This window comes from Pseudomonas sp. RIT288, from assembly GCF_000631985.1.
Taxonomy (GTDB): domain Bacteria; phylum Pseudomonadota; class Gammaproteobacteria; order Pseudomonadales; family Pseudomonadaceae; genus Aquipseudomonas.
Window position 1 is genome coordinate 57672 of sequence record NZ_JFYN01000043.1, and the last position, 230686, is coordinate 288357.

Genomic DNA, 230686 nt, shown 5'->3' on the forward strand with positions numbered 1-230686 from the left:
GGCAACCACTTCGATCGCCACCAGGCTGGAAAACGCAATCAGCGTGATGAAGCCCATCAAGTAGCCGAGCAACGGGCCGTGGGAGTAAACCGGGTAACGCACCACACCGCCGGCACGGGGCAGCGCGGCGCCCAATTCGCAGTAGACGATGCCCAACAGCAACACGGCGAAACCACCGAGCAGCCAGGAAAAGATCCCTGCCGGACCGGCGATGGCTGACACGTGACTGGCGGCGAACAACCAGCCCGAACCGAAGATCGCCCCCAGTCCGATGAACGTGAGATCTATCAATGAAAGTTGTTTCTTGAACTTGCCTTGGCCTGTCATAGCGTCGCCTTCTTGTTGGTTGTTGGAGGGGCGTGCAGTGGCGCTACAGTGAACTCATCAGGCGTTGCGCGATTGATGTTTTTTGCCGGTGACGATGACGAAATCAGCACAATGGCCAACGGCAAAGGCCCGGCTCGACAGGCTGTCGGCCATGGGGCAATCTGCGCGCAAGTCAATGCGCACAGTGGGGAGTGACAGTCATGACGCAGAACGCGTTTGCGATCCTGAGCCAGCAGAACGAAGTGAGCCGACCGCAGAGCCTTGACGATCTGCTTGCCAGCATGGCGCTGCTGTTGCCGATGCTCGATGTGATTCCCAACGCGGCGATCTTCATCAAGGATCCGCAGGCGCGCTACGTCATGGCCAACCAGACGCTGGTGCAGCGCTGTGGTCTGAAAGACTTGCGACCGTTATTGGGCAAGACCAGTGCCGAGGTGTTTCCGGCGCAATTGGGCCCGGGTTACACCGAGCAGGATCGGCGCGTGCTGGAAGAGGGGTTTGTGCTGGAGGATCAGCTCGAGCTGCATCTGTACGGCAGCCGCGAACCGGGTTGGTGCCTGACCCACAAGCGTCCGCTGTACGACCGCGACAACCGGATCATCGGCCTGGCGGGGATTTCCGTCGACCTGCAAACCGCCAGCGAAACCCATCCGGCGTATCAGCGTCTGGCGGCGGTGGATGAATACATCCGGGCGAACTTCAATCAGCGCGTCAGCCTGAGCGAACTGACGCGCATCGCCGGGATTTCAGTGGCGCAACTGGAGCGTTACTGCAAGCGAGTGTTCCACCTGACGCCGCGCCAGATGATCCAGAAAGTGCGTCTTGAGCATGCGCATCGGCTGTTGCACGGCGAGTTGCCGATCACCGAAGTGGCGCTGCAGTGCGGTTATACCGACCACAGCGCGTTCACCCGGCAGTTCAAGGCTTCGACCGGATTCACCCCGCGCCAGTATCGGTTGGCGACGGCGCAGTGAGGCTTGCCGGTCAGGCCTTGACCCAGCGCTGCCGGCTCCACGCACTCAGCGAATCCACGCCCAGCACCAGAATCAGCATCGCCAGAATCACCGTACTCGCCTGCGCTTCCTGAAACAGGCTGAGGCTGACATACAGCATCTGCCCCAAACCACCGGCACCGACGAAGCCCAGCACACTGGCCATGCGGATGTTGTTTTCCCAGCGATACAGGCAATACGCGAGCAACTGCGGCGCGAGGTTGGGCAGGGTGCCGTAGCAGAAGGCGAGCACCGGGTTGCCACCCTGCAAGCGGATCGCTTCGGCAGGTTCCGGCGGGGTGTTTTCCAGCGCTTCGGCGAACAACCGGCCGAGCACCCCGGTGGTGTGCAGGGCCAGCGCCAGGGTGCCGGCATTCGGGCCGAGGCCGGCGGCGAGCACCATCAGTGCCGCCCACACCAGTTCCGGAATCGCCCGCAGACCGTTGAGCAGCAGCCGCGAAGCGCTTTGCAGCGGCCAACCGAAACGTCCGGCGGCAGGCAGCGCGAGGAGGATGCCGAACACCGCTGCGAGCAGGGTGCCGAGGGCCGACATGGCAAGGGTTTCCAGCGAACCCTTGAGGATCGCCTGCAAATGCGTGGCGCTCAGGTCCGGGCTGAGAAAGCGCTGCGCATAGGCACCCATCTGCTTGAGGCTGGTGGCGCTGCCGAGTTCATCGAGGTCGAGTTCGAGGTAGCCGAACGAGGCGATAACCGCGACGCCAATCGCGACGATCAGCAACAGATTGATCAGGCGATTCATGTCAGCCTCCAGCGCAGCAGACGGCTGAGTTGATCGGCACCGAGCACCAGAATCAGGAAGGTCAGCAACATGCTTGCCACTTCACCGCTGGCGAACATGCGCAACGACAGGTCGATCTGCTGGCCGAGGCCACCGGCGCCGACAAACCCCATCACCACCGAAGCGCGAATCGCGCACTCCCAGCGATACACCGTGTACGACAGCAACTCCGCCGCGACATTCGGCAGAATCCCATAGGCGAAACCGGCGAGCCGTCCGCTGCCGGCCTGCATCAAGGCATGCGCCGGGCGCTGGTCGGTGGACTCGAAGATTTCCGCGTAGACCTTGCCGAGCATGCCGCTGTAGGTGATGGCGATCGCCAGCACACCGGCCGCCGGGCCGAGGCCCACGGCGCGCACGAACAGCAGCGCCCAGACGATTTCCGGCACGCTGCGCAAGAAGATCAGCAGCCCGCGCACCGGCCAGCGCAGCAAGCGCCCGAGCCGACTGGGAATACCGCTCCGGGACGCCGCAGACAACGACAGCGCGCGGCTGGCAATCAGGCTGGCCGGCACCGCCAGCAGCAGTGCCAGGGCCATACCGGCGGTGGCGATGGCCAGGGTTTGCAGGGTCGCCTTGAGCAGCAACTGGAGAAAGTCGTGGTCATGCGCCGGTGGCCAGAATCCGGAGATGAAGCGGCCCATTTCGGTCTGGCTGTCGCTGTGCAGCAGCACCCCCAGATCCAGTTCGCTGAGCTGGATGCCCGGCCACAGCAGGGCAAGTGCCAGCAGGGTCAGCAGTAATCGCGGCGCGGCGGCCGGGTCGCGTGAATCGGCCCTCAGCATCGCGGGATCTGCACAATCAGCGGCGCACTGGGCGTCGTCGGGCTTTGCAATTGCTCGTTGGCGTACAGCGTATTGAGCATCTCGCGGCTGACCTGTTCGGCCGGGCTGTCAAACAGGATCTGGCCGTCGCGCAAACCGATGATGCGCGGAAAGTGCGCCAGCGCCAGTTCCACCGCATGCAGACTCGCCACCAGCGTGACGTTATGCGCCCGGGCATGCTGCGAGAGGATCGACAGGGTGTGCCCGGCCAGCACCGGGTCCATCGCCGACACCGGTTCGTCCGCCAGCAGAATCTCTGGTGCCTGATACAGCACTCGGGCAATGCCCACGCGCTGCAATTGGCCGCCGGACAATTGCTGGCAGTAAGCGAAGAGTTTGTCGCCCAGATCCAGGCGGGCGAGGGCCGCACGGGCGCCGGGAATATCCGTCGGATGCAGCAGATTCAGCAGGCTCTTGCCCAAACTCCACTGGCCGAGTTTGCCGGCCAGCACCGCCGTTACCACGCGCTGGCGCGGCGGCAGCGGTGGGGCTTGATGCACCAGGCCGATGCGCGCACGCAGGCGTTGCCGCTGACGGGCGGAGAGATGCCAGGGACGTTCGCCCAGCACCTCGATGTCGCCGCTGCTGGGGCGCAACGCGGTGGCCAGCAAGTTCAACAGACTGGATTTTCCGGCCCCGGACGGGCCGATGATCGCCACCTGCTCACCAGCGCCAATCTGCAGGTCGACGCCGCGTAGCGCATCGACCCCGTTGGCGTGGTGCAGAGTGCCTTCTTTGAGGCTCAGGGTCATTTCAACAGATCGGCAGCGCGAGCAGCTTCCTCGATACCCTTGTAGTTTTCGGGCTTGGTGTCGATGAAGCGGCTGGCCGCCTGCAGATCAAGAATCTTCTTCTGCTCAGGATTTGCCGGGTCGAGGTCGAGGAAGGCTTTCTTGATCTTCGCCGCCAGCGCCGGGTCGAGGGTGCCGCGCACGGTCCAGTTGTAATCGAAGTAGGCCGGGGTGGTGGCGAACACGTGGACCTTGCTGGTGTCGACCTTGCCGGCGTCCACCAGTTTCTGCCAGACGCTGGCGTTCAGCACACCGGCATCGACTTTACCGGCCTGGACCCAGGCGACGGTGGCGTCATGCGCACCGGAGTAGGCGACGCGGCTGAAATAGGCTTCAGGCTTGATGTTGTCGTTCTTCAGCATGAAGTAACGCGGCATCAGGCTGCCGGACGTCGACGATACCGAGCCGAAGGCAAAGGTCTTGCCCTTGAGGTCGGCCAGGCTCTTCACGTTCGGGTCGGCGGTGATGAACTTGCTGGTGAACTGCGCATCCTGCTCGCGCTGCACCAGCGGGATCACCGGGGTGGTGGCGTCGGTCTTCAGGCGTGCCTGAACAAAGGTGAAACCGCCCAGCCAGGCCATGTCGAGGCGGTCGGTCGCCAGCGCTTCAACCACCGCCGGATAGTCGGCCACGGGAACGAACTGCACTTTCATGCCCAGCTGCTGCTCCAGATACGCGCCCAGCGGCTCGAACTTGCGCAGCAATTCGGTCGGGGCTTCGTCGGGAATCGCGCTGACCCGCAACACATCGGCGGCATGCGCCACCAGAGCAGAAAAAGACAGGGCCAGACCAGCAGTCAGTGCCAGGGTTCGTTTGAGCATGGAAATCTCCGTTTCATGAGCGTCGCATTCTAAGCGCCACCGGGCGCGGTGTCGCGCGCGGGCGCTCAATCAGGTTAGACGAAGCGGCGAATTTGTACGCAGACGGAGGGTTACACCACGTTTCATTCCAGTGGTTTGCTCGGATCAGCAGCTCACTGCCGGTGTGATCACGAAAAAAACTGTAGGCGCTGTCGAGTGAAACGAGGCTGCGATCTTTGCGTTTCGATTGACGACCAAAAGATCGCAGCGTGCCGCAGCTCCTACACGGGGATTTTGGCAATCACCTTGATCTCGAACTGAAACCCGGCCAGCCAGGTCACGCCGACCGCAGTAATCGTCGGATACGGTGCACTGCCCCAGAACTCCGGCACCACTTCCCAGATGGTTTCGAAGGTCGATTGCGGATCGATCATGAACACCGTGACGTCCACCGCATCGGCGAAGCTGCAACCGGCGGCATCGAGGATCGCATTGAGGTTGTTGAAGGCCAGGCGCACCTGATCCTGCAGATCCGGTTCGGGCGAGCCGTCTTCACGGCTGCCGACCTGTCCCGAGACAAACAGAAAACCATTGGAGCGAATGGCCGGTGAATAACGATGACGCTCGTAAAGCGCATGGCGGGCTGGCGGGAAAACGACGTCGCGCTGGGTCATGGGTGTCTCCATCATTGTTTGGTGGTTGCTGATGGAGTGACTGTAGGGGCTTGCGCAGTGGCGATAAACGCGCAACCTTGGCGTTCACTGTTTGTATTTTCCAAACAATCCGAGGGTGCGAAGTGGACCGTTTCGATGCAATGCAGGCGTTCGCCCGGGTGGTCGAGGCGGGGAGTTTCACCAAGGCTGCCGAGACCCTGCACATGAGCAAGACCACCGTGACCCAGCTCGTCCAGCAACTGGAAGCCCGGCTGCGGGTCAAGTTGCTCAACCGCACCACGCGCAAGGTCAACGTCACTGCCGATGGCGCGATCTATTACGAGCGAGTCATCAAGCTCTTGGCCGATATGGACGACGCCGAAACCAGTCTGTCCGGCGCCTCGGCATTGCCCAGAGGACGCTTGCGCGTAGATGTGCCGAGCCCGCTGGCGAGGCTGATTCTGCTGCCGGCATTACCTGAGTTTCACCAGCGTTATCCGGATATTCAGATCGACATGGGTGTCAGCGACCGCATCGTCGACATCATCGATGAGAACGTCGACTGCGTGGTGCGCGGCGGCGAATTGCTCGATCAGTCATTGATGGCGCGACGGGTGGCCGACCTTCAGCTCGGGGTCTTCGCCGCGCCGAGTTACCTGGCCCGCGCCGGAACGCCGCGGCATCCACGCGAGCTGGAAGACTCGCATCATCGGGTGGTCGGCTTTCTCTGGGCACGCACGGGAAAACCGGTGCCTTACGCCTTGCACAATGGCAGCGAGCACCTGCAGATCAAGGGCCGCCACGTGCTCGCCGTCGACGACGGTAACGCCTACCTTGCGGCAGGGCTGGCCGGCATGGGCGTGCTGTGGTTGCCCAGGTACATGTCGCACGTGCATCAGGCCCGGGGCGAGTTGGTGCCGCTGTTCGAAGACTGGCAACTCGAGCCGATGCCGCTCTACGTGGCATACCCGCCGAACCGGCATATCAGCCAGAAGCTAAGGGTATTTATCGATTGGATCGTGAAATTGATGGCTCACCGTGCCAATGGCCCGGAACTTGCTGAACCGCGCTCTGAGACTGTCAAATAAATAACGAATAACGGCAATCACAGCGTCGGCAGCTCTGGATGCACCGCTATTCACCCAAGGAGCGTCACCCGTCATGAATATGTACATCGATATTGTCGGCGCGTGCAATTTAAGCTGCCCTTCGTGCCCGATGGGCAACTCGGAAAACGTCAACTTCAAGAAAGCCATGCAAGTCGACATGTTTCGCAAGATCGTCGAGAAGGCCCGCGACGAAGGGGTCGAGACGATCTTTCTGTACAACTGGACCGAGCCGTTGATCCATCCGCGAATCGGTGAGTTTGTCGAGATCATCAATGCAGCCGGTTTGCAGAGCGGTATCAGCTCCAACTTGAACCTGGCCAAGAACATGGAAACCGCCATGCTGGCCAACCCGTGGTTCTTCCGTATTTCGTTGTCCGGGTTTTACCAGGAGACTTACCAGCAGGGGCACGTGGGCGGCGACATTGAAGTGGTCAAGGCCAACATGATCAAACTGCATGAGCTCAAGCAGCAACATGGCTTGAGTACGCGGATCGAGGTTTACTACCACCGTTATCTCGACAACATGGAAGAAGAAGGGCTGATGCGTGAATTCAGCCAGCGCCTGGGTTTTGACTTCTCCACCGGTTTTTCCGTGATGATGCCGCTGGAGAAGACGCTCGCGCTGATCGAGGGTGATTCGTCGGTGACCGACACCGATCGCGAGACCCTGAAACGACTCGCGCTGCCGCCGTACGACGACCTGGTCAACCTGGTTCGCCAGTATCCCAAGCAGGCGTGCACGCTCAAAGACAACTGGCTAGTGCTCGATTGCAACGGCAACACTATCTTGTGCTGCTCTGTTTTCAATCAGACCGAATTCCAGCTCGGCAAATATCTGGACGTGCCACTGCCACAGCTGACTCGCCTCAAATACACCCAGCAGAACTGCGTCGATATGTGTAATCGCTGCGCGAAAAACGGCATGCACATTTATGCGACATTACCCAATCACGGGCCGCTGAAAGAACACGCCGTCAACCGCATCATTGACTTCCAGCGGCGCACGATCGTGGGGCTACCGATCGAAAGCGACAAGCTTGGGCGAACCGGAGAAGTCAGTGCGGAGAACTTTGACGAAGCGCAATACCTGCAGATGAACCAGGACGTCAAAAACGCGATTGCCACGGGGGCCTTCACCAGCGGTTATCAGCATTACGTGCTGTACGGGCGTCTGGAAGGCCGGCTCGGTGCGGGTTATCTCACCGTCGTCTGACCGTGCGTAGCTGGTCTCGCCAATTCAGTTGCCACAAGCGTGATTGACTCTTTGGCCCATCAAGCCAACTATCGGCGCATAACAACATGACCGATGGGCCAGACCTTGATCGAACGACGTCAATTCAGCGGAGGCATGAAGGGCAAAAACCTCCGCTATCTGAATGAGCAATCCGCCGAGACCCGCATCACCCGCACCGGTTTCCTGTTGCTGGAGCACTTTTCACTGCCGGCCTTCACCCAGGCGCTGGACACCATCATCACCGCCAACCTGTTGCGCGCCGGACTGTTCAGCTCGCGCACGTTCGGTTTGGGCGAGGGTGAGGTGATCAGCGATCTGGGGCTGGTGATTCGCCCGGATGCGCGGATTGACCCGGCCAGTCTTGCGCAGCTGGATCTGCTGGTGGTGTGTGGCGGTTACCGCACTGAGCTGAAGGCCAGCGAAGAGTTGATCAGCCTGCTGCGCGCGGCCGCGGAACGCGGCGTCAGTCTGGCCGGTTTGTGGAACGGTGCGTGGTTTCTCGGCCGCGCCGGGCTGCTCGATGGCTATCGTTGCGCGATCCACCCGGAACATCGTCCGGCGCTGACGGAAATTGCCAAAGCCACCCAGGTCAGCAGTGAACCTTATGTCATTGATCGCGACCGGCTCACGGCATCCAGTCCGTCCGGGGCTTTCCATATGGCGCTGGACTGGATCAAGAGCCTGCACGGCAAGGCGCTGGTCGAAGGCATCGAGGACATTCTGGCGTTCGAGGAGTCGCGGTATCGACGGATCAAACCGGATGAAAACCTCTGCGTCAGCGCACCGTTGCGCGAGGTGGTCAAACTGATGGACGCCAATCTCGAGGAACCGCTGGAGCTGGAGCAACTGGCGGTGTATGCCGGTCGCTCGCGGCGGCAGCTGGAGCGTTTGTTCAAGGAGCAACTCGGCACCACGCCGCAGCGCTATTACCTGGAATTGCGCATCACCGAAGCCCGGCGCCTGTTGCAGCACACCGAGCTGTCCCAGATGGAAGTGCTGGTGGCCTGTGGTTTCGTTTCGCCGAGCCATTTCAGCAAATGCTACAGCGCGTTTTTCGGTTATCGACCGTCCAGGGAAAAACGCCTGGTCAAATAGACCGAGGCGTTTTCGGCCATTGGCCTCAGAGATGATCGGCGTCGATCACCGCCTGAGCAAACGCCTGCGGATCTTCCTGCGGCAGGTTGTGGCCGATGCCGCCGTTGATCAGGCGGAACTGGTACTTGCCGGTGAAGCGCTTGGCGTAATCCTCGGGCGCCGGGTGCGGCGCGCCGTTGGCGTCACCCTCGAGGGTGATGGTCGGCACGCTGATCGACGGGGCGCTGGCGAGTTTCTGTTCCAGCGCCGCGTATTGCGCTTCGCCCTGCACCAGGCCCAGACGCCAGCGGTAGTTGAACACGGTGATCTCGACGTGATCGGGGTTCTCCAGAGCTTTGGCGCTGCGGTCGAAAGTGGCGTCATCGAACGCCCACTTCGGCGAGGCGAGCTGCCAGATCAGCTTGGCGAAGTCGTGGGTGTTTTTCCGGTAGCCGTCACGGCCACGTTCGGTGGCGAAGTAGAACTGATACCACCACTGCAATTCGGCCTTGGGCGGCAACGGATTCTGCCCGGCAGCCTGATTGCCGATCAGGTAGCCGCTGACCGAGACCAGTGCCTTGACTCGCTCCGGCCATATCGCCGAGACGATGTCTGCCGAACGTGCGCCCCAGTCGTAGCCACCGAGCACCGCTTGCTTGATATTCAGGGCGTCCATGAAGTCGATCACGTCGCTGGCCAGCGCCGCAGGCTGGCCGTTGCGCAGTGTCTGGTCCGAGAGGAAATGTGTGTCGCCATAACCCCGCGCATACGGCATCAACACCCGATAACCCTTGGCGGCGAGCAACGGCGCGACCTCGTCATAACTGTGAATGTCGTACGGCCAGCCGTGCAGCAGAATCACCACCGGCCCCTGCGCCGGGCCGGTTTCGGCGTATGCCACATCCAGCAGTCCGGCCTTCACATGTTTGAGCGGGCCGAACGGCGAGGGCGCGGAATAGCTGACCTTGTGGTCGCCGGGTGCCGGTTGCGCGGCGGCGGCCGTTGGCATTTGAGTCGCTGCCATCGCGCCGAACAGCGCCAGAGCGAGGATTGAATGGCGGGGGTTGATACGGTTGAACGCTGCGGTCGTCATGCTGATGTCTCCTTGGCAAGCCTGTTGGGGGCAGGTGCGGGGTGATCCCGGCAAACCTTGCAGGCATTTGAACGCCGTGACGTATCTGGCCCATGTCGAAAAAGCGCGGTGATTCAAGTTCATGTATCGCCGGGGTGTCTGTACACACTGTGATACACAGCCGGTGTGCTTTGTATGGCCGTGTATCCAGCATTGCGCGTGATACACGGCGAGACCAAACCCGGGTCTTTTGACACATCGCCGCTACACGCCACGCTCACAGTGATGGCCTTCACACCATGACTGTCGAGAGGGTATTTGCATGCAACGCACACTGATTCTGGCCACTGTGGCCGCACTGGTTTCATTCACCGGCCTGGCGCAGGCGGCAGACGCTCAGGCCATGAGCTGGCAGCAGGGCCTGAGCCGTACCGACCTGATTCGTCAGGACCTGGGCGACGCGGATCGCGAGGTGCTGCAGGCGCGGATCGATTTCGACCCGGGCGTGACTGCGCCGCGACATGCGCATCCGGGTGTCGAGGTGGCGCACGTGCTCCGCGGCACGCTGGAGTATCAGCTGGAGGGCCGGCCGGCGGTCACGCTAAAGGCCGGGGATTCGCTGTTCATCCCGGCGGGCGTGGCCCATGTGGCGAAGAACGTCGGCCAGGACCAAGGCGTGGAACTGGCGACCTATGTGGTGAAAAAGGGTCAGCCGCTGCTGGAATTGAAGCCGTGACCGGGCTTATCTGGCGCGCAGCAACTTGCGGTAGTCCACCGGCGAAATCCCGCGTGCCTGACGGAAGGAATGGCTGAAAGAACTGGCCTGCGAGTAACCCAGCATCAGGGCGATGTTCATGATGCTGGTCTCGGTACGGCGCAGGTAATGGTCGGCCAGTTCCATGCGCATGGTTTCCAGCACCTGATTGAAGTTTTCTCCTTCAGCCGCCAGTTTGCGCTGCAAGGTGCGCGGCGAAATCGCCAACTGCCGGGCCAGGCTTTTCAGGCTGAAATCGCCGGTCGGCAACTGTTCGGTGAGCAGTGCGCGCAAGCGGTCGGTCACGGAAAATGCCGGATACGACAGGCACAGCTGCCAGTCGGCCTCCAGCAGCATGCTGCGATGCATGCGCGGGTCGGCCCCCTGGATCCGCGTCGAGAGCGTCGACTCGGCGAACACCAGCGCATTGCAACCGGCCTCGAACTGCACCGGACAGCCAAAGAAGTGTTCATACAGCGCCGGTTCGCCCACCGCCGGATGCATCATCCGCACTTCCAGCATCGGCTGATGACTCGCGATCAACCAGCGGCCGAATGCTGCCCAGCCGACCATCAGGGCCTCCTGATGCAGGGCGCAGTAAGGCTCCAGCTCACTGATGCGCTGGTCTTCGAGGCTCACGCGGCCGTCGCCGATGACGATCCGGGTCTGGCTGGAAGGGCTGTCGTAAACGATCTTGCCGAATCGCAGAATCATGTTCAGCGACTCGCCCAGTGTCGCGCTGGTCATCAGCACATAACCCAGCACGCCATAGGTGCCCGGGCGCACGGCGGCGCCGACCAACAGGCCGAAATGCGGCAGGTTGCTGCTGAGCGCCGCCAGTTCCAGCAAGGCACGCAGTTGGCGCATGGGAATGCGCACAATCGAGTCGGACAACTGCTCGCGTGAGAGTCCGGTCTGATGCAACAGCCAATCGCCATCGCAACCGTATTGTTCGGCGACATCAAGGACGTGGTTAACGAAGGCAGCGCTGGAAGTGGCGGGTCGCATGGGGGGAGGGGAAGTCCGGTAATCCGGTGATCTTGCTTTTCCGAAAGGTGAAGAAAGCGACGTCGCCAAGGCGCGCGGCGTCAATAGACCCTACATGCGCCCGATCACCGGAATGCCGGTGCCGGTGACCGCCGACGCTTGCTCCGAAATCAGAAACAGAATGACCGCCGCCAACTGCGCCGGTGTCACCCAGCGCTGATGTTCGGCGTCGGGCATGGCCTCACGGTTTTGCGGGGTGTCGAGAATGCTCGGCAGCACGGCATTGACCGTGATGCTCATGTCCTTGAGTTCTTCGGCGAGGCTTTCGGTCAGGCGCAGTACGCTGGATTTCGATGCAGCGTAAGCGCCCATCCCCAGTCCGGCCTTGGCCGCCATGCTCGCGCCGATATTGACGATGCGCCCGGTCGAGGATTGCAGCAGTAATGGCAGCAGGGCTTTGCTGGCGTTCAATGCGGTTCGAAGGTTCAGCGAATAGAGCCGATCCCAGGCCTCTAGCGCACCGCCCAACAACGGTTCCCACGCATAGCCTCCAGCGCCGTTGACCAGCGCATCGAGACGACCGAAATAGCGGTTGATCTGGTGGGCGACTGCCTGGCAATCGGCAAGGGAGGTCAGATCGATGCCGGACAGGACCAGTCGATTGTGGGAGCTGGGCAGCGTAATCATCGCCCGATCGATCAGCACCAGATCTGCGCCCTGGGCTGCGGCCATGTCCGCCAGGGTCTCGCCGAGATTCCCCAGGGCGCCGGTAATCGCCACAACGCGCCGTGAGAGTGACTGAGTCATCAAGAGTCCTTTCCTTTTTAAGGGCGCATACTCTAATGACATCGGTGGCCCGTGGCATGCTTTTGGATGTCAACTTGTTGTGCAAAAGTGCCAAAATTTTATGCTTGGCAAAACAAGGGGAAAGGGTCGTGAAACAGGCGTCAGAAAGTTGGCTTCAAGCTTGCGGCGCCAAGCGGATTTTGAAAGCCTGGCGATGGTTTGGTCTGGCATTCTTGTCGCTGTTTCGCCAAGCGCAAATGCTGTCCTGAAGTCTTTAGCGCGCTTTTTTTCCGGATGACGCAGCGCAAGTCGGAAGTACTTTTTTTGGCGCGACATAATCTGTTGCTGCAGCAAGCCAGTGCTACTTGTATCCTTGCGCGCGACAAGGACACGCGGCTGCAGTCATCGAGTCGGTCGACCCGCCGCAGGAACGGAAACCGGACTTTCCCAAAGGTAGTAATGTGAAGCGTGATACCCGCCTGGTTGTGCTTTTGTTGTTGGTGATCGGTTGTTCCCTCGCGTCACTGACGGTGTGGAAAGTGTTGGCCTCTCGAGAGCGCGCGCTGGAGGAAGTCGACGTTCATGGCTTGAACCTGACCCAGGCGCTGGCGACGTACTCCGAAGGCATCGTCCGCCAGAGTTCGTTGCTGCTGCTCGGACTTGTCGAACGTCTGGAAACCGAAGGCAGCGGCCCCGCGCAGATCCAGCGTCTGAGCACACTGGTCAATCGTCAGGAACCGCTGATGCCGCAACTCAGCGGCATCACCATCTACGACAACCAGGGCCGTTGGCTGATGTCTTCCAACCGACCGATTCCGGCCGGGGCCAACAGCCGTGATCGCGCCTACTTCATCCATCATCGCGACGATCCGAGCCGCGAGACCTTTATCGGTCCACCGATCCAGAGCCGCTCCAATCAAGAGTGGGTGATTACCGTCAGCCGCCGCTTCAACGATGCGCACGGCGAGTTTGCCGGGGTGGTGGCGGTCACCCTGGGGGTCGAAAACTTCCTGCGCCTGTTCGGCAAGATCGATGTCGGGCAGGAGGGTGCCATCGGCTTGTCCTACACCGACGGCACGTTGCTGGTGCGCTATCCCTTCCGCGAGCAGGACATGGGGCGCAACTTTTCCAAGTCGCCCATCTATGCAAAGTATCTGGTCGATCGATCCGTCGGCACCGCGTCGTTTACCTCCAGCCTCGATGGCGTCGAGCGGCTCTATGCCTTCCGCAAGAGTGACCGGTTGCCGCTGATCACCACTGTCGCCCTCGGCAAGCGCGAATCCCTTGCTGCGTGGCGCATGGAAGCCTGGCTGTCGGCAGTGGTGGTTGCGGGATTGCTGGGGCTCACCGGGCTCATCGGCTGGTTCCTGATTGTGGATATCCGCAGGCGTACCGAGGCAGAAGACCAATTGCGCGGGACGCAGCAGCAGTTGCTCTCATCCAATCGCCAGCTTGAGTTGCTGGCGATGAAGGACGCCCTGACGGGTCTGGCCAACCGGCGCTGCTTCGATGAGAGCCTCGCCATGGAAGCCCGGCGCGCACAACGTGATGGCACGACGCTGGCGTTGCTGATGATCGATATCGATTACTTCAAGCTGTTCAACGATTCATACGGGCATGTCGCCGGCGATGCCTGCCTGCAGAAGGTCGGCACAATCCTCGAAGGTTGTGTACGGCGCCCGTCGGATCTGGTGGCACGTTACGGCGGCGAGGAGCTGAGCGTGATCATGCCGGCCACCGACAGCGACGGTGCTGCGGTGGTGGCGCAGATGATCCTCGATCGTTTGCAGCAGGAGCACATCCCGCACCCTTCCAGCCCGTTCGGACGGCTGAGTGTGAGTATCGGCATCGCTACGGCCTCGGGCTCGCAACTGGAAACCCTGCAAGGGTTGATCGAGGTGGCGGATCAGGCGTTGTATAACGCCAAGGCGTTGGGGCGTAACCGGTTTGTGAGGTGATCAGTGGGCATTTGTCCGATAGATCGCCGTCGGGCTGACTTTCACGCCGGGCGGCGAACCCGCTGGGTGTCTTTTGAGGGCGGACACCCAAACTGGCGACTGTATTCCCGGCTGAATTGCGACGGGCTTTCGTAGCCCACTCGATAGCAGGCACTCGCCACATCCAGCCCTTCGCCGAGCAATAAGCGGCGGGCTTCCTGCAGGCGGAGTTGTTTCTGGTATTGCAGTGGACTCATGGCCGTCACGGCCTTGAATTGATGATGCAATGTGGAATTGCCCAGACTGGCGACCCGGGCGAGTTCTTCGATGCGCAAGGGTTGGGTGTAGTGGTTGTTCAGCCAATCGATTGCCCGCGTTACCCGGCGTGTTTGCGAGTCACCGAGGGCAAGCTCATACAGACGACGACCGTGCACGCCTCGCAGGAGCCGGTAATACAGCTCGCGCAGGGCGAGGGGCGCCAGCATGCCGATGTCTTTCGGTGTTTCCAGCAGCCGGACCAGCCGAAGCATGGTTTCCAGCAGAGGCACATCGACCTTTTCCAGGAAAAGGCCAAGCTCCGGCTCGTCCGGGACGCCCGTCGGGGGCGCATCGGCGATGACCTGAGCGATTTCCGTGCCCTCGAAATCAAAGCGGATACACAGGTAGGGCGCCTCCGGGCTGGCCATCAACACGCGCCCGGAAACGGGAAGTGTCACTGAGACCACCAGGTAACTGAGCGGGTCGTACAGATAATGGTCGTCACCCAGACCGATTTCTTTTTGTCCTTGCACGATCAGGCAAAGTGCCGGCTTGTGCACGGTGTGGATCAGCTCCGAAGGCGCGTCAAAACGGATGACATGCAAGGGCGCTATGGCAGTCTCATAGACCCCGGGTGCAGCAAACCGTTGCGTCAGCAAGCGAACCAGTTCGTCACGGTAGATGGCCGTGTTTTGCAGGATGAAAGCATCGCTCTGTTGCATTTCAGGCTCTCACAAGTGTTTATGAGCGTCTGCCCGGAACTGTCCAGGCAGACGATATTCACCCGACATCATTAAAGTGCTCATTGCCGATAGAGGATCATGCCGGCGTGATACAGCACGTCGTCATGAAAATGCCCGTCAGCGGTGAAGCCGGTGTCGTCCCAATACTGGATGTAGTCACCAACTATTTCGTAGCGGCCTTCATAGGCACTCTTATTTTTACCACGGGCCTCGTCATAACGCCCAGTGGTCAGCAGCTCGTGACGGATGAATCCATCGGCGGTAACCCACATCCCGGCGTAACGATGGACAGGCGTGGTTTGTCTGGCATTTTTCATCAGCTTGACTCCTTGATATCAGGCTTGGCCGATTCGACCCAGGGCGGTGCGGTCAGAGCCGTTTTCGGCAACGCGAAACCCCGGAGTACGATCACTGCCGCCTTCAGTCACGCGCATGCCGGGAGTCCGGTCAGAGCCGTCTGCGGCCAGATGCAGGCTGGTAGGGGAGAGGTTGACCGCGCAGGCAACCATCGCGCTGATCACCAGTGACAGGGAAAGCCGTTTTGCATTTTTCATTGTTCAGTCCTCAATGTCTTGTTCAGCCGGGTGGCCTGCCGTGGCCTGTGTCTGCATCCGTTGCGTGCTTTCAGATTACGTAGCCGAGCGCAGTGGTGTTAGGACGAAACTGCCGCAGATTTGCCTGATCCTCTTGGCTTGCCCAAGTGCCTGGCAGCTCCTTCCTGCGCTGGCTCACCCGGCCGTGACGGTCATGCCGCCGTCGGCCATGACCACCGAACCGACCATGAAGCTGGCACGGTCCGAGGCGATGAACGCGACCACTTCGGCGATTTCTTCTGGTTGAGCCGCACGGCCGATCGGCGCGGCCTCGCCGTGTTGGGCGAGAAATGCCGGGCCATCGTCGACCACATTGTTGAGGATGTTGGTCACCACATCTCCGACGCCGACGGCATTGACGCGGATGCCGTGGCCGATGACTTCAAGCGCCAGGGTGCGCGTCAGTTGCGCGAGCGCGCCTTTGGAGGCGGTGTAGGCGGCGATGGTGGGGAAGGCGAAATAGGAGGCGTAGGACGCGATGTTGACGATCGAGCCGGATTTATTCGGCAGCATCGCTTTGACCGCTTCCCGGCTATGCAGAAATGCAGCCGTGGCATTCACCGCCTGAATGCGCTCCCAGTCTTCGCGAGTCATGTCGATGACCAGCTTGTTGATGATGATGCCGGCGTTATTGACCAGGATGTCCAGTCGACCAAATTGCTCGATGGCCAATGCGACTGCGCGTTCGGCGGCCCCGTCCTGAGTGATATCGGCTACCAGTGGTACCAGCCCGGGGCGAGCCAGTGCCTGTACCTCGGGGTTTATATCTTCAGCGATGACCTTGGCGCCGCGGGCATGCAGCAGTAGTGCGATGGCCTTGCCGATGCCACTGGCCGCGCCAGTGATCAGAGCCACTTTACCGGCCACTTCGTTTGGTGTGCTGTACTTGATATCGCTCATGATGTTCTCCAGCGTTTTGATCGAGTAGGGATTAGCCGGGTCGGCGCCCGCAAGGCGCTGTCATCGGCGACGGGCCTACTGTCTCGCAGCGAGGCGAGGTCGGCTTTCGGGAAACTGCCCACGCTGTCGGGGTTTTGCGCTGAATCTTAGCAAGAAGGGTTCGCTGCTCGATTCAATCCACGGCAAAAGCCCGATACCATCGTTCCGGTCTCATCGGGCAAAGTTCGGTCAAGCGCCAGCTGAAGGCTGTGGGGCTGTGCACAACCGAGTATGAAAAGGACATGTTCATGACCAATACCGGGCGAACGTCGCTGGAACACAGGTCGACTTCCCATCAGGACTTGCGCATCACAGGGCAGTCGATGGGTGACTACCTGCCGGGCGAGCCGCTGGCGTTACCAGCGTGTCCGGAAATCAAGGACATCGTGATCCGGTTTTTTACCCATGGCAGCGTGGTTGAACCCATTCTCGTGCCTGCGGTGGTGGAACCGCTACTCGTCCTGGTTCTGGCGGGGACGGCGAGGGTGGAGGAGCGCGTGCCGGGCGGCGAGTGGGAAGCGGCAGAGGTCAGCGCTGGCGATTTTTTCCTCACCAGTTCCGATGAACCTTATGAAATGCGCTGGCAGACTCAGGGAGGCGATACTTTTGAAGTGATGCACCTTTATCTGGGGCTGCCGCTGATCGAACACGCGTCGCGTGAGTTGTTGGGGGATTACGGGGGAGCTGTACGTTTGCGTGATGTTTCCGGGGCACGCGACGCGCGCGTCACGTTTGTCATGGAGCAGTTGCGCTCCGAACTGGTTATGGAGCGCTCGCCCAGCGCTCTGTTTGCCCGCTCGCTGGCACAGGCGCTGGCCGTGCACCTGGTGCGCAGCTATCGCGCCGAGGCCCGAGGTGGACGTCGGAGCAACGCCTTGCAAGCCTACAAGCTGCGCAAAGTCACTGACGCCATGAGTGCGGATCTGGGCGCTGAATTCAGCCTGGCAAAGCTGGCCAGACTGGCCGAGCTGAGCGAGTACCACTTCAGCCGTCTGTTCAAGCGAGCGACGGGATTTTCGCCTTCGCAGTACTTCATCCGCTTGCGCATGATTCGCGCGCGGCAGCTGTTGCTCGAGACCGGGCGCAGTGTCATCGACGTCGGCCTGGAGGTCGGCTATTCAAGCCCCAGTCACTTCTCTCAAGTGTTTCGTCGCGAGGTGGGCGTAACGCCCAGCGAGTTCCGTGGGGCTTGAGCTTCGCTGCCTTATCTGTTTTGCAGATTGATGCACACCGACACGAATAGGCAAAAGTTGCGCAGGTTTCGGCACGCGCCGAGCAGGCGCGTGCCCTTAATCTTTTCGACGTACCCAGCAGCAACGCCCGCGACTTCAGCGGTCGCTGCTGAACTTCAATGCTGAGAGCAGGAGCTACGGATATGTCGAACATTCACAACAAAGTCGTGCTGATTACCGGTGCAAGCAGCGGTATTGGCGAAGCGGCGGCCAGGCTGATCGCCAGCAAAGGTGCCCATGTAGTACTCGGTGCCCGCCGTACGGAGCGTCTGGACAAACTGGTCAGCGAGATCCGGGCCGAGGGTGGCTCGGCCAGCGCCCGCGCACTGGATGTCACGGATCTGCAATCCATGCAGGCGTTCGTGACGTTCGCCAAGGCGCAATATGGCAAGGTCGATGTGATCATCAACAACGCGGGCGTGATGCCCCTGTCTCCCTTGGCCTCGTTGAAGGTCAACGAATGGAACCAGATGCTCGATGTCAACGTGCGCGGGGTGCTGCATGGTATCGCTGCGGTCTTGCCGGACATGCAGGCGCAAGGGTACGGGCAGGTTATCAATATCTCGTCGATTGGCGGTCTTGCGGTCTCTCCAACGGCTGCGGTGTACTGCGCGACCAAATTCGCCGTCCGCGCCATCTCGGATGGTTTGCGCCAGGAAACGGACAAGATTCGCGTCACGGTGGTGTGCCCGGGTGTCGTCGAGTCCGAACTGGCCGATACGATTTCCGATGAGGTGGCTCGCGAGGAAATGAAAGCCTTCCGGCGTGTGGCGCTCAACGCAGACGCCATTGCACGAGCACTCGCTTATGCCATCGAACAGCCCGACGATGTTGATGTAAGTGAGATTGTGGTACGTCCGACGGCCAGCCCGCACTGAGCCATCCTGGCAGGCAATCGCTCTCAGGCCCAAAGCAGTCGTGCATCAACGCCTGCTTTGGGCCGCTTCATTTATCGAGGCCGCAACGAAAACCATCTGTCGCGCCGTCAGTCGCCGCCGCTGAACACTCCAGAACCGCAGCCCTCTACCGACTTACAAATCACCCGGGGGTAATAACCATGAGCGACATTCGCAAAGAGCAGGCGTTGGCCGCCTGGCGAAAATTACTGGAAGAGCCAGAGATCCGTATGGACGCTGAGGATCAATACGACGATTTGCTGAAAATGGCCGATACGATGGAGCAGGAAGGACTGATTACAGCAACAGAATGGCGCCAGTTGGTGCGCAAGGCCGGGGCAAGGTTCGCCCAGACCACGGAGGGACTCTCGGGCGGAACCTGAAAATTTGGCGGAGCAGGGTGCAGAGCGACGGTGCCGCATTGACAGCGGCAACTGTTGTTAATGGGAATTTGTATTAATTGCGAATAGTTTTGTATAGCATGCGCGGGAGTTTTTTGGCGGTTCCACCCCCTGCATTGGCCTATTCGTAAAGGTTGCTCTCTCCATGCGTCGAACCCTGCTTTCCATTTGTGTGCTGCAAGCATTGTCGCCTGCCTCTTGGGCTGATCAAACGGGGGCATCACCCTCAACGCTGGAGCTGGACGCAACCGATGTCATCGGTACTGCGAATTACGAAAGGGCGGACGGCCCGGTGCAGGGTTATCGGGCGACGCGCTCGGCCAGCGCCACGCGTACTGACACCTCTATCCACGAAACTCCGCAATCGATCAGTGTGGTCTCCAAGGACGCGGTCGAGGATCTGGGTGCCACCCGTTTGCAGGACGCGCTGGACTACGCCGGTGGCGTAGGGCGAGCGAACAATTTTGGTGGCCAGGGCCTGACCACGTTTACCGTGCGTGGCTTCACCACCGGCGAGTTCTATCGCAACGGTTTTCCGATCAACCGCGGCTATCCGAACATGCCGGATGCCAACACAATCGAACGCCTCGAAGTGCTGCGCGGGCCGGCCACGATGCTCTACGGTCGGGGTGATCCTGGCGGCACCTTCAACGTGGTGTCCAAGCAGCCGTTGCCTGAAAGCAGCGTCACCCTGGGCAGCCAACTCAACGATCAGGGCATGAAACGCGGCACGCTGGACGCTTCCGGCCCGCTCGACGAAGAGGGGCGCCTGGCCTATCGCTTGAACGTTGTGGGCGAGGGCGGCGACACCTTCCGCGATCACGTCGAAACCGAGCGCTACGGCATCTCGCCGGTACTCACCTGGCAGGCAACCGACGCAACCAAGCTGATTTTCGAAGGCGATTTCATGCGCAACAATGCGCCTCTGGATCGGGGCCTTACCCGTTACGCGAAGCAGACAGGAACCGCCTCGCGCGACAGTTTTTTCGGCGAAAAAGACGCTGGCAAACTGCATAACGACAACAACATGGCGCAATTGCGTTTCGAGCACATGCTCAACGACGACTGGACCCTGGGCGGCGGTTTCCAGTGGCTCGATGGTTCGCTCAAGGGCAACGCAATCGAGGCCAATGGCATTGCCGATGACGGCCGTACCCTCGGGCGCAACTTCAACTACCGCAAGCTGGAGTGGACCGACAAGGATACCCAACTCAATCTGACCGGGCATTTCGATACCGCGGGTTTGCAGCACACGTTGCTCACCGGTATCGAGTACGAAGATTACGACTACAAGTCGATCATTCAACGCTCCAGCGGCGCCGTCGGTGCGTACCCGATCGACATCTTCGATCCGGTCTACGGGCAGCCGCGCCCGGCACTCACCCGCACGCCGACGCACGACAAGGAAAACCTCAAGACGTATGCCGCGTTCCTGCAGGATCAGGTGGCATTGACCGATAAACTCAAGGTGCTGGCCGGGGCGCGTTTCGAGCGCTTCGAACATGACTACGAAACCTACGTGCCCGGTGGCAAGAGCTGGCAGGCCAGTGACAACGCGGTGACTCCGCGCATCGGTGTGACTTACGACCTGACCGAGACATTGGCGATCTATGCCGATACGGCGCGCTCCTTCAAGCCGAACACCGGCGCCAGTCGCCAGGGCGGAGGGTTCGAGCCGGAGAAGGGCAAGTCCTATGAAATGGGGATCAAGTGGGAAGCGCTGGATCAGCAGTTGAGTGTTGACGCGGCGATCTATCAGATCGAAAAACGTAACGTGTTGACCACCGACCCGGTTGATTCGACCTTCAGCGTTGCGGCCGGCGAAGTGCGTAGCCGCGGTTTCGACGTCAACGTTGCCGGCAACCTGACGCCCGAATGGCGGGTGATTGGTGGTTACGCCTATGTCGATGCCGAGGTGACCAAGGACAACGTGCTGCGCTCTGGCACGCGGCTGATGAATATCCCGAAGAACAGCTTCAGCCTGCTGAACATGTATGAGTTCCAGGACGGCACCCTCAAGGGATTGGGGCTGGGCACTGGTCTCAAGTACGTCGACGAGCGCGCCGGACAAACCGCCAACACCGCGTTTTCGATGGGCAGCTATACCGTTGTCGATTTGCTCAGCTTCTACAAGATCAATGACAAGGTGCGGCTCAATCTCGACGTGAAAAACCTGTTCGACCGTGATTATGAAGAGGGCGCATTCGGCAACGTCTATGCCTATCCGGGGGCGCCGCGAACCGTGCAGGTCGGTGTTTCCTACACCTTGTAGCAGGGTGGAGCAAAATTCTCACAGGCCACAATGAAACAGCCCTGAATATTCAGGGCTGTTTCTTGTTTATCCGATAACGCTTGAAACGTTCTTGCTGTAGCCGCTGCCGGCCTCCGTCAGATTCGCGTAAAAGATACAGCCGATCAGTCTCGCGAACAGGCCTAACGTGTCTGCCAGATCCGGGTCATCGAAAATCACCGCCCTGGAGTCCAGTGCACACAGCGCGCCCCAAAGTTGTCCGTCGGGCAGGAAAATAGGGGCTCCTGCGTAGCTTTCAATCAAATATTGCTTCACCACAGGGCGTGTCGAAAACCTGCCATCGCGACTTATCTGCGGCACGAAAAGCACCTGGGGGTCTCTGCGAAACTCGCTGCACAGCGTGGTCTCCAGTTCCAGCGTGTCGCCGGTGTTGATTCCAAGTTCGATCGGATCGAAGGCGGAACAGACGATCCAGTCCGTGTCGGTGAATTTTGCGATCGCCGCGAAACGCGTCCCGGTCATGCGTGTAACGAGCTGCAGAATATTGGTCGTAGCTTCTATTTCAGCGATAGAGGAACGTTCCTCTGCGCTTAGCAACGCTCTGTCAATGGTGTCACTGAGGGGCATGCATTGTTCTCCGGTCATGATTTTTCGAGTTGGCGACTGCTAAACGCTTTTGAAACTGCCCGTTTTGATACTAAACAAAACGGATTCGTTCACATGAAAGGTTCCTGATGGCTGCAATAGCGAAGGATCATTGGCGTCTGATCGTGCGGGCAGCGGAATCGACTGCTGAGCAGATCCTGGAGCAGGTATCAGAAGCGGCAGTCTGGCCCAGCTAAACGCCACGGCTACGCAAGTCTTCCCTGCGGACTTGGCTCCAGGACTTTCATGCAATGGCATCGTTCAGGTTGACTTGAGCGCTACTGGAAAACACCTGCAAGAGTTCAGACAGCGTGCCTGACGAATAGTAAACGTGACGATCAACATCCTGACTTTTCAGCTGCAGGGCTTTCAAGGCATCGACCAGAATATGCGTCTTGTTTGGAGAGTCGAGCCCAAGGTCAATTTCCAGATGAGCGATCAATATCGCTCCAGTCCACAGTCCGAAGGCTGTGTTTATTGATCAGTTCGAGCACCGTGGCAGCCCGTTGCAGGTCAACACTAAATACCGTGCGCTGCGATGAACATTGCGACGGCCGACCGGCAATAGGATTCAACTTCATTGTCGTCCTTTGCTTTCGCTTCATCGAAGCGGGCGATCATCAGGAGATCGGACCCTTTGATAAGCGCGGCAAACAAGCGGGCAGACGCTAAAGGGTCGGGCACGTTTAGCATCGCCTCCGCGTGCAACTGACGCAAAAGGGCCTCGATCTGGGCAGTGACATAGGCGGGACCGGCTTCGTAATGGAGCTTGCTCAACGACTTTTGCTTCGTCTTGTCGACCATGATCATGGCTTCAACACTGCGCACTTCCGGACTCAACAACGTGCGCAGCAGGAATGTCCCCACCGCCATCAGCTGATCTGCAGCCGAACCGTCGACGCCTTCAACAATGGCCTGTGGTGCAAACTGATGGCAGTGGGCCGCGATGGCCGCGCTGAACAGCGCCTCCTTGTTCTCGAAGTGTCGGTAGATGCTTAGCTTGGATATTTTTGCCCGCTGGGCGACCTTGTCCATTGTTGTCGCTTGAAATCCCAACTCCACAAACAGTTCGCCGGCGGCGTCGACGATCGATTGGCTGAGCGCCTCGTTGGCTGGCCGGCCGCGCCGGGTCTGGCTGATTTCGGTCATAAAGATTCCAGTACTTGACGGTATCGTAATTTCAGGATTATGGTACTCGAAAGTATCCAAACAGTAAAACCCAAGTCCCTTCAGCCACAACGCGGAGCCTATCACCATGAATGACGTCATCATTATCGGCGGCAGTTTTGCGGGTCTTGCCGCCGCACTCCAGCTTGGTCGTGCCCGCCGAAAAGTCATCGTTCTCGATACCGGCCTTCCGCGTAATCGCTTCGCCGACCACTCGCATGGTTTGCTTGGCCACGATCACAAGCCCCCACTGGAGATTCTGGCCGAAGCGCGGCAACAGTTGGCGCGCTACCCTACGATCAATCTTGTCACTGCCAGGGCCGAGAGCATCTCCGGCACCATTGACGATTTCTACATCCTCACTGGTGATGGCGAAAGCCTCAGGGCACGCCGCCTGATTTTGAGTTATGGCGTCGCCGACCAGATGCCTGAACTTCCCGGCTTTGCCGAAGGCTGGGGAACCTCCATAGTGCCCTGTCCCTATTGCGACGGCTTTGAAGTTGCGGGCCGGCATTGGGGCCTCGTCTGGTCCGGCCCGCCCTCGCACAACTACGTCAGGCTATACCACGACTGGACCGACACACTGACAGTCTTCGCCAATGGTCAAGACATTCCACCCGACATCCGGGCCGATCTGGCGCGCCGCGGCATCCCGATCGTCGATGGCCGGATCACCGAAATCGACCATGACGAGAGCCACAACGCCACTATCAGGCTAGATGCCGGCCCCTCTGTTGCGGTCGACATCTTGTTCGCGCATCCGCGCAACAAGCCGTCCGCACGTCTGCATGAATCACTGGGCCTCGCCACGATCGATACGCCCCTGGGCATCGCCCTCAAGGTCGACGAGCGCCGCGAAACCAGTGTGCCCGGCGTCTACGCTGCCGGCGATCTCGCCAATCCTCTCATGGCTTCTGTCAGCACGGCTTCATGGCAAGGTGCGATGGCGGGCATCTTCGCCCAGCAGTCCATGCTGGTTTGAGATCAAGCAGCATCGATCACGCCAATTTCAATTTCACAATAGACGCGAGCGCCACCATGGAAGTCCTGAAGAAATTCAAGCCGCTAGACGATAAGTTCCCGCTTGAGCGCCAACTCGGCATCTCGGCCGCGCCAATCGTACTTATCAACATATTCACGGTCGGTTCCGCCGACGAAGCGGGCTTCCTGGACGCCTTCAAGGCGGCAGGCGAAACCCTGAAGAAGCAGCCGGGCTTCATTTCCACCCAACTGCACCGCGCGATCGGTGATAGCCCGACCTTCCTGAACTATGTGGTGTGGGAGTCCACCGAGACGCTCCGCGATGCCTTCGCCCGCCCCGAATTCGTCGCCAAGGTTTCGGCCTATCCGTCATCCGTCGTAGCCACCCCGCACCTGTTCCAGAAGGTCGCCGTCCCCGGCTTTTGCACGGCCTGACTCCGGAAATATGGCAAGGCGCGATGGCCGGCCCTTCGCCCAGCAGTAGATGCCGGCTTGAGAGCAGAGACTGGAGATGAGCATGGAAGCGCACATGTCCAAGACCAGAAACACCGAAGCCAGCATCAGCATTTCTCGCCCGACTATTTTTGAAAAAGGCTGACACACATGGAGTTCGAACACGTCACTTTCGACCTGCCACACGGAACCTTTCATGCGCTGAAGGGCGGCGATCCCGATGGTCAACCGACGATCGTCTTGCACGGTTTCCCAGATCATCCGCCAACCGCGAAGCTCTTCCTTGCCGAGCTCGGCCGCCGTGGCCGTCACGTCGTCGCACCCTGGCTTCGCGGCTACGCGCCGTCCCCGACTGCGGGGCCGTTCGACTTCGCGGCTCTCACCAGCGACGTGCTCGCGCTGATCGACCGTTGGTCTCCGGGGCGCCCCGTGGAGTTGATTGGCCACGATTGGGGCGCCCTGATCACCTATGACGCCTGCGTCACAGCACCGGAGCGGATCGAACGCGCGGTCGCGCTCGCAATCCCTCATCCACTCACGTTCATGAGCCGGCTGACGCACCTCGCTCAGCTACGCCGGAGCTCGTACATGGGGCTCTTTCAACTGCCTGGAAGCGGCTGGATCGCCACCGCCCGCGATCTTGCCTTCATCGACAGCCTCTGGCGTCAATGGTCGCCCGGCTTCTCGCTCGATCCCGCGCTCAAGGCAGAGCTACACGAGCATCTGCGCAAGAGCATGCCCGCGCCCCTAAAGTATTACCGGGCGATGCTGCGCCCCGGCATGATTGGTGCGACGCGACGCATGTCTCAGCCGATCACGGTGCCCCTGTTGCAGCTTCACGGTGCCAACGACGGCTGCATCCTCCCCGCGCATGTCGAAGACCGACATCGGTTCGCCGCCCCGCACGCGATGGAAGTCGTCCCCGGCGTCGGTCACTTCCTGCACATCGAGGCCCCTGAGGCGATCGCGGAACGGATCGCGGCATGGGCCAGGTAGCGTCCTATCCTCCTTGCCTCGATCAAAGGCTAGCGGGTTAAAACGAATCAAAACGAGGAGATGTCATGACAGAGCAAAAAGCCTATCAGGTCGCCGACTGGAATGGCGAAAGCGGAGAGTACTGGGCCGCCAACCAGGCCCGGCTCGACGCCATGTTTGCGGTATTTGGCCAGGCTGCGATAGAAGCCGCGGCGCCCGTCACGGGCGAACGCGTGCTTGACGTCGGTTGTGGCGCGGGCGCGTCGAGTCTGGCTCTGGCCGCCCGCGTCGGGGCGGGCGGCCATGTGCTGGCCGTGGACATATCCGAACCGCTGATTGAACGAGCGCGCGAGCTTGCGCCGCAGGATACGCCGGTCCTGTTTCAGGTGGCCGACGCCAGTAGCGCCAAGCTACCCGAGGGCGCGTTTGACATCCTTTTCTCGCGTTTCGGGGTGATGTTCTTCGACGATCCGACAGGGGCGTTCGCCCATATGCGACGCGCGCTCCGGCCGGGCGGGCGGGTCGCTTTCATCTGCTGGCGCGGCGTGGCCGAGAACGATTGGGTACGCCTGCCGATGGGCGCGATCAGGGGCATCGTCCCGCCGATCGCACCGCCTGATCCCGAAGCACCCGGACCATTCTCGTTCGGTGACCGGGGGCGCGTGACACGTATCCTGACGGAGGCTGGCTTTACCGATATCACTTTTGCGCCGTTCGATGTGTCCATCCCATTCGGCGAAGGCGAGACTCGGGATGCGGCAATCGACGACGCGGTAAGGATGGCGTTCGAGGGCGGCCCGCTGTCGCTTGTGCTCGCGCATCAAACCGATGACATCCGTGACCACGCCTGGGCCGCAGTTCGTGCCGCCTTCGCCGACCTCCCCGGCGAGCGGTCGGTGATGATCGACGGCGCGGCCTGGATCGTCATGGCATGTAATCCGGCAGCCAGCGCTTGTTAGCATGGATGACGTCCCCGTTCAGTAGAGCAGGGCAACTTTGGCAAATTAGATTGATGTCCCTTTTGGTTTGGTGATCCGTCCTTGGCAAAAGCGAATACTCTGCAATGGTCTTAATCGGTTGTGGATTCAACCGGTCGACGCAACAGATTGGCTAAAACGTTCAGCGGGTGTTCCCCACACCCGTTGAAGGTGCCCACCAAGGGCACCATTTTTCAGTTCTATCCGGCATGGGGTGACTTAAAGCAAGTCTTCAGGCTGCATCGTCAAAATGATTTTCCCGACGTTCTGGGAAGACTCCATCCGGCGGTGAGCATCGGCAGCCCTTGAAAGCGCAAACGTGCTGTCGACAACCGGCTCAAGGCTTCCGGCACCCTCGAAGCGATCAAGCCAGTGCTCGCGGAAACGCTTGATCATTTCGTGCTTCTCCGGTTGCGTGCGCGACTTCATGACCGTACCGATGATTTGCACGTGGCGGTAAAGAATATCTTCCAGCGCTACGGTCACGTTGCCGCCTCCGCCAAGGATGCCTACCTGAACCAAGCGGCCGCCCTTTGCAAGGGACGCGATGTTGCGGGCGAAGTAGGGCTCACCGATAAAGTCGATGATGACATCGACGCCGCGACCCTGGGTTTTGTCGGCAATCACGTCAGCGAAATCCTGCGTCTTGTAGTCGATCGCCACGTCAGCGCCCAAATGTTCGACACGCGCCAACTTGCTGCCTTCGGTCGTCGCATACACCGTGGCGCCTGTGGCATAAGCCAACTGCACCGCAGCAGACCCGACGCCGCCGGCGGCCGCATGAATCAACACCGAATCACCGGACTTGAGCCGAGCCAGGTGCATCATCGCTTCATGGGCCGTGACGAAGACCTCGGGAATGGCCGCCGCGTGTACATAGTCAAGCTGCGCGGGAATGTGCATGGCCATGCGGTAATCAATGCGTGCCTGTTCGGCGTAGGCACCGCCTCCGACCACGCCCATGACGCGATCTCCCACCTCGAACCCCGTGACCGCGCTACCTTTGCCGATCACTTCGCCGGCGATTTCCAGGCCGATGATCAGCGAGTCACCGAAGTTCGGATGGCCGTAGCCACCGGTCCGGTGAGTCAGGTCCGCACGGTTCACCCCGGCGGCATAGACACGCACCAGCAGGTCGTGAGGACGGACTTCAGGATTGGCGACCTCTACGAGTTCCAGGACGTCTGGCGCACCAAACTCTTTGATGTTGATGGCTTTCATTCAGTTGTTCTCCGTTTCGCTGAACGTGGCGCTGGCGATAGCCGATGCGGTGATGGCGCCAGGGAAGCCCACGTAAAACGCCAGGTGCGTGATCGCTGCCGCCAGTTCGTCATGGGTTACACCGTTGCCAGCCGCCCGGCGTAAGTGAGCAGGCAACTCCTCCGAGTGACCACCGGCAATCAATGCCGCCACGGTGATCAGGCTACGGTCGCGCGGGGACAGCGCCGGATCGCTCCAGATTTGCGGATAAAGCGTTGAGTCGACGAATTGCGCCAGCTTCGGCGTGAATGCGCGCGCTGCTTCGCGAGGACTGTTGAAGTTGAGCTTGGACATGGGCGAGTTCCTTAAACCTGGCTGATGAATTTGTGAGTGAGATAGTGCTCGATGCCTTCAATGCCACCTTCGGAGCCGTGACCGCTTTCTTTCATGCCGCCGAACGGGAGCTCGGTCGCGACGATGCGGTATTGATTGATCCCGATCATCCCGGCCTCCAATCCATCAGCGACATCAATGGCCGTGCGCGCGCTGGAGGTGAACGCGTAGGCCGAAAGTCCGTAGGGCAGGCGGTTGGCTTCTTGCAGTCCATCGGCCAGTTCATCGAACGGCATCAGTACGGCGATGGGGCCGAAGGGTTCTTCGTGCATGACGCGGGCGCTCATCGGCACATCCGCCAGAACCGTGGGTTGGAAGAAGTAGCCTTCGCCTGACAGGGCTTCGCCACCGACCAGTACCCGTGCACCTTTTTCAACGGCATCGGCGACCAGTTCTTCCATTTTTGCCAATTGCCTTGGGTTGGCCAGGGGGCCGACCTGGGTGTCCGGATGCAGGCCGTCACCGATTCTCAGCGCTTGGGTCGCAGCGACAAAATGATCGACAAAGGCTTGATAGGCGCCACGCTGGATCAGAAACCGAGTGGACGAAATGCACACCTGCCCGGTGCCGCGAAAGCGGTTCGCGACGCCTTCGATGGCGGCTTTTTCAATGTCGCCATCCTCGAACACCAGCACCGGTCCGTGTCCACCGAGTTCAAGGGTGATGGGCTTCACGCCTTCGGCAGCGCGTGCAGACAGCAGGCGACCGATCGGCACTGAACCGGTGAAGGTCACTTTGCGAATGATCGGCGAGGCGATCAGATGGCTGGACACTTGATCTGGTACGCCGAAGACCACTTGCAGCACACCCTTGGGCAATCCTGCATCGTCGAGTGCACGCGCCAGGGCCAGTGCTGTGGAGGGGCTTTCCTCACCGGGTTTGAGGATGACGCTGCAACCGGCGGCCAGTGCTGCCGAGAGCTTGCGTGCCGGGGTGATGGCCGGGAAATTCCACGGTGTGAATGCGGCGACTGGGCCGATGGCCTGGCGTTTGACAAGTTGCAGTACGCCTGGCCGATTGGCCGGAACCACACGGCCATCGATACGTCGGGCGCTTTCGGCGAACCATTCGAAATACTCCGCCGCACGAGTCACTTCATCCAGGCTTTCATTCAGCGGCTTACCTTCCTCCAGGGTCATCTGCGTGGCAATCTGCGGTGCACGCTCGAGGATCAGGTCGGCGGCACGCTTGAGGATTTTTGCGCGTTTGTCAGGCACGGTCTGACGCCATTGTTCGAAGCTCAGGCGAGTCACTTCAAGGGCGTGATCAAGGTCGTCTGCGGTGGCGAGAGGGACGCGGCCGATTTCCCGGCCGGTTGCCGGGTTGACGACAGCGGCGGTATCGCGCCCTTCGGCACTGATCCATTCACCACCGATGAAAAGATAAAGCGGGTCGTAGGAAGTCTTCATGATGTGACCTTCAGTTGGTTGTCAGAGATTCGTAAGAAATCCGGCGCCTGTTCAGGCGGCCTGTGCAACCAAGTCTATGGAAGGAGCGCCCCTTGATTTAGTCGCGCCGAAGGGAATCATTGTTGTCGCCAGAGGTAATATCGAGCCGCGGGCCGAACGTGTAGCATCCGGAAAAAATGCGCGCTATCACGGGTGAGCGTCAGATATCAGGAAGGTCGCGATGGATAAGCTTTCGAACATGTCGGTGTACATAAAAGTTGTCGAGATGGGCAGTTTCACGGCCGTTGCCAATCATCTGGACTCCACAGTCGGTAACGTATCGCGTGCTGTATCTGCGCTGGAAAACGTGCTCGATACACGCCTGTTGCAACGCTCGACCCGACGTCTTTCGGTCACCGATGCAGGGCGACGGTTCTATGAGCGCTGCACGAAAATCCTGGCTGATCTGGAAAGTGCCGAAGCCGAAGCCAGCAATGCGGCGCTACAGCCGAAGGGAACACTGCGTGTGCATTGCGTGCCCGGGCTGGCTCGGCATCTGGTCACGGGGGCCGTGCTGGAGTACCGCCGGCAGTTCCCGGAGGTGACTGTGGATTTATTACTCTCGCAACGCATGCCTAACCTGTTGGAAGACCAACTGGACGTCTCGATTCTGATCGCCCGTGCGCTTCCCGATTCGGCGTATGTCAGCCAAAAGATCGGTGTCAGCCATTGTGTGCTGGTGGCGTCGCCAGACTACCTCGCCCGGCATGCGGCCCCCGAAAAGCCCGAAGACTTGCGCGATCATCAGTGTCTGCTGCTGGGTACCGTGGACTATGTGCGGGATGAGTGGCAGCTCAAGAGCAGAGCGGGGGACGCGACATTTGTCCCGACGGGGCCAAGTTTCAGCGTCAACGATATGGATGCGATGGCGCTTGCCAGTCGAGAGGGCGCGGGGATTGGTTTGTTGGCCGGGTTTACAGCCATCGACGATTTGCGTTCCGGCAAGTTAGTGCGGGTTTTGCCTGACTACCATACCTATGAGCGCAACGTGTACGCCGTCTATACCTCCCGGCAGTTTGTCGATGCAAAAATCACCCGGTTTATTGAAACGCTGAAAGATCGGGTTGGCAGTCAACTGGCAGCCACGGCCAAAGAACTTATCGATTGAAACGCTGGTGGGCAAAAAAGTATTTGCGCCTCGATGAGACAACTCTTCGAGGCGCAATGATTGGCGAACAGCTTGCTTACCCCTGGCTGCAGCGGCCCATGACGCTATAGGCCAGTACGTGCTGTTTGCCTTGTGAATCCTGGTAAGTCATGTGCGTCGGCACTACAGCGCAAACATCTGGCACGCGGTCTTCAGAGATGACTTTGGCGACATCAAGGTGGGTACCGTAGCCATATTGCTCGACCTGTTGAGTTCTTGCTGCACCCTCCTGCGCCGCTACAACAGAGCTGAAGCCCAAAAGTGCGATGATGACCATTGCTGTTTTCATAATGAGATTTCCTGAAGTAAGTGGATGTTGCTGGCAGGACGAACTTTAGGCTTCAGGGTTTTGTGGAAACAGGAGCGAATCAGGGAAAGACTTTTCTCAATTCCGAACACAATCGTGAGGTGTCTGACGTTAGTGCTTTTTTATGTGTGGCCGTCTGCTTTTGGGCGAAATCTGCCTGTCAAAGGCAGCCACATGCTCCTGAGTTTCGAGGTCGAATCAACTAAACTTGAGGGAGCGCGCGGCCGTGTCAGAAGGGCATAGTTGCGCAAATGGCCGAAAAGATACGGAAACGATCCAGAGGGAGAAGGACAAAATTTCCGAACGCCAGAAACGACAAAGCCCTGAATAATCAGGGCTTTGTCGTACATAAGATGGCGGAGGCGATGGGATTCGAACTCATGGACCTGTTACAGTCGACGGTTTTCAAGACCGTTGCCTTAAACCACTCGGCCACACCTCCGTTTGCGTTGCGGGCGCCATAATACCTGAATGAAACACACTGTCAAACTCTGTGCATGGCTTGTTGCAGAGCGTCTGTTATGATCTTTGCGACTGAACGTTTCAAACCAACAGGAGTGTCGCCATGCGCGAACAGGATTACGCAGTTCACAACAGCGTGCAGGCTGAGCAGCTAGAGGTTAGCCGCGTCCTGCGCAACACTTACGGTCTACTGGCGCTCACCCTCGCATTCAGCGGTGTGATGGCGTTCGTGGCGCAGCAGATGCGCGTCGGCTACCCGAACATTTTCGTGGTGCTGATCGGCTTCTACGGACTGTTCTTCCTCACCAACAAACTCCGTGATTCCGCGTGGGGCCTGGTGTCCGCTTTTGCGCTGACCGGTTTCATGGGTTTCCTGCTCGGCCCGATCCTCAACCGTTACCTGGGCATGCAGGGCGGCGCTGAAGTGGTCAGCTCGGCGTTCGCGATGACCGCGCTGGTGTTTGGTGGTCTGTCGGCCTACGTGCTGATCACCCGCAAGGACATGAGCTTCCTCGGTGGTTTCATCACCGCCGGTTTCTTCGTGTTGCTGGGTGCAACGCTGGCGAGCCTGTTCTTCCAGATCAGCGGCCTGCAACTGGCGATCAGCGCCGGTTTCGTGCTGTTCTCGTCGGTGTGCATTCTGTTCCAGACCAGCGCGATCATCCACGGTGGCGAGCGCAACTACATCATGGCGACCATCAGCCTGTATGTATCGATCTACAACCTGTTCATCAGCTTGTTGCAGATCTTCGGCATCATGAGCCGCGACGACTGATCGCAATTCGTGAATCAACAAAAAACCCGCTTCGGCGGGTTTTTTGTTGTCTGCGAAAAGCGGATCAGTTGATCACCATGCTGCCATCGGCCTGTTGCTTGTAAATAGTGTAGGGCAGCAGAAAAGTATCCAGCACACCCGAAACCGCTGCATCGACCACCAGGCCAAAGGAGGCGTTGTTGTAATTGAACGCGTCGACGTCATCCGGCTTTTCGGCGTGCAGCATGCAGAAGTCGTAGGTCGCACCGCTGTAAATGCGCGGGACCGCGCCGCAGTAGGTTTTCTTGGTTTTCAACTGGTCTACGGAAGCCTTGTCGCTAAGCACGACGGTCTGCACCGTCCCGCACCCGGCAAGCATCAACACTGTCAGCATCACTGCCTGAATTCTCATTACCGCCAATCCTTAGCCGGAAAAACCTCAATCTACGCCGAACAGACGCAAAAAGCACTCACGCCATCGGCGGCAAACGGCGTTTGACCGGGGTTTTCTTGACGATCGCGGTGTTGGTTTCGGCCAGCGTATTGAGGCGGTCGAGCAGGGTGTCCAGCTGTTCCATCGAGCGCACGTGCAGGCGGGCGATGAAACAATCTTCCCCGGTGACCTTGTCGCACTCGGTGAACTCCGGGATCGACATAATCTGCCGTTCCACTTCCTGCAGTTGCCCCGGCAGCGGACGTACCCGGACGATCGCCTGGAGTTGATAGCCGAAACATTTGGGGTCGATCTCGACGGTATAACCCCTGAGCACGCCGCGTTCCTCCAGCCGGCGCAGGCGTTCGGCCACGCTGGGTGACGACAGGCCGCTGATCTGCGCCAATGCCTTGAGCGAGCGGCGCGAGTCTTCCATCAAGGCGCTGATGAGGATCTGGTCGATATCGTCGGTCATGGCGCAACTCCGGTATTAGGCATTTGAGGGAAACCACCCGCGATAAAAAAGGCAGAAACCGAGTTTAGCCTGCTTTTTGCGCTGGAGGCGCTCGGGGTCGGCTTGGCATACTTTTGCCACGCTTTCGTCAAACGCTTAGGGAGATCAATGATGGAAAACACAATCCGCCGTGGTTCATTGGAAATGACTGCCGCCATGCTGATTTCCGGGACCATCGGCTGGTTCGTGCTGGTATCCGGGCAACCGGTGCTGGATGTGGTGTTCTGGCGTTGCGTGTTCGGCGCCGGCACCTTGCTGCTGATCTGCGCGGCGTTCGGCTTCTTGCGTCCGGGCATTTTGACCCGCACCACGTTCCTGCTCGCGGTGCTCAGCGGGGTGGCGATTGTCGGCAACTGGGTATTGTTGTTCGGCTCGTATTCCCGGGCCTCGATTGCCATCGGCACGGCGGTCTACAACGTACAACCGTTCATGCTGGTTGGCCTGGCGGCACTGTTTCTCGGCGAGAAAATCACCTTGCAGAAGCTGTTCTGGCTAGCGATTTCCTTTCTCGGCATGCTGGCGATCGTCAGCGCCCACGGAGGGCAGGGCGAGAGCGGTAACGAATATCTGCTGGGGATTGCGCTGGCGCTGGGCGCGGCGTTGCTCTACGCGATGGCGGCGCTGATCATCAAACGCCTCACCGGCACGCCGCCGCATCTGATCGCGTTGATCCAGGTCTGCACCGGAGTGCTGTTGCTCGCGCCGTTCGCGCACTTCAACGGCTTGCCGCAAACCAACGGAGCCTGGGCCAGTCTGGTGACGCTGGGCATCGTCCACACTGGCCTGATGTATGTGCTGCTGTACGGCGCGATCCAGAAACTGCCGACTGCCCTGACCGGAGCGCTGTCCTTCATCTACCCGATTGCGGCGATCTTCGTCGACTGGTTCGCCTTCGGCCATCGCCTGGAGATCCTGCAATGGGTCGGTGTCGCAGCGATTCTGCTGGCCGCCGCCGGGATGCAACAGGGCTGGGGCCTGAAAGCCCGGCGCGAGCTCAAATCGGCTTGATCAGATCCTTGAACAGGCCTTTGAGCTGCTGATTGCCAGCATCCACCAGATGATTGTCGTCAAAGTACAGCGGCACGCCGTCCATGGAACCCATGCAGTTGCCGTTGGGACACAGGTACGGCGTCGGGTCGATCACCGTCGCGTTGCAGCGGCTGGCGGCGGCTTCGATGGTTGCGATGGCGACGCGGTTGCGTTTCTCGTATGCCTGCAACGGCAGGGAAATGTCCGTGGTTTGCCGGAACAATCGCTGATTCAGATTCAACCCCTTGTAGACGCTGAAGGGCATCTCCGGGATCGGTTTGACGATGTACACCGGGTGGTTTTCAGCGATCGAGCAGACCGTGCTGACGTATTCTTCGGTATAGGCGTCAGCAAACGATGCCTGGCGCTCGGGAAACGAAATCCGATAGCTGTTTTCTCGTCCTGAATCCGCGTACAGCGCCGCACGGCTGAACAGCACCACCGGGATCCCGGCATACGCGGTTTTCAGTTGCTGCAACTTTTCCTGATTGAAGCCCCGGCACTGGCTTTCGACGGTTTTGTCGTGCATGGCGAAGTGCGCCAGGGTCGGGCAACCGCCCCGTGACCACGACAGCGCTGCCTGCGGGTTGTCCATCTGCACCGCTGCTGCGGTGGATTGCGCGTGGCTGTCGCCATACAGAATTACCGACACGTCACCCGTGCCCAGTTTGCAATCCGCTGCTGCATACGCGTTGGGGTAGCACTCCTGCGGATACAGCTTGCTGGTGTATTCCGGCTGGCCGAGTTCGACCAGTGCCGGGCGCCAGTCGGGGTGTTGCTTGACCAGCGACGACGTCGTTGCCGACACGGCCACCACCGCTACCGTCAGCGACGCGAACTTGATCACTGTTCGAGTAGCGCTCGTACCTTTCTTCACCTTCGATTCCACCAGGTAGAAGGACAGGGTGCCGAGGGCGAACGAGGCGATGATTGCGCCGATCACGTGTGGCCAACTGTTCAGCAGGCCGCACAGGTACAGCAGTACCACCAGCGGCCAATGCCAGAGGTACACCGAGTAGGAAATGCTTCCGACAAACTGCAGCGTAGGATGGCTGCTGAACACTGACCGGGTGTTGCCGTGAATCACCAGCATCGTCCCCAGCACCGGCACCAGTGCCAGGTAGCCGGGCCACAGGTCCGCCTCAGAAAAGCCCAGCACGCTGACGGCAATTGCCAGCAGGCCGAACCCTTCGCAAATCACGCCGCCGCGCTCGCCCAATCGCAGGGGAAACAGAAAAACCAGGCCGCCGGCGATCATTTCCCATGCGCGGGTGGGCAGCATGTAGAAGGCGAACGTCGGGTTGAGGCGGGTCACGACGATGGACGCCGCGAGCGACATCAACGCCAGGGCAACCAGGGCAAATCGGCTTTTGTCGGCACCGAAGAACCGGTGCAGCCCCATGATCAGTACGGGATAAAGCAGGTAGAACTGCCACTCCACCGACAGCGACCAGGTGTGCAGCAACCAGTTTTCATGCAGCGGCGCCGCGAAGTAATTACCGCTTTGGGCAAAGCTGAAGTTCGAGCTGAACAGCAGGCTGCTCTTGATCGTGCGGATGGTTTCGCGCAAGTCGTCCAGCGGCAGATAAAGGTAGCCGAAAACCAGCAGTGCAACGCACAGGACCAGCAGGGCGGGAATGATGCGTCGGGCGCGGGAGGCGTAGAAACCGAGGAGGGAAAAATTCTGCTGCTGCACGCCATTGACGATGATGCCGGTCATCAGGAAGCCGGAGATGACGAAGAACACGTCTACGCCGACAAATCCGCCTTCAAACCCTGGCACCTTGAAATGAAACAGCACGACCGAGAGCACGGCCAGTGCCCGCAGGGCGTTGATACTCTTCCTGAATTGCATTTATGCGTCCATGTCACATCCGTTGTGCGGCGCATTGTAGTGATGATGTCGGCTTTGTTACATGGATTTTTCCGCTGATTCAGATGTTCCAGCGCGGCGCCGTCATCGCCAGGCGCTGGCGCAGCTCACCGATGTTCGCGGCCAGTTGTCGGGTCAGCAAGCGGTAGCCGTCCAGCGTGCTGTAGACCGGCGTGTCGAGACCGGCGTCCGGTAACTCCAGCGGGCGCTCCAGGCGTTGCGTGGCGCCGGACTTCAAGGCCCGGGCCATGCCGATCAGCTGCACGCGGATCACCCGGTGTTCGGCTCGCAGCGCCGATTGCAGGTGCGCCATGGCTTCGGGGTCGTTGGCATCCGGGCGGGTGTTGCCGAGGATCTCCAGAGTGCTGACGCACATCCGCAGGTTGCGCTGAATCGCGTCCAGTTCGGTCATGGAGATTTTCACTTCCTTGGACACCGAAGGCATCAGCGAGCGCAGTTGCACCATCACTGTGGTCACCCGGCCCATCAGCTTCAGATGTTCATCGGCGCTGACCGGTTGGCCGCCAATGATCCGCCCGTACAACGTGGCGCAGTCGCGCAAGGCGTCGGCCAGGTTGTAGCGCCACGAATACACCGCGTACAGCGGCAGGGCGAAGGAGAACGCCAGGGCCAGGGCAATGCCGATCAGGATGTCGACCCCGCGCCACAAGCCGTCGGTGATCGGGTTGTCGCCATGTCCGGCAACGATGAACACGGTAATCGCCGAGAGCAGGGCGGTGTAACCGCCCTTGCCGATCGCGTGATAGGAGAAGAAGCCGCAGACCACCGCCATGGCAAAGTAGGTCAGCCACGGCAGGCCCAGCCATGCCTGTTGCGCCACCAGCAGCAGACCGACGCCAGCACCGATCAGGGTGCCGGTGGCGCGTTCGGCGGCTTTCTTGCCGATGTTGCCGTGGTGCTGCAGGCCGCCGATCACCACCAGCATGGTCACCGACGCCCACTCGCCGTGGGGCAGGTTGATGCCGGTGGTCAGCAGGATGGTCGCCAGCAGCCCCAGCGCTACCCGCACCGCGTGAATCAGTCGGGCGTGCTGGTAGCGGCGGTACGGGTCCAGCAACGGACGCAGGATTCGCCGCAGCAGCGGTGGCAGTCGTTGGGCGCTGAAGGTGCTCAGTGCAAAGTCCTCGTCAGAAGATGTAGTCGGTGGTCAGGAAGCTCGAATCGCGGCCGCGAATGATTTCGCTGATCAGGTCCTTGTTGCTGTCCTGGAACTTGGTCGCCACCAGTGTGCGGATCGAAAACACCCGCAGTGCATCGTGTACCGACAGCGTGCCCTCGGCGGAGTTCTTGCGCCCGTTGAACGGGTAGGTGTCCGGGCCGCGCTGGCACTGGGCGTTGAGGTTGATCCGCCCGACCTGATTGGCGAAGGTATCGACCAGTCGGCCGATCGCCACCGGGTTGGTGCCGAACAGGCTCAGTTGCTGGCCAAAGTCCGATTCCAGCACGTAATCGATCACGGTATCGAGGTGACGGTACGGCACGATCGGCACCACCGGGCCGAACTGTTCTTCGTTGTACACGCGCATCTGCGGCGTCACCGGGTACAGCACCGCCGGGTAGAAGAACGACTCGCGACTCTCGCCGCCGTTGGGGTTGACCACTTGCGCGCCCTTGCTCTGCGCGTCGGCCACCAGACCGTGCAGGTAATCGACCTTGCCCGACTCCGGTAACGGCGTCAGCGCCACGCCGCTGTCCCACGGCATGCCCGGCTTGAGCGTGGCCAGTTTGGCGTTGAATTTTTCGATGAAGGTGTCGACCACGTCTTCGTGCACAAACAGGATCTTCAGCGCGGTGCAGCGCTGGCCGTTGAACGACAGCGAACCGGTGACCGCTTCGCTGACCGCATTGTCCAGATCGACTTCCGGCAGGACGATGCCGGGGTTCTTCGCATCCAGACCCAGCGCGGCGCGCAAGCGGTGTGGTTTCGGGTGCAGCTTCTTCAGGTCGCTCGCGGCCTTGTTGGTACCGATGAAGGCGAAGATATCGATCTTGCCGCTGGCCATCAGCGCGCTGACGGTCTCGCGGCCGCTGCCGTAGATCACGTTGATCACGCCGGTCGGGAAGCTGTCGCGGAACGCTTCGAGCAGCGGGCGGATCAGCAACACGCCGAGCTTGGCCGGTTTGAACACCACGGTGTTGCCCATGATCAGCGCCGGAATCAGCGTGGTGAAGGTTTCGTTCAGCGGATAGTTGTAAGGCCCCATGCACAGTGCCACGCCGAGTGGCACGCGACGGATCTGGCCGAGGGTGTCCTGTTCCAGTTCGAAACGGCTGGAGCGGCGGTCGAGTTCTTTGAGTGCATTGATGGTGTCGACGATGTAGTCGCAGGTGCGATCAAACTCTTTTTCCGAGTCCTTGAGATTCTTGCCGATCTCCCACATCAGCAGTTTGACCACGGCTTCGCGCTGCTGGCGCATGCGGCCGAGAAACGCTTCGACGTGCTGGATCCGTTCGGCCACGCGCATGGTCGGCCACAGGCCCTGACCGCGATCATAGGCACGCACGGCAGCGTCGAGGGCGGTGAGCGCGGTGTCCGCGTCAAGCAGCGGGGTGCTGCCGAGGATCACTTGTTCATCGCCGTTCTCGCCGTGCAGATACACAGGGCTGCGCACGGTGGCGAGCGGGCCGTCCCAGCGCCGCAGTTCGCCATCGACGAGGTATTCGCGTTGCTCGACCTGACCGTCGAGGCGGTATTTTTCCGGGATGTCGCTGACAGAAGGGAACAGGTTGCCAAGGATGTTTGCTGTGGTCATGTCGCTACCCCGTGTTGATGTCCGTATACAGATCAAAAAGTCTTTACAGGTTATACGCCTGAATACGCTGAAATTTAAACCCGTGAATGTCACGCGAATGTCACGCCAAGCCCTGTAGGAGCTGCCGCAGGCTGCGATCTTTTGATCTTGATTTCCAAAAGCAACGTCAAAAGATCGCAGCCTGCGGCGGCTCCTGCAGACGGCAATGGTGTGGCCCCGTTTGGCCCCATCGTTGTCCCGCAATGCCCTCAACCCGCTGCCGTGCCTGCCTTAAGGTGTGATCACAACAATAAGCGATGCCACCCTCGAGGATCGTTATGCGGGCAATCCGACTCACTTTACTGCTGGCGCTGTTCATGACGCTGTGCGGCTGCGGCGAAAAATCCGCACCGCCGGCGACCACCCGCAGTGCCACACCCTCCGACCCGGCCCTCGCGCAGATCTACGTCAACAGCTGCCAGTTGTGCCACGCCAACCCGGCCGCCAATGCGCCGCTGACTGGCGATCGTCAAGCCTGGGAGCCGCGCATCCGCCAGGGCGCCGACACGCTGCTCGACCACGCCATCAACGGCTACAACGGCATGCCGCCGATGGGCCAGTGCGTCGAGTGCACCGAAGAACAATTCCTGCAACTGATCGGCTTCATGGCCGACCAGCCCCTCCCACAATAAGGGCGCGCGCATGAGCATGGATCTGACACGGCGTCAGTTGTTGCAACGGGCAAGCATCGTCGGCGCGTTCAGTGCACTGGCGGCCAACCCCGCGCTGGGGCAATTGATGCGCGCCCCGCGGCTGATTCCCTGGCGCAACTGGTCGGGCGGGCAGAGTTGCCTGCCGGCGGCGCGGCTGGCGCCGAAGAATCTCGATGAACTAAGCACTGCGATTCGTCAGGCCCAGGGCAAAATCCGCCCGGTCGGTTCGGCACATTCGTTCAGCGCGCTGGTGCCCACCGACGGCACGCTGCTGTCGCTGAGTTATTTCACCGGCCTGCTCGATCACGACCCGAGCACCCTGCAGGCCGAATTCGCCGCCGGCACGCCGATGTCGCGCATGGGCGTGCCGCTGAAGGACGTCGGCCAAGCGCTGCAGAACATGGCTGATATCGATTACCAGACTCTCGCCGGGGCAATTTCCACCTCGACCCATGGCACCGGCAAAACCTTTCAGTCGTACTCGGCGCATGTCTGCGGCATGCAACTGGTGACGGCCAATGGCGAGGTGCTGGACTGCGACAGCCAGCGTCATCCAGAAGTGCTCAACGCCGCACGGGTATCCCTCGGTGCATTGGGCGTGGCGACGAAAATCCGTCTGCAAAATCGCCCGGCCTACCGCCTGCGCGAGCGCCAGTGGATCGCCAGGACCGAAGAGCTGCTGGAAGACCTCGACAAGAACACCCGGGAAAACCAGCACTGGGAAATGCTCGTGGTCACCCATTCCGACTACGCGCTGTCCATCGCCCTCAACGAAACCAGCGACCCGGCTACGCCGCCGATTCCCCCCGAAGAGGAGGGCGGCAACGAGTTCGTGACCCTGATCGAGAAGATCGACAAATACGGCAGCGACTTCCCCGAGCTGCGCCGCACGCTGCTCAACAGTCTGCGGCATCTGGCGAGTTTCGATGATCGGGTCGGCGACTCGTTCGACATCTACGCCAACGTGCGCACCGTGCGCTTCAACGAGATGGAATATTCGGTGCCCGCCGAACACGGCCCGGCGTGTCTGCGTGAAATCCTCAAGCTGATTCAGGACAAGGACCTGCGCACCTGGTTTCCCATCGAGTACCGCTACGTCAAGGCTGATGACATTCCGCTGAGCATGTTCGAGGGCCGCGACAGCTGTTCGATCTCGGTGCACCAGCATTACCAGATGGACCATCACAACTTCTTTGCCGCGGTCGAGCCGATCTTCTGGAAGTACAACGGCCGCCCGCACTGGGGCAAATTGCACACGCTCAACGCGAAGAATCTGCAACCGCTGTACCCGCGCTGGCGCGAGTTTGTCGACGTACGTCAGGCGCTGGATCCGAGCGGACGCTTTCTCAATGCACATCTGGCATCGATTCTGGGGGTGAGCTGATGGCGCTCAATCGGCGTAATTTCATGCTCGGCACGTTGGGTGTCGGCGCTTTACTGGTGGGCGTGGGCGCCTGGCTGCGACCGGGTGATCGCGGTGCGCCTTACAGCGAATATTTCCGCGCACTGAATAAAGAACTGAAAGACCAAGGCCCGATGCGCCCGGTGCTGCTGATCGATCTGGATCGCCTCGATCACAACATTGACGTGGTAACGCAGTCGGTCAAACGCAGCGGCAAGCAATTGCGTCTGGTGGAAAAGTCCCTGCCTTCGCCGGGGTTGTTGAGCTACATCGCGCAACGGGCCGGGACGCAAAAACTCATGTCGTTTCACCAGCCGTTTCTCAACCACGATGCCGTCACGTTTCCCCAGTCCGACATTCTGCTCGGCAAGCCGTTGCCGGTGCGTTCGGCCGAGCTGTTTTATCAGACCCACAAAGGCCCGTTCGATCCTTCCAGGCAACTGCAATGGCTGCTCGACGGGCCTGCACGGCTGCAGCAATATCTGGCGTTGGCGCAGGGTCTGGGCACGCGGCTGCGCATCAATATCGAACTGGATGTCGGCCTGCATCGCGGCGGGGTCAGTGATGAGAGTGTATTGGGGCAGATGCTCACGCTGATCAGTGCCAACCCGCAGCACTTGGCGTTCGCCGGGTTCATGGGCTACGACCCGTTCGTGGGCATGGGCGTGCCGGGGATTCTCGGTTCGCCCGAGGAACTGTTCGCCAAGGTCATGCTGATTTATCAGCGCAACGTCGATTTTACTCACCAGCAGTTTCCGGCGTTGTGGAATGACCACCTGTGCCTGAACACCGCCGGCAGCCCGAGCTACCGTATCCACGAAAACGAAAAGCTCAGCACCGAGGTTTCGGTGGGCACGGCGATGCTCAAACCGACGCATTACGACTTGCCGTCGCTGGTTGACCACGTACCGGCGACCTACATCGCCACCCCGGTGCTGAAGAGTACCGGTGCGGTAAATATCCCGGCGCTGGACGACAAGTCGAAACTGTTCTCCTGGTGGGACACCAACCAGCGCCAGACCTTTTTCATCTACGGCGGCAACTGGATGGCCGAGTTGGAATCGCCGTCGGGGTTACAGAGCAATGGGGTCTACGGGCGCAGTTCGAATCAGGAAATGGTCAACGGTTCGAATGCGGTGGGCCTGACCGTCGAGGATCAAGTGTTTCTGCGCCCGACCCAGACCGAAGCGGTTTTGCTGCAGTTCGGTGATTTGCTGGCCGTGCGTGGCGGCAAGATCGTCGACACCTGGCCGGTTTATTCCTGAAGCAAAAGATCGCAGCCTTTGGCAGCTCCTGCAGGGCGCACTCAATCCCACTGCAGGAGCTGCCGAAGGCTGCGATCTTTTGATTTTGCTTTCCCATCAACTCCAGCATGAAGCTTTCATGACAAAAGTTCGGTAGCACATAGCCAGTCCGGTCATGCCTATGTAACGCGCTTGAGGGCCCCAACGGGGCGCTTTTCATAAGCCGAGGCGGGACGCCGGGAGTGAGGCAATGGGGACTATGGAACGCTACTCGAAAGTGGGCATGCAGGAACTCGATCAGCGCCTGTCGAAGATCGTCGAAGCCGCGCGCAAGAAGCCGGTTTCGGTGTATCGCTACGGCGCGCCGTGGGTCTGGATCGTCTCGCAGGATGACTGGCAGGGCGCCTTGAAAGAGGTCTCCAGCTACATTCCGCCAGGCCATTCGCTGGTGTTGCTGCGCCCGCAGATCGACGACTTGCTCGACGCCCACCAAGGCCTGCTGCACGAACTCAATGCCGAACCGGGCATGCTCATCCCCGCGCAAACCGTCATGCACATCCTGCTCCTGCAACTGCTGTATTCGGTGCCCAGCGAGCAGCAACTGTATGAACAACTCAATTACAACCTGCTGTTCCGCTGGTTCGTCGGTCTTGGCCTGAACCAGAAAGTCTGGAGCTTCAACGTCCTCAGTCGCGACATCGCCACGCTGCTCAACAACCCGCGTGCGGTGCAGCTCATTCAGAAAATCATCGGCGAAGTGTTCTGCGGTGCCTTGCTGCAAATGCCCGAGTTCTCCTTGAACTTCGCGCTGCTGCACACCTGGCTCGGCAAGCACAGCGGTGTCGCGCACGTCAGCAATTAGCCGCGCCTGCCATTGATGCAACACACAAGGCGCGCAACAGCGCCAACAGGTCATCGCGAATTCAGGGGGTAGTGTGGATCAGATTTTCACGTCACGGCTGGCGCTGTGGGGCTGGCTGCTGGTGACGGCCGGCGCGCAACCGGCGTTCGCCGAAGAGGCTGCCCAAGGCGCCGTGCCGCAACGTCTGGTGGACGTCAACGAATACTTCGTGCGCGGCAACACCGTGCTCGACGCCCGGGCCATCGAAGAGGCGGTGTACCCGTTTCTCGGCCCGCAAAAAGCCATGACTGACATCGAAGGCGCCCGCGATGCCTTGCAGAAGGCTTATCAGCAGCGGGGCTACCAATCGGTGTTCGTCGAACTGCCGGAGCAAGCGGTGGCGGATGGCATCGTCTATCTGCAAGTCAGCGAAACCAAGGTCGGCCGGGTACGGGTGGTCGGCGCCAAACACTATTCGCCGCTGGACATCCGCGACAACGTCCCGGCGCTGAAAGAGGGCGAGGTGCCGGACTTCGCCAAGGTTCAGGGCGAACTGGCGCAGCTCAATAAAACCCCGGGCCGCCAGGTCATGCCGCTGGTGCGCGAAGGTCAACGCCCCGGCACCATGGACGTCGATTTGCAGGTCGAAGACCAGAACCCGTGGAGCGCCAGCGTCGGCCTCAACAACGACTACAGCGCCGACACCGAGAAGCTGCGCGCCGTGACCAGCCTCGGCTACAACAACCTCTGGCAGCTTGGCCACAGCATCAACCTGACGTACTTCACCGCACCGCAGGACACCGACAACGCCAAGGTCTGGTCGGCTTCCTACACCGCGCCGCTGACCGAGCGCTGGAGTGTGCAGTTCTCCGGTTATCAGTCCGACAGCAACGTCGCCACCATCGGCGGCAGCAACGTGCTGGGCAAGGGTCACTCCTACGGCGTATCGGCAATCTACACGCTGCCATCCAGCGGCAACTGGTCGAACTCGCTGTCGGCCGGTATCGACTTCAAGGACTTCGACGAACGCCTGACCCTGTCCGGCGAGAGCGACAAGGTGCCGCTGAAATACGCGCCGTTCACCTTCGCCTACAACGGCTTCCGTTACACCGAAAAGAGCCAGCTCGGCCTCGGCCTGAGCCTGGTCGCGGCCACCCGCAGCATTTTCGGCTACGGCAGTTCCGACGAAGACTTCGACTACAAACGCTACCGCGCCAACCCGAGTTTCGCCGTGGTCAAGGGCGACAGCAACTTCACCTGGACCTTCGACAATGATTGGCAAAGCGCGAGCAAAGGCGCATTCCAGCTGACGTCGGGGCCACTGGTGTCCAACGAACAGTTTTCCGCTGGCGGCGCGACCTCGGTGCGCGGCTATCTGGCGGCCGAGCGCACCGGTGATGACGGCGTACTGCTCAGCCAGGAGCTGCGCACGCCGTCGCTGGCGAAATACGCCGGCAGCTGGATGCAGGAATGGCGCTTCTACGCCTTCGCCGAAGGCGCGCAACTGTACCTGCGTGACGAGTTGCCGGACCAGGACGCCAGTTACGCCCTGGCCAGCGTCGGCCTCGGCACCCGCGCCAGCCTGAGCAAATGGCTGTCCGGCAGCCTCGACTGGGGCTACCCGTTACTCGAAGGGCCGAACACCTCGAAGCAGGAATCGCGCCTGCACTTCAACCTTCAAGCCACTTTCTAAAGGAGCACGTTCATGCAGCGCCTCATTCTTTCGTTGTTGATCTGCCTGGGCTTCGTGCTCCCGGCCACGGCGCAGGCCTGGTGGCAGGACGACTGGCATTACCGCAAACAGATCGCCGTCGACACCACGCCACAGGGTGCCGGGATCAATCAGGCGCTGGGCCGCACCGCGCTGCTGGTGCGCCTGCACACCGGCAATTTCACCTTCGATGGCGTCAAGGAAGACGGCGCGGATTTGCGCTTCGTCGCCGCCGATGACAAGACCGTGCTCAACCACCAGATCGAAAGCTTCGACGCGCTGATGGGCATGGCGCTGATCTGGGTCGATGTGCCGAATGTCGAGGGCGGTCAGCGTCAGGACATCTGGATGTACTACGGCAATCAGAAGGCCCCGGCCACCGGTAACGGCCAACTGACGTTCGATCCGAATTACACCGCGCTGTATCACTTCGACGGCGCTACCGGCACCCCGGCCAAGGACACCAGCGCTTACGGCAACACCGCACAAAGCGCCACCGGCGCGGCGATTGACGGCGTGGTCGGGCGCGCCTTGCAGTTCAGCGGCCAGCCGTTGTTGCTGCCGGCCAGTCCGTCGCTGCAGCACAGCGCTGGCAGTGCGTTCACCTTCAGTGCCTGGCTGCGTCTGGATCAGGCCAATGGCGAGCAACTGATCCTTGCCCGCCGCGAAGGCGCCAACAGCCTGCTGGTCGGGGTCAATCAAGGCGTGCCGTTCGTGGAGATCGACGGCCAGCGCGCGGTGGCCACGCAGCCGCTGAGTCCGGGGCAATGGCAGCACGTCGCGCTGACCGCCGAAGGCGCGAAAGTCAGCCTGTACATCAATGGTCGTGAAGGCGCGACGCTGGCTCAGGCGATGCCGGCGTTCAATTCGGTGATGGCGGTTGGCGCCGATCTGGCCGCTGGCCCGTACCAGCCATTCGTGGGCGCCATCGACGAACTGCGCCTGTCGAAAGTCGCGCGTCCGGCGCCATTGCTGCTGGCTGATGCGACCTCCCAAGGCGCCGAGTCGAAACTGGTGGCCTACGGCGTCGACGAGGAACAGTCCGGTTTCGGTTTCGGCAGCCTCGGTTTCCTGCTCAACGCGGTACCGGTCGACGCCTGGGTGATCATCGCCGTGCTGGTGCTGATGATGTTCCAGTCGTGGATCATCATGCTGCGCAAGAACCGCACCCTCAGTCGTGTGAGCAAGGCCAACGAAGACTTCCGCGAGCAGTTCGCCAAGGTCGGTACCCGTCTGGAGATGTTCGCCGACGACGCGCAACTCGCCCAGCGTCTGCAGCATTCGCCGCTGTGGCGCTTGTACTCGGTGGCGGTCAAGGAAATCCGCACCCGCCGCGAGCAGGGTGCCGATACCTCTTCGGTGTCCGCAGCGACTATTGAAGCGATTCGCTGCTCGATGGACGGCGTGCGCACTCGCGAGAACCAGGCGCTCAGTTCGAAACTCTCGACCCTGTCCAACGCCATCGCCGGCGGCCCGTACATCGGCCTGCTCGGCACCGTGCTGGGGATCATGGTGGTGTTCCTCGGCACCGCGATGGCCGGCGACGTCAACATCAACGCCATCGCGCCCGGCATGGCCGCCGCATTGCTGGCCACCGCCATGGGCCTGTTCGTCGCGATACCGGCGCTGTTTGGCTACAACCGCCTGATCACCCGCAACAAGGAAGTCAGCGCCGACATGCGCGTGTTCGTCGACGAGTTCATCACCCGTCTGGCGGAGATGCACGGCGAAGGCCAGTCCAGCGAAGCGGCGCATCAGCGCGGCCATCACGCCAACCACTCCGTACCGGCCTGAGGAGCACTGCCATGGCGTCCGTAAATGCCTCCCACGACGATGACGAAGATGCAGCGGTGGACAGCATCAACATCACCCCATTGGTCGACGTGCTGATGGTGGTGCTGGTGATGTTCATCCTCACCGCCACCGCGCAGGTCTCCGGGATCCAGATCAACCTGCCCAAGGCCAGCGCCTCGGTGTCACTGTCGGAGGCCAAGACCAAGGCGATTTCGGTCAACGACGGCGGTCAGGTGTTCCTCGATGCCTACCCGGTGACCCTGGCCGAGCTGGAGGAACGCTTGCGCATCGAGAAGGCGCAGAGCCCGGACTTCCCGGTGATCGTGCGTGGCGACGCGACGGTGCAGTACCAGAAGGTCATTGAAGTGCTGGATCTGTTGCGCCGGCTCGAACTGTCTCAGGTCGGTCTGGTGACCGGCAAACCGACGCAGGGCTGAGTGATGACCGCACAACTTCCGATCGAGCCGCTGCCGGTGAAACGCTCGCCGTTGCGTTACCTGAAGTGGAGCGCCGGGCTGCTGCTCGGCGCGCTCGCCGCGTGGTTCCTGTGGCAGTGGGCCAATGACATGAGCGGCGTGCGCCGTGAGGCGCCGAAGGTGCCGACGATCATTCCGTTGCCGCCACCGCCGCCGCCCCCTCCGGAAAAACCGCCGGAGCCGGAAACCCCGGTGGAAGAAAAAGTCGTCGAGCCCGAGCCCACGCCCGAGCCGCAAGAGGTCAAGCCCGAGGAAGAGGCGCCGCCATCGCCGGCGGACGATCTGGCCAACCCGATGCAAATGGACGGTGACGCACAGAGTGGCAACGACGCTTTCAACATCGGCGCCGGCAAGGGTGGCGGCATGGCCGGTGCGGGTGGCGGACGCCTGGGAACCGGCACTTACAGTCAGTTCCTCGCGTTCACTTTTCAGCGCTTGCTGCGCGAGAACCCCGACCTGCGCAACCTCGCATTTTCGCTGCAGGCCGATGTGTGGCTGAGCAGCGTCGGCGAAATCACCCGAGTCGAGCTGGTCAAGTCCAGCGGCAGTTCCGAGATCGATACCCAGGTGCTGGCGGCGCTGCGTAACGCGCCGCACCTGAGCGAACGGCCACCGGCCTCCATGACGTTGCCTGTGCGCCTGTCCCTGCAAGGGCGGCGTCCGGGTTAACCCACTTATTCATTGCCAAGCATTCAAGCTTTGCCAAAAGGAGTTGTGTGCAGATGATTTCCAACGTGAATCGATTGTCCCTGGCGGTCGGCATGGTCATCGCGACCCTGGTCGGTCAGGCGGCGGCAGCGCCTGCGCCCTCGGAGAACGCCACGATCAATCTGATCCGCTTGCTGGTCGAGCAGGGCATTCTGAAACAGGACAAGGCCGACGCGCTGATCGCTCAGGCGCAGAACGAAGCGGCGCAGGCCAAGCAGGCCGCCGCTTCCACCGCCGTAGCGGCCGGGCCGGTGGCGGCGCCGGGCGATGTGCGCGTGCAGTATGTGCCGGCCGCGGTGCGCGACCAGATCCGCGATCAGGTCAAGGCCGAAGTCATGGCCACCGCCAAGCAGGAAAACTGGGCCGCGCCCAACACCTTCCCGGACTGGGCTTCGCGCATCAGCTTCGATGGTGACATCCGCCTGCGTGACGAGTCGCGCTACTACTCCGGCAGCAACAGCAACGAAATCGTCGACTTCGCCAAACTCAACAACAACGGCCCGTACGACGTGAACCCCAACAGCAGCACCAATCTGCCGCCGTTGCTCAACACCCGTGAAGACCGCACCAACCAATTCCGCCTGCGCGCACGGCTGGGCATGAAAGCGGTGATCTCGCCGGAATGGACCGCCGGCATCCGCATCGGTACCGGCTCGGACAACAACCCGGTGTCGACCACGCAGAACCTCGGCGGCGGTTTCGCCAAGAAGGACATCTGGCTCGATCAGGGTTACCTGAACTGGAAACCCACCGACGAGTTGACCCTGACCGGCGGGCGTTTCGCCAACCCGTTCATGTCCACCGACATGCTGTATTCCAACGACCTGAACTTTGACGGGGTGGCGGCGATTTTCGACCACAAGCTCAACCGCGACTGGGGCGTGTTCGGCACCGTCGGCGCGTTCCCGGTGGATTACACCAACGACACCACCACCAGCAACGGTTTCGACAAGGAAGAAAGCGACAACAAGTGGCTGTACGGCGCGCAGCTCGGCGCCAAATGGGCGATCAACAGCAACAACCGCCTCAAGGGTGCGTTGGCCTATTACCGTTTCGACGACATTCAAGGGCAGCGCTCCAGCCCATGCGAACCCTGGGCCGGCGCACCGGGTTGCGACACCGACGGCAGCCGCGCGGCCTTCATGCAGAAGGGCAACAGCGTGTTCCTGCTGCGCGACATCACGCCGAACCCGGCCAACCCGACCACCACGCCGCAGCCGCAATTCGTCGGTCTGGCGTCGGAGTTCAACCTGCTCGACCTGAACCTGGTGTGGGACGCCGATCTGCCAGAGGACTTCAAGCTGCGCAGCCAGGGCAACTACATCCACAACCTCGGTTACGACGAAGGCGACATGCGCAAGCGCTCCGAGGGGCAGATCGTCAACAACCTCAACAGCAACGGCGAGATCGAAAGTGGCGCCAATGCGTGGATGGTGCAGTTCACCCTCGGCAATGCGCTGGACCTGAAGAAGCAGGGCGACTGGAATATGTTCGCCGGCTACAAGTACATCCAGCCGGACGCCTTGCCCGATGGCTTCAACGATTCCTCGTTCCACCTCGGCGGCACCAACGCCAAGGGCTATTTCCTCGGCGGCAATTACGGTCTGGCGAAGAACGTCTACGCCACCGGCCGCTGGCTGAGCACCGAGGCGGTGTACGGCGCGCCGTTCGACATCGACGTCTTGCAGCTTGAGATCAACACGCGCTTCTAAGGCGCCGGGAGTACGGTCATGCACGCACGAGTTTTTCTGTTGGGGCTGAGTTTTTTCATGGCTCAAGGGGCCAGCGCCGAAGGCATGGAAGAGCGTCTGCGCACCCAGTTGCGCAGCACCACTCAGCAGTTGCAGGCCCTGCAGAGCCAGCAGGCCCAGGCCAGCGCCGCGCAATTGGCGACGCAGAACGAAGCCAAGGCCGCGCAGGCGCAGATCAAGCAACTGACCGCCGAACTGGCCAAGGCCAAGGGCGTCGCCGAGCAGTTGGCCGGCCAGCAGCAGAACCTGCACAACCAGGCCCAGGCGCAAGTCGCCGCCAGCAGCGAGCAGGTCGGCAAGTTCAAGAAGGCCTACGACGAGTTGCTGGTCATGGCCCGTGCCAAAGAGGCAGAACGGTCTAAGCTTCAAACGCAATTGGCTGAACGTGACACACAAGTGCAGCAATGTTCAGTCAAGAATCAGCAGATGTACGGCGTCGCCAAGCAGATCCTCAGCGCTTACGAAAACATCGATGTGGCCGAGGTGATGAAGATCCGCCAGCCCTTCGCGGGCAGCGCCCGGGTCAAGTTCGATGAACTGGCCCAGGGCTTTGGCGATGAACTGTACAAGACTCAATTCGATGCGCCACAAGCTGCGATTGCGCACTGATTAAAAGACTCATAGACAAGGAAGAAGTAATGACTCAATTGATCTCCCACGTATCCCCACAATCCCTGACCGAAGTCCTGCAAGCCGCCGGTTATCGCGTCAACCAGACCGAGCAGAACGGCATCGTCCAGCTACTCAGCGCCAGTCAGGGCATCGGCTATGCCGTGCGTTTCGGCAATCCGGCGGTGGAGCAGGGCAGCTATGTCGATTTCACTTTCAGCTGTGCGCTGCGGGTGCAAGGTGAGTTGCCACAGGGCGTGGCCGAACAGTGGAACGCCAGCCGGCGTTTTGCGCGGTTGTCGTTGCAGGGCGAGTTTCTGGTGATGGAAATGGACGTGGTGCTGGCGGCCGGTGTGAGCAGCGATCACCTGCGCGGCAACCTGGAATTGTGGGATCGCCTGCTGCAGGAGTTCATCGTCTACCTGCGTGATTTCAGCCAGGCCGCGCAAGCTTCGACAGCCAAAGTCGCTACCGCTGAGCAAGAGGAAGTCGCGCTGTGAAAAAGCCTGCCATGGTGATCGGCGCCGGGGCAGTGGCGCTGTTGGTGGTAGCCGTGGCGCTGGTGCTGCGACCGGGCACAGACCCGGTTGCCGCCCAGCAATCGTCGCCTATGGCGGCGGTTGCTGCTACGCCTGCGGTAGCGCGACTGGGCAATCAGCAGGTGACACCGCAGGAATTGCAGGCACTGCTGACGACGGTCCCTCCGGCGACTCGCGAGCAATTGCGCGGCAACCGTGAAGCACTGGAACGCTGGATTCGTGCGCGGCTGGCGGAGAAAGCGGTGCTGGAGCAGGCCGACGCTCAGGGCTGGGCGCAGCGTCCGGACGTGGTGCGGCAAACCCGCGCGGCCAGCGAGCAGATCGTCTTTCGCGATTACCTGCGCTCGGTCAGCACAGTGCCGGCGGACTACCCGAGTGCGGCCGAGTTGCAGCAGGCGTATGACGCTGGCAAAGGCAACTGGCAGACTCCGGCGTTGTATCGGGTGAGCCAGATTTTCCTCGCTGTGAATGAGCCGCAGAACCTCGAAGCGGTGCGCAAGCAGGCGGCGGAGCTGAGCAAAAAGGCTCAGGCCGCACCGAGCGATTTTGCTGCACTGGCAAGCCAGCATTCGCAGGATCGGCAGACCGCCGAGCGCGGCGGCGACAGCGGGCTGCAACCGTTACAGCAATGGGTGCCGGAGGTGCGGGGTGCGGTGGCGAAATTGAAGGTCGGCGCGGTGTCCGATCCGCTGCAGAGCGCCGCCGGCTTCCATGTGATCAAACTCACCGAACAGCAACCGGCACGTACCGCGACCCTCGACGAACTGCGTGATCAACTGACCCAGGCCTTGCGTGCGCAACGTCAGGAGCAGATTGCCCAGGCGTATCTGGACGGGATGCTCAATACCGCGACGTTGAGTATCGACGGGGCCGAGCTGAACAAGGTCCTCGAATCCAACCATTAGAGCACTGGCACACCACAAACCCTGTAGGAGTGAGCCTGCTCGCGATAGCGATGTGTCAGGCAAAGAGATGTCAGCTGTGCCGACGCTATCGCGAGCAGGCTCACTCCTACAGGGGATCTGCGCAATGTCTAAATACAAAGATCGACAGGGAGTCATCGATGTCATTCACCGAACCTGCAGGACGACAGGGTAACCACGACTATCGCTGGGCACAGGGCGAGCGCGAACCGTGGCTGGCGCAAGCCGCGAGCATCGATGCCGAGGTCGCGCAATATTTTCTGGTCAGCGCCCGCTGCGGTTGCTTCATGCAGGCAGCGCGCAGCCTCAATGTGCGTTCGACCTTGCTGCGCAAACAACTGGCGCAGCTTGAGCAAACGCTGCAGCACTCGCTGTTCAGCTTTCAGGGCAGCGCCCTGAGCCTGACCCGTGAAGGTCAGCAGCTGCAGGCGCAACTGGTCGCGCTGGCCCACGAACGCAAACTGCCGGTGGTCGAGCAGCCGCTGATCCGCTTGGCGGTTGCCGAATCAATCCTGCATGACATCCTCGGTCGCGACCTGATCGCGCTGCTGCGCCGCAATGCCAGTGTGCGCCTGGAGATCATTGCGCTGGACAGCGAACTGGCGCTGCGCGCGGTCAGTGCCGACGTGGTGCTGTGGTTGGCCCACGGCGACAGCCCCAACCCCGGCCCGGCCTTCGCCACCAGCCAGCCGCAGGCCCTGGCGCGTCTGGATTACCTGCCGCACATCGCCAAGCGCTATTCCCGCGTCACCGCGCGCCCGGCGAGTGCCGATGACCTGAGCGATTTCATGCTGGTGCAATGGCAGCACGACCGCCAGATCGACAGCTTCCGGCCGTGGAATGAGCTGGTCGAACAACGTCTGGCCGGCGTGGTACAGATGCAATCCTATGAACTGATGCTGGAAATGATCCGCTGCAGCGCCTGCATCGGTTTGCTGCCGGCATACATGAGCCGTTTCGACCGCGGGCTGGTGGCGTTGCCGGGGTTGTTCGATGAGCCGATGCAGTTACAGGCGTGGCTGGCGGTCAACGCTGATTCCCTGGCGATAGAAGAAGTCCGCACGCTGGTCGAACTCATCCACCACACCTTCAACGAACGCCAGGAATGGTTCCAGACCTGACCCAATCCCCCGCGTACGCCATTCCCTGTAGGAGCTGCTGCAGGCTGCGATCTTTTGATCTTGTCTTTCAAAAGCGAAGTCAAAAGATCGCAGCCTGCGGCAGCTCCTACAGTTTGTATGCGTCGGTCTTTGCGGTTTAGAGTGATTGGCCACACATCGATCCAGGAAGGATCTGCCATGCCCGACCACAACCCCGCCATCACCCTCGAACGCTTCAACGAATCCCATATCGAGGCCGTCACCGCGCTGTACAACGATCCGGCCGTGACCCGGCAGGTGCTGCAGATGCCGTTTCAGTCCACCGAGATCTGGCGTCAGCGCTTGCTGGCAGAGAACGAGCGGATGGTCAAACTGGTGGCGTTGCATCAGGGCGCGGTGGTTGGTCATCTTGGGCTGGAAAATTATTCACGAATTCGCCGCGCGCACGCCGGCAGCGTCGGCATGGCGGTCGCCGTGGCGTGGCAGGGCAAGGGTGTCGGTTCGAAACTGCTGGCGGCGGCGCTGGACATCGCCGACAACTGGATGAACCTGCACCGGGTCGAACTCTCGGTGTACGCCGACAACGAGGCGGCCATCGGTCTGTATCGCAAGTTCGGCTTCGAGAACGAAGGCCTGTTTCGTGACTACGCCGTGCGCGACGGGCAATGGGTCGACACCCTGAGCATGGCCCGCCTGCGCAATCGCGCGACCTCCTGACTCAGTCGCCCAGAGCGAACGCCACCGCCGCCTGCGCATGCAGTTCGGTGGTGTCGAGCAGGGGCAGGGCGCTGTGTTCGGGTTTGACCAGCAGGCCGATTTCCGTGCAGCCGAGGATGATCGCCTGGGCGCCGCGCGCGGTCAGCGTTTCGATCACTCGTTGATAGATTTTGCGTGATTCGTCACTGATCACTCCGACGCACAGTTCGTCGTAGATGATCCGATGCACGTCCTTGCGCTCGGCGTCGTCCGGCACCAGTACCGTCAAACCCTGTGCAATCAGACGCTGCTTGAGAAAATCCTGCTCCATGGTGAACGCCGTGCCGAGCAGACCGACCGTGCGCGCATCGATGGCCAGTGCTGCCTGCGCCGCCGGCTCGGCAATGTGCAGGAACGGAATGCTGATCGCTGCCTGAATCTGCTGCGCGACCTTGTGCATGGTGTTGGTACACAGCACCACGCATTCGGCACCGCCGGCTTCCAGTCTGCGTGCGGCATCCACCAGAATCGCTGCTGCGTCGTCCCAGCGCCCGGCGTGCTGGGCCTGTTCGACCGGGCCAAAGTCGACGCTGTACATCAGGATTTGCGCCGAGCGTAGCGGGCCGAGGCGGTCGCGGACCTGTTGATTGATGAGACGATAATATTCAGCGCTGGATTCCCAGCTCATGCCGCCGATCAGGCCGATGGTGCGCATTGAAATTCCTCGAACAATGGCCCGTATTGGAAAAGTCGGGCTCCAGCGGAGTGTCCATCGGTTCAGGGGCATATGCCAGTACAAAGCAACTGTACCGTTGATCCTTTTGCCAAGTGTCACGGTGCCGGCGTTCGAGGTTTAACGTACGCCGGCGCCTCGATCTGTCACTATCGACTATCGCAGGCTCTCCCCGAGGAACGTACCGATGAACGACGTACAACAACTGGGCGAAATGCTTCGTCACTATGCCGAGAGTGAAGCACACAAGAAGCAACTGTTCGAAACGCAGTCACAGGCGTGGACCAGCCGCATCACCGAGCTGTTTGGCCAGATCCAGCAATGGCTGGAACCGGTACAGGCACCGAACCTGCTGGAGGTGAGCCGCGAGGCTTACGTCGCGTTCGGCCCAAGCACACCGGTGGAAACCTCGACCTTCAACACCGAAAAACTCAGCATCGTGATCGCCGGCAAACCGGTGGAATTCGTGCCGGACGTGATGGGCAGCGCGGGACAGATTTCTCTGGCGGTGATGGGCCTGACGGCGGCGCGCTATGGCAGCATCTCGCTGGTCGGGCTGCCGAGCGGCGAGTGGCAATGGCGCAAGACCAATGGCTTGAAGGATCCCGACACGTTTGTGTTTGATGCGGACTTTCTGGCGCAGCAGTTGCAGAGCCTGATTCCCCGCGACCGCACCTGACCTCACAACAACCCCCCTGTAGGAGCTGCCGAAGGCTGCGATCTTTTGATCTTGTTTTAAAAAATCAAAGTCAAAAGATCGCAGCCTGCGGCAGCTCCTACAAGGGGCGGGGTATTACATTTCGAGGTTGATCCAGCCCGCCTTGGCCTCTTCCGGCGCCACCGCCTTCACGGTTTTGCCCGTCGCCAGTTCCACCCGCCGTGCCACCTCCGGATCATCGGCAAACGGCACCATGCTCGCGTCATCGAGGCTTTCAGTCGTCTGGTGGCGCAGGCAGTACTCCACCGCCAGCCACAGAAACACCACGCCCAGCACATTCAAGAAAATATCCATCCTCTTCGGCTCCCTGCCTCAGGCGATCTGCGCCTGGCTGCGCGCCAGCGATACGTCGGCGACCCGTACCGTGCGCCAGACGTTGTAGGCCATCAGCAGCATGCCGCTGAGGAAGAACACCCCGCCGGCAAAGCGCACGATGAACCCCGGATGACTGGCCTGCAGCGCTTCGACGAAGGAGTAGGTCAGCGTGCCGTCCTCGTTGATCGCCCGCCACATCAGGCCCTGAGTGATGCCGTTGACCCACATCGACGCGATGTACAGCACGGTGCCGATGGTCGCCAGCCAGAAGTGCAGGTTGATCAGCGGCGTGCTGTACATCTGCTCGCGGCCAAAGACTTTCGGCACCATGTGGTAGGTCGCGCCGAAGGTGATCATCGCCACCCAGCCCAAGGCCCCGGCGTGAACGTGGCCGATGGTCCAGTCGGTGTAGTGGGAGAGGGCGTTGACGGTTTTGATTGCCATCATCGGCCCTTCGAACGTCGACATGCCGTAGAACGCCAGCGACAGCACCAGGAAGCGCAGAATCGGGTCGGTGCGCAACTTATGCCAGGCACCCGACAAGGTCATCATGCCGTTGATCATCCCGCCCCAGCTCGGCGCCAGCAGGATCAGCGACATCGCCATGCCCAGCGACTGCGCCCAATCCGGCAGCGCGGTGTAGTGCAAGTGGTGCGGGCCGGCCCAGATGTACAGGGTGATCAGCGCCCAGAAATGCACGATCGACAACCGATACGAATACACCGGGCGGTTGACCTGTTTCGGCACGAAGTAATACATCATTCCGAGGAAGCCGGTGGTCAGGAAGAAACCCACAGCGTTATGGCCGTACCACCACTGCACCATGGCGTCGGTCGCCCCGGAATACACCGGATAGGATTTGAACCAGTCCACCGGGATCGACAGGTGATTGACCACGTGCAACATGGCGATCACCAGAATGAACGCACCGAAAAACCAGTTGCCGACATAGATGTGTTTGGTCTTGCGCTGCACCACGGTGGTGAAAAACACGATGGCATACGCGACCCAGACCACCGCCATCCACACCGCGCCGGAGAATTCGATCTCGGCGTATTCCTTGGTGGTGGTGTAGCCCATCGGCAGGGTGATCAGCATGATCACGATCACTGATTGCCAGCCCCAGAAGGTGAAGGCCGCGAGCTTGTCCGAATACAGGCGCACCTGGCAGGTGCGCTGCACCGCGTAGTAACTGGCAGCGAATTGCGCGCTGCCGGCGAAACCGAAAATCACCAGGCTGGTGTGCAGTGGCCGCAAGCGGCCGAAGGTGGTCCAGGGCAGGTCAAGGTTCATGTCCGGCCACACCAGTTGCGAGGCGATCCATACCCCCATCGCCATGCCGACGACACCCCAGAAAACTGTCGCGATAACGAATTGGCGGACGACCTTGTAGTTATAAGCCTGTCCGATTGTTGCTGTGCTCATGGTCAGTTCTTCCACGGTTGCAAAGTCTTGCCAGGCCACCCGGTCTGGCACGAGCTGCACTGTAGGAAGACCACTGGAAACAAAACAGGCTCAGGAATCTTTCATTTGTACGGATCAGATTGAAGTGCTGCCTGCGGCGTTCTGCCACGCCCTGATACGGTTTTTATCGTTTCAGGTGAATCTGTTGCGTACTGCGCCGTAGGGCCATAGTGCTGGCAAAATCTGTAGGAGTGAGCCTGCAGGAATTGCGCACAATTCTGATGAGGTAGCCGCTGCATGTACCAATACGACGATTACGACCGCGCGCTGGTGTTCGAGCGCGTTGCGCAGTTTCGCGATCAGGTCGAGCGCTTCATGGCCGGCGACTTGAGCGAGGAGGAGTTCCTGCCGCTGCGCCTGCAAAACGGTCTGTACCTGCAAAAGCACGCCTACATGCTGCGGGTGGCGATTCCTTACGGCACCCTGAGTGCCGAACAGATGCGCACGCTGGCGAGCATCTCCGCCGATTACGATCGCGGCTACGGCCACTTCACCACGCGGCAGAACCTGCAATTCAACTGGATCGAACTGGCGCAGGTGCCGGACATCCTTGAGCGCCTGGCGCAGGTCAACATGCATGCGATCCAGACCTCCGGCAACTGCGTGCGCAACATCACCACCGAAGCCTTCGCCGGGGTCGCGGCGGACGAGATGATCGACCCGCGCCCGCTGGCCGAGATCCTGCGGCAATGGTCGACGATCAACCCGGAATTCCTCTTCCTGCCACGCAAGTTCAAGATCGCCATCTGCTCGGCGAAGCAGGATCGCGCGGCAATCATGATGCATGACATCGGCCTGTATCTTTATCCGGGGCGCGCCGGGCAAATGCTGCTGCGGGTGATCGTTGGTGGCGGGTTGGGGCGCACGCCGATCCTCGGCCTGCAGATCCGCGACGGTTTGCCGTGGCAGCATCTGCTGTCGTACGTCGAGGCGGTACTGCGGGTCTACAACCGCCATGGCCGGCGCGACAACAAGTACAAGGCGCGGATCAAGATTCTGGTCAAGGCGCTGGGCATCGAGGCGTTCGCCAAAGAGGTCGAAGAAGAATGGCAATACCTCAAGGACGGCCCGGCGCAGCTGACCGAGGCTGAATATGAGCGGGTCGCCAGTGCCTTCGTGCCGCCGATCTATCACACCCTGGGCGATACCGATCTGGACTTCGGCACGCGTCTGGCCGAAAGCCCGGCGTTCGCCCGCTGGGTCGCGCGCAACGTGCAGCCGCACAAGAAACCGGGTTACACCAGCGTGGTGCTGTCGACCAAACCGGGGCTGAGCGCACCGCCGGGGGATGTCACCGGTCAGCAGATGCTGGCGGTGGCCGACTGGTCGGAGCGTTTCGGCTTCGGCGAGATTCGCATTGCCCACGAACAGAATATTGTCCTGCCCGATGTGCAGAAGTCTGATCTGTATGAACTCTGGCGACTGGCCTGCGAGCGCAATCTGGGCAGCGCCAACGTCGGCCTGCTGACCGACATCATCGCCTGCCCGGGCGGCGATTTCTGTGCGCTGGCCAACGCCAAGTCGATCCCGATTGCCCAGGCGATTCAGGCGCGTTTCGACAACCTCGACTACCTGCACGACCTGGGTGACATCAGCCTGAACATCTCCGGTTGCATGAACGCCTGCGGCCACCACCACATCGGCAATATCGGCATTCTTGGCGTCGATAAAAACGGCAGCGAGTGGTACCAGATCACCCTCGGTGGCGCGCAGGGCAAGCACAGCGCACTGGGCAAGGTCATCGGCCCGTCGTTCAGCGCGACCGAAGTGCCACAGGTGATCGAACGGATCATCGGCACCTTTGTGCGTTACCGCGAAAGCGAGGAGTCGTTTGTCGACACCGTGGCGCGCATTGGCCTGGAGCCGTTCAAGGAGCGGGTCTACCCGAAAGCGCTGGAGGTGTCGGCATGAACAATCTGCTGCGCCTGGAGCAAGGTGTTGCGCGGCTGATCGAAGACGATCCGTGGACGCTGATCCGCGAGCCGGAGCAGGGCAGGCCGCAAGGATTGCTGATCCTGCCGCTGGCGCACTGGCTGCAATCACCTTCGACTCACGCGGTGTGGCTGGGGCCGGACGATGAAGTCGAAAGCGTGGTGCCGTGGCTGGCCTCGCTGCCGCTGATTGCCCTGGATTTTCCGAGCTTTCGCGACGGACGCGCCTACAGTCAGGCGTATCTGCTGCGCAGCCGGTTTGGCTGGGCCGGCGAGTTGCGGGCGATTGGCGATGTGCTGCGTGATCAACTCAGCCATATGCGTCAGTGCGGGTTCGACAGCTTTGCGGTGCGCGAGGACAAGTCGGCCGAGGATGCCCTGAAGGGACTGGCCGGCATGAGCGTGCTGTACGGCCGCTCGGTAATAGAACCACGGCCGTTGTTTCGCAGACGCTGAAGACTCGGTGGCGAGGGAGCTTGCTCCCGCTGGAGTGCGCAGCACTCCCAAACAGGCATGATGCGATCCGTCAGATAAATCGCGTTGTCTGGTTTGGGGCGGCTTCGCCACCCAGCGGGAGCAAGCTCCCTCGCCACAGGTGTTTTGCGGTGACAAGCAAGGGAAACCCTTACATCCCGCACCATTCCCGGATTTTTCCTTGGGTCGATGCTGGCCTTTTGGTAGAGTCGCCGTCGCCAGCGGGTTTTCGGCTGGACGACGGAACGAAGAAGGGAGTCTGGGTAGTGAGTGCGGGCAAAAAGATTTTGGGCCTCACGGCGTTGCTGTTGATGCTGACGCTGTGGGCCAGTTACTTCTATGTGTTCAAGGAAAACCGCGACGGCCAGTTGGGCGGCGCCGGTGAAAGCACCGCGTGGTGCGGCGCGCCGCCGTCCACCGAAGCGGCGCTGTTGGGCAAGGATCAATTGACCTTGCGGGTCACCAACAACCTGCGCGGCGAGTTCATGCTCAGTGGCTCGCTGGTGGTCTCCGAACGCACCTTCAACCGCTACGATCTGGGCCGCAACGAACTGCGTCTGCGCCTGGAACCGTTGCAGTGGTCGTATGGCGTCACGCCGATCTTCCTCGAACAGGTCAAGGTCCAGCCGCTGAGCCGCAACCTCGCCTCGCCGACCAAAAGCGCCTACGCCGAGCTTGAGCCACGGCCGATCGGCGTGCAGGGCCAGGTCACCGAATTCCCCTTCGACACCTATCGCTACGGCTACAAACCGGTGCTGTATTACCTCAAGGGCAGCGAGCGCATCGACCTGCGCTTCAAGAACATCACCACGCTGATGGACATGTCCAACACCTTCACGCCGATCCAGAAGTACAACCGCGTCGAGTACATCAACGAGAAAAACTCGATGATCCGCGACGAGGACTACAAGGCCTACGGCCCGCACGAGTGCGCGTTCAGCGTCGAGCGCAAAGGCTCGTTCAAGGTCGTGGTGCTGTTGTTCCTGCTGGTGCTGTGCCTGCCGCTGCTGCACGTGTTCTATCGCGACGAGCCGGGGATCGACTTCCTCGCCACGCTGGTGACGATTGCCGTGGTACGGGTGCTGCTGGTGGGGCCGGTGCAGGACTTCCAGTTGTACAACATCGACTTCCTGTTCGGCGCGGCGATCCTGCTGGTGGGCTCGGTATCGCTGATCAAGGCGATGCGCGCCAACAGCCGGCGCGAGATGGCCTTGAAGAGCGGGGCAACGTCTTCCTGGTGATGCGGCCCTGAACATGACCCTGTAGGAGCTGCCGCAGGCTGCGATCTTTTGATGTTGCTTTTAAAAAACAAGATCAAAGGATCGCAGCCTGCGGCAACTCCTACAGGGCGCTTTATTTCAGCGCCGGATCGCTCATGTTCATCTTCTTCCACCCCTGCAGCAGCACCTGCGCCTTCGGCTCCTGGCCGTTTTCCAGGTAGTACTGGATCAGCGACAGCCGAGCATTGCGGTTCGTCGGTTGCACCTTGAGCAAGCGCTCCAGCTCGTCACACGCCTCAGTCACCTTGCCACTGTCGTGCAACGCCACCGCCAGCACATATCCGTACTGCGCGTTCTGCGGCTCCAGTTGCGCGGCTTTGTGCAGCGCGGTCATGGCTTCGGCAGTCTTGCCGGCGCGGATCAATGACAGACCACGGGTGTGCTGTAACAACGCAACCTCCGGGTGTGCCTTGAGGCTGTTGTCGAGCAGGGTTTGCGCTTCCTGTCCCCGGCCATTGGCCTCCAGCCATTGCACCAGCGTCACCAGTGCCGGGTAGAAATCCGGATCGCGTTTGAGTGCCGTGCGCAGCAATCCTTCGACCTCGGCAGCGCGGCCATTGGCCTGATACAACATCGCCAGATTCAGGTTGGCCTCGGCCCGTTCCGCGAGATTGTTCTGCACCGCCTCATACTCGGCAATCGCCGCGTCCCAATTGGCCTGGGCGGCGCCGAGGCCGTTGTTGCGCGCAACGCTGAGCAGGTCCCGCGCCGCGACGATGCGCACGGCTTTCACCGGATCGCCGAGCAGTGGTGTCAGCAACGACGCGCGCTCGGCGGGTGGCAGGAAGGCACTGATCGCCCGCACTGCGCTTTCGCGAACCTGCGGTGCCGGATTCTGCAGATCCCGGGTCGCCAGTTTCAAGGCCTGATCGCTTGGGTACAGCGGCAGTTCAGCCAGTAACGTCGCACGCTGAATCGCTGGCAGATCGCTGCGCTGCAACTGCTCATACAAGGCGTTCGCTGCACCGGGCTGGCCGTTGCGGATCAGCCACAGGCTCTCGTCATAGCGAGGTGCCTGCGGGGCAGTCGCGGAAGCATTCCACAACTTGAACTGCGCGGTGACCTTGTCGCCGGCCTTGCCCTGATGACAGCTCAGGCAAGCGTCGGGCGTACCGAGTTTCTGCGCGCGTTCCGGGTTGGGAATGCTGAAGCTGTGATCATGGCGCCAGTCGTTGCCCATGTAGAACTTGCCGGGCATGTGGCAATCCACGCACTGCGAGCCGGGCTGGCCCGGGGCGTGGCGGGTGTGTTCGATGGAATCGTAGTTCTTCGCTTGCAGGCCCTTGCCGTCGACGCCTGCGACCGAAGTCTTGCCCGCCGTGTTGTGGCACTGCAGACACACGGCGTTGCCCGGTGCCTTGAGTTCAGTGCTGTGCGGATTGTGGCAGTTGCTGCAGCGCACACCCTTGTCGAACATTTTGCTCTGCAGGAACGAGCCGTGCTCGAACACTTCATCCTTGATCTTGCCGTCCAGCGCATACAGTTCGCGGGTGAGGGTGCTCGGCAGGTAGTCGTCCATCAAGCGCTTGCCGACGGTGTAGCCATCGCCCAGTGGTGCACGGCGAGCATGGCAGCGGGCACAGGTTTCGATCTCGACGCTGGCGTTCTTGTCCTTGAGGTCGACGACGAAACCCTTGCGGATCAGGTCGTCTTTTTTCTGCGCCCATTGCAGGTGATTCGATGCCGGGCCGTGGCAGGCCTGACAGCCGACGCCGAGGCTGTTCCACTGACTGTCGAACGTATTGCTGGCCGCATCGAAATTACGCTTGAAACCGGTGGTGTGGCACTCGACGCACATGAAGTTGGCGTTCTGGCTCGGCTTGCTCCAGTGCAGCGGATTCTTGAAGTTCACGCCCTGGCCGGGGTAGAGGTGAAACCAGCGGTGTTTCTCGGTATCCCAGGCCACACCGAGCGCCTGCAAACGGCCTTCGCCGACCTCGATCAGGTATTGCTGCAACGGTGCGATGCCGAAGGTGTAGGCGACTTTGAAGTCAGCGTTCTTGCCATCGATGCCGGGGGTATTGACCCAGAACTCGTCGCCCTTGCGTGAGAAGCGGGTGGTCTCGTTTTCGGCCTTGAAGGTGACGTTGTTGAAGTCGCCGAGCAGGGTTTCACTATTCGCTGCCTGCATCGCCAATTGGTGATGCGAGCCTTGCCAGTCCTTGACCTGCTCGGTGTGACAGCCTTGGCATTGTTGTTCATCGACCATGGTCGCAGGCTGCTGCGCCGGCGGATGCGGTTTGGCGACGACGGGCGCCACCGCGCTGATCGGCGGGGCCGTGTACGGCGCGGGCGCGGGGCTGAACAGAAACCAGCCAATTCCTGCCACTGCGGCCAGCAGCACGCCGATGGCGAGGGGGAACAGGTAACGTGAAGGGGACGGTCGGGGCGAATCGGGATCAGGCTGTACGACTTTATTTTTATGCTTGGGCATTACGACTTCCATGGTCCAGGTGCATTGGCCTGCTGGCGTGCATTCAAGCTTGATGCAGCTTTGCCGGATGCCCGGCGTCTGTCAAACGCCGGTTGTGAAGCAGTGCCCGGTCTCGTGCGAATTTTGTGGTTTTCAATCGCAATCGCCGGAGTTTTAGCTATACCTGTAACTCCCCCAACGCAATAGATTCAGGCCTTCTGACAGGAGTTACAGCATGAAGCTAGCAGTAATGATGGGCACCCTTTGCATCGCCACCCTTGGGGTGGTGGGTTGCTCCAGCAAAACCGTCGCTCCCGATGAGTATTCCGGCTTTCTCAAGGACTACAGCCAGCTCAAGGAGGCCAAATCGCCGTCCGGTGCCGAGGTGATGCGCTGGATCGATCCGAAGGTCGACATCAGCAAGTTCACCAGCGTGTACATCGAGCCAACCCAGCTCTATCCAAAGCCGCAACCGACCGCAAAGATTTCGCAGCAGACCCTCAACGGCATCACCTCCTATTACGATCAGGCGCTCAAGCGTGAAATCAGCAAGGATCTGCCGTTGGCCAACGGCCCCGGCCCTGGGGTGATTGTGGTGCGAGCGGCGATCACTGCCGTGAGCAGCAAGACCGAAGGCCTGCAGGTGTATGAAGTGATTCCGGTTGCGCTGGTCGCGGCAGCGGTCAGCACTGCCAGCGGTATCCGCGATCAGGAAACCACCCTGGCCACCGAAGCGGTGTTCCTCGACGGTGCGAGCAACAAGGTCGTGGCGCAAGTGGTGCGCAAAGGCACCGGTAAACCACTGGAAAATGAAACCCAGGCGATGAAGGCCAGCGACGTCAAACCGGTGATTGATGGTTGGGCGAATGACATGCATCAGATGTATCTGAAACTCAAGTCCAGCAAATAACCCCGGGTCCCTGTAGGCGCTGCCGCAGGCTGCGATCTTTTGACTTTGTTTTTAAAGATCAAGATCGACAGATCGCAGCCTGCGGCAGCTCCTACAGAGGGCAGCATTACTGCCCCACAAACCACCGGAAATACGGGTTCGCCCGATCCCCCTGCATCACCTCGCGAATATCCCGCCCCCACGCATCCCGATCACCGTCATACGCATGCAGGCTGGCGCGGTAAAACTGCATCAGGCGCTGGCGGTGCGTCTCCAGTCGCTCAGTGAACCCGGCCTCGGCATTCACCAGCGGTGGCGGCACATACAGATCCAATAGCGCCGGCAGCACCCGGGTGATTTCCTTGCTGCGCACCCACGGTGCGTATTCGATTCGGGGCTGATCGTCAGTCACTGCCGGCGCATTCGCCGCAAAGCGCTCAAGGCCTGCGCGGTCGGTGACCCAGGTCGCGAGCAACGCTGGGGCCGAGCCAATCCCGACATCCTGCAAGGTGCTGCGCACGCTGGCCTGCTGGAAGCGCTCGGTGATTTTCGCCGCGTCCAGCTCCATCGGTTGCAGCGAACCGACCAGCAGCATCTCGTGGAACTCGCTGGTCCACAGCGAGGCATACGGGAACACGTCGAGAAAGCTGCGCACCAGTGAACGCGAATCGTCGATGTTCTGGGTGGGCAACGGTAGCCACTGTGCGGCGATGCCTTGTTGTGCCAGGCGACTGGCCGCCAACTGGTAGAAGTCCCGCGAGTACAGATTGACCACACCGGCCGCCGATGGCGGTGGCGGTTCGAGGGTGATCAGGTCGTAGGTTTGCGCACTGCGCAGCAGTTCCTGACGACCATCGCGCAGGCGCACATCGACACCAGGATCGCTGGCGGCGTTGAAGTTGCCCTTGAACAGCGGCGCGGCCTTGACCACCGATGGCAGCAGCTCGGCGACCACCCGCTGTTCCAGCCCCGGATAGCGCAGCAGCGCGCCGGCGGTGATCCCGGTGCCGAAGCCGATCACCAGCGTCGAACGCGGCTCGCCGTTGTGGATCAGCAGTGGCAGCAGCGCCTGGATGCGCATGTAACGCAGCGACGGCATGGCATCGCCGGTATTGGACACGCCCTGAATGTACAAACGGTGGAAGGTGTTCTCACCACGGCCCTGAGCGACCACCGCCACGGTGCCGCCACGGCCTTCTTCGTAGAACGCCAGCGTGCCGTTGCGTGCTCCGGGCAGCAGACTGGCAAGTTTGTCGGCCGGCGTCAGTACGGCCAGTGCCACTGAAATCAGTCCCAGCGCGACCACCGCCTGACGCCGACCTTTTTTGACGTGGTGGCCCTTGCGCACGGCCACGTAGCCGATGCCGGCCGCGATGATTGCCAGCAAGCCCAGCGTGCGCACCAGACCCAGCAGCGGGATCAGCAGAAAACCGCAGAGCATCACCCCGACAATCCCGCCCAGCGTGTTGAACGCGACGACGGCACCGACGTCGCGACCGACGCGCTCACGCCCCACACTCAAGCGCAGCGCCAGTGGAAACGCCGCGCCGAGCAACAGCGTCGGCACGAACACGATGCTCAGCGCTGCCCCTGCGAAACGTGCGCTCATACCGACCAGTTCGCTGGCGCCCAAGGCCAGCAGCCAGCTCTCGGCCTGACTCTGGGCCAACACCAGCCAGCGCCCGAGCAGGGTGATTTCCAGCAAGGCGATCAGCCCGGCGCCGGCAATCAACAAACCGAACACACCCCACGGATCGCGAATGCGCTCGACGCGACGGGCGAGCAGGACGCTGCCGATGAACAGCCCGGCCAGATATGTGGCGAGCACCACGGCAAACGCGTAGGTGCGGGTGCTCATGAACTGCACGATCGACTGCGACCAGACCACTTCATAACCCAGCGCCACGCCGCCGGCGATGGCGTACAGCCACAACGCAGTGCGATCCGCGGCTGTCTCGGTGTGATGTTTGACCGGGGCCGCAATCGGCATCGGATGCTGACGCTGCAACCATAGCGCAGCGGCCGCGGCCAGCAGATTGAGCATCGCCGCAAACAACGCACTGCCGCGTACACCGAGGGTGGCGATCAGCACGAACGCGGCGAGCAGGGTGCCGACAATTGCGCCCAGGGTGTTGGCCGCATACAACTGACCGCCGGCCCTGCCCGGATCAGCCGCCAGCGAGCGCACCAATACCGGCAGCGTGCCGCCCATCAATACCGCCGGAATGCCCACCAGAGCGAATGGCAAAAGCCAGGCCAGGAGACCGACATGACCTTGCAGCCAGGCAAACGGGCTCGCCGCCAGGCTCATGGCAACCGTGGCGCCAACACCAAGAATCGCCACCAGTATTTCCAGCCCGGCGTAGAGCAGCACCGGTTGCTGCAAGCGATCAGCCCAACGCCCGAACAGCCAGCCACCGATGGCCAGCCCGGCGAAAAACGCGCTGATGCCGGTGGTGATGGCATAGACCTCGACGCCGACCACCAGCGACAACTGCTTGATCCACAGCACCTGATACACCAGCGCGGCGGCGCCGGAGATGCACAGCAGCAGGGCAGGGATCAGCAGCGCCGGGGTGGTGGCTTGGGTGGTGGGTATGGCCGACGGCTTGCTGGCGATACGTGAGGGCATGCGGATTGCCTTATTTCAATTCGGAAAGTGCTGTGACGGTGCCGGCCTCTTCGCGAGCAGGCTCGCTCCCACTGGGGATTTGTGGTGGACACAAGTCCAGTGTGGGAGTGAGCCTGCTCGCGATCGGGGCCAACAAGGTCCCAAGTGAAGAATCAGGACCACCCGCCGATGAGGGCGGGCGGCAGTTCAACGGTCTTACTGTGCAGCCGGAGCCGCTTTCATTTTCTCTTCAATCTTCGCGTCGACCGCGGCACGGATCTGGTCGATGCTGAAACTCGCCGGTTTCTGGCTTGGCGGGTATTCGATGAAGGTCTGCAGGAAGCGTGCTGCCTTGGTTGTCGCAACGGCAACCAGATAAACGTTCTTGGTCGACCAGTCGTAGTATTGATCGGAAACCACATCGGCCCGTTCGTACGGGTCCATTCTCAGGTTGAAGATCTTGGGCACGCGCAAGGGGGTGAACGGGTTGCTCCAGACCGCAAAACCACCCGGCGCTCGCTGCTCGGCGAAGACGGCCTTCCAGTTGCCAAAGCGCATTGAAACCAGCATGCCGTCGTCGTTGAAGTAATAGAACTCCTTACGCTCACCGTTGGGTTTCTGGCCGGTCAGATAGGGCAACTGGTTGTAACCGTCCAGATGCACTTTGAAGTTGCTGCCTCCGGAAGCCGGCGCCCAGCCCTTGAGCAGCTTGTCTTTGACCTCGGCGTCACCGGCAGCAGCGAGCAAGGTCGGGAACCAGTCCAGACCCGAGAACATCTCGTTGGACACTTCACCCGGTTTGATCTTGCCCGGCCAGCGAACCATCGCCGGTACGCGGTAGGCGCCTTCCCAGTTGGAGTTTTTCTCATTACGGAACGGCGTAGTCGCCGCGTCCGGCCAGGAGAACTGGTTCGGGCCGTTGTCGGTGGTGTAGACCACGATCGTGTTGTCGGCGATTTTCAGGTCGTCGAGCGTCTTGAGCAATTTGCCGACATCACCGTCGTGTTCCAGCATGCCGTCGGCGTATTCGTTGCCGGGCATGCCGCTCTGGCCCTTCATCGAATCACGCACGTGGGTGAACAGGTGCATGCGCGTGGTGTTCATCCAGACGAAGAACGGCTTGTCGGCCTTGGCCTGTTTCTCGATGAACGCTTGCGCGGCAGCGGTGGTTTCGTCGTCGATGGTTTCCATGCGCTTGGTGGTCAGCGCGCCGGTGTCCTCGATCTTGCCGTCGGCGAAACTGTGGATCACGCCCCGTGGCGAGTTGGCTTTGACAAAGTCCGGGTCATCCTTGGGCCAGTAGGGGCGTTCGGGTTCCTCTTCGGCGTTGAGGTGATAGAGGTTGCCGAAGAATTCGTCGAAACCATGGTTGGTTGGCAGGTATTCATCCTTGTCCCCAAGATGGTTCTTACCGAACTGGCCGGTGGCGTAACCCTGAGATTTGAGCGCCTGAGCGATGGTGATATCGCGCTTTTGCAGGCCCACCGTTGCTCCCGGTGCGCCGACTTTCGACAGGCCGGTACGCAGCGGCGTCTGGCCGGTGATGAACGAGGAACGTCCGGCGGTGCAGCTGTTCTCCGCGTAGTAGTCAGTGAACATCATGCCTTCTTTGGCAATCCGGTCGATGTTCGGGGTCTTGTAGCCCACCACGCCCATGGAGTAGGCGCTGATGTTGGTCTGGCCGATGTCATCTCCGAAGATCACCAGAATGTTGGGTTTCTCAGCCGCTGTGGCGGTTGCCGACAGCGCCATCACCGAGGTTGCCACCAGGGCGAGTTTCGGTAGCCACTTGCGTATGCGAGTCATCTGACTTGCTCCTTATCGCGGGGGTCGTTGTTGCGACTTACGTTTCTTGCAGTCCTGCATCACGCTTTTTCTTATTGCACCTGCCCGGTTGCCGGTGGATCGAACGGGTAGATCCGGCGCCATTCGGTCGCCATGTCCACCACGGTCCAGCCACGGGAATTTGCTTCGTCGAGGGCCTTGTCGAGTCGCCCGATATCGGATTTTCGGTCATAGGCCCACTCGCGTCTGGCGTCGGTGTGATGCACCAGCCCCATGAAGCGTTTGCCGGGGCCGGCGGCGGTCCACTGCAGCATCTGCAGGTCGCCGTCGGAGTTGCCGAACGCGAGGATCGGGCGCTTGCCGATCACTGCATCAATGCTTTCCGGTTTACCCGGGCCGTCGTCGTTGTGCGCCAGTTTCCGGGTGCGCAGGATCGAGGCTTTGCCGTCCTTGAACTGGAACGCGGTGACGAACGTGGTGCCAATCACCTGTTCCGGCGGGATGCCGTAGACCTTCTCGGCAAAGGCGCGCATGAAACCGGTGTCGCCGCCGGAAACGATGTAGGTCTTGAAGTCCTGGCTGCGCAGGTAGTCGAGCATTTCCAGCATCGGCTGGAAGATCATTTCGGTGTAGGGCTTGCCGGTCTTCGGATGCCGCGCCTGGCTCAGCCAGGTCTTGGCGTAGTCGTCGAAAGCCTCGGTGGTCATGCCGGTGTGGGTGGCGCCGAAGATCTTGATAATCCCGTCCATGCCGGCGGCGGCCAGTGCCTTGTGGTCATTTTCCAGCACGGCTTTGAATGGCTGAGTGGTTTTCCATTCCGGGTGCTGCGGCGCATTGCGCTTGACCTCGTCGAGGGCGAACAACAACTCGAAATACATCGGTTGTTCGCTCCACAGGGTGCCGTCGTTGTCGAACACCGCGATACGCTCGGCAGGTTGGACGAAGTCCTTGCTGTGCTGATCGGTGACCGCTTGCACGAACGCGATGATGTTGTTTTTCGCCGGGCCGTCGTTCCATGACGGCAGTGGCTCGCTGGCCTGGGCCAGCAGTGGCAATGCCAGCGTGAACCACAGCGCAAGGCTGAAACGTTGTCGCTGCTGCGGCGGGTTGGTCATGGGAACTCCCTTTCCTGAACGGGGTTGAGCGGGCGCAGGGCCGACGCCGGTTTGTGCGCCTTTTGTTCGGCCTGATGGTGAAGCGTAGTCAACGATGCACGTAGTTGAGCGAGTGTTTGTGCAGGCTGCGGATCACGTCCGTAAAGCCCGCGCAACAGGCCTTGCAGGCGTGGGCCGGCATTCACCAGTTGCAGCCCCAGCCGACTGCGCCGCAGCCACAGGTACAACGCGCTCAATTGCGCCGGTCGAGCCTGCAGTTGCGGGTTGATTTGCTGCCAGGCGAACTCCGCCGATTGCTCCCAGGCCAGTTGCCGCGCGTGTTTGCGTGCCTGCCATTGGCGCCGGGCACGCATCAGCGCCGGACGCAGCCAATAACCGATGCCAATGCAGACGGCGAGTAGTGCCAGCCACAGCAGCCAGCGCGTGGAAAAATGCGGGTTATTGCGGCCGAGCTGCTGGAGATCCTCGGTGATCGAGAACACCGGTTTGTAGGCACTGTTGGCTGTGACTTCGAAGGTCACGGCGGGCACTTGCGCAGTTCGGCTCTGCTGCGCTTTCACATCCCACCATTTCACCGCGATGGCCGGCAGGGTGTAGGCGCCAGCCTTGTCGATGCGGTAGGTGACGGCGTCGATCCGCTGACCACCGAGCACGTTGCCGCGACCGTCATCCAGGCGGGTGACTTGCGGGGTCTGCAGATAACGACTCAGGCCGGCCACGTCAGCCAATGACGGAACCGGCAGCGCCATCGCCAGTGCGCCATCGGCCTGCAGGGTCAGTTGACGGGTGATGCTGTCGCCGGTTTTCAACGGAGTTGCCGAATTGATCAGGCTTTGGCTCAGACGCAGACCGCTGGCCACCAGCGGCGTTTCTCCGGGCATGAACCCTGGAGGCTGAGCGGCACTGAAGTGCAATGGTTGACTGTGTGCGCTGATCGCTGTGCTGGCCTGACCCGGTGTCGCACTGACCGTCAACGCCGGAATGTCGAAGCGGCGCGCAACATTCGGCGTGATCAGGTAGCTGTAGCGCAAGCCGCTGAAGGATTGCCCGTCGATGGTCTGATTCAGGTGTTGCGCCTGGCCGTCGGGCGGCGTGACCAGGGCGCCGTCGAGTTTCAGCTCGGGCAGGGTGGCAGCGCTGGTGAACCAGGTGTCGGTGAGCACGTCGACTTGCAGCTCGACCAGTCCGCCGACCATCGCGCCTTCAGCGGGTTGCAGGTGGGCCTGGATTTTCAGTTGGGGTTCGGCGGCAGAGGCCTGGATTGTGAACAGGCAACTGGTGAGCAGGGTCAGCAGGGTTGCGGTGATCAGGCGGGCGCCATCGCGAGCACAGGGGATTTGTGTGCGCCGAAACTCTTCTGTAGGAGTGAGCCTGCTCGCGATAGCCGCAACCCGGTTCATGGCCTGGCCCCCGACTGATCCTGCAAACTGAACTTCTGCTTGAGAAACTTCGCCGGCGAAGTCGTCAGGTTCTGCAACCACAACGCATCGGACGTCGCCTGTTCGGTCTCGACCTTTTTGCTCTGGCCCTTGCCCGGTGCCTTGTCGAATTTCACTTCGTCCGGTTTGGTCTCGGGGGCGTTCTTTTCTGCGCTGTCGGTGTCCTTGAGCAACGCCTGCGCCAGTGCCAGATTGGCCGTGGCTTCGGGGAACTGCGGTTGCCGCTGCAAGGCCTGGCTGTAAGCGGCAATCGCCTGATCGAACTTGAAGCGCCGTACGTAAATGTTGCCCAGGTAGAACCACGCTTGCGCCGTGTCCAGCCGGGCAAAGGTCGCCAGTGCGAGGTCGTAGTCCGCCGCATGATAGGCCGCCACGCCTTTCCAGTACGGATCGACAAACAGCGCCGCCGCTTGCGGCCAATGCTCATGCTCGACAGCCCAGCGCCCTTGCTGATCGCGGGTGAAAAACGCGTCGGTCAGTGCACTGGCCTGTGCGGGTGCGGCAGGCCAGCCAAGGCTTGTGGCCAGCAGCAGCGCCGGTACCCAGTTGACGCTCCAGCCCTTGCGCATACCGAGCAGCGCCAACAATAGAAGAGGCCAGCACAGCCAGTAACCGGCGTCCTTCCAGTGCAATTGCTGTTGTTCGGCGCTGGCACTCTGGAAATGTTGCTGGGCGTGCAACTCGATCCAGTCCAGATCATTGTCGTCGAGGGTGAGGCTGCCCAGCGGCGCGTCGAGAGCGGCGGCCAATTGCCTGAGTGCCGCCGGATCGAAATGGCCGAGCAGCGGGCGCCCGTTGCTGTCGACTGCCGGCTGGCCGTTGGCGCCCTGGATCACCCCGCCATCCGCATTGCCGACCGCGAGTACCAACACCTGCAATTGGCTGTCGGCGAGTTGTTTGCCGAGGCCATCGAGTTGCGTGGTGTCAGCGCCGTCGGTGATCAGCAGCAGGCTGCCCGGGGTTTGCTCGGCGCTGAGCAGACGTTTGGCCTGCTCGATGACGGCGCTAACGTCCTTGCCCGGTTTGTCGATGAGGCCTGTGCCCAGCGCCTGAATGAAGGTGTCGAGCAACGCCGGATCGTCGGTCGGTGGCAACACCAGATGCGCGCTGCCGGCATAGGCGATCAGCGCGGTTCGGGCGCCCGCGCGACGCTGGATCAGGTCGTGCAGTTTGTGTTTGGCCGCTTCCAGGCGCGTCGATGGTACGTCGCTGGCGTCCATAGATGGCGACAGATCCACGGCGACGATCAGCGGCGCGCGATTCTCCAGAAAGTCCGGGCGATCCTGCTCCCAGGTCGGCCCGGCGGCGGCGATGGCGCCGATTATCAGCATCGCGCACAGCCAGTGCACCGGACGCAGGCGCTGCTGATCCTTTGGAGTCACCAGCAGATGCGGCAGCAAGTGTTCGGCGATGTTGCTGCGCAGCCGGCGCTGCAAGTCGCGGCTACGGCGCCAGAGCAGCGGCAGCAGCGCGGCGAACAGCGCGAGCAGCAGCCACAGCGGGCGCAGGAAATGCAAGTCACCGAGATTGATCTCCATCTCAGGCCTCCTGCCGCTGGCGGGCAAGTGCCAGGCGCGGGCGCAGCACGGCGCCGAGGTGATACAGCGCCAACAACCCCAGTGCCGTGCCCAACGGCCAATGGAACAACTCGCGTTGTGGCTGATGGCTGAGGGTTTTCACCTGATGCGGCGTGAGGCGGTCGAGGGTGCTGTAGACCTGATCCAGCGCCGTACGATCTTCGGCGCGGAAGAACTGCCCGCCAGTGGTCTGGGCGATCTGTTGCAGCCCGCGCAGATTGACCTGCGCCTCGCCGGACGCCGTCGGGTCGCCGATGCCGATGGTGTGAATGACCACGCCCTTGTTGGCGGCCATTTCCGCGGCGTGATCGGGGGTGATCGCGCTGCTGGTGTCGTTGCCGTCAGTCAGCAGGATCAGCACCTTTTGCTGTTCGTGCGCCTGGTCGAGCAGCTTCAGGCTCAAACCGATGGCATCACCGATGGCGGTGTTCGGCCCGGCCATGCCGATGCCGGTGTCGGCCAACAACAGCGCAAGGCTGGCGTGATCGAGGGTCAGCGGCGCCTGCGGATAGGCGCCGCTGCCGAACACGATCAGACCGATGCGGTCGTCAATGCGCTTGTCGATGAAGCCTTGCACGACCTGTTTGACGGCGGCGAGACGATTGATTTTCTGGCCATTGGCATTGCTGAAATCTTCGGTTTCCATCGACTGCGAGATGTCGATGGCGAGCATCAGGTCGCGTACCGGTTGCTGGCGTTCGATGGTTTTTTCGACGAACACCGGGCGCGCGGCGGCGAGCAGGATCAGCGCCCAGACCAGCAGGTTCAGCAGCAGTTGCCAGGGGTTCTGACGGTTGCCGACCTGGCTCGGCGCTTCCCCGACGGCGCGGCTCATGGCGCCGAAAAACGGCACGCGCACGGCGCTGCGCGCTTCCTGATACGCCGGCAGATAACGCAAGGTCAGCCACGGCAGCGGCAGCAGGAGCAGCAGCCACGGGTAATCAAGCTGCCACATGGTGTTGCTCCACCCAATGTTGGCAGGTGTCGAACAGCGCCTGGCGCTGTTCGACGGGGAGGGCACGCAGGGTGGCGTCGGGGGCGTAGGCGAGCTGGGCGAGTTGTGCGCTGAAATTGGCCGGTAGAGGTTTCTTGCTGTGTTGCTGCAAAAACGCCTGCCAGTCCGATCTCCCCAACGCCGCCACCCCTGTAGGAGCTGCCGAAGGCTGCGATCTTTTGACGTTGCCTTTAAACAACAAGATCAAAAGATCGCAGCCTTCGGCAGCTCCTACAGGGCAGTGTTTCAAGGGCATCGAGAGCGCCACGCGTTTGAGCAGTTCGGGCAACTCGCGCAGGGCATTGAGATCATCACTGCGCTCACGCAACTGCGCCAGCCGCACCAGCGCTTCGCGCCGATACTGATCCCGTCGCCATTGCACATAACGCCGCACGCCAACAATCAACGCCAGCACAACCAATAGCGCGAGCAACAGCCACCAGCCCCAGGTCTGCGGCGCATAACTCACCGGCGCCGGCAGGCTCAGCTCCTTGAGCTGACTGATGTCGGGGATGTTCGGATTCATCGCCGTGGGCCGGCAGACTTGCCAAGCTCGGCGCGCAATTGCGCGCGGGCCTCTTCGGCGGTGCTGAACATCATCAGCGGCACCTGACTGCGACGCAGCAGCATGGCGACGTCCTTGAGCCGGCCACCGAGGTAATCGCCCAATGGCTGGTGCACGCTGCGTTTCTCGACAGCCAGTTCCACCTGCAATTGGCCTTGGGTGACCAGCAGCCGGCCATCGCTCGGCAGCTTCAAGGCCAGTGGATCGTAGACTTGCAGGGCGATCACGTCGTTATGCGCGCGCAGTTGCCGCATCAATTGCAAGGTACGTTCACCGGCTCCGGCGAAGTCGCTGACGATGCAGATCAAATGGTCGTGACCGGCCAGCGCCAGGCAGCGCTGCAAGGCCTTGTCCAATTGATCCTCGTCTTCGGCGTCAGGATTGCCCGCGTTCAGCGCCTGATTCTGTTGCGCCACGCGGCTGAGCAGGGCTTCGACCCGCTTGCGGCTGCGCAACGGCGCGATGCTGTCGATGCGCTGATCGTTGAACACCAGACCGCCGACCCGGTCACCGGCGTTGAACACCATCCACGCTGCCAGTGCGCCGAGTTCTGCGGCGAGGGCGGACTTGAAACTGCGTTGCGAGCCGAAGAACATCGACATGCGCTGATCGACCACGATCAATGCCGGGCGATCGCGTTCTTCAGTAAACGTGCGTACCACCGGTTTGCCGGTGCGCAGCGAGGCGCGCCAGTCGAGGTGGCGTAAATCATCGCCGGTTTGATAGCGGCGCAACTCATCGAAGTTCAAGCCACGGCCACGCAGGCGCGAGGCATGGTTGCCGGCGAGGATGCTGCCCTGGGGTTGGCGCGCCAGAAAACTCAGGTCACGGGCCTTGAACTCCAGCGCCATCAATTGCGCCAGAGAGACGTAGACCAGACCCTCCGTGTTCATGCCGGAATCGCCACTTTGTCCAACAAACGGTCGAGCACCTGATCGGCAGTCACGCCATCCGCGACCGCGTCGTAGCTCAATTGCAGGCGATGGCGCAGCACCGGATGCACCACGGCGCGCACGTTGTCCGGCGAGACGAAATCCTGGCCCTGCAACCACGCATCAGCCCGCGCGCAACGATCCAGGCCGATGCCGCCACGGGGACTGGCACCAATGCTGATCCAGCGTCCGAGGTCTCCGTCGTAATCGGCCGGGTGGCGAGTGGCGTTGATCAGGTCGATCAGGTAGCGGTCGATGGCCGGCGACACATGCACCGCGCTGACCTCCTTGCGCGCCTCGAAGATCACTTCCTGTGACAGGCTGAAGCCCTTGCCCGGCGCGGTGTTCGCGCCCTGGGCAAACTCTTCGGCGCGCAACAGACGCAGCACCTGGCTTTCGTTGTCGGCGCTGGGGTAATCCAGCAGCACCTTCATCAGGAACCGGTCCATCTGCGCTTCAGGCAACGGATAAGTGCCTTCCTGCTCGATCGGGTTTTGCGTGGCGACCACAATGAACAGTTCCGGCAGCAGGTGACTGGTGCCGGCCACGGTAATCTGCCGTTCTTCCATGGCTTCCAGCAGCGCCGCCTGCACTTTGGCCGGGGCGCGGTTGATCTCGTCGGCGAGGATCAGATTGCCGAACAGCGGGCCTGGCTGGAAGCGGATCTCGTTTTGCCCGGCGACCTGATGCAGCACTTCGGCGCCGGTGATGTCCGAGGGCAGCAAGTCGGGGGTGAACTGGATGCGGCTCATCTTCGCGTCCAGATGCGTGGCCAACGCCTTGACCGTGCGCGTCTTGGCCAGCCCCGGCAGGCTTTCCAGCAGCAAGTGTCCGTTGGCCAGCAGGCCAAGGAGGATCTGCCGAATGACCTGATCCTGGCCGAGTACGGCTTCGGCGATGCTCGCTTGCAGGGCGTTGAGGTCGGTGAGTGTGGTCATGGGACAGTCCTTTGGGGCCGGTCTAGAAAAACGCCAGAGTCATGTTGACGGCAATCCCGTTGCCTTCGGGGCGGTTCTTGGTGTCGAACTCCGGCACCCAGCGCGCACTGATGTTGGCCTGGGCGTCGGCGAATTTTCCGGCCCAGGCGACCACCGGCCCGGCGCCGACCGAGCGGCCACGGAAGCCATTCAGGCTGTCGGCGGTCTGCCCCTTGTCGTCGGTGACTTGCTGGATATAGCCGGCCGCCAGACCGGCGCTCCAACCACTGCCGAAGCCGTGAGTCCACAAGGCATCGAGGGTGAAGATGTTGCCGTTGCGGTAATCGGTGGCGGTGTTTTCGGTGTAGAACTCCAGTCCACTGGACAGGGTGAATTCACCACCCTTGCCGTCCAGATGGGTGAAGGCCACGGTGGGCATGAACGTGTAATTGTTCTGCCCCGGGTTGGCCAGGCGATTGTCGTTGTAGGCGCCGGTCGGCACGTAGATCGGCAGGGAGAACGCGATGTGGTTCAACTCGTCGAAGTGGTAGCCGGCGGCAATCGGAGTGACCAACGCGTCGGCGAACTGGGTCCCGGAATCGCTGGTGCCGAGGGTGCGTCCGCGCGGTCCGGTGATGGCCGCGTCTATGTCGGTGTACTGCACAGGAACACCGATTGCCGAGGCGAAGTTCCATGGGCCTTTGCCGGTGTCCCAGATGTGCGTCAGGTTGGTCATGGTGTAGGACACTTTCATGTCGATCCCTGCACTGACTTCACCGGAAATCGGCGCGCCGCGACTGCCTTTTAGCGATCCGTCGTACCAGATGCTGGTGACCGAGACTACCCAGCCCGGTTCGGGCGGGATGATCCCGGCGTTGGAATACACCTGTTGCCCGGTGATCGGCCGGCCCACGCCACCTTCAGCTGCATAGAGTTGAGTACTGCCGATCATGCACAGCGCCAGCAGCGGACGCACAACGTAAGGCTTGACCATCACTGGCTCCGTTTATTGTTTTGAGTTGACCGGGTTGAGCAGCGGCATCTTCCATTCGCCGCTGGCCACTTCCGGCTTCGGCAGGTACAGACGCAACACGCCGTAGAACGGCCCGTTCGGTGCCGGCAGCCAGTTGGCCTGCTTGTCCTTGCCAGGATTTTTGTGCTGCACGTAGAGGGTCAGTCCGCCGTCGGCATCTAGCTTCAAGTCGGGCAGCATCCGCGAGTTGATCAGGTAGCGATTGAGTGGGTTGGCCACCAGCAATTTGCTCTTGCCGTCGTACAGGGTCAGCGACCAGAAGGCGTCGGCCGGGGGCAGGGCGCCTTTGTCGAAATGCAGGGTGTAGTCGTGTTTCGCTGCGTCGGCCGGCTGGCCGTCCTTGTCGACGAAATAGCCGATGTAGTTCGCCTCTTCGGCAGAGTTGCCGAAGATGCCCATGTTGGCGCCGGCGTAGCGATACAGATAATTGCCCTTGAGGTGATCGCGGGTGCCGAACAGATCACCGCTGCTGATTTCGTGCGTATCGACCTTGTCTTTCTTGAACGCGGCGAATTCAGCCTTGGCGTCACTGATGCCGTCTTCGAGGGCCTTGCGTTGCTCGGCGCCAAGCTTTTTCAGGTCGAATGGCTGACCGGCGCCGATGCCGATCCTGGCGAAGCGTGCGAGCAGGTCTTTTTCGACGTCCTGCGGCGGGGTGAAGGCGAGCATGAAGTTCAGGTAGCGGAACAGCTCCGGGGTTTCGCTCATGGTCGGCGTCGGTTTCGGCCAACTGACTTTCGGTGCCGGCGCCGGGGCCTTCTGTTTCACGTAGTGGCTCAGCGGCTCGACCTTGTAGCCTTTCTGGATCTGCTTGACCTTGCCCAGATCCTTCTCGTCGAACAGCTGCGTGCGGTACAGCGCGTAGGCGATGTTGCTTTCGCTGCGCACCAGGCGGTCGATGTTGATCGGTTGCTGACCTTTCCAGTCAGGCCCGGCGATCATGAAATGGCCACCGTTATTACCGGTGCTGCGAGTGCCCAGGTAAGCGAAGTTCTGCGTGTAGGCGTCGATCAGTTGCACTGAGTAGTAACGGTGTTCTTCGATCGGCGGCAAGGTCAGGATCAGCGGTTCGCTGCGCAAATCCATCCAGACGAACGAGTAGGGCGTGTCGGCGTTCGGCGTGACGAACGCGGTGTCTTTGGCGGTGAAGGCCTTGGCGGTGTTACCGATCTGGTTGAACGGTGCCTTGAAGTTCGGACTCTTGCTGTCCACGGCCTGGGTGTACAGGGTCTTGTACATTTCCACTACCGGGAAGCCATAGAGCCAGGCTTCCCTGGCGATGCCTCGGGCTTCTTCGGGGCTGGCGCTGAAATCGGCCCAGGCGTTGCTGCTCAAGGCGAGGGTCAGGCCGGTCAGCCATAGATTGCGTGTGTTCATGCGGCGTCCTTATTCATTGCACGACCGTGATGTCGTCGAGTTTCCAGCTCTTGTCGAAATAGGCTTCGGTCGGCGCGTACAGGCGGAAGTAGCTGAACCAGTGCTTGCCGGGCACGGTTTGCACCCAGTTGTTTTCGAAGCCTTTGGGTGCGCTTGGGCCGAAGTACAGGTCCACCGAGCCATCGGCGTTTTTCTTCAGATCCTGGCGCGAGGACAGGTCGGCCTTGCGCTGCGGATTGTCGATCAGGCAACGGCTGTCGATGTCGTACACGGTCATCGACCAGAACTGCTTGGCCGGCGGGTTGGCGCCGACGTGCAGGCGATAGGTCTTGCCGCCGTCGAGCCAGTCGCCCTTGGCGTCGGTGTAGGCGCCAAGATAGGTCTGGCCGAGCCCCGGGGTCTTGGAGACCATGCCTTTGGTGTTGGTCACCGCTTCATAGAACCAGGCGCTGCGCTCCCACAACTGGTCGTAATAGGCCACGCGTTGCGACGGTTCTGCGATGTTCAGCACCGTGTCCCAATGCCGGTCGGGCCAGTACTGCGCCTCGGGGAAGCGCTTGGCAAAGGTGTTGGCCTTGGCAATCAGCTCACCCACCTGCGCGCCGGATTCCAGGGCCTGACGCTGCTGGGTGTTGGGGTTGAAGGGTTTGTCTTTCTCGATGCCGAGACTGGCGAGCATCGCCATGTAAAAGCGGTCACGTTCATTGACCGGTTCTTTCTGGATGATCTGGTGCAGCCGCTGCCAGTAAGCGATGCCGCGCGGTTGGGTGCCCGACCACTTTTTACCGTCAGGCGACAGCAGGCGGGTCTTGCTCGGCTCGGCACGCCTGGCGTACGGGTACATCTTGAATTTCTCGACCAGCGCCTTGCCTTTGGCCGGATCCGGATCCAGCACCCGGAAGCCCACCAGCACGTTCATGGTTTCCGATTTGGCCAGGTAATAGTTGTCGGCATCGGCCGGTGGTTCCGCGCCCGGTGGCAGCACCAGGTATTTGCCGCCCTGGCCTTTGTCCGGACCGGTCTGGCCCATGTCGATGATCGCCCGCTGCCAGAAATCGCCAATGCCGCCGGCGGTCGGTCCCGGTGGCAGTTCAATCACCAGCGGCCCGGTTTCGCTGAGGTCGACGAAGCCGAGAATGTACGGCGTGGTGGCGTTGGCGGTGATCACGCCGAGCTTGTCTTCGTAGCTGTCGAGCACCATAAGATCGCCGCTGCGCGCGCCGAGCTTGTCGCGAAATTCTTCCTGCCACTGCGCGTAGGACACCAGCGGCAAGGCCCACAGGTAACTCTGCGTCGCCTGCTGGAAATCCAGTTCGGCGTAGAGTTTGGCAATCGACTCATGGGCCGGCAGTTCGCCTTCCATGGCGATTTTGCCGATACGGGTGTCGAGCTCCTGAGCACCGACGCCGCAGCTGGCGAACAGAGTCATCAGGCTGAAACCGGCGGCGCGTAAAGCGATGTGCATGGCGATGTCCTTATTTTCCGAATGTCACGTTGATCCCGGCGAACAGGGTGAACTGCGGCACACCATCGCCTTTGCGTTCGACGGTCCACTGCGGTTCGAGGAAGGCGTTGAGAATATTGCTGCCGGACTTCCAGACCTTGCCCGCACCCAGCCCGATCGGGATGTAGTGAGTGTTGTTCTTCAGGTCGAACGTCCAGGTGCCGGTAGAGCGCAGGTACCAGCCCTTGTCGAGGTTATGAATGATGAAGGGCTGCAGGGTTGCGGTTTCGACATGCGCTCGGTCCTGGTCGCCGGCGAACGAGCTCTGGTACTGCACCAGCGCACCGAGCAGGCCGCGCGGTGACGAATCGATCGCCACCGCCGCAAGGCCGGCCTGCCACTTGCCGGTGCCCAGTTCATCCTCGGCGGCGGTCGGCGCAGTGACCTGCGGGCCGATGCCCAACTGCACGCCGTCGGTCTTGAGCAGAAAGATGTCGAACAGATTGAGATCGCCGATGCCGGTGCTGTAGCCGCCGCGCGGATCGGGGCGGGTACTGATCGGCATCGTTGCGCGCAGCAATTGCGGTACGCCGATGAAATCGTTGGGCGCAATCGGCAAAGTGCCGCGCAGCAACGCATCATTGGTGTGCAGATTGCTGTCGAACAGCTTGGGCGTGTAGTAATCCTGCAGGTTGGCGCCGGGCGCCAGGTTCAGCGGATTGTTGCTTTTGTTGGCCTCTTCGGCGTTATTCGCAAAGGCACAAACCACAGGCACCAGCGAAATCGCCAGCAGCAAGGCGTGAATCCCCAATTTTTCCGACATGATCCCCGTTTCCCTGGTGGCTACTGCGTGGAGGTCCCGGCACTTCTCGGCCGTTGGACGTATTCCCTTTCTTATCAAGCCTGTAGGACACGTCTGAATGACGCTAGCAGCTAATGGGGAGTTAGCCAGTCGAAGGGTTTAATTCTTTGGTTCTGTCTACAGAGTCACACTAAAGGTGGGCGCTGAATCTTTACGCCCGTGTAGGAGCTGCCGCAGGCTCGGGCCGCGATCGGACGATCTTTTGACTTTGATTTTTTAAAAGCCAGATCAAAAGATCGCAGCCTTTGGCAGCTCCTACAGGGGGCAGGGATTACAGGTTTTTCTTCGCTTGCTCGCGAACGCGTTCTTCCTGCGCCCGCGCCTCAGGCGTGAATTCGGCACCGAAATCCTCGGCGGAGAATATCTGCCGTATTTCGATATCAGAGTCGCCCGGCATCGGGTTCGGGCAGCGCTTGACCCATTCGATGGCTTCTTCCTTCGATTTGACTTCCCAGATCCAGTACCCGGCCACCAGCTCCTTGGTCTCGATGAACGGGCCGTCGATGACGCTGCGCTGGGCGCCGGAGAAATGCACGCGGACGCCTTTGCTGCTCGGGTGCAGGCCATTGCCGTCGATGAGGATGCCGGCCTTGACCAGTTCTTCGTTGAAGTTACCCATGGCGGTGATCAGTTCTTCGCTGGGCATGATGCCGGCTTCGGAGTCGGCGCTGGCTTTGACAAGGATCATGAATCGCATGGTGGTTTCTCCAGGGAATGGGGGGATTCATGGTTTAGTCGAATGGGCCGCGCATGAATCGACAGGTGTCTGAATAAAAGACGCAAAGCTGCGCTTTAACAAATGCATCCCGACATGCTGCAACTGCCAATGCAGGAGCTGCCGCAAGCTGCGATCTTTTGCTCCTGTCGTTAAAAACCAACATCAAAAGACTGCAGCCTTCGGCAGCTCCCCGTGCATATTTCAATTCAGGATGTTTAAAAGTTGTTTCGATTTTGCGGAACGTTCCCACAAGGTTTTCAGGTTGTCCGTCGGACGTCGGGTCTCTAGCCTGTGTTCGTCGCTGCCAATTCAGCGACCGGGACTGGAAACCCCGATGGGTATTAGTGGCGCGTACACGCCTTTCATAACGTATCCTTGCGCACTTCGAATGTGTGCACTCCGTTATGGCGGCTGTGCGCGGGGGACCTTCGGGTCGTCCGGGTCGCCGCTGCCCGGGTTTCCAACCTGCGTACAGCTGCCACCTCTTCGTCCGGAAACCGAAGGGGGCAGCTCCGACTATTCAGTGGAGTTACACCATGAAAAAACCAACACTTAACCCCCCAGAATCAGGCGCCGACACCACAACCCCTTACGCCTCAGTCGACAGTAAAAAACTCCACGAAGCCGCCGACCGCGCCCTCGACTACTACCTCAATCCCGCCGCCCGTATCATGTCTAGCGCCAACGAACCGGAATCCATGTACCTCGCCAATCCCAAGTACAACACCGAATCTCTTCTAGCCAACGCCAGCGAAACACTCGGCTCGGCCAGCGAGATGCTCATCAACTTCGCTGCCTCGCTGGAAACCTCCCAGCGCAAAACAGCACTGGGCATTGCTCAGGTCGTCATGCTGGGGGAGTTAGCGGTAAATCAAGCACTGGATCACGTAGAACTTAAAGACTGATTGATCATGACCCTTCCCGCGCGCAGCAAAGCAATGCAGCCCTTGAGGCTCTGCGTCAGATTCGTGAGTTGGCGCACAGAGCTCTCTTGTTACATTCCTTTACCGCGCGTTGGAACGGTCAACGACCAACCAAAAAAGACTCTAGCCGGTCGTATTTTCTATCCAGTTCGCAGGTGACATGGATACCCTGTTTTCCAAAACAAGATCGGGTAACATCCGCAGGTCGTGATATTCAATGGAGAGAAACGATGGCAGGAAAGCCAGTCGCAAGGCTCGGAGATCCAGGTAGTCATGGTGGAAATATCAGCACTGGATCAAGTCCTATTTTTGTTAACTCGACTCCCGTAGCTTTGGTAGGAGATATCTATTCCTGCCCGATTCACGGCAGTAATCCCATAACAACGGGCGCCCCCCATGTTTTTGGGTTGGGAAAGGACGTTGCCCATGTCGGTTCCCAAACGGCATGTGGAGCGACGATTACTGCTGGGTCACCCGACACCTTCGTCGGTGATTCTGGTAGTGCTCCCGCCAGCTTCTTCTCGCAGTTTCTGAAAGAAAAGACTTTCGTCGAGTTTCAGTTGCTTAATGAAAGAGATGAACCTGTAGCCAACGAGCCGTATGAATTGACGCTTCCCGATGGAACCTTGATGACTGGCGTCCTCGACGAAAATGGCTTTGTGCATGTTGCAAATATTCCCAGGGGGAGTTGCAGCATAAAGTTTCCGAAACTTGAAGATACGGAATATCTTTAATGGTTCAGTCTACTAAAACTACCAGCACAACCCAGGCAGCAAAAAATACAGGCGCACCAGGGAAAACCACAAAAACCAATCAGGTGGTCGTATCCGGTGCGTATATGGAAGTGCTGGTGGGTGGTCCCTACACCCGCGATAAAGAAGAGCATCCTTTCGGGCACGCGGCTTTACACGTAGTGGTCGGTAGCAAAGACATTACTTATGACTTTGGTCGCTATGGAAAAACCTGGGGCACGTTCGATAGCGAGGGCGAAGGCGTGTTGAACGTCTGGACGTCCTTCAAAGCGTATATCTCTGGTGAAAACAGTTTGGGGCGTACAACAACAGGTTTTGTTTATTTTTTGGAAAATGCAAAAGCCGAGGCTGTGATCGCTCATTTCGACGGTATTGTCGCCCAGCAAAAAGAACAGCGAAAAAAGACTGCCTCATCAGCTCGGTATGTCTTGCCATCGAACTATCATCCGACCACGAATAACTGCACAACCGTGACAATCGCAGGAGCAAAGGTTTCGGGAAAGTCAATTGTGCAGAACCCGGCGAAATTCAATGAGATGCGAGGTCTTTCTTTCATCGAAAGACAGGCAGCGCGTACGCAAAGTAGTCCGAAGGACGGTATTTTCATGCCTGCGGATTTACAAGCCATGCTCGAAGCGAATACCGAGGCCCCCTATGATAAGAAAAATGTTTACAAATAGACGTCTTGGCCTATGGCTGGTGGCAGTTTTATCCGTCAATGCGATTTTTTTGGCTTTTCTGATTTTTGGCGATATTGCGAAGGGGCACAATATGAAAATGATCAAAACTAAAGAACCGTTGCTGATTGAAGGGCCAAATGGCGACGAGAATTACTATGTCCTGCCTTTGGGTACTACCCTTTATCACGATAAAAGCTTTCCTGAAGGGCACGACCGTTATGTGGTGTATCTCAATCATAAGGGTGCAATTGCACACGAAGAAGTACCCATGAAGCCTGAGTATGGCGGTTCATTTATAGACCCGCTCTGGCTGGCCAATGTTGATGAGGAAACCTTGAAAGAAATTTTCAAACGGTTTCCGCTCTCCAAAACCGATATTGCCGCTGCGATCAAGGCCAATGAAATAACCAAGGATGATCTAGCCGACATCATCCGATCCATGCCCGACTGACCAATCTTTTAGCTGTCGGTGAAACGAAGCTGCGGTCTTTTGATCTTGATGAAAAGATAAAGTCAAAAGATCGCAGCCTGCGGCAGCTCCTACCAGGAGGCTTGGGTTGTATACAATTTTTTGCACAGGCCCCTGACAATTTTCATGCAGGGCATAGGTCGTCGGACAATTTCGTGGTTAACTTCGGCCTCTTGCATGCTCAATAACCACGTTAAGAAGGACTAAAGTCATGGCTCAAGTCACCCTCAAAGGCAACCCGGTTCAAGTAAACGGCCAGTTGCCACAAGCCGGTTCCAAGGCGCCAGCCTTTTCCCTGGTTGCCGGCAATCTGTCCGACGTCACCCTGGCGAGCTTCGCCGGCAAGCGCAAAGTGCTGAACATCTTCCCAAGCGTCGACACCCCGACCTGCGCCACCTCCGTGCGCAAGTTCAACGCTCAGGCCAACGAACTGAACAACACCGTGGTGCTGTGCATCTCGGCTGACCTGCCATTCGCCCAGGCCCGTTTCTGCGGTGCCGAAGGCCTGGAAAACGTGCAGAACCTGTCGACCCTGCGCGGTGCCGAATTCAGCGAAAACTACGGCGTAGCCATCGCTGACGGCCCGCTCAAAGGCCTGACCGCCCGTGCCGTGGTGGTTCTGGACGAGAACGACAACGTTCTGCACAGTGAACTGGTCAAGGAAATCGCTGAAGAGCCGAACTACGACGCAGCACTCGCCGTTCTGAAATAAGCGCTTTTACAATTGTTAACGGCCTGGCCCTGTCCAGGCCGTTTTCATTTGTGTATCAGTGTTTTGCCTCACACCTTGAAACGTAAGTTGAAGGTAAATTGCCGGTAAAGCTGCTTTGCTTAAATCCCATCAGTGCTTATCGTTCAGCCTCCCGTAAAAGAAGCCCACGCGCCCAATGGTTAATCAATCCATGCAATCGTCCCCTCGCAACTCCCGTCGCTGGCTGATCAGCCTGCTCGTCCTGTTGGTCATCGCCGTATTGTGCTGGAAATTCTGGCCCGCCGGTTCGGCCCACAAGGAGGGCGCCGACAAGGCAGCGAGCGGCCATGCCGGACGTTCGGGGATGATGCGGCCGGGCTTCGGCGGCGCGGCGGGACCGATTCCGGTGCGAGTAGCGCCGGCGGTCACGGGCGACTTCCCGCTGTATTACAAGGCTCTGGGCACGGTGACTGCGCTCAACACCATCAACGTGCGCAGCCGGGTTGGCGGTGAACTGGTGAAGATCAATTTCGAGGAAGGGCAGATGGTCAAGGCCGGCGACCTGCTGGCAGAGATCGATCCGCGTCCGTACCAGAACGCCTTGCTCCAGGCTGAAGGCACCTTGCTGCAAAATCAGGCGCAGTTGAAAAACGCACAGGTCGACGTCGAGCGTTATCGTGGCCTGTATAAGGAAGACAGTATCGCCAAGCAGACGCTGGACACTGCCGAAGCACTGGTCGGCCAGTACCTGGGCACGGTCAAGACCAATCAGGCGGCGGTCAACGACGCCAAGCTCAATCTCGAATTCACCAAGATCCGCGCACCGATTGCCGGTCGCGTCGGTCTGCGTCAGGTCGACGTCGGCAACCTCGTCGCCGCCAACGACACCACGTTCCTTGCGGTGATCACTCAGACCCAACCGATCAGCGTGGTCTTCACCTTGCCGGAAAACAGTCTCGAAACCGTATTGGCCCGCTACCACAGCGGCGCCAAACTGCCGGCCGAGGCATGGGATCGCGGCGATACCAGAATCCAGGCCAACGGTGTGCTGCAAAGCCTCGACAACCAGATCGATGTCGCCACCGGCACCCTGAAATTCAAGGCCCGTTACGATAACCGCGACCAGTCGCTGTTCCCCAATCAGTTCGTCAATGTGCACCTGCTGGCAGACACCCTGAAAGGCGTGGTGCTGGCACCGTCGGCGGCGATTCAGTTCGGCACTAACGGCACGTTCGTTTACGCGTTGGACGGCGACAGGAAAGTCACCATCCGCCAACTGAAAATCGGCGCCAGTGACGGCACCAACACCGTGGTCACCGAAGGCCTCGCTGCGGGCGATCGCGTGGTGCTGGAAGGCACCGACCGCCTGAAGGAAGGCAGCGAAGTGGAAGTGGTCAACGACAGCAATGACGTGCCGACCACCCCGACCGGGCACCTGCAGGGCAAACCCGCCGCCAGTGCGCCGGACGCCGCCGCAGCTGACAAGGCCAAGAAGGGCGCATGAACATTTCGCGGCTGTTCATCCTCCGTCCGGTAGCCACCACCCTGAGCATGCTGGCCATTGTTCTGGCCGGCCTGATTGCCTATCGCCTGCTGCCGGTCTCGGCATTGCCGCAGGTCGATTACCCGACCATTCGCGTCATGACCCTGTACCCCGGCGCCAGTCCGGACGTGATGACCAGTGCCGTCACCGCGCCGCTCGAACGCCAGTTCGGGCAGATGCCGGGCCTGACGCAAATGGCTTCGACCAGCTCCGGCGGCGCTTCGGTGCTGACCCTGCGTTTCAGCCTCGACATCAACATGGACGTCGCCGAACAGCAGGTGCAAGCCGCGATCAACGCCGCGACCAATCTGCTGCCGACCGACTTGCCGGCGCCGCCGGTGTACAACAAGGTCAACCCGGCGGATACCCCGGTGCTGACTCTGGCGATCACCTCGAAAACCATGCTCCTGCCCAAGCTCAATGACCTGGTCGACACGCGCATGGCGCAGAAGATCGCGCAGATCAGCGGCGTCGGCATGGTCAGCATTGCCGGCGGTCAGCGGCAGGCGGTACGGATCAAGGTCAACCCGGAAGCCCTCGCGGCGAACAGCCTGAACCTTGAAGACGTGCGCACCCTGATTGGCGCCTCCAACGTCAACCAGCCGAAAGGTAACTTCGACGGCCCGACCCGGGTTTCGATGCTCGACGCCAACGACCAGCTGACGTCGCCCAAGGACTACGCCAACCTGATTCTCGCCTACAAGAACGGCGCGCCGCTGCGTCTGAAGGATGTGGCGGAAATCGTCGACGGCGCGGAGAACGAGCGTCTCGCCGCATGGGCCAACCAGAATCAGGCCGTGTTGCTCAATATCCAGCGTCAGCCAGGCGCCAACGTGATTGAAGTGGTCGACCGGATCAAGGCGTTGCTGCCGAGCATCACCGACAACCTGCCGGCCGGCCTCGACGTGACCGTGCTCACCGACCGCACCCAGACCATCCGCGCCTCGGTCACCGACGTGCAGCACGAACTGCTGATCGCCATTGCGTTGGTGGTGATGGTGACGTTCCTGTTTTTGCGGCGTGCCAGTGCGACGATCATCCCGTCGGTGGCGGTGCCGCTGTCGCTGATCGGTACGTTTGGCGTGATGTACCTGGCCGGCTTCTCGGTCAACAACCTGACCTTGATGGCGCTGACCATTGCCACCGGTTTCGTGGTCGACGACGCGATCGTGATGCTGGAAAACATCGCGCGCTTCATCGAGGAGGGCGACAGCCCGATGCAGGCGGCGCTGAAAGGCGCCAGGCAGATCGGTTTCACTTTGATTTCGCTGACCCTGTCGCTGATCGCGGTACTGATTCCGCTGCTGTTCATGGCTGACGTGGTCGGGCGACTGTTCCGCGAGTTCGCCATCACTCTGGCGGTAGCGATCCTGATTTCCCTGGTGGTCTCGCTGACCCTGACGCCGATGATGTGCGCACGCTTGCTCAAACGCGAGCCGGAAGCGCATGAACAGGGCCGCTTCTACCGGGCCAGCGGCGCGGTCATCGACTGGATGATCGCTGCGTACGGGCGCAAGTTGCAGTGGGTGCTCAAACACCAGCCGCTGACCCTGTTGGTCGCTATCGGTACGCTGGCGCTGACCGTGTTCCTTTATATGGTGGTGCCCAAGGGCTTTTTCCCGGTGCAGGACACCGGGGTGATCCAGGGCATTTCCGAAGCGCCGCAGTCGATTTCCTTCGCGGCCATGGGCGAGCGTCAGCAGGCGCTGGCCAAGGTGATTCTCGAAGATCCGGCGGTTGAGAGCCTGTCGTCCTACATCGGCGTCGACGGCGACAACGCCACGCTCAACAGCGGTCGCCTGCTGATCAACCTCAAGCCGCATGGTCAGCGTGACCTGAGCGCCACCGAAGTGATCGCGCGCCTGCAACCGCAACTGGACAAACTGGTCGGCATCCGCCTGTTCATGCAGCCGGTGCAGGATTTGACCATCGAGGATCGGGTCAGCCGTACCCAGTACCAATTCAGCATGTCCTCGCCGGATTCTGAACTGCTCAGCCAGTGGAGCGGGCGTCTGGTCGAGGCACTGGCTCAGCGTCCGGAGCTGACCGACGTTGCCAGCGACTTGCAGGACAAGGGGTTGCAGGTCTATCTGGTGATCGACCGCGATGCGGCGTCGCGCCTCGGTGTTTCGGTGCAGAACATTACCGATGCGCTGTATGACGCCTTCGGTCAGCGGCAGATCTCGACCATTTACACCCAGGCCAGCCAGTACCGTGTGGTACTGCAGGCACAGGCCGGGGAGAAGATCGGCCCGGCGGCGCTGGATCAGATTCACGTCAAGACCACGGACGGCGCGCAGGTGCGCCTGTCGAGTCTGGCCCATGTCGAAGAGCGTCAGGCACAACTGGCGATCACCCACATCGGCCAGTTCCCGGCGGTGATGATGTCGTTCAACCTGGCGCCCGGTGTGGCGCTGGGGCACGCGGTGGACATCATCGAACAGGTGCAGAAAGACATCGGCATGCCGATTGGCGTGCAGACTCAGTTCCAGGGGGCGGCCGAAGCGTTCCAGGCCTCGCTGTCGAGCACCTTGCTGCTGATTCTGGCGGCGGTGGTGACCATGTACATCGTGCTCGGCGTGCTCTACGAGAGCTATATCCACCCGATCACCATTCTCTCGACCTTGCCGTCGGCGGCGGTGGGCGCCTTGCTTGCGTTGCTGCTCAGCGGCAATGACCTGGGCATGATCGCGATCATCGGCATCATCCTGTTGATCGGTATCGTCAAGAAAAACGCGATCATGATGATCGACTTCGCCCTCGACGCCGAACGCACCCAGGGCATGGCGCCGGAGCAGGCGATCTATCAGGCGGCGCTGCTGCGCTTCCGGCCGATTCTGATGACCACTCTGGCGGCGCTGTTCGGCGCGGTGCCGTTGATGCTCGCCACCGGTTCCGGGGCTGAGTTGCGTCAGCCACTGGGTCTGGTGATGGTCGGCGGCTTGCTGGTGAGCCAGGTACTGACCCTGTTCACCACGCCGGTGATCTACCTGTATTTCGACCGTCTCGGCCGGCGTTTTGGCAAAACCAATGCCGACCGCGAAGAGGTGGTGGTATGACTTTGCAGCACCTCATCCACTGTGGGAGCGAGCCTGCTCGCGAAAGCGCTGGATCAGTCACCATCAAGGTTGAATGTCAGACCGTATTCGCAAGCAGGCTCGCTCCCACAGTGGGTAGGTGTGTTGATGGGGATTGCGGTCAATGAACTTGTCCGGTCCTTTCATCAAGCGCCCGGTCGCGACCATGCTCCTCAGTCTGGCGATCATGCTGCTGGGCGGGGTCAGCTTCGGCCTGTTGCCGGTGTCGCCGCTGCCACAAATGGATTTCCCGGTGATCGTGGTCCAGGCCAGTCTGCCCGGCGCCAGTCCCGAGGTGATGGCGTCCACGGTGGCGACGCCGCTGGAGCGCTCGTTCGGGGCGATTGCCGGCGTCAACACCATGAGCAGCCGTTCCAGCCAGGGCTCGACCCGGGTCATTCTGCAATTTGACCTCGACCGCGACATCAACGGTGCGGCGCGCGAGGTGCAGGCAGCCATCAACGCTTCGCGCAACCTGTTGCCGAGCGGGATGCGCAGCATGCCGACCTACAAGAAGGTCAACCCGTCGCAGGCACCGATCATGGTGCTATCGCTGACTTCGGACGTGCTGGAAAAAGGCCAGCTCTACGACCTGGCCTCGACCATCCTTTCGCAGAGCCTGTCCCAGGTGCAGGGCGTGGGCGAGGTGCAGATCGGCGGCAGCTCGCTGCCGGCGGTGCGAATCGAGCTCGAACCGCAGGCGCTGAACCAGTACGGCGTGGCGCTTGACGATGTGCGCAAGACCATCGCCGGGGCCAACGTGCGCCGGCCCAAGGGTTCGGTCGAAGACGGCGAACGCCTGTGGCAGATCCAGGCCAACGACCAGTTGGAGAAGGCCAAGGATTACGAATCGCTGATCATCCATTACAACAACGGCGCGGCCCTGCGCCTGAAGGACGTGGCCAAGGTCAGCGACGGCGTCGAAGACCGCTACAACAGCGGTTTCTTCAATGATGACGCGGCGGTGTTGCTGGTGATCAACCGCCAGGCCGGCGCCAACATCATCGAAACGGTCAACGAGATCAAGGCGCAGTTGCCGGCATTGCAAGCGGTGCTGCCGGCCAGCGTCAAACTGAACCTGGCGATGGATCGCTCGCCGGTGATCAAGGCCACGTTGCACGAAGCGGAAATGACCCTGCTGATTGCCGTGGCGCTGGTGATTCTGGTGGTGTTCCTGTTTCTCGGTAACTTTCGCGCTTCGCTGATTCCGACGCTGGCGGTGCCGGTGTCGCTGGTCGGCACCTTTGCGGTGATGTACCTCTACGGTTTTTCGCTGAACAACCTGTCGCTGATGGCGCTGATTCTGGCGACCGGGCTGGTGGTGGACGATGCCATCGTGGTGCTGGAGAACATTTCCCGGCACATCGACGAAGGCGTCAAGCCGATGAAGGCTGCCTACCTGGGGGCCAAGGAAGTCGGTTTCACCTTGCTGTCGATGAACGTGTCGCTGGTGGCAGTGTTCCTGTCGATCCTGTTCATGGGCGGGATTGTCGAGAGCCTGTTCCGCGAGTTTTCCATCACCCTGGCGGCAGCCATCGTGGTGTCGCTGGTGGTCTCGCTGACCCTGACCCCGATGCTCTGCGCCCGCTGGCTCAAGCCGCACACGCCGGGCCAGGAAAACCGCCTGCAACGCTGGAGCCGCCGCGCCAACGACTGGATGGTCGGCAAATATGCGACCAGCCTCGACTGGGTGCTGCGCCACCGCCGCCTGACCCTGCTCAGCCTGATCCTCACGGTCGGGGTCAACGTTGCCCTGTACGTGGTGGTGCCGAAGACGTTCATGCCGCAGCAGGACACTGGCCAGTTGATCGGTTTCGTGCGGGGTGACGATGGTCTGTCGTTCAGCGTGATGCAGCCGAAAATGGAAACCTTCCGCCGCGCCGTGCTCAAGGACGAGGCAGTGGAAAGCGTCGCCGGGTTCATCGGCGGCACCAACGGCACCAACAACGCGTTCATGCTGGTACGCCTGAAGCCGATCAAGGAACGCAACCTGTCGGCGCAGAAAGTCATCGAACGCCTGCGCAAGGAAATGCCCAAGGTGCCCGGTGCCCAGTTGATGCTGATGGCGGATCAGGACCTGCAGTTCGGCGGTGGCCGCGAGCAGACCACCTCGCAATACAGCTACATCCTGCAAAGCGGCGATCTAGGGGCGTTGCGCGAGTGGTATCCGAAAGTCGTTACCGCGCTGCGCGCACTGCCGGAGCTGACGGCGATCGATGCCCGCGAGGGCCGTGGCGCGCAGCAGGTGACGCTGATTGTCGATCGCGATCAGGCCAAACGCCTAGGAGTCGACATGAACATGGTCACGGCGGTGTTGAACAACGCCTACAGCCAGCGGCAGATTTCGACGATCTACGACAGCCTCAACCAGTATCAGGTGGTGATGGAGGTCAATCCGAAATACGCGCAGGATCCGGTGACGCTCAATCAGGTACAGGTGATTACCGCGGATGGTGCGCGGATTCCGTTGTCGACCATCGCCCATTACGAAAACAGCCTGGAAGACGACCGCGTCAGCCACGAAGGCCAGTTCGCCTCCGAAAGCATCGCGTTTGACATGGCCGAAGGCGTGACCGTGGAGCAGGGCAGCGCCGCGATCGAACGGGCGATTGCCAAGGTCGGTCTGCCGGAAGATGTGATCGCGAAAATGGCCGGCACCGCCGATGCCTTTGCCGCGACGCAGAAGAGCCAGCCGTTCATGATCCTTGGTGCGCTGCTGGCGGTGTATCTGGTGCTGGGTGTGCTGTATGAAAGCTACATTCACCCGTTGACGATTCTTTCGACCTTGCCCTCGGCCGGTGTCGGCGCATTGCTGTCGATTTATGCACTGGGCGGCGAGTTCAGCCTGATCTCCCTGCTCGGATTGTTCCTGCTGATCGGGGTGGTGAAGAAAAACGCGATCCTGATGATCGACCTGGCATTGCAACTGGAACGCCATCACGGCCTGTCGCCGCTGGAGTCGATCCGCAGCGCCTGCCTGCAACGGTTGCGGCCGATTCTGATGACCACCCTGGCGGCAATCCTCGGTGCCTTGCCGTTGCTGCTCGGCCGCGCGGAAGGCGCAGAAATGCGCCAGCCGCTGGGCCTGACCATCATCGGCGGCCTGATCTTCAGCCAGGTACTGACCCTTTACACCACCCCGGTGGTTTACCTCTATCTCGACAAGCTGCGCCACCGCTTCAACAAGTGGCGTGGCGTGCGTACTGACGCCGCTCTGGAAACTCCGCTATGACTGACCGTTCGCTTCTCAATCTGGCCACTGCGCGCGGCTCGCGCCTGTTGAGCCTGTCACTGTGCGTGGCGATGCTCAGTGCCTGCGCCGTCGGCCCGGACTATCAGCGTCCGCAGACCGCCGAGGTCGCGCAATACAAAGAGGCCAAAGGCTGGCGTCAGGCCAATCCGAGCGACTCGCTGGCGCGCGGCGCCTGGTGGGAGTTGTATGGCGATCAGCAACTCAATGGCCTGATCGAGCAACTCAACCGTTCCAACCAGACTGTCGCGCAATCCGAAGCGCAGTACCGTCAGGCCCAGGCCCTGGTGCGCAGTGCGCGTGGGGCGTTTTACCCGAACGTTGACTTGAGCGTGGGCAAGACCCGTTCCAGCCAGGGCACCGGCAGCAGCAGTTCAAGCCTGAGCAGTTCTGCCAGCGGTATTCGCGACACCTACAACGCGCAATTGGGCGTGAGTTGGGAAGCGGACATCTGGGGCAAGTTGCGCCGTGGCCTGGAAGCGGATCAGGCCAGCGCCCAGGCGAGTTTTGCCGACCTGGCCGCAATGCGCCTGAGCCAGCAGTCGGAGCTGGTGCAGAACTACCTGCAACTGCGGGTCATCGATCAGCAGAAGCGTCTGCTCGAAGCCACCGTCGCGGCCTACGAAAAATCCCTGCAAATGACCCAGAACCAGTACCGCGCGGGGATTTCCGGGCGCGATGCGGTGGCGCAGGCGCAGACCCAGTTGAAAACCACCCAGGCCGATCTGGTCGACCTGATCTGGCAACGCGCGCAGTTTGAAAATGCCATCGCGGTGCTCACCGGGCAGGCGCCGGCCGAGTTCAGCATCGCCGAAACCCAGAATATTCCGAACCTGCCGCAGATTCCCCTGAGCCTGCCTTCGCAGTTGCTGGAGCGACGTCCGGACATCGCCTCGGCGGAACGCTCGGTGATCGCCGCCAACGCCAATATTGGCGTAGCGAAAGCCGCGTATTACCCGGATCTGAGCTTGAGCATGAGCGGCGGCTACAGCAGCAGTACCTCGAAAGATCTTTTAACGCTACCGAACCGTTTCTGGTCGGTCGGCCCGAAACTGGATCTGCCGATCTTCGACGGTGGCATCCGTTCGGCCGAGGTTGACCGGACCGAGGCGGTGTATGACCAGACCGTTGCCAAGTACCGCCAGACGGTGCTCGACGGCTTCCGTGAAGTGGAAAACTATCTGGTGCAATTGAAGGTGTATGAAGACGAGGCGGCGGTGCGTCAGGAAGCACTGGATGCCGCGCGCGACTCGCTGCGCCTGACCCAGAATCAGTACAAGGCCGGGCTGATTGCTTACATCGATGTGGTCGTGGTGCAGGCCACGGCGCTGAGCAACGAGCGCACTGTGCTGAATATCCTGCAGAGTCGCCTGATTGCCAGCGTGCAATTGATTGCTGCGCTGGGCGGCGGCTGGGACGGACAACTGACCGCCGAATAGCCTGTGTAGGAGCTGCGGCACGCGGCGATCTTTTGATCTTTGAAAACAAGGTCAAAAGATCGCCGCGTGCCGCAGCTCCTACAGGTTGTGTTTGTTGTTCCAGAGCCTTGCAAAACGATCAAACAAGCGTTTCATCGGCTTGATGGCAAAATGATTACTTTGTCAGTGCGTTCTTCCGCGCAATCAGTACAATCGCCGCATTTGCCCGGCCGAGAATGGACGCAGTACGGTGCGGGTGGTTGCGAGAATCCCCATGCTCATCGGTAATTATTCCTTCACCCTGGTTTTCATTTCTTTGTGTGTGGCGATCCTCGCGTCCTACACCGCGCTCGACCTGACCGGGCGCATCGCCAGCGCCCGCGGACGCGCAGTGCATTTCTGGACGGCGGGCGGTGCACTGGCGATGGGGGTCGGCGTCTGGTCGATGCACTTCATCGGCATGCTGGCCTTCAAGCTGCCGATCGACCTGGGTTACGACATTGCGATTACCGCGCTGTCGCTACTGATCGCAGTGCTGTCCTGCGGGTTCGCGCTATGGCTGGTCAGCCAACCGAAACTGCCGATTTGGCAATTGGCCTTTGGTGCTTTGGTCATGGGCGCCGGCATCAGTGCAATGCATTACACCGGCATGGCCGCGCTGCGCATGACGCCTGGCATCGATTACGATCCGACGCTGTTCGGTGCCTCATTGCTGATTGCGGTCGGCGCTTCGGCAGCGGCGTTGGGGATCGCCTTCCGCCTGCGCCAGCACTCGCCTTATGTGCGCCTGATTCGCGGCGGTGCGGCGGTGATCATGGGCATCGCGATTGTCGGCATGCACTACACCGGCATGGCCGCCGCGCAGTTTCCTGATGGCAGTTTCTGCGGTGCGTCGCTCGACGGCCTCAAGGGCAACGGCCTCGACAATCTGGTGCTGATCACCACGCTGGCGGTGCTGTCGATTGCCTTGCTCACCTCGATTCTCGATGCCCGTCTTGAAACGCGCACCGCCGATCTGGCGCATTCGCTGACCCTGGCCAACCGCGAACTGACGCAACTGGCGTTGCACGACACCCTGACCGGCCTGCCGAACCGCATGCTGCTGGATGACCGGATCAATCAGGCGATGAAAAAAGTCGAGGAGCAGGGCGGTTGTTTTGCGCTGATGTTCATCGATCTGGACGGTTTCAAACCGGTCAACGATGCCTTTGGCCATCACATGGGCGACCAGTTGCTGCGCGAAGTCGGGGTGCGTCTGCGTGAAGACTTGCGCAGCCAGGACACGTTGGCGCGGATCGGCGGCGACGAATTCGTGCTACTGGTGCGGCTGAGCGAACCCGACGATGCTCTCGGGCTGGCCGCGCGTCAGGTCGGGTTGCTCGGTCAGGCGTTCCGCGTGGCCGAGCACGACTTGCAGATTTCTGCCAGTGTCGGCATCGCCCTGTACCCGGGTAACGGCCTGAGCGCTCAGGAACTGCTGATGAACGCCGACGCGGCGATGTATCACGCCAAGGGCAGCGGAAAAAACGGTTACAGCTTCTTCGATGCCTCGATGAACAGCAACGCGCGCAAGCAGCTGCAACTGTTGCAGGATCTGCGGGCTGCGCTGGAGCACAGTCAGTTCAGCCTGTATTTCCAACCCAAATTCGATGCCGCCAGTGGCCGTCCGGTCGGTGCCGAAGCGCTGCTGCGCTGGCAGCATCCGACCCAGGGCATGCTGCTCCCGGACAAGTTCATCGATCTGGCGGAGAAGACCGGCCTGATCATCGCCATCGGTGAATGGGTGCTCAACGAGGCCTGCCGGCAGATGCGCGAATGGTACGTGCTCGGTTACACCGACTGGCGCATCGCGGTGAACCTCTCAGCCTTGCAGTTCTGCCACGCGGGGCTGGTGCAGAGCGTGGCCAAGGCGCTGGCGACCCACCATCTGCCGGCCAATAGCCTGACCCTGGAAATCACCGAAACCACGGCCATGAGCGACGCGGATGCGAGCATGACGGTGTTGCAGGAGTTGTCGGACATGGGCGTCGACCTGTCGATCGACGACTTCGGCACCGGGTATTCGAGCCTGATGTACCTCAAGCGTTTGCCGGCCAACGAGCTGAAGATCGACCGCGGTTTTGTCCGCGATCTGGAGCACGACAGCGATGACGCAGCCATCGTCTCGGCGATTGTGGCGCTGGGGCAGGCACTGGGTTTGCGCATCGTTGCCGAGGGTGTGGAGACCGACGTGCAGCAGGATTTCCTCACGCAGTTGGGCTGTGATTCTTTGCAGGGCTATCTGTTGGGGCATCCGATGCCGGCGGATCGCTTCATGCAGAACATTGCCCGTGGAGAGGCTCCGGCGGCTGTCTGACTGCATTCTGTGACGAGGGAGCTTGCTCCCGCTGGGGCGCGAAGCGGCCGCGTTTTTACTCGGTTATACGGTGTTGGCCGGATTCACGTCTGCTTCGCAGCCGAGCGGGAGCAAGCTCTCTCGCCACAATAAACATCTCAGTCTCATGCATGGTCTTGTCTTTGACAGAGCCCATGCAAAACCGCCCAATGGCGGTTATTCTTCAACCCGACTGTCAAGTGTGCATTGGGGGAAGGGCCAGCATGGATAAAGTCATGGTTATCACCGGTGGCGGGCGCGGAATTGGCGCCGCTACGGCGTTGTTGGCTGCCGGACAGGGCTATCGGATCTGCATCAACTATCAGTCGGATGAACAGGCCGCGCACAGTGTGCTGGAGCAAGTGCGGGCGCTGGGGGCGCAAGCCATTGCGGTACGCGCCGATGTCAGCATCGAAGACGAAGTGATCGCACTGTTTCAGCGGGTCGACACCGAACTGGGGCGGGTCACCGCGCTGGTGAACAACGCCGGCACCGTCGGGCACAAGTCGCGAGTCGATGAAATGTCCGAATTTCGCATTCTCAAAATCATGAAAACCAACGTCCTGGCGCCGATCCTCTGCGCCAAGCACGCGATCCTGCGCATGTCGCCCAAACACGGCGGGCAGGGCGGCAGCATCGTCAACGTCTCCTCGGTCGCCGCACGGCTGGGTTCGCCCAACGAGTACGTCGACTACGCCGCGTCCAAAGGCGCGCTCGACACCTTCACCATCGGTCTGTCCAAGGAAGTGGCCGGCGAGGGCATTCGCGTCAACGCGGTGCGACCGGGTTATATCTATACCGATTTCCACGCGTTGAGCGGCGATCCGGATCGGGTCAGCAAGCTTGAGTCGGCGATCCCGATGGCCCGGGGCGGGCGCCCGGATGAAGTGGCGGAGGCGATTGTCTGGTTGCTGTCGGACAAGGCTTCCTATGCGACCGGGACGTTTGTCGATCTGGGTGGCGGGCGTTAACTCAACGGCGTCTGGTAAGGCCTCATCGCGAGCAGGCTCACTCCTACAGGGTGAACGCATTTCAATGTAGGCGTGAGCCTGCTCGCGATAGCTATAGCTCAGACAATACAGAACCGTCAGAACGACCGCACTATCCGCCCCAATGTCTCCATCGCCTTCTCCGAATCCTCGGTCCACGGGCTGCCGTAGTTCAAGCGGATGCAGTTCCTGAACCGCTGGGTCGGCGAAAAGATCGGCCCCGGCGCGATGCTGATGCCCTGCGCCAGCGCCATCTGAAACAACTTCAATGAATCCATCTGCGGTGGCAGTTCCAGCCACAGGAAGTAGCCGCCGGCCGGTTGGCTGACCCGGGTTTGCGCCGGGAAATACCGTGCAATCGCCGCGAGCATCGCACTTTGCTGTTCTTCCAGGGCGTAGCGCAATTTGCGCAAGTGGCGGTCGTAGCCGCCGTGTTGCAGGTAGTCGGCGATGGCCGCTTGTGCCGGCATCGAGGCGCACAGTGAGGTCATCAGTTTCAGCCGTTCGATTTTCTGCGCGTAACGCCCGGCAGCGACCCAGCCGATGCGGTAGCCGGGGGCCAGGCTCTTGGCGAACGAACCGCAGTGCATCACCAGCCCTTCGGTGTCGAAGGCCTTGGCCGGTTTCGGCGCTTGCTGGCCGTAATAGAGTTCGGCGTAGACGTCGTCCTCGATCAGCGGCACCTGATGTCGGCGCAGCAGTTCCACCAGTTCCTGTTTCTTCGCCTCGGGCATGGTCGCGCCCATCGGGTTCTGGAAACTGGTCATGCACCAGCAGGCCTTGATCGGATGGCGCTCCAGGGTCTGCGCAAGCACGCCGAGGTCGATACCGTCGCGTGGGTGCACGGGGATTTCCACGGCTTTGAGTTTCAGCCGCTCCAGCACTTGCAGGCTGGCATAGAACGCCGGGGCCTCGATGGCCACCAGATCGCCCGGCTCGGTGACCGCTTGCAGGCACAGGTTCAGCGCTTCGAGGGCGCCGTTGGTGATCAGCAGTTCTTCCATCGGCAGCATCAGCCCGCCGACCATGTAGCGCAGGGCGATCTGCCGGCGCAGTTGCGGGTTGCCCGGCGACATGTCGGTAACCACCATGCGCGGATCCATCTCCCGCGCCGCGCTGGCCAGCGATCGCGACAAACGCTGCAACGGAAACAGGGTCGGGCTGGGGAACGCCGAACCGAAGGGCACGGTGCTCGGATCCTTGATCGATTCGAGCACCGAGAACACCAGTTCGCTGACGTCGACTTCGGTGGAGTCGTTGACGTGGCTGCTGATCACCGGCTCCGAGAACGGACTCGGTGCGTGGGTGTTGACGAAGTAGCCGGAGCGCGGCCGCGCGCGGATCAGGCCACGACGTTCGAGCAGGTAATAGGCCTGGAATACCGTGGACGGGCTGACCCCGTAAGTCTGGCTGGCGTAGCGCACCGAAGGCACCCGTTGCCCGGGGCCGAGCACGCCGGAGCGGATCAGTTCAGCGATGTCGTCGGCGAATTTTTCGTAGCGTTTCATCGGTATCCCGCGATGGACTGAATTAGGATTGCTCTTTGTGGCGAGGGAGCTTGCTCCCGCTTGAGTACGCAGCGCTCACAAGCTTTTGGGGCCGCTACGCAGCCCAGCGGGAGCAAGCTCCCTCGCCACAGGGATCGCAGTGTCAAAAGAGCGCTGCATCTTAAGGGATCAGCGATTCATCGGCGCCACAAACCTGCTTTTCGCCACGCTGTAAATCTGCGGCTTGTCGCTGTCGGCGATTTTGAAGCTCAAGGTCTGCGAGCTGCTGGCCGGGCGCTCCGTGGTCATCGCCACCGACACCGGCACATCGACAATTTCCCCCGGCGCCAGGCTCAGTTCGGTCTTGCCCTGCAACTGGAAGCCGTCGCCCTCCACCAGGCTCAGGGTGTAGTCCTGGCGCTGCTGGGTCTTGTTGATCACCTTGAGGGTGTAGATGTTCTCGATCTGGCCCTGACCGTTCTCGCGGAACAGCCCGCGATCCTTGGTCACATCCAGCGAGACCATCGGCCGTTCGATCAGGGCCAGCGCCAGGGCGCCGATCATCACCAGCAGCACCGCGACGTAGCCGATCAGCCGTGGTCGCAGCAGATGGGTCTTGCCGCCCTGCAATTCGCGTTCGGAACTGTAGCGGATCAGGCCGCGCGGGTAGTTCATTTTGTCCATGATCGAATCACAGGCGTCGATGCACGCTGCGCAGCCGATGCATTCCATCTGCAGGCCGTCGCGGATGTCGATGCCGGTCGGACAGACCTGCACGCACAACTGGCAGTCGATGCAATCACCCAGGCCGGCTTCGGCGGGTTTCACGTCGCGCTTGCGCGGGCCACGATTTTCGCCACGGGCCACGTCGTAGGAAATCGCCAGGGTGTCCTTGTCGAACATCACGCTCTGGAATCGCGCATACGGGCACATGTGCATGCACACCGCTTCGCGCAACCAACCGGCGTTGATGTAAGTGGCGGCGGTGAAGAACAGCACCCAGAACAGACTGACCCCGCCGATCTGCAGGGTGACCAGCTCTTCGGCCAGTGGACGAATCGGCGTGAAGTAGCCGACGAACGTCAGCCCGGTCATTACGCTGATCGCCAGCCACAAGGTGTGCTTGGCGGCGCGGCGGGCCAGTTTGTTCAGGCCCCAGGGCGCCGCTTGCAGTTTGATCCGCTGGTTGCGTTCGCCCTCGGTGACTTTCTCGCACCACATGAAAATCCATGTCCACGAACTCTGTGGGCAGGTGTAGCCGCACCAGACCCGGCCGGCGAACACGGTGATGGCGAACAGGCCGAACGCGGCAATGATCAGCAGCGCCGAGAGCAGAATGAAATCCTGTGGCCAGAAGGTCGCGCCGAAGATGTGGAATTTGCTTTCGGCCAAGTCCCACAGCACCGCCTGACGACCGCCCCAGTTCAGCCACACGGTGCCGAAGAACAGCAGGAACAGAAAGCCCGCGCCGCTCATGCGCAAGGTGCGGAACAGGCCGGTGAAACTGCGGGTGTGGATCTGCGTGTCGGTGGAGCCGGCCTTCGCCTTCATCGGGCGACCAGGCACATTTTTTATGGTGGGGCTTGCTTCTACGGTTCGGACGGGGATTTGTTCGCTCATGGTCGTTCGCTCATCAGCCTCCATCAGGCGAATGAACTATGAGCGCCGATCTGTTTGCATAACAGACTCAGCTATTTGAATAAAAAGCGTATCAGATGGCTTCTGATCCACACGCTGCGACAACTTGAAGCAGCCCGCAGACGCAGGCGCAAACGCCTATCGCAGGCGTCTGCACCGGGTGTTGATCAAGGTCAGTCAAATCACCGAATCACTCTCGTCGGCCTTCAGGTGCTTACGGCCATCCTTCGCGCCGGCGACGGTCAAGGCGTCGGCTTCTGCTTCGGTGATGTAAATGCGCCGACTTTCAATTTCCACGAACGACATGGCTTTTTCGCTATCGGTTTTGACTTCCAGGGTGTCGCAGATACGAATTTCTTCGCCATTTTCCACGGTGAAAAAACACACTTTGGATTCGGGATTGGATTCATCGATTCGAACGGGCATGAGGCTGTCCTTTTTTCATGGGTACCTGAAAGGTTAGGGCGCGCGTTTTGCCAATCGTTCTGCGCAACTGATTAATGGTCGCCGCTGTCCATCCCCTGACGACATATAAAAAAGGACGGAGCGATGAACGCCTGGTGGCATGAAGTGTGGGTGACGCTGCAAGGGGAGTTCGCCGACATCGGCGATGCCTCGCAACTGACGCGCATCACCGTGCGCCTGTTGATGGCGGCGGTGCTGGGCGGGATCCTCGGTTTCGAGCGGGAGCACAAGGGCAAGGCCGCCGGGGTGCGCACGCATATGCTGGTGGCGCTCGGCGCAGCGCTGTTTGTGCTGGTGCCGCAGACCTCTGGGGCAGAGTCCGATGCGATGAGCCGAGTGTTGCAGGGAGTGATCGCCGGGATCGGCTTTTTGGGTGCCGGGACGATTCTGAAGAATCAGGAAGGCGATGAAGGCCATGTCAAAGGGCTGACCACTGCCGCCGGGTTGTGGATGACGGCGGCGATCGGCGTGGCCGCCGGGTTGGGCAGGGAAGCGACCGCGCTGCTCAGCACCTTGTTGGCGCTGGGGATCTTCAGCGTGATGCCTCGGGTGGTCAGGATGTTCGAGAAGGACGACGAGAAAAAACCACACCTGTAACAACCCGTAAACACCCTGTAGGAGCTGCCGAAGGCTGCGATCTTTTGACTTTGATTTTAAAAAACAAGATCAAAAGATCGTCCGATCGCGGCCCGAGCCTGCGGCAGCTCCTACAGGGGGGAGCGAGGCGCGGTTCAGACGATTACGGGCGGCATCGTCGTCGGTGGTTCTTCCTTCGGCGGTGGCGTGCTGCCCGGTGGTTCCTGCTCGGGAATCGGCTGCGGTTCGGTCTCGGGCAGGGTGGGTTTGTCGATGTTCGGATCAGGCGTTTCGGCCGGGATCGGGATGTTCATCTGTAGACCTCCGTGTGGCACATGGCGTGAGAAGTGCTTAAGTGGATTGACCACCGTGTGATGAATTCGATCCGCTTTTTTGTCCAGGCAAATCCCTGTGAACTTTTCCCCGCGCCGGTCGCTCGGAACCTAAGTGAGTTCAAGTCGGGGCCGGTGCCTCATTGTGAACACTGTTCCGGCACAAGAGCGTCCTTGGGGCGTTAAGGAGAGATGCTCGATGTCTGCTGAAAAACCTTCAGAGCAGAGCTACAACCCGCACATGCCGCTGTCGCAGGCGTTGCTGCTGCCGCGCATCGTGATCGAAAACACCATGCCCACCCTCGATGGCGGGCAGTTTGCGGTCAAGTCTATCGTCGAGCGTGAGGTGATCGTCACCAGCAAGGTCTTTGCCGACGGCCACGACAAGCTGGCGGTGCGCATCCGCTGGCGCGCGGAGGGCGAAGAGAGCTGGCACAGCGAGGTGATGAACGAGCTGGGCAATAACAGTTGGCAGGGGCAGTTTCGTCCCGAACGCCAGGGTCGCTATCTGTACTGCATCGAAGCGTGGATCGATCATTTCGCCAGTTTCCAGTACGAACTGGAGAAAAAGCACAACGCCGCCGTCCCGGTGTCGCTCGAACTGCAGGAAGGCCGCAGCATGGTGCAGCAGGCCGCAGAGCGCAGCGAAGGTCAGCTCAGCGAACAACTTGCCGCTTTGCACCACGAATTGTCCGGTCTGCTCGAAACCGAGCAGGTGGCGCTGTTTCTGCACTCGCGCAGTGCGCAATTGATGGCGCAGGCCGATCACCGTGCCTATCTGAGCCTGAGCGCCGAATTCCCGGTGGATGTCGAGCGTGAACTGGCCGAGTTTGCCAGTTGGTACGAGCTGTTTCCGCGCTCGATCACCGACGATCCCAACCGTCACGGCACTTTCAACGACGTGCATTCGCGCCTGCCGATGATTCAGGACATGGGTTTTGACGTGCTGTACTTCACGCCGATCCACCCGATCGGCCGCGCCCACCGCAAGGGCCGCAACAATTCCCTGACCGCCGGCCCCGATGATCCGGGCAGTCCGTACGCGATCGGCAGTGAGGACGGCGGGCACGAGGCGATTCACTCGCAGCTCGGTACCCGCGAAGACTTCCGCCGGTTGGTCGCCGCTGCCGCTGAGCATGGCCTGGAAATCGCCCTCGATTTCGCCATCCAGTGTTCGCAGGATCACCCGTGGCTCAAGCAGCATCCGGGCTGGTTCAACTGGCGCCCGGACGGCACGATCAAATACGCGGAAAACCCGCCGAAGAAATACCAGGACATCGTCAACGTCGACTTCTATGCGCCGGACGCGATCCCCAGCTTGTGGGTCGAGTTGCGCGATATCGTGGTTGGCTGGGTCAACGAAGGTGTGAAGATCTTCCGCGTCGACAATCCGCACACCAAACCGCTGCCGTTCTGGCAATGGCTGATCGCCGATGTGCGGGCGCTGCACCCGGAAGTGATTTTCCTCGCCGAGGCGTTCACCACGCCGGCGATGATGGCGCGTCTGGGCAAGGTCGGTTATTCCCAGAGCTACACCTATTTCACCTGGCGCAACACCAAGTCGGAGCTGGCGAGCTACTTCACCGAACTCAACGAGTCGCCGTGGCGCGAGTGCTACCGGCCGAACTTCTTCGTCAACACACCGGACATCAACCCGGCGTTCCTGCATGAGTCGGGGCGTCCGGGGTTTCTGATCCGCGCGGCGCTGGCGACCATGGGTTCGGGTTTGTGGGGCATGTATTCCGGTTATGAGCTGTGCGAAGCGGCGCCGGTGCCGGGCAAGGAGGAATACCTCGATTCGGAGAAGTACGAGATCCGCGTCCGCGACTTCAATGCGCCGGGCAACATCATTGCCGAAATCGCCCAGCTCAACCGCATCCGCCGGCAGAACCCGGCGCTGCACACGCATCTGGGGCTGAAGGTCTACAACGTGTGGAACGACAACATTCTGTACTTCGGCAAGCGCAGCTTCGACGGCAGCAATTTCATTCTGGTGGCGGTGAGCCTTGATCCGCACAACGTGCAGGAAGCCAATTTCGAGTTGCCGCTGTGGGAGATGGGCCTGCCCGACGACGCAACCACCCACGGTGAGGACTTGATGAACGGGCACCGCTGGGACTGGCATGGCAAATATCAGTTCATGCGGATTGACCCGGCGTACCAGCCGTTCGGGATCTGGCGGATTACTGTCTGAACACAGATCCTCCTGTGGGAGCGAGCCTGCTCGCGAAAGCAATTTTGCAGGCGATATTTTTGCTGAATGTTAATCCGCATTCGCGAGCAGGCTCGCTCCCACAGGTTGCTCATTGAGTTGGAGTCAGGTGATCGGCTCACGGCTTTTCTAGAATTGAACAGGAGTTTCACATGGCGAAGAAACCCAAGGCAGCCACCTTTATCAAAGACCCGCTCTGGTACAAGGATGCGGTGATCTATCAAGTTCACGTCAAATCGTTTTTCGACTCCAACAACGACGGTATCGGCGACTTTCCCGGCCTGATCGCCAAACTCGACTACATCGCCGAACTCGGCGTCAACACCATCTGGCTATTGCCGTTCTATCCGTCGCCACGGCGCGACGACGGCTATGACATCGCCGAATACCGCGGCGTACATAGCGACTACGGGACGATGGCCGACGCCAAGCGTTTTATCGCCGAGGCGCACAAGCGTGGTTTGCGGGTGATCACCGAACTGGTCATCAACCACACCTCGGATCAGCACCCGTGGTTCCAGCGGGCGCGCAAGGCCAAGCCCGGGTCGGCGGCGCGCGACTTCTATGTGTGGTCGGATGACGATCAGAAATACGACGGCACGCGGATCATCTTCCTCGACACCGAAAAGTCCAACTGGACCTGGGATCCGGTCGCCGGCCAGTACTTCTGGCACCGTTTCTATTCGCACCAGCCCGACCTCAACTTCGACAACCCGCAAGTGATGAAAGCGGTGCTGTCGGTGATGCGCTACTGGCTGGACATGGGCATCGACGGCCTGCGCCTCGACGCGATTCCGTACCTGATCGAACGCGACGGCACCAACAACGAAAACCTGCCCGAGACCCACGACGTCCTCAAGCAGATCCGTGCCGAGATCGATGCAAATTACCCCGACCGCATGCTGCTGGCCGAGGCCAACCAATGGCCGGAAGACACCCAGTTGTACTTCGGCGACACCGATGCCGAAGGCGTCAACGGCGACGAATGCCACATGGCCTTTCACTTCCCGCTGATGCCGCGCATGTACATGGCGCTGGCCCAGGAAGATCGCTTCCCGATCACCGACATTTTGCGCCAAACCCCGGAAATTCCTGCCAACTGCCAGTGGGCGATTTTCCTGCGCAACCACGATGAGCTGACGCTGGAAATGGTCACCGACAAGGAGCGCGACTACCTGTGGAATTACTACGCCGCTGACCGTCGCGCGCGGATCAACCTTGGCATTCGTCGGCGTCTGGCGCCGTTGATGGAGCGTGACCGCCGCCGCGTCGAGCTGCTCAACAGCTTGTTGCTGTCGATGCCCGGCACGCCGACTTTGTATTACGGCGATGAAATCGGCATGGGCGACAACATCTACCTAGGCGACCGCGACGGCGTGCGCACGCCGATGCAATGGTCGATCGACCGCAACGGCGGTTTCTCTCGCGCCGATCCGGCGAGTCTGGTGCTGCCGCCGATCATGGACCCGCAATACGGTTATCTGTCGGTCAACGTCGAGACTCAGGCCGGCGACCCGCATTCGCTGCTCAACTGGACGCGACGCATGCTCGCCGTGCGCAAGCAGTCCAAGGCGTTCGGTCGTGGCACGCTGAAGATGCTTTCGCCGAGCAACCGACGGATTCTGGCCTACACCCGCGAGTTCACCGACGCTGACGGCAAGCATGAAATCATTCTCTGCGTGGCCAACGTTTCGCGCAGCGCGCAGGCGGCGGAACTTGATCTCTCGGCCTACGTCGGCATGGTTCCGGTGGAGATGCTCGGCGGTAACGCGTTCCCGCCGATCGGCCAGTTGAATTTCCTCCTGACCCTGGCGCCGTATGGTTTCTACTGGTTCGCCCTGGCTGCGGAAAACCAGATGCCGAGCTGGCACGTGGAACCGGCGCAGAGCCTGCCGGACTTCACCACGCTGGTGCTGAAAAAACGCATGGAAGAGCTGCTCGAAGCACCGACCCGCGCCACCCTGGAGCAGAGCATTCTGCCGAGCTGGCTGCAGAACCGCCGCTGGTTCGCCGGCAAGGACGCAGCCATCGAACAGGTCAATCTGGCCTACGGCGTGCGCTTCGGCGATGCGCAGCATCCGGTGCTGCTCAGCGAAATCGAAGTCACCAGCGCCGGGCAGACCAGCCGCTATCAACTGCCGTTCGGTTTCATCGCCGAAGATCAGGTCGGGCCGGCGTTGCCGCAGCAGTTGGCGTTGTCCCGCGTACGGCGCGGGCGTCAGGTCGGCCTGATTACCGACGCGTTCAGTCTTGAAACGTTTGTGCGCGCAGTGCTGCAAGGCATGCAGAGCAACACCGTGCTCAGCTCCGAACAGGGCGAGATTCGTTTCGCGCCGACCGCGCAGCTGGAAAAACTCGGCCTCGGCGCCGAATCCGAGGTGCGCTATCTGTCGGCCGAGCAGTCGAACAGTTCGGTGGTGATCGGCAACAGCCTGGTGCTGAAGTTGATCCGCAAGGTTGCCTCCGGCGTGCACCCGGAATTGGAAATGAGCGCGTACCTGACTGAAGCCGGTTTCGAGAACATCTCGCCGCTGCTCGGCTCGGTGATCCGCCGCGATGGCGCTGGCGAAGACAATCTGCTGATGATCGCCCAAGGCTATCTGAGCAATCAGGGCGATGCCTGGGAGTGGACGCAGAACAACCTCGAGCGGGCGCTGCGTGATGAGCTGGCCGACTCGATGTCCGAGCAGGATCAGCATTACAACGCCCTTGGCGAACTGAAGGACTTTGCCGGCATGCTCGGCCAACGTCTGGGGGAAATGCACCAAGTGCTGGCGGCGCCAAGCGACAACCCCGACTTTTCCCCGCAAACCACCAGTGCCAAGGACGCCCAAGCCACTGGCAAGGACGTCGCGGCGCAGGTCGAGCATGCCTTGAAGCTGCTCAAGCAGCATCAGAGTCATCTGAGCACGGCGGATCAGAAAATGGTCGCAAGGCTGCTGGACAACAAAAAAGTCATCCTCGGCCATGTGCAGGAACTGGCGCAGAAAGCCGTGGGCGGCTTGCGTATTCGTGTCCACGGCGACTTGCATCTGGGTCAGGTGCTGGTGATCAAGGGCGATGCCTACCTGATCGATTTCGAGGGTGAACCGGCGCGGCCACTGCACGAACGGCGCGGCAGACACAGTCCGTACAAGGACGTCAGCGGCGTGCTGCGTTCCTTCGATTACGCGGCGGCGATGACGATCAACGTGCACAACGTCGATCACAGTCCAGAGTCGGAAGCGGCCCGGCATCGGGTTGCCGAGCGCTATCTGCGTGAGGCGCGCGAGGCATTTGTTCAGGCGTATCGCCAAGCGGCAGCTAGTCTTGATCATGCCTGGCAGGATCCTGCGGGTGCCGACGCTGCGCTTGCGCTGTTCGGCCTGGAGAAGGCGGCCTATGAAGTGGCCTATGAAGCCGAAAATCGCCCCACGTGGCTGCCCGTGCCGTTGCACGGTTTGTATGGGTTATTGACGGGGCTTAAACCCTTTTCCGATCTTGGTGGAGAGTAGTCATGAGTTTCTCGAACAAGGAACAGGGTCACGCTAAAGAAGCGTTACTGCCGGCGGCGCAGGATATTGATGCCCTGGTGCGCGCTGAACACCACGACCCGTTTTCCATTCTCGGCCCGCACGGTGATGGTGCTGGCGGGCAGTTCATCCGCGCTTATCTGCCGGGTGCGTTGAAAGTCGAAGTGCTGGACAAGGACAGTGGCGAAGAACGTGGCGAACTGACCGCCACTGAAACCCCGGGATTGTTTGTCGGTCACTTCGATCAGGCGCGGCCGTATCTGCTGCGCACGCGTTGGGCCGGTGGCGAACAGGTCGCGGAAGATCCCTACAGCTTTGGCCAGTTGCTTGGCGAAATGGACCTGTATCTGTTCGCCGAAGGCAATCACCGCGACCTCAGCAGTTGCCTTGGCGCACAACTGACCACGGTCGATGGCGTCGACGGTGTGCGTTTTGCCGTGTGGGCGCCGAATGCTCGCCGAGTGTCGGTGGTCGGCGATTTCAACGTGTGGGACGGTCGCCGCCATCCGATGCGCCTGCGGCATCCGTCCGGGGTCTGGGAGTTATTCATTCCGCGCCTGCAAGCAGGGGAGTTGTACAAATACGAGATCCTCGGCGCCCACGGCATCTTGCCGCTGAAGGCCGACCCGATGGCCCTGGCCACCAGTCTGCCGCCGGACACCGCCTCGAAAGTCGCCGCACCGCTGCAGATCAACTGGCAGGATCACGACTGGATGAACGCTCGTCGCGAGCGGCAGAAGCATTCAGCGCCGCTGTCGATCTACGAATTGCATGCCGGATCGTGGCAGTGCGAACTGGACGATCTGGGCGAAGTCGCCCGCCAGTACACCTGGCCGGAGCTGGCCGAGCGGCTGATTCCTTACGTCAAGGAACTGGGTTTCACCCACATCGAACTGATGCCGATCATGGAGCACCCGTTTGGCGGCTCATGGGGTTATCAGTTGCTCTCGCAATTCGCTCCGAGCGCCCGTTACGGCACGCCAGAGCAGTTCGGTGAGTTCGTCGACGCCTGCCACCGCGCCGATATCGGCGTGATCCTCGACTGGGTGCCGGCGCATTTTCCTACCGATACCCACGGCCTGGCGCAGTTCGACGGCACGGCGTTGTATGAATATGGCAACCCGCTGGAAGGTTTCCATCAGGACTGGGACACGCTGATCTACAACCTCGGGCGCACCGAGGTGCATGGCTACATGCTGGCGTCGGCGTTGCACTGGTTGAAGCATTTCCACATCGATGGCCTGCGCGTTGATGCGGTGGCCTCGATGCTCTATCGCGACTATTCGCGCAAGGCCGGCGAATGGGTGCCGAACCGTCACGGCGGGCGCGAGAATCTCGAGGCGATCGATTTCCTTCGTCACTTGAATGACGTGGTCGAGCTGGAAGCCCCGGGGGCGCTGGTGATCGCCGAGGAATCCACCGCATGGCCGGGTGTCAGCCAGAGCACCCAGCAGGGCGGTCTCGGTTTCGCCTACAAATGGAACATGGGCTGGATGCACGACTCGCTGCACTACATCCAGCAGGATCCGGTGTACCGCGCGCACCATCACAACGAATTGAGTTTCGGCCTGGTCTATGCCTGGTCCGAGCGCTTCATCCTGCCGATCTCCCATGACGAAGTGGTGCACGGCAAGCACTCGCTGATCGACAAGATGCCCGGCGACCGCTGGCAGAAATTCGCTAACCTGCGCGCCTATCTGAGTTTCATGTGGACCCATCCGGGCAAGAAGCTGTTGTTCATGGGCTGCGAATTCGGCCAGTGGCGCGAGTGGAATCACGATCAGCAACTGGACTGGTACCTGCTGCAATACTCGGAACACAAAGGCGTGCAGAAACTGGTCGGCGACCTCAACCGCTTGTACCGCGAGGAACCGGCGCTGCACGATCAGGACGATGCGCCGCAGGGCTTCCAGTGGTTGATCGGCGATGATGCGATCAACAGCGTGTACGCGTGGCTGCGCTGGAGCAAGGACGGCAAACCGGTACTGGTGGTCGCCAACTTCACCCCGGTGCCGCGTCAGTCGTACCGGGTCGGCGTGCCGTTCGCCGGACGCTGGAAGGAGCTGCTCAACAGCGATGCCGACACCTATGCCGGGTCGAATTATGGCAATGGCGGCGGGGCGTTTACCGAAGAGGTGGCGAGCCATGGGCAGTCGCTGTCGCTGGAGCTGAACCTGCCGCCGCTGGCGGTGTTGATTCTCAAGCCGGAGGGCTGATCCGCAACCGCGTCGCTGCCATCGCGAGCAGGCTCACTCCTACATTTGGAATACGTCTCCCTGTAGGAGTGAGCCTGCTCGCGAAGGCGTGCTCACCAACGCATCCGCACCCCCAGGCTGCCAATCAACCCGTTCAGATCATTGTCATCCACATCACTGCTGTAATCGGCGCTGACATACAGGCTGACCGCCGGCGTCACCCGCGCCACCAGTCCCAGCCCCAATTCGACTGTCGATGACTTGCGGCTGCTGCTGATCTTGTCGACCTGGTCCAGGGTCACCGTGTTGCCGGTATAGACCGTGTGCCAGAGGTTGGTGCGCACGTAGGGTTCCACCGGCAGGCCGTTCACATCGTAACTGCCTTTGAGGCGGGCGCCGACGCGGCCGCTCCACGCCGACAGATCCGAGGACGAAGCATTGCCGGAACCCGCGTACGGCGTGTCGAGGGTGATGCGCTGGTTGATCAGTTGCGCCTGGGGTTCAACCACCCAGTTCTCGCCCAGACCGATCGGGTAGCCGCCTTCGACCGAGAAAGTCATCGCCCTGCCTTCGGTGGCCTGGCGCGCGCCTTGTTCGTTGCGACTGAAACCGCTGACCCGGCCACCGCTGGCCGACAGGTCGACATGCCAACCCTGCGCACCAGTCAGGCGGTAATAAGCGCCGAGGCTCTGGCCTTGCAGGTTCAGGGTGTCGGTGGTCGGATCGACGAGGGCTCGGCTGTTGATCAGGCCGCTGCTGTTGGCCTGGATCTGGTGGTATCCGCCAATCAGGCCGAGGGTCTGGGTGTGACCGCCGGCGCTTTGCACGGTGAGCACGGGCGGACCTTTGAAGTCGCCGTTGCCGGGGGCGGCAAAACCTGGCGAAAGTACGTCGGTTTGCGCTTGCCGGGCGCTTCGCCCGTACAGCTGATCCCAGGCCGCCGGCGCCAGATCTTCGGTGATCAGGTTGGCGCCGCGCAGATCGGGACGTGGACTCAGGCGTTGGGGCCCGGGGGTGACAACGGTGGCGGGCAGGGTCAGGACGGGCACATCCTGGCGATACCAGGGAGTGGTTTCATCCGCCGCAGGTCCGGCCTGCGCCTCCATGGATGAGCACAGCAGAATCGAACTCGACACTGTGCAAAACGTCACTTTGATTTCTTGCGGGGTGAATGAGCTTTTCATGGAGGTCTACCTTGCAAGCGCATGCGGAATCTCTTTTCTGGCGTCTCTCCTACCCCGAACGAGGGGCGACCGAATGGAGCGGGGCGAACCGCGGCGCTCGATTTCGCGAGTGCCGGAAGGGTCGCCCCGGTTAGTGATTCCGGGGGTAGTAAGGTAGAGATAAGAAGAACGAAGCCTATGCGTCAAGAAAAGGTGCGATGAGCGGTAAGGCTAAATCAGGCCATGCAAGCGTTTGTTTTTCTGCACATATCTAAGTCGTTGTTTGTAGGGAAATACAGTGCGACAACCGCGCTGTAGAGGGATCAAGTAGCCTGCTATCGGTTTATCAACTGATGCGAACCCCCAGATTTCCCGCCAGACCACGCAGGTCATTGCTGTCGATATTGCTGCTGTAGTCGGTACTGGCATAAACACTCACCGCACGGTCGAGCGTCACCACCACACCGAGGCCGATATCGGCGGTCGAGGACTTCTGTTCGCTATTGATGGTATCAGTGCCATCGAAGGTCACCGAATCGGTGCCGGAAAAGGTGTGCCACAGATTGGCCCGCAGGTACGGTTCCAATGGCAGACCATTGACTTGATAACGGCCCTTGAGCCGTGCGCCGAGGCGACCGGTCCAGGCACCGTCGGAATCGAATGACACCCGCGAGATGCCGTCGTCCTGGCTGTCGAGGGAGATTTTCTGGTGGATCACCTGTACTTGCGGCTCGACCACCCAGGTGTCGTTGAGCGCGAACGGGTAGCCTGCCTCGGCCGAGAGCGTCAGCGCATGCCCGCGATTGTCCAGTTTCAGCCCACGGTCGGAACGGTTGTCGCCGTCGAAACGCGTGCCCATCACCACGGTATCGATGTACCAGCCGTAGGGATCGGTCAGCGTCCAGTACAAGCCATAACTGTCGCCTTCGAGTTTGATCTTGCCCGCGCTGTTGTTCTCGAAGCCTTCGTTGAAACCGTCAACATCGCCCTGAATCCGGCTATGGCCGACGAACAGGCCGATGCGTTGCGTTTGCCCGCCCGACGTCTGTGCGCTGTACAGATCGTTGCCGACCTGAAAGCCATTGAGTGAACCGTTCAGGCGTGGGGTGACGGTGCCGGCCCAGGTCTGATCGATGTTCTTGCCGTAGACCCGGCCCCAACCGGCCCCGAAGGCACCGGTTTCGCTGAGCAGGCGTTGATCGCCCTGACGGTCGTGAAATGTCCCGAGTGCGCCAAGGGTCAGTTGCGCGGCGGCGGGTGGCAGCACCGACCAGTTCGGTACCTCGGGACGATAGATCGGGATCGGCGCAGCGCCTGCCACGGCGGCGGGCAGCACGGGCAGCTCAGGGCTGGCGATGGGCGGCGCGGGTTCGCCGGGTGCGGGTGCAACAGGCGTGATCTGCGCGACAACCGGAGTCGCCACCACCGGTACCAGAATCGGTGGCAGACTCGGATCGGGATTGGGCACGCTGACTACCTGCGGCGCGACGACGGCGGAGCGCAGGTACCAGCTGTTTTCGGTCCCTGCGGTGACGCCGCCCTTGAACAGATAGTAGTCGTAAGCCCCGACCGACACCGGACCGCTGAAGCTGAAGGCATTGTTGGTACTCACGGTGGAGCCTTGGGCCTGCACCACCTGAATGCCGTTTTCCCGGGTCAGGCCACCGATCCCGCCGATGTTGGTCACGCTGATGACAGTGGCACCGCTGAGGCTGCCGTTGTTGACCACCAGTTTGTCGCTGGGCGCGCCATCGGCACCGAGCTCGCTTTGCAGCAGTAACTGGCCGTCGTTGCCGACGTAGTTGCCGTTGATAGTCAGGGCGTCATCGGTGCGGCTGTTGTTGCGAGTCAGGTCGATGACCCCGGCGTTGTTGAAGGTCACGGTCTGTCCGGCCACGGCGGGTGACACTGCGCCCTGGGTCGAGAACACGCTGCTGCTGGCATCGACGTTGAGCACGCCGCTGCCGCTGGCGGCATCGCCAAGCACCAGGCTGCTCGACCCCAGGTCCAGTTGGGAGGTGTTGTTCAGGTTCACCGTTTCCCAATTGCTGAATCGTGCTGGCAGCTCGGTGCGGGTGTTGTCGAAGGTCAGGACGTCGTTGCCCGCGCCGCCATCGACGTTGGGTGTCAGTGCCAGCACGCTGTCATCGAGGTTGCGCAGCGTTGCGCTGTCGTTGCCGTCGCCCATCAGGATCGCCGAACGGATGATTCCGCCGCCGTCCCACAGCAACGAGTCGTCGCCGACACTGGCGCGGATCTCGCCGGCGATTTCGCCGCCGGTCACGGTGATGCTGTCGTTGCCGCCGCTGACACTGATGTTGCCGCCGATGCGCCCGCCGGAAACGATGATGGTATCGGTGCCGAACCCGGTGACCAGGTTGCCGAGGATCTGCCCGCCAGACAGGTCGAAAATATTGTTGTCGAGCTTCATGTCGACCCGGCCAATGGTGCCGCCGGTCATGCGCGCGACATCGCCGTCCTCGAAGGCCGCAACGATGGTGCCGCCGGTCATCAGAAACGTGTCGCGACCTTCGCCCTGGGCCAGAAACCCGAGTGAGCCACCGGTCATGATGAAGACGTCGATGCCCGCGCCTTGATTGACTGCTGCCGTGATCACACCAGAATGGATTTCGACCCGGTCGGTGCCGGCGCCAAAGGTCACACTGCCATTGATCTGACCGGTGCCGTTGGCGGGGAGGGCAAGGCTGTTGTTACCGGAGAGGTCGGTGAGCGGACCGCTGCTGCCACTGTCGCAGGTATAGGCATCGTTACCCGCGCCGGGCGTCAAGACACAGGCCGACCAGGCGGGTGGGCTGGCGAGCAGCACAAGCGAGGCGGGCAAAATATGGCGGTATCGCAAAGTCCTCAGAGCAGTAATAGATCGCATGTGGCAATTCCCTGCTTTGGCTAAAGGGAAATTCATCCGTGAAGGGGTGCCTGATCTAAATGCCTCTGATGTTTATGAACTACGTGAGATCTGAACCCTAACGTTTTGAAAGTGCCGATCCTTCAGCTTTTTAAGGTGTAGTCGCTTTTTAGCGCTGATCAAGCAGTTCTGACAGACGGTCTTGTTGCAACTGTCAAAGATGCACTTCCACTGCCAGCGGCAAGTGGTCCGACAGATGCGTCCACGGCTTGTTGCCGAGGATCTGCGGGTCGTGGCTGCTGGCGTTGCGCAGGTAGATGCGATCCAGGCGCAGCAACGGAAAACGCGCCGGATAGGTCTTGGCCGGACGGCCGTGGTGGCGTTCGAACGCTTCGTGCAGGTAATCGCGGCGGGCGAGGGTGACATTACCCTGCAGCTGCCAGTCATTGAAGTCGCCGGCAATGATGACCGGCGCATCGTCGGGCAGCGATTCAAGCAACTGGCAAAGCAGCTGCAACTGCAATTGGCGGTGGCTTTCCAGCAGACTCAGGTGCACGCAGATCGCGTGGACTTCGGCGTGGCCCGGTACGTCCAGCACACAGTGCAGCAGGCCGCGGCGCTCGGGGCCGGTGATCGACACGTCGAGGTTGCGGTATTCGCGGATCGGGTATTTCGACAGCAGGGCGTTGCCGTGGTGGCCATCGGGATAGACCGCATTGCGTCCATAGGCGAAATCGCTCCACATGCTGTCAGCGAGAAATTCGTATTGCGAGGTTTGCGGCCATTCGTTGTAGCGATTGGAGTGTCGCTCGTGTTCGCCCACGACTTCCTGGAGAAACACCAGATCGGCCGAGGTGCTGCGCACCGCTTCGCGCAGTTCGGGAAGGATGAAGCGCCGGTTGAGGGCGGTAAACCCCTTGTGAGTATTGACCGTCAGCACGCGCAGGCGATGGATGACAGGGGCGTCGACGGCGTGACGCTTGGGATCGCTGGACACGTTCACTCCTCTGAAAAAACGGCTTCCTATGCATGCGACTGGTCTGTGAGTGGGCAGTTCCTTCCAGATGCCTCAGGCCGGAATTCAAATCACCAGAGCCGCCAGGAAACCTGTGGGAGCGGCGGTGCGGCGATTCGACTTGCTCGCGAAAGCGGTCGACCAGACAACATCAAAACAACCGGGCAAACCTTGGACAAACGTAACCCCGCAAGCACGTTCAGAGTGGCCATGTTGATGCTGCATCAGGTGAACATGCTCAGTGAACTGTTGGTCAACCGAGTACTCGATGGTCGCCGCGTCCCTCAATAGTCGGGCATCCATGTAGGAACTGCCGAAGGCTGCGATCTTTTGATCTTGCTTTAAAAAAAAAGGATCAAAAGATCGCAGCCTTCGGCAGCTCCTACAGGTCATCATTCTTTCAAATTACCTCGATCGGAGTTGCAGCTGATGCCCGAAACCCCACCCGATCCGTCGATCACAGAATCGGTATCGCCGTACGAATCCGGCACCTCCAGAAAACTCCACGAAGCCGCCGAACGCGCCCTCGATCACTACCTCGCGCCCGCGCACATCATGGCAACCCCCTACACCCCCAGCAGCATGTTCCTGGTCAACCCGCAAACCGACACCGAATCGTTGCTCGCCAACGCCTGTGAATCCCTGGCCTCGGCCACGGTCATGCTCGGCGATTTCGCCTGCACGCAGGAAGGGCCGAGTCGTAATACGGCGTTGGGCATTGCGCAGGTGTTGATGCTGGGGGAGTTGGCGGTGAATCAGGCGCTGGATAACGTGGTGCCGAAGGAATAGACGCTGACAGTTCTGGCCTCTTCGCGAGCAGGCTTGCTCCTGCATAGGTTCTGCGGTGGCACACAGGTTATGTGCCCGGCAAAATCTTCTGTAGGAGTGAGCCTGCTCGCGATGGCGGTGTGTCAGTCAACGCAGTTATTGGTTGATCGACCGCTATCGCGAGCAGGCTCGCTCCTAAAGGGAGAAGGGGTTTCAGATGAGGACGATTTCGTACGGCAAGCGCATACGCTCGAGAATTACCCGTGGCAGCATCGGCGCAATGCCGATCGCCGGTTCGCCTTTGAGCTGGCTGGCGTAGGCGTGGGTGGCGTGGCTTTTGCGCGCCACGGTCCAGGTGTCGAGTCGCAGTTTGCGTGCGCGTTCCCAGGGGATCAGGTTCTGGTCGCGTTCCGGCCAGTGCCACGCCCAGACCGGCACGTCATGGAAGGTAGCGCCGACTTGCGCTGCCGCTTTGGCACTCGCGCGGCCAACCGCCTCGTGATCGTCATTACCATCCTCGCGCCAGGTGCTGAACACCACGTCGCCGGGGCGCAGGTAGCGGGCGATGAAATCGGTGAGGTCGACCTCGCGGTCGAGCAGCGCGTTGTCGGTAAACCCGCCACGCACCCATTTCAGGCTGTGCATCGGCAAGCCGAGACGGCGCAGCGCTTCGACACTTTCCTGGGGACGGAACACGCTCAGGCGTTTTTCCGACCATTGCCGCGAGCCGGGATGGCTGGCGCTGCCGTCAGTGATCGACAGCAGTTGCAGCGGATGGCCAAGGCTGGCGAGCAATTGCAGGAGCCCGCCACAGGTCACCACTTCATCACCCGGATGCGGGGCGACGACAACGGCTCGGGCACCGGGTGGTACCAGACTGTGGGTATTGATGACGGGGATGTTGTCCAGTTGCTGGGCGCTGTTCCATATCTGCGCCGGCAGCGGATTTTCGCTGAGGGTTAACGGTTTCATGGGTATTACGTCCTTGTTGTCTCTGGCCCTCAGTCGTGCAGACGCCGTGGAAAGTCAGGCGCGCGCGACCCGTGAAGGCGGATGAATTGCCGTGCGACGCTCCGAACCCTGGATTGCCGCGCAGCAGAGTATTGCTCATGAAAGTGGATTCGTCGCGTCACAGATCAATCTGATCCGCTTTTTTTTAGCCTGGCTGTGCCAGATTTCGTAGATAGTCGCCGAATCCACCTCGTGCCCGGCTGTCCAGTCGGGCACTGGTGCGTACCTGCGGGCGATGGCTCCAGGCGATGTCGGCACCGCACTGTTCCAGTCGCCGCACCAGTTGCACATCTTCGTCGCAGGCCAGCGGCGGGAAACCACCGGCCCAGCGGTAAACGTCGGCACTGACCCCGAGGTTGGCGCCGTGGATGTGCCGATGCCCGTCACGGGCTTGATAGTGACTGTGATAGCGAATCTGCGCGGCTTCATCGAACGACTGATCCCAGTGTTCGACGGTCACCGTGCCGCATACCGCGTCGGCGCCCAGCCCCAGCTGCGCCACCAGCCAGTCATCGGCCACGCGGCTGTCGGCGTCGGAGCAGGAAATCCAGCGTGCGCCGCGCTCCAGCAGGACCTGCGCGCCGGCGGCCCGGGCCTGGCCGACATTGCGCGCGTCGATGTGCAGGCTCTGTACCGGAAAGCGCTTGACGATCTGCGCCGAGCGGTCAGTGCAGCTGTCGAGCACCACCAGCACTTCGACCGGTTCGCCGGCCAGCAGCCCGTGTTTACTGGCGCGCAGTGCCGCGCTCAGACATTGCTCAAGCAGGTCTTCCTCGTTATGCGCCGGAATCAGAATGCCGATCATCGCAGGCCCTCCAGTGCGGCCACCGAGCGCGGCTCGCGGCTCCAGACTTCAAGGATGAAGTCCGCTTCCTGATGCAGTGCCAGACGCGGCAGCGGCAACTGCTCGTGGATCAGGTCATGCACCTGACGGGCATTCAGCGGGCAGCCGTCGATGGGCGGACGCCAGTGGCAAGCGAGCAATTGCCCGTCAGCCGTCAGGGATTCACTGATGCGCCGGATCACTTCTGTCAGATCCCGGGCATCGAGGTAGTAGCCGATTTCGCTAAATACAATCAGGTCGAATTTTTCTTCCGGCCAGTCGCCGGGCAGGCGACTTTGGCGCACCTCGGCGTGGTCGAAAAGGCTCAATCGGGTACGCGCCAGGTTCACTGCCGCACTGGCGGTGTCGCAGCACAGCAGACGGTCGCAGCGGCCGGCGAGCTCGGCGCTGAGTTCGCCATTGGCGCAACCGGGTTCGAAGATCGCCCGATAATGTGCGCGGGGCAGGGCGGCGAGGGTGATTGCGCGTTTGCGCTGTTCGTACCAGCGCTCGCGGAACGCCCAGGGATCGTCGTTGGCGCTGAATAATCCGTCGAAGTAACGATCATCGACACTCATAGGAACACCACTTCAAAAGGTTGCAGCAGACGATCCAGCACGTACGGCGCCAATACCGGTTGCAGTCCGGCTTGCGGGTCGCCTTCCAGCTGGCTGGCAAAGGCATGCACCGCGTGGCGTTTGCGCGCCACTTGCTCGGGTGACAACAGAATCTTGCGCGCGCGCTGCCATGGCACCGCGGCGTCTTCCGGGGAGGCCCAGTGCCAGGTCCATACCGGCAATTCGTGGCAGGTGGCGCCGACCCGGCGTGCGGCTTCGATACTGGCGCGGCCGGCGGCTTCGTGATCGCAGTGGCCGTCCTCGCACCAGGTGCTGAACACCACGTCGCCGGGGCGCAGGTGGCGTTCGATGAACGCGACCAGCGACGGCTCATCAGCAGCGACCTGGCTATCGCTGAACCCACCGCGCAGCCATTTCATGCGGTGCAGCGGCACGCCGAGGCGGCGCAGGGCTTCGGCTGATTCCTGCGGCCGCACCACGCTCAGACGTTCGACCGGCCAGCGCTCGGAACCGGGATGACTGGCGCTGCCATCGGTGACCGAAATCAGTTGCAACTGACGCCCGGCGGCTGCGAGTAACTGCAACAGGCCGCCGCAGCCGAGCACTTCATCATCCGGATGCGGCGCGACAATCACCGCACGGGCGCCGGGTGGCACCAGACTGAGGATGTCGATGCTGTCCAGCGCCGCGAGGTGCCGGGAATGTTGCCATTGCAGCAGCGAAGTGCCCTGGTGGCCGATGATCGGGTCGGGTTTGTTGGCGACATTCATAGTGTCCAGGCCTCCTCGGGGTGTTCCGCCAGCGATTGGCCGAGAGCAGCGAGGTCACGCTCGGCATGGCTCTGACGCAGGAACACCGGCAGATCAGCCATCAACCGGGCGAAGTGCCGATCCTTGCAGAACGGCCCGGCCCCCAGCGCCCGCCCGACCTCGCGCATCACTTGTTCGGCCGACTGTTCGACCACGGCGCGGGCACGCCGGGCCAACAGTTCGGCATCGGCATCAGGATGCGCATCGATGTGCAAGGTACTGAAGCGCAGCACATTGGCTGCCGCGTACAACGCCGTATCGACCGCGCCGAGATGGGCGAGGGCGTGCGGCTCCTGACGTTGCGCGCAGTGTTGCCGTAGCGCCTCGGCGATCTGCCGGGCCGCGCCGTACCAGCACGCCGCGATACCGATCCCGCCTTGCCAGAAACCCGGACGATTCAGGTAGTCGCCGGGTTCGCCGATGGCCTGGGCTTCAGCGCCGTCGAACAACACTTCGACGCTGCCAGTGGCGCCCATGCCGACCGCTTGCCAGCCCTGATCGGTAATGTTCACTCCCGGTTGATCAAGCGCCACCGCGACCAGTTGCTGACGGTCTTCGGCGTCCCACGCGGTGAGCAGCGCATGGCTGAGCACTGCCGCCCCGGAGCACCAGGCCTTGCGCCCGTCGAGGCGCACCATGTGCCCGGCCGGGCGCACGTGCACCCGCGCCTGCGGCGGTTCAGCCGCCCACATGCCCCAAGTACTGCCCGGCGTGGGCGAACCGCCGAGTTGTTCGATGATCGCCAGGGCGTCGGTGTGGCCTTCGTAGAGTTTGCACAAGCCCAGATCATGTCCGCCGACTTCGGCCAGGCGCTGAAAACGCTCCAGCGTGCGGCCGCTGCCGGGTAGCGGCAACTGATCCAGACCGGCCTCGACCAGCGCCCGCAGGCAATGGCCGAGTGCGGCGGTGTCGCGATAGTCCGGCGGGCGGCGCGCCAGATAACTGTGCAGGTCCATATCAGTCTTCTTCTTCGCGTTGCAGTTCGAACAGCAGCAGCGAACGCCCGGTGACCGAGTATTCATGGCCGAACTCGAAGCGTTCCTGACCGCGAATCGATGGCTGATTGGTGTCGATCATGCAGGTCCAGAAACTGCCTTCCGGCACTTCCGGCAGGCTGAAGTTGACGATGTCGTGATGGGCGTTGACCACCAGCAGCAACGTCGCATCGCCACCCTTGCGGCGGATCCCGGTTTCCTGGGCGCGACCATCGAGCAGCATGCCCAGGCAGCGGTTGTGCGCGTCATGCCAATGCTCGGTGGTCATCTCGGTGCCGCCCGGCGCCAGCCAGGTGACGTCCTTGACGCCGATGTCCTCGTTGTACTCGCCGACCAGGAAGCGCCCGCGACGCAGGATCGGATAAGCCATACGCAATTTGATCAGGCGTTTGACGAACTTGAGCAGCGCCTTGCCGTCCTCGCTCAGGTCCCAGTTGACCCAGCCGATCTCGCTGTCCTGGCAATAGGCGTTGTTGTTGCCGTCCTGCGTGCGGGCGAATTCGTCGCCGGCAACGATCATCGGCGTGCCCTGCGACAGCAGCAGCGTGGCGAAGAAATTGCGCATCTGCCGGTGGCGCAGCGCATTGATCTGCGGATCGTCGGTCGGGCCTTCGACGCCGTGGTTCCACGACAGGTTGTTGTTGCTGCCGTCCTGGTTGTTCTCGTCGTTGGCCTCGTTGTGCTTGTCGTTGTACGACACCAGATCGTTGAGGGTGAAACCGTCATGCGCGGTGATGAAATTCACCGACGAGTACGGCCGCCGCCCCCGCTGGTTGAACATCTCGCCGGACGCGGTCATGCGGCTGGCGAAGTCGGCGACCTGGCCGTCGTCACCTTTCCAGAACGCGCGTACGGTGTCGCGAAATTTGTCGTTCCACTCGACCCAGCCCGGCGGAAAGTTGCCGACCTGATAGCCACCGGGGCCGCAGTCCCAAGGCTCGGCGATCATTTTCACCTGACGCAGCACCGGATCCTGCCGGCAGGCGACGAGAAAACTGTGACGCTCGTCGAAACCGTCGTGATAGCGCCCGAGAATCGTCGCCAGATCGAAGCGGAAGCCGTCGACGTGCATCTCGCTGGCCCAGTAGCGCAGCGAGTCGGTGACCATTTGCAGCACGCACGGATGACTCAGGTCGAGGGTGTTGCCGGTGCCGGAATCGTTGATGTAATAGCGCTTGTCGTCCGGCATCAGGCGGTAGTAAGAGGCGTTGTCGATGCCGCGCATCGACAGGGTCGGACCCTGTTCGTTGCCCTCGGCGGTGTGGTTATAGACCACGTCGAGGATCACCTCCAGATTGGCCTCGTGCAGGTGCGCGACCATCTCCTTGAACTCGGCGATCTTGCCGCTGGCCAGGTAACGCGGATCCGGGGCGAAGAAGGCGATGCTGTTGTAGCCCCAGTAGTTGGTCATGCCCTTGTGCAGCAAGTGTTGGTCGTTGACGAAGGCATGGATCGGCAGCAATTCCACGCTCGACACGCCGAGTTTGCGGATGTGTTCGAGCACGTCGTCGACCATCAGGCCGGCAAACGTACCGCGCACGTTCTCTGGCACCGACGGGTGGCGCATGCTGATGCCGCGTACGTGGGTTTCATAAATGATGGTTTTGTCCCACGGCACGCTGACCCGGTGATCGTTGCCCCAGGTGTGCGCCGGGTCGATGACCTTGCACTTGGGTACGAAGGGCGCGCTGTCGCGTTCGTCGAAACTGAGGTCGGCATCGGGGTGGCCGATGGTGTAGCCGAACAGCGCCTCGGACCATTTCAACTCGCCGACCAGCTGTTTGGCGTAGGGGTCGATCAGCAGTTTGTTGTGGTTGAAGCGATGGCCGTTCGCCGGGTCATACGGGCCATAGACACGGTAGCCGTAGATCAGCCCCGGATGGGCGTCTGGCAGATAGCCGTGGAATATCTCGTCGGTGTATTCCGGCAGTTCGATGCGTTCGAGTTCGACTTCGCCGGTATCGTCGAAGATGCACAACTCGACCTTGGTGGCGTTGGCGGAAAACAGCGCAAAGTTCACCCCCAGACCATCCCAGGTCGCGCCGAGCGGGAAGGGCAGACCTTCACGGATTCTGGACGGCTCGGCGTGCGCTGCGGGCTCGGCTTTTTTTGGACTGGACATGATTGCTCCTGCAAAACGGGGAAATTCTCGGCTGATACAAAACCTTGTAGAAGTGAGCCTGCTCGCGATAGCGGTCTGACATTCGATCTCGATGTCGCCTGATACATCGCAATCGCGAGCAGGCTCACTCCTACAGGGTGTTTGGGTTTTTTTGAGGACGAGTTAGTCCTCGGTGGCGAGCGAACCCGCCACACGATCATTCAGTTCAATAATCCCGGGTGGGTCAGTTGGCCGGGGGCTTGCGCGGGGCGCGCGGCTTCTTCTCGGCGGCTTTTTCGCCCGGTGGAATCACCTTGGCGGCGCTGGAGGGCTTGGCTTTGGCGTCCGCAGGCGCCTTGGGCTTGGCCGCCGGGGTCTTGCTTTCGGTGGCTTTGCCGGTCGCAGTCTTGCCGGCGGTTTTGCTGCCAGCGGCTTTCGGCGACTTCTTCGGCGCCAGGGCCTCGGCTTCGGCCAGTTTGCGCGCCATTTCCCAATGACGCGCTTCATGACCTTCAGGTTTGCCCTCCGATTCCCAGATCTGATAGGCGAACTCGCGGATGCGTTTATCGTCGGTACTCATCGCAATGCTCCTGAACTGAACTCGTCGTTACGTAAAGAGTTGGATAAACAGATTGACCGGGAAATCCCCCAGCGCGGCGCTGACGTTCAGCTCCCTGTTTTTTGTGACTGCGCTGCTGTGAAAAAGTCCCTTCAGGTTTGTGTCAGAGGCGGCGAACGGTAGAACCACCCGCGTATCGCCCCAGCGCAGCGCATCCACCTGTGGCACGGCACTGTTTTCCAGCAACGTCGCGCAGCGGATCGGCACGATCACGATGGCGTAGCGGCCCTCGTGCTCACGGGCGAAGGCGAGCACGTTGTGCGCCTGCTCGCCGAGCACCTCCAGGGCCTGATACGTGCCCCGGCGAAACAGCTCGGCGTGTTCGGCGCGCAGGTTCAACACCTGGGCGATCAACGCTTGCTTGATGCGCCCGTCACGCCAGTTCGCCAGCAGTTGCGCAAGCGGCGCGTGTCCGTCCAGAGCCTGCTCGCGAGCGGCGTAATCCACCGGCCGGCGGTTGTCCGGATCGACCAGGCTGAAGTCCCAGAACTCGTTGCCCTGATACAGATCCGGCACCCCCGGCACAGTCATGCGCAGCAAGGTTTGCGCCAGACTGTTGAGGGCGCCCGCCGCAGCGATGCTGTTGACGGTCTTGCTCAGCGCGGCGCGCAGCAGCTCGCCTTCGTCACCGGTGAGCAAGCGCTGGGTAAACGTCTGCGCAGCGTTTTCGTAGGCTTCGTTGGGAGCACTCCAGCTGCTTTGCAGCTTGGCCTCGCGCAGGGCTTTCTGTTGCCACTGCCAGATGCGTTCGGCGTAGTCGCTGAAACCTGCCTGATCGTCATCACGCAATTGCAGCGGCCAACTGCCGAGCAGGGCCTGATAAAGGATCAGTTCATCGCCGGACGACGGCACTTGATCATCGTCGCGCAACGGTCGGGCGAGGGCGCGCCACAACTCGACCTGTTCGGCGTACCAGTGGCCGCGTTCGCTGAGCACCGCCAGCCGCGCCCGGGTGTCTTCGCCGCGTTTGTGGTCGTGGGTGGCGGTGGCGAGCAAATTGTCGGGGAACGCCGCCAGCCGTTGCTGATTGACCGCGTGGAAGTCGCTGACCGGTGCGCTGAACTGCTCGGTGTTGTAGCCGACGTCATTGCGCGACAGCAGCACCGCCGAGCGATACAGCGCGGTGTCTTCGACGGCTTTGGCCGCTGCCGGCGACGTCAGTTGCTGGAAACGTACGCAGGCGTGCTTGAGGATCTTGCGCGAGCGCCCGCGCGGCTTGTGCCGCCATGGCGTGCCTCCGAGCCAGGCGGCGACGCAGTCGAGCACCGGCCAGTCGCCTTCGCCCAGGGTTTGCCGGGCGCCGTCCATGGCTTGCTGGAAGAACTGTTCATCCTGAGCCGAGCGCCCGAGCGCGCTGATGTAAGTGCGATACACGGGGAAATGCACGATCAGTGCCTGCAACACCCGGCGGATCGCGCCGAGGGTCAGGTCGCGGGTCATCAGGTCGTCGCGCGCCACTTGCAGCAGCGCCTGGGCGACGCTTTCGCAGTCGCTGGCCAGCGAGCCGTTGAGGATCTGCTGGCGCGCCAGTTGTGCTTCTTCGATGAACGCCGCCGGACGCTCGGTACGCCGTTGCCAGAGGTCGCCGAGGACGTGTTCGCCATCCGGGTCGTGTTGCAGCAACGACAGTTGATTCATGAACTCGTAACCGGTGCTGCCATCCACCGCCCAATCGGTGCGCAGGCTTTCGCCAGCGCCGAGAATCTTCTCGACGTAGATCGGCAAGTGCCGACCCGGCACGAGCGAGTCGAGGCGCCGCCGCAGTTTGCGGCAATAGCCACGCGGGTCAGCGAGGCCGTCGATGTGATCGATGCGCAAACCATCGACCAGCCCCTCGGCGATCAACTGAAAGATCTTGCCGTGAGTGGCTTCGAACACGGCCGGACGCTCGACGCGCAGGCCGCCGAGTTCGTTGATGTCGAAAAAGCGCCGCCAGTTGATGTCGTCCGCTGCGGTGCGCCAACTGGCGAGACGGTAGCTCTGGCGTTCGAGCAACTGGTGCAGCTTGTCGAAGCCTTCTGCAGTGGTGGAGTCGTAAGCCGCGAGTCTTTCCTCGATCGCGGCGAGAATCTGCGGATCGCTCGCCAGCTCCTTCAATTCAGCCTTCAGCGGGATCGCCAGCGCATGGGCTTCGGTCTGGTAGCTGAGGGTACTGAAACGATCGGCGAGGGATTTCAGCGCTTCGAGCGGTTTGAGCAGCTCGCCGTAGTCATTCGGGCAGATCGGGAAGTGATGCTCGTAATGCTCGACATGGAAGCGTCCCTGCTGCGCATCGAAGCGCAGTTTCAGCGTGCCTTCCTGCAGCGCGACACCGTAATCGCTGCCGAGAAACGGCAACAATAATTGGCCTTCCATCAGCGGGTCGGGGGAGTGCCACTGGATGTCGAAGAACTCGCCGTATGGACTCAGGCGGCCCCATTCCAGCAGGTCCAGCCACCACGGATTATCACCGCCACCGACGGCCATGTGATTGGAGACGATGTCGAGGATCAGGCCCATGTTGTGTTCGCGCAAGGTGCTGACCAGACGCCGCAGCGCCGGTTCGCCGCCGAGTTCCGGGTTGACTTGCGTCGGGTCGACCACGTCGTAGCCGTGCATCGAACCGGCGCGGGCCGCAAGCAGCGGTGAGGCATAAATGTGGCTGATGCCGAGGCGGGCAAAGTACGGCACCAGCGGCACCGCCTGTTCCAGGGTGAAGCCCTTGTGAAATTGCAGGCGCAGGGTGGCGCGCAACGGTTGGTTGAACGATGAATTCATTGGTCACGCTCGGCAGCTTGCAGGCGGGCACAGGCCAGCAGTTCCAGGCGGCGCGCAGCCTCGGCACCATCGAGCAACGCTTCACTGTTGCCGGGCAGGCGCCGCGACCAGTTCGGATGGCTGTCGATGGTGCCAGGCAGGTTGGCCTGTTCATCGATGCCCAGCGCGTCTTCCAGTGGCAACAGCACCAGCGGCGCGCGGGTGTGACCGAGGAAACGCACACTGGCATCGACCACTTGATCGGCTTCGTGGGACTCTTCGCGGAAGTTTTGCGGGTCCTGACTCAGTGCATCGCGCAAGCCTTGACGTTCACGCTGGCGATGCCGGCGCCATTCGATTTCACCGTTGGCGTCGACAAAGTCCAGGCGCGCATTCCAGTCGATGTCGCGGCCATGCCACCAGCCGTTGAGCGTGGGCAGGTCGTGGGTGGTGGTGGTCGCCAGCGCGTTGTCCGGCCAGTCGAGAATCGGTTTGAAACGGGTGTTGTCCTGTTCGAACAGCAGCACGCGCATGCCGAGGATCGCCCGCGCGCTGAGTTTTTCCCGCAGCCCGTCGGGCACGGTGCCGAGGTCTTCGCCGAGGACGATCGCCTGGTGCCGATGGGATTCGAGGGTCAGCAGCCGCAGCAGATCGTCCACCGGGTAATACAGGTACGCCCCGTCAGCCGGGGCCGCACCATTAGGGATCACCCACAGGCGTTGCAGGCCCATCACATGGTCGATGCGCAAGCCGCCGGCATGGGCGAAGTTGGCGCGCAGCATGTCGATGAAAGCGCGAAAGCCATTGCGGATCAGGCCTTCAGGGGAAAACGCGGAAATCCCCCAACCCTGACCCGAGCGGTTGAGAATGTCCGGCGGCGCACCCACGGTGAGCGAGGCGAGCAACTCGTCCTGAAAGCTCCAGGCCTGGCTGCCGGCGCCGTCGGCACCGACCGCGAGGTCAGCGATCAGGCCAATGCCCATGCCGGCGCTGCGCGCAGCCGTTTGCGCACGCTCCAGGCAACGGTGGATCAGCCATTGGCAAAAGGCGAAGTAGCCGATGCGCTCGGCGTATTCCTCGGCAAACGCTTCGAGGGCGGCGCCACGCGGCTCGTGCCAGTGTTCCGGCCAGTGCCGCCAGTCGAGGCTTTCGCCACGGGCGGCGCGCATTTCCTGAATGGCTTCGAAGCGGCAGTGATTTTCCAGGGCTTCGCCACCGGCATGGCGGAAACTGGCGAAGTCCGCATGCAACGGATGCTCACCCGCGACGAAACCTTCGTACAGGGCTTGCAGCAGTTTGTACTTGGCCTCGGCAGCGCTGGGCCAATCGATCAGTTTGAGGTCTTCCAGTTGCTTGAATTGCTCGGCCAGACCGCTGGCGTCGATCGCATCACGCAACGCCCGTTCGCCAAGGATCGCGCCCGGAGCGGCATACAGGGAATTGAGGAACAGCCGGCTGGACGGTGAATATGGGCTGTAACGCCCGGTGTCGGCGCTGAACATCGCATGCAGCGGACTGATCGCCAGCGCCTCGGCGCCGCGTTCGCCGGCCACCCGGACCAGCTCTTCCAGCGCCTGGGTGTCACCAAAACCGCCATCGCCGGGGCGGCGCAAACTGTACAGTTGCGCGCTCAGGCCCCAGACGCGAGGGATCGGGTTGTCCACTGCGTCGCCGACGCTGAAGCAGCGCTCGGGCGCCACGGCGAGGGTGAAATACTGATCGGCGATGTGCACCTGTTGATAGCCGACCGGGATCAATCCCGGCAGTCTGGCTTCGGCATCGAGCCTGAGGTTAAGGCGTGAACCGTCTTCCAGGTGGATTTCGCACGGGGTTTGCGGTTCGAAGTAGCGGGCCAGATCGACACCGACACCGACGTCTGCGGTCAGCAGCGGCGGCAGGTGGCGATCCTGTTGCACTTGTTGCAGTTGCAGCAGGCTGGCGTCGATTTCCTGCGCGGTATTGGCCGGATGACCCAGCCCGGTGAGGACATTGCGCAGCACCGCCGGGGCGACTTTCTGCGGGCGACCATTGGCGTCGATCCAGTCGACGGCGAGGCCGGCGCGGCTTGCGAGTATTTCCAGTTGCGCATCGCTCATAGGCGCTCTCCATCCAGAGGTTGCAAGGGGGTTGCGGCCGTGAGGCTGACAAGCGCGCAATACGGGGCGAGGATGCCCGGTTCCGACAGGTCGTCTGCTGGCGGCTGTTGAAACAGCCACACGGCGTCGGTCTGTGCAGGGTTGACCACTGGCGTATCGCTGAGGTTCAGGTCAATTCGCAGCTCACTGCCATCGCCCAGCCGCCAGCGCGCGCTGACCGCACCGAAGCCGAGCATGTGCGCCCCGAGCGCCTGGGTGCCAGACAGATTGGGCATGATGTAGCGGTGGCGCAATTGCAGCAGTTGCCGGTACAGCGCGAGGGTTTCCTGCTGTTTTGCGCTGCCGCTGCCGCTCAGGCGCGGCTGCGAAGTGTGGAAGGTCTGCTCGGCATTCGGATCGGGAATTTTTTCGCGTTTGTGCGGATCGGCGAAGGCGCTGAATCCGGCGAATTCGTTGCGCCGACCTTCGCGCACCAGATCCGCCAGTTCGCCGTGGTGGCTGGTGAAAAACAGGAACGGTTGCTCGGCGGCGAATTCATCGCCCATGAACATCAGCGGAATCATCGGTGACAGCAGCAACAGCACGGTGGCAGCCTGCACGGCGCGTGGATCGGCCAGTTGATGCAAGCGTTCGCCGAAGGCCCGGTTGCCGATCTGATCGTGGTTCTGCAGGAACAGGATGAAAGCGGTCGAGGGCAGGTGTTCGCTGGGCTCGCCGCGCGGTTCACCGTGGCGAGTGATGTGACCCTGAAACACGAAGCCCTGGCTCAGACAACGCACCAGTTGTTCGGTCGGTTGCAGCGCATAGTCGGCGTAATAGGCGTCGGTTTCGCCGGTCAGCAATACATGCAGGGCGTTGTGGCCGTCGTCGTTCCACTGCGCGTCGTAATCCTCTTCGAGCAGGCTCGACTGGTTCAGCTCGTTCTCCACGGTGAGCCAGACGTGGCGCGTCGGATCGATCTGCTGACGGATGCGTTGAGCCAGTTCAGGCAGGAAGTCCGGGCTTTCGATGGCGTGCACCGCGTCCAGGCGCAGACCGTCGAAGCGATATTCGAGCAGCCACATCAGCGCGTTGTCGATGAAGAAGTCCCGCACTTCACGTCGACGGAAGTCGATCGCGGCGCCCCAGGGTGTGTGCTTGTCTTCGCGGAAAAAACCTTTGGCGTAGCGCCCGAGGTAATTGCCGTCAGGGCCGAAGTGGTTGTAGACCACGTCGAGAATCACCGCCAGACCATGGCCGTGGGCGCTGTCGATCAGGTGTTTGAGTTGTTCCGGGGTGCCATAGGAGGCTTGCGGTGCGTAGGGCAGCACGCCGTCGTAGCCCCAGTTGCGGGTGCCGGGGAACTGCGCCAGCGGCATCAGTTCGATGGCGGTAATGCCCAGCTCGACCAGACGCGCCAGATGCTGCTCGACTTCGGCAAAGCCGCCGAGTGCGCCGACGTGCAGCTCGTAGATCACTGCTTCGCTCCACGGCCGGCCATGCCAGGTGGTGTGCCGCCACTGATAGGCCAGCGGATCGACCACCACGCTGTGGCGGTCAAGGTCGCCATCCTGGGCGCGGGAGGCCGGGTCGGGCACCTCCAGTTCGCCATCGATGTTGAAGCGGTAGCGGGTGCCCGCGGGGCAGCGGGTCTTGATCACGAACCAGCCATCGGCCTGCGGTAACATCGGCAAGGACTGGCCGTTTTCAAGTTCGACACTGACGTAAAACGCATCCGGTGCCCACAGCGCAAACTGAGTGTGTTCGGCGTCCTGCATGATCGCGCCGTGGGGCCAGTTTTCTTGGGTCCGTAACGGCATTGTGAAAAGCTCCCTGAGTTATTTGTGGCCGGCTTTACCCAGCGCCTTGGCGACCAGTTGTTCGTAGAGTTCGGCGTAGGGTTCGACCGCTTTGCACCAGTTGAACGGCGCGGCCATCGCTCGGCAGCGCATGGCGTTGAGCAGGTCGGGGAAGGCGAAGACCTTGAACGCGCGGCTCAGGGCTTCGCGGTAGCTGTCGGCAGTGGATTCGTCGAAGAGGAAACCGGTGACGCCGTTTTCGATGGTGTCGGCCAGGCCGCCGGTATTGCGCGCCACCGGCAACGAGCCGAAGCGCTGCGCGTACATCTGGCTCAGGCCGCAGGGTTCATAACGCGATGGCATCAGCAGGAAATCGCTGCCGGCGAACATGCGGCGGGCGTCGGTTTCATTGAAGCCGATGCGCACGCCGATCTGCCCGGGGAAGCGCAGCGCCAGTTCACGCATGGCCTGTTCCTCTTCCGGCTCGCCACGCCCGATGATTGCGATCTGGCCACCGTTCTGCACGATGTATTCGGAGACGGCTTCGGTCAGGTCCAGGCCTTTCTGATAGACCAGACGCGAGACCACGGCAAACAGCGGGCCGCTGGAATCTTTCAAGCCAAACAGTTCACGCACATGGGCGGCGTTGACCGCTTTGCCTTCCCAGTCGCCGATGGCGAACGGCGCGAACAGGTGCGGGTCAGTGGCGGCGTCCCAGCTCTCGTCGATGCCGTTGGGGATGCCGCTGAGCAAGCCTTGCTGGGTCTTGGCGGCGAGAAAGCCGTCGAGACCGCAGCCAAAATCCGGGGTGGTGATTTCCTGCGCGTAGGTGGCGCTGACGGTGGTGATGTGGCTCGAATACGCCATGCCGGCCTTGAGGAACGACATCTTGCCGTAGAACTCCATGCCTTCCTGTTGCAGGGCATGGGTCGGAATGCCGAGTTCCGGGCAGGAGCCGAGGCTGGTCACGCCTTGGTAGGCCAGGTTGTGAATGGTGAACAGGGTCGGCGTGCGCTGCCCGCGCCAGTGCATATAGGCAGGTGCCAGACCGGCCGGCCAGTCATGGGCGTGCACCAGATCCGGGCACCAGTGAATTTGTGCGAGGTTGGCGGCGATGTCGGCAGCGGCCAGGCCCAGGCGGGCGAAACGGATATGGTTGTCCGGCCAGTCGCGGCCGTTGTTGGCGCCGTAGGGCGAGCCTTCACGCTCGTACAGTTCAGGGCAGATCAGGACGTAGATCACCAGCCCGTCCGGCATGTCCATGCGTCCGATCTTGCACGGAGGCAATGCGGCATGGCCGCCAAGTTCGCCGATGATGTGGATCGGGTTCTCGCTGTGCATCACCTGCGGGTAACCGGGGATCAACACGCGCACATCGTGCAGGTGCGCCATGGCGCGGGGCAGGGCGGAGGAGACGTCGCCCAGACCGCCGGTCTTCACCAGATCGGCGATTTCCGAGGTCACGAACAACACTTTCTTCTTGTTGGGATTCTGGCTGGCGACCGGCGTCAGCGTTTTGGTGCCCGGGACGTTGATCGACCGGCTGCCGGGAAGACTCAATGTGCTCGCTTCGCCTACTGACTGCTGAGCACGCTCTCCCTGAATATCCAATGCCGCACTGATCATGTGAATCTCCCGTGTCGTTGATCTGTTTCTTGTCTGGAACAAGCCATATCCATGGCCAAATCCTGTGGCCGGGCGCAAACGCGCCACGCATCGGTGAGCAAACGCTACCCAACACGCGCAAGCAGAATGGGTGAAGTGGCCGTTGCAAGGATTACACCAGTCGCGTTGCCCCTGCCTTTCTGATGACCCGTCGCTTCACGCAAAAGTTTCGACTTTTTTTGCGTGCGGTGACCGACTGGTCGAGACCCGCGAAAATCAGTCTAGGCCAGATCCTAGAGCGGACGAGGGCAAATGGGTAAATTGTTCGACAATCGGTTTGCAGGTGGCGAAAGACGTGGTTCGCAGGGCTGAACGCACCGACGAAGTGCAGGTTTTTTTCGTTGGAGGGGCTAAAACGGTGACTGGTCGGTCACGATTTTGTGCTAGCGGTGAGGCGGGGCGCACTGTTGTGGTGCGGACAGTTTGTTGCTTCGCTGAACAAGGACAAACCTGTAGGAGCTGCCGAAGGCTGCGATCTTTTGATCTTGTTTTTAAAATCGAGATCAAGATCAGGATCAAAAGATCGCAGCCTTCGGCAGCTCCTACAGGGAGGTTTAATTCAATACACGGATTGGGTTATCCGCCGCCCAACCTTGGATATCCTCGATCATCTGCGCAAAGAATTGCGCATAGTTCTGTCGGCTGACATACCCCACATGTGGCGTGGCCAGCACATTGTCCAGGGTGCGGAACGGGTGCAGTGCAGGCAGCGGCTCCTGATCGAACACATCCAGCGCCGCGCCGGCGATCTTCTGTTTCTGCAACGCCTTGATCAGCGCCGCTTCATCGACAATCGGCCCGCGGGCGGTGTTGACCAGCAGTGCGGTGGTTTTCATCCAGTCCAGCGCCTGCGCGTCGACCAGGCCGCGACTGCGTTCGCTGAGCACCAGATGCACTGACAGCACATCGGCCTGTTCGAACAGTTGCTGCTTGCTGACCCAGGTCACGCCGGCCTGCTGCGCGCGTTCAGCGGTGAGGTTTTCGCTCCAGGCGATCACGCGCATACCGAACACCTGACCGAATTGCGCGACCTTCTGGCCGATGCTGCCCAGACCGAGAATGCCCAGGGTCTTGCCGTGCAAGTCGCCGCCCAGCCCTTGCTGCCAGCCGCCAGCGCGCAGGGAGTTGGCTTCATTCACCAGATTGCGTGTCGCGGCCATGATCAACGCCCAGGTCAGCTCCGGCGCCGCGTGTTTGTAGCTGTCGGTGCCGCAGACTTTGATACCGAGGCCGGCGGCCGCTTGCAGGTCCAGCGCCGCGTTGCGCATACCGCCGGTGACCAGCAGTTTGAGATTGGGCAGACGCTGCAGCAGGTCCTGATCGAAACGCGTCCGCTCGCGCATCACGCAGATCACCTGGTACTGGCCCAGTCGTTCAGCCAGCGTGGCGTTGTCCGCCGGGTAGTCATGCACAAACGTCACTTCGCCGATGCTGTCGAGCACCGACCAGTCGACCACGTCCCGTGCCACGTCCTGCCAGTCATCGATCACTGCAATCTGCACCGCCATCAGCCTTACCTCATCAACGAACGGGATTGGTGTTGTTCAGCCAGCCGAGCAGGGCCTGGTGAAACTTCGCCGGCTCTTCCATCTGCGGCGCGTGGCCCATGCCGGGGAATTCCACCAGCGTCGACTGTGGAATCAGCTTGGCGACCTGCTTGCCGAGGACGTCATAGTGGCCGATTTTCGCCTTGACCTCGGGGGACGCGAGATCCTTGCCGATCGCCGTGGTGTCGGACGTGCCGATCAACAACAGGGTCGGCATCTTCAGGTCCTTGAACTCGTAGTACACCGGCTGGGTGAAGATCATGTCGTAGATCAGCGCCGAGTTCCACGCCACCTGGGTTTTGCCCGGGCCGTTGCTCAGGCCGGCGAGCATGTCGACCCAACGGTCGAATTCGGGTTTCCAGCGCCCGTCGTAATAGGTGTTGCGCTCGTAGTCGCGAATGCCTTGGGCGGTGACTTTCAGTTCGCGCTGATACCACTGATCAACGGTGCGATACGGCACGCCGAGGGCTTTCCAGTCTTCCAGGCCGATCGGGTTGACCAGCGCCAGTTGTTCGACCTGATCCGGGAACAGCAGCGCGTAGCGAGTGGCAAGCATGCCGCCGGTGGAGTGGCCGAGCAGGGTGGCTTTCTGAATGCCGAGGGCCTTGAGCAACTGTTGGGTGTTGGTCGCCAGTTGCTGGAAGCTGTACTGGTAGTGATCGGGTTTGCTGGAGGTGCAGAAGCCGATCTGATCCGGCGCGACAACCCGGTAACCGGCCTCGCTCAAGGCTTTGATCGAACTGTCCCAGGTGGCGGCGCAAAAATTCTTGCCGTGCATCAGCACCACGGTGCGCCCGTTGGCCTTGCCGTGGGCGGCGACGTCCATGTAGCCCATCTGCAGGGATTTACCCTGGGACTGAAAGGCAAAGTGCTTGAGCGTGTAGGGGTATTGGAAACCTTGCAGCTCCGGGCCATAACTCGGGGCATTGTTCGGGACTGCAGCAGGAGCTGCATCGGCAGGCGCGGCGGCGTGGGCAAACAGTGGCAGCGCGGCACTGAGGAACAGGCCGGGCAGCCAGCGGGATAACGTGACGGACATAGGGGCAAACTCCATGGAAATCGGCCGATGCTGGAACGCCCGGATTAGGGCGACGTTAACCACAGGCAACGCCATGGCCGGAATGTTCAACCGAGCCATCCAAGCGTGAGCATGGCGACCACGGCGTAACGCGCAGCTTTGGCCAGCGTGACGATCAGCAGAAAGCGCCCGAGCGGCTCGCGCATGACGCCAGCGATCAGGGTCAGCGGATCGCCGATCACCGGCAGCCAACTCAGTAGCAGCGACCAGTGACCATAGCGCTCGTAGTGTTTGCGCGCGGTGGCCATGTGTTTCGCGCTGACGGGAAACCAGCGTCGATCCTGAAAGCGCTCGAGGCCGCGCCCAAGCCACCAGTTGACCAGCGAACCGAGGACATTGCCCAGCGTCGCCACGCCCAGCAGGCCCCAAAGCCAGTAACGGTCGCTGGCAATCAGGCCGACCAGCAGCGCTTCGGATTGCAGCGGCAACAGCGTCGCAGCGCCGAACGCGGCGGCGAACAGCCCGACGTAAGCGGCAGCCATCAGTGCGCCGGGTAGTCCGCCACCACGACATCCGTACCGTCCTTTTTCAGGCCGATCACTTGATAGGCATCGCTCATGCCGTCCATTTCCATGCCCGGCGAACCCATGGGCATACCCGGTGCGGCCACGCCCAGCAGATCGTCGCGCTTGCTCAGGGCCAGCACTTGTTCAGCCGGGACATGGCCTTCGACGAACTTGCCGTTGATCAGCGCGGTATGGCACGAGCCCAGGCGCGGTGGCACGCCGTGTTGCTGCTTGAAGCTGCTCATGTCGCTTTCGACATGGTCTTCGACTTTGAAGCCGTTGGCTTCGAGGTGGCTGATCCATTTCTTGCAGCAACCGCAATTGGCGTCGCGATGCACTTCGATCGGGATCAGCTCGGCGGCCTGGGCCAGGGAGGACAGGAGCAGGGCGCTGAGGGCGGCCAGTCGCAGGGAGGTTCGCATGGTGGGCTCTCGACAAGGATGACGGTCAGAAAGGAAAGTATTTTGACCGGATTATCCTGCCGGGCATCAACGGAGTGTTTCAAGTTGATACAAGGCAGGCTGGCAGGATGATCATGGATCAAGCCTGACAGCCTGCTGAGCGAGAGATTACAAATCTGTCAGATAAAACACGCCCCCTGTAGGAGCTGCGGCACGCTGCGATCTTTTGATCTTGGTTCATAAAATCAAAGTCAAAAGATCGCAGCGTGCCGCAGCTCCTACAGGAGAATGGGGGTTACCGGACTTTGAACCGACCCATGATCGCGCTCACCCGGTTGTTGGCTTCCAGCAGCTGGCGGGTGTTGAGTTCGCTGGCCTGGCCGCTGTGCACCAGTTCTTCGACCATGTGGCGGATCTGCACCATGCTGCGGTTGATCTCTTCAGTCACCGCACTTTGCTGTTCGGCAGCGGTGGCGATTTGCGTGCTGAGGCTGTTGATGTGGCTGACCGAACCGGCCATTTCATCCAGACCCGAGTTAACCCGCGCGGTGGCGTCGGCGGCGGACTGGCAACTGGCCTGAGTGTTTTCCATGGCGCTGACCGAGGAACTCACGCCTTGCGTCAGGCGGGTCAGCATCTCGTTGATTTCCGAGGTACTGGCCTGAGTGCGGGCAGCGAGGGCGCGGACTTCATCCGCTACCACGGCAAAGCCGCGACCCTGTTCACCGGCCCGGGCGGCCTCGATGGCGGCGTTAAGTGCCAGCAGGTTGGTCTGCCCGGCGATTGCGCCGATCACCCCGAGAATCTCGGTGATGCGCTGCGCGTCCTGCTGCATGTTCTCGACTTTTTTGGTGGCGCTGGCCACTTCGTCGATCAAGGCCACCACGCTGTTGGTCGCTTCACCGACCACGACCCGCGAGCGGTCGGCGTTTTCGTTGGCGCGCTGGGTGAACGCTGCGGTTTCAGCGGCATTCTGCGCAACGCTTTCGGCCGTCGAACTCATTTCGGTGATGGCGGTGACGGTCTGATCGGTTTCCGAAGCATGGCGCAGCAGAATCTGGCTGGTGTTCGCCGACGTACGCTGCAGGTCGTCCAGGCTCGAAGCCATGGCGCCGGTCGCCTGGGTGACTTCACCGATCATGTTCTGCAGATAGGCAATAAAGGTGTTGACCGAGTGACCGATGGCGCCCAGTTCGTCTTCGGCGCGGATGGTAATGCGCCGGGTCAGATCCGCATCGCCGCTGGACAGCAAGTCGATGTTGGCCTTCAGCGCTTTCATCCGCGAAACCAGTTGGCGAATCGCATAGACCTGCAACAGCACCAGCAGGATCACCAGCGGAATCTGTAACAGGCTCAGGCTGCTGAGGACGTCGTCACGCTGGGCGGTGAGCATTTTCGTTGGCAGAGCGGTGGCGAGGAACCACGGCGTGCCTTCGATCGGGCGCATGAAGAAGGTGCTGGCTTCGCCGTTGTTGTCGAACTCGACGCGTTGCGCCTGATCCCGGTTCTGCAGGCCAGCCTTGACCTGACTGGCGAAGGTCGAGCCGGCGGCCAGCTCGCTGATGTTCTTCAGCACGATCGGGCCGCTGATGCGCGAGCTGTTGCTGATGATCTTGCCGTCGGCCTCGACGATCAGCATTTCGGCGTTGAGGTCTTTTTCCTTGCGCGCCACCAGATCGTTGAAGAAACCCAGCGTTACGTCGATGGTCGACACGCCCCAGGCCGCACCGTTTTTCTGGATCGCCATCGCGCAGTTGGTGCGCGGCTCGGCACTGGCGTCGTCTTTATAGGCTGCAGCCCAGGCGCACTGGCCGCGTGGGGTCTGCATGCCGCCCTTGTACCAGCTCTGATCGTAGTAGTTGGGCGCCGCGTCACTGTTCCAGAAGGTGTTCACCGCCAGTTTGCCCGAGGCATCGCGGTGCCAGAAGGTGCTGAACTTGTTGCGCCCGGCCTCACGCTGACCCGGCAGTGGCCAGATCCCGCCACCGAAGACTTTCAGCTCGCCGTACTGATCCACCAGCCCCGGCAACACCGTGTCGATGGCCGCGCTGTCGAGCAGGGGAATGGTCTGGGTGATGCTGCGCTGCTGCGCCTGGACTTTGTTCAACTCGCCCTGGATCTGTTCGGCAACTTCGGCAATCCGGTTGAGCACCACCTGTTCTTCGGTATGCCGCAGCTTGGGCGCGACCAATTGGCTGATACCGACCACGGTCAGCACCGACAGCAGCAGGATGAACAGAACCAGAAATAACGTGTAGCGAGCCTGAATGGTGCGGAATGCGGGCATGGATACCGGTCCTTGAGCTGGGATTCTTATTGTGGGGTCGAGGGGAAAACGGCGGGGTCACACCAGCGTATCGTCGGCGAACGGGGAAGCTTTAGGTACTTTCGTGCAAGAAAGCGTCGGGCTGACAGATGGGGGGTATCGACCCCGATACAAATGAATTGAACCCCTCGTCAAGCGGCGCAAAAAAAGCATCGCCGCCATCGTCAAACTGCCATGAAACCGCGATACAGTAAGCTTCTGAGGATTTGTATCAAGAATGTACAGAAATTGTAAGCGACTGCACTAAAAGGGTTGGTGCCATTAGTTCGCCGGTAGATACTTCCCGGCATTCGAGTAGTCCAGCAAGGACATTTCATGGCTATTTCACAGGGAGTCTTCTCATGACGATCGGCATTGTCGGCGGCTGGGAGAGCAAGGCAGGGTTGCTGGTTCGTAATACGGGCGCGAAAAAGCAGGTGAGTCAAAGCGTCAAGGTGCAGCAGATGCTGACCATGGTCGGTAACGATCCGAACGCGCTGAACACCGCGGAAATGGACAAGCAGGGCCTGCGCAGGAACATCAAGGGCTTCGATCCGTCGAACACTTCGGTAAAACAACTGGGCAATCTGAGCGTTTTCCTGCGCAGCCGCGGGCTGATCTCCGAGATCACGTCGTTCACGTTGCTCAATGCCGGCGACAAGTTCGACCGGTTCGGCGTGACCAAAGACGTTGATGCCAAATTCAACGCGCTGGAGTATTTCGCGACTCAGCTCGACGCGATCCAGAACAATGGCCTCAATGGCAATGCCTACGGCAAGAACCTGATCCCTGAATTCAAAAAGGCGATCTACGTTCTGCAAAACCTGAAAACCTACGGTGAAGGCAACGCGCCGAAACCGGCGGACCAAGGCGTCAAAGCCAAGGCCTGAGCCTTGAACAACGGCCCGCCCATTCTTTGGGCGGGCCGTGTGTGTTTCTAGCACCGGTACATTTCGCCGGCCTGTCGGGCCTGGTCCTGCAAGCGTTGCATGTGCGGGCAGTGCAATGTCAGCGTCGAGGGTTGATAGCCGCGATGAAACAGCGCCAGCCAGCCTTCGCTACGCTCATCGGGGACGATCCCGGTGAAAGCGAATCCCGCATCGACAAGTTTGCCCAGTGCACCGGGAAACCCTTGGGCGAGTCTGAGCCTGACTGAAACCAGCCAGTTTGCCGGCAGTCTTTCCACTTGCCTGAGCAGGTTGTCATCGAGTTCCTTGAGCACAATGTCATAGCGCCCCGAGGTGTGTTCGACATGGACTTTCGGGCCTCTCCAGGGCGCGGCTTTGTCGGTGGTGCCAAACACCGCCTCCAGATGCGACATCAATTCGCCGCAATCCGTCGGCCAGGCCAGCGCAGGCAGCGGGCGTCGAAAGCCATCGATATTGTAATGGCCGACAACGATCGTCTCTCGGCTTCGTCCATCGAAGGGCGAAGATGTGTAATCCGGCAACAGACCGCAGCTGTGAAAGCCGAGACTGGCGGCCATACGTTGTGTATACGGATGATGCGTGACCTGCTTGATGGTGACGCCCCGGCAATCCAGGGCCTGGGCGTGAATCAGCAATTGTCGGCCCAACTGGGTGGCGATGTTTTGCCCGCGAGTGTCCGGGTGTACCACCGTCAGTGCCAGTTCTGCCAGTGAGGATCTGCCAGACTGGCGAAACAGGGTGGCATGCCCGCGAATCTGCTCGTTCAGCACCGCCACCAGCGAGTGCCAGCGTCCGTCACTGTGGTTCTGACTGATCATGCACGGCAGATACACATGCGGTTGAGGATAATGAGTGCCGTAGATTGCTTCGAACAGGTCACTGACTGCCGGTGCGTCGGTGATGCGATAACGTCGCAGGGTTGTCCTGTCCATCATGTTTGCTGCTCGCACGGGGTCTGATAGTCGCGCCGATCCACGACCGGCTGATGCTTGCCGGAACGTGGATGAGATGTCAGCTCATCGCTGGCGCAGGCGATCACATGCAGATCGAGCAACTGATCGTCATGCAGCTTCTCGATCAACGGGTATTGCTCGATCAGCGCGCTCCGCAGGCGTGCGTTCGCCTTGGCGATATCAGGCATTCGCGTGTCGGGTACCCATCTGAGGCTCAGCAGGTCTTTTTTCCCCTGCTGCTCGATGACCAATTGCCAGTCGGCGCTGGTACCGAGGCTTTGCACCAGATCGCCAATGTCACTGATGTCCAGAGTCAAAACACCCACCCGCACTCGCTGGCTGCTCATGCTGCGTCCCATCAGCGCGAATTTGCGCATGGGCGTGCCGGCCGGTTCACGCCAGCACGCCAGATCGCCGACGGGATAGCGGATGACGGGCATCAGGCGACGGGTCAGATTGGTCATGACCAGCCTGCCGTTACGGTCGCATTCTTCGATGATAGCGCCGCTCACTTCATCGATGATCTCCAGCACGCTATGGCGCTCCAGCATCCGGTGTTCGCCCAGGGCGCAATCGCGGGTGCTGACGCCGATCAGTCCGGCATCGACGCTGGCGTAACCGATGGAGGCAATACGCGCATTCGGGAGCACCCGGCGCAGCACTTGCAGCTGTGCGCCGAACAGGCTCTCGCCACCGTAGAGCAGGGTTTCGACTCCTTCCAGGATCTGCGACCGGCGCTCGAGCCAGGCGGCAAATTTCAGCAGTTGCGCCGGCACGCCAACGAGCACATTGATCCTGTTCGCAACGATCGACTCGGCCAGTACGGCGCTGTCGACGGCCCCGGTGAACGGAAACTCGCTGACGGGCGTCTCGACATGTGCCAAGGCATCGTGGACGAAAATGAAGCTGGCATACAGATCGCCGACGAAGAACAGATTGGCAACCCGGTCGCCGGGGTTCAGCTGCGCCGTGAGGTGGCTGCCGAAATCGCGCGTCAGGGTTTGCCATTCTGCGCGGGTGAACAGCGACAGTTTGCCTGAACCGGTCGTACCCCCGGTCTTGAAGACCAGCGCATCCGCCGTCGGGCCGGTCAATAGCGGCCACTGCTGGGGGGGCTGGCAGCCGCGCCAGTACTGCGTGGGGTCGATCAGGGGCAACCCGCTCAAGCCGTTGAAGGGTTCTGTGACATCTTTGAAGTGTTCACGGTAATAAGTCGAATGTCGGCGAGCAAAACCGAGCAAGGCCTGCAGATCTACGGTGGTGTTCATGGGGTTTTCTTATGGAAAGGAGCGGTGGGGCGCCAGCCGGCGCCCGTTTTCAGCGACGTGAATCAATCACTGGCGGCGTCTTGCCGCTGTGTCTGTTTCGGGCAAATTGCTCAATGGCACATTGCTCGACGTCCACGGTGAGCAGTCCGGTCTGCACCAGCGTGGTCAGCGTCTGATAGCCCTGTAGCCGAAGACTGGCCTGAGCCGGTTCCAGAGGGCTGCGCAGTAGCATGCGTTCCAGGCCGTCAGGGCCGTGGTCGAGGACCAGTTGAAACGGTACTTGCAGGAGCTGCTCCAGCGTTGCCAGCGAAATGAAATCGGTGCCGATGCGCAGCAGCTTGCCGTGCCGTTGCAACAGTTCGAAGCGCGGTGAGGTCAGACCGCAGGCACATGGGCCGGGTAGCCAGCGTCCGCTGTCACCGACGTCATAGCGCTGCACGGACTGGCCCTGACGCGCCCGGGAGGTCACCAGCAGACGACCGGACTCACCGTGATTGACTGGCGTGTCATGATCGAAGTCGACGATTTCCAGGTGCTGGATGTCGCTCATCAGGTGGAATACACCGTCTGCCGTGGCCTGGCAGGCATGGCCCAGGGGGCCGGCATCGACACTGCCGTAAATCGCCGACCGGATCAGCCTGACACCGCAACTTTGCAACAACTCGCGGGTGGGCTCGCTCACATGCTCGCCACCGAGAAAAACCTTGTCGATGGCGCCGTAGCGCTGCAGCGTCTGCTGTTCGTTCAGAAACAGCCGGTGCACGGTGCTGGGCATGCCGATCAGCACGGTGATCCGTTGTTGCACGATCAGTTGCGCGATCTCGCGATAATCGTCATCCGCCGGAGCGCCCATCGGCCAGTGTCGGGCCTCCAGTTGTTCCAGCACCTTGGCAAAACTCGAAAACCCGCCGTACAGCCCACCGCTGAAGAACAGGTTCATGACTTTGTCTCGCGCCGGATCCAGGCCGGCCGCCAGCAGGCCGTCGGCGGTCGCACGCATCTGGCGCTGGAAATCGTGGTAACTGAAACCGGAAAGTGTGGGCGTGCCGCTGCTGCCACCGGAACGAAAGTACAGTTGCGCCCTGGCGTTCGGTGGCTGACTGATAAACGTCGCCTTGTCCATGATCGGCACCCCCGCCAGCGCGGGTGGAGGAGGCTGGCGGTCAAGGGTGGCGTGACTCGCCAGCGAGTCCGGCGTCAGGGCGACCGACACGCGGCGGCTCAGGCGCTGCAGGGCATAGACACCGTCATGGGGTTCGCCGTCGTAGCCGTCATGGATGGCTCCGATCGGGGCGATGCGGGTCACACCGGCGGCGATCAGCGACTGCGCCAGTTCGCCGATCTGCGCCTCATGACAGAGCAAGGCACAGCTCTGCAGCACGTTGCGCCACGGCAACAGCGTAGCGCCGAGCTGTTCGCGGGGCAGGGGTTTGAGCAGCAGGCTGCGAAACAGCGCAGAAGGTTCGAGCTGACGGTCATGGCTCCAGATCACCCGCCAGTGCGGCGTACTCCAGACCCGACCGGCCTGTCCGGCAAAACTCTGGGCCAGCCGTGCCATTGCCGTACCGGTGGTGATTTGCGAGGCCTCTTCAAGCGTCGGGGTAAGGGCCGGCCATTGCCCGGCGCGACGCTCGAACGCGGCGGCCAGTTCGGTACCGATGTCGTTCAGAACGGCCTCGTCGTCACTGTCCACCAGCAGCCATTGCGGGCTGGAGCAGGCTTGCTGATCGAGGCGGCAGACTTCATCCACCAGCGCATCCAGGACTGCCGGTGACGCTGCGTCCGGGGTCAGATAAGCGAAGCTGATGCGGTGCCCCCAGTCGATCCAGCGGCATCCCGGCGGAATCTGCAGCCGAATGGCTTGCAGGGCTGTTTCGCCACCCCAGGCGGAGACACCGTTGGCGTGTCTGCACAGCTGAGCGATTTGCCCGGTCGTTGTCGGCAGTACCGCGACGTAACCTCCGAGTTGCCCGCTCGAGTCACACTCCAGCAACACCTGCAGCAGGCGCGCAGTGAATCCGTCGTCGCTGCTGCTGGGGCGCAGCCAGTTGACGTTGCCGCTCAACAAACCCTCCAGTACCGCACAGAATGCCAGCAGCGGTGCGTTGGCCGGGGTGACATGAACCACCAGACCCAGGGGGCTCCAGCGCTCGAAACGCGACTGCCGATAGTCGATGCGCCGCAGTGAATCGGGTTGCAGGCCCAGCTCACGATCAAGCTTTGCCTGCAGCGTGGCAGGCTGGCAGAAGTCGATCAGGGCCTGGCGCTGATCGGTGTCGAGTGCCAGCTCCAGAGGCTGATGCTGCAGGCGTTCGGCGAATGCCTGCGCAGCGGTTAGCAATGTGGAGGTCTCAAGGGGTGTCTGCAGCTGATGTGGCAGTTGCAGATAAAGTTGTTGCAACGCACTGTCGAGATCGCAGTCGGCGTGCAGTTTTCCATTGATCAAATACATATCAGTGTCTCCCCAGCAATTCGGAAGCCGCCATGGCACAGCTCCTCGCGGCTGCAGTGCCGGCGCGGCCATGCAGTTGGAACCAGTCGCTCGTCAGCCCACAGCCGCAACTCGCAGCGGGATACAGCGTGGCGAGGTCACTCATGACCACCGCATGGGCGGGACTTGATGAAATGTATGGGGAGACCAGGCTGAGCAGGCCGCACTGCCCATAGGGCAGGACCGAAAAGTCCACGGGGCTGCGCACGTACACTTTCGAATAGACCGGCACATGAAAATGGTGGTGGGCACACTCGATGTAAGGCACCGCGTGCTCGACGGCGCCGTAGCCATCGCGACAGTCTTTGGTATCGATGCCCAACTGCTGCTGGATCCGTGCGTACAGCTGTTGTTTCGGGACTTCTTCGGCGGCACGGGTTTTCCAGCCACCGCCAAAAAACGCCAACGATCCCGCCGGCAGTTGCAGATCCGTCACGCCGGTGGCGCGCATGCGTTGCAGGGTTTCCCAGAGAAAGGCCGGGAAACCGAAGATGCGCACCGGTAGACCTTCTTCGGCAAAGGCTTGCAGAGCTGCTATCACGCCGAACAGATCGAACCGATGACTGTCGCCGTCAGCCCGCAGCGCATACACCACCCGATTGACCGGGGCAAAGCCACACAGGAACTGATCGGTGAACGATGTGCCCAGGGTGATCCGCGTCTGGGGTTCGTAACTCAGCAACAGGTAATTGCAGGGCGTATGCGGTGTGATCCAGCCGTACTGCGCGAATATCCGCTCGACCATGTACTGCGCTGCGCCGAGGCTGCGCGCGTCATAACGCATGCGGCTTTTCTGCCCGCTGGTGCCGGAGGACGTCAGTTCCAGCGCGTCCTCGCCAGTGGGGCTGAGCAGCAAATGCTGTTTGAAGAAGTTGGCAAAAATCGGTGGCAGGTGCGACCAGTCATCAAAGGTTTCGAGGTCTTTGGCTTCGACACCATTGGCGTTCAGCCAATGCTCATAACCCGGGGTCTGTTCGATGTGAAAACGAGTGATTTCGACCATGGCCCGATCAAACAGACCGGGCGCCACCGAGCCCGGGCAGTAGGCAGCGGTTGACGCACAGAGTGCGTCGCTGTGAGGGAAAGAGTGCATTAGCGGTCATCCTTTGGTGTAGCCGGTGGAAGGGTGGGTTGCACGGACTGCTGCAGAAAACGCTGGATGAGAGGCAGGCACAGCAAGCCTCCAAGTGCCGCCCACAGGGCGAAACTCTCGAGACTTTCGGCGCCCCCGACGGCTGCTATCAGCGAACCGCCTGCGCCCATCACGACAATCGAGAGCATGCCGATGGTTGCGGAAACCAGGCCCTTGCTGTCATCGCTGGCGAACAGTGCCAGCCGGTACAGCGCCGCGTTGCTCATGCCCAGCCCAATGGCATACAGCGACAGGCTGGCAATCAGCAGCGGCAGCGCAGCGCTCGACAGGGCTGTGCCGATCAATGCGATCAAGCCCAGGCACAATGGCCACAGCGCAACGCGAATGACCCGGGGCAGCGAGTGGCTGACGAGCAGGCGATCAAGGATCAGATTGCCGGCAATCACGGCGCAGAAGACCGGGATCTGCCACAGCCCGTATTCGCGCGAGGACAGGCCCAGCAACTGCATCAGCAGCAGCGGCGACAGTCCGATCCAGGCGATCAGTGGCAGGCTCATCAAACCCAGTGCGAGGCTGGCGTACAGAAAGTTGCGGTTGCCGAGCAAAGTCAGATAGCGCTGTCCAATCTGCCGTCCGTTGAACGCCACCGGCGCCTGTTGCTGGCCGTCGTTGCGCATGACGCCGATGGTCTCGGGCATGCAGATATACAGGCCCAGCCAGGCAACAACCGCCGCCAGACCCAGGCCGAGAAACAGTGTTCGCCAGCTCAGCCATTCAAGCAGCAGGCTGCCGAGCAATGGCCCGAGCAACGGCGAGAGCAATGCCACATTGCCCAGCAGCGCCATCAGGCGCACGGCATCCGCTTCACGGAAAACTTCCTGCAGGGCCGGATAACTGACGGCCACGACGAAGCCCAGCCCCATCCCCTGTATCAGCCGCAACAGGTTGAATGCTTCGATACTGCTGGTGATGAAGGTTGCGGCACAGGCCGCACCGAACAGCAGGCATCCGCTCAACAGCAGACGCCGCCGGCCAAAGCGGTCGGAGAGTGGGCCAATCAGCCACTGCAGGCAGACTCCACCGATCAGGTACAGATTGAATGCATAAGGAACATGCCGCGCGTCCGCTTCGAACTCGGAGGTAACGGTCAGCATTGCCGGCATGATCAGGTCGCTGGCCATGTAGGTCAGCAGTTCAAACAGGGTTAAGGCCAGACAGAAGCCAAGGGCTTGTCCGGGGTTGATATCGATAAGTGTTCTTTGCATGCGCGGGTGAGCTCGTGGTTCGGCATCAGGGGCGCAGAGAGTAGGGGGGTGGAGAGGGAGATTTACACCAGCCAGGTATGACGAGAAATATCAAAAATGCACAAAACGTTGCGGCGCGAAAGAGTCCTACAAAAGCTTGATCAGTGTCCTACGTGCGCAGGTCAGATTACAGACAGAAAGCGCCTACTTTTCAGTAGGCGCGGTCGTTGTGGGAACACGATTTGTAACGTTTACCCAGTGGAGTCATCCCCTATCGATGTTGGTAATAACCGGGGCCTTCCTGATAACGATGGTGGCCGTCATGCCAGCCGCCGTGGGGGAAAATGATGCAGCCGTTCAAGGTCAGTACGGCAAGGACGGGAATCAGCCAGGTGATTCGACGGAACATTTCAAGGATCCTCATGGTTACGCCGGCATGAAGCCAAAACTCTTCATCGGCTGTAACATGAGACCGCGTTCAGCCAGGCTCATCCCCGCAACACGGTATGTGCATGGCATGCAATCGGATACAAACCGGATACATTTGAAAGTTTCAGGAACCTGTCAATGACCCAGAAGCAACGTTTGAAATACTCGATTCTGATCGCCTTGTCGGTGCTGGCGATCATGCTCGGCCTGTCCTGGCTGCAAAACGCCGGGATGATCAGTCAGAAGATGTTCCAGTACATCGCCATCGGTGTGGCGGTGGTCGTGGTGGTGATCAACGGGGTGATGCGCCGCAAGGTCAAACCCTGACGGCGATCGCGGGACGCTTCAATCGTGATTGAGCACGGCAGCAGCCTGTGGATGCAGGCTGTAACTCTTGTCCGGATTGAAGGTGACCACACCTTCGGCACACAGACGCTTCAACACTTCGCGCACGCTGAGAAAGGACAATGGAATATCCAGGTCCAGCAACTGGCTGTGCACACCGCGCACGCCCAGGCGTCGATCGCTTTGCGCAGCGACCAGCAGGGCGTCGATGACTTTCAGGCGAATCAGGCTGGTGCGCAGGCCGAAGCTTTTCAGCAGCAGGCGAATGCGCTCATTACCCAGGCGTTCTGGGCTGGGGGCGAAACTGCTCGCGCGGGAACTCATGGCAGCTCCTTGTGACGCCTGGCTACCGTCCGTTGGTAGTTGCGAGTTGTACATGGGGTTACTCCTTTCTAGAGCCCGATCAGGAAACGTTTTGACTGCTCTCAGTAAACAAGACGTTTCAGCACGACAAATCATGAAAGGAAATATGTAGAAATTTTGTCGCTTATTCGTTGTTTTCCCGTCATCGCCGGTTTGCACCTTGAGTTAACGGGCTAAATATTTTTTTGCCGCATTCGTTTCCTGAACAGCCACCTTGCGCCCAGGCGCAGGCGTCAACTTCAGACCGAGTTCGAAGCTTGCGCAAAGCATGCGTCGATCCGTGTCCTATCTATCGATCAGGAGCGAGTGTGATTATTTCCAGGCAGTTAACCGGGCTGGCCCTCGCCAGCGCGTTTCTCGGGCTCAGTCTGTCGGCCCATGCGTTCAGTCCCGCCACCCAGGCCAGTGCCGATATCCGCCGTACCGCGTTTGGCGTTCCGCACATCCGCGCCGAGAACGAGCGCGGCCTGGGTTTCGGCATCGGTTACGCCTTCGCGCAGGACAACCTGTGTCTGCTGGCCAACGAGATCGTCACGGTCAATGGCCAGCGCTCGCGCTATTTCGGGCCGGAGCAGTTCACCGTCGAGCAACGCGAGAATCGCGTCAGCGACCTGTTCTTTACTTGGCTCAATACGCCTGCCGCAGTGAAAGCCTTCTGGGACGCGCAACCTGCGCAGGTGCACGATCTGGTGGAAGGTTATGCCGCGGGCTACAACCGCTATCTCGCCGAGCGCCGCCAGCAGGGGCTGCCGCAACAGTGTCAGGGGGAGTGGGTGCGTGATATCGCCGCCGAGGATCTGGTTAAGCTCACTCGGCGCTTGCTGGTTGAGGGCGGGGTCGGACAGTTCGCCGAAGCCCTGGCAGGCGCGACGCCGCCGCAGGCCACGGCGCAGCTCGGCAGCAATGCGCAGGCCTATCAGTTGGCGGACGCGCGCCTGCAGCGCTTCGCCCTGGATCGCGGCAGCAACGCCGTGGCGGTCGGCAGCGAACGCTCGTTCAACGGACGCGGCATGTTGCTGGCCAATCCGCATTTCCCGTGGGTCGGCGGCATGCGCTTTTACCAGATGCACCTGACCATTCCGGGCAAGCTCGACGTCATGGGCGCAGCCTTGCCGGGGCTGCCGATGATCAACATCGGTTTCAACCAGCATCTGGCCTGGACCCACACCGTGGATTCATCCAAACACTTCACCCTGTATCGCCTGCAACTCGATCCGAAAGACCCGACCCGCTACCTGCTCGACGGCAAATCGCTGCCGCTGAACAAGCAGACGGTCACGGTGCAGGTCAAACAGGCGGACGGTCAGGTGGTGCCGGTTTCGCGTGATGTCTACAGCTCGCAGTTCGGCCCGATCGTACAGTGGCCGGGCAAACTCGACTGGGATCATCAGTACGCCTACAGTCTGCGCGACGCCAACCTGGACAATGACCGCGTGCTGACGCAGTGGTACGCGATGAACCAGGCGTCGAGCCTCAAGGATCTGCAGGATTCGGTGCACAAGCTTCAGGGCATTCCGTGGGTCAACACCCTGGCCGTGGATGACAAGGGGCAGACGCTGTACATGAACCTGTCGGTGGTGCCGAACGTCAGCGCCGACAAACTGGCCAAGTGCAGCGACCCGCGCATCGGCTTGCAGATGATCGTGCTGGACGGTTCCAACAGCGCTTGCGCCTGGGATATCGATCCGCAAGCTGCGCAGAAGGGCATCTATGCCGCCAGCCAGCTGCCGCAATTGTTGCGCAAGGACTTTGTCCAGCATTCCAACGACTCCGCGTGGCTGGCGAACCCGGCACAACCGCTGACCGGGTTCTCGCCGCTGATCAGTCAGGACGGTCAACCGCTGGGCCTGCGTGCGCGATTTGCGCTTGAGCGTCTGAATTCACTCGGCAAAAAAGGCCCGCTGGCGGTCAAGGATCTGCAACAGATGGTGATGGACGACAACGTCTATCTGGCGACTCAGGTGCTGCCGGATCTGTTGAAGTTTTGCGCTGCGGATCTGGGGGCGGACGCGGCCGCGTTGAAGCCGGTTTGCGCGAGTCTCAAGGGGTGGGACGGCCGGGCGAATCTGGATTCGGGCATTGGCCTGGTGCACTTCCAGAACATCATGCAAGTGCTGCAAGCGTCGCCGGATGTCTGGCGTGTGCCGTTCGATCCAAAAGACCCGCAACATACGCCACGCGGGTTGGCGATCGAGCAACCGGCGGTGAGCAAGGCACTGCGTGAAGCGCTGCTGGCGTCGGCCGCCACCGCGCAGAAAATGGGGCTCAAGCCTGAAACCCGCTGGGGCGATATTCAGGTGGTGAGCAGCGGCGCTCAACAAACTGCAATCCACGGCGGGCCGGGAACGCTGGGGATCTACAACGCGATCCAGAGTGTGCCGCGTGAAGACGGCAAACTCGAAGTGGTCAGCGGCACCAGCTATCTGCAGGTGGTGACCTTCGACGACAAGGGCCCGCACGCTCAAGGGCTGCTGGCGTTCTCGCTGTCCAGTGACCCGGCGTCGAAATACTCCCGCGATCAGACCGAGGCGTTTTCGAAAAAGCAGTGGAGTGTGCTGCCGTTCACTGAGCAGCAGATCACGGCCGATCCGCAGTATCAGCTGCAGACCGTTCGCGAGGTGGCGGGCAAGAGCACCGAGGTGGTTGCGCAGTAAATCAGCCTGAATGAAAAAGCCGCTGCTCCCAGGGATGGGGCAGCGGCTTTTTTATTGCCCTGAGTCAGTCATGGCAAATGGTGCTCGGTTTCAAGTCTTCGGTGGCTGCCGCGGTATCGAATTGATCACCGGATCACCCTCGTTATTGCGCGTCAGGTAGACCGGCAGCACCTTGGGCAAGGTGTTGACGAGGCCGCCGAGTTCTTTGACGTTGTAGACGCCGCCGACGCGGATCGCGCCGGTGTTGGCGTCGGCCAGTTTCAGCGGTTTGCTCAGGTAGCGATTGATCAGCGGCAAGGCTTCGTTGAGTGCCAGGTTGTCGAGCACCAGTTTGCCGTTGCGCCAGGCCAGGGCGTTGTCGTTGGCGTAGGTCTGGCTGATCTGTGGCGTGTAGTCGCCATGCCGGTACTGTGCCTGCATGGCCGGCCCCAGGCGCAGACCGTCGCCGGGCAGGGCGGCGTTGCTGGTTACCAGCACCGAGCCTTCGATCAGGTTGACCCGCACCTGATCTTCGTAGAGCCAGACATTGAAGCGGGTGCCGGTCACGCGGATCTTGCCTTCGCCGGCCCTGACCACGAACGGGTGGGAGAGGTCGTGGCTGACTTCAAAAAACGCCTCGCCTTTTTCCAGGGTGACTCGGCGTTCGTCCTTGTAATTGCTGAAGGTCAGCTCGGTATTGAGGTTGAGCTCGACCTGACTGCCGTCCTTCAAGGTGACCTGGCGGACAGTGTCGGTGGCTGCGAAATGCTGGTAGCTATTGGGCAACCAGCCCAGGTTCCAGCCGCTGTAGGCCGCCAGTGGCAAGGCCAGCGCGCAGACGCTTGCGGCGATTGCATAGCGACGCCAGGCAGGCAGCGTTTTATTCAGCGGCACACTCGGCGGCGTCTGCGGACGCGGCAGATGTTCGGCAACGTCCCAGATTTCGAGCATGGCCTCATATTCGAACGCATGCAGCGGATGCGCATCGTGCCATTGCTCGAAAGCCAGACGCTCCTCGGCGGAGCAGTCGACAGCGTGCAGACGCATGCACCAGTGCGCGGCGGCATCGGTGATCGCATCGTATTCGGCTTCCGAGAGGGATTCTTGGGTCATTGACTCGTCCTGATTTGCTGCATTCTAACCTTGCGGGCGTTGCGCCGAGAATATCCGTCATGGCAATTGCCCATCAAAGTGGAACTTATTTTTCCGTCAGACGCCAAAAAGCAGGACATCCGAGGAACATCATCCACAAATGGAGTGAAAAAATGATCAAAAAAACCTTAGCCGCTGCAATCGCCACCGCCGCTCTGTTCAGTGCCGGTGCCGCCATGGCCGATCGTCCCGGTGCAGGCTGGGTCACCATCGAAAAGGCTATCGAGATCGTGAAAACCAAGGCCGGTTACGTCGAAGTCTATGAAATCGAGGCCGACAATGACGGCTACTGGAAAGGCGAGGGCCGCAAGGCCGACGGTTCGGTGTATGAATTCCGTATCGATGGCGCCTCGGGCAATGTATTGCGTGACCAGAAAGACTGAGTTCACCTGGCGATAAACCATGCGCAGGCCAACCGCCTGCGCATTTTTTTTGCCTCAGTTGAGCCCTCCGTGCGGTTGGGTCACCGGATCTAGTTGGCGGCCCATTTCGCAGATCAGAAAGGCGATCGAATCGGCATTGCGCAATATCGTGTCGATGCGTGGATGCGGGTTGGTCGGGCTGAGAAACGCCGTTCGCGCGTCCTCAAGATTCCTCGTGCGCGTGGTCTTGAGAACTTCCCTGCGCACATGTTCCATGCCCTCAATCTCGTCGATATCCAGCCATTCCTGAGCGTCATTGCTCCAGCGCGAAAACAGCTCTACACGGGGCGTGGACAGTGACAGGGCTTCGCGCTGAAATCGCGTTTGAACCTGTTTGCGGGCAGCTCCGTAACCGGTCACCGTAGCAATCAGATCAGCAAACGGGCGCCGCGCTTCCAGCGAGGCAATGTCGACGGTCTTGCTGAACTGATGGGAAAACTCGTGGATCAGCGTCGCTGCCCGTGCATGCCCGTCAACATTGAAAGGTTCGGTCAGGCCCGTGTTGTACCATTCCAGCCCTTGATTGAAGAACTTTTCGGTGAAGTGGACTTTCTTGAGTAAATCGCCACCCAGTACAAAGGCAATGACCCCCGAGCTGCTGTGTCTGTTCGAGCCGACCACAAAGCGACTGGTGTTCAACAGGTCTTCTGTTGGATCGACCAATGCATCACAGATCGGCACGATGGCCTGCTTCAATTTGTCGAGCATGTCGGCATCAATCCGTTGCACGTCGAAAAAAGACTTGAGAAAAGTATCGAGGCGGGTGCCCGGCACATAGTTTCTCAACTGGGCAAGATTGTGCAGGCTGTTGAATGCGTAATGCCGGGCCAGATCAATTGCCTCAATCAACATGCTTGCTTTTTCCGGATGGCGGGCGCGGATTTCTTCCATGCCCTGCGCTTCGATATTCAGCATGTACCGGGCCTGGCGATGGGTGGCGTAATGGTTGAACATCGTCGACATGGCCTTGCCGAAATGCACGGTATGGCGATCCGGATCCAGCACCAGTTGCCGGGAAGCGGTGTGTTGCAGCACCGGACCTGGCTGCTCGGCACCTTTGATTTGCCAGACGGCTCCCGGCCGCCCCACGGGATAGACTTTGCCAGCGATGGGGGCGTAGGTCGCTTTGGTTTTCAAGTCCTGATACGTGCCCTCGGCTGCATTGTGAGTCAGATCCTTCAACGCGATCGTCGGAGCCTCGAATGTCTGCAGCGAGGTGCGCAGCGGATCGGTCGGCTTTGTCTGCGCCAGGACGGGGACGCTCAGCGTGGTTGGCTGCGGTGGTTGCGGCGCTGCCACGGCTTGAGATTCCAGACGTGACTCCAGTGCCAACCGCCCGAGACTGATCATCTCCGCTGTGCCGGCGACAAAGGTTTGCAGCGCACGTTTCCAGTGGTGATCCTGCAACGCTTCGGCCGAGCCCATGAAATCCCTGAAGCTTTGCCAGAGAAACTGCACATAGGCGAGTTTGCCCGGCAGCAGGCCCCGGATCTGCTGGATGCCTGAACTGAACAGGTTCTTTGCGGCGTCCCAATCCGCCTGCGCCGACGGCATTGAATGGCCGCTCAGCAAGTGTGGCAACAAAGCCAGGTTGTCGTCGAACAACTGCAGCAGCAAGTTGCCATCGATCGGGGTGGTGGCCAGGGTCATCTCGTTCGTCTGGCCGCTGTCCGCCTTGAGCCGTGCGCTGAAGATCGAACGTTGACTTTCCGGCAAGCGGCGCAGCAGCAAGTCCTGCAGTGAGCCCGGCGTATTCAGCGCGGCGATCACTGCCGCCTCGTCCTCGAACTCAGTGAATGCGTGCTCTCCATGGTAGGGCGTATAAAGCACTTGAGGGCCGGGTTTTCCCGCAGGGCCGATCAAGTACAGCCCCAGCGCCTTGACCGCCGATTCCCCGGCGGTTTTGACCAGCGCCAATGGCCTGACAATCGCATCGGCCCCTTGCACGGTCGCACGAGCGACGGCATCGGGCATGTCGAGCACCTGTGAAATCAAGCCGAAAGCCTTCGGCGACAAGCGTTGTTGCAGTTGTAGCTGATGGGCATGCTGCAGCAGTTGCCAGGGTAGTTGCTGGATGAAACGCAGCTTGCGTTGTTCGGCGTCGACGCCATCCACGGATAACGCCGTTGTGATTTTATCGGCAAATGTTGTCGCAACGTTCAAGGACAACAGCAGGCTTCTGACCGCTTGTTGGTCAAGTCCGGTCGGCAGCGCCCGGTGGGTGCTCGAACTGAGGGTGAATGCAGTGTCCTGGGCAATATGCGCATGGTTCAAGGCGAAATCGGTCAGGCTCATCGCAGACCCGATCAGGGTCTGCGCCGGGGTGACGGTGATCTGTTCGGGGTCGAGATCCTGCCTCTGCAAGCGGGTGCTCAGCAGCGTTTCAAGCGTCTGCCTGATGTCATCACGCAAGGTTGGCAGCGCGTGGAGATAATCCTGGTCGTCTATGACGCTGAGGCGCCACTGTTCCAGCAGTTCCAGATGCAACTGCTGATCTTCAAGCCTGGCCATTCCCAGCCAGGCAGGCAAGGAGTGCTGTTTGCCGAGGGCCTGCGCCAGAGCGGTGGCGCGTTGCAGGTTGGTCTCTACCACTTGCTCACTCAACGTCTTGAGGATCTGGTTTTCGCGCAGCGTTGGCCATTGGCGGCCCCGCACCTGTTCACAGCGCTGGAGAAAATGTTCGAGCGCTGAATCGGTGCGATCCTGCAGGACATTGCCGCTGATCAGCTGTAACCGTCCCAGCGTGTAGTGTTGATGGAATCTCTGGTGCAGTGGTGAAAGGTTTTCCAGCAGCACCAGGCGTTTTTGCGGATCCAGCAGCCGCTGGTTCAAAACCTGTCTGGCGTGCTCGATCGAGCGGAAAACTTCCAGGCCCAGGGCTGGTGTCCACAAAATCGCGCGTCCCGAGTGCTGCGTATCGAGGCCACCGCGTTCCGTGACCAGAGCGCAGTTGGCCAGCGGCAGCATTTCGCTCTGCCCGGCGAGCTGTAACGTCAATGACCAGGCATCCGGCCGAATCCCGTTGAGTGCCTTGCGGCGGCTGCGATCCGGGTGATCCGGATTGAACACGGTGTCGACCAGGGCTTGCGCATGACGGCTCAGCGTTCCGTCCAGGACTCTCAACCGTGCTTCGCCATTGATGCCGACAGACAGGGCGTGTGCCAGCTTCGCGGCGATGCCCCGCAGATAAGTGCGCTGCAGTGCCGTGACGGTCAGTGGCTGGGCGGCGAAGTCTGCGGCGATGGTCGGCATGATGCTGGCGAACTTGCGAACTTCGGCCGCGGCGGTGTCCGCCAGCACCCTTGAGGGCAATTGGTTACCGGTAAGCATCGGCCGGGTGCTCCAGCGCCCGCGGGCATCCAGTGTCACAAGGCGCTCGTGGAGCATCGAACGGATGTCCAGGGCCGTGTCGAACAGCGCGCGTATATCCACGACGCCGTCGCGGTGCCGGTACAACTGCAAGGCATAGTCGATGTTCTGTCGTTGCTTGGTGATGATCAACTCGAGCAGTACGCTGAACACGTCTCCGGCAATCGATTTGCCGGAAACCTGCGGCCGGTCGAAGCCGAGGAAGCGTTGGCGCTCGTCGAGACTCAACAGACCATAGAGTTCGTCTTCGTGCCCGGGGCTGGCGAACTTGCCGAGCAGCATGGATTTTAGATCTGCGTAGTCCCTGAGTACCTGCAAACCGTGAGTCGGGGTATACAGGCAGCTGTCGGAATGGCTGATCATCAGCGCACCGGCCAGTTCCACGAAGTTTGCCTGGTGCTCCCATAAACGCACGGTTTCCACGGCTGCGCGAGGTGCCAGACGTTCACTGAAACCCAGCGACGTCAGCAGGCTGTCGAATTGGCGTTGATCGATGATGCCAGCCTCGCGTTTGAGCAAAAAGTCCGCCAGCGCCTGCTGCCGAATGATCTGCGCAAATACCTCGCGCCGCGAGGCGCCATCAGCGCTGGCCCCATTCCAGTAGCGCTCCATTTGCTGGTACAGCAACACCAGCAGTTTGCCTGAAGCCGTGGTGACGGCTGTCTCCCAGTGTTGCTGATCACTGGTCAGGAAAGTCCGGCCCGGGTGCGAAAACTCATGGGTCTGGCCAACCGGCCATCCGGTGTGGCGATAGTGCAACAGCAACGCATCGCCAAGCGACAGCGCTGCAAGCTCGCGTCGTGAGGGAAGGTCGGCCGATGCCGGGTCGGTTGCAGTCGTGGTTGCGTACAGGTTCACGCGCGTGCGTGTCTGGTCGACGCCGCGCATCGTTGGCGTCAGGAGTGCGCCGACAATGGTCTGAAGCAGGCTGCCAAGTTCGGGCAGTTGCATCAACTCATCAAGCATCGCCTGCACGTTGAGCTGCTGACAGTGCTCGATGGCGGCGCGTTGATCCTCGAAGATATCGCCTTCGACAAGCTGATAGGTCACGCTGATAGCGTGCCGTTCTGCCAGTCGTTTGCGTTGGGAAAGGGCGAGCAGGGCCAGCAGCCGATCGTCCTCACGGGCGCTGTTCAGATGCTGTTCCAGATGCGCAGTCAGGCTAGCGAGGCTGGCATGTTTTTTCAGCCCGGCAAAAGGCGTGTACAACAGGATGCCGCGATCATCCGGGGTGGCGCTGAGAATGAAGCTGCCCGCCAAGGGCACCGCTGGCGCGCCATCGATATTGAGCAGGATGCGCTGGGCAAGCATGGGCGGGGACTGCTGACTGCGCAGGGCATGGGTGGCCAGTTGCACGTGACTCAGCCATTGGAAGTCAGCGCTGGACATGTGATGGAGATTGCCGAGCTCGCGCCACGATCCGGGGGAGTTGAGAGTCGGCAGCAACAGCAGGGGAGGAATGGGAGCAGGCATCATCGGGTCTCGTTCAGGGCACCGGCCGGTGCACCGGTAAATTGAGACACGAGACTAAAGACCGGGCCGATAGCACGGGTGGTACATAGTTACCGCACAAGTGGCAGCGCAATGTGCTAGCAGCGACACGCCAGCACCGCAACGGTTGACAGCACCCGTACCGGGCGTGGTTAATCGCTGGGCAAGCTGTTCGTACGCTGTTGTTCCCTCCAATAATTAGTCTGGAGCTTCAGATGTCTGCGCCACACGATTCCGTGTCTTCCACCGTTGCGTCCACACTCTCGCTCGAAGCGCTGACGCAATTGCTTGAAAAGATTTTCCTGCGCCACGGTACGTCGGCGTCCGTCGCCCGAGTCCTGGCTGCCAACTGCGCCGGTGCCGAACGCGACGGTGCGCACAGTCATGGCGTGTTCCGTATCCCCGGTTATGTCTCGACGCTCAATAGCGGTTGGGTCAATGGACAGGCTGTGCCGCAAGTCGAAGATGTGGCTCCGGGTTTCGTGCGGGTTGATGCCGGCAACGGTTTCGCCCAGCCGGCGCTGGCCGCTGCCCGTTCGCTGCTGGTGGAAAAGGCGCGCAACGCCGGGATCGCCGTATTGGCGATTCGCAATTCCCATCATTTTGCAGCGCTATGGCCGGACGTCGAGCCGTTCGCCGAGGAAGGTTTGGTGGCGCTCAGCGTGGTCAATAGCATGACCTGCGTGGTGCCGCATGGCGCCGATCGACCGCTGTTCGGCACCAATCCGATTGCCTTTGCCGCGCCGCGGGCCGGTGGTGCGCCGATTGTCTTCGATCTGGCGACCAGCGCCATTGCTCACGGCGACGTGCAGATTGCCGCGCGCAAGGGTGAACGTCTGCCTGCCGGAATGGGTGTGGACGCTCTTGGGCAGGCAACGCAGGATCCGAAAGCCATTCTTGAGGGCGGCGCCCTGTTGCCATTCGGCGGCCATAAAGGCTCGGCGCTGTCGATGATGGTCGAGCTGTTGGCGGCGGCGTTGACCGGGGGTAATTTTTCCTTCGAGTTCGACTGGTCGAACCATCCCGGGGCCAAGACCCCGTGGACCGGACAACTGCTGATCGTCATCGACCCGGGCAAGGCTGCCGGGCAGAGCTTTGCCGAGCGCAGCGAAGAGCTGGTGCGGCAGATGCATGGGGTGGGGTTGAAGCGCTTGCCGGGTGATCGTCGGCATTTGCAGCGGGCCAGATCGCTGGCCGAGGGGATTGTGCTGGATAAGCAGACGCTGGCGCAGTTGCGAGAGCTGGCCGGGGAGTAATTATCAGATAACCAATGTGGCGAGGGAGCTTGCTCCCGCCGGGTTGCGAAGCGGCCCCCCCCCCTTGTCTATTTAAGAACAGGGGGACTGCTGCGCAGTCCAGCGGGAGCAAGCTCCCTCGCCACAGGTTTTTTGTCAGACGTCGATCAACGACGACCGAGCAGCAGGCCCACCACCAGACCGAAACCGGCGGAAATCGCCACGGTCTGCCACGGATGGCCGCCAATGTAGCTCTCGGTGGCCTCGACCGCCGGTTTGGTGCGGTCGCGCACGCTCGATACGGAGTCCAGCGCCTGTTGCAGCTTCAGGGCGATTTGTCCGCGCAGGGTCTCCGCTTCTTCGCCTACCAGTGAGGCGCTGCTCTTGAGCAGTTTGTCGGACTCTTCGATCAGCGCCTGAAGTTCGCTGAAGGCTTGATCCTTGATTTGGTCTTCGACGGCTTGCACGCGGGATTTGCGGGCCATTGGGTGACTCCTTGCAGATGAATGAACAGTGATCAATGGAGTGTGGCGCTGATTGAAAAGTTGCACTGATTTTAGGTGCGAAAGAAAAACCTGCGCGGGAGATTTCCGCCGAGCGTGTAAGATGTCGCCATTTTACGCAGCAGGTATTTCCCCATGAGTTTCAATCTGGCCGACAAATCCCTCGCCGAGCGCGCTGCGCTGGAAGACGAGAAATCCCGTCTGTTCGAACTCTGGCAGAACAATCTGGGCAAAGCCAAAGGCGAAGCCGCGCGGTTGTTCGGCGAACGCTCCAAGCGCAAGGGCAAATGGGCCGAGTGGGTGCGCGCCGAGCTTGATGGCATGTCCCCACCGGAATTCGCCAACATGGTGCGCAGTGAGGTCAATCGACTGATGGCGGCCAACAAGTAATAGCGCCTCAGTCGGTGTTGAAGCACCCGACAATCGCCTCACGCACCTTGATCACCACCGGATCGATCTGCGTGCTGGTGCGCCAGCCCAGTTCGATCGGGTAACGCGGCAGCGCCAGCGGGCAGGGCAGCAGCACCAGCCCGCTGAGCTCGGCAATGGCCTGTGCGGCGTGGCTCGGGATGGTTGCCACTGCGCCGCTGCCCTTGAGCAGATGCGGCAGCGCCGCAAAGTGCGTGGTCGACGCGCAGACCCGCCGGCTCAGGCCCAGCGCCGCGAGGCCTTCATCGGTAATGCCGATAAAACCGCCCGAGGACACCAGAATGTGCTCGCGGGCGACGAACTCCGGCAAATCGATACTGTGCTGATCGGGCGCCAGACTGCCCGGATCGACCAGACACGCATAATCCCCTTCACCCAGCACCTGACGGCTGAGCAGGCGCTCGGCGAACCCACCGGCGGTGATCGCCAGATCGATGCTGCGCTCCATCAGGGCGCGGGCGACGATCTGGCTGTGGGTCTGGCGGAAGATCAGCCGCAGCTTGGGCGCGCTGCGAGCAATGGCTTCGATCAGGCGCCGGCCATAGGCAATTTCAAAATCATCCGACAGGCCCACCGTGACCGAACGGCCGTCGTAGTGATGGGCCTCGGGGTCGACCATCGCCAGGCTCTGCCGGCATTTGTTCAGCGCCTCACTGACCACCGGTTTCAGTTGATTGGCCTTGAGCGTCGGCGCCAAGCCACGGCCGGTGCGCACGAACAACTGATCGCCATACACCTCGCGTAACCGGCGCAGCGCCGCGCTGACGGCCGATTGCGTCACGCCCAGGCGCAGCGCCGCACGGCTGGCGCTGGACTCCTCATGCAAGGCTTCGAAGACTTTCAGCAGGTTGAGGTCGACGGTTACGATATTCATTTGGCTCATATCATTCAGCAGTGAATCGGTGTTTATTCATGATCCCGCGCCGCCGCAGAATCGGCAACACTTGAACCCGATGGAGTGACCGCAATGCCCAAATCAATCGTCGCCGCCCTGCAGATCGGCGCCTTGCCCGGTGGCAAGGGTGAAACCCTGGAACAGATCCTCAGCTGGGAAACCGCGATCAGCGAGTCCGGCGCGGCGTTGGTGGTGATGCCTGAAGCGTTGCTCGGGGGCTATCCGAAAGGTGAGGGCTTTGGCACGCAGTTGGGTTATCGCTTGCCCGAGGGGCGCGAGGCCTACGCCCGCTACTTCGCCAACGCCATCGATGTGCCGGGGGCAGAAACCGAGGCACTGGCCGGTTTGTCGGCGCGCACCGGGGCCAATCTGGTGATCGGCGTGATCGAGAGTGCCGGCAGCACGTTGTATTGCACGGCGCTGTATTTCGATCCGCAGGCAGGGCTGGTGGCCAAGCATCGCAAACTGATGCCGACCGGCACCGAACGGTTGATCTGGGGCAAGGGCGACGGCTCGACGCTGCCGGTGCTCGACACTCAGGTCGGCAAACTCGGTGCGGTGGTGTGCTGGGAAAACATGATGCCGCTGCTGCGCACGGCGATGTACGCCAAAGGCATTGAAGTCTGGTGCGCGCCGACCGTGGACGAGCGCGAGATGTGGCAGGTCAGCATGCGTCACATCGCCCACGAGGGCCGTTGCTTTGTGGTCAGTGCCTGTCAGGTGCAGGCTTCGCCGAACGAGCTGGGCGTGGAGATTGCCAACTGGCCGGCGGATCGACCGCTGATTGCCGGCGGCAGTGTAATTGTCGGGCCGATGGGCGATGTGCTGGCCGGGCCATTGCGCGGGGAGGCGGGGTTGCTCACGGCTGAGATCGATACTGATGAACTGGTTCGGGCGCGGTATGACTATGACGTGGTCGGCCACTATGCGCGGCCGGATGTGTTTGAGCTGTCGGTTGATGAGCGCGCCAAACCCGGCGTGCGCTTCACCGCATAACCCGCGCACCGACCTGTAGGAGTGAGCCTGCTCGCGATAGCATCGTGTCAGCCAATACCTTTATTGACTGACACGATGCTATCGCGAGCAGGCTCACTCCTACAGTTAGGTGGGTTACCAGGTCGCGGCGGTGGCCTTTGGCAAACTCAGCTTGCCACTGTCGACAAAACGCATGGTGCCGAACACTCCGCCTGCGAGTTTGCCGCGCAGCACGTAAGGCAGGTTGTCGAGGGTTTGTGTCTGGCTCAGGCCGAGGGTCTGGCGCAACACCGAGAACGCGGAAACGCTGACCGGCACGCTGACCACGGTTTCCGAGAAGCGCGGGATCGAGCCGACCTGATCGCTGACGCCCGAGGCCAGTGGACGGCCATTGACCTCCAGATCCAGGGCGATGCCGTTGTAATCGATGGCCGTCTCATTGGGGTTCTGCACCCGCAACTTGATCGCGAAGCGCACTTCCAGATCCTGGCTCGGCAACGGTTCGAGGCCGACCACGTTGATGTTCACCGGATCGCGATTGGGAAACAGCGCGCAGGCACTGAGGGACAACAGCAGCAGGGACAGGATGACGGCGTGGACGCGGCGCATAAACGGTCTCTCAACGAAAAAGGGCTGAACCGTTGCCGGCTCAGCCCTTTTTCATGGCGCAGCGTCAACGGTTCAACTGTGCGACCGCCGCTGCCGTTGCAGGTTCAGCTTTGGCCGGCAGATCGGGGTTTTCCATGACCTGCAGAATCGACGCTTCCGGATCGAAATCGTCTTCTTCCAGCTCAATGAATTCTTCCGGCAGGAAGATATTCAGCACGATAGCGCACAACGCACCGACGGTGATCGGCGATTCGAAGATGTTACGCAGCGCTTGCGGCAACTCGCGCAGCACTTCCGGCACGGCGGCGATGCCCAGGCCCATGCCCACGGAGATCGCCACGATCAACATGTTGCGCCGATGCAGGCCAGCCTCGGCGAGGATCTTGATCCCGGCCACGGCCACGGTGCCGAACATCACCAGCTCAGCGCCGCCGAGCACCGGTTTGGGCATCAGTTGCAGCACCGCGCCGATCATCGGGAACAGCCCCAGCAGCACCAGCAGGCCGGCGATGAAAAACGCCACGTAGCGGCTGGCGACGCCAGTCAACTGGATCACGCCGTTGTTCTGCGCGAACGTGACCATCGGCATGCTGTTGAACACCGCGGCCATCGCCGAATTGAGGCCATCGGCGAGCAGGCCGGACTTGATCCGGCGGATGTACAGCGGACCCTTGACCGGTTGCCGCGAGATCATCGAGTTGGCCGTCAGGTCACCCGCTGCTTCCAGCGGCGAAACCAGGAAGATCACCGCCACCGGCACGAACGCCACCCAGTCGAAATTGAAGCCGTACTTGAACGGCACCGGCACGCTGACCAGCGGCACTTCGGGCATCGAGGCGAAATCCACGGTGCCCATCAGCCAGGCGACCACGTAGCCGAGGGTCAGGCCGATGACGATCGCGCCCAGGCGCAGAAACGGCACGTCGACGCGGTTCAGCACAACAATAGTGCCGATCACCAGCGCTGCCAGAAATACATGGCTGGCGGCGCCCAGATCGGGCGCGCCGAAACCGCCGGCAATGTCGGTCATCGCCACTTTGATCAGCGACAGGCCCATCAGGGTGATGATGGTGCCGGTGACCACCGGGGTGATCAGCATCCGCAGTTTGCCGATGAACTGGCTCAGCACCACTTCGATGAACGCTGCGAAAAAGCACACGCCGAAAATTGTCGAGAGAATTTCATCGGTGCCGCCGCCCCGGGCCTTGACCATGAACCCGGCGCTGAGAATCACGCTGATAAAGGAAAAACTGGTGCCCTGCAGGCACAGCAGCCCGGAACCGACCGGGCCGAAACGCTTGGCTTGAACGAACGTGCCGAGGCCCGAGACGAACAGCGCCATGCTGATCAGGTACGGAATTTCACTTTGCAGGCCCAGGGCGCCGCCCATGATCAGGGTCGGGGTGATGATGCCGACGAAGCTGGCCAGCACGTGTTGCAGCGCGGCGAAGACGGTGGCGGTGAGGTGCGGACGGTCGTTGAGGCCGTAGATCAGATCGTTGTTGCGCGGGACTTTTTCAGAGGCGGTCATGGTGTTTTGCGCGCCGTGAGGCGGGGCCGGGTCAGAAAATGGAGGCGCAGGATGCCGCAAGAGGGCGGCGAGGGCAACGAGCAAAAATTGCCTGAAAGGTCAGGTTTTATTGGGTTTGAAAAGGATCTTCCTTTAAATCAAAAGATCGCAGCCTTCGGCAGCTCCTACCTGTCGCACTCCCGTGGGAGCTGCCGAAGGCTGCGATCTTTTGACTTTATTTCTTAAGATCAAGATCAAAAGATCGCAGCCTCGTTGCACTCGACAGCTCCTGCAGGGATATATACTGCCGCGCATGACTTTCGACTCTCCTTTAAGCGCCTGGCAACACGCGATCGAGCACAAGGGTTTCATCCAGGATGAAGCCCAGGAGCATGCGGTCTGGGCCTTGCAAAAATGCCATGAAGCCTTGCACGCCGGTGCCCGTTCGGTCACCGGCGTGTACTTGTGGGGCCCGGTCGGGCGTGGCAAGACCTGGTTGATGGATCAGTTCTATCAGAGCCTGCGGGTGCCGGCCCGACGTCAGCACTTTCATCATTTCATGGGTTGGGTGCACCAGCGCTCGTTCCAGTTGACCGGGATCGCCGATCCGCTGCGGGCGCTGGCCAAGGAGCTGGCGGCGGAAGTGCGGGTGCTGTGTTTCGACGAGCTGTACGTCAACGACATCGGTGACGCGATCATCCTCGGTCGGCTGTTTCAGGTGATGTTCGACGAAGGCGTGGTGGTGGTCTGCACCTCCAACCTGCCGCCGGATGAGCTGTACGCCGATGGCTTCAACCGTGATCGGTTTGTCCCGGCGATTGCCGCGATCAAGGCGCACATGCAAGTGGTGGCGGTGAATGGCGCCGAGGATCATCGCTTGCATCCGGGCGCGGGCCTGCAGCGTTACTTTGTCGCGCCGCCGGGGCAGGACAGTGCGCTGCAGCAGGTGTTCCAGTCGCTCAGCGCCGGGCAGCCCGCCAGCGCGGAGCCAGTGCCTGTCGGTCATCGCATATTGAACGTGGTGCAGGCCAGCGAATCGGTGCTCTGGTGCCGCTACGCCGATCTCTGCGAGCAACCGTTCGCCGCGATGGACTTCATCGCACTGTGCGACAGTTATCGGTCTATTCTGTTGAGCGACGTGCCGAACCTCAGCGCGCAGCAACGCGAAGGGCGCATCGCCCGCGGTACCGAGGACGGCTCGGCGCAGGTGGTCGCCGGCGACCGCGAACTGCCGCAATTGTCGGTGCACGACGACGGCGTGCGTCGCTTCATTGCTTTGGTGGACGAGTGTTACGACCGTAAAGTCCCGTTGTACATCGAGGCCCAGGTACCGATGGACGCGCTGTACACCGAGGGTTATCTGGAGTTCCCGTTCCGGCGTACCCTCAGCCGATTGCAGGAAATGCAGCTGCAGCGTTTTGCCGAATCCTGAGCGAAGAGGGCGCGAGTATGAGCCAACCGCTGTCGCATCATTTACTGACCATGGCCTACCAGAACGCGTGGGCCAATCATCGCCTCGGCAAAGCCTGGAATCAGCTCGACGCCACTGAGCTGGCGGCGCCGCGAACGAGCTTCTTTCCGAGTATCCGCCTCACCCTCAATCACATCCTCACCTGCGACTGGTTCTACGTCGACGCTCTGGAGCGTGAGTTGCGCGGTGACGAACCGCATCCTGATTGCTATGTTTTTTTCAACCATGACGAGCCGTTTACCGAGGCCGCAGCGCTGCGTGAAGAGCAGGCGCACGTCGATCGTCGGTTGATCGCTTATTGCGAACAACTGCGCGATGCCGATCTGGGGCGGGTCGTCACCATCGCCCGTGAAACGCCGCAGCATGACAGTCGCTTGCGTATGCTTTCGCACCTGTTCGAGCATCAGATCCATCATCGTGGGCAGGTGCATGCGATGCTCAGCGCGACCTCGGTGAAACCGCCGCAACTGGATGAGTTTTTCTGCGTCGGCGAGAGCGGGTTGCGTGCTCAGGATTTTGCCGAGTTGGGTTGGACGGAAGAGCTGATATGGGGACGTTGACGCTGGAAGGTCAAAAGATCGTCCGATCGCGGCCCGAGCCTGCGGCAGCGCCTACAGTGATTTGTTGTCGGATAAACATTTGCGTTCTCGGGTTGTGGCCCACAACATCCTCGCGTTAAGGTCGAGCAGCCTTTCAGGTGCGCACCTTGCACGCCGGGGCCATGATCGGGGATGGAAATGGATTCCGCAGAAATTCTTGTGCTGCAAGCCAGTTACACCAATCCACTGCACGCCGAAGCCATCGGCATCGTGCTCAATCATTACGCAGAAGATCCCATGGGCGGCGGCCATTCGCTTGCCCCTGAACTGCTGCGTCGCGTACCGGAGGAACTGGCGCGCAGGCCTCACGCGTTCAGCGTGCTGGCGTTCGTCGGTGGCGAGCCGGCAGGGCTGGTGAACTGCTTTGAGGGTTTCTCGACGTTCGCTTGCAAGCCGCTGGTCAATGTCCATGACGTGGCGGTGGTTTCGAAATTTCGCGGCCTCGGCCTGAGTCAGAAAATGCTGCGCAAGGTCGAGGAGATTTCCCGCCAGCGCGGATGCTGCAAGATCACCCTGGAGGTGCTCGAAGGCAACGAGGTGGCACAGAATTCCTACCGCAAATTCGGCTTCGCCCCCGGCATGTTCGACCCGGAGCATGGCCGCATGCTGTTCTGGATCAAGGATCTGCAGGCATAAAAAAAGGCGCCCGGACAGGGCGCCCAACTGTCGTCTCCGAGGCCAGAGCGGAGCCATCGGAGGTCCATCGGTTGCTCGGTGAATCAGTCGCGATAAGACTCGGTGACTTGCGCGGTCTGATCGTCCGGAACCTTCAGTTCCGCGGCTTTGCTGTCGGTCGACTGCCCGCTTGGCGCGTGGTGGACCGGGAAGTTGTCGTAGTAATGCCGCATGCGTTCGGCGCCGCCCTCGGCAAAGGCGCTGGCGGAACCGAGGGCGAGTAGCCCGGCGAGAATGACGGTGGTGGTTTTCATGGTGCCTCCTACTGAAAAACGTGGGAGCCGTTCGTCCATGAAGCAGATCTCGGGACACAGTGTCCCGGTGGGGAATTAACTCGGAGTTAACAGCGGTGGCGAGGGGGACGCATTGCGCGTCACCTTGCGAGTGGGGCCGCTTCGCGACCCATCGGGGATAATCCCCTCACCCCAGGGGTCTTGTTTGAGTGGATTGGTCAGAGCTTCCAGTCCAGGCTCAGCGTCACCGTGCGCGGATCGCCCCAGTACACGCCGTTGTAGAAGCCGACGTTGTCGTAATACTTCTTGTCGAACAGGTTATCGACGTTCAGCGACGCCGACAGATGCTTGTCGAACTCATAGCGCGACATCAGCTTGACCACGGTGTAAGCCTCCTGATTGATCCGCGCCGGTTCAGTGATGATCCGGCCATTGGCGCCGCGCCCGACCGGGCGGTTGGCTGCGCCATAGACGTCGCTCTGCCAGTTCACCGCGCCACCGACGGTCAATGCGTGCCAGTTGCCCGGCAAGCGATAGGCCGTGGACAGCCGCAGCATGTTCATTGGTTGAGCGGTGTTGCTGCGCTGTTTTTCGCCGTCGACGGAGTGGGTGTAGGTGTAGCCGGCGGTCATGTTCCAGCCGCTGAGAATTTCGCCGGACACTTCGGCCTCGAAGCCATTGACCTTGCTGCCCTTGCCGCCGGATTTGAAAAACTCCTCGCCGCTCACCGGGTCCGGGGGTACCGAGTTGTCACGCTCGGCGACGTTGTCCTGTTTGCTCCAGAACACTGCCGTCGCCAGGTTCAGGCGTTCGTCGAGCAGGCTGCCCTTGAGCCCGACTTCGTAGTTGCTGCCGATCACCGGGTCGAGATAATTGCGGTTGCTGTCGCGGTTGCTCTGCGGTTTGAAAATGTCGGTGTAGCTGGCGTAAACCGTGTATTCCGGCGTCAGGTCATAGAGCAGGCCGGCGTAGGGCGTCCAGATATCATTCTGGCGTTGATGGGTGGCGTCGGTACTGGTCAGTTTTTGCTGCGCGTCATAGTAGTAATCGGTGCTGGATTCATCCCAGCTGCCATAGCGGCTGCCGAGTACCGCATGCAGCTCATCGGTCAGGCTCAGGCGTGTCGCGAGATAACCGGCTTTCTGCCGGGTGATGCCACGCGAACCCGGCAGACCGGTCACGGTGTCAGCGAATTTGCCGATATCGCCCATGTATTTCCAGTCGCGGATCTTGCTGTAGTCGGCGGCTTGCGCGGCGTTGAAAGCATGGGGCGAAGTCGAGCGGTTTTCCGCCTCGCCATAGCCGAACATCATTTCGTGTTCGCGACCGAACAGCTGATACGGCCCCGACAGGTTGAAGTCGTAGACGGCCATTTTCTGCGTGCCGAGCATGTGTCCCATGTAAGCCGTCATGCCGCTGCGGTCGGCTTCGGGAAAACCGGCGCCGCCGTAATAGACCTTGCCGTCGGTATCACTTTCGCGATGGGTGTAGGCTGCCTTCAGCTTCCAGCCATCACCCAATTGCTGGTCCAGGGTAACGAATGCGGTCTTGTCCTTCAGCGGCCAGGAACTCCAGGATGTCGCCATGTTCGTCGACCGCCCGAGACCGGCCTTGCTGCCGTCGGCGTTCCAGTACGGCACGGTGCCCCAGGACGTGCCCTGAACCTGCTTGTCCTGGTAGTCGTAACCGACGGCAAGCACCGTGGAGTCGGTCAGATCAGCTTCGAGAATGCCGTAGCCGACCTCGCGTTGCAGCGCGTATTTGTCACGGAACGATTGGCTGTCGCGATAGGCCAGCACTGTGCGCCCACGCAGCCGACCATCAAAGGCGAGCGGCCCGCCGACATCGACATAGCTGTAGTAATTGTCGTAACTGCCGCCGCTGACCCCGGCCAGTGCCTGCCACTGGGCAGTCGGGCGCTTGCGCACCATGTTGATGGTGGCTGAAGGGTCACCCGCGCCGGTGGTCAGGCCAGTGGCGCCGCGTACCACTTCGATGCGGTCGTAGATGATGGTGTCCGAGTCCGACTTCATGCGCCCGAAGGTATTGAGCATTCCGTCGATCTGGAAATTGTTGATCGGGTAACCCCGCGCCGAATAGCTGACCCGGTCCGAGTCGTTGTGTTGCACGACGATGCCGGTGGTCTGGCGCATGGCTTCGGACAATGTACCGAGCTTGAAATCATCCATTTGTTGACGCGTGACCACGGACACCGATTGCGGCGTTTCCTTGATCGACAGGTTCAGCCGCGTCGCGGTGTTCATCGCGCCAGTGGTGTAGGAATCAGTGTTTTCGGTATTAACGCCGAGGCCTTCGGCGCTGACGCTGGTGGCGTCCAGTTCCAGCGCCTGGGCGGCGGATTGTGGCGCTGTTTCAGGGTCGGTTTCAGCCAGCAGATCGGGACTCAACGCCATGCTGAACAAGCCGACAGTCAGGGTCATGGAACGGGTAATGGGCGCGAACATCGCAGCCGACTCCTTGTCTTCGAGGGAAAAAATCCATTGGTTCAAAGACGAGGTGCAGCCCGGCGATTTAGTGACAAACAAGAAATATTATTATTTGGACATGTTTCCCGACAGCGCCGATCTGCGCGAAAAGCTGCGCACAGCGCTTGCCCAATGGACGGCGGCGGGTATGCTGATGGCCTGCCGAGGAGATAGAAATGGCCTACGATTTTGACCTTTATGTGATTGGTGCCGGTTCCGGCGGTGTACGCGCGGCGCGCTTTGCCGCCGGTTTTGGCGCGAAAGTGGCGGTAGCCGAGAGCCGTTACCTGGGCGGCACCTGCGTCAACGTCGGCTGCGTGCCGAAGAAACTGCTGGTGTACGGCGCGCATTTCGCCGAAGACTTTGAACAGTCGTCCGGTTTCGGCTGGAGTCTGGGCGAAGCGAATTTCGACTGGGCGACGCTGATCGCCAACAAGGACCGCGAGATCAATCGCCTCAACGGCATTTATCGCAACCTGCTGGTCAACAGCGGCGTGACCCTGCACGAAGCCCACGCGAAGATCGTCGGCCCGCACGAGGTCGAGGTCAACGGTGAGCGCTTCACTGCGAAAAACATTCTGATTGCCACCGGTGGCTGGCCGCAGATTCCGGAAATCCCGGGGCACGAACACGCGATCAGTTCCAATCAGGCGTTCTTCCTCAAAGAACTGCCGAAACGGGTCCTGGTGGTCGGTGGTGGCTATATCGCTGTCGAGTTCGCGGGGATTTTCCATGGCCTGGGCGCGAACACCACGCTGCTGTATCGCGGTGATCTGTTCCTGCGTGGCTTCGATGGCTCGGTGCGCAAGCATCTGCAGGAAGAACTGACCAAGCGTGGCATGGATCTGCAATTCAATGCCGACATCGCGCGCATCGACAAACAGCCAGACGGCAGCCTGAAGGCGACTCTCAAGGATGGCCGCGTGCTGGAGGCCGATTGCGTGTTCTACGCCACGGGCCGGCGTCCGATGCTGGACAACCTGGGGCTGGAAAACACCGATGTGCAGCTCACCGACAAAGGTTTCATCAAGGTCGACGAGCAATACCAGACCAGCGAGCCGTCGATTCTGGCGCTGGGTGATGTGATCGGTCGGGTGCAACTGACGCCAGTGGCACTGGCCGAAGGCATGGCGGTGGCGCGGCGCTTGTTCAAGCCTGAGCAATACCGTCCGGTGGATTACAAGATGATCCCGACGGCAGTGTTCAGTCTGCCGAACATCGGTACTGTCGGTCTGACCGAAGAGGAAGCGCGCGAGGCGGGTCACGAGGTGGTGATTTACGAGAGCCGCTTCCGCCCGATGAAGCTGACGCTGACCGAGTGTCAGGAGAAAACCCTGATGAAACTGGTGGTCGACGGCAAGACCGACAAAGTCCTCGGTTGTCACATGGTCGGTCCGGACGCGGGAGAGATCGTCCAGGGTCTGGCGATTGCGCTGAAGGCTGGCGCGACCAAGCGTGACTTCGACGACACGATCGGGGTGCACCCGACGGCCGCCGAAGAGTTCGTCACCATGCGTACGCCGGTCGGCGCTTAAGCGTCCTTCGCTTTGGCTGTGTCTGGCGCTGCTGCAGCGGTAGCCGCCAGACGCAAGCTGTCCTCGAGGCTGGCCTGAGTCTTGGTCAGTTCCTTTTCCAGTGACTGATTGAGCTGCCGCTGTTCGTCGACATCCTGTTTCAGCGTCTGACTTTCCAGCAGGGCCACGCGCAGGCGTTCCTGGAGGAGGGTGCGTTCGTTGTCGACGCGAGTGGCTTGCTCCAGCAACTGATCCTGACGCTGGTTGCTGTGCTTGAGCTGATCCTGCATCAGGCTCAGTTCGCGCTGAGTGCCGCGGTTTTCCGTGAGCAGGCGTTCGTTGTCGCGGTGCAGCTGGGTAATCTCGTCCTGACGCACCAGCGCACTTTGTTGCGCCTGACGCAATTCCATCTGCAACTGCTGAAGCTGTCCTTCGTGACGGGCTTGTTCCTGCTCGCGCTGCTCTTTGCTGGCGTTGCGGTAATGCTCGAGAGCATCACGGGCGTGCAGGTGTTTCTCTTCCAGCGAGCGGATCTGCTCATCCTTGTCCTGCAGGCGCAACTCGAAATCAGCCAGCGCCTGATTGAGACCGGCGTTACGGGTTTGCTCGGTCTGCAGCATCGAACGGGTTTCTTTCAACGCCTCGGATTCGCGGGCCAGTGCCGCACCCTGGATGTCGTGCTGTTGTTCCAGTTGCTCGAGTGCCTGGCGTACCTGTTTGAGCTCCGACTCCAGGCTTTCACGCTGCTCTTCGAACTGCTCGCGCGCTTGTTCGATCGGCTCTTGCGCCTGTTCCTTCAGGCGCTGGGCGAGACGCGAGACCAGTGCGGTCAGCTCATCATTGATCGGTTCTGCGGATGCTTCGACCGGTTGGCTGCCGTCATCCAGCTCTTTCAGATAACGATGGATCGTGGTTTTCGAACCGGTGTTGCCCAGTTCGATGCGTACTGCATCGATGCTGGGGTGTTCGCCTCGGGCCAGAATCGCTGTGCGCGCGATCTGCACCACTGCTTTGTTTACGCCACCACGGGCCATGTGAACTCCTACCATTACGTACTGTGGTACATGCCACCAGAGTACGCAGTGTACCATGCTGAAAATAAAGTTAAATGCTTGATTAATAACAGACGGGATATACTGGTATTACCCAATGTCAGACCCCTGAATCGGTTTTTTCATCCAGCAATCAGTACGCCTGCGAGAACACTGCCCATGAGCGAGATCGATCGTTATCTGCAAGCCGCCACCCGTGACAACACCCGCCGCAGCTATCGCTCGGCGATCGAACATTTCGAAGTGAAGTGGGGCGGCTTTCTGCCGGCAACCGCCGACAGCGTGGCGCGGTATCTGGTCGAGCATGCCGGCGTGCTGTCGATCAACACACTGAAACTGCGGCTGTCAGCGCTGGCGCAGTGGCACAACAGTCAGGGCTTTGCCGATCCGACCAAAGCCCCGGTGGTGCGCAAAGTGTTCAAGGGCATTCGGGCGCTGCATCCGGCGCAGGAAAAACAGGCCGAACCGTTGCAATTGCACGATCTGCAGCAAGTGGTCGACTGGCTGGAACAGGAAGCCAGTAGCGCCAGGCAGAATCAGGATCGTCCGCAGTTGCTCAAGGCCTATCGCGATCGGGCGCTGATCCTGCTGGGCTTCTGGCGGGGTTTTCGCAGTGATGAGTTGTGCCGTCTGCAGATCGAGCATGTGCGGGCGCACGCCGGCAGCGGCATCACCCTGTATCTGCCGCGCAGCAAGGGCGACCGCGACAACCTCGGGCAGACGTATCAGGCGCCGGCGCTGCTCAAGCTGTGCCCGGTGCAGGCTTATATCGACTGGATCACCGAGGCCGCACTGGTGCGCGGTCCGGTTTTTCGCGGCGTTGACCGCTGGGGCCATCTAAGCGAGGAGGGCTTGCACGCCAACAGTATCATTCCGCTGCTGCGTCAGGCGCTGGAGCGCGCCGGGATTCCGGCCGAGCGCTACACCAGCCATTCCCTGCGCCGCGGCTTCGCCACCTGGGCGCATCAAAGCGGCTGGGATTTGAAATCGCTGATGAGTTACGTCGGCTGGAAGGATATGAAATCAGCCATGCGCTATGTTGAAGCCAGCCCCTTTCACGGGATGGCCCGGATTACGGATAAGCCGCTGTCGTCGTAGATATGGTTTTCTTCTATTAATACAGTCCGCTAATAGCGAAAACAAATCAGCAGCATCAGGTTTGCCAATGAGCCATCCGTCGAGTGAGTGGGTAGGATTCACCCATCGAATTCACAACCCTGACGGAGAGTCATCAATGCCTATCATCAACAGCCAAGTAAAACCGTTCAAAGCTACCGCATTCAAAAACGGCGACTTCGTACAAGTCTCGGACGCTGACCTGAAAGGCAAATGGTCCGTAGTGTTCTTCTACCCAGCCGACTTCACCTTCGTGTGCCCAACCGAGCTGGAAGACCTGGCCGACAACTACGCTGCGTTCCAGAAACTGGGCGTGGAAATCTACAGCGTTTCGACCGACACCCACTTTGCTCACGCTGCCTGGCACAACACTTCGCCAGCCATCGGCAAAATCGAATACACCATGATCGGCGACCCGACCCACGTCATCTCCCGCAACTTCGACGTGCTGATCGAAGACGCTGGCCTGGCTGACCGTGGCACCTTCGTGATCAACCCTGAAGGCCAGATCAAAATCGTTGAGCTGAACGATGGCGGCGTTGGCCGCGACGCTTCCGAGCTGCTGCGCAAGATCAAGGCTGCTCAGTACGTTGCTGCTCACCCAGGCGAAGTTTGCCCAGCCAAGTGGAAAGAAGGCGAGGCCACTCTGGCTCCGTCCCTGGACCTGGTCGGCAAGATCTGAGTCTGTGAGACACGCAATGCAGGGCGGAACTCCGCACCTACTTCAGTAAGCTGCACCGCCCATTGAAAAAGCCCGGGCGAGATTCGCTCGGGCTTTTTTTCGCCTCGAATAAAGACACAGGAGATCGCCCGTATGTTGGACGCCAATCTTAAAGCCCAGTTGAAATCGTACCTGGAACGGGTCACCCAGCCGATCGAGATCGTTGCTTCCCTCGACGACGGTGCGAAATCCCGGGAAATGCTTGACCTGCTGAAAGACGTTGCCAGTCTTTCGAGCCAAATTACGCTGATCGACAGCGGCACCGATGCGCGCAAACCGTCGTTTTCGATCAACCGCCCGGGTGCCGACATCAGCCTGCGTTTCGCCGGCATCCCGATGGGCCATGAATTCACATCGCTGGTGCTGGCCCTGTTGCAAGTCGGCGGCCACCCATCGAAAGCCAGTGCCGAAGTGATTGAGCAGATCCGCGCGCTCAAGGGTGAGTTCAGCTTCGAAACCTACTTCTCGCTGTCGTGCCAGAACTGCCCGGATGTGGTTCAGGCGCTGAACCTGATGGCTGTGCTGAACCCGAACATCCGTCACGTCGCCATCGACGGCGCGTTGTTCCAGGACGAAGTCAACGATCGCAAGATCATGGCCGTGCCGAGCATCTACCTCAATGGTGAAAACTTTGGCCAGGGCCGCATGGGCCTGGAAGAAATCCTCGCCAAGCTCGACACTGGCGCCATCGAGCGTCAGGCCGAGAAAATCAGCGCGAAAGAAGCTTTTGACGTGCTGGTGGTCGGCGGTGGCCCGGCCGGCGCTTCGGCTGCGATTTATGCGGCGCGCAAAGGCATCCGCACCGGTGTAGCGGCTGAGCGCTTCGGCGGTCAGGTGCTCGACACCATGGCCATCGAGAACTTCATCTCCGTGCAGGAAACCGAAGGCCCGAAACTGGCGACGGCGCTGGAAGAACACGTCAAGCAGTACGACGTCGACATCATGAACCTGCAACGCGCCGACAAGCTGATCCCCGGCAAGAACGGCGAGCTGCACGAAGTCCACTTTGCCAGTGGTGCGACCCTGAAAGCCAAGAGCGTGATCCTGGCGACCGGCGCACGCTGGCGTGAAATGAACGTGCCGGGCGAGCAGGAATACCGCAACAAAGGCGTGGCGTACTGCCCGCACTGTGACGGTCCGCTGTTCAAAGGCAAGCGTGTGGCGGTGATCGGCGGCGGTAACTCCGGCGTTGAAGCGGCCATCGACCTGGCCGGTATCGTTTCCCACGTGACGCTGCTGGAGTTCGACGTGCAACTGCGTGCCGACGCGGTGCTGCAACGCAAACTGCACAGCCTGCCGAACGTCACCGTGATCACCAGTGCGCAAACCACGGAAGTCACCGGTAACGGCGAGAAGGTCAACGGCCTGCGCTACAAGGATCGCAATACTGACGAACTGCGCAGCGTCGAGCTGGAAGGGATCTTCGTGCAGATCGGTCTGCTGCCGAATACTGACTGGCTCAAAGGCACCATCGAGCTGTCGCCGCGTGGCGAGATCATCGTCGACAACCGTGGCGAGACGTCGATCCCGGGGATCTTCGCGGCCGGTGACGTGACGACTGTGCCGTACAAGCAGATCGTGATTGCGGTGGGTGAGGGCGCCAAGGCTTCCCTCAGCGCGTTCGATCACTTGATCCGCACTTCGGCGCCGGCGTAAACGTCAGTCGCTGAAACGAAAAAACCCATGAACAATCATGGGTTTTTTTATGCCTGACACAAATCCAATTGTAGGAGTGAGCCTGCTCGCGATGGCGGCTGCACATTCAAAACATTATTGCCTGACACACCGCTATCGCGAGCAGGCTCACTCCTACAGGAGAAATTTGCAGTCAGTTACAGCGGTGCAGGCTGAATGATTTCTACCCAGTAGCCATCCGGGTCCTTGATGAACGCCAGGCTTTTCATGCGGCCGTCGGTCAGACGCTTCTGGAAGTCACAGCCCAGTTCTTCGAAACGTGCGCACGCGGCAACGATGTCCGGCACCGAGATGCAGATGTGGCCGAAACCGCGTGGGTCGGTGTTGCCGTTGTGATAGGCGAAGTCGGCGTCGTTTTCAGTGCCGTGGTTGTGGGTCAGCTCGAGGATGCCGGGAATCGACTTCATCCATTCGGTGCGGGCAGTGGCGTCGGCCGGGATCTGCGCCTTGTCGACCAGCGCGAGGAAGTACAAGCTGAATTCGGCTTCCGGGAAATCACGCTTTTCAACCAGCGAGAAACCCAGTACGCGGGTGTAGAAGTCCAGGGACTTGGTGATGTCCTTCACACGCAGCATGGTGTGGTTGAAGACGAAGTTGCGGGTTGCGCTGTCTGGAGTGGCGGTGACGCCGGGAAAAGTGTTCAGTTCGTGCAGGCTCATAGGCCCTCCGTAACAATGGGGCGAGTGAATGGGCGCAATGATACGCATGCGGGGCGCCATCGCCAAACCGAATGCGCGGCTTGCTCTGTGGGCGGCCGGGCCTCAGACTTTGCAGCTCTGTCTGCGAGTGCCTCTGGTAATGATCCGACCGTTCAAAGCGCTGTTCGTTTGTCTTTTCTCATCGCTGCTTGCCGTGCCGGCACTGGCGGATCAGCCGAGCATCACCTGGCCCGCAGGCTGGGAAGTGGAGGCGCTGCCCGAACAAGCCGCTCAGGTTTCGCGCCAGCGCGCGGTAAAAAACGACGCTGACGGCAATCAGGTGATGGTGATGGAGTTGACCATGAGCCAGGTCGAAGCGGGTCATCAGGTCAACGTGCCCGGCGTTTTGCTGGAGATGCGCAAGTCGATTCAGAAAGACTTCTTCCAGGGCGGCTATCAAAGTGTTTGCAACAAGGTACACCGGACGACGCTCGGCTCTTTGGATGCGCTGGAAACCACCTGCACGATCACGGAAAACGGTCGACATGTGTTGTCGCAAACATTGGTTGCTGCGGCCGCGGCGGATAAGGCTTATGTACTTTCTTACGCGGGTCAGGCCGAGGTTTATAAGGCGAGCGCCGAGGAAATAGACGCAGTGAGAAACAGCTTGAAACTTTAAACGTCTGTTTGCACCGCGACGGGTTTAGATACCCGAAGGAATTAAGCACAAAGTTTAGCTGTCGTTGAGGTTGCAACATCCCGGCGCAAAATGTTTAGCCTCACGGCTTGTGGGTGTTAAAGCGGATTGATAACTAGCGTGGCCGAAATCGTTGCTTTTGTTAGATATTGTCGAAAAAAAGCCCTGCATAAAGCAGGGCTTGTTTGTTGACGCAAGATTAACCGCGCAACCAGGAATCAACGGTGGCTGCACCGTACTGTTCCTTCCAGGCTTTCAGGCCACGGTGGTTGCCGCCCTTGGTTTCGATCAGTTCACCGGTGTGCGGGTTATGGTAAACCTTGACCACGCGAGCACGGCGGGTTTTTGGAGCGGTGGACACTTGCAAGCCGGACTTTGACGGGTTCGGATCGAGGATGGCGATGATGTCTTTCAGACCTTTACCGTAGGTTTTCATCAGCCCCTGGAGCTTTTCTTCGAATTCGATTTCTTTCTTGAGCCCGGCATCGTTCTTCAGCGATTCCAACTGCTTGAGCTGTTCCTGAAGGGCCTTTTCAGCTGCACGAAATTCAGCGAGTCTGGACAATATCTTTACTCCAATAGTGTGTTTGGCTGATACCAACCGCAAACAAAGCTATAAGCCAAGAGCCTTGAAGCGACTCGGTGATAATGGCTCACCTGCCAATCTTGCACAGGCTGAAAAAATTGTAGTAGTTAATGCGCCAAGAGTAAATCCTGATCTTGTCGTCATGTAACAACAGTGGTGTTTTGTATCAATTTGGTGCGTTCGGTCGCAGCGCTAGGCTTAATTTATTTTTAGTTAATGGTGACTTAATGCATCGATGAAGTCGGCGCCGGGCATGGGTTTTCCGAACAGATAGCCCTGCAGGAAGTTGACGTGGTGTGCGGTCAGATAGTCAGCCTGGGCCGGAGTTTCTACACCTTCGGCAACAATACCCAGATCGAGCTTGGCCGAGAGTTCGATAATCGTGTCCAGAATATGCCGCGACAGCGCATCAATGCCGATCATCGCGACGAAACTCTGGTCGATCTTGAGAAAATCGACATTGAATGTTCGCAGGTAGCCCAGGCTTGAATGGCCGGTACCGAAGTCGTCGATGGCGATCATCACCCCCAGCGTGTGCAACTGCTCGAACAATAGGTGCGTGACATCGGTTGGCTCAATCAGCTCGCGCTCGGTCAACTCCAGCACCAGATTGATACTGCCGGGGGCAAATGCAGTGAGAAACCCGCGACAGTCTTCGACCAGTTGCAGATCCTGGCAGTGGCTGGCGGTGATGTTGATGCCGATGTGGAACGGTTTGTCGAAGTCCGCCGACAACGGGCCGAGCAGGGCGGCAGTCTGCTGCATCAGGGAGCGGGTCATGGGCACGATCAGACCCGAATGCTCGGCAAACGGGATGAACAGGTCCGGACGCACCAGACCTTCCCTGGGGTGATTCCAGCGCATCAGCACTTCAGCACCGGACCATTTCCGGCTGTCGCCATGCACCACCGGCTGGAAGTAGGGAATGAATTCGCCGGCCTCCAGCGCGCGCAGCATTTCATGGCTGGGCGAGGTGGCGCGTCGCTGCAGGACGTGGGCGATAGCGCCTGCGATCACCCCGAAAAATATCAGCAGACTGAACAGCGGCGGGTATTCGCCGGCCATGTAGCGCCACGTTTGTCCCTGCGCGAAGCCTGCACTGACACTGAAGGCATAGCGCGAAGACGCGAGCATACTCTGCGCCACCGGCAACGGCGGCAGGGCGCCCTGATGCACTTTGCCATCGGCGGACAGCCAATTGTCGCCGACTTGCAGCAACAGCAGCGTCTGCCGGCCAATCAGGCGCAGGATGTTGCTCAGGTGATAACCATCGAGGGTGGTCAGCGCGCCACCGCGACCTTCGCTGAGCCGATACACCAGCAGCGCGGTGTTGGGTGTGACGGGGTTGCCATTCATCAACCACAGTTTGCCCTGCGTATAGTCGCCCGGGTTCACGGCCTCCTTGAACTCCCCGAACAACGAGCTGCAATAGAGGTTGTTGTCCCACACCAGATTGGTCGAGCGCACGAAGGGGCGACGCGTCACTTGCTCACGCAACGCCAGTTTGACGCTGTCGCAGGGCTGGCCGGCCAGGGGCAGCAGTTCGCTGGCGGCCTGGGCGGTGTTGTCGAGCATCAGTTCAAACTGGCGCAGCGCCTCTTCGGCGGTATTTTGCGTGCTCTGTTGCAAGGTGCGTCCGGCTTGCAGATACAGAATCCCGCCGCCCAGCAGAATGGGCAAAACACCACAAAGCAGGGTCACAAAAATGCGTACGCTACGTTTGCGGCGAGGTCTGACGGTCAAGGGCATAGGCGCATCCTGTCGCGATGGGGTGGAACTCTCGAATGCAGGCCTGGCAACGGCGCGCCGGTGAAAAACAGCGAAGTCAGAAGGGATGATAGATGGCCGTTGGCGCTTGTGCCGCTCACGGCTGGTTGATCTGCGTGGCGAGTTCGATAAATGCCCGCGTGGCGGGCGAAGCCTGACGCTGATCGAGGACCGCGAGGCCGATCAGGCGTTGCACCACCGGCAACAGAGGCTTCTTCACGTATCGCGGGGCTGGATCGTCCGGCAACGAGCCTTCGGCGACAACGGTGATTGCATCGCCCCGGCTGACGACGTCCAGCGTACTGAGCAATTGCGAGCAGCGATAGCGAATGTTCGGTTGCAGGCGCGCGGCGGTGAACAAACGCGAAACCAGTTCCGATGACCCGGCCTCGGTCAGCACAAACGGGTCGACACACAAATCCTGGAGGGGCAGCGCCGGATGTGCGGCCAATGGGTGATCGAGCGGGAGCAGGGCAACCATCTGGTCTTCGACAAGAGTAAAAGTGTCGAAGCGTTCCTCGGGCAACACCACAAAACCGACGTCGATTCGCCGCTCTTCCAGCCATTGCAGCACCTGCCGATCCGGCCCCTCATCAATGTGCACTTCGATGCCCGGATGCACTTCGCGATAGCGCTGCAGAATCTTCGGCAGCAATTTGATTGATGACGTCGGGCCGAACGAGCCGATACGCAACGTGCCGCTTTTCATGCCCCGCGCATCGGCCGCTTCCTGGCGCAACGTGTTGGCCAGACCGAGCATGGCCCGTGCGCGCTGGAGCAACTGCTCGCCGATATCGGTGAGTTCCACCTGCGACTGGCGCCGCCGCAACAACTCCACGCCCAACTCCTGCTCCAGCGATTTCATCGCGTGGGATATCGCCGACTGCGAAATCCCCAGACGATGGGCGGCGAGGGTGAAACCGCGCAGTTCAGCGACCAGCGAGAAGATCTCCAGTTGCGTGAGAGTCATGAGTATTTGCTCATTTTACGATGACAGGGAATGAGGGGAATGATACGCCATCCTTCAGTTTCTTTGGCTTGGAGCGTCATGCGCAACCTTGAGCAAAATCACACAGCGACCTCCGACCGGCCGGTTTACCTGACGCTGGCAGCGGTGACCATGATTTGGGGCGGGACCTTTGTCGCCGGGCGTTTTCTGGCGGGCAGCCTCAACCCGCTGTTCGCCGCCAGCCTGCGCTTCCTGTTCGCCAGCGTGGCGTTGCTCGGGTTTCTGTGGATAGCGCGTATCCCGTTGGCGCGACCGACGCCCCGGCAATGGCTGCAACTGACTTTGCTGGGGTTCTTCGGGATTTTCTTCTACAACCTGTGCTTCTTTTATGGCCTGCAATACATCAACGCTTCACGGGCTTCGTTGATTGTCGCGTTGAATCCTGCCGTGATCGGTCTGGCCTCATGGCTGTTGTTCAACGAGCGCCTGGGCCGGGTGAAAGTCGCCGGTATCGCGACCTGTATCGCGGGCGCCGCTCTGGTGATTGTCAGCCGCAACCCGCAATTACTTGCCGTGACACCCGATGCATGGATCGGTGATCTGTTGATTTTTGGCTGCGTGTTGAGCTGGGGTGTTTACTCGCTGTTTTCCCGGGGGCTGAACCAATCCATTGGCCCGCTGCAGACCGTGACGTTTTCGGTGTTGATCGGCAGCGGGATGCTGTGGGCGCTGGCAACGCTGCGTGGTGAGGTCAGCGGGACAGCCTTGATCAACCTCGGCACGCCACAATGGCTGAGCCTGATTTACCTTGGCGTACTCGGCTCGGCGCTGGCCTACATCGGCTACTACGACGGCATTCGCAAAATAGGCGCAACCCGATCCGGCGTGTTCATTGCCCTGAATCCGCTGACCGCGGTGGTTCTCGGCGCGCTGCTGCTCGGCGAGCAACTGACGTTGAGCATGTGCCTGGGCGGCGGGTTGGTGCTGGTGGGGATTTACCTGTGCAACAAACCCCTTGCACCGATGCGAAAAAGGCGGATTTTATAGAGAGGGCAGACAACCCTATTTACGCTGTGTAGAATCGGTTTACGCATACAATAATAAACGTCTTCTGGCAGCAGAAGCCTCGCCCGCAAGAGCCTTGGGTCGACAATGAAGATATTCGGGTTTCAACTGATCTACGGTGACTTCCTCGCCCGCAGTGTGCGAGGCATCTCCTGCGCACCTCCCGCCGGTCTCAGCATTACTGACAAATAACTCCTGTTAATTGATAAGAATGATGAGGCGTCACCATGACCGATTTGTACGAAAACCCAATGGGCCTGATGGGCTTTGAGTTCATCGAGTTCGCATCGCCGACTCCTGGCACCCTGGAGCCGATCTTCGAGATCATGGGCTTCACCAAAGTCGCGACCCACCGCTCCAAGAACGTGCACCTGTACCGTCAGGGCGCGATCAACCTGATCCTCAACAACGAACCCAACAGCGTTGCCTCGTACTTCGCGGCCGAGCATGGCCCGTCGGTGTGCGGCATGGCGTTCCGCGTCAAGGATTCGCAAAAGGCGTACAACCGTGCCCTGGAACTCGGCGCTCAGCCAATCCACATCGAAACCGGTCCGATGGAGCTGAACCTGCCGGCGATCAAGGGCATCGGCGGTGCGCCGCTGTACCTGATCGACCGTTTCGGTGAAGGCAGCTCGATCTATGACATCGACTTCGTGTTCATCGAAGGCGTTGACCGTAACCCGGTCGGTGCCGGCCTGAAGATCATCGATCACCTGACCCACAACGTGTACCGCGGTCGCATGGCCTACTGGGCCAACTTCTACGAGAAGCTGTTCAACTTCCGCGAGATCCGCTACTTCGACATCAAGGGCGAATACACCGGCCTGACCTCGAAAGCAATGACCGCACCGGACGGCATGATCCGCATCCCGCTGAACGAAGAGTCGTCCAAGGGCGCCGGGCAGATCGAGGAGTTCCTGATGCAGTTCAACGGCGAAGGTATCCAGCACGTGGCGTTCCTCACTGACGACCTGATCAAGACCTGGGATCAGTTGAAGAAGATCGGCATGCGTTTCATGACCGCGCCGCCGGACACCTACTACGAAATGCTCGAAGGCCGTCTGCCGAACCACGGCGAGCCGGTTGATCAACTGCAATCGCGTGGCATCCTGCTCGACGGCTCGTCGAACCCGGACGACAAGCGCCTGCTGCTGCAGATCTTCTCTGAAACCCTGATGGGCCCGGTGTTCTTCGAATTCATCCAGCGTAAAGGCGATGATGGCTTCGGCGAGGGTAACTTCAAGGCACTGTTCGAATCGATCGAGCGTGACCAGGTGCGTCGTGGTGTGCTCGCGACTGAGTAAGCCATAAAAAAGTCTGGCTTATGCCAGGCTTTTTTCAAGATCAAAAGATCGTCCGATCGCGGCCCGGGCCGCGATCGGACGATCTTTTGCATTCAGGAGCGGCGCTGCCGCATCAAGTGCTTGAAGCCTTCGAAGACCAGCACCACCACCGCCAGCCAGATCGGAATGTAAGTCAGCCACTCGCCGGCCTTGATGCTTTCACCGAGCAACAGTGCCACGCCGAGCAGCAACACCGGTTCCACGTAGCTGAGCAAACCGAACAGGCTGAACGGCAGCAAGCGGCTGGCAATGATGTACACCACCAGCGCCGAAGCACTGATCAGACCAAGCACCGGAATCAGCCAGAGCAAGCCCGGGTACTGATCGAACACGGCAAAGCCTTGCTCACCGCCGCGCACGAACCAGTACGCCACCGGCAGCATCAAGGTCATGTCGACCCACAGACCGCCCAGGTTGTCGGTCTTCAGGCGTTTGCGCAGTACGAAATACAGCGGGTAACCGACCACGACCACCAGGGTCGCCCAGGAAAATCCGCCGACCTGATATAGCTCGTTGCCCACGCCGAGAATGGCAAACAGCACCGCGATTTTCTGCAGGTACGACAGGCTGTCGCCGTACACGATGCGCCCGGTCAGTACCATCGCCAGCGGCAACAGGAAATAACCCAGCGACACGTCGAGGCTGTAGCCATTGAGCGGCGCCCACATGAACAGCCACAACTGCACGCCGAGCAAACCCGACGACACAATCAGACCGCCAATCAGCTTTGGATAGCCTGCCACCTTGCGCAACAGTTCCAGCACCCTCCGCCATTCACCCGACACCAGCATGAACACGGTCATGCACGGTACGGTCAGCAGCATCCGCCAGCCAAAGATTTCCACGCCGCTCAACGGAGTGAGCAGCGAGGTGTAGTAATACATGACGGCAAACAGCACCGAGGCTGAAACCGATAGAGCGATACCTTTAGACAAACTGTCCTCGCGGTTGGGTGATCAAACAGGGCGCGCAGGATACGTGGTTTTTGTGCTGAATATTGGCCGAGTGATCAATATTCTCCACATTCTGAACCGGCTGCCGTCATCCAGTGTAGGAGCTGCCGCAGGTTCGGGCCGCGTTCGGACGATCTTTTGATCTTGAAAGCCCAAAGGCAAAAGAACGTCCGAACGCGGCCCGAACCTGAGGCAGCTCCTACAAGGCAGTGGAATCAGATATGGCGCGGTTTACGGCCCGACACAAAATGGCTCACATCGTTGAACCCCGGCGTCGACGCATGCCCCGGTGTCACCAGCGAGTCGATAAACGCTTCATCCTCCGCCGTGATCTGCACCGCCTGCGCCTTGGTGTACGCGTCCCACTGCTGTTCGGTACGCGGCCCGACAATCGCCGAGGTCACCGCACTGTTGTTCAGCACCCAGGCAATCGCGAATTCGACAATCCCGACGCCACGGCCCTGGGTGTACTGCTGAATCTGCTGGGCGATGCGCAGCGATTCCACGCGCCATTCGGTTTCCAGAATGCGCTTGTCCTGACGCCCGGCGCGGCTGTTGGCGTCGGGAGTGACGTCGGGTGCGTATTTGCCGCTGAGCACGCCGCGAGCCAGCGGACTGTAAGGCACCACACCGAGGCCATAGGATTGCGCGGCGCTGATCTGCTCGGTCTCGGCCTGGCGATTGACGATGTTGTACAGCGGCTGGCTGATGACCGGGCGATCAACGCCGAGCTTGTCGGCGATACGGATCACTTCGGCAATACGCCAGCCGCGATAGTTTGACAGGCCCCAGTAACGGATCTTGCCCTGGCGAATCAGGTCGCCAATCGCCGAGACGCTGACCTCCAGCGGTGTGTTGTGGTCCTCGCGGTGCAGATAATAGATGTCGAGATAGTCGGTGCCGAGTCGCGTCAGGCTGGCCTCCAGACCATTGAAGATGTGCTTGCGGCTCAAGCCGCTGCGGTTCGGCACGCCGTCCACCGGGCCGAACCCGACCTTGGTCGCCAGCACCCATTCATGCCGATTGCGGGCAATTGCCTCACCGACGATTTCTTCCGAGCGGCCGTTGGTGTAGACGTCGGCGGTGTCGATGAAATTGATGCCCTGATCCCAGGCCTTGTCGATGATGCGCAGCGAGTCTTCAGCGCTGGTCTGCTCGCCAAACATCATCGTGCCAAGGGTGAGGGTGGACACCTGCAATCCCGAGTGCCCCAGTGTGCGATAGCTCATGCCGAAATCCTTTTAACGGTGGGAAAGCTCCAATGAAATACCAGAAGCGTCCGACGCGGCAAAGTGAATTATCGGCTCAGTGCTGCGCACCGTGCCTGCAAAAACGCCTGCAACACGCGAACGCGCTCGGACACTTGCACCCGATGCGGGCACAGCAGATTGAACGGCACGCTCTCACCTTGCCAGTCATCAAACAGCGTCAACAGGCGTCCGCCGCGCACGTCTTCGGCGACGTCCAGCCAGGCCTTGTAGGCGATGCCATGCCCGGCCAGCGCCCAACGCCGTGCGACTTCGCCGTCATCGCTGAAGTAGTCGCCGTGGACTTCCACTTCCAGCGTTTCATCCTCGCGACTGAAATGCCAGGTGCTGTAGGGCCGGCCGTTGCGCAAATAAAGCAGGGCGCTGTGTTCGTGCAATTCGCCGGGATGTTGCGGGGTGCCATGGCGGGCCAGATAGTCCGGGCTGGCGCAGGCGACGCGGCGATGCGCCGGCAGAATCGGCAACGCCACCAGCGTTGAATCACTGGGCACGCCGAAGCGCAGGGCGACATCCACAGTTTCGCGAAACAGGTCGGCATGCCGATCGTTGAGCAGCAGTTGCAGTTGAATATTGGGGTGTTCGCGCTTGAAGTCGTCGAGCCACGGCAACAACACGTTGCGCCCGAAGTCCGACGGCGCCGCCAGTTGCAGCACACCGCTGAGGCCTTCGCCGTGTTGCTTGAGCGCCTGCTCGCCTTCGGCCAGGGCGGACAGGGCGATGCGCACGCTGTCGAGATAACGCCGACCTTCTTCGGTGAGGCGCATGCTGCGGGTGGAGCGCGCGAGGAGGCGAATGCCGAGGCGGGTTTCCAGGCGCTTCAACGCGATGCTGGCAGCGGCCGGCGTCAGTTCCAGCGCGCGGGCAGCCGCAGAAATGCTGCCGGAATCCGCCACGCGGACGAAGATCTCCAGATCGAGAATCGAACTCATTGGTAAAAATCCTTTAAAAATCTTTGCGTTTTTGCGGGATTTTTACGTGATTGGCAAGTTCGGGCGTTGCAATCAGCAAGCAAAAAGATCGCAGCCTGCGGCAGCTCCTACATGGAAATACGCGTTTCCCTGTAGGAGCTGCCGCAGGCTGCGATCTTTTGATCTGCAAGCGTAATTACGCGCGCAGCGTCCGCGTCATGCGCAGCGCCAGCAAGCTCCCGCCAACGATCACACCCGCCAGCAGATACAACGCCGCATCGGTCGAACCGGTGCTGTCCTTGACCCATCCCACCAGGTACGGGCTGAGGAAACCGGCCATCTGCCCCATCGAGTTGATCAATGCCAGACCACCGGCCGCGGCGCCCGCACTCAACAGCGCGGTCGGCACTGGCCAGAACATTGGCAGGCCGGTCAGTGCGCCCATGGTCGCAATGGTCAGGCCGAGAATGGCGATGGCCGGGTTGGCGGCGAAGTTCACCGCGATCAGCAGACCGAGCGCGCCCATCAGCATCGGCACCACCAAGTGCCAGCGACGTTCTTTGCGCAAGTCCGCCGAACGTCCGACCAGCTGCATGAACACCGCCGCCAGCAGATACGGAATCGCGCTCAGCCAGCCGATCACCAGGTTGTCGCTGAAGCCGAGGTTCTTGATGATCGACGGCAGCCAGAAGTTGATCGCGTAGACGCCGCTCTGGATGCAGAAGTAGATCAGGCCGAAAGCCCAGATCGCCGGGTTCTTGAACACCGCGAGCAACGAGTCCGAGGTGGTTTTCGGTTTGTTCGCGAGGTCTTCGGCCTGATCCGCTTCGAGCACCGCGCGTTCATGCGCAGTCAGCCATTTGGCGTTGGCGAAGCTGTCGCTGAGCAGGAAGTAGGCGAGCACGCCGAGGATTACGGTAGGGATGCCTTGCAGCAGGAACATCCACTGCCAGCCGGCCAGTCCACCTTGGCCGGCGGCGAAGTGATTGAGGATCCAGCCGGAGAACGGACTGCCGAGCAGGCCCGAGACCGGGATCGCCGACATGAACAGCGCCATGATCCGTCCACGGCGGAACGTCGGAAACCACTGCGAGAGATACAGCACCACGCCCGGGAAGAACCCGGCTTCGGCCGCACCGGTGAACAGGCGCAGCGTGTAGAACTGGGTCGGGGTGGTGACGAACAACAGACAGGTCGACAGCGTGCCCCAGGTGATCATCATCAGCGCGATCCAGCGTCGCGGGCCGAATCTGGTCAGGGCCAGGTTGCTCGGTACGCCGCACAGCACGTAGCCGATGAAGAAGATCCCGGCACCGAGGCCGTACACGGTTTCGCTGAACTTCAGCGCGTCGAGCATCTGCAGTTTGGCGAAGCCAACGTTGACCCGGTCGAGGTAGTTGAACAGGTAGCAGATGAAGATGAAGGGGATCAAACGCAGGGTGATGCGTTTGTAGACGGCGTCTTTACCGTCATCGATGGTCTGGGTAGCTGCGGCGCTCTGCGACATAGCGGCTCTCTCTTTATTATGATTTTTTGCGATGCACAGGTTAACGTTGATCGCCGTGAGAGTCTCGGCCACCTGTGGCCGGATTGTCTTTGTGCCTGAGCACAGGGTTTGCCGCCAGACCCTGTGCGGGTGAACAACCGTCCGCCGCCGTTGCTTAAGGATTTTTCCGATCATGTTCGAACTCGATCACGACCTCGCTCAGGATATCGTCGACCGGGCCATGGCCATTTTGCCCTACAACGTCAACGTCATGGACAGCCAGGGGCTGATCCTCGGCAGTGGCGAGCGGGAGCGCATCAACACCCGTCATGAAGGCGCGCAACTGGTGTTGGCCAACGGGCGGGTGGTGGAGATCGACGCGCAAACCGCCGTGCATTTGAAGGGCGTGCAGCCGGGGATCAACTTGCCGCTGTTGCTCGATCAGCGCCTGATCGGCGTGCTCGGCATTACCGGCGAACCGGAGCAACTGCGCACCTACGCCGAACTGGTGCGCATGACCGCGGAAATGCTCGTCGGCCAGCGCAATCAGCAGGCCGAGCAGCAGTGGCGACGCCAGCGTTGCGATGACCTGCTGGCGTTGCTGTTGAGCGAAGCCGGCGACTCGCCGCGGCTGGTCGATGAGGCGCAGCAGATGGGGCTCAAGCCGCAGTTGAACCGGGTGCCGTATCTGTTCGAACTGGGTCTGGAGCACGGGCCGGGGCAAACTGTCGAGGCCTTGAGCGCCTGGCTGACCTCGCGTTACCCGGACAGCTGGTGCGTGAGTTCGGCCAAGTCATCGCTGCTGTGGTGCCGACCCGCAAGTCAGACGGTTGAGCATGATCGTTTGCTGGAAAAGCTTGATGCTCTCGGCTGGAACATTCTGCGCATCGCTGTGGGGGGGCAGGCGGATGGGCTGGCCGGGTTGCGCCGTTGCTATCGACGGGTCGGTGATCTGCTGGCCTATGGGCGGGATGTGCTGCCGAATTTGCGCTTGCTGACGCTCAATCGCTATCGCTTGCCGGTGATGCTCTGGCGCCATCGCAACGATGATGCGCTGGATGAACTGCTCAAACCGTTGCGCAGAGTCATCGCCAAGGATGGCAACGGCCAGTTGCTCGCGACCCTGCGCAGTTGGTGTGAACACGACGGGCAGAGCCAGGCGTGTGCCGATGCGCTGGGCATTCACCGCAACAGCCTGCGTTACCGGATGGAGCGGATTGCCGAGATCAGCGGGGTGGATCCGCTGCGACTGGACGGGATGTTGGCGTTGTACCTTGGGGTGCAATTGTTGCCGCAGATTGATCCGGGCTGATCGGGTGTTTTCACCGACGCCTTCGCGAGCAGGCTCGCTCCCACATTTCAAATGCGTTCCCCTGTCGGAGCGAGCCTGCTCGCGATAGGGCCACAACATTCATCCCCAAGGCTTTTGTAGAAATGAACAATAAACGCCAACCGCCTTTGTGCAGCGGACAGGCGTCAATGCGCAGGCCGACTGGCAGCATGAAGGGCATTGGAACTGGAGAATTCGCATGAAAATCGTCATCGCCCCCGATTCGTTCAAGGACAGCCTGAGTGCCCAAGGCGTTGCCGAGGCCATTGCCCTGGGACTGGCGCAAGTCTGGCCGCAAGCAACACTGGTCAAATGCCCGATGGCCGACGGCGGCGAGGGCACGGTGGAATCGATTCTTGCCGCTTGCGAGGGCGAACAGCGCCGCACCCGGGTGCGCGGGCCGCTGGGCACTCCGGTCGATGCCGCATGGGGCTGGTTGCCACACAATCACACCGCGATTATCGAAATGGCCGAGGCCAGTGGCTTGCAATTGGTGCCTACGGGGCAGCGCGATGCCTGCATCACTAGCACCTTCGGTACCGGCGAACTGATTCGCGCCGCCCTGGATGCCGGCGCGCAACGGGTGATTCTGGCGATTGGCGGCAGCGCCACCAACGACGGCGGCGCCGGCGCGATGCAGGCGCTCGGGGTGAAATTGCTCGATGCGCAGGGTCAGGCGCTGCTGCCGGGTGGTCTTGCGTTGGCGCAATTGGCCCATCTTGATCTGAGTGATCTGGATTCGCGTCTGGCCCAGGTACGCTTCGATATCGCCGCCGACGTCAACAACCCACTCTGCGGCCCGCATGGCGCCTCAGCGATTTTCGGCCCGCAAAAAGGTGCGTCACCGGCGCAAGTACAGCAACTGGATCAGGCGTTGGGGCACTTCGCCGAGCTCTGCGCGCAAGCGTTGGGCAAGGATGTGCGTGATGAGCCGGGCAGCGGCGCGGCAGGCGGTCTGGGCTTTGCGGCGAAGGCATTTCTCGGCGCGCAGTTTCAGGCCGGTGTTGAGGTGGTGGCGGAACTGGTGGGGCTGTCTGGAGCGGTCAACGGCGCCGATCTGGTGATCACTGGCGAAGGGCGCTTCGACGCGCAAACCCTGCGCGGCAAGACCCCGTTCGGTGTGGCGCGGATCGCCAGGCAATACGGTGTGCCAGTGATCGTCATCGCCGGGACCTTGGGCGAGGGGTATCAGGAACTCTACGGCCATGGCATCGATGCCGCATTCGCCGTCACCAGCGGCCCGATGACCCTGGAGCAGGCCTGCGCCGAAGCCCCGCGCCTGTTGCGCGAACGGGCGACGGACATCGCCCGGGTCTGGCAGATGACTAAACGCTGATACGCGCCCCTGTCACTGCGCGGATCTGGTAAATGGCCAAATCTTGAACCCCACCCTGTAGGAGCTGCCGCAGGCTGCGATCTTTTGATGTTGTTTTTAAGATCAAGATCAGAAGATCGCAGCCTGCGGCAGCTCCTACAGGGAGCGTGTGAGTGTTTCACCGGTGAAACACCTTGAAATTTTTTTCGTTTTACACGAAACCTTCCTGAAGATCCGCCGATAAAGAGATCAGGCGCACACAGATTCCCTCGAACAGTGACGCCTGACTGGTCCCGCCCCCAAGGGCCAGTGATGACGGCAAGGACGCTCGCAGTTACCTCTATCCGAGAGTCCAACCATGTCCTTGCGTAACCTGAATATCGCGCCCCGTGCCTTCCTCGGTTTTGCCTTTATCGCCTTGCTGGTGATTGTCCTTGGTGTGTTCGCCGTCAACCGCATGTCGACCATCCGCCAGGCTTCCATTGACATGGATACCAACCAACTGCCCAGCGTCACCTACCTTGGCGTGGTAACGGAAAACGTTCTACGCCTGCGGATTCTGTCGTTCCGGATTCTGGTCAACCGCGACCCGGCAGGTCTGCAGGAAGCGCAAACGCGCATCGGCGTGCTGGTGGACAAAGTGCGCAGAGCTCAGGCCAGTTACGCCGCGTTGCCGGCAGAGAGCGAAGAGCGCGCGTTGTATCAGACGTTCGCGACCACGCTCGATAACTATCTGCAAGCGCAAAACCAGATGATGGAGCTGTCGCGTCAGGACAAGGTCGACGAGATGCGCACCCTGATCAACACGCGGATCAAGGACGGCACCGACCAGATGGGCGAACAGCTCAACAAGCTCATCGCAATCAACGCGGCGGGGGCGAAAGTCGCCTCCACCCACGCCGGCGAGTACTACGACAGCGCCATGACCGGTATCGTGATCGTTGCTGTGGTGGCGGCGCTCGCCACGGTACTGCTGGCCCTGCTGCTGACCCGCAGCATTGTCACCCCGCTGAACCGTGCCGTGCAGGCTGCGCAAACCATCGCCGGCGGCAACTTGACCCAGTCCATCGAAGTCGATGGCAAGGACGAAGCCACCCAACTGTTGCAAGCGTTGGCCACGATGCAGAGCAACCTGCGTAAAACCATCGAACAGATCGCCGGCTCCGCCACTCAGTTGGGCGCCGCGGCCGAAGAGCTCAGCGCGGTCACCGAAGAGGCTTCCCGTGGCCTGCAACAGCAGAACAACGAGATCGAACAAGCCGCCACCGCCGTCAACGAAATGACCGCGGCCGTGGAGGAAGTCGCACGCAACGCGGTGTCGACCTCCGAAGCGTCGAACCAGTCGACCCAGGCCGCCCGCGAAGGTCGCGATCAAGTGGTGAAAACCGTCGATGCGATCCAGACCATGACGCATGACGTGCAGAGCACCGCGCAAATGATCGAAGGTCTCGCTGCGCAGGGCCGTGACATCGGCAAGGTGCTGGATGTGATCCGCGCCATCGCCGAGCAGACCAACCTGCTGGCCCTCAACGCGGCGATCGAAGCGGCGCGTGCCGGTGAGGCCGGACGCGGTTTTGCGGTGGTGGCGGACGAAGTGCGCGCCTTGGCGCATCGCACCGCGCAATCGACTCAGGAAATCGAAAAAATGGTCGCCGGCATCCAGAACGGCACCGGCGAAGCGGTGTCGTCGATGCAGCAAAGCAACCAGCGCACCCAGACCACTCTGGAAATGGCCCGCGCTGCCGGCGTTGCGCTGGAGCAGATCACCCAGTCGATCCACCAGATCAACGAACGCAACCTGGTGATCGCCAGCGCCTCGGAAGAACAGGCGCAGGTCTCGCGCGAGGTCGATCGCAACCTGGTCAACATCCGTGATCTGGCCACGCAATCGGCCGCCGGCGCGAATCAGACCAGCGCCGCGACCCATGAACTGTCGCGCCTGGCGGTGGATTTGAATGCCATGGTGGCGCGGTTTGTGATTTGACCTAGGGTGAAGGCTGGAGACCGCGCAATCAGGAGACGTGCATGCGCTATTCAGCCTTGACCCAACGAATCGCCGGGGAGGGAGCCGCTGCGTGGCAGATTCATGACCGAGCGCTGGAGCTGCGCGCCGAGGGAGTCGATATCCTGCTGTTGAGCGTGGGTGATCCGGATTTCGACACGCCGTTGCCGATCATCCATGGGGCGATCGACAGTCTGCTGGCCGGCGATACCCATTATTCTGACGTGCGTGGCCGCTTGGCGCTGCGCAAATTGATCGCCGCCCGCCACCAGCGGCGCAGCGGTCAGGTGGTGGATGCCGAGCACGTGATCGTACTGCCCGGTGCGCAATGTGCGGTGTATTCGGTCGCTCAATGCCTGTTGGACCCGGGTGACGAAGTGATCCTCGCCGAGCCGATGTACGTGACCTACGAGGGCGTGTTCGGCGCGTGCGGCGCGACGGTGGTGCCGGTGCCGGTCAGGCCGGAAAATGGCTTTCGCGTTGACCCCGACGATGTCGCCGCGCGGATCACGCCGAAGACCCGCGCGATGTTGCTCAACAGTCCCAACAATCCTTCCGGCGCAAGCCTGTCCCTGCTGATCTGGCAAGAGCTGGCGGCGTTGTGCGTGCGCCACGATTTGTGGCTGATCAGTGACGAGGTCTACAGCGATCTGCTCTACGAAGGCGAACACATCAGCCCGGCGAGTCTGCCGGGTATGGCCGAACGCACGGCGACCATCAACAGTCTGTCGAAATCCCATGCCATGACCGGCTGGCGCATTGGCTGGTCGATCGGGCCGAAAGCGCTGGCCGAGCATCTTGTGAACCTGTCGTTGAGCATGTTGTTCGGCCTTCCGGACTTCGTGCAGAAAGCCGCGCAAGTGGCGCTGGAAAGTGATCTGCCGGAAGTGACGCAGATGCGTGACGAATACCGTTTGCGCCGCGATCTGGTGTGCGAGCGTTTGCGCGGCTGCCCGGGGCTGCGGCCGATCCGCCCGGATGGCGGGATGTTCGTGATGGTCGATGTGCGCCAGACCGGGTTTGGCGCGCAGGCGTTTGCCGAGCGTTTGCTGGAAGGTTACGGCGTGTCGGTGCTGGCGGGGGAGGCGTTCGGGCCAAGTGCGGCGGGGCATATCCGCATCGGGCTGGTGCTGGATCGGGTGAAACTGGCGGATGCCTGTGCGCGGATTGCGTTGTGCGCGGTGCAGCTGTTGCAGGCGCGTAGTGCCTGATGGTTTCGTATTGCCTGAACTGGCCTCATCGCGAGCAGGCTCACTCCTACAAGTGAAATGCATTCCCCTGTAGGAGTGAGTCTGCTCGCGATGGCGATCGGACAAGCACGGAAGATCTCAGCCCTGCCAAGCCCCCGGATTCACCAGATTCACCGGCTTCTCCCCAGCCAACGCCGCCAGCAGATTGTCCACCGCACACCGCGCCATCGCCTCCCGCGTTTCATGCGTCGCCGAACCCATGTGCGGCGTTGCCACCACATTGTTCAGCTGCAACAACGGCGAATCATGATTCAGCGGTTCACGCTCGAATACATCCAGCCCCGCCGCGCGAATTCGCTGATGGCGCAACGCTTCGATCATTGCTGCCTCATCCACCACTTTGCCGCGAGAGATATTGATGAAGATGCTCTCGGGGCGCATCAACGCAAATTGCTCGGTGCCGATCAGACCTTCGGTCTGCGCAGTCAGCGGCAGGGTCAGGCAGATGAAATCCGCCTCTTGCAGCAGCCCTTCAAGGCTACGGTACTGCGCGTCAAAACGCGCCTCGACTGCCGGTTTGCGCGACTGGCTGTGATAGAGCACCGGCATGCCAAAACCGAAATGCCCGCGCTGCGCCAGCGCTTCGCCGATGCGGCCCATGCCGATGATACCCAGGGTCTTGCCATGCACGTCGGTGCCGAAATGCGCCGGGCCGATGTTGCGATGCCACTGGCCGCTGCGCACCATATTCGCCAGCTCTACCACGCGCCGGGCCGTAGCGAGGATCAAGGCGAAACCGGTGTCGGCGGTGGTTTCGGTGAGCACATCCGGGGTGTTACTGAGGAGGATCTTGCGCCGGGTCAGGTAATCGATGTCGTAGTTGTCGACGCCTACCGAAACGCTGGCAATCGCCTGCAGTTGCGGCGCGAGGTCAAGCAGCGCGGCGTCGAGTTTGAGGCTGGCGCCGAGCAAACCGTGGGCGCCGGGCAGGGCGTCACGCAGCTTCATCAGACCGTCGGCGTCGAGGCTTTCGATCAACGTCACTTCACACTGTTGCTGCAGACGCGTCATCAGCGTCGGCGAGAGTTTCTTGTACAGCACGACTTGCTTTTTCATGGGCAAAAATCTCTTCAGGAATGCGCCGGCACGGGACGCGTGGCAACGGCTTTGGCCACGACGCGGTCACTGGCGCCAGGCTTGAGAAAAATCGTCAGCACCACCGACAGCAGCAACGCGCCGCTCATCAGCAGGTACGAGGCACCGGGTGAACCGGTGGAGCTGTTCAGGTAGCCGACCAGGTACGAGCCGCCGAACGAACCGAGCGCACCCATGCTGTTGATCAGCGCCATGGCCCCTCCGGCAACGTTGGCCGGCAGGATCTCCGGAACGATGGCGAAGAACGGCCCGTAAGGCGCGTACATGCAAGCACCGGCGATCACCAGCAACGTGTACGACCACCAGAAATGTTCCGCGCCCAAGGCGTAGGAGCCGTAGAACGCAATGGAGGCGATCAGCAGTGGCGGCCAGACGAAGCGTTTGCGCTTCTGCAGTTTGTCCGAACCCCACGACACCGCGAGCATGCCGATCACCGCCGCCAGATACGGCAGCGCCGACAGCCAGCCGGCCTCGATCATGTCCATTTGCGCGCCGGCCTTGAGGATCGACGGCAACCACAGTACGAAGCCGTAGACGCCGATGCTCCAGCAGAAAAACTGCAGCGCCAGAATGATCACCTTCGGCGAACGGAACGCTTCGGCGTAGTTCTTCACCGCTTTGATGCCGACCTGTTCGGCGGCGAGGGCGCTTTCCAGGTCATGCTTTTCCTGCTCGCTAAGCCACTTGGCCTGAGCGGGACGATCATCGGCCAGCTTCCACCAGATAAATGCCCAAAGCACCGCCGGCAAGCCTTCGATGATGAACATCCAGCGCCAGCTGAAGTGCTGCACCAGATAGCCCGAGACCACCGACATCCACAGCATGGTTACCGGGTTGCCGAGGATCAGAAAGGTGTTGGCCCGCGAGCGTTCGGCGCGGGTGAACCAGTGGCACAGGTAGACCAGCATCGCCGGCATCACCGCGGCTTCGACCACGCCGAGCATGAAGCGGATCACGATCAGCCAGTAGGCGTTTGACACCACACCCGTCAGGGTGGCGAGGCCGCCCCAGAAAATCAGGCTGAAGAAAATCAGCTTCTTCACGCTGTGCTTCTGCGCGTAGATCGCACCCGGCACCTGGAAGAAAAAGTAGCCGAGGAAAAACAGCGCGCCGAGCAATGAAGACAGGCCCGGGGTGATCATCAGGTCGGCGGCCATGCCGGACGCGGCGGCGAAGCCGTAGTTGGCGCGATCCAGATACGCCAGGCTGTAGGTGATGAACACGATCGGCATGATGTACCACCAGCGGCGGGCGGCGAGGGTTGCGGTTTTCATGGTGTTGCTCCTGAGCTTGTTGTTTTTGTCGCAGCAGGTTCAAATTTTTGCGCTGATCAAGCGGGCCTCTTCGCGAGCAGGCTCGCTTCTACAAGGGTTATGTGTTTGCCGTTGCACCTGTGACTAGCGCAGATCCAATGTAGGAGTGAGCCTGCTCGCGATCAGCGGCCTCGAATTCAGCGATCAGTTCGGACCGGGTCGGCAACCCCTCCATGTCCCCGCGACTCTGCACCGCCCGACTGCCAATCCAGTTCGCGCGTTGCACCGCCTCGGCAAAGCTCTGATGCTCCAGCAGGGCACTGATCATGCCGACGGCAAATCCGTCGCCCGCACCCACGGTGTCGACCACGTTGGCCACCGGCACCCCGGCGACAACCCCCTGATCCAGTTGCGTGCGGTAATAGGCACCTTGCGGCCCCAACTTGATCGCCACGGCTTCGGCACCCTGATCGAGATAGAACGCCGCGATGTCCGCCGGATCTTCGAACCCGGTCAGCAGCCGACCTTCGCTCAAACCCGGAAAAACCCAATGGGCGAGGGCGGCGAGGCGATTGATCTCGCGGATCATCTCTTGCTCGCTGGCCCACAGGCTCGGGCGCAAGTTGGGGTCGAACGACACGCTGCGCCCGGCATGGCGCATGCGCGTCATCAGCTCGAACGACATTTCCCGAGCGCTCGCTGACAACGCCGGTGGGATCCCGGTGGCGTGCAGGTGACGGGCACCGAGCAAGGTACTGTTGATCGACTGCACGGACAGATGACTGGCCGCCGAACCGCGGCGGAAATACTCGACCTGCGGGTCGCTGCCGTCGTCGGTGCGCGACTTGAACTGGAAACCGGTCGGATGCGCGCTGTCGACTGCGACGTGACTGCAATCCAGACCTTCGCTGGCCAACGTTTCCACCACAAAGCGTCCAAGCGAATCGGCGCCGACCCGGCTCAGCCACGCCACATTGAAACCCAGACGCGACAGGCCGATCGCCACGTTGCTGTCGGCGCCGGCAATGCGCCGGTGGAAGTGTTCGACTTTGGCCAGATCACCGGTTTGCTCGGCGACCAGCATCGCCATGGTTTCACCGAACGACAGAATATCGAGATCAGACATGAGCAGGCTCCAGGCGCGATTGACCAAGGCGGGCGAGGGCGGCGACGTGCTCGGTGGTCAGTGCCACCAGGTCATCGCCCTGCAACGGGTATTCGGCGGCACGCATAACGCCTTGGGTCATGTGCCGCAGCAGTTGTTCCCACAAATGCAGGTCGCTGACGGCCGGTGGCACGGCGACCAGTTTGCCGTCGGGACGCCGGGCCACGGCTTTGCAGTGCACATAGCCGACATGGCGTCCGAGCAGGCGTGCGGCGTTGGCGGCGGACTGGTCCTGCCACTGCCAGTTGCCGATATCGAACGTCATCTTGATCGGCAAATCATGCTGCTCGACCGCCGCGAAAAAGCGCTGGAACGGCTCGATGCGGCCGCCATGCAAGGTCTGATCGTTTTCCACCAGGAGTAGCACCGGGCTGTTGTCCAGCAGTTGTTTCAGCACCTGCAGATCACAGTTGTCGGTGAAGTAACCGAGCGAGACTTTCAGCCATTTCGAGCCAAACGCCTCTGCATGTTGCAGGGCGCTGATCAACTCGGGATTGGGCCGCGCCTGACCGGCGAGCCACAGTTCGCTCGGCGAGGAATAGATGCTTTGCAGGCCCTGCGCCCGGGTGGCGGCCTGCAGTTGCGCCGGCACTTCGCGGGTCAGCAACTCTTCGCGCCATTCGATGCGATCAGCGCCGGCAGCGGCCAGCACGTCGATGAAAAAATCCTGCCCGCGTTGGCGCACAAGCTCGGCACCGTAGCTGGACAGACTGATGGAAACGGCAGGTTTATTCATTGTTATCTACCTCTGAAACCGGTTTCATTTTTGTTCAAAAAAAATCTGATGGATCTTTGTCGGTCTTTCGGGCGCCATCGCGAGCAGGCTCACTCCTACATTTGGAATGCCCCACCCCTGTAGGAGTGAGCCTGCTCGCGATGGCGTAGTGAACATCACCGCAAAAGCCCTCGGGTAGAACCGCGCTCAACCAACACCGGCGCAAAATCCAGCTTGCGGGTGACCTCGACATCCCCCCGCAAGCGCTTCAACAGACACTCAAACGCCCGCGCACCAATCTCGGCCGTCGGCTGGGCGAGTGCGGTAATGCCGCTGCCGACCAACGGGTACCAATCCAGATCATCCAGGGCAATCAGCCCGACATCCTCGAACAATCGGCAACCGATGTCGCGCAAGGCCAAGGTGCAGGCCAGCGCTGCCACGCCGTTGGCGCAGAACAGTGCTTTAGGCCCGCCAGCCGGTGTGTTTAAAAAGGTTTGCAGGTGAGTGGCGAGTGCGTCGCCGGTTTCCAGCACGGCCCCGGTCAATCCGGAGCGCTGGGCAATCTGCGTCTGAAAACTGCTGACCCGCTCGATCCGCGAACTGGTGCCGTCATAAGGTTCAGTCACCAGCAATACATCGCTATAGCCACGCTGTTCAAGGTGCGTCAGGGCCATTTCGACCGCCTGCGGGTTGTTCAGCCCGAGCATGTCGCTGTCGAGGCCATCGACCTTGCGATCCACCAACACCAGCGGCATTTCGCGATGCAGTTCGTGGAGTTCATCACGGTGATGGCCGAGGGTGTTCACGATCAGCCCTTCGATGTTGTACGAACGCAACAGCGCCAGATGTTGGCGTTCCTGTTCGTCGTCGCGGTCGGTGTTGCACACCACCAGGCTGTAACCATGCGCACGGCAGGCGGTTTCCACCCCGTGCATCACGGCAATCGAATAAGGGTTGCGGATATCGGCCACCAGCATGCCGATCAGGCGGGTGCGCCCGCGTTTAAGGCCACGGGCCATCTGGTTGGGGCGATAACCCAGTTCGGCAATTGCCTGCTCGATGCGCAAGGCGATGGTATCGGAGAGCAGGGCGCGGTCATCGCCGATAAAGCGCGAGACGCTGGCCTTGGAGACGCCGGCGCGTTCGGCGACATCGAGCATGGTCACGCGGCTGCGCTGGGCGGCGGAGAAATCGTTCATGGGGCGATCTTCTTGTTTTGAATGAGCAAACGGTGCCATTGCCTGACAATGAAACCGGTTTCAGAGAACTACATCTGCTGAGTTGTCGTCAAGTTTTTCCAGATGATCGAGACGAGCTGTGCCTTTTAAAACCGACGAGCGGTTGAATAACCTGTCAGATATGACAGTAGGCGAGGAGGTCTGATGCGCGTCTAATTTCACCAAGGCAGGCGTATCGCACTTTCAGGAAAAGACATGTCGTCATTCAAAAACAGCGAACATATCGGCGTGTTGGCCGTGCCCCTGTCGATCGAGGGGGTGGGGGCCGATGGTGTACTTCCTCCAACCGCCTCGACTGATGGCGCCAGGTTACTGATTCCTTTATGGAAAGATCCATCGGTTAAACCGGGGAAAAGCGATCTGCTGGAAATCTGGGTAACCGAACCGGATGCCACTACTGAAGAGTTGTTCTATAGCAATCCGTTTCCGGTTCCGGTTGCCGTGGGTTATCCCGGGGTCTTTTTGTTACCGGCGCGATTTTTACAGCGAGACGGCAATATTGTTCTGCGATACCGGAACACGTTGGGGGATAACGGAAATGAAGATACTTCACTTCCACAAACGTTCATTGTTCGGCGTCCGGTCCCGATAAATCTCGCAGAACCCACATTTCCCCATGCCACGTTATGGGGATATCTCAATTGCAATTCGACTCCAAAGTTGTGGGAGGAAGTGTGGGTCGATGTCGAGGCTCAACCAGGTCGCTTCCTGGCCAATGATGTGTGTGTTCTGGAGTGGGAAGGGTTCGAGAGCCTCAACGGAGTCAGGCCGATCCCATTCACTGCGCTGGAAGTCAAAAAAACTCTGACCCAGGGAGAGGCTGACAATGGGCCTCTTTTTATACTCGGAAGCGATAAATACGAGCGCTATATAAAGCCGATGGAAAGAAGTTCATCCGCATTGGCCCGTTACACGCTTTACCGAAATGGTATCGCCCTGGGGCGCTCGCCAATTGGTTTGGTAAAAATTGACCGGGTCATTCCAGGATCCAACCTTTCTTGCGGTCCGGCATCGGTCGCAGGGTTAGATGCGAATGACACAGATGCCTTGGCGTTAAATGAAACCGACAGTGCTGAAGCGTTAGTCCCGGAAACTTGCAGATTGCCGTCGCACGCTTCTTCGTTGGGCAACAACGTTGATAGTTCAATGAAACACTCACTGATGGAGTTTTCAAAAATGAATATGCAGTTTAATGCAGGCGGCATTCTGGCTTTACCACCGGTTATCGAGGGCCAACTGGCGGACAAGCGGTTGACTCACAAACAACTCAGAGAAGACCGGCTGCTGAAAGTCACGCTGGCGGACGTTCCTGACAAAGGTCCTGAGGGGGCGATGAAAATCGACCTGCATGTGTTTCCCAAAGGAGCGATCATCGAGGTCGACTCGACAGACCCGACGTTCATCGTTGCGAGCAAAAACAGAAGCGATCAGCCGGGGGGGGATTGGAGCTTCCCGATCGAGTTCGATGTGCCAGTCACCTCCTTGATTGAAAAATTTCATATAGCGGGCGATTACACTTCCTATGAATTTGCATTCGTCATTATTGATATCTTCGAAAACCCGGACACCACTGAAAAACCGTATGCCGAGGCGCTGGTCGACCTCACTGCACCGTATCAACGCCAGCCGGGCGGTTCCAATGGTACTGGTACTCGGCCGACGCTGCTGACACTGGGGGCCACTGTACCCGCGATCATCAATGATGCCTGGTTGACCGACCCTGCCAATGCCGGTGGATTGAACCTGGAAATCCCTCATGTCTACCAGAAGTTCGAAGCAGATCTGGATGAGTGCGTCTTCTATATTTCTCAATTGACAACTTTTCTTTTGATGTCAGCTGAAACGCATGCATTCAAAGGTTTTTTACCGGCCAGTGGGATTATCAATATCCCCTTGAGTTTTTTGAGCGGATTGACAGAGGGAACTTACTATTATTCTTACAACCTGAAAGATCAACCAGGCAACATCAGTAACAACGCCGCGATTACCACACTGTTCCAACGTATTGTTACGCCAGCCCCGATTCTTGCGCCAGCGCGAATTCCGGTCACCGGTACCAATGGAGGTATTGCGCTCAATCTGACGACGGCGAATCCACCTCCAACGAAAGCCATCATGGAAATCGATTTTCCAATCAATTCGATCCCAGGGGATCGCATCATTCCGTACCTGTCGTCCGACGCCGGACTATTTCAGTTGCCGGAGCAGCCAATCCCGCCGGTGGGCACAGCGGGGCCGCTGCTTTTCAATCTGGATTACGCCACGCTTGCCGATGTTTTTGGCGACGCCAACAATTCAAACGAGGTGGAGTTCCAGTACTGGTTTGAACTGAGTCGTCCAACCATTACGCCGAACCCGGTATCACCCTCCGCAGACGGCTTGATCGATTTTGCTTACGCAGGGCCTGAACAGCCGAATATACCTGAGCTGGAAAACCCCAACATTCGCGATCGCGATGTGGTGGTACAGGGCGCGGGTACACCGGTGCCAGCCCCCAACACCCTGGGCCCGGCGCAAGCCGGATTGGACGCAGTGATGAACTGGCAGATCTGGACTGACCCCAACCGCCCTGTCACCGGACGAGAAATCGTCAAGTTCTATTATCAGGGCAAGCAGGTCGGGGAACCGGTGCCGGTACGCCTCGGTGATACAACTGTCTCCACCGTGTTGCGTTGGGCGACAATCCTTGCCGAAGGCAACGGCATCGGAGCAGATGCCAGACAAGCCTTTATCACCGTGGAATACCCTGGCAGTCCCAACGTGATGAAGCAGCAAGTCCCCACCAGGGTCAACGTGACAGCGATTGTCATCAACCTGCCTGCACCCCAAATCGTGGCCTCTGCGTTCCGTGGAGCAACCGGTACATTGATTCCTGAGCGTGTCATCACCAGTATCAACTGCCCGAGCTTAAACCACCCGAGCGTGGTGAACGGTGCGATGCCGCCTTATTTGCCGCGCCAGCTACGAATCCGTGTGCGGCGTGATGCCAACATTCCGACTGGTGCGGTGGTGAATCTTGACTTTGAAGGTCGAACCACCAATGCCGTGGGGGCGCCGGCTATTCCTGCCACGCACATTACCCGTTCGGCGCCGATGCCACCGACAGGCGATCTGGAGTTCAGGCTGACAGAGTACTCACTTCAAATTCGTGCAATTCAATTGCCAAGCCCGGACGGCGTCACTCGGCCAGCAGCCAGATTTGCGCGCATAGCCTATACGGTCAACGGCGTTACTGCCGAGGTTACCGTGGCTGTTCAGTTGCTCAATGCCAGCCTGGTGTATTGCGACGAAGAACGTGCGGAGGTTTCTCCGTAATACCTGCACCAGGCAACTCTTCTTGTTGATGAGGGAACGATTCTGCCCTTCATCAGAAAGAAGCGAAGTTGTGTACGTTCAGATACGGAGATTCGTACGTATAAAAAGGACAAGTCCTACTAGTGTGAGGACTTGTCCTACATATCGTTGAAAGGTTAGTCCGTAGTCTGGCGGCCCTTACATATCCGGCTTGCGAGTGTTCTCGAGTCGGTCGCTCGTTCCCGCGGGAATGCATTCGAGTAGGACTCAACCATGACGCCAAAGCCGGTATTCAACTTGTCCAGAACCCAACTCAGTGTGTGGGTGCTATCAATTATCCCCACATTACTGAACTCTTCCATGATCCAGGCGGCCAGCGTGCCGGCAGGAACGACTCAAACGATCGACGCCAGTTCACCACTGGACGTCTGGCAGTTGCAGACAAACGCAACGCTGACAGGCTCGGGGGCCAGTACCCTGGGACTTTCCAGCACCACGGGGGGACTGATCAATCTGAGTAACTCGACAGTTGCCTCTGCAGGTCCGGGTGGACTGCGGAACGCTATTTCCCTGACCAACGCTACGGCAACCCTGAACAACTCCAGCGTCACCAGTTTGAGCGGGATTGGCATCTCGGCCGTGCGCAGTATTTCCAGTGTTGGCGGCTCTACGGTAAATCTGAGCAACAACACGATTGTCAGAGGCCTGCAAGGCGGGATTGCCGGTAACCGTTTCAGTGAATTGAATGTGCAGGGATCTACCGTGGAAGGCACTGGTGCCAACAGTTTCGGGATCCGTCTGCTCGAGGGCTCGCTGTCGGCAACTGCCGGCAGCAGCATCACCGGTGGGCTCAACGGCCTGACCGTGGGCACCGACACACTGGTATCGACGGTGATTCCATCGACCATCGTCCTGGACAATTCCCGTATCGAAGGCAAGACCGGCTCGGCTATCGTCGTGGGTATCAACGCGCCGAACTTTCCAACAGTCGCGAAAATCTCGGTGCTCAATGGTTCCAGCCTGATTGGCGGTAACGGTACGCTGCTCGAGGTTCGTACCGGCGCTTCGGCCGAGTTGTTGGTCGACGACAGTCGCCTCACCGGCAACGTCGTAGCCGGAGCAGGCGGTTCGGCGAACGTCACGCTACAGAACAAAGCGACATTGACCGGTGATTTGCAGGGTGTTACCACCGCGACCCTGAACAATCAGGCGCACATGAACGGTGATGTTCTGGGGGCTTCGCGGGTGTCGATCGACAATGCTTCTTCGCTCACCGGCAATCTTGAGAGCGTCGCCACTGTTTCGCTGAATAACCAGAGTTTGATGAAGGGCAATATCAACGCCGCGCCCGAGAGTTTGTCTACGGTGACACTTGATAATGCAGCTACCCTGGTGGGCCAGGTCAGTAATGTGAACAACTTCTCCATCAATAATCAGGCGCTCTGGCAAATGACGGGCAGCCAGTCGGTGAGCAATCTGGATCTACAAAATGGCGGGAGGGTCCAGCTCGGCGGTTATCAGCTCAATGTCTCCAATCTCGGTGGAAACGGTACTTTTGGGATCGACACAGACTTCGGCACGGGTAACACCGGTCTACTGAACCTCACCGGCAATGCTGTCGGGAATCATCAGTTGCTGGTCACCAGTAGCGGTACGGATCCGGTCAGCGATGCGCAGATCAAAGTGGTACAGACGGTCGGTGGTATCGCTCAATTCGGATTACCCACAGGGTTTGTCGACGCAGGGGCTTTTACCTATCGGCTGGTCAAGGAAGGTGAGGACTGGTACCTGCGCCCGGACAAGGAAGTGGTGAGTACGCCGACCCGCTCGGTCATGGCGATATTTGGTACGGCGCCGACCGTTATCTACGGTGAAATGGCCTCTCTGACCAACCGCATGGGTGAATTGCGTGCGAACAGTTCGCCAACTGGCGGGTGGATACGATCATATGGCAATCGCTTCAGCATCAGCACCAACGCCTATGGTGATGGCTACAGTCAGAGCCAGTATGGCCTGGCAATGGGGTTTGACACCCCGGTGCAGATTGCCGGTGAACGTGTATTGCTGGGTACCTTCATTGGTTACAGCAAGTCTGATCTTGATTTGAGCCGCGGCAGTTCGGGGGAAATCGGCAGCACTTCGTTCGGGGTTTACGGTACCTGGCTTGGAGAGAGTGGCTACTACCTGGATACCGTTGCCAAACTCAACCATTTTCGCAATGAAGCCAAGGTTTCGATGAGTGATGGCTCACGTACCGACGGCAGCTTCAACAATTTCGGGGCCAGCGCATCGGTGGAGTTTGGTAAACATATCGATCTTGCAGGCGGTTATTACGTGGCGCCCTTTACCCAGTGGCAGGCGGCGTCGGTGCAAGGCAAGAATTTCAGCCTGGACAACGGCCTGAACGCTGACGCCGATACTACTCGCTCGCTGCTGGGCAAGGCGGGTGTGACGCTGGGACGTGGCATGACGCTGGCTAATGGCAGCGTTCTGCAACCGCATATCCGCGCTGCCGTGGTCCAGGAATTTGCGAAAAACAATGAAGTACGGGTCAATGACAACAAGTTCAACAATGACTTGTCAGGCACGCGTTTCGAAGTCGGGACCGGGGTGGCCTGGACGCTGAATGACCGCTGGCAGTTACATGCCGAGGTGGATACCAGTAAAGGTGATAACGTCACCAAGGACTTTGGTCTCAATATGGGGGCGCATTACAAATTTTGATCTGAAAGTCTCGAGCATAAAAAAGGAAGCCTACGCTTCCTTTTTTTGTGTTACAGGCTAGCCGGCTTTCAATACCTGGAATTTGCCTTTGAGAATAAAAATATTTTCTTCATTGTCAGGCATATCAATATTGATATTGAAACGGCCTTTGACGTTTTCATCGCTCGCTGGCTCGATCTCGATCTCTCCCGAGACGCCTTCATAAATTTTCCCGTCACTGTTTTTAAAGCTGAAAGCCACATCGTCGCGACTTTTCACCTCGTACTTGCCCACGGCCAGATCCGCAGGAAGTACAAAGGTAAGTTCGCGAGTAGTTGTGTTGGATACACGAGTGTTCTTATCACTACGCTGAATGGCGGTGATACACATTGCGTCAAGTTTGTTTCGCCCTGTTTTTACCTTGTCGATCAGTCTGGCGTTGGCATTAAATGGGTTGACTTCCAGTTGGGCATTGGCAAACGCTTCGGCGCTCACATAGTTACCTGCGGCGAAACTGGTTCGTTTGATCACAGCATTCATGGGCCTGGTCTCCGTTACTTTGAGTAAGGTATCCAAAGGCCATGCATGGCCCTAATCCTGGATAGGCTATAAGAGCCTGCTTTCAGGGGACTGTAAACTGTCAGAGTTGACAGTTTACAAAGGGCATTTCCAAGCGGCGGTTTCACATTGAACTCAGGGCGCTTCCTGGGCCAACAAGCTCAACCGAACAGCCCCGCGGCAATATTGATCGAAAAACCGAGGATCGCTGTGTTGAACACAAACCCGATCAATGACTGAGCCAGTACGATCTTGCGAATATCGCGGGTAGCGACGCCCACATCAGCGGTCTGTACCGCGACGCCGATGGTGAACGAGAAGTACAGGAAGTCCCAGTAGTTGGGTGTGGTCAGACCTTCGGCAAAGCGCAACGCCGGATCCTTGCCGTCCCAGGTGTAAAACAGCCGGGCGTAATGCACGCTGAAAATCACCCCGATCACCAGCCACGAACCTACCACGGTGAGGGCGGTAAACGCGTAATGCAGAAGTTTGCGATGATTATCCAGGTCTTTGGCGCCGGCCAGCTCAAGGGTGATGGCGGCCAGGCTGGCCAGGGCTGCGATGCACACAACGAACAGCACCAGCCCGGCGTTTTCGTCTTCGACGACGGCGATGCGTTTGACGTCCGGCGCCTTCGCCCGAATGGTCAGCCAGAACATCAGGATCAGGTAGATCCAGACACCGGCATTCCAACCGATGAGGATTTTGCTGACGATGGAGTCGGCCGGGACCAGCAGGCCGGTGGCAAGGCCCACCAGAGCGGCGGCGGACAGGCGAGGGTGGGTGCGGGCGAGAAAGCGCATGAGGACTCACTGTAATGATCGATCTCTGCACCTTAGCGCACGCTACCGTGCTTTTGTAGAAGCTGGCGTTTCGGAGCGCCTCATCACCACCACAACGAACAATGGCACCACTGAGTGGCTGTCCGAATGACAGTGTGGGAGCGGGCCGCTCCCACGGAGCGGCAACTGTCAGGCCTCGATGTTGAACTTACCGTTTGCGTCTACCTCATTTCCGAAGCTATCGCTGAACTGCGCATCAAACGTGCCGGTGATCAGGCGCTCAGTGGGGGCGGCGGTAAAAATCAGCTTTCCGGACGTTGTGATGTGAAGCTCACCTGTGGACGAGTTGTGAACGATGTACACCTCATCTTTCTTCGACAGATCAAACTCCCCGGCTTTCAAGTCGCCCATGATGAAAATGGTGTAGCGAACCTGACTACCGGAACTCTGCTCGGCTCTCACTTCAAGATAGGACGGGATAATCGGCGACGGCTGATGTTTCGTGATGCGAAACTTATCGGCTTTGAAGTCGCCAATTCCGCCATTGGCGGTGAAGGTGCCCGTCGCTTCGGATTGATTGTTTTGTACCGAATCAGTAATGCCGGTCAGATCAAAACGGCCGTCGATGATATCCAGCTCCTCTCCAAAGCCGCCAATTTTGAAGCGGTACTCGCCGTACATACGAGCGGTTTTCCAGTCGTAGCGAATTTTGATCTCGCCGGAACGCGCCGGGTGAACAGGACCACCCGAGTCGGAGAAGCGCGCGTAAATGGCCTCGGTATTCCCGCCGATTTCCAGGATGTCCTCCGTGCCGTCATTCGATAGCGTGCCGGGAACCCTCAGCGTTATGAAATGCCATGGTTTGCCCTTCTGCCGCTCCTGCTCGTCCTTGTTTTCGTCGTGAACGGCGGTGATCCAGAACTGATTTTCGACCTTGTCAATTGCCCAGTCACTGTTCGCTTCGAATGTATGCGGATGGGTGCCTTGAATAACTGCACTCATATGCTGCTCGTTGGTTTTATCGTTCATGATTGCTGTCCTTGGCCCTGAAGCCAGGTTGGTCCACTGATCAATCAGTGGCGTTTCAGGGTAGGGCATCGGGAAATTCTGCATAACTGTCAGAGTTGACAGGTGTTGCCTTTCAGCGGGAAAGGCGAGAGGGGGGATCTGAACTCTGCGTTGATTGTTCGAATGACATTGTGGGAGCGGGCAAGCCCGCTCCCACAGGGATCAGCGAGGTGTGGTGAAGCGTTGCACGAGCTTCATGACCACCACAAAAAACAACGGTACAAAGATCACCGCCAGCGTTGCCGTGATCATCCCGCCGATCACCCCGGTGCCAATGGCTTGCTGGCTCGCCGAGCTGGCACCCGTTGCGATGGCCAGCGGCACCACGCCAAGGATGAACGCCAGCGAAGTCATGACGATCGGGCGTAGACGCAGGCGCGCTGCCTGCAACGTGGCATCGATCAGATCGTGGCCTTCGTCATACAGGCTCTTGGCGAATTCGATGATCAGGATCGCGTTTTTCGCTGACAGACCAATGATCGTGATCAGGCCGACCTTGAAGAACACATCGTTGGGCATCTCGCGCAAGGTCACGGCCAGCACCGCGCCGAGCACGCCCAGCGGTACCACCAGCAGCACCGAGGTCGGAATCGACCAGCTCTCGTACAGCGCCGCCAGACACAGGAACACGATCAGCAGCGACAGACCGAGCAGGATCGGCGCCTGACTGCCGGACAAACGTTCCTGCAATGACAGCCCGGTCCATTCCTGACCCAGACCTTTCGGCCCCTGAGCGACCAGCCGTTCAATCTCTGCCATGGCCTCGCCGGTGCTGTGCCCGGGCGAGGGTTCGCCGGAAATCGCAATCGCCGGGTAACCGTTGTAGCGGGTCAGTTGCGCCGGACCCTGGGTCCATTTCGCCTGAACGAACGCCGACAGCGGCACCATGTGCCCGGCGTTATTGCGCACGTGCATTTTCAGCAGGTCATCAACCTGACTGCGCTGATCGCCTTCGGCCTGTACCACCACCCGCTGCATGCGCCCCTGATTGGGGAAGTCGTTGATGTAGGAGGAACCCACGGCGGTGGACAACACGTTGCCGATGTCGGCGAACGACACGCCCAGCGCGTTGGCCTGCTTGCGGTCCACTTCCAGTTGCACCTGCGGCGCTTCGGCCAGCGCGCTTTCGCGCACATTCATCAGCACCGGACTTTTCTCTGCGGCGGCGAGCAATTCGGTGCGTGCCTGCATCAATGTCGCGTGACCGAGACCGCCGCGATCCTGCAGACGGAATTCGAAGCCGCTCGACGTGCCGAGGCCATCTACGGGCGGTGGCAGTACCGAGAACGCCATGGCGTCCTTGATCTGGCTCAGGGCGATGTTGGCGCGGTCGGCAATCGAGCTTGCCGCGTCATCGCTGCTGCGCTGCGACCAATCCTTCAACGTGGAAAAGGCCAGCGCCGCGTTCTGCCCGCTACCAGAAAAGCTGAAGCCGAGAATCACCACACTGTCACTGATACCGGGCTCTCCAGCGTTATGCGCTTCAAGTTGCTCGGCGACCTGCACCGTGCGGTTCTTGGTCGCCCCGGGTGGCAGTTGAATGTCAGTGATGGTGTACCCCTGATCCTCAACCGGCAGGAACGAGGAGGGCAGGCGCGCAAAGCACAACCCCATACCGATCAGCAGCACGCCGTAGATCAGCAGATAACGCCCGCTGCGCTTCAGGGCGTAGCCGACCCAACCTTGGTAGCGATCGGTCAATTGCTCGAAGCGGCGGTTGAACCAGCCGAAGAATCCGCTCTTCTCATGATGCTCGCCCTTGGCAATCGGCTTGAGCAGCGTTGCGCACAGTGCAGGCGTCAGAGTCAGGGCGAGGAACGCCGAGAACAGGATCGAGGTCGCCATCGACAGCGAGAACTGCCGGTAAATCACCCCCACAGAACCCTGCATGAATGCCATCGGAATGAACACGGCCACCAGCACCAGAGTGATGCCGATGATCGCGCCGGTGATCTGCTTCATCGCCTTGCGCGTCGCCTCTTTCGGCGACAGGCCTTCGGTAGCCATGATCCGCTCGACGTTCTCCACCACGACGATGGCGTCGTCCACCAGAATGCCGATGGCCAGCACCATGCCGAACATGGTCAGCACGTTGATCGAGAAACCCAGCGCGAGCATAGTGGCGAACGTGCCCATCAGGGCCACCGGCACCACCAGCGTCGGGATCAGCGTGTAGCGGATGTTCTGCAGGAACAGGAACATCACCGCGAACACCAGCAACATCGCCTCGCCCAAGGTGTACACCACTTTGGTGATCGAGACCTTCACGAACGGCGAAGTGTCATAGGGAATCTTGTATTCGACGCCGGCCGGGAAGTAGCGCGACAGCTCATCCATCTTCGCCCGAATCAATGTGGCGGTTGCCAGAGCATTGGCCCCCGGCGCCAACTGCACGCCGACGGCGGTGGACGGCTTGCCGTTGAGGCGCGTGCCGAACTGGTATTCCTGACTGCCGATCTCGACACGCGCCACATCACCGATGCGCACGGTGGAGCCGTCGGGATTGGCCTTGAGCACGATGTCGGCGAATTCTTCCGGGGTCGACAACTGCCCCTTGACCAGAATGGTTGCGGTGATTTCCTGCGAGGATGGGTTGGGCAAATCGCCAATGCTGCCCGCCGATACCTGCGCGTTCTGCGCGACGATAGCCGCATTGACGTCGGCCGGGGTCAGGTTGAAACCAATCAGCTTCTGCGGATCGATCCAGATCCGCATCGCGCGTTCGGCGCCATACAACTGCGCTTTGCCGACGCCGTCGATGCGTTTGACCTCGTTCATCACGTTGCGCGCCAGATAGTCACTGAGCGCCACGTCATCGAGCTTGCCGTCGCTGGAAGTCAGGGTGATCAGCAGCAGGAAGCCGGCAGAGACTTTCTCCACCTGCAAACCTTGCTGGTTCACCGCTTGCGGCAGGCGCGACTCGACCACTTTGAGGCGGTTCTGCACATCGACCTGGGCCAGCTCCGGGTTGGTGCCCGGCTGGAAGGTGGCTTTGATCGTCGCACTGCCGAGGCTGCTCTGCGATTCGAAGTACAGCAGGTGATCGGCGCCGTTGAGCTCCTCCTCGATCAGGCTGACCACGCTTTCATCGACGGTCTGCGCCGAGGCACCGGGGTACACCGCGTAGATTTCGATCTGAGGCGGCGCGACGTCGGGGTACTGTGCCACCGGCAATTGCGGAATGGCCAGCGCACCGGCCAACAGGATGAACAGGGCGACAACCCAGGCGAACACCGGGCGATCGATAAAAAACTGCGGCATATGAAAGCGTCCTGCTTACTGACCAGAGGTCTGGGCAAGTGGAAGAGGGGTGTCGTCGATCTGCACTTTTTCGCCGGGACGGGCGTGCTGCAGGCCTTCGATGACAATGCGGTCGCCGGGTTTGAGGCCGCCGCTGACGATCCAGCGGTCGTTCTGCACCGCGCCCAGTTGTACCGGCTGCTGGGCCACGCGCATCTGCTGGTCGACGGTCAGCACCTGAGCGATACCTGCGCTGTCACGCTGCACCGCCCGTTGCGGTACGGTGATGCCGTTCTGTACGGTGGCTTGTTGCAGGCGTACGCGGATGAAACTGCCCGGCAGCAGATCGAGATCGGGATTGGGGAACTCGCTGCGCAGAATGATCTGGCCGGTGCCCGGATCGACGCTGATGTCACTGAACAGCAACTTGCCCGGTAACGGATAGAGGCTGCCGTCATCCTGAATCAGCGTGGCCTTGACCTGATCCTGACCGACTTCCTGCAACTGCCCGGAACGGAACGCGCGACGCAGCTCATTGAGCTCACGGGTTGACTGGGTGAGGTCGGCGTAGATCGGATTGAGCTGCTGAATCAGCGCCAGCGGCGTGGTTTCGTTCTGCCCGACCAGCGCACCTTCGGTGACCAGCGCGCGGCCGACACGTCCGGAGATCGGGGCGGTGACGGTGGCGTAGCCGAGATTCAATTTCGCCCGTTCCACGGCGGCTTTATTGGCCGCCACGTCGGCGGCGGTCTGCCGGGTACTGGCGCGGGCATTGTCGTAATCCTGGGCACTGATGGCCTTGTCGTCGATCAACTGCGCGTAACGCTGCTCCTGTAGCCTGGCCTGGAAGGCATTGGCCTCGGCCTTGCGCAGCGCGGCTTCGGCGCTGTCCAGGTCAGCCTTGAACGGTGCCGGGTCGATGCGAAACAGCACGTCGCCCTTTTTCACGTCGCTGCCTTCACGGAAGGTCCGTTGCAGCACCACGCCGGCCACCCGGGCGCGCACTTCGGCGATGCGTGGCGCGGCGATACGCCCGCTCAGTTCGCTGCTGATCGATAGGGGGCGGGCCTCGATAGTCTCGATGCGTACGGTGGCCGGCGGCGCTTCTTCTTCGGCCTTCGAGGACGAGTCACAGGCGCTCAGCAACAGCGCAGCGGCGATCAGACCGAGCCCGGCCAGAAGATTTTTTGACATGTACCACCCCCAATATTGAAGCCCGCATGCTAAGGCCAGACGCGGAGGGTAGCGGTTAAGCTTTGTAGGCGCTGTGTGAAATTGTGTAAGGGTTTTACTCAGGGAAGGGTGAGGGCGTATATCCTTTACGCCTTGAAAATTATTGCGACAGATAATCCGCTATCGCGAGCAGGCTCACTCCTACAAGGCTGGTGTTGGTCACAGATTTTGTGTCTGGCGGAGTTGTCATGTAGGAGTGAGCCTGCTCGCGATGAGGCCCGAACAGTCGCCACAGTACTTTCCTGGATCACCCCATGCCCAACATCCTCCTGGTCGAAGACGACACCGCCCTCGCCGAACTGATTTCCAGCTACCTGGAGCGCAACGGTTATTCCGTCTGTGTGATCGGCCGTGGCGACCATGTGCGTGAACGGGCGCGGATCAATCCGCCGGACCTGGTGATTCTCGACCTGATGCTGCCCGGTCTCGACGGCTTGCAGGTCTGCCGTTTGCTGCGGGCGGATTCGGCAACACTGCCGATCCTGATGCTGACCGCCCGCGACGACAGTCACGATCAGGTACTTGGCCTGGAAATGGGCGCCGACGATTACGTGACCAAACCCTGCGAGCCACGGGTTTTGCTGGCCCGGGTGCGGACCTTGCTACGGCGCAGCAGCCTCGGTGAACCGATGACGGTCAATGACCGGATTGTGATGGGCAATCTGTGCATCGACCTGTCCGAGCGCACCGTGACCTGGCGCGAGCAACCGGTCGAGCTGTCCAGTGGCGAATACAATTTGCTGGTGGTGCTGGCCCGGCATGCCGGGGAAGTGCTGAGCCGTGATCAGATCCTGCAACGTCTGCGCGGCATCGAGTTCAACGGCACCGACCGCTCGGTGGATGTGGCGATCTCCAAGTTGCGGCGCAAGTTCGACGATCACGCCGGCGAGGCGCGCAAGATCAAGACCGTGTGGGGCAAGGGTTACCTGTTCAGCCGTTCCGAATGGGAATGCTGAGCTGATGTTCAGAATCCTGTTTCGCCTGTATCTGGTGACGATCGTCTCCTACAGCGCGGCAATCTATCTGGTGCCGGATCTGGTGATCATGGTGTTCCGTGAGCGCTTCATTACCTACAACCTCGACTACTCGCGCGGCCTGCAATCGCTGATCACCCGACAGTTTCACGCGGTGCCGCAGGAGCAGTGGCCAGCGCTGGCGCAGTCGATGGACAAGGACTTCCAGCCGCTGCACATCGTTCTGGCGCGCATCGACGACGCCGCGTTCACCGCCCCCGAGCAGGCGCGTCTGCGTAGCGGGGAAAACGTGGTGCGTATCGGCGATTGGGGATGGCGCACCTTGGCGGTCACACCGCTGAACGATGACGTCGCCGTGCAAATGGTGGTGCCGCCGGATCCGCTCGACGTCAATCTTTTGTACTGGAGCATCAACGTGCTGATCGGTGCGAGCATGCTCGCCTGCCTGCTGCTATGGATTCGCCCGCACTGGCGTGATCTGGAACGCCTCAAGGGCGCCGCCGAACGCTTCGGCAAGGGCCACCTGAACGAGCGCACGCTAATCCCCGCCCGTTCCAACATCGGCAGCCTGGCCCACGTGTTCGACACCATGGCCGGCGACATCGAGGATCTGCTCAACCAGCAGCGCGACCTGCTCAATGCGGTCTCCCACGAATTGCGCACACCGCTGACCCGGCTCGACTTCGGCCTGGCCCTGGCGCTCTCCGATGATTTGCCGGCAACCAGTCGCGAGCGCCTGCAAGGGCTGGTCGCGCACATTCGTGAACTGGATGAGCTGGTACTGGAATTGCTGTCTTACAGCCGCCTGCAGAATCCGGCGCAATTACCGGAACAGGTTGAGGTTTCGCTGGATGAGTTCATCGACAGCATTCTGGGCAGCGTCGATGAAGAGTTGGAGTCACCGGACATCGTCATCGATGTGCTGCTGCACGGTCAGCTCGAACGTTTCACGCTGGATCCGCGCCTGACGGCCCGGGCGATCCAGAACCTGCTGCGCAATGCCATGCGCTATTGCGAGAAACGTATTCAGATTGGCGTGCAGGTCAGCGCCGATGGCTGCGGGATCTGGGTCGACGACGATGGGATTGGCATCCCGGATGACGAGCGTGAGCGGATTTTCGAGCCGTTCTATCGCCTCGATCGCAGCCGCGACCGCGCCACCGGTGGCTTTGGCCTTGGCCTAGCGATCAGCCGTCGGGCGCTGGAAGCGCAGGGCGGGACGCTGACGGTGGAAAGCTCGCCGCTGGGTGGGGCGCGGTTCAGGTTGTGGTTGCCGACTACCAGCTGAGCATCAAACCCCTGTAGGAGCTGTCGAGTGAAACGAGGCTGCGATCTTTTGATCTTGTTCTTGAAATCAGAATCAAAAGATCGCAGCTTGCCTCAGCTCCTACAGGGAGTGGCGTGTTGGTCAGAGGAGTTGGTTCGACTGAATCAAGCCAACCCCGGCCGACTGCATCCGTTCCATCGCCGCCGCCAGTGAGCCATCCATATCAATGGCGCGACAGGCATCCAGCACCACAAACGCATTGAACCCCGCCGCCCGCGCATCCAGCGCCGAAAACATCACACAGAAATCCAGCGCCAGCCCGACCATGTACACCGTGTCGATACCGCGTTCTTTCAGATAACCGGCCAGTCCGGTGGTGGTGCGCCGGTCCGCTTCGAGAAACGCCGAATAGCTGTCGATGTCCGGGTTGCAGCCCTTGCGGATGATCAGTTGCGCGTGAGGCAGGTTCAATTCGGGGTGGAACTCGGCACCGGCGGTGCCTTGCACGCAGTGATCCGGCCAGAGCGTCTGCTCGCCGTAGGGCAACTGAATGACCTCGTACGGTTTGCGCCCGGGATGACTTGAGGCAAACGACGCGTGGCCGCTCGGGTGCCAATCCTGGGCAATGATCACCTGTTTGAACAGGCCGCTGAGGCGATTGATCAGCGGGACAATCAGATCGCCTTCGGGGACGGCCAGTTGGCCGCCCGGGGTGAAGTCATTCTGCACGTCGATGACCAGCAGGGCGGTGCGGGGTGAAATCTGCATTGAGGCTTCCTCCTTGGATAATCACTCGCTCAGCATAATGGCAGCGGCACTCATGTGCTCAACCGTCCGATCAATCGCTTGGCCAGATCTTCCAGTTCCAACGCCGGGTTGTGCCCGATCAACATCCACGCATGCTCACCTTCGGTCCAGTACACCACGTTCATGTCGTGGCGCCGTTCGTGCGCCAAAGGCCGGCTGCCGCTGTTGGAGCGGGTCACGCACAAGGCCAGCGGCCCATGCCTGGCGTCCAGATAGGTCAGTTGCGCAATCGGTACACCGTCGTACTCGAGCATTTGTGCGCGTTTGAGTTCGGCGCCCGGCAACTTCAGTTGCGCCGGTGACAGGTTCAGACCGAGCCGCGCGTCCACCGTACGCAATTGCACGCGTTGGCTGGCTTCGTCGCTCGGCAGATGATCGAGAGTTTGCGGCACATACAGCGCCATATAGTCGCCCACCAAGGCGCGCCAGTCATGCGCTTGCTGTGACCGCCAGGCGATAAACAGACGATCAGCCAATACGCCGCCAGCCAGCAGACTCGCGGCGGCCGCACCGATGAACCAGCGTCGGCTCAGGCCTGGCCGCTGGGGGGCAGGGATGGCATCGAGGCGCGCCTGCAAACGCTCCAGCGGCGCCTGTTGCGCCAGTTCGTCATAGGCATCCTTGTACGGCAGACTGCTGCGTTCGAACCATTGCACGCGCAGGCTGAGCAACGGGTCGTCGGCAATCGCACTGTCGAGCTGGCTGCGATACGCAGGGTCCAGCTCGTCATCGAGGTAGGCCACCAGTTGTTCGTCGGAGGGCTTGTTCATGGTCGATCACCTCCGGTAGTTTTCGGCACGGCTTGCAGGGGCGGGTACTCGGCCAGTTTCAGGCGCGCGGTGGCCAGACGGCTCATCACCGTCCCGATCGGCACTTGCAGGATCTCGGCGACTTCGCGGTAGGACAGGCCTTCGACATACGCCAGGTACACGGTTTCGCGCTGGGTTTCCGGCAAAGCATCGACCCGGCGAATCACCTGCGCCGCCATCACATGAGTCTGCGCAGCATATTCGCCGTCGAAGGCCAGCTGCCCGTCGGCATCGACGTGTCCCGCACCCTGACGCACCCGGCGGGCGCGCACTTCGTTGAGCCAGATCGAATGCAGGATGCTCAGCAGCCAGCGATCCATGCGCGTGCCGGCCACATATTGGCCGGCACGTTCCAGCGCCCGCACACACGTGGCCTGCACCAGATCCTCGGCCACGTGCCGATTGCGCGACAGCAGCAGGCCGTAGCGCCACAGCCGCGCCAGATGCTGTCCGAGTTCCGCTCTGAATGCCTGATCGCTGACGATGATGGCGTTCCTTTATCTATGTCAGGTTTTCGATGAATCGTTGATGGCTTCAGCCAGGTCCTGGTATTCCTCGCAGGCGGTGCCGCAAATCGATTTGATCTGCTGCAACTGTTCCTGCGCCAGGTCGATGCGGCCTTTGATCACGTAGGCCTCACCGAGGTATTCACGCACTTGTGCGTACTGCGGATCGAGTTTCACCGATTGCAGGTAATAGCCGATGCCTTCATCGGTGCGCCCCAGTTTTCGCGTGGCGTAACCGCGATAGTTGAGGGCCTTGGCGGTGTTTGGTTGTTGCAGAGTGTCGAGCAGGGCCAGGGCTTCTTCGTAGCGACCGCCCTTGGCCAATCGGTAGGCGTAATCGGTACGATCGGCATCCGGCACGGCGCTGCTGGTCTGCAGCACGCACTTCTGCGATTTGCTGTCCCAGACCTGGCCTTTGGGGCAGTCGGGCTTCTGCACGGGTTCACTCTCGTCACCGTTGGCAAACGCCATTGATACGGACAGTGCGGTCACCAGCAGTAACGGGGCGGCGAACATAACGGAACGGATTGTCATGGGCAAGGCTCCACAGAGGGTTATGTTTCACTTTGAACACCACAGCACGGCATTTTATTCATTGCTTTGTCAGGCTCTGTTCAAGGTACGCGCAAATCGCGGCGTTATGCTCGAGAACGCCTGCCGTCCATCCAGCGCCTTGTCATGACCCGGCGCTGACACACGAGGAACTGCCATGAAAGATCAGGTCCATCACTCCGCTGCTGCCGGCTACAAGACTGCCGCTGACACCTACATCAAGGGCCGCCCGGACTACCCGCCGCAGGTCAGTCAGTGGCTGACGCAGACGCTGGGTCTGGACAGTCACAAGACCGTCATCGATCTGGGCGCCGGCACCGGCAAGTTCACCGGACGGCTGGTGGCGACCGACGCGCAGGTGATCGCGGTGGAACCGGTCGCGCAGATGCTGGAAAAACTTTCCGCTGCCTGGCCGCAGGTGCTGGCGGTGAGCGGCACTGCGACTGATCTGCCGTTGCCCGACGCGTCGGTGGATGCAGTGGTCTGCGCGCAGGCATTTCACTGGTTCGCCACCACAGAAGCCTTGAGCGAAATCGCCCGCGTGCTCAAGCCCGGCGGCAAGCTTGGCCTGATCTGGAACCTGCGCGATACGCAGGTCGGTTGGGTGCCGAAACTCGACGCTATCGTCAACGCGCTGGAGGGGGACACGCCGCGTTACTACACCGGCCAATGGCGCCAGGCGTTTCCGCATCCGGCGTTCGGGGCGTTGCAATTGCAGCAGTTTCATCACGGGCACACCGGCTCACCCGAGGACGTGATTTTCAATCGTGTGCGCTCCACCAGTTTCATTGCGGCATTACCGCAGGCGCAACGGGACAAGGTTGATGAGCAGATCCGCGCGCTGATTGCCTCGGAGCCGGCGTTGCGTGGGCGGCATGTGCTGACGGTGCCTTATGAGACGGCGGCGTATGTGGCGGTGAAGGGCGGTTAGAATTTTTTGCTGCGCATACAAAACCCTGTAGGAGCTGCCGAAGGCTGCGATCTTTTGACTTTGAAAATCAAAAGATCGCAGCCTTCGGCAGCTCCTACACGGATTGATGGCACCTACCTGACCTTTTGGCAGTCAGTCCCGCATTTGGCCGAACCGCCATCGTGATGCCTTGTTATAGTTCGGGCCTCATTTTCTGCCCGGTAAAGGATCACTGCCATGACTCAATACACCGCCTTCAGCGTCGAACTGGCCGACAACATCGCTCATGTGCAGATCAATCGCCCGGAAAAGATCAACTCGATGAACGCCGCGTTCTGGAGTGAGATCGTCGAGATTTTCCAGTGGATCGATGACACCGACGAAGTGCGGGTAGTGGTGCTTAGCGGCAACGGCAAACACTTTTCCTCCGGCATTGACCTGATGATGCTCGCTGGCGTCGCCAACGAACTGGGCAAGGATGTCGGCCGTAACGCGCGCCTGCTGCGGCGCAAGATTCTCACCCTGCAAGCCTCGTTCAATGCGGTCGACAACTGCCGCAAACCGGTACTGGCGGCGATTCAAGGCTATTGCCTCGGTGGCGCCATCGACCTGATCGCCGCCTGCGACATGCGCTACGCTGCCGAAGACGCGCAATTCTCGATCAAGGAAATCGATATCGGCATGGCCGCCGATGTTGGCACTTTGCAACGGTTGCCACGGATCATCGGTGACGGCATGCTGCGTGAACTGGCTTACACCGGTCGCACTTTCGGCGCAGAAGAAGCGCGCAGCATCGGTCTGGTCAATCGCGTTTACGCCGACAAGGATCTGCTGCTCGAAGGCGTGATGGACATTGCTCGCGACATCGCCAGCAAATCGCCAATTGCGGTCACCGGCACCAAGGAAATGATCAGCTACATGCGCGACCATCGCATCGACGATGGCCTCGAATACGTTGCCACCTGGAACGCCGCCATGCTGCAATCCACCGACTTGCGCGTGGCCATGGCCGCCCATATGAGTAAACAGAAACCCGAATTTCTGGATTGAGAAACCATGACAGCTCGCTGGACCACTGCAGTACTGGACACCGATCAACCCGGCGGCTGGGCCGTGGCGCGCAGCCCCGAGGGCTTTCTGTTCGATGACAACGGCGTGCTGTTCCCGCGGGAATGGCTCAAGCGTCAGGATTTGTCGATCCTCGCCGAACACGGCATCGGTCATCTCGATGGCGAGCCGGTGTACCTGCTGGAATTGCACCGTTCCAGCGACGTGCCGGGCTGCAACTGGAAAGGCCTGCGGGCGTTCATGCTCGATGGCGATCACACCGTCTACAAAGTGCTGGGCTATGCCGCGCAGATCGGCACCTGGGCGCGCGAACATCGCTTCTGCGGCAACTGTGGGCAGGCGATGACGCAGGTGCCGCGTGAGCGAGCGATGTATTGCCAGCCGTGCGACCTGCGCAGTTACCCGCGGATTTCGCCGAGCATGATCGTGCTGGTGACCCGTGGCGACGAGATCCTGCTGGCGCGCTCACCGCGCTTCGTCACCGGGGTCTACAGCACGCTGGCCGGGTTCGCCGAGCCGGGCGAGTCGGCGGAGGACTGCCTGATTCGCGAGGTGCGCGAGGAAGTCAGCCTCGAAGTGAAGAACATCCAGTACATGGGCAGCCAGTGCTGGCCGTTCCCGCATTCGATGATGCTCGGTTTCCATGCCGAATATGCCGGAGGGGAGATCATCTGTCAGGAAGACGAGATCGAAGATGCCCAGTGGTTCAACGTGCACGATCTGCCGCCGTTGCCGGCGTCAAAATCGATTGCCCGTTACCTGATCGACGTCTATGTGGCGCGCCGTTCAGGCCACGCTGAACCAATGTTGCCAGGCTAGCCGCACGGTTAGCCCCAGCACCACGGTGATGAACACCGGACGAATGAACTTGGCGCCGCCGCTGATCGCGGTGCGCGCCCCGAAGAAGGCGCCGACCATCACCGACAGGCCCATGCTCAGGCCGATGATCCAGTCCACTTGCCCGGAAAACACGAACACCGACAGCGCCGCAATGTTGCTGACGAAGTTCATGCTGCGCGCCACACCGCTGGCCTTGACCAGGTCGATCGGGTAGAGCAGCAGGCTGCTGACCGTCCAGAACGCACCCGTGCCGGGGCCGGCCACGCCGTCGTAGAAGCCGAGGCTGAAACCTTGGGTCGATTGCCATTTCTTCTTGATCGGGGCGTCGCTGTCCAGCGGCGCTTTTGGCGTGCCGCCGAACAACAGATACAAGCCACAGGCAAAGACGATCACTGGCAGCATCTTGTTCAGCCATTCCGCCGGCAGGTAGTGCGCGACGACAGCACCGGTGAGCGCGCCGACCAGGGTGCCGACGATCGCGTGCATCCACTGTCGAGGGTGGAACAGTTTGCGTCGGTAGAAGGTGAAACTGGCGGTGGCCGAGCCGAAAGTCGAACTCAGTTTGTTGGTGCCCAACACCAGATGCGGTGGCAGGCCGGCAGTGAGCAGCGCCGGGGTGGTCAACAGACCGCCGCCGCCGGCGATGGCGTCGATGAAACCGGCAATGAAAGCGACAAGGGCCAGAACGGCCAGGGTGGTGAGGTCAACGCTGAGTTCGAAAGGCATGGAATCGGCTTATTCGGCAGGGCGCAGAAGGGCTGCGGGGAAGGGCTGACATGTTACTCATTTCCAGGTGTTGCGGCGACCCGTAAAGCCCCATCGCGAGCAGGCTCACTCCTACATTTGAAATGCGTTCTCCCTGCAGGAGTGAGCCTGCTCGCGATGGGGGCAGCCCTTTCAACTCAAAATCCAACTGTTGCCCACCCAACACCCACACAACAAAGCACCCTCCAGCAGTGCAGTCAAAAACCCATGAAACCCAATAAAACCGGGCACTTGAACCTTGGCACGCTTGCTGCTCTGTCCCCACTGACTTTCCCAATGTCCCGAGGACACGCCAATGAGCAAGCAAAACGTGAAATTCGCCTACTGGGTGCCGAACGTCAGTGGCGGCCTGGTGGTCAGCAAGATCGAGCAGCGCACCGACTGGGGCATCGACTACAACCGCAAGCTGGCGCAACTCGCCGAAGCGGCGGGATTCGAGTATGCCCTGACGCAGATCCGCTTTACCGCCGGTTACGGCGCCGAGTTCCAGCATGAGTCGGTGGCGTTCAGTCATGCGCTGTTGGCGGCTACCACCAAGCTGAAGGTGATCGCGGCGATTCTGCCGGGGCCATGGCAGCCGGCGCTGGCAGCCAAGCAACTGGCGACCATCGATCAACTCACCAACGGCCGCATTGCGGTGAACATCGTCAGCGGCTGGTTCAAGGGTGAATTCCAGGCCATCGGCGAGCATTGGCTGGAACACGACGAGCGCTACCGGCGTTCCGAAGAATTCATCCGCTCACTGCGCGGGATCTGGAGCCAGGACAACTTCAGCTTTCGCGGCGACTTCTACCGCTTCGACAATTACACCCTCAAACCGAAACCGCTGGGTCGCCCGGAAATATTCCAGGGCGGCAGTTCCCGCGCGGCACGGGACATGGCGGCGCGGGTCTCGGACTGGTATTTCACCAATGGCAACAGCGTCGAGGGGATCAAGGCGCAGGTCGATGACATCCGCGCCAAAGCGGCGGCCAACAATCATTCGGTGAAGATCGGCGTCAACGCCTTCGTCATCGCCCGCGACACCGAGGAAGAGGCGCGCGCCGTGCTGGCACAGATCATCGACCAGGCCGATCCGGAAGCGGTGAACGCGTTTGGCGATGCGGCGAAGCAGGCGGGCAGGGCGTCGCCGGAAGGTGAGGGCAATTGGGCGAAATCCACCTTCGAGGATCTGGTGCAATACAACGATGGCTTCAAGACCAATCTGATCGGCACGCCCCAGCAGATCGCCGAGCGAATTGTGGCGCTGAAAGCGGTGGGGGTGGATCTGGTGTTGGCGGGTTTTCTGCACTTTCAGGAGGAGGTGGAGTATTTCGGCAAACGTGTGCTGCCGTTGGTGCGGGAACTCGAGGCTGAAAAGACTGCCGCAGTAGCCTGAACACCAACAAATCTCCTGTAGGAGTGAGCCTGCTCGCGATTGCGTATGAACATTCAATATTCAGGTTGACTGACACACCGCTATCGCGAGCAGGCTCACTCCTACAATTGGAACTATGTGAGCTTACAGACCGAGGTCGGACAGCCCCGGATGATCATCCGGACGCCGCCCCAGTGGCCAGTGGAACTTGCGCTCGCTTTCCTTGATCGGCATGTCGTTGATGCAGGCATAGCGCTGGAACATCAGCCCGTGCTCATCGAACTCCCAGTTTTCATTGCCGTAGGAACGAAACCAGTTGCCCGAATCGTCGCGCCATTCGTAGGCGTAGCGCACGGCAATGCGCGTGTCCGAATAAGCCCAGAGTTCCTTGATCAAGCGGTAGTCGAGCTCCTTGGCCCATTTGCGGGTCAGGAAGGCCTTGGCTTCTTCACGGTTGTTGGCGAACTCGGCGCGATTGCGCCATTTCGTATCGAGGGTATAGGCCAGCGACACCTTCTCGGGGTCGCGGGAATTCCAGCCATCTTCGGCCAGACGTACTTTTTCGATAGCCGATTCACGGTTGAACGGCGGTAGCGGTGGACGCACTTGGGCAGCAGTCGACATTGTCAGTCTCCCGATCTAATAAACGATTAAACAACGGTTCAGGCTTATTTAAGGCGTTACAGGTCCAATAACTTACGCGCCATGCATTGCGCATTATCAGCGGCACTGTGATCACCCATCACAAGCGCTACGGTAATGGCGCCGTCAATCAGGATCAGCAATTGTCTGGCCAGACGTTGCGGGTCCTCGGTGCCATGTTCGGTACACAGCTCGCACAGGTAGTCGAGCAGCTTCTGTTTGTGGTCTTTGGCGACCTGGCGCACCGGGTCTTCAGGGTCGCCGGTCTCGCCACTGGTATTGATGAAGGCACAGCCACGGAAGCCTTCCGAGGCGAACCAGCCCTTGAGCACGGTAAACAGGTTGAGCAGGCGGTCGGCCGGGGTTTCGGCCTGATCGACGGCGCTGCGGTACCAGTGCATCCAGCGCACGTCGCGGCGTTGCAGGGCAGCGACGGTCAGCTCCTCCTTGTTGGCGAAGTAGCGGTAGATGCTTTTTCTGGAGACGCCGGCGGTTTTCACCAGAAGATCCATGCCGGTGGCCGCGATGCCACTTTTGTAGATCAACTTTTCGGTGACATCCAGAATGATGTCGCGGGTCGAGGTGTCAGTGATTTCGTTCATGTGGCTAACAGTAGAACGATCGTTCTCCTTTCGCAAGCTGTTTTTAAGATCAAACGATCGCAGCCTCCGGCAGCTCCTACACTGATCGCTGTAGGAGCTGCCGGAGGCTGCGATCTTTTGATCTCATTACAGACAGTAACAAGACCCGCACCGGTTGATGGTGTAAGCTCTCGGGCTCTTCGGATTCGACCCATTGCGAGCCCTATGCCGTTGCTTTTCAAACGCTCTTTGCTGCCCAAACTGCGCAGCTTTCCGCTGACTGCCGAGGCCGTGACCATTCTGCCCGGCGCCGCCGAGTTCCGTCGTTGCCTGCTGGAGAAAATCGCCGAGGCGACCCGGCGCATCTATATCGTTGCGCTGTATCTGCAGCACGATGAGGCCGGTCAGGAAATTCTCGATGCCTTGCACGCCGCCAAGCTCAGGCGCCCGGAGCTGGAGATCGTCGTGGTGGTTGACTGGCTGCGCGCCCAGCGCGGGCTGATCGGTGCCGGCAAACAGCCGGGCAACTCGGCGTGGTACCAGGAAATGACCCGCACCCATCAGAGTGAAGTGCCGGTCTACGGCGTGCCGGTGCAGACCCGTGAGCTGTTTGGCGTGCTGCATCTGAAAGGCTTCGTGATCGACGATTGCGTGGTTTACAGCGGTGCGAGCCTGAACAACGTCTACCTGCACAAGTTCGACAAGTACCGGTTCGACCGGTATCACGTGCTGCACAGCCGCGAACTGGCGGACTCGATGCATCATCTGGTCAAGCACGGTCTGATCGAATCCAAGGCTGTGCATCGCCTCGACCTGCCGAACCTGCCGACTACCCGCAGCCTGCGCAACGACATTGGCGACCTGCGCAGCCGTCTCAAATATGCCGCGTACGACACCAGTGCCGGCAGCACGGCGCATACCGGCCTGTCGGTGAGTCCGTTGCTCGGCGTGGGCAAGAACAACCCGTTGAACCGGGTGATTGTCGAGCTGATCGCCAGCGCGCAACAGCAGCTGACGATTTGCACCCCGTACTTCAATCTGCCGCTGCCGATCATCCGCGAGGTCAACCGCGCGCTGGCCCGTGGGGTGAAGATCGACATCGTGGTTGGCGACAAGACGGCCAACGACTTCTACATTCCGCCGAGTGAGCCGTTCAAGGTGATTGCGGCGTTGCCGTATCTGTACGAAATCAGTCTGCGGCGTTTCGCCAAGCGGCATCAGCGCAACATCGACAGCGGCCAGTTGAACCTGCATCTGTGGCGTGACGGCGACAACAGCTATCACCTCAAGGGCATGTGGGTCGACCAGCGCTATACGCTGCTGACCGGCAACAACCTCAATCCACGGGCGTTCCGCCTCGACCTGGAAAACGCGCTGCTGATCGATGACCCGCAGGGCGAATGGCTTGAGCCACGGGCGAAGGAGCAGCAAGAGATTTTCCGCAACACCACGCGGATTGCCAGTTTCCAGAACCTGGAGACATTGCCGGAGTACCCGGCGGGCGTGGCGAAGTTTCTCAAGCGGGTCAGTCGGGTGCGGATCGAGCGATTGCTCTACCGGATTTTGTAAACCTTCAGATTATTCAGGGCGTTTAAAACCTCTATCGCGAGCAGGCTCACTCCTACAGGGGAATGCATTCCAACTGTAGGAGTGAGCCTGCTCGCGATAGGGCCTTGTCAGGCGCTACAAAAACCTCAGTTCAGACCGAGCTTGCCACGCAATGTGGACAGGTCTTCCGCCAAGGTATTCACCGGCCCGACCAGCGCCTTGCGGTCGTTATCCTTCACTTTGTCATACGTCTCGAAACCACCGTCCTTGGTCTTGTACTTGGCGAGGATCTTGTCCACGCTGGCGAAGTTCTTGTCGACTTTGGCGACGAACGCCTTGTCCTGCTTCTCGATCTGCGGACGGAACAGGTCGACGATTTTCTTCGCACCGTCGATATTGCCCTGGAAGTCGTACAGGTCGGTGTGGCTGTAACGATCTTCTTCACCGGAGATCTTGGTCGCGGCGACTTCTTCCAGCAGTGCAGCAGCACCACCGACGACTTTCTCCGGTGGGAAGGTCAGGCCGGCGACGCGGGTTTGCAGGTCTTTCACATCGCTGTCCAGCTTGTCCGCCAGGGCGGTCAGGCCGTCGGTGCTCTTCTCCGAGAACAGCGAATATTCGAGGCGATGGAAACCGGTGAAGTCATCAGCCTTCACGCCTTTTTCGTGGTCGTCGACGCGCGAGTCGATGGACGCATCGAGGTCACTGAACAGCTCGGCAATCGGCTCGATCGACTCGTAGTAGACGCGGGTCGGTGCGTAGAGCTTTTGCGCGGTGGCCAGGTCACCCTTCTTCACCGCATCGGTGAATTGCCTGGTGTGGCTGCCCAGTTCATCCAGTTGCTCGGTGACGTAGATCTTGTAGTCCGACACCGGGCCGACCAGATCCAGCGGCGCCGTCGCGGCGAACGCCGAAAGCGGGGTGTTGAGCAAACCGAGGGTCAGCAGTAACGCGAGTGGCGACTTTTTCATGGAGCGGCTCCGAGGTTTTTATGGTTAGGCAGCTGTTTTGGGTTGGGTGGCGTTGAGCAGCGAACGACCGATGAAATCCTTGTCGCCAATGACACCCGGAAGAGTGAAGAAGTAACCGCCGCCGACCGGTTTGAGGTATTCCTCAAGTGGTTCGCCGTTGAGGCGGGTCTGCACGGTGATGAAGCCTTTTTCCAGGTCGGCCTGGTAGCAGATGAACAACAGGCCCATGTCGAGCTGGCCGTTCTTGTTGACGCCGTTGGAGTAGTTGAACGGCCGGCGCAGGATCAGGTTGGCCTGGCTCGCGGCGGTGCGCGGGTTGGCCAGACGGATGTGCGCGTCGAGCTTGGTCAGTTTGCCTTCCGGATCCTTGCTGTAATCCGGGACCTCGGTCTCATGCTGCGCGCCCATCGGTGCGCCCGTAGTCTTGACCCGACCGATGATGCTTTCCTGTTCCTGCAACGGCGTACGGTCCCAACGCTCGACGAAGTTGCGGATGATCCGCACCGCTTGATAGCTGCCGTGGGTCGCCCAGGCCGGCTCATCGCTGCCCGGTTGCACCCAGACAATCTTGTCCATGGCGTTGGCGTCGTTGGAATCGGGGTTGGCCGAGCCGTCGCGGAAACCGAGAAAGTTGCGCGCCGATTGCGCCGGCACACCCGGTTTCGCCGGGGCTTGCGGCGGCACGCTGCCTTCCTGTTTCCAGCGCACCAGCAGCAGATCCGGCAGGTTCTTGACGATGTCGCGCAGGGCGTGAATGTTGGTGTCGGCGGTGTTCGAGCAGAACTGCAGGCTCAAGTCGCCGTGGCAGCAATCGGCCTCCAGCGCATCGTTGGGGAAACCGACCATGCGTTGCAGGCGCTTCGGTTTGGCGGCGGCCAGACCGAAGCGCTCGTCGAACAGCGATTCGCCTACCGAGACGGTGATGGTCAAGTTGTCCGGGGTCACAATGGGGCCGAGGATGCCGGAATCCGGTGGCGGCAGTTTCGGGTCGATCTGCGCCACCGGGCCGCCCTTCATCAGGAACGCAATGCGCTCGTTGAGGGTACGGAACAGCCGTTCGAGGTCTTCGCGATCACTGGCCAGCACGTCGAACGACACGAACATGCCGGACGCCGGGCGCGGGGTAACAATGCCGGTCTGGTGCACGCCGTGGAAATCGTGGCGGTCTTCGGTCTTGTCGCTGCTCGGCGCTTCAGTGACTTGCGCCGGGGCCGCCGCCATGGCCGGGCAGCTCAGGGCCGAACCGGCCAGGGCGACACCGGCGACACCCATGCCCATCAGGAGGCGGCGACGTTGCAGATCGAGGTTTTGCAATTCTTTCATCGGTATTCGTCTTCTGCTTACAGGCCGGAAAGGCCGAGGGCGGGATCGATGCCATCCAGAGCGTCAGCCAGGGCCTGAGCCTTGTCGGCGATCTGTTTGCGTTGTGCGCCACTGACCGTGTCGTAAGTGGCGTAGCCGTCCTTGACCTTGAAGCTATTCAGTACGGTGTCGAAATCGCTCAGCGCCGCGTCGATTTTCGGCAGCAGATCCGGCGCCGACCTGGTCAGCATCGGCCGCAGCAGCTCGACCACTTTGTGTGCGGTTTCCAGGTTGCTGGCGAAGCCGTTCAGGTCGCCGTGGCTGTAGCGTTCCTCTTCACCGCTGGCGGCACGCACGTCGGCCAGCGTGTTGAGGTTGCGCACCACGATGCTCACCAGTTGTTCCGGCGGCAGCGATTGGGCCAGCAGTTGTTGTCTTAGCGTGGTGACATCGGCCAGCAGGTGCTCTGCGACCGGGTTCAAGCCGTCGAGGCTGCGTTGCTGGAACAGCGCATATTCGAGGCGATGGAAACCGACGAAGGCTGGATCCTGCTCACGTTTTTCGAAGTAATCGGCGCGGGCATTGATGCTGTTGTCCAGTTCTCCCAGCCGTTGCGCGGCAGGCGCCAGACGCTGGTAAGCGGCACGCGCCGGCAGGTACAGCGCTTGCGCCTGGGCCAGGTCGCCGCTGGAAATTGCCTGATTCAGCGCGGTCACGGCTTTGATCAGCGCGCTGCCCTGAGTCGCCAGATACACGCGAAACTCCGACAAGGGCCCGACGAAAGCGACCATCGACGGCTTGGCCTTGGCGGCAGCGTCGGAAGCCGCGGTCGGCGTTACGTGCAGCACGCCACGTGGGTTGCTCAGCAGACCGCAAGTGATCGCGTAGTCGCCGGGTTGCAGGTTGGCGTTGATCACCTGGCTCAGGCCCGGGGCGATGTTTTCGCGCTCCTCGATCACCAGCACGCCGTCGAGAATTTCCCACTCCACCGCCCGGTCGGAACGGTTGACGATGCGGAAACTGGCGCGGCCGGCCGGAACCGTCAGCTCGTTCGGATCACAGCTGTGGGCGTTGATGTTGACCACTACTTCGTCATGGTTGTGTTGACGCTTGGCCGCGGCCATTTTCGAGGCGTAGTAGAACAGGCCACCGGCGGCGATCATCACGACCACCGAGCCGGCCACCGCCCAGCGCAAGGCGCGGGGAGGCGAGGCCTGAGGAGTATTAGGCTTTGACATGGGTGCCCTTATTGGCTGGAAACGGAAGACGATTTGCCGGCGGCGTCAGCGCTGGAGGAGGGCGCGGCGGGGTAGAAAAACATCACCAGCGCCAGCACCAGATAGATCAGGTACGCACCGAGGGTGCTGACGGTCGGCGCATCCTGATAACCGAACATGCCGGCCAACACCGAGCCCAACGGGCCGTCCATCGGCAGCGTCGCGCTAAAGTCGAACAGCACGGTCTGCAGCTGATTCCACACACCCGCTTCATGCAGGGCTTGCACCGAGTTGGCGAGGATCCCGGCGGCGACCACCAGAATGAACAACCCGGTCCACTTGAAGAACGCCGACAGGTTCAGGCGCATGCTGCCGCTGTAGATCAGGAAGCCGACGACAATCGCCAGTACCAGGCCGAGCAGGGCACCGATCGGCGCGCCCGGGCCCTCGCTCTGCTGGAACACGGCGAGCAGGAAGAACACGGTTTCCAGGCCTTCGCGAGCCACGGCGAAGAACACCATGGCGATCAGCGCGATCACCTGATGCTTTGACGAGGTCAGGGCGTGATCCAGCGAGGCCTGCAGCGAATGCTTGATCGAACGCGCGACCTTGCGCATCCAGAACACCATCGAGCTGAGAATGCCCACCGCGACCAGACCGACAATGCCTTCGAACAACTCCTGCTGTTTCTGCGGGAATTCGGCACTGACCAGCTCCAGGCCACCGCCGACCAGCAGCGCCAGGGCAGCGGCAAGAAACACGCCGATCCACACCGCCGGCATCCATTGGCCACGTCCGGTCTGTTGCAGGTAGCTGGCGATGATGCCAACGATCAGGGCGGCTTCAATGCCTTCGCGCAGCATGATCAGAAAGGGAACGAGCATTCAGGCAACCACGAGTGATTTAGATAGGTGGCTAAGTTGTAACATAATGACACTCATTCCCAAATGGGGATGGTTGACATTTACCTGAACATTCGCTGAACGACCTGTTTGTCGCCCCGCCCCCCCTGTAGGAGCTGCCGAAGGCTGCGATCTTTTGACTTTGATTTTTAAAAACAAGATCAAAAGATCGCAGCCTTCGGCAGCTCCTACAGGGTTTGTGGTGAATCGGGATGACTGGGGTAAGATGCCCCTCACCCGAAAACAACAAGGTCTGCCTCGCTCCATGTCGGAAAAAGACACCATCGCCGTTCAACTGGTGCGTGAAGCACTGCTGCAAAGTTGTGCCCCGGGCGTGGCCACAGATGAAGTCTTGAACAAGGTCGGGATCGCTCCGGCGCTGCTGCAGAGCAAACAGGGGCGGGTGCCTGCCTCGCAATACGCCAGGCTCTGGCGCTTGCTGGCCCGGCGCGGCGATGACGAATTCTTCGGTATGGATCCGCGTCGACTAAAGTTCGGCAGCCTGGCGTTCCTGTGTCGTAGCGCCATGATGCAACCGACGCTGGCCGCCGGTCTGGGCATGGGCCTGAATTTCCTCTCCTTGATGCTGGAAAAAATGCCCGCGCAATTGGCGCATCAGCAAAGCCTGGCGGAAATAGTCCTGCTCGAAGACGATCCCGAACCGCGTCGGGCGTTTACCTATTTCACCTACTGGATGATCGTCCACGGCGTGGCCTGCTGGCTGGCGGGGCGGCGGATTCCGATTCTGGCGATCGAACTGCGCTGCGCCGAGCCGGATTTCTGCGACGACTACCGGGTGATGTTCTCGGAAAACCTGCGCTTCGACCGGCCGCGCACGCGGATGATCTTTGCTGCTGACTGCCTCGACCTGCCGATCAAGCGTACGGCCGAAGAACTGAAACGCTTTCTGGCCCATGCACCGGCGAACATTCTGGTGAAATACCGCGACCCGGAAAGCCTCGCCAGCCGAATCAAGCAGGATCTGCGGCAGCTGCCCGCCGAACAATGGCCGGAAACCGAGGCGCTGGCGCAACAGCTGTGCATGTCCGCCTCGACCCTGCGCCGGCGTTTGGCGGAAGAGGGACAGACCTATCAGGCCCTCAAGGACAGCGTGCGCAAGGAGCTGGCGATCAGTTGGCTGGCGGAGCCATCGATCAGCTTCGTCGAGATCGCCACGCGTCTGGGGTTTGCCGATGCGAGTTCGTTCTACAAGGCGTTTCGCAAGTGGTCGGGGTCCAATCCTGGGCATTACCGCACGTTGATCCTCAACGAAGCCGTCTGATCCGACAGCAGGCTGGCTCCCACCTTTGGAATGCGCTTCCCCTGTAGGAGCTGCCGCAGGCTGCGATCTTTTGATCCTGGTTTTTAACATCAACGTCAAAAGATCGCAGCCTGCGGCAGCTCCTACAGGGCCATGTTTGCAAACATGGCCAAACCAGTCAGCCACTTTGATGGCTTTGACCATTGCCGCCTCCGCGCCGCAGCGCGACTATCCCTGTGTTGTTTACGGTTCCCAGCCTAATAAAAACACCGAGGGATTCTGGCAATGCGCGATTACTTGTCTGCCACCGAACAGTTCAACTATCAGAACACCGTGGACGCTGCGCTCAGCGGCACGCTGGAGGCGCTCAACGCCTGCGTCGAATGTTGCGACCGCCACGCCTTGCCGGGGCGCATTGCGTTGTTCTGGGAGGGCCGCGACGACGCGAGTGCCACGTACACCTTCAGCGAGCTGCAGGACAAAGCGGCGCGTTTCGCCAATTTCCTTCGCGAACAAGGCGTGCGGAAGGGCGACAAGGTCGCCGGTCTGCTGCCACGCAACATTGAATTGCTCATCACCATATTCGCCACCTGGCGCATCGGCGCGGTGTATCAGCCGTTGTTCACCGCATTCGGCCCCAAGGCCATCGAGCATCGCCTGAACAGTTCCGGCGCGAAAGTGGTGGTCACCGACGCGGTCAACCGGCCGAAACTCGCTGAAGTCAGCGATTGCCCGACCATCGTCACCGTCGGCGGCGCCAAAGGCCAGGGTATCGTGCGTGGCGATTTCAGTTTCTGGGCCGAACTCGCCAACTGTTCCAGCGTCTGCGAGCCGGTGCTGCTGACGGGCGAAGACCCATTCCTGCTGATGTTCACTTCGGGCACCACCGGCCCGGCGAAAGCGCTGTCGGTTCCGCTCAAGGCGATCGTCGCGTTTCAGAGCTACACCCGCGACGCGGTGGATTTGCGCCCCGAAGATTCGTTCTGGAACGTCGCCGATCCGGGCTGGGCCTACGGCATCTATTTCGGCGTCACCGGCCCTATGTCGATGGGCCATCCGATCACCTTTTACGATGGTCCGTTCACCCTCGAAAGCACCTGCCGGGTGATCAACAAATACGGCATCACCAACCTCACCGGTTCGCCGACTGCGTATCGCCTGTTGATTGCCGGCGGCAACGCGTTCGCCAAGTCGATCAAAGGCAAATTGCGCATCGTCAGCAGCGCTGGCGAACCGCTCAATCCGGAAGTGATCCGCTGGTTCGCCGACAACCTCGATGTGGTGATTCACGATCACTACGGCCAGACCGAACTGGGCATGGTGCTGTGCAACCACCACGGTCTGCAGCATCCGATCCACCTCGGCGCCGCCGGTTTCGCCTCGCCGGGCCATCGCATCGTGGTACTCGACGAGCAGTACAACGAACTTGGCGTCGGCCAGCCGGGCATCCTCGCCATCGACCGTACCCAGTCGCCGATGTGCTGGTTCGGCGGCTACCAAGGCGTGCCGACCAAAGCTTTCGTCGGCAATTACTACCTCAGCGGCGACACCGTGGAATGGAACCCGGACGGCAGCATCAGCTTCGTCGGGCGCAGTGATGACGTGATCACCACTTCCGGCTATCGCGTCGGCCCGTTCGACGTCGAAAGCGCGCTGATCGAGCACCCGGCGGTGGTCGAAGCCGCCGTGGTCGGCAAGCCTGATCCGGAGCGTACCGAACTGGTCAAGGCCTTCGTCGTGCTCAACCCGCAATACCGCGCCGAACCGGCACTGGCCGAAGAGCTGCGGCAACACGTGCGCAAGCGTCTGGCCGCGCATTCGTACCCGCGTGAAATCGAATTTGTCAGCGAATTGCCGAAAACCCCAAGCGGCAAATTGCAGCGCTTTATCTTGCGCAACCAGGAAATCGCCAAGGCTCAAGAGGCCGCGGCGCACAACGTTTCAGCTTGAATCAGGAAGTCAGTCATGCAGATCGAGAACAAGGTTTTTATCGTCACCGGCGGCGCGTCCGGCCTGGGTGCCGCCAGCGCTGAATTGCTGGTCAGTGCCGGCGCCAAAGTGATGCTGGTGGACATGAATGCTGACGCCGTCGCCGCCCAGGCCCAGCGCCTTGGCGCGCAAAGTGTGGTGGCCGATATCAGCAACGAAGCCGCAGCGGAAGCCGCGGTACAGGCGACGGTGAAAGCCTTTGGCAGCCTCAACGGTCTGGTCAACTGCGCCGGCATCGTCCGCGGCGAGAAGATCCTCGGCAAGAACGGCCCGCATGCGCTGTCCAGTTTCGCCCAGGTGATCAACGTCAACCTGATCGGCAGCTTCAACATGCTGCGTCTGGCTGCCGCGGCCATCGCCGAAAGCGCAGCGGATGCCGATGGCGAGCGCGGGGTGATCATCAACACCGCCTCGGTAGCGGCGTTTGACGGCCAGATCGGCCAGGCCGCGTATGCCGCCTCCAAAGGTGCGATTGCCAGCCTGACCCTGCCAGCCGCCCGTGAACTGGCGCGCTTCGGCATCCGCGTGATGACCATCGCTCCGGGCATTTTCGAAACGCCGATGATGGCCGGCATGACCCCGGAAGTGCGCGACTCGCTGGCCGCTGGCGTGCCGTTCCCGCCACGTCTGGGCAAACCTGCCGAGTACGCCGCGCTGGTTCGGCATATCATCGAAAACAGCATGCTCAACGGTGAGGTGATCCGTCTCGACGGCGCCTTGCGCATGGCCGCCAAGTAAGGAGGATTTGTCATGAGCCTTTCCAACGATCCGATTGTCATCGTCAGCGCCGTCCGCACCCCGATGGGTGGTTTTCAGGGCGAACTGAAAAGCCTCACCGCGCCGCAACTGGGCGCTGCGGCAATCAAGGCCGCGGTTGAGCGCGCCGGAGTTGCCACCGATGCGGTCGATGAAGTGTTGTTCGGTTGCGTATTGCCGGCCGGCCTCGGTCAGGCACCGGCACGTCAAGCGGCACTGGGTGCCGGGCTGGATAAGTCGACGCGCTGCACAACGGTCAACAAAATGTGCGGCTCGGGCATGGAAACCACCATCCTTGCTCATGACATGCTGCTGGCCGGCAGCGCCGACGTGGTGATCGCCGGCGGCATGGAAAGCATGTCCAACTCGCCATACCTGCTCGACCGTGCCCGCGCCGGTTATCGCATGGGCCATGGCCGGGTGCTCGATTCGATGTTCCTCGACGGCCTCGAAGATGCCTACGACAAGGGCCGCCTGATGGGCACCTTCGCCGAAGACTGCGCCGAAACCAACGACTTCAGCCGCGAAGCCCAGGATGCGTTTGCCATCGCTTCGACCACCCGCGCGCAGCAGGCGATCAAGGATGGCAGCTTCAAGGCCGAGATCGTTCCACTGACGGTGACGGTCGGCAAGGAGCAGCTACTGATCAGCAATGACGAGCAGCCGCCGAAGGCCAAACTGGACAAGGTTGCCTCGCTGAAACCGGCGTTCCGCGAAGGCGGTACGGTGACGGCGGCGAACTCCAGTTCGATCTCCGACGGCGCGGCGGCGCTGGTGCTGATGCGCCAGTCGCAAGCGCAGAAACTCGGGCTGAAACCGCTGGCGGTGATTCATGGCCACGCGGCGTTTGCCGACACTCCGGGCCTGTTCCCGGTGGCACCGATTGGCGCGATCAAGAAGCTGGTGAAGAAGACCGGTTGGGCGTTGAACGAGGTCGACCTGTTTGAAATCAACGAAGCGTTCGCCGTGGTGGCGATGGCGGCGATGACCCACCTGGAAATCCCCCACGACAAGCTCAACGTGCATGGCGGCGCCTGCGCGCTGGGCCATCCGATCGGTGCCTCGGGCGCACGGATTCTGGTGACCTTGCTCTCGGCCCTGCGCCAGAAAAACCTGAAGCGCGGGATTGCCGCGATCTGTATCGGCGGCGGCGAAGCCACGGCGATCGCCGTGGAATGCGTGTATTGATTCACGCAATCCCTTTGTAGGAGTGGGCCTGCTCGCGATGGCGTCGTGTTAGTCAACGCTGATTTATATGACCCACCGCTATCGCGAGCAGGCTCACTCCTACAAGGGAAAGCGGGTCGACTTAAATTAAGGATTCACCATGATTCCCAACGAAGACCAAACCCAGATCCG

Annotated in this window: 199 protein-coding genes and 1 tRNA gene (2 of these 200 only partly in view); 88 read left to right on the forward strand and 112 right to left on the reverse strand. The window is 60.7% G+C overall.

From position 1 onward, the window contains the following. Positions 1 to 327, reverse strand: the beginning of a protein-coding gene (locus tag BW33_RS25600) for an APC family permease (RefSeq protein ID WP_047602098.1). 1302 nt of this gene lie to the left of the window's left edge; only the first 327 of its 1629 coding nucleotides appear in the window; the start codon lies at positions 325 to 327; its stop codon lies beyond the left edge, outside the window. Between the two features lie 200 nt (positions 328 to 527). On the opposite strand from BW33_RS25600, the gene BW33_RS25605 reads away from it, so the two are divergent. Beyond that, positions 528 to 1301 carry an AraC family transcriptional regulator gene (locus tag BW33_RS25605; protein WP_047602099.1) on the forward strand — a complete coding sequence of 258 codons (774 nt, stop codon included), beginning with the start codon at positions 528 to 530 and terminating at the stop codon, positions 1299 to 1301. A 10-nt stretch (positions 1302 to 1311) separates the two neighbouring features. Here BW33_RS25605 and phnE read toward each other — a convergent pair whose 3' ends face one another. The 5 genes from phnE to BW33_RS25630 all read right to left on the reverse strand — a co-directional run bounded on the left by phnE (position 1312) and on the right by BW33_RS25630 (position 5207). Next, positions 1312 to 2079 (reverse strand): phosphonate ABC transporter, permease protein PhnE, encoded by a 768-nt coding sequence (phnE, locus tag BW33_RS25610; protein ID WP_047602100.1) that lies wholly within the window; start codon positions 2077 to 2079, stop codon positions 1312 to 1314. Then, positions 2076 to 2903, reverse strand: coding sequence for a PhnE/PtxC family ABC transporter permease (locus BW33_RS25615; protein ID WP_047602101.1), 828 nt, complete (start codon positions 2901 to 2903; stop codon positions 2076 to 2078). Before BW33_RS25615 ends, phnE begins: the two co-directional genes overlap by 4 nt. Continuing rightward, positions 2897 to 3694 (reverse strand): phosphonate ABC transporter ATP-binding protein, encoded by a 798-nt coding sequence (locus tag BW33_RS25620; RefSeq protein WP_047602103.1) that lies wholly within the window; start codon positions 3692 to 3694, stop codon positions 2897 to 2899. The genes BW33_RS25615 and BW33_RS25620 overlap by 7 nt, the downstream gene beginning before the upstream one ends. Beyond that, complete coding sequence (locus BW33_RS25625) at positions 3691 to 4554, reverse strand: putative selenate ABC transporter substrate-binding protein (protein ID WP_041072554.1); 864 nt, start codon at positions 4552 to 4554, stop codon at positions 3691 to 3693. The genes BW33_RS25620 and BW33_RS25625 overlap by 4 nt, the downstream gene beginning before the upstream one ends. 260 nt (positions 4555 to 4814) lie before the next feature. Further along, positions 4815 to 5207 (reverse strand): RidA family protein, encoded by a 393-nt coding sequence (locus BW33_RS25630; RefSeq protein ID WP_047602105.1) that lies wholly within the window; start codon positions 5205 to 5207, stop codon positions 4815 to 4817. A gap of 122 nt (positions 5208 to 5329) precedes the next feature. Here BW33_RS25630 and BW33_RS25635 point away from each other — a divergent pair, with 122 nt between their 5' ends. The 3 genes from BW33_RS25635 to BW33_RS25645 all read left to right on the forward strand — a co-directional run bounded on the left by BW33_RS25635 (position 5330) and on the right by BW33_RS25645 (position 8624). Further along, positions 5330 to 6274, forward strand: a complete 945-nt coding sequence (locus tag BW33_RS25635) for a LysR family transcriptional regulator (RefSeq protein WP_047602107.1) — start codon at positions 5330 to 5332, stop codon at positions 6272 to 6274. A gap of 73 nt (positions 6275 to 6347) precedes the next feature. Further along, entirely contained in the window at positions 6348 to 7508 is a 1161-nt protein-coding gene (locus BW33_RS25640; RefSeq protein WP_047602110.1) for a radical SAM protein, read from the forward strand. 93 nt (positions 7509 to 7601) lie between these two features. Beyond that, positions 7602 to 8624, forward strand: a complete 1023-nt coding sequence (locus BW33_RS25645) for a GlxA family transcriptional regulator (protein ID WP_047602111.1) — start codon at positions 7602 to 7604, stop codon at positions 8622 to 8624. Positions 8625 to 8649: 25 nt separating this feature from the next. Here BW33_RS25645 and BW33_RS25650 read toward each other — a convergent pair whose 3' ends face one another. Continuing rightward, positions 8650 to 9696 carry an alpha/beta fold hydrolase gene (locus tag BW33_RS25650; RefSeq protein WP_052032768.1) on the reverse strand — a complete coding sequence of 349 codons (1047 nt, stop codon included), beginning with the start codon at positions 9694 to 9696 and terminating at the stop codon, positions 8650 to 8652. Positions 9697 to 9997: 301 nt separating this feature from the next. Between BW33_RS25650 and BW33_RS25655 the strand changes: the two genes are divergently transcribed. Beyond that, positions 9998 to 10411, forward strand: coding sequence for a cupin domain-containing protein (locus BW33_RS25655; protein ID WP_047602113.1), 414 nt, complete (start codon positions 9998 to 10000; stop codon positions 10409 to 10411). 6 nt (positions 10412 to 10417) lie between these two features. Here BW33_RS25655 and BW33_RS25660 read toward each other — a convergent pair whose 3' ends face one another. Together BW33_RS25660 and BW33_RS25665 are read right to left on the reverse strand one after the other, a co-directional pair. Beyond that, positions 10418 to 11437, reverse strand: a complete 1020-nt coding sequence (locus tag BW33_RS25660; protein WP_047602114.1) for an AraC family transcriptional regulator — start codon at positions 11435 to 11437, stop codon at positions 10418 to 10420. Positions 11438 to 11527: 90 nt separating this feature from the next. After that, positions 11528 to 12223: an SDR family NAD(P)-dependent oxidoreductase gene (locus tag BW33_RS25665; RefSeq protein WP_047602115.1), complete on the reverse strand. Its 696-nt coding sequence runs from the start codon at positions 12221 to 12223 to the stop codon at positions 11528 to 11530. Positions 12224 to 12663: 440 nt separating this feature from the next. On the opposite strand from BW33_RS25665, the gene BW33_RS25670 reads away from it, so the two are divergent. Further along, a complete protein-coding gene (locus tag BW33_RS25670; protein WP_047602116.1) occupies positions 12664 to 14160 on the forward strand; it encodes a sensor domain-containing diguanylate cyclase in 1497 nt (498 codons plus the stop codon). Positions 14161 to 14201: 41 nt separating this feature from the next. Here the strand turns inward: BW33_RS25670 and BW33_RS25675 are convergent, their stop codons facing one another. The 4 genes from BW33_RS25675 to BW33_RS25690 form a co-directional block, all read right to left on the reverse strand. Beyond that, entirely contained in the window at positions 14202 to 15119 is a 918-nt protein-coding gene (locus BW33_RS25675) for an AraC family transcriptional regulator (RefSeq protein WP_047602117.1), read from the reverse strand. 80 nt (positions 15120 to 15199) lie between these two features. Beyond that, entirely contained in the window at positions 15200 to 15457 is a 258-nt protein-coding gene (locus BW33_RS25680; protein ID WP_047602119.1) for an Atu4866 domain-containing protein, read from the reverse strand. An 18-nt stretch (positions 15458 to 15475) separates the two neighbouring features. Further along, complete coding sequence (locus tag BW33_RS25685) at positions 15476 to 15694, reverse strand: hypothetical protein (RefSeq protein WP_047602120.1); 219 nt, start codon at positions 15692 to 15694, stop codon at positions 15476 to 15478. 174 nt (positions 15695 to 15868) lie between these two features. Beyond that, complete coding sequence (locus tag BW33_RS25690; protein ID WP_047602121.1) at positions 15869 to 16633, reverse strand: SDR family NAD(P)-dependent oxidoreductase; 765 nt, start codon at positions 16631 to 16633, stop codon at positions 15869 to 15871. Positions 16634 to 16920: 287 nt separating this feature from the next. Here BW33_RS25690 and BW33_RS25695 point away from each other — a divergent pair, with 287 nt between their 5' ends. The 4 genes from BW33_RS25695 to BW33_RS25710 all read left to right on the forward strand — a co-directional run bounded on the left by BW33_RS25695 (position 16921) and on the right by BW33_RS25710 (position 21473). Continuing rightward, positions 16921 to 17865, forward strand: a complete 945-nt coding sequence (locus BW33_RS25695; RefSeq protein WP_047602441.1) for a helix-turn-helix domain-containing protein — start codon at positions 16921 to 16923, stop codon at positions 17863 to 17865. A gap of 182 nt (positions 17866 to 18047) precedes the next feature. Further along, positions 18048 to 18782, forward strand: a complete 735-nt coding sequence (locus tag BW33_RS25700) for an SDR family oxidoreductase (protein ID WP_047602123.1) — start codon at positions 18048 to 18050, stop codon at positions 18780 to 18782. Positions 18783 to 18961: 179 nt separating this feature from the next. Further along, positions 18962 to 19183 (forward strand): hypothetical protein, encoded by a 222-nt coding sequence (locus tag BW33_RS25705; protein WP_047602124.1) that lies wholly within the window; start codon positions 18962 to 18964, stop codon positions 19181 to 19183. A gap of 163 nt (positions 19184 to 19346) precedes the next feature. Continuing rightward, the gene (locus tag BW33_RS25710; RefSeq protein WP_047602125.1) at positions 19347 to 21473 is read left to right on the forward strand and encodes a TonB-dependent siderophore receptor; all 2127 of its coding nucleotides are present in this window, start codon (positions 19347 to 19349) and stop codon (positions 21471 to 21473) included. A gap of 66 nt (positions 21474 to 21539) precedes the next feature. Here BW33_RS25710 and BW33_RS25715 read toward each other — a convergent pair whose 3' ends face one another. The 3 genes from BW33_RS25715 to BW33_RS25725 all read right to left on the reverse strand — a co-directional run bounded on the left by BW33_RS25715 (position 21540) and on the right by BW33_RS25725 (position 23246). After that, on the reverse strand, positions 21540 to 22079 hold the full coding sequence (locus BW33_RS25715; protein ID WP_047602126.1) for a GAF domain-containing protein: 540 nt from the start codon (positions 22077 to 22079) through the stop codon (positions 21540 to 21542). Between the two features lie 262 nt (positions 22080 to 22341). Further along, positions 22342 to 22539, reverse strand: a complete 198-nt coding sequence (locus BW33_RS25720) for a hypothetical protein (RefSeq protein WP_047602127.1) — start codon at positions 22537 to 22539, stop codon at positions 22342 to 22344. Between the two features lie 77 nt (positions 22540 to 22616). Continuing rightward, positions 22617 to 23246 carry a TetR/AcrR family transcriptional regulator gene (locus BW33_RS25725; RefSeq protein WP_047602443.1) on the reverse strand — a complete coding sequence of 210 codons (630 nt, stop codon included), beginning with the start codon at positions 23244 to 23246 and terminating at the stop codon, positions 22617 to 22619. 106 nt (positions 23247 to 23352) lie between these two features. Here BW33_RS25725 and BW33_RS25730 point away from each other — a divergent pair, with 106 nt between their 5' ends. The 4 genes from BW33_RS25730 (at position 23353) to BW33_RS25745 (ending at position 26632) form a co-directional block, all read left to right on the forward strand. After that, positions 23353 to 24246 (forward strand): NAD(P)/FAD-dependent oxidoreductase, encoded by an 894-nt coding sequence (locus BW33_RS25730; protein WP_047602128.1) that lies wholly within the window; start codon positions 23353 to 23355, stop codon positions 24244 to 24246. Between the two features lie 56 nt (positions 24247 to 24302). Beyond that, the gene (locus tag BW33_RS25735) at positions 24303 to 24680 is read left to right on the forward strand and encodes an antibiotic biosynthesis monooxygenase family protein (RefSeq protein WP_041475302.1); all 378 of its coding nucleotides are present in this window, start codon (positions 24303 to 24305) and stop codon (positions 24678 to 24680) included. Between the two features lie 168 nt (positions 24681 to 24848). After that, positions 24849 to 25694: an alpha/beta fold hydrolase gene (locus tag BW33_RS25740; RefSeq protein ID WP_047602130.1), complete on the forward strand. Its 846-nt coding sequence runs from the start codon at positions 24849 to 24851 to the stop codon at positions 25692 to 25694. A 65-nt stretch (positions 25695 to 25759) separates the two neighbouring features. Beyond that, a complete protein-coding gene (locus BW33_RS25745; RefSeq protein WP_047602132.1) occupies positions 25760 to 26632 on the forward strand; it encodes a class I SAM-dependent methyltransferase in 873 nt (290 codons plus the stop codon). Between the two features lie 237 nt (positions 26633 to 26869). Here the strand turns inward: BW33_RS25745 and BW33_RS25750 are convergent, their stop codons facing one another. The 3 genes from BW33_RS25750 to BW33_RS25760 are packed head-to-tail and all read right to left on the reverse strand — an operon-like array spanning position 26870 to position 29652. Next, positions 26870 to 27871: an NAD(P)H-quinone oxidoreductase gene (locus BW33_RS25750; RefSeq protein WP_047602134.1), complete on the reverse strand. Its 1002-nt coding sequence runs from the start codon at positions 27869 to 27871 to the stop codon at positions 26870 to 26872. Next, a complete protein-coding gene (locus BW33_RS25755) occupies positions 27872 to 28204 on the reverse strand; it encodes a carboxymuconolactone decarboxylase family protein (protein ID WP_047602135.1) in 333 nt (110 codons plus the stop codon). Between the two features lie 11 nt (positions 28205 to 28215). After that, positions 28216 to 29652, reverse strand: coding sequence for an NAD-dependent succinate-semialdehyde dehydrogenase (locus tag BW33_RS25760; protein ID WP_047602136.1), 1437 nt, complete (start codon positions 29650 to 29652; stop codon positions 28216 to 28218). A 220-nt stretch (positions 29653 to 29872) separates the two neighbouring features. Between BW33_RS25760 and BW33_RS25765 the strand changes: the two genes are divergently transcribed. After that, positions 29873 to 30799 carry a LysR family transcriptional regulator gene (locus tag BW33_RS25765; protein ID WP_047602138.1) on the forward strand — a complete coding sequence of 309 codons (927 nt, stop codon included), beginning with the start codon at positions 29873 to 29875 and terminating at the stop codon, positions 30797 to 30799. Positions 30800 to 30875: 76 nt separating this feature from the next. Here the strand turns inward: BW33_RS25765 and BW33_RS25770 are convergent, their stop codons facing one another. Together BW33_RS25770 and BW33_RS25775 are read right to left on the reverse strand one after the other, a co-directional pair. Next, positions 30876 to 31127 (reverse strand): DUF2790 domain-containing protein, encoded by a 252-nt coding sequence (locus BW33_RS25770; protein WP_047602139.1) that lies wholly within the window; start codon positions 31125 to 31127, stop codon positions 30876 to 30878. A 372-nt stretch (positions 31128 to 31499) separates the two neighbouring features. Continuing rightward, positions 31500 to 31587: transfer RNA gene (locus tag BW33_RS25775), tRNA-Ser, on the reverse strand. 123 nt (positions 31588 to 31710) lie between these two features. On the opposite strand from BW33_RS25775, the gene BW33_RS25780 reads away from it, so the two are divergent. Beyond that, positions 31711 to 32382: a Bax inhibitor-1/YccA family protein gene (locus BW33_RS25780; protein ID WP_047602140.1), complete on the forward strand. Its 672-nt coding sequence runs from the start codon at positions 31711 to 31713 to the stop codon at positions 32380 to 32382. A gap of 64 nt (positions 32383 to 32446) precedes the next feature. On the opposite strand, the gene BW33_RS25785 is transcribed toward BW33_RS25780, so the two are convergent. Together BW33_RS25785 and BW33_RS25790 are read right to left on the reverse strand one after the other, a co-directional pair. Beyond that, positions 32447 to 32773, reverse strand: a complete 327-nt coding sequence (locus BW33_RS25785) for a YceK/YidQ family lipoprotein (protein ID WP_047602141.1) — start codon at positions 32771 to 32773, stop codon at positions 32447 to 32449. 58 nt (positions 32774 to 32831) lie between these two features. Then, entirely contained in the window at positions 32832 to 33269 is a 438-nt protein-coding gene (locus BW33_RS25790) for an Lrp/AsnC family transcriptional regulator (RefSeq protein ID WP_047602142.1), read from the reverse strand. 150 nt (positions 33270 to 33419) lie between these two features. Between BW33_RS25790 and BW33_RS25795 the strand changes: the two genes are divergently transcribed. Beyond that, positions 33420 to 34316 (forward strand): DMT family transporter, encoded by an 897-nt coding sequence (locus BW33_RS25795; RefSeq protein WP_047602143.1) that lies wholly within the window; start codon positions 33420 to 33422, stop codon positions 34314 to 34316. On the opposite strand, the gene BW33_RS25800 is transcribed toward BW33_RS25795, so the two are convergent. The 3 genes from BW33_RS25800 to BW33_RS25810 all read right to left on the reverse strand — a co-directional run bounded on the left by BW33_RS25800 (position 34303) and on the right by BW33_RS25810 (position 38984). Further along, complete coding sequence (locus BW33_RS25800) at positions 34303 to 36192, reverse strand: acyltransferase family protein (protein WP_047602144.1); 1890 nt, start codon at positions 36190 to 36192, stop codon at positions 34303 to 34305. The genes BW33_RS25795 and BW33_RS25800 overlap by 14 nt on opposite strands. A gap of 79 nt (positions 36193 to 36271) precedes the next feature. Beyond that, complete coding sequence (locus BW33_RS25805) at positions 36272 to 37312, reverse strand: FUSC family protein (RefSeq protein ID WP_177327531.1); 1041 nt, start codon at positions 37310 to 37312, stop codon at positions 36272 to 36274. A gap of 46 nt (positions 37313 to 37358) precedes the next feature. Continuing rightward, positions 37359 to 38984 (reverse strand): NADP-dependent glyceraldehyde-3-phosphate dehydrogenase, encoded by a 1626-nt coding sequence (locus tag BW33_RS25810; RefSeq protein WP_047602146.1) that lies wholly within the window; start codon positions 38982 to 38984, stop codon positions 37359 to 37361. A gap of 317 nt (positions 38985 to 39301) precedes the next feature. Between BW33_RS25810 and BW33_RS25815 the strand changes: the two genes are divergently transcribed. The 14 genes from BW33_RS25815 (at position 39302) to BW33_RS25880 (ending at position 53491) form a co-directional block, all read left to right on the forward strand. Further along, positions 39302 to 39655, forward strand: a complete 354-nt coding sequence (locus BW33_RS25815) for a c-type cytochrome (RefSeq protein WP_047602148.1) — start codon at positions 39302 to 39304, stop codon at positions 39653 to 39655. 76 nt (positions 39656 to 39731) lie between these two features. Next, the gene (locus BW33_RS25820; protein ID WP_177327532.1) at positions 39732 to 41060 is read left to right on the forward strand and encodes a D-arabinono-1,4-lactone oxidase; all 1329 of its coding nucleotides are present in this window, start codon (positions 39732 to 39734) and stop codon (positions 41058 to 41060) included. A gap of 74 nt (positions 41061 to 41134) precedes the next feature. Beyond that, positions 41135 to 42343, forward strand: coding sequence for a DSD1 family PLP-dependent enzyme (locus BW33_RS25825; RefSeq protein ID WP_177327533.1), 1209 nt, complete (start codon positions 41135 to 41137; stop codon positions 42341 to 42343). A 229-nt stretch (positions 42344 to 42572) separates the two neighbouring features. Then, the gene (locus BW33_RS25830) at positions 42573 to 43184 is read left to right on the forward strand and encodes a transposase (protein WP_081794268.1); all 612 of its coding nucleotides are present in this window, start codon (positions 42573 to 42575) and stop codon (positions 43182 to 43184) included. A 73-nt stretch (positions 43185 to 43257) separates the two neighbouring features. Then, positions 43258 to 44856 carry a ShlB/FhaC/HecB family hemolysin secretion/activation protein gene (locus BW33_RS25835; protein ID WP_047602153.1) on the forward strand — a complete coding sequence of 533 codons (1599 nt, stop codon included), beginning with the start codon at positions 43258 to 43260 and terminating at the stop codon, positions 44854 to 44856. A 12-nt stretch (positions 44857 to 44868) separates the two neighbouring features. Then, the gene (locus tag BW33_RS25840) at positions 44869 to 46668 is read left to right on the forward strand and encodes a DUF2341 domain-containing protein (protein ID WP_047602155.1); all 1800 of its coding nucleotides are present in this window, start codon (positions 44869 to 44871) and stop codon (positions 46666 to 46668) included. 11 nt (positions 46669 to 46679) lie between these two features. Then, complete coding sequence (locus BW33_RS25845; RefSeq protein WP_003224462.1) at positions 46680 to 47105, forward strand: ExbD/TolR family protein; 426 nt, start codon at positions 46680 to 46682, stop codon at positions 47103 to 47105. 3 nt (positions 47106 to 47108) lie between these two features. Continuing rightward, positions 47109 to 47813, forward strand: coding sequence for an energy transducer TonB family protein (locus BW33_RS25850; RefSeq protein WP_047602156.1), 705 nt, complete (start codon positions 47109 to 47111; stop codon positions 47811 to 47813). 53 nt (positions 47814 to 47866) lie between these two features. Beyond that, complete coding sequence (locus BW33_RS25855) at positions 47867 to 49564, forward strand: putative porin (protein WP_047602158.1); 1698 nt, start codon at positions 47867 to 47869, stop codon at positions 49562 to 49564. A gap of 18 nt (positions 49565 to 49582) precedes the next feature. Next, positions 49583 to 50212, forward strand: coding sequence for a hypothetical protein (locus BW33_RS25860; protein ID WP_047602159.1), 630 nt, complete (start codon positions 49583 to 49585; stop codon positions 50210 to 50212). Positions 50213 to 50241: 29 nt separating this feature from the next. Beyond that, positions 50242 to 50712: a YbjN domain-containing protein gene (locus BW33_RS25865; protein WP_047602161.1), complete on the forward strand. Its 471-nt coding sequence runs from the start codon at positions 50242 to 50244 to the stop codon at positions 50710 to 50712. Continuing rightward, entirely contained in the window at positions 50709 to 51656 is a 948-nt protein-coding gene (locus tag BW33_RS25870) for a peptidylprolyl isomerase (RefSeq protein ID WP_047602162.1), read from the forward strand. The genes BW33_RS25865 and BW33_RS25870 overlap by 4 nt, the downstream gene beginning before the upstream one ends. Positions 51657 to 51814: 158 nt before the next feature. After that, complete coding sequence (locus BW33_RS25875) at positions 51815 to 52795, forward strand: LysR family transcriptional regulator (RefSeq protein ID WP_047602163.1); 981 nt, start codon at positions 51815 to 51817, stop codon at positions 52793 to 52795. A 177-nt stretch (positions 52796 to 52972) separates the two neighbouring features. Continuing rightward, positions 52973 to 53491: a GNAT family N-acetyltransferase gene (locus BW33_RS25880; RefSeq protein WP_047602164.1), complete on the forward strand. Its 519-nt coding sequence runs from the start codon at positions 52973 to 52975 to the stop codon at positions 53489 to 53491. 1 nt (position 53492) lies between these two features. On the opposite strand, the gene BW33_RS25885 is transcribed toward BW33_RS25880, so the two are convergent. After that, positions 53493 to 54185, reverse strand: coding sequence for an aspartate/glutamate racemase family protein (locus BW33_RS25885; RefSeq protein WP_047602165.1), 693 nt, complete (start codon positions 54183 to 54185; stop codon positions 53493 to 53495). A 205-nt stretch (positions 54186 to 54390) separates the two neighbouring features. Between BW33_RS25885 and BW33_RS25890 the strand changes: the two genes are divergently transcribed. Further along, positions 54391 to 54882, forward strand: a complete 492-nt coding sequence (locus BW33_RS25890) for a hypothetical protein (RefSeq protein ID WP_047602166.1) — start codon at positions 54391 to 54393, stop codon at positions 54880 to 54882. A gap of 114 nt (positions 54883 to 54996) precedes the next feature. Here BW33_RS25890 and BW33_RS25895 read toward each other — a convergent pair whose 3' ends face one another. Further along, positions 54997 to 55215 carry a hypothetical protein gene (locus tag BW33_RS25895; RefSeq protein ID WP_047602168.1) on the reverse strand — a complete coding sequence of 73 codons (219 nt, stop codon included), beginning with the start codon at positions 55213 to 55215 and terminating at the stop codon, positions 54997 to 54999. A gap of 18 nt (positions 55216 to 55233) precedes the next feature. Continuing rightward, positions 55234 to 56661: a cytochrome-c oxidase, cbb3-type subunit I gene (gene ccoN, locus BW33_RS25900; RefSeq protein ID WP_003224481.1), complete on the reverse strand. Its 1428-nt coding sequence runs from the start codon at positions 56659 to 56661 to the stop codon at positions 55234 to 55236. A gap of 276 nt (positions 56662 to 56937) precedes the next feature. Between ccoN and BW33_RS25905 the strand changes: the two genes are divergently transcribed. The 3 genes from BW33_RS25905 (at position 56938) to BW33_RS25915 (ending at position 60346) form a co-directional block, all read left to right on the forward strand. Beyond that, the gene (locus BW33_RS25905; RefSeq protein ID WP_047602170.1) at positions 56938 to 58611 is read left to right on the forward strand and encodes a nitrite/sulfite reductase; all 1674 of its coding nucleotides are present in this window, start codon (positions 56938 to 56940) and stop codon (positions 58609 to 58611) included. Beyond that, positions 58608 to 59087, forward strand: coding sequence for a DUF934 domain-containing protein (locus BW33_RS25910; RefSeq protein WP_047602172.1), 480 nt, complete (start codon positions 58608 to 58610; stop codon positions 59085 to 59087). Before BW33_RS25905 ends, BW33_RS25910 begins: the two co-directional genes overlap by 4 nt. Before the next feature lie 284 nt (positions 59088 to 59371). Beyond that, a complete protein-coding gene (locus BW33_RS25915; protein ID WP_047602174.1) occupies positions 59372 to 60346 on the forward strand; it encodes a hypothetical protein in 975 nt (324 codons plus the stop codon). Between the two features lie 112 nt (positions 60347 to 60458). Here the strand turns inward: BW33_RS25915 and BW33_RS25920 are convergent, their stop codons facing one another. Beyond that, complete coding sequence (locus BW33_RS25920; protein WP_047602175.1) at positions 60459 to 62819, reverse strand: tetratricopeptide repeat protein; 2361 nt, start codon at positions 62817 to 62819, stop codon at positions 60459 to 60461. A 214-nt stretch (positions 62820 to 63033) separates the two neighbouring features. On the opposite strand from BW33_RS25920, the gene BW33_RS25925 reads away from it, so the two are divergent. Beyond that, on the forward strand, positions 63034 to 63708 hold the full coding sequence (locus tag BW33_RS25925) for a DUF3313 domain-containing protein (protein WP_047602177.1): 675 nt from the start codon (positions 63034 to 63036) through the stop codon (positions 63706 to 63708). A gap of 106 nt (positions 63709 to 63814) precedes the next feature. Here the strand turns inward: BW33_RS25925 and BW33_RS25930 are convergent, their stop codons facing one another. The 14 genes from BW33_RS25930 to BW33_RS25995 form a co-directional block, all read right to left on the reverse strand. Beyond that, the gene (locus tag BW33_RS25930; protein ID WP_047602179.1) at positions 63815 to 66319 is read right to left on the reverse strand and encodes a fused MFS/spermidine synthase; all 2505 of its coding nucleotides are present in this window, start codon (positions 66317 to 66319) and stop codon (positions 63815 to 63817) included. 195 nt (positions 66320 to 66514) lie between these two features. Continuing rightward, positions 66515 to 68104, reverse strand: a complete 1590-nt coding sequence (locus tag BW33_RS25935) for an arylsulfatase (protein ID WP_047602180.1) — start codon at positions 68102 to 68104, stop codon at positions 66515 to 66517. Positions 68105 to 68175: 71 nt separating this feature from the next. Next, a complete protein-coding gene (locus BW33_RS25940; protein WP_047602182.1) occupies positions 68176 to 69198 on the reverse strand; it encodes an HAD family hydrolase in 1023 nt (340 codons plus the stop codon). Further along, positions 69195 to 70598: a BatD family protein gene (locus tag BW33_RS25945; RefSeq protein WP_047602183.1), complete on the reverse strand. Its 1404-nt coding sequence runs from the start codon at positions 70596 to 70598 to the stop codon at positions 69195 to 69197. Before BW33_RS25945 ends, BW33_RS25940 begins: the two co-directional genes overlap by 4 nt. Continuing rightward, a complete protein-coding gene (locus tag BW33_RS25950) occupies positions 70595 to 72175 on the reverse strand; it encodes a VWA domain-containing protein (RefSeq protein WP_047602184.1) in 1581 nt (526 codons plus the stop codon). The genes BW33_RS25945 and BW33_RS25950 overlap by 4 nt, the downstream gene beginning before the upstream one ends. 1 nt (position 72176) lies before the next feature. Further along, a complete protein-coding gene (locus BW33_RS25955) occupies positions 72177 to 73169 on the reverse strand; it encodes a vWA domain-containing protein (RefSeq protein ID WP_047602185.1) in 993 nt (330 codons plus the stop codon). Beyond that, positions 73156 to 73734 (reverse strand): DUF4381 domain-containing protein, encoded by a 579-nt coding sequence (locus tag BW33_RS25960; protein ID WP_047602187.1) that lies wholly within the window; start codon positions 73732 to 73734, stop codon positions 73156 to 73158. The genes BW33_RS25955 and BW33_RS25960 overlap by 14 nt, the downstream gene beginning before the upstream one ends. After that, entirely contained in the window at positions 73731 to 74666 is a 936-nt protein-coding gene (locus tag BW33_RS25965; protein WP_047602188.1) for a DUF58 domain-containing protein, read from the reverse strand. The genes BW33_RS25960 and BW33_RS25965 overlap by 4 nt, the downstream gene beginning before the upstream one ends. Next, positions 74663 to 75643, reverse strand: a complete 981-nt coding sequence (locus tag BW33_RS25970; RefSeq protein WP_047602190.1) for an AAA family ATPase — start codon at positions 75641 to 75643, stop codon at positions 74663 to 74665. Before BW33_RS25970 ends, BW33_RS25965 begins: the two co-directional genes overlap by 4 nt. Positions 75644 to 75665: 22 nt before the next feature. Beyond that, complete coding sequence (locus tag BW33_RS25975; RefSeq protein ID WP_047602192.1) at positions 75666 to 76616, reverse strand: SphA family protein; 951 nt, start codon at positions 76614 to 76616, stop codon at positions 75666 to 75668. 12 nt (positions 76617 to 76628) lie between these two features. Beyond that, a complete protein-coding gene (locus tag BW33_RS25980) occupies positions 76629 to 78032 on the reverse strand; it encodes a DUF1254 domain-containing protein (protein ID WP_047602193.1) in 1404 nt (467 codons plus the stop codon). Between the two features lie 13 nt (positions 78033 to 78045). Then, entirely contained in the window at positions 78046 to 79497 is a 1452-nt protein-coding gene (locus tag BW33_RS25985) for a DUF1254 domain-containing protein (RefSeq protein ID WP_047602195.1), read from the reverse strand. Positions 79498 to 79507: 10 nt separating this feature from the next. Then, entirely contained in the window at positions 79508 to 80299 is a 792-nt protein-coding gene (locus BW33_RS25990; RefSeq protein WP_047602196.1) for a hypothetical protein, read from the reverse strand. Positions 80300 to 80609: 310 nt separating this feature from the next. Then, on the reverse strand, positions 80610 to 81035 hold the full coding sequence (locus BW33_RS25995) for a YciI family protein (protein ID WP_047602197.1): 426 nt from the start codon (positions 81033 to 81035) through the stop codon (positions 80610 to 80612). A gap of 557 nt (positions 81036 to 81592) precedes the next feature. Here BW33_RS25995 and BW33_RS26000 point away from each other — a divergent pair. The 11 genes from BW33_RS26000 (at position 81593) to BW33_RS26050 (ending at position 97204) form a co-directional block, all read left to right on the forward strand. Continuing rightward, entirely contained in the window at positions 81593 to 81961 is a 369-nt protein-coding gene (locus BW33_RS26000) for a DUF6124 family protein (protein ID WP_047602198.1), read from the forward strand. Positions 81962 to 82209: 248 nt separating this feature from the next. After that, complete coding sequence (locus BW33_RS28730) at positions 82210 to 82713, forward strand: PAAR domain-containing protein (RefSeq protein WP_081794269.1); 504 nt, start codon at positions 82210 to 82212, stop codon at positions 82711 to 82713. Then, positions 82713 to 83411, forward strand: coding sequence for a hypothetical protein (locus BW33_RS26010; RefSeq protein WP_047602202.1), 699 nt, complete (start codon positions 82713 to 82715; stop codon positions 83409 to 83411). Before BW33_RS28730 ends, BW33_RS26010 begins: the two co-directional genes overlap by 1 nt. Further along, positions 83398 to 83862 carry a hypothetical protein gene (locus tag BW33_RS26015; protein WP_236645243.1) on the forward strand — a complete coding sequence of 155 codons (465 nt, stop codon included), beginning with the start codon at positions 83398 to 83400 and terminating at the stop codon, positions 83860 to 83862. Before BW33_RS26010 ends, BW33_RS26015 begins: the two co-directional genes overlap by 14 nt. 229 nt (positions 83863 to 84091) lie before the next feature. After that, positions 84092 to 84592, forward strand: a complete 501-nt coding sequence (gene tpx / locus BW33_RS26020; protein ID WP_047602204.1) for a thiol peroxidase — start codon at positions 84092 to 84094, stop codon at positions 84590 to 84592. A 175-nt stretch (positions 84593 to 84767) separates the two neighbouring features. Next, positions 84768 to 86075 carry an MdtA/MuxA family multidrug efflux RND transporter periplasmic adaptor subunit gene (locus BW33_RS26025; RefSeq protein ID WP_047602205.1) on the forward strand — a complete coding sequence of 436 codons (1308 nt, stop codon included), beginning with the start codon at positions 84768 to 84770 and terminating at the stop codon, positions 86073 to 86075. Next, positions 86072 to 89173 (forward strand): MdtB/MuxB family multidrug efflux RND transporter permease subunit, encoded by a 3102-nt coding sequence (locus tag BW33_RS26030; RefSeq protein WP_047602206.1) that lies wholly within the window; start codon positions 86072 to 86074, stop codon positions 89171 to 89173. Before BW33_RS26025 ends, BW33_RS26030 begins: the two co-directional genes overlap by 4 nt. A 142-nt stretch (positions 89174 to 89315) precedes the next feature. Then, complete coding sequence (locus tag BW33_RS26035; protein ID WP_047602208.1) at positions 89316 to 92423, forward strand: efflux RND transporter permease subunit; 3108 nt, start codon at positions 89316 to 89318, stop codon at positions 92421 to 92423. Next, on the forward strand, positions 92420 to 93880 hold the full coding sequence (locus BW33_RS26040; protein WP_047602209.1) for an efflux transporter outer membrane subunit: 1461 nt from the start codon (positions 92420 to 92422) through the stop codon (positions 93878 to 93880). Before BW33_RS26035 ends, BW33_RS26040 begins: the two co-directional genes overlap by 4 nt. A 253-nt stretch (positions 93881 to 94133) precedes the next feature. Then, positions 94134 to 96215, forward strand: a complete 2082-nt coding sequence (locus tag BW33_RS26045; RefSeq protein ID WP_047602211.1) for a putative bifunctional diguanylate cyclase/phosphodiesterase — start codon at positions 94134 to 94136, stop codon at positions 96213 to 96215. 242 nt (positions 96216 to 96457) lie between these two features. Beyond that, positions 96458 to 97204, forward strand: a complete 747-nt coding sequence (locus BW33_RS26050) for an SDR family oxidoreductase (protein ID WP_047602213.1) — start codon at positions 96458 to 96460, stop codon at positions 97202 to 97204. A 116-nt stretch (positions 97205 to 97320) separates the two neighbouring features. On the opposite strand, the gene mapR is transcribed toward BW33_RS26050, so the two are convergent. The 3 genes from mapR to BW33_RS26065 form a co-directional block, all read right to left on the reverse strand. Beyond that, entirely contained in the window at positions 97321 to 98730 is a 1410-nt protein-coding gene (gene mapR, locus BW33_RS26055) for a GntR family transcriptional regulator MpaR (protein ID WP_008087199.1), read from the reverse strand. Between the two features lie 168 nt (positions 98731 to 98898). Next, on the reverse strand, positions 98899 to 100329 hold the full coding sequence (gene ccoG / locus BW33_RS26060; protein ID WP_047602216.1) for a cytochrome c oxidase accessory protein CcoG: 1431 nt from the start codon (positions 100327 to 100329) through the stop codon (positions 98899 to 98901). Between the two features lie 195 nt (positions 100330 to 100524). Further along, positions 100525 to 100773 (reverse strand): DUF3203 family protein, encoded by a 249-nt coding sequence (locus BW33_RS26065; RefSeq protein ID WP_047602217.1) that lies wholly within the window; start codon positions 100771 to 100773, stop codon positions 100525 to 100527. Between the two features lie 123 nt (positions 100774 to 100896). Here BW33_RS26065 and BW33_RS26070 point away from each other — a divergent pair, with 123 nt between their 5' ends. Continuing rightward, a complete protein-coding gene (locus BW33_RS26070) occupies positions 100897 to 101409 on the forward strand; it encodes an MgtC/SapB family protein (RefSeq protein WP_047602218.1) in 513 nt (170 codons plus the stop codon). 134 nt (positions 101410 to 101543) lie between these two features. Here the strand turns inward: BW33_RS26070 and BW33_RS30060 are convergent, their stop codons facing one another. Continuing rightward, on the reverse strand, positions 101544 to 101702 hold the full coding sequence (locus tag BW33_RS30060; protein WP_177327529.1) for a hypothetical protein: 159 nt from the start codon (positions 101700 to 101702) through the stop codon (positions 101544 to 101546). 217 nt (positions 101703 to 101919) lie between these two features. Between BW33_RS30060 and BW33_RS26075 the strand changes: the two genes are divergently transcribed. From BW33_RS26075 to glgB, 3 genes are all read left to right on the forward strand, one after another. Next, positions 101920 to 103914, forward strand: coding sequence for an alpha-1,4-glucan--maltose-1-phosphate maltosyltransferase (locus tag BW33_RS26075; protein WP_047602219.1), 1995 nt, complete (start codon positions 101920 to 101922; stop codon positions 103912 to 103914). 170 nt (positions 103915 to 104084) lie between these two features. Continuing rightward, entirely contained in the window at positions 104085 to 107426 is a 3342-nt protein-coding gene (gene treS, locus BW33_RS26080) for a maltose alpha-D-glucosyltransferase (RefSeq protein ID WP_047602220.1), read from the forward strand. A gap of 2 nt (positions 107427 to 107428) precedes the next feature. Further along, positions 107429 to 109660 carry a 1,4-alpha-glucan branching protein GlgB gene (gene glgB / locus BW33_RS26085; protein WP_047602221.1) on the forward strand — a complete coding sequence of 744 codons (2232 nt, stop codon included), beginning with the start codon at positions 107429 to 107431 and terminating at the stop codon, positions 109658 to 109660. Positions 109661 to 109752: 92 nt separating this feature from the next. Here glgB and BW33_RS26090 read toward each other — a convergent pair whose 3' ends face one another. The 3 genes from BW33_RS26090 to BW33_RS26100 all read right to left on the reverse strand — a co-directional run bounded on the left by BW33_RS26090 (position 109753) and on the right by BW33_RS26100 (position 114665). Next, on the reverse strand, positions 109753 to 110823 hold the full coding sequence (locus BW33_RS26090; protein WP_047602223.1) for an autotransporter domain-containing protein: 1071 nt from the start codon (positions 110821 to 110823) through the stop codon (positions 109753 to 109755). Positions 110824 to 111148: 325 nt separating this feature from the next. Continuing rightward, positions 111149 to 113689 carry an autotransporter family protein gene (locus BW33_RS26095; protein ID WP_047602225.1) on the reverse strand — a complete coding sequence of 847 codons (2541 nt, stop codon included), beginning with the start codon at positions 113687 to 113689 and terminating at the stop codon, positions 111149 to 111151. Positions 113690 to 113882: 193 nt separating this feature from the next. Next, positions 113883 to 114665: an endonuclease/exonuclease/phosphatase family protein gene (locus BW33_RS26100; protein WP_047602227.1), complete on the reverse strand. Its 783-nt coding sequence runs from the start codon at positions 114663 to 114665 to the stop codon at positions 113883 to 113885. A gap of 447 nt (positions 114666 to 115112) precedes the next feature. On the opposite strand from BW33_RS26100, the gene BW33_RS26110 reads away from it, so the two are divergent. After that, positions 115113 to 115472 (forward strand): DUF6124 family protein, encoded by a 360-nt coding sequence (locus BW33_RS26110; protein WP_047602230.1) that lies wholly within the window; start codon positions 115113 to 115115, stop codon positions 115470 to 115472. Between the two features lie 192 nt (positions 115473 to 115664). On the opposite strand, the gene BW33_RS26115 is transcribed toward BW33_RS26110, so the two are convergent. The 16 genes from BW33_RS26115 to BW33_RS26190 all read right to left on the reverse strand — a co-directional run bounded on the left by BW33_RS26115 (position 115665) and on the right by BW33_RS26190 (position 136481). Beyond that, positions 115665 to 116423 carry a PIG-L deacetylase family protein gene (locus BW33_RS26115; RefSeq protein ID WP_047602232.1) on the reverse strand — a complete coding sequence of 253 codons (759 nt, stop codon included), beginning with the start codon at positions 116421 to 116423 and terminating at the stop codon, positions 115665 to 115667. 184 nt (positions 116424 to 116607) lie between these two features. After that, entirely contained in the window at positions 116608 to 117267 is a 660-nt protein-coding gene (locus BW33_RS26120; RefSeq protein WP_047602234.1) for a glycosyltransferase, read from the reverse strand. Next, the gene (locus BW33_RS26125) at positions 117264 to 117863 is read right to left on the reverse strand and encodes an SAM-dependent methyltransferase (RefSeq protein WP_047602236.1); all 600 of its coding nucleotides are present in this window, start codon (positions 117861 to 117863) and stop codon (positions 117264 to 117266) included. Before BW33_RS26125 ends, BW33_RS26120 begins: the two co-directional genes overlap by 4 nt. Continuing rightward, positions 117860 to 118633 (reverse strand): PIG-L deacetylase family protein, encoded by a 774-nt coding sequence (locus BW33_RS26130; protein ID WP_047602238.1) that lies wholly within the window; start codon positions 118631 to 118633, stop codon positions 117860 to 117862. Before BW33_RS26130 ends, BW33_RS26125 begins: the two co-directional genes overlap by 4 nt. Then, on the reverse strand, positions 118630 to 119628 hold the full coding sequence (locus tag BW33_RS26135; protein ID WP_047602239.1) for an acyl-CoA dehydrogenase family protein: 999 nt from the start codon (positions 119626 to 119628) through the stop codon (positions 118630 to 118632). The genes BW33_RS26130 and BW33_RS26135 overlap by 4 nt, the downstream gene beginning before the upstream one ends. A gap of 1 nt (position 119629) precedes the next feature. Further along, on the reverse strand, positions 119630 to 121789 hold the full coding sequence (gene glgX / locus BW33_RS26140) for a glycogen debranching protein GlgX (protein WP_047602240.1): 2160 nt from the start codon (positions 121787 to 121789) through the stop codon (positions 119630 to 119632). Positions 121790 to 122012: 223 nt separating this feature from the next. After that, positions 122013 to 122348 carry a DUF2934 domain-containing protein gene (locus BW33_RS26145; RefSeq protein WP_047602241.1) on the reverse strand — a complete coding sequence of 112 codons (336 nt, stop codon included), beginning with the start codon at positions 122346 to 122348 and terminating at the stop codon, positions 122013 to 122015. Between the two features lie 27 nt (positions 122349 to 122375). Continuing rightward, entirely contained in the window at positions 122376 to 125144 is a 2769-nt protein-coding gene (locus BW33_RS26150) for a malto-oligosyltrehalose synthase (RefSeq protein WP_047602242.1), read from the reverse strand. Then, entirely contained in the window at positions 125141 to 127219 is a 2079-nt protein-coding gene (malQ, locus tag BW33_RS26155; protein ID WP_047602243.1) for a 4-alpha-glucanotransferase, read from the reverse strand. Before malQ ends, BW33_RS26150 begins: the two co-directional genes overlap by 4 nt. Further along, positions 127216 to 129018, reverse strand: coding sequence for a malto-oligosyltrehalose trehalohydrolase (gene treZ, locus BW33_RS26160; RefSeq protein ID WP_047602245.1), 1803 nt, complete (start codon positions 129016 to 129018; stop codon positions 127216 to 127218). The genes malQ and treZ overlap by 4 nt, the downstream gene beginning before the upstream one ends. A gap of 18 nt (positions 129019 to 129036) precedes the next feature. Further along, entirely contained in the window at positions 129037 to 130623 is a 1587-nt protein-coding gene (gene glgA / locus BW33_RS26165; protein ID WP_047602247.1) for a glycogen synthase GlgA, read from the reverse strand. A gap of 593 nt (positions 130624 to 131216) precedes the next feature. After that, positions 131217 to 132170, reverse strand: coding sequence for a D-2-hydroxyacid dehydrogenase family protein (locus BW33_RS26170; protein ID WP_047602248.1), 954 nt, complete (start codon positions 132168 to 132170; stop codon positions 131217 to 131219). A gap of 13 nt (positions 132171 to 132183) precedes the next feature. Next, positions 132184 to 133248, reverse strand: coding sequence for an alpha/beta fold hydrolase (locus BW33_RS26175; RefSeq protein ID WP_047602249.1), 1065 nt, complete (start codon positions 133246 to 133248; stop codon positions 132184 to 132186). Between the two features lie 86 nt (positions 133249 to 133334). After that, entirely contained in the window at positions 133335 to 133769 is a 435-nt protein-coding gene (locus BW33_RS26180) for a YqaA family protein (protein ID WP_047602250.1), read from the reverse strand. After that, positions 133769 to 134215 (reverse strand): DUF411 domain-containing protein, encoded by a 447-nt coding sequence (locus tag BW33_RS26185; protein WP_047602252.1) that lies wholly within the window; start codon positions 134213 to 134215, stop codon positions 133769 to 133771. Before BW33_RS26185 ends, BW33_RS26180 begins: the two co-directional genes overlap by 1 nt. 274 nt (positions 134216 to 134489) lie before the next feature. Then, positions 134490 to 136481, reverse strand: a complete 1992-nt coding sequence (locus tag BW33_RS26190; RefSeq protein ID WP_047602253.1) for a methyl-accepting chemotaxis protein — start codon at positions 136479 to 136481, stop codon at positions 134490 to 134492. A gap of 380 nt (positions 136482 to 136861) precedes the next feature. On the opposite strand from BW33_RS26190, the gene BW33_RS26195 reads away from it, so the two are divergent. Further along, complete coding sequence (locus BW33_RS26195) at positions 136862 to 137389, forward strand: hypothetical protein (RefSeq protein ID WP_047602254.1); 528 nt, start codon at positions 136862 to 136864, stop codon at positions 137387 to 137389. A gap of 47 nt (positions 137390 to 137436) precedes the next feature. On the opposite strand, the gene BW33_RS26200 is transcribed toward BW33_RS26195, so the two are convergent. The 6 genes from BW33_RS26200 to BW33_RS30065 form a co-directional block, all read right to left on the reverse strand. Further along, positions 137437 to 138360 carry a GNAT family N-acetyltransferase gene (locus BW33_RS26200; protein ID WP_047602444.1) on the reverse strand — a complete coding sequence of 308 codons (924 nt, stop codon included), beginning with the start codon at positions 138358 to 138360 and terminating at the stop codon, positions 137437 to 137439. Continuing rightward, positions 138360 to 139649 carry a phenylacetate--CoA ligase family protein gene (locus BW33_RS26205; protein WP_047602255.1) on the reverse strand — a complete coding sequence of 430 codons (1290 nt, stop codon included), beginning with the start codon at positions 139647 to 139649 and terminating at the stop codon, positions 138360 to 138362. Before BW33_RS26205 ends, BW33_RS26200 begins: the two co-directional genes overlap by 1 nt. A gap of 49 nt (positions 139650 to 139698) precedes the next feature. Further along, positions 139699 to 142101, reverse strand: coding sequence for an acyl-CoA reductase (locus tag BW33_RS26210; RefSeq protein ID WP_047602256.1), 2403 nt, complete (start codon positions 142099 to 142101; stop codon positions 139699 to 139701). Position 142102: 1 nt separating this feature from the next. Continuing rightward, positions 142103 to 143233 (reverse strand): LuxE/PaaK family acyltransferase, encoded by a 1131-nt coding sequence (locus BW33_RS26215; RefSeq protein ID WP_047602257.1) that lies wholly within the window; start codon positions 143231 to 143233, stop codon positions 142103 to 142105. Continuing rightward, complete coding sequence (locus tag BW33_RS26220; protein WP_047602258.1) at positions 143233 to 144498, reverse strand: MdfA family multidrug efflux MFS transporter; 1266 nt, start codon at positions 144496 to 144498, stop codon at positions 143233 to 143235. Before BW33_RS26220 ends, BW33_RS26215 begins: the two co-directional genes overlap by 1 nt. Before the next feature lie 250 nt (positions 144499 to 144748). Continuing rightward, complete coding sequence (locus BW33_RS30065) at positions 144749 to 144886, reverse strand: hypothetical protein (RefSeq protein WP_177327530.1); 138 nt, start codon at positions 144884 to 144886, stop codon at positions 144749 to 144751. A gap of 158 nt (positions 144887 to 145044) precedes the next feature. On the opposite strand from BW33_RS30065, the gene BW33_RS26225 reads away from it, so the two are divergent. Beyond that, positions 145045 to 145233: a hypothetical protein gene (locus BW33_RS26225; RefSeq protein ID WP_047602259.1), complete on the forward strand. Its 189-nt coding sequence runs from the start codon at positions 145045 to 145047 to the stop codon at positions 145231 to 145233. Positions 145234 to 145251: 18 nt separating this feature from the next. Here the strand turns inward: BW33_RS26225 and BW33_RS26230 are convergent, their stop codons facing one another. Then, a complete protein-coding gene (locus BW33_RS26230) occupies positions 145252 to 145629 on the reverse strand; it encodes a fe2+ zn2+ uptake regulation protein (RefSeq protein ID WP_045122207.1) in 378 nt (125 codons plus the stop codon). A gap of 293 nt (positions 145630 to 145922) precedes the next feature. Here BW33_RS26230 and pvdQ point away from each other — a divergent pair, with 293 nt between their 5' ends. After that, on the forward strand, positions 145923 to 148268 hold the full coding sequence (gene pvdQ / locus BW33_RS26235) for a bifunctional acylase PvdQ (RefSeq protein WP_047602260.1): 2346 nt from the start codon (positions 145923 to 145925) through the stop codon (positions 148266 to 148268). A 90-nt stretch (positions 148269 to 148358) separates the two neighbouring features. Here pvdQ and BW33_RS26240 read toward each other — a convergent pair whose 3' ends face one another. Then, positions 148359 to 149360 (reverse strand): FecR family protein, encoded by a 1002-nt coding sequence (locus BW33_RS26240; protein ID WP_047602261.1) that lies wholly within the window; start codon positions 149358 to 149360, stop codon positions 148359 to 148361. 152 nt (positions 149361 to 149512) lie between these two features. Here BW33_RS26240 and BW33_RS26245 point away from each other — a divergent pair, with 152 nt between their 5' ends. After that, entirely contained in the window at positions 149513 to 149782 is a 270-nt protein-coding gene (locus BW33_RS26245; protein ID WP_007961867.1) for a PepSY domain-containing protein, read from the forward strand. A 54-nt stretch (positions 149783 to 149836) separates the two neighbouring features. Here the strand turns inward: BW33_RS26245 and BW33_RS26250 are convergent, their stop codons facing one another. Then, positions 149837 to 154663 (reverse strand): DUF6543 domain-containing protein, encoded by a 4827-nt coding sequence (locus tag BW33_RS26250; RefSeq protein ID WP_047602446.1) that lies wholly within the window; start codon positions 154661 to 154663, stop codon positions 149837 to 149839. A 233-nt stretch (positions 154664 to 154896) separates the two neighbouring features. On the opposite strand from BW33_RS26250, the gene BW33_RS26255 reads away from it, so the two are divergent. Beyond that, positions 154897 to 155937 (forward strand): Ldh family oxidoreductase, encoded by a 1041-nt coding sequence (locus tag BW33_RS26255; RefSeq protein WP_047602262.1) that lies wholly within the window; start codon positions 154897 to 154899, stop codon positions 155935 to 155937. A 146-nt stretch (positions 155938 to 156083) separates the two neighbouring features. On the opposite strand, the gene BW33_RS26260 is transcribed toward BW33_RS26255, so the two are convergent. Then, positions 156084 to 156401 carry a DUF883 family protein gene (locus tag BW33_RS26260; RefSeq protein ID WP_047602264.1) on the reverse strand — a complete coding sequence of 106 codons (318 nt, stop codon included), beginning with the start codon at positions 156399 to 156401 and terminating at the stop codon, positions 156084 to 156086. Positions 156402 to 156554: 153 nt separating this feature from the next. On the opposite strand from BW33_RS26260, the gene BW33_RS26265 reads away from it, so the two are divergent. After that, the gene (locus BW33_RS26265) at positions 156555 to 156809 is read left to right on the forward strand and encodes a hypothetical protein (RefSeq protein ID WP_003224595.1); all 255 of its coding nucleotides are present in this window, start codon (positions 156555 to 156557) and stop codon (positions 156807 to 156809) included. A 7-nt stretch (positions 156810 to 156816) separates the two neighbouring features. Here the strand turns inward: BW33_RS26265 and BW33_RS26270 are convergent, their stop codons facing one another. Next, positions 156817 to 157731, reverse strand: a complete 915-nt coding sequence (locus BW33_RS26270) for a LysR family transcriptional regulator (protein ID WP_047602266.1) — start codon at positions 157729 to 157731, stop codon at positions 156817 to 156819. An 84-nt stretch (positions 157732 to 157815) separates the two neighbouring features. On the opposite strand from BW33_RS26270, the gene BW33_RS26275 reads away from it, so the two are divergent. After that, a complete protein-coding gene (locus BW33_RS26275) occupies positions 157816 to 158739 on the forward strand; it encodes a carbon-nitrogen hydrolase family protein (RefSeq protein WP_047602267.1) in 924 nt (307 codons plus the stop codon). Positions 158740 to 158853: 114 nt separating this feature from the next. Here the strand turns inward: BW33_RS26275 and BW33_RS26280 are convergent, their stop codons facing one another. Together BW33_RS26280 and BW33_RS26285 are read right to left on the reverse strand one after the other, a co-directional pair. Next, a complete protein-coding gene (locus BW33_RS26280; RefSeq protein ID WP_007966053.1) occupies positions 158854 to 159327 on the reverse strand; it encodes an LEA type 2 family protein in 474 nt (157 codons plus the stop codon). A 64-nt stretch (positions 159328 to 159391) separates the two neighbouring features. Then, positions 159392 to 160858, reverse strand: a complete 1467-nt coding sequence (locus BW33_RS26285; RefSeq protein WP_027612018.1) for a nucleobase:cation symporter-2 family protein — start codon at positions 160856 to 160858, stop codon at positions 159392 to 159394. Positions 160859 to 161150: 292 nt separating this feature from the next. Between BW33_RS26285 and zapE the strand changes: the two genes are divergently transcribed. The 3 genes from zapE to BW33_RS26300 all read left to right on the forward strand — a co-directional run bounded on the left by zapE (position 161151) and on the right by BW33_RS26300 (position 163543). Next, complete coding sequence (gene zapE, locus BW33_RS26290) at positions 161151 to 162269, forward strand: cell division protein ZapE (RefSeq protein ID WP_047602269.1); 1119 nt, start codon at positions 161151 to 161153, stop codon at positions 162267 to 162269. Positions 162270 to 162286: 17 nt separating this feature from the next. Beyond that, positions 162287 to 162868 (forward strand): DinB family protein, encoded by a 582-nt coding sequence (locus BW33_RS26295; RefSeq protein WP_047602270.1) that lies wholly within the window; start codon positions 162287 to 162289, stop codon positions 162866 to 162868. Positions 162869 to 163045: 177 nt separating this feature from the next. Beyond that, entirely contained in the window at positions 163046 to 163543 is a 498-nt protein-coding gene (locus BW33_RS26300; RefSeq protein ID WP_047602449.1) for a GNAT family N-acetyltransferase, read from the forward strand. A gap of 83 nt (positions 163544 to 163626) precedes the next feature. On the opposite strand, the gene BW33_RS26305 is transcribed toward BW33_RS26300, so the two are convergent. Both BW33_RS26305 and BW33_RS26310 read right to left on the reverse strand, forming a co-directional pair. Next, positions 163627 to 163836, reverse strand: coding sequence for a hypothetical protein (locus BW33_RS26305; RefSeq protein WP_047602271.1), 210 nt, complete (start codon positions 163834 to 163836; stop codon positions 163627 to 163629). Between the two features lie 197 nt (positions 163837 to 164033). After that, complete coding sequence (locus BW33_RS26310) at positions 164034 to 166280, reverse strand: TonB-dependent siderophore receptor (RefSeq protein WP_047602273.1); 2247 nt, start codon at positions 166278 to 166280, stop codon at positions 164034 to 164036. Here BW33_RS26310 and BW33_RS26315 point away from each other — a divergent pair. Further along, a complete protein-coding gene (locus BW33_RS26315; protein ID WP_047602275.1) occupies positions 166267 to 166494 on the forward strand; it encodes a hypothetical protein in 228 nt (75 codons plus the stop codon). The genes BW33_RS26310 and BW33_RS26315 overlap by 14 nt on opposite strands. Further along, positions 166478 to 167836 carry a glutathione-disulfide reductase gene (gene gorA / locus BW33_RS26320; protein ID WP_047602277.1) on the forward strand — a complete coding sequence of 453 codons (1359 nt, stop codon included), beginning with the start codon at positions 166478 to 166480 and terminating at the stop codon, positions 167834 to 167836. The genes BW33_RS26315 and gorA overlap by 17 nt, the downstream gene beginning before the upstream one ends. Here the strand turns inward: gorA and BW33_RS26325 are convergent. After that, positions 167833 to 168849 carry a DNA-binding protein gene (locus BW33_RS26325; protein WP_047602278.1) on the reverse strand — a complete coding sequence of 339 codons (1017 nt, stop codon included), beginning with the start codon at positions 168847 to 168849 and terminating at the stop codon, positions 167833 to 167835. The two genes, gorA and BW33_RS26325, sit on opposite strands and share 4 nt — an antisense overlap. A gap of 177 nt (positions 168850 to 169026) precedes the next feature. Here BW33_RS26325 and BW33_RS26330 point away from each other — a divergent pair, with 177 nt between their 5' ends. From BW33_RS26330 to ahpF, 3 genes are all read left to right on the forward strand, one after another. Beyond that, positions 169027 to 169965 carry a site-specific integrase gene (locus BW33_RS26330; protein ID WP_047602280.1) on the forward strand — a complete coding sequence of 313 codons (939 nt, stop codon included), beginning with the start codon at positions 169027 to 169029 and terminating at the stop codon, positions 169963 to 169965. A 136-nt stretch (positions 169966 to 170101) separates the two neighbouring features. Beyond that, positions 170102 to 170665, forward strand: a complete 564-nt coding sequence (gene ahpC, locus BW33_RS26335; RefSeq protein ID WP_047602282.1) for an alkyl hydroperoxide reductase subunit C — start codon at positions 170102 to 170104, stop codon at positions 170663 to 170665. Positions 170666 to 170797: 132 nt separating this feature from the next. Further along, the gene (ahpF, locus tag BW33_RS26340; protein ID WP_047602284.1) at positions 170798 to 172360 is read left to right on the forward strand and encodes an alkyl hydroperoxide reductase subunit F; all 1563 of its coding nucleotides are present in this window, start codon (positions 170798 to 170800) and stop codon (positions 172358 to 172360) included. Positions 172361 to 172536: 176 nt separating this feature from the next. Here the strand turns inward: ahpF and gloA are convergent, their stop codons facing one another. Next, positions 172537 to 173058, reverse strand: coding sequence for a lactoylglutathione lyase (gene gloA, locus BW33_RS26345; protein ID WP_047602285.1), 522 nt, complete (start codon positions 173056 to 173058; stop codon positions 172537 to 172539). 139 nt (positions 173059 to 173197) lie between these two features. Here gloA and BW33_RS26350 point away from each other — a divergent pair, with 139 nt between their 5' ends. Beyond that, the gene (locus BW33_RS26350; RefSeq protein WP_047602451.1) at positions 173198 to 173716 is read left to right on the forward strand and encodes a DUF4946 domain-containing protein; all 519 of its coding nucleotides are present in this window, start codon (positions 173198 to 173200) and stop codon (positions 173714 to 173716) included. Between the two features lie 217 nt (positions 173717 to 173933). On the opposite strand, the gene BW33_RS26355 is transcribed toward BW33_RS26350, so the two are convergent. From BW33_RS26355 to BW33_RS26365, 3 genes are all read right to left on the reverse strand, one after another. Continuing rightward, a complete protein-coding gene (locus tag BW33_RS26355; protein WP_007963346.1) occupies positions 173934 to 174299 on the reverse strand; it encodes a histone-like nucleoid-structuring protein, MvaT/MvaU family in 366 nt (121 codons plus the stop codon). Between the two features lie 234 nt (positions 174300 to 174533). Next, positions 174534 to 176069: an EAL domain-containing protein gene (locus BW33_RS26360; protein WP_047602287.1), complete on the reverse strand. Its 1536-nt coding sequence runs from the start codon at positions 176067 to 176069 to the stop codon at positions 174534 to 174536. Positions 176070 to 176184: 115 nt separating this feature from the next. Then, the gene (locus tag BW33_RS26365; RefSeq protein WP_047602289.1) at positions 176185 to 177057 is read right to left on the reverse strand and encodes a LysR family transcriptional regulator; all 873 of its coding nucleotides are present in this window, start codon (positions 177055 to 177057) and stop codon (positions 176185 to 176187) included. A gap of 78 nt (positions 177058 to 177135) precedes the next feature. Here BW33_RS26365 and BW33_RS26370 point away from each other — a divergent pair, with 78 nt between their 5' ends. Beyond that, positions 177136 to 178083 carry a DMT family transporter gene (locus BW33_RS26370; protein WP_047602291.1) on the forward strand — a complete coding sequence of 316 codons (948 nt, stop codon included), beginning with the start codon at positions 177136 to 177138 and terminating at the stop codon, positions 178081 to 178083. Between the two features lie 245 nt (positions 178084 to 178328). Next, complete coding sequence (gene hppD / locus BW33_RS26375) at positions 178329 to 179405, forward strand: 4-hydroxyphenylpyruvate dioxygenase (protein WP_047602293.1); 1077 nt, start codon at positions 178329 to 178331, stop codon at positions 179403 to 179405. 92 nt (positions 179406 to 179497) lie between these two features. Here the strand turns inward: hppD and rarD are convergent, their stop codons facing one another. From rarD to BW33_RS26395, 4 genes are all read right to left on the reverse strand, one after another. Further along, entirely contained in the window at positions 179498 to 180379 is an 882-nt protein-coding gene (rarD, locus tag BW33_RS26380; protein ID WP_047602294.1) for an EamA family transporter RarD, read from the reverse strand. 233 nt (positions 180380 to 180612) lie between these two features. Then, the gene (locus BW33_RS26385; RefSeq protein ID WP_047602296.1) at positions 180613 to 181626 is read right to left on the reverse strand and encodes an aldo/keto reductase; all 1014 of its coding nucleotides are present in this window, start codon (positions 181624 to 181626) and stop codon (positions 180613 to 180615) included. A gap of 68 nt (positions 181627 to 181694) precedes the next feature. After that, the gene (locus tag BW33_RS26390) at positions 181695 to 182594 is read right to left on the reverse strand and encodes a LysR family transcriptional regulator (protein ID WP_047602297.1); all 900 of its coding nucleotides are present in this window, start codon (positions 182592 to 182594) and stop codon (positions 181695 to 181697) included. Between the two features lie 175 nt (positions 182595 to 182769). Then, on the reverse strand, positions 182770 to 184080 hold the full coding sequence (locus BW33_RS26395; protein ID WP_047602298.1) for an MFS transporter: 1311 nt from the start codon (positions 184078 to 184080) through the stop codon (positions 182770 to 182772). Between the two features lie 172 nt (positions 184081 to 184252). Between BW33_RS26395 and BW33_RS26400 the strand changes: the two genes are divergently transcribed. The 4 genes from BW33_RS26400 (at position 184253) to BW33_RS26415 (ending at position 189917) form a co-directional block, all read left to right on the forward strand. Then, a complete protein-coding gene (locus BW33_RS26400; RefSeq protein ID WP_047602299.1) occupies positions 184253 to 185371 on the forward strand; it encodes a sugar diacid recognition domain-containing protein in 1119 nt (372 codons plus the stop codon). 217 nt (positions 185372 to 185588) lie between these two features. Beyond that, the gene (locus tag BW33_RS26405; protein WP_047602300.1) at positions 185589 to 186725 is read left to right on the forward strand and encodes a glycerate kinase; all 1137 of its coding nucleotides are present in this window, start codon (positions 185589 to 185591) and stop codon (positions 186723 to 186725) included. Between the two features lie 337 nt (positions 186726 to 187062). Next, positions 187063 to 188688 (forward strand): methyl-accepting chemotaxis protein, encoded by a 1626-nt coding sequence (locus BW33_RS26410; RefSeq protein ID WP_047602302.1) that lies wholly within the window; start codon positions 187063 to 187065, stop codon positions 188686 to 188688. A gap of 41 nt (positions 188689 to 188729) precedes the next feature. Further along, positions 188730 to 189917: a pyridoxal phosphate-dependent aminotransferase gene (locus tag BW33_RS26415; protein WP_047602304.1), complete on the forward strand. Its 1188-nt coding sequence runs from the start codon at positions 188730 to 188732 to the stop codon at positions 189915 to 189917. A gap of 117 nt (positions 189918 to 190034) precedes the next feature. On the opposite strand, the gene BW33_RS26420 is transcribed toward BW33_RS26415, so the two are convergent. The 5 genes from BW33_RS26420 to BW33_RS26440 all read right to left on the reverse strand — a co-directional run bounded on the left by BW33_RS26420 (position 190035) and on the right by BW33_RS26440 (position 195386). Continuing rightward, positions 190035 to 191012, reverse strand: coding sequence for a 2-hydroxyacid dehydrogenase (locus tag BW33_RS26420; RefSeq protein ID WP_047602305.1), 978 nt, complete (start codon positions 191010 to 191012; stop codon positions 190035 to 190037). Positions 191013 to 191026: 14 nt separating this feature from the next. After that, on the reverse strand, positions 191027 to 192325 hold the full coding sequence (locus BW33_RS26425; protein ID WP_047602306.1) for an MFS transporter: 1299 nt from the start codon (positions 192323 to 192325) through the stop codon (positions 191027 to 191029). Between the two features lie 97 nt (positions 192326 to 192422). Then, positions 192423 to 193430 (reverse strand): sugar kinase, encoded by a 1008-nt coding sequence (locus tag BW33_RS26430; RefSeq protein WP_047602309.1) that lies wholly within the window; start codon positions 193428 to 193430, stop codon positions 192423 to 192425. Then, entirely contained in the window at positions 193423 to 194205 is a 783-nt protein-coding gene (locus BW33_RS26435; RefSeq protein WP_047602311.1) for a sugar phosphate isomerase/epimerase family protein, read from the reverse strand. Before BW33_RS26435 ends, BW33_RS26430 begins: the two co-directional genes overlap by 8 nt. A 155-nt stretch (positions 194206 to 194360) precedes the next feature. Continuing rightward, complete coding sequence (locus BW33_RS26440; protein WP_047602313.1) at positions 194361 to 195386, reverse strand: LacI family DNA-binding transcriptional regulator; 1026 nt, start codon at positions 195384 to 195386, stop codon at positions 194361 to 194363. 234 nt (positions 195387 to 195620) lie between these two features. On the opposite strand from BW33_RS26440, the gene BW33_RS26445 reads away from it, so the two are divergent. Together BW33_RS26445 and BW33_RS26450 are read left to right on the forward strand one after the other, a co-directional pair. Then, positions 195621 to 198740, forward strand: a complete 3120-nt coding sequence (locus tag BW33_RS26445) for a hypothetical protein (RefSeq protein WP_047602314.1) — start codon at positions 195621 to 195623, stop codon at positions 198738 to 198740. A 252-nt stretch (positions 198741 to 198992) separates the two neighbouring features. Continuing rightward, a complete protein-coding gene (locus tag BW33_RS26450; protein WP_047602316.1) occupies positions 198993 to 201443 on the forward strand; it encodes an autotransporter outer membrane beta-barrel domain-containing protein in 2451 nt (816 codons plus the stop codon). Positions 201444 to 201500: 57 nt separating this feature from the next. Here the strand turns inward: BW33_RS26450 and BW33_RS26455 are convergent, their stop codons facing one another. The 5 genes from BW33_RS26455 to BW33_RS26475 all read right to left on the reverse strand — a co-directional run bounded on the left by BW33_RS26455 (position 201501) and on the right by BW33_RS26475 (position 208264). Further along, positions 201501 to 201962, reverse strand: coding sequence for a DUF6252 family protein (locus BW33_RS26455; RefSeq protein WP_047602318.1), 462 nt, complete (start codon positions 201960 to 201962; stop codon positions 201501 to 201503). A 179-nt stretch (positions 201963 to 202141) separates the two neighbouring features. Further along, a complete protein-coding gene (locus BW33_RS26460; RefSeq protein ID WP_047602319.1) occupies positions 202142 to 202783 on the reverse strand; it encodes a DUF1345 domain-containing protein in 642 nt (213 codons plus the stop codon). Positions 202784 to 202951: 168 nt separating this feature from the next. Then, entirely contained in the window at positions 202952 to 203791 is an 840-nt protein-coding gene (locus BW33_RS26465; protein ID WP_047602321.1) for a hypothetical protein, read from the reverse strand. Between the two features lie 201 nt (positions 203792 to 203992). Beyond that, positions 203993 to 207091 carry an efflux RND transporter permease subunit gene (locus BW33_RS26470; RefSeq protein WP_047602323.1) on the reverse strand — a complete coding sequence of 1033 codons (3099 nt, stop codon included), beginning with the start codon at positions 207089 to 207091 and terminating at the stop codon, positions 203993 to 203995. Positions 207092 to 207106: 15 nt separating this feature from the next. Beyond that, positions 207107 to 208264 carry an efflux RND transporter periplasmic adaptor subunit gene (locus tag BW33_RS26475; RefSeq protein ID WP_047602326.1) on the reverse strand — a complete coding sequence of 386 codons (1158 nt, stop codon included), beginning with the start codon at positions 208262 to 208264 and terminating at the stop codon, positions 207107 to 207109. A 293-nt stretch (positions 208265 to 208557) separates the two neighbouring features. Between BW33_RS26475 and BW33_RS26480 the strand changes: the two genes are divergently transcribed. Together BW33_RS26480 and BW33_RS26485 are read left to right on the forward strand one after the other, a co-directional pair. Beyond that, positions 208558 to 209259: a response regulator transcription factor gene (locus BW33_RS26480; RefSeq protein WP_047602328.1), complete on the forward strand. Its 702-nt coding sequence runs from the start codon at positions 208558 to 208560 to the stop codon at positions 209257 to 209259. 4 nt (positions 209260 to 209263) lie between these two features. Next, on the forward strand, positions 209264 to 210565 hold the full coding sequence (locus BW33_RS26485; protein ID WP_047602331.1) for an ATP-binding protein: 1302 nt from the start codon (positions 209264 to 209266) through the stop codon (positions 210563 to 210565). Positions 210566 to 210685: 120 nt separating this feature from the next. Here the strand turns inward: BW33_RS26485 and pncA are convergent, their stop codons facing one another. The 4 genes from pncA to BW33_RS26505 all read right to left on the reverse strand — a co-directional run bounded on the left by pncA (position 210686) and on the right by BW33_RS26505 (position 213200). After that, positions 210686 to 211312: a bifunctional nicotinamidase/pyrazinamidase gene (gene pncA, locus BW33_RS26490; RefSeq protein WP_047602334.1), complete on the reverse strand. Its 627-nt coding sequence runs from the start codon at positions 211310 to 211312 to the stop codon at positions 210686 to 210688. Between the two features lie 50 nt (positions 211313 to 211362). Next, on the reverse strand, positions 211363 to 212121 hold the full coding sequence (locus BW33_RS26495; protein ID WP_047602342.1) for an anti-sigma factor family protein: 759 nt from the start codon (positions 212119 to 212121) through the stop codon (positions 211363 to 211365). Next, on the reverse strand, positions 212118 to 212576 hold the full coding sequence (locus BW33_RS26500) for a sigma-70 family RNA polymerase sigma factor (protein WP_236645244.1): 459 nt from the start codon (positions 212574 to 212576) through the stop codon (positions 212118 to 212120). The genes BW33_RS26495 and BW33_RS26500 overlap by 4 nt, the downstream gene beginning before the upstream one ends. A 90-nt stretch (positions 212577 to 212666) precedes the next feature. Continuing rightward, complete coding sequence (locus BW33_RS26505) at positions 212667 to 213200, reverse strand: tetratricopeptide repeat protein (RefSeq protein ID WP_047602344.1); 534 nt, start codon at positions 213198 to 213200, stop codon at positions 212667 to 212669. 175 nt (positions 213201 to 213375) lie between these two features. Here BW33_RS26505 and BW33_RS26510 point away from each other — a divergent pair, with 175 nt between their 5' ends. The 3 genes from BW33_RS26510 to nudC all read left to right on the forward strand — a co-directional run bounded on the left by BW33_RS26510 (position 213376) and on the right by nudC (position 216015). After that, positions 213376 to 214149, forward strand: a complete 774-nt coding sequence (locus BW33_RS26510) for a class I SAM-dependent methyltransferase (protein ID WP_047602346.1) — start codon at positions 213376 to 213378, stop codon at positions 214147 to 214149. 216 nt (positions 214150 to 214365) lie between these two features. Next, positions 214366 to 215178, forward strand: coding sequence for a crotonase/enoyl-CoA hydratase family protein (locus BW33_RS26515; RefSeq protein ID WP_047602349.1), 813 nt, complete (start codon positions 214366 to 214368; stop codon positions 215176 to 215178). 6 nt (positions 215179 to 215184) lie between these two features. Continuing rightward, positions 215185 to 216015 (forward strand): NAD(+) diphosphatase, encoded by an 831-nt coding sequence (gene nudC / locus BW33_RS26520; RefSeq protein WP_047602352.1) that lies wholly within the window; start codon positions 215185 to 215187, stop codon positions 216013 to 216015. On the opposite strand, the gene BW33_RS26525 is transcribed toward nudC, so the two are convergent. Further along, positions 215983 to 216762, reverse strand: coding sequence for a TSUP family transporter (locus BW33_RS26525; protein ID WP_007951261.1), 780 nt, complete (start codon positions 216760 to 216762; stop codon positions 215983 to 215985). The genes nudC and BW33_RS26525 overlap by 33 nt on opposite strands. 334 nt (positions 216763 to 217096) lie before the next feature. Between BW33_RS26525 and sfnG the strand changes: the two genes are divergently transcribed. Further along, positions 217097 to 218179 (forward strand): dimethylsulfone monooxygenase SfnG, encoded by a 1083-nt coding sequence (sfnG, locus tag BW33_RS26530; protein WP_047602355.1) that lies wholly within the window; start codon positions 217097 to 217099, stop codon positions 218177 to 218179. Between the two features lie 123 nt (positions 218180 to 218302). Here the strand turns inward: sfnG and BW33_RS26535 are convergent, their stop codons facing one another. Together BW33_RS26535 and BW33_RS26540 are read right to left on the reverse strand one after the other, a co-directional pair. Beyond that, entirely contained in the window at positions 218303 to 218782 is a 480-nt protein-coding gene (locus tag BW33_RS26535) for a nuclear transport factor 2 family protein (protein WP_007963424.1), read from the reverse strand. A 56-nt stretch (positions 218783 to 218838) separates the two neighbouring features. Beyond that, on the reverse strand, positions 218839 to 219402 hold the full coding sequence (locus BW33_RS26540) for a TetR/AcrR family transcriptional regulator (protein WP_047602358.1): 564 nt from the start codon (positions 219400 to 219402) through the stop codon (positions 218839 to 218841). Positions 219403 to 219606: 204 nt separating this feature from the next. Between BW33_RS26540 and pssA the strand changes: the two genes are divergently transcribed. Continuing rightward, positions 219607 to 220950 (forward strand): CDP-diacylglycerol--serine O-phosphatidyltransferase, encoded by a 1344-nt coding sequence (gene pssA / locus BW33_RS26545; RefSeq protein ID WP_047602361.1) that lies wholly within the window; start codon positions 219607 to 219609, stop codon positions 220948 to 220950. Between the two features lie 125 nt (positions 220951 to 221075). On the opposite strand, the gene efeO (BW33_RS26550) is transcribed toward pssA, so the two are convergent. Genes efeO (BW33_RS26550) through efeU form a run of 4 tightly spaced genes read right to left on the reverse strand, consistent with a single transcriptional unit; the run spans position 221076 to position 225303 of the window. Then, positions 221076 to 221900 carry an iron uptake system protein EfeO gene (efeO, locus tag BW33_RS26550; protein ID WP_047602364.1) on the reverse strand — a complete coding sequence of 275 codons (825 nt, stop codon included), beginning with the start codon at positions 221898 to 221900 and terminating at the stop codon, positions 221076 to 221078. Between the two features lie 24 nt (positions 221901 to 221924). Next, positions 221925 to 223223: an iron uptake transporter deferrochelatase/peroxidase subunit gene (gene efeB, locus BW33_RS26555; RefSeq protein WP_047602366.1), complete on the reverse strand. Its 1299-nt coding sequence runs from the start codon at positions 223221 to 223223 to the stop codon at positions 221925 to 221927. A 17-nt stretch (positions 223224 to 223240) separates the two neighbouring features. After that, positions 223241 to 224440 (reverse strand): iron uptake system protein EfeO, encoded by a 1200-nt coding sequence (gene efeO, locus BW33_RS26560; protein ID WP_047602370.1) that lies wholly within the window; start codon positions 224438 to 224440, stop codon positions 223241 to 223243. Between the two features lie 8 nt (positions 224441 to 224448). Then, the gene (gene efeU, locus BW33_RS26565; protein ID WP_047602371.1) at positions 224449 to 225303 is read right to left on the reverse strand and encodes an iron uptake transporter permease EfeU; all 855 of its coding nucleotides are present in this window, start codon (positions 225301 to 225303) and stop codon (positions 224449 to 224451) included. A 283-nt stretch (positions 225304 to 225586) separates the two neighbouring features. On the opposite strand from efeU, the gene BW33_RS26570 reads away from it, so the two are divergent. From BW33_RS26570 to BW33_RS26590, 5 genes are all read left to right on the forward strand, one after another. Beyond that, entirely contained in the window at positions 225587 to 226603 is a 1017-nt protein-coding gene (locus tag BW33_RS26570) for an AraC family transcriptional regulator (protein WP_047602373.1), read from the forward strand. Between the two features lie 264 nt (positions 226604 to 226867). Next, positions 226868 to 228532 (forward strand): AMP-binding protein, encoded by a 1665-nt coding sequence (locus tag BW33_RS26575; protein ID WP_047602376.1) that lies wholly within the window; start codon positions 226868 to 226870, stop codon positions 228530 to 228532. Between the two features lie 15 nt (positions 228533 to 228547). Next, positions 228548 to 229309, forward strand: a complete 762-nt coding sequence (locus tag BW33_RS26580; RefSeq protein WP_047602378.1) for an SDR family NAD(P)-dependent oxidoreductase — start codon at positions 228548 to 228550, stop codon at positions 229307 to 229309. A 12-nt stretch (positions 229310 to 229321) separates the two neighbouring features. Continuing rightward, positions 229322 to 230515 (forward strand): acetyl-CoA C-acyltransferase, encoded by a 1194-nt coding sequence (locus tag BW33_RS26585; protein WP_047602381.1) that lies wholly within the window; start codon positions 229322 to 229324, stop codon positions 230513 to 230515. Between the two features lie 139 nt (positions 230516 to 230654). Further along, positions 230655 to 230686: the 5' portion of an acyl-CoA dehydrogenase gene (locus BW33_RS26590; RefSeq protein ID WP_047602383.1), read on the forward strand. 1096 nt of this gene lie beyond the right edge of the window; the window shows 32 of its 1128 coding nt (coding positions 1–32); its start codon is at positions 230655 to 230657; its stop codon lies off the right edge, out of view.

What these genes read in the sequence shown, in the direction of transcription:
- BW33_RS26130 (WP_047602238.1), bottom strand. Translation starts at nt 118,633, where the DNA reads ATGAATGTCGCCAACAAACCCGACCCGATCATCGGCCACCAGGGCACT.
- BW33_RS26255 (WP_047602262.1), top strand. Translation starts at nt 154,897, where the DNA reads ATGTCTGCGCCACACGATTCCGTGTCTTCCACCGTTGCGTCCACACTC.
- BW33_RS26075 (WP_047602219.1), top strand. Translation starts at nt 101,920, where the DNA reads ATGTCTGCTGAAAAACCTTCAGAGCAGAGCTACAACCCGCACATGCCG.
- BW33_RS26190 (WP_047602253.1), bottom strand. Translation starts at nt 136,481, where the DNA reads ATGCCCGCATTCCGCACCATTCAGGCTCGCTACACGTTATTTCTGGTT.
- BW33_RS25700 (WP_047602123.1), top strand. Translation starts at nt 18,048, where the DNA reads ATGTCGAACATTCACAACAAAGTCGTGCTGATTACCGGTGCAAGCAGC.
- BW33_RS26305 (WP_047602271.1), bottom strand. Translation starts at nt 163,836, where the DNA reads ATGAAAACCACCACCGTCATTCTCGCCGGGCTACTCGCCCTCGGTTCC.
- BW33_RS26010 (WP_047602202.1), top strand. Translation starts at nt 82,713, where the DNA reads ATGGTTCAGTCTACTAAAACTACCAGCACAACCCAGGCAGCAAAAAAT.
- BW33_RS26015 (WP_236645243.1), top strand. Translation starts at nt 83,398, where the DNA reads ATGTTTACAAATAGACGTCTTGGCCTATGGCTGGTGGCAGTTTTATCC.
- ahpC (WP_047602282.1), top strand. Translation starts at nt 170,102, where the DNA reads ATGCCTATCATCAACAGCCAAGTAAAACCGTTCAAAGCTACCGCATTC.
- BW33_RS26420 (WP_047602305.1), bottom strand. Translation starts at nt 191,012, where the DNA reads ATGAAAAAGCAAGTCGTGCTGTACAAGAAACTCTCGCCGACGCTGATG.
- BW33_RS26225 (WP_047602259.1), top strand. Translation starts at nt 145,045, where the DNA reads ATGACCCAGAAGCAACGTTTGAAATACTCGATTCTGATCGCCTTGTCG.
- BW33_RS25615 (WP_047602101.1), bottom strand. Translation starts at nt 2,903, where the DNA reads ATGCTGAGGGCCGATTCACGCGACCCGGCCGCCGCGCCGCGATTACTG.
- BW33_RS26400 (WP_047602299.1), top strand. Translation starts at nt 184,253, where the DNA reads ATGTTCGAACTCGATCACGACCTCGCTCAGGATATCGTCGACCGGGCC.
- BW33_RS25815 (WP_047602148.1), top strand. Translation starts at nt 39,302, where the DNA reads ATGCGGGCAATCCGACTCACTTTACTGCTGGCGCTGTTCATGACGCTG.
- BW33_RS26450 (WP_047602316.1), top strand. Translation starts at nt 198,993, where the DNA reads ATGACGCCAAAGCCGGTATTCAACTTGTCCAGAACCCAACTCAGTGTG.
- BW33_RS26180 (WP_047602250.1), bottom strand. Translation starts at nt 133,769, where the DNA reads ATGGCTGCCGCTTACGTCGGGCTGTTCGCCGCCGCGTTCGGCGCTGCG.
- efeU (WP_047602371.1), bottom strand. Translation starts at nt 225,303, where the DNA reads ATGCTCGTTCCCTTTCTGATCATGCTGCGCGAAGGCATTGAAGCCGCC.
- BW33_RS25695 (WP_047602441.1), top strand. Translation starts at nt 16,921, where the DNA reads ATGACCAATACCGGGCGAACGTCGCTGGAACACAGGTCGACTTCCCAT.
- BW33_RS25765 (WP_047602138.1), top strand. Translation starts at nt 29,873, where the DNA reads ATGGATAAGCTTTCGAACATGTCGGTGTACATAAAAGTTGTCGAGATG.
- BW33_RS26050 (WP_047602213.1), top strand. Translation starts at nt 96,458, where the DNA reads ATGGATAAAGTCATGGTTATCACCGGTGGCGGGCGCGGAATTGGCGCC.
- BW33_RS26205 (WP_047602255.1), bottom strand. Translation starts at nt 139,649, where the DNA reads ATGAACACCACCGTAGATCTGCAGGCCTTGCTCGGTTTTGCTCGCCGA.
- BW33_RS26270 (WP_047602266.1), bottom strand. Translation starts at nt 157,731, where the DNA reads ATGAGCCAAATGAATATCGTAACCGTCGACCTCAACCTGCTGAAAGTC.
- BW33_RS25970 (WP_047602190.1), bottom strand. Translation starts at nt 75,643, where the DNA reads ATGACCACACTCACCGACCTCAACGCCCTGCAAGCGAGCATCGCCGAA.
- BW33_RS25625 (WP_041072554.1), bottom strand. Translation starts at nt 4,554, where the DNA reads ATGCTCAAACGAACCCTGGCACTGACTGCTGGTCTGGCCCTGTCTTTT.
- BW33_RS25630 (WP_047602105.1), bottom strand. Translation starts at nt 5,207, where the DNA reads ATGACCCAGCGCGACGTCGTTTTCCCGCCAGCCCGCCATGCGCTTTAC.
- BW33_RS25740 (WP_047602130.1), top strand. Translation starts at nt 24,849, where the DNA reads ATGGAGTTCGAACACGTCACTTTCGACCTGCCACACGGAACCTTTCAT.
- BW33_RS25645 (WP_047602111.1), top strand. Translation starts at nt 7,602, where the DNA reads ATGGGCCAGACCTTGATCGAACGACGTCAATTCAGCGGAGGCATGAAG.
- BW33_RS26495 (WP_047602342.1), bottom strand. Translation starts at nt 212,121, where the DNA reads ATGAACAAGCCCTCCGACGAACAACTGGTGGCCTACCTCGATGACGAG.
- BW33_RS25935 (WP_047602180.1), bottom strand. Translation starts at nt 68,104, where the DNA reads ATGACTCGCATACGCAAGTGGCTACCGAAACTCGCCCTGGTGGCAACC.
- BW33_RS25785 (WP_047602141.1), bottom strand. Translation starts at nt 32,773, where the DNA reads ATGAGAATTCAGGCAGTGATGCTGACAGTGTTGATGCTTGCCGGGTGC.
- efeO (WP_047602370.1), bottom strand. Translation starts at nt 224,440, where the DNA reads ATGTCAAAGCCTAATACTCCTCAGGCCTCGCCTCCCCGCGCCTTGCGC.
- BW33_RS26370 (WP_047602291.1), top strand. Translation starts at nt 177,136, where the DNA reads ATGCGCAACCTTGAGCAAAATCACACAGCGACCTCCGACCGGCCGGTT.
- BW33_RS25710 (WP_047602125.1), top strand. Translation starts at nt 19,347, where the DNA reads ATGCGTCGAACCCTGCTTTCCATTTGTGTGCTGCAAGCATTGTCGCCT.
- BW33_RS26245 (WP_007961867.1), top strand. Translation starts at nt 149,513, where the DNA reads ATGATCAAAAAAACCTTAGCCGCTGCAATCGCCACCGCCGCTCTGTTC.
- BW33_RS25605 (WP_047602099.1), top strand. Translation starts at nt 528, where the DNA reads ATGACGCAGAACGCGTTTGCGATCCTGAGCCAGCAGAACGAAGTGAGC.
- BW33_RS26285 (WP_027612018.1), bottom strand. Translation starts at nt 160,858, where the DNA reads ATGACCGCCTCTGAAAAAGTCCCGCGCAACAACGATCTGATCTACGGC.
- BW33_RS26280 (WP_007966053.1), bottom strand. Translation starts at nt 159,327, where the DNA reads ATGCGCCGCGTCCACGCCGTCATCCTGTCCCTGCTGCTGTTGTCCCTC.
- BW33_RS25800 (WP_047602144.1), bottom strand. Translation starts at nt 36,192, where the DNA reads ATGCAATTCAGGAAGAGTATCAACGCCCTGCGGGCACTGGCCGTGCTC.
- BW33_RS25705 (WP_047602124.1), top strand. Translation starts at nt 18,962, where the DNA reads ATGAGCGACATTCGCAAAGAGCAGGCGTTGGCCGCCTGGCGAAAATTA.
- BW33_RS26230 (WP_045122207.1), bottom strand. Translation starts at nt 145,629, where the DNA reads ATGTACAACTCGCAACTACCAACGGACGGTAGCCAGGCGTCACAAGGA.
- glgB (WP_047602221.1), top strand. Translation starts at nt 107,429, where the DNA reads ATGAGTTTCTCGAACAAGGAACAGGGTCACGCTAAAGAAGCGTTACTG.
- BW33_RS26535 (WP_007963424.1), bottom strand. Translation starts at nt 218,782, where the DNA reads ATGTCGACTGCTGCCCAAGTGCGTCCACCGCTACCGCCGTTCAACCGT.
- zapE (WP_047602269.1), top strand. Translation starts at nt 161,151, where the DNA reads ATGACTTTCGACTCTCCTTTAAGCGCCTGGCAACACGCGATCGAGCAC.
- BW33_RS25995 (WP_047602197.1), bottom strand. Translation starts at nt 81,035, where the DNA reads ATGCGATTCATGATCCTTGTCAAAGCCAGCGCCGACTCCGAAGCCGGC.
- BW33_RS26485 (WP_047602331.1), top strand. Translation starts at nt 209,264, where the DNA reads ATGTTCAGAATCCTGTTTCGCCTGTATCTGGTGACGATCGTCTCCTAC.
- BW33_RS25975 (WP_047602192.1), bottom strand. Translation starts at nt 76,616, where the DNA reads ATGGTCAAGCCTTACGTTGTGCGTCCGCTGCTGGCGCTGTGCATGATC.
- BW33_RS26200 (WP_047602444.1), bottom strand. Translation starts at nt 138,360, where the DNA reads ATGGACAGGACAACCCTGCGACGTTATCGCATCACCGACGCACCGGCA.
- BW33_RS25660 (WP_047602114.1), bottom strand. Translation starts at nt 11,437, where the DNA reads ATGCGACCCGCCACTTCCAGCGCTGCCTTCGTTAACCACGTCCTTGAT.
- BW33_RS26030 (WP_047602206.1), top strand. Translation starts at nt 86,072, where the DNA reads ATGAACATTTCGCGGCTGTTCATCCTCCGTCCGGTAGCCACCACCCTG.
- BW33_RS26460 (WP_047602319.1), bottom strand. Translation starts at nt 202,783, where the DNA reads ATGCGCTTTCTCGCCCGCACCCACCCTCGCCTGTCCGCCGCCGCTCTG.
- BW33_RS26135 (WP_047602239.1), bottom strand. Translation starts at nt 119,628, where the DNA reads ATGGACCTGCACAGTTATCTGGCGCGCCGCCCGCCGGACTATCGCGAC.
- BW33_RS25755 (WP_047602135.1), bottom strand. Translation starts at nt 28,204, where the DNA reads ATGTCCAAGCTCAACTTCAACAGTCCTCGCGAAGCAGCGCGCGCATTC.
- BW33_RS26300 (WP_047602449.1), top strand. Translation starts at nt 163,046, where the DNA reads ATGGATTCCGCAGAAATTCTTGTGCTGCAAGCCAGTTACACCAATCCA.
- BW33_RS26325 (WP_047602278.1), bottom strand. Translation starts at nt 168,849, where the DNA reads ATGGCCCGTGGTGGCGTAAACAAAGCAGTGGTGCAGATCGCGCGCACA.
- BW33_RS26315 (WP_047602275.1), top strand. Translation starts at nt 166,267, where the DNA reads ATGGGCGCGAACATCGCAGCCGACTCCTTGTCTTCGAGGGAAAAAATC.
- BW33_RS26240 (WP_047602261.1), bottom strand. Translation starts at nt 149,360, where the DNA reads ATGACCCAAGAATCCCTCTCGGAAGCCGAATACGATGCGATCACCGAT.
- nudC (WP_047602352.1), top strand. Translation starts at nt 215,185, where the DNA reads ATGACAGCTCGCTGGACCACTGCAGTACTGGACACCGATCAACCCGGC.
- BW33_RS25985 (WP_047602195.1), bottom strand. Translation starts at nt 79,497, where the DNA reads ATGCACATCGCTTTACGCGCCGCCGGTTTCAGCCTGATGACTCTGTTC.
- BW33_RS26455 (WP_047602318.1), bottom strand. Translation starts at nt 201,962, where the DNA reads ATGAATGCTGTGATCAAACGAACCAGTTTCGCCGCAGGTAACTATGTG.
- BW33_RS26195 (WP_047602254.1), top strand. Translation starts at nt 136,862, where the DNA reads ATGACGATCGGCATTGTCGGCGGCTGGGAGAGCAAGGCAGGGTTGCTG.
- BW33_RS25860 (WP_047602159.1), top strand. Translation starts at nt 49,583, where the DNA reads ATGCACGCACGAGTTTTTCTGTTGGGGCTGAGTTTTTTCATGGCTCAA.
- BW33_RS26250 (WP_047602446.1), bottom strand. Translation starts at nt 154,663, where the DNA reads ATGCCTGCTCCCATTCCTCCCCTGCTGTTGCTGCCGACTCTCAACTCC.
- BW33_RS26435 (WP_047602311.1), bottom strand. Translation starts at nt 194,205, where the DNA reads ATGAATAAACCTGCCGTTTCCATCAGTCTGTCCAGCTACGGTGCCGAG.
- BW33_RS25930 (WP_047602179.1), bottom strand. Translation starts at nt 66,319, where the DNA reads ATGCCCTCACGTATCGCCAGCAAGCCGTCGGCCATACCCACCACCCAA.
- BW33_RS25730 (WP_047602128.1), top strand. Translation starts at nt 23,353, where the DNA reads ATGAATGACGTCATCATTATCGGCGGCAGTTTTGCGGGTCTTGCCGCC.
- BW33_RS25810 (WP_047602146.1), bottom strand. Translation starts at nt 38,984, where the DNA reads ATGACCACAGCAAACATCCTTGGCAACCTGTTCCCTTCTGTCAGCGAC.
- BW33_RS25950 (WP_047602184.1), bottom strand. Translation starts at nt 72,175, where the DNA reads ATGGAGATCAATCTCGGTGACTTGCATTTCCTGCGCCCGCTGTGGCTG.
- pssA (WP_047602361.1), top strand. Translation starts at nt 219,607, where the DNA reads ATGCCGTTGCTTTTCAAACGCTCTTTGCTGCCCAAACTGCGCAGCTTT.
- BW33_RS25855 (WP_047602158.1), top strand. Translation starts at nt 47,867, where the DNA reads ATGATTTCCAACGTGAATCGATTGTCCCTGGCGGTCGGCATGGTCATC.
- BW33_RS25965 (WP_047602188.1), bottom strand. Translation starts at nt 74,666, where the DNA reads ATGAACACGGAGGGTCTGGTCTACGTCTCTCTGGCGCAATTGATGGCG.
- BW33_RS26090 (WP_047602223.1), bottom strand. Translation starts at nt 110,823, where the DNA reads ATGAAAAGCTCATTCACCCCGCAAGAAATCAAAGTGACGTTTTGCACA.
- BW33_RS26210 (WP_047602256.1), bottom strand. Translation starts at nt 142,101, where the DNA reads ATGTATTTGATCAATGGAAAACTGCACGCCGACTGCGATCTCGACAGT.
- BW33_RS26425 (WP_047602306.1), bottom strand. Translation starts at nt 192,325, where the DNA reads ATGAAAACCGCAACCCTCGCCGCCCGCCGCTGGTGGTACATCATGCCG.
- BW33_RS26035 (WP_047602208.1), top strand. Translation starts at nt 89,316, where the DNA reads ATGAACTTGTCCGGTCCTTTCATCAAGCGCCCGGTCGCGACCATGCTC.
- BW33_RS26575 (WP_047602376.1), top strand. Translation starts at nt 226,868, where the DNA reads ATGCGCGATTACTTGTCTGCCACCGAACAGTTCAACTATCAGAACACC.
- BW33_RS25920 (WP_047602175.1), bottom strand. Translation starts at nt 62,819, where the DNA reads ATGCCCAAGCATAAAAATAAAGTCGTACAGCCTGATCCCGATTCGCCC.
- BW33_RS26040 (WP_047602209.1), top strand. Translation starts at nt 92,420, where the DNA reads ATGACTGACCGTTCGCTTCTCAATCTGGCCACTGCGCGCGGCTCGCGC.
- BW33_RS26395 (WP_047602298.1), bottom strand. Translation starts at nt 184,080, where the DNA reads ATGTCGCAGAGCGCCGCAGCTACCCAGACCATCGATGACGGTAAAGAC.
- BW33_RS26445 (WP_047602314.1), top strand. Translation starts at nt 195,621, where the DNA reads ATGTCGTCATTCAAAAACAGCGAACATATCGGCGTGTTGGCCGTGCCC.
- BW33_RS26110 (WP_047602230.1), top strand. Translation starts at nt 115,113, where the DNA reads ATGCCCGAAACCCCACCCGATCCGTCGATCACAGAATCGGTATCGCCG.
- BW33_RS26415 (WP_047602304.1), top strand. Translation starts at nt 188,730, where the DNA reads ATGCGCTATTCAGCCTTGACCCAACGAATCGCCGGGGAGGGAGCCGCT.
- BW33_RS30065 (WP_177327530.1), bottom strand. Translation starts at nt 144,886, where the DNA reads ATGTTCCGTCGAATCACCTGGCTGATTCCCGTCCTTGCCGTACTGACC.
- BW33_RS26220 (WP_047602258.1), bottom strand. Translation starts at nt 144,498, where the DNA reads ATGCAAAGAACACTTATCGATATCAACCCCGGACAAGCCCTTGGCTTC.
- BW33_RS25960 (WP_047602187.1), bottom strand. Translation starts at nt 73,734, where the DNA reads ATGAATCCGAACATCCCCGACATCAGTCAGCTCAAGGAGCTGAGCCTG.
- BW33_RS26095 (WP_047602225.1), bottom strand. Translation starts at nt 113,689, where the DNA reads ATGCGATCTATTACTGCTCTGAGGACTTTGCGATACCGCCATATTTTG.
- ahpF (WP_047602284.1), top strand. Translation starts at nt 170,798, where the DNA reads ATGTTGGACGCCAATCTTAAAGCCCAGTTGAAATCGTACCTGGAACGG.
- BW33_RS25770 (WP_047602139.1), bottom strand. Translation starts at nt 31,127, where the DNA reads ATGAAAACAGCAATGGTCATCATCGCACTTTTGGGCTTCAGCTCTGTT.
- BW33_RS25795 (WP_047602143.1), top strand. Translation starts at nt 33,420, where the DNA reads ATGGAAAACACAATCCGCCGTGGTTCATTGGAAATGACTGCCGCCATG.
- BW33_RS26260 (WP_047602264.1), bottom strand. Translation starts at nt 156,401, where the DNA reads ATGGCCCGCAAATCCCGCGTGCAAGCCGTCGAAGACCAAATCAAGGAT.
- BW33_RS25655 (WP_047602113.1), top strand. Translation starts at nt 9,998, where the DNA reads ATGCAACGCACACTGATTCTGGCCACTGTGGCCGCACTGGTTTCATTC.
- efeO (WP_047602364.1), bottom strand. Translation starts at nt 221,900, where the DNA reads ATGAAAAAGTCGCCACTCGCGTTACTGCTGACCCTCGGTTTGCTCAAC.
- BW33_RS25865 (WP_047602161.1), top strand. Translation starts at nt 50,242, where the DNA reads ATGACTCAATTGATCTCCCACGTATCCCCACAATCCCTGACCGAAGTC.
- BW33_RS26070 (WP_047602218.1), top strand. Translation starts at nt 100,897, where the DNA reads ATGAACGCCTGGTGGCATGAAGTGTGGGTGACGCTGCAAGGGGAGTTC.
- BW33_RS25685 (WP_047602120.1), bottom strand. Translation starts at nt 15,694, where the DNA reads ATGAAAAATGCAAAACGGCTTTCCCTGTCACTGGTGATCAGCGCGATG.
- BW33_RS26465 (WP_047602321.1), bottom strand. Translation starts at nt 203,791, where the DNA reads ATGAACGATAAAACCAACGAGCAGCATATGAGTGCAGTTATTCAAGGC.
- BW33_RS26045 (WP_047602211.1), top strand. Translation starts at nt 94,134, where the DNA reads ATGCTCATCGGTAATTATTCCTTCACCCTGGTTTTCATTTCTTTGTGT.
- BW33_RS25735 (WP_041475302.1), top strand. Translation starts at nt 24,303, where the DNA reads ATGGAAGTCCTGAAGAAATTCAAGCCGCTAGACGATAAGTTCCCGCTT.
- BW33_RS30060 (WP_177327529.1), bottom strand. Translation starts at nt 101,702, where the DNA reads ATGAACATCCCGATCCCGGCCGAAACGCCTGATCCGAACATCGACAAA.
- BW33_RS25690 (WP_047602121.1), bottom strand. Translation starts at nt 16,633, where the DNA reads ATGAGCGATATCAAGTACAGCACACCAAACGAAGTGGCCGGTAAAGTG.
- BW33_RS25725 (WP_047602443.1), bottom strand. Translation starts at nt 23,246, where the DNA reads ATGACCGAAATCAGCCAGACCCGGCGCGGCCGGCCAGCCAACGAGGCG.
- BW33_RS26115 (WP_047602232.1), bottom strand. Translation starts at nt 116,423, where the DNA reads ATGAAACCGTTAACCCTCAGCGAAAATCCGCTGCCGGCGCAGATATGG.
- ccoG (WP_047602216.1), bottom strand. Translation starts at nt 100,329, where the DNA reads ATGAGCGAACAAATCCCCGTCCGAACCGTAGAAGCAAGCCCCACCATA.
- BW33_RS25890 (WP_047602166.1), top strand. Translation starts at nt 54,391, where the DNA reads ATGAACGACGTACAACAACTGGGCGAAATGCTTCGTCACTATGCCGAG.
- BW33_RS25945 (WP_047602183.1), bottom strand. Translation starts at nt 70,598, where the DNA reads ATGAACCGGGTTGCGGCTATCGCGAGCAGGCTCACTCCTACAGAAGAG.
- BW33_RS26430 (WP_047602309.1), bottom strand. Translation starts at nt 193,430, where the DNA reads ATGTCTGATCTCGATATTCTGTCGTTCGGTGAAACCATGGCGATGCTG.
- efeB (WP_047602366.1), bottom strand. Translation starts at nt 223,223, where the DNA reads ATGAAAGAATTGCAAAACCTCGATCTGCAACGTCGCCGCCTCCTGATG.
- BW33_RS25680 (WP_047602119.1), bottom strand. Translation starts at nt 15,457, where the DNA reads ATGAAAAATGCCAGACAAACCACGCCTGTCCATCGTTACGCCGGGATG.
- BW33_RS25750 (WP_047602134.1), bottom strand. Translation starts at nt 27,871, where the DNA reads ATGAAAGCCATCAACATCAAAGAGTTTGGTGCGCCAGACGTCCTGGAA.
- BW33_RS25745 (WP_047602132.1), top strand. Translation starts at nt 25,760, where the DNA reads ATGACAGAGCAAAAAGCCTATCAGGTCGCCGACTGGAATGGCGAAAGC.
- BW33_RS26360 (WP_047602287.1), bottom strand. Translation starts at nt 176,069, where the DNA reads ATGCCCTTGACCGTCAGACCTCGCCGCAAACGTAGCGTACGCATTTTT.
- BW33_RS25990 (WP_047602196.1), bottom strand. Translation starts at nt 80,299, where the DNA reads ATGTCGGAAAAATTGGGGATTCACGCCTTGCTGCTGGCGATTTCGCTG.
- malQ (WP_047602243.1), bottom strand. Translation starts at nt 127,219, where the DNA reads ATGAGCGATGCGCAACTGGAAATACTCGCAAGCCGCGCCGGCCTCGCC.
- BW33_RS26440 (WP_047602313.1), bottom strand. Translation starts at nt 195,386, where the DNA reads ATGAACGATTTCTCCGCCGCCCAGCGCAGCCGCGTGACCATGCTCGAT.
- BW33_RS26025 (WP_047602205.1), top strand. Translation starts at nt 84,768, where the DNA reads ATGGTTAATCAATCCATGCAATCGTCCCCTCGCAACTCCCGTCGCTGG.
- treZ (WP_047602245.1), bottom strand. Translation starts at nt 129,018, where the DNA reads ATGCCGTTACGGACCCAAGAAAACTGGCCCCACGGCGCGATCATGCAG.
- BW33_RS25675 (WP_047602117.1), bottom strand. Translation starts at nt 15,119, where the DNA reads ATGCAACAGAGCGATGCTTTCATCCTGCAAAACACGGCCATCTACCGT.
- BW33_RS26390 (WP_047602297.1), bottom strand. Translation starts at nt 182,594, where the DNA reads ATGAGTTCGATTCTCGATCTGGAGATCTTCGTCCGCGTGGCGGATTCC.
- BW33_RS26275 (WP_047602267.1), top strand. Translation starts at nt 157,816, where the DNA reads ATGCCCAAATCAATCGTCGCCGCCCTGCAGATCGGCGCCTTGCCCGGT.
- gorA (WP_047602277.1), top strand. Translation starts at nt 166,478, where the DNA reads ATGGCCTACGATTTTGACCTTTATGTGATTGGTGCCGGTTCCGGCGGT.
- BW33_RS26540 (WP_047602358.1), bottom strand. Translation starts at nt 219,402, where the DNA reads ATGAACGAAATCACTGACACCTCGACCCGCGACATCATTCTGGATGTC.
- BW33_RS26125 (WP_047602236.1), bottom strand. Translation starts at nt 117,863, where the DNA reads ATGAGTGTCGATGATCGTTACTTCGACGGATTATTCAGCGCCAACGAC.
- glgX (WP_047602240.1), bottom strand. Translation starts at nt 121,789, where the DNA reads ATGTCCAGTCCAAAAAAAGCCGAGCCCGCAGCGCACGCCGAGCCGTCC.
- BW33_RS26585 (WP_047602381.1), top strand. Translation starts at nt 229,322, where the DNA reads ATGAGCCTTTCCAACGATCCGATTGTCATCGTCAGCGCCGTCCGCACC.
- BW33_RS25830 (WP_081794268.1), top strand. Translation starts at nt 42,573, where the DNA reads ATGGGGACTATGGAACGCTACTCGAAAGTGGGCATGCAGGAACTCGAT.
- BW33_RS25980 (WP_047602193.1), bottom strand. Translation starts at nt 78,032, where the DNA reads ATGAACACACGCAATCTATGGCTGACCGGCCTGACCCTCGCCTTGAGC.
- BW33_RS25650 (WP_052032768.1), bottom strand. Translation starts at nt 9,696, where the DNA reads ATGACGACCGCAGCGTTCAACCGTATCAACCCCCGCCATTCAATCCTC.
- BW33_RS25925 (WP_047602177.1), top strand. Translation starts at nt 63,034, where the DNA reads ATGAAGCTAGCAGTAATGATGGGCACCCTTTGCATCGCCACCCTTGGG.
- BW33_RS26475 (WP_047602326.1), bottom strand. Translation starts at nt 208,264, where the DNA reads ATGTCAAAAAATCTTCTGGCCGGGCTCGGTCTGATCGCCGCTGCGCTG.
- BW33_RS26480 (WP_047602328.1), top strand. Translation starts at nt 208,558, where the DNA reads ATGCCCAACATCCTCCTGGTCGAAGACGACACCGCCCTCGCCGAACTG.
- BW33_RS26295 (WP_047602270.1), top strand. Translation starts at nt 162,287, where the DNA reads ATGAGCCAACCGCTGTCGCATCATTTACTGACCATGGCCTACCAGAAC.
- tpx (WP_047602204.1), top strand. Translation starts at nt 84,092, where the DNA reads ATGGCTCAAGTCACCCTCAAAGGCAACCCGGTTCAAGTAAACGGCCAG.
- BW33_RS25895 (WP_047602168.1), bottom strand. Translation starts at nt 55,215, where the DNA reads ATGGATATTTTCTTGAATGTGCTGGGCGTGGTGTTTCTGTGGCTGGCG.
- mapR (WP_008087199.1), bottom strand. Translation starts at nt 98,730, where the DNA reads ATGAAACGCTACGAAAAATTCGCCGACGACATCGCTGAACTGATCCGC.
- BW33_RS26525 (WP_007951261.1), bottom strand. Translation starts at nt 216,762, where the DNA reads ATGCCTTTCGAACTCAGCGTTGACCTCACCACCCTGGCCGTTCTGGCC.
- pncA (WP_047602334.1), bottom strand. Translation starts at nt 211,312, where the DNA reads ATGCAGATTTCACCCCGCACCGCCCTGCTGGTCATCGACGTGCAGAAT.
- BW33_RS26365 (WP_047602289.1), bottom strand. Translation starts at nt 177,057, where the DNA reads ATGACTCTCACGCAACTGGAGATCTTCTCGCTGGTCGCTGAACTGCGC.
- BW33_RS25640 (WP_047602110.1), top strand. Translation starts at nt 6,348, where the DNA reads ATGAATATGTACATCGATATTGTCGGCGCGTGCAATTTAAGCTGCCCT.
- gloA (WP_047602285.1), bottom strand. Translation starts at nt 173,058, where the DNA reads ATGAGCCTGCACGAACTGAACACTTTTCCCGGCGTCACCGCCACTCCA.
- phnE (WP_047602100.1), bottom strand. Translation starts at nt 2,079, where the DNA reads ATGAATCGCCTGATCAATCTGTTGCTGATCGTCGCGATTGGCGTCGCG.
- BW33_RS25910 (WP_047602172.1), top strand. Translation starts at nt 58,608, where the DNA reads ATGAACAATCTGCTGCGCCTGGAGCAAGGTGTTGCGCGGCTGATCGAA.
- BW33_RS26145 (WP_047602241.1), bottom strand. Translation starts at nt 122,348, where the DNA reads ATGAGTACCGACGATAAACGCATCCGCGAGTTCGCCTATCAGATCTGG.
- BW33_RS26170 (WP_047602248.1), bottom strand. Translation starts at nt 132,170, where the DNA reads ATGGCGGTGCAGATTGCAGTGATCGATGACTGGCAGGACGTGGCACGG.
- BW33_RS26310 (WP_047602273.1), bottom strand. Translation starts at nt 166,280, where the DNA reads ATGTTCGCGCCCATTACCCGTTCCATGACCCTGACTGTCGGCTTGTTC.
- BW33_RS26580 (WP_047602378.1), top strand. Translation starts at nt 228,548, where the DNA reads ATGCAGATCGAGAACAAGGTTTTTATCGTCACCGGCGGCGCGTCCGGC.
- BW33_RS25780 (WP_047602140.1), top strand. Translation starts at nt 31,711, where the DNA reads ATGCGCGAACAGGATTACGCAGTTCACAACAGCGTGCAGGCTGAGCAG.
- BW33_RS26405 (WP_047602300.1), top strand. Translation starts at nt 185,589, where the DNA reads ATGAAAATCGTCATCGCCCCCGATTCGTTCAAGGACAGCCTGAGTGCC.
- BW33_RS25955 (WP_047602185.1), bottom strand. Translation starts at nt 73,169, where the DNA reads ATGTGGCAGCTTGATTACCCGTGGCTGCTGCTCCTGCTGCCGCTGCCG.
- BW33_RS25715 (WP_047602126.1), bottom strand. Translation starts at nt 22,079, where the DNA reads ATGCCCCTCAGTGACACCATTGACAGAGCGTTGCTAAGCGCAGAGGAA.
- BW33_RS26185 (WP_047602252.1), bottom strand. Translation starts at nt 134,215, where the DNA reads ATGCGAACCTCCCTGCGACTGGCCGCCCTCAGCGCCCTGCTCCTGTCC.
- BW33_RS26150 (WP_047602242.1), bottom strand. Translation starts at nt 125,144, where the DNA reads ATGAATTCATCGTTCAACCAACCGTTGCGCGCCACCCTGCGCCTGCAA.
- BW33_RS25875 (WP_047602163.1), top strand. Translation starts at nt 51,815, where the DNA reads ATGTCATTCACCGAACCTGCAGGACGACAGGGTAACCACGACTATCGC.
- BW33_RS25880 (WP_047602164.1), top strand. Translation starts at nt 52,973, where the DNA reads ATGCCCGACCACAACCCCGCCATCACCCTCGAACGCTTCAACGAATCC.
- BW33_RS25620 (WP_047602103.1), bottom strand. Translation starts at nt 3,694, where the DNA reads ATGACCCTGAGCCTCAAAGAAGGCACTCTGCACCACGCCAACGGGGTC.
- BW33_RS26175 (WP_047602249.1), bottom strand. Translation starts at nt 133,248, where the DNA reads ATGTCCGTCACGTTATCCCGCTGGCTGCCCGGCCTGTTCCTCAGTGCC.
- BW33_RS25885 (WP_047602165.1), bottom strand. Translation starts at nt 54,185, where the DNA reads ATGCGCACCATCGGCCTGATCGGCGGCATGAGCTGGGAATCCAGCGCT.
- BW33_RS26505 (WP_047602344.1), bottom strand. Translation starts at nt 213,200, where the DNA reads ATGACAATCCGTTCCGTTATGTTCGCCGCCCCGTTACTGCTGGTGACC.
- BW33_RS25845 (WP_003224462.1), top strand. Translation starts at nt 46,680, where the DNA reads ATGGCGTCCGTAAATGCCTCCCACGACGATGACGAAGATGCAGCGGTG.
- BW33_RS25790 (WP_047602142.1), bottom strand. Translation starts at nt 33,269, where the DNA reads ATGACCGACGATATCGACCAGATCCTCATCAGCGCCTTGATGGAAGAC.
- BW33_RS26410 (WP_047602302.1), top strand. Translation starts at nt 187,063, where the DNA reads ATGTCCTTGCGTAACCTGAATATCGCGCCCCGTGCCTTCCTCGGTTTT.
- sfnG (WP_047602355.1), top strand. Translation starts at nt 217,097, where the DNA reads ATGAGCAAGCAAAACGTGAAATTCGCCTACTGGGTGCCGAACGTCAGT.
- BW33_RS25840 (WP_047602155.1), top strand. Translation starts at nt 44,869, where the DNA reads ATGCAGCGCCTCATTCTTTCGTTGTTGATCTGCCTGGGCTTCGTGCTC.
- BW33_RS26385 (WP_047602296.1), bottom strand. Translation starts at nt 181,626, where the DNA reads ATGAGCTATCGCACACTGGGGCACTCGGGATTGCAGGTGTCCACCCTC.
- BW33_RS25940 (WP_047602182.1), bottom strand. Translation starts at nt 69,198, where the DNA reads ATGACCAACCCGCCGCAGCAGCGACAACGTTTCAGCCTTGCGCTGTGG.
- BW33_RS26470 (WP_047602323.1), bottom strand. Translation starts at nt 207,091, where the DNA reads ATGCCGCAGTTTTTTATCGATCGCCCGGTGTTCGCCTGGGTTGTCGCC.
- BW33_RS25760 (WP_047602136.1), bottom strand. Translation starts at nt 29,652, where the DNA reads ATGAAGACTTCCTACGACCCGCTTTATCTTTTCATCGGTGGTGAATGG.
- BW33_RS26510 (WP_047602346.1), top strand. Translation starts at nt 213,376, where the DNA reads ATGAAAGATCAGGTCCATCACTCCGCTGCTGCCGGCTACAAGACTGCC.
- ccoN (WP_003224481.1), bottom strand. Translation starts at nt 56,661, where the DNA reads ATGAGCACAGCAACAATCGGACAGGCTTATAACTACAAGGTCGTCCGC.
- treS (WP_047602220.1), top strand. Translation starts at nt 104,085, where the DNA reads ATGGCGAAGAAACCCAAGGCAGCCACCTTTATCAAAGACCCGCTCTGG.
- BW33_RS26120 (WP_047602234.1), bottom strand. Translation starts at nt 117,267, where the DNA reads ATGATCGGCATTCTGATTCCGGCGCATAACGAGGAAGACCTGCTTGAG.
- BW33_RS26350 (WP_047602451.1), top strand. Translation starts at nt 173,198, where the DNA reads ATGATCCGACCGTTCAAAGCGCTGTTCGTTTGTCTTTTCTCATCGCTG.
- BW33_RS26330 (WP_047602280.1), top strand. Translation starts at nt 169,027, where the DNA reads ATGAGCGAGATCGATCGTTATCTGCAAGCCGCCACCCGTGACAACACC.
- hppD (WP_047602293.1), top strand. Translation starts at nt 178,329, where the DNA reads ATGACCGATTTGTACGAAAACCCAATGGGCCTGATGGGCTTTGAGTTC.
- BW33_RS25905 (WP_047602170.1), top strand. Translation starts at nt 56,938, where the DNA reads ATGTACCAATACGACGATTACGACCGCGCGCTGGTGTTCGAGCGCGTT.
- BW33_RS26065 (WP_047602217.1), bottom strand. Translation starts at nt 100,773, where the DNA reads ATGCCCGTTCGAATCGATGAATCCAATCCCGAATCCAAAGTGTGTTTT.
- BW33_RS26265 (WP_003224595.1), top strand. Translation starts at nt 156,555, where the DNA reads ATGAGTTTCAATCTGGCCGACAAATCCCTCGCCGAGCGCGCTGCGCTG.
- BW33_RS26570 (WP_047602373.1), top strand. Translation starts at nt 225,587, where the DNA reads ATGTCGGAAAAAGACACCATCGCCGTTCAACTGGTGCGTGAAGCACTG.
- BW33_RS25665 (WP_047602115.1), bottom strand. Translation starts at nt 12,223, where the DNA reads ATGACTCAGTCACTCTCACGGCGCGTTGTGGCGATTACCGGCGCCCTG.
- BW33_RS26000 (WP_047602198.1), top strand. Translation starts at nt 81,593, where the DNA reads ATGAAAAAACCAACACTTAACCCCCCAGAATCAGGCGCCGACACCACA.
- BW33_RS26515 (WP_047602349.1), top strand. Translation starts at nt 214,366, where the DNA reads ATGACTCAATACACCGCCTTCAGCGTCGAACTGGCCGACAACATCGCT.
- glgA (WP_047602247.1), bottom strand. Translation starts at nt 130,623, where the DNA reads ATGATCAGTGCGGCATTGGATATTCAGGGAGAGCGTGCTCAGCAGTCA.
- BW33_RS25850 (WP_047602156.1), top strand. Translation starts at nt 47,109, where the DNA reads ATGACCGCACAACTTCCGATCGAGCCGCTGCCGGTGAAACGCTCGCCG.
- BW33_RS26215 (WP_047602257.1), bottom strand. Translation starts at nt 143,233, where the DNA reads ATGCACTCTTTCCCTCACAGCGACGCACTCTGTGCGTCAACCGCTGCC.
- BW33_RS28730 (WP_081794269.1), top strand. Translation starts at nt 82,210, where the DNA reads ATGGCAGGAAAGCCAGTCGCAAGGCTCGGAGATCCAGGTAGTCATGGT.